At 64.7% G+C, this 228,174-nt stretch carries 207 protein-coding genes, 1 tRNA gene and 2 pseudogenes (1 of these 210 only partly in view); 103 read left to right on the top strand and 107 right to left on the bottom strand.

Annotated elements, in window-relative coordinates; translation table 11 throughout:
* The 3 genes in view from EN874_RS10565 to EN874_RS10555 are tightly spaced (at most 16 nt apart) and all read right to left on the bottom strand, a layout consistent with a single transcriptional unit that may run on beyond the window.
* Nucleotides 1–1,048, bottom strand: the 5' portion of a protein-coding gene (locus EN874_RS10565; protein WP_127424727.1) for a carnitine 3-dehydrogenase. It extends 65 nt beyond the left edge of the window; 1,048 of the gene's 1,113 nt are visible here — the first part of the coding sequence; it begins with the start codon at nt 1,046–1,048; its stop codon lies beyond the left edge, outside the window.
* 2 nt (nt 1,049–1,050) lie between these two features.
* Nucleotides 1,051–1,674 carry an HD domain-containing protein gene (locus EN874_RS10560; protein ID WP_127424726.1) on the bottom strand — a complete coding sequence of 208 codons (624 nt, stop codon included), beginning with the start codon at nt 1,672–1,674 and terminating at the stop codon, nt 1,051–1,053.
* A gap of 16 nt (nt 1,675–1,690) precedes the next feature.
* Nucleotides 1,691–2,608 carry a 3-keto-5-aminohexanoate cleavage protein gene (locus EN874_RS10555; protein ID WP_127424725.1) on the bottom strand — a complete coding sequence of 306 codons (918 nt, stop codon included), beginning with the start codon at nt 2,606–2,608 and terminating at the stop codon, nt 1,691–1,693.
* 137 nt (nt 2,609–2,745) lie between these two features.
* Here EN874_RS10555 and EN874_RS10550 point away from each other — a divergent pair, with 137 nt between their 5' ends.
* On the top strand, nt 2,746–3,726 hold the full coding sequence (locus EN874_RS10550) for a GlxA family transcriptional regulator (RefSeq protein WP_127424724.1): 981 nt from the start codon (nt 2,746–2,748) through the stop codon (nt 3,724–3,726).
* On the opposite strand, the gene EN874_RS10545 is transcribed toward EN874_RS10550, so the two are convergent.
* The 3 genes from EN874_RS10545 to xylA form a co-directional block, all read right to left on the bottom strand.
* Complete coding sequence (locus EN874_RS10545) at nt 3,707–4,468, bottom strand: TIGR01458 family HAD-type hydrolase (RefSeq protein ID WP_348631722.1); 762 nt, start codon at nt 4,466–4,468, stop codon at nt 3,707–3,709. The two genes, EN874_RS10550 and EN874_RS10545, sit on opposite strands and share 20 nt — an antisense overlap.
* A 154-nt stretch (nt 4,469–4,622) precedes the next feature.
* Nucleotides 4,623–4,826 carry a hypothetical protein gene (locus EN874_RS10540; protein ID WP_127424722.1) on the bottom strand — a complete coding sequence of 68 codons (204 nt, stop codon included), beginning with the start codon at nt 4,824–4,826 and terminating at the stop codon, nt 4,623–4,625.
* A gap of 184 nt (nt 4,827–5,010) precedes the next feature.
* The gene (gene xylA, locus EN874_RS10535) at nt 5,011–6,336 is read right to left on the bottom strand and encodes a xylose isomerase (RefSeq protein ID WP_127424721.1); all 1,326 of its coding nucleotides are present in this window, start codon (nt 6,334–6,336) and stop codon (nt 5,011–5,013) included.
* A gap of 113 nt (nt 6,337–6,449) precedes the next feature.
* On the opposite strand from xylA, the gene EN874_RS10530 reads away from it, so the two are divergent.
* Nucleotides 6,450–6,812 (top strand): nuclear transport factor 2 family protein, encoded by a 363-nt coding sequence (locus EN874_RS10530; RefSeq protein ID WP_127424720.1) that lies wholly within the window; start codon nt 6,450–6,452, stop codon nt 6,810–6,812.
* Between the two features lie 32 nt (nt 6,813–6,844).
* On the opposite strand, the gene xylB is transcribed toward EN874_RS10530, so the two are convergent.
* The 3 genes from xylB to EN874_RS10515 all read right to left on the bottom strand — a co-directional run bounded on the left by xylB (nt 6,845) and on the right by EN874_RS10515 (nt 10,439).
* Nucleotides 6,845–8,299, bottom strand: coding sequence for a xylulokinase (gene xylB / locus EN874_RS10525; protein ID WP_127424719.1), 1,455 nt, complete (start codon nt 8,297–8,299; stop codon nt 6,845–6,847).
* An 82-nt stretch (nt 8,300–8,381) separates the two neighbouring features.
* Nucleotides 8,382–9,707: a tetratricopeptide repeat protein gene (locus tag EN874_RS10520; RefSeq protein ID WP_127424718.1), complete on the bottom strand. Its 1,326-nt coding sequence runs from the start codon at nt 9,705–9,707 to the stop codon at nt 8,382–8,384.
* Between the two features lie 108 nt (nt 9,708–9,815).
* Nucleotides 9,816–10,439 (bottom strand): LysE family translocator, encoded by a 624-nt coding sequence (locus tag EN874_RS10515; RefSeq protein ID WP_127424717.1) that lies wholly within the window; start codon nt 10,437–10,439, stop codon nt 9,816–9,818.
* Nucleotides 10,440–10,762: 323 nt separating this feature from the next.
* On the opposite strand from EN874_RS10515, the gene EN874_RS10510 reads away from it, so the two are divergent.
* The 8 genes from EN874_RS10510 (at nt 10,763) to EN874_RS10475 (ending at nt 17,909) form a co-directional block, all read left to right on the top strand.
* Nucleotides 10,763–11,440: a L,D-transpeptidase gene (locus EN874_RS10510; RefSeq protein WP_245513546.1), complete on the top strand. Its 678-nt coding sequence runs from the start codon at nt 10,763–10,765 to the stop codon at nt 11,438–11,440.
* 87 nt (nt 11,441–11,527) lie between these two features.
* The gene (locus EN874_RS10505) at nt 11,528–12,694 is read left to right on the top strand and encodes a diphosphate--fructose-6-phosphate 1-phosphotransferase (protein ID WP_127424715.1); all 1,167 of its coding nucleotides are present in this window, start codon (nt 11,528–11,530) and stop codon (nt 12,692–12,694) included.
* Nucleotides 12,694–13,440 (top strand): MBL fold metallo-hydrolase, encoded by a 747-nt coding sequence (locus EN874_RS10500; RefSeq protein WP_127424714.1) that lies wholly within the window; start codon nt 12,694–12,696, stop codon nt 13,438–13,440. Before EN874_RS10505 ends, EN874_RS10500 begins: the two co-directional genes overlap by 1 nt.
* Before the next feature lie 189 nt (nt 13,441–13,629).
* Nucleotides 13,630–15,174 (top strand): DegQ family serine endoprotease, encoded by a 1,545-nt coding sequence (locus EN874_RS10495; RefSeq protein WP_127424713.1) that lies wholly within the window; start codon nt 13,630–13,632, stop codon nt 15,172–15,174.
* Between the two features lie 225 nt (nt 15,175–15,399).
* Nucleotides 15,400–16,011: a sulfite oxidase-like oxidoreductase gene (locus tag EN874_RS10490; protein WP_127424712.1), complete on the top strand. Its 612-nt coding sequence runs from the start codon at nt 15,400–15,402 to the stop codon at nt 16,009–16,011.
* A 24-nt stretch (nt 16,012–16,035) separates the two neighbouring features.
* Nucleotides 16,036–16,782 carry a ferredoxin reductase gene (locus EN874_RS10485; RefSeq protein ID WP_127424711.1) on the top strand — a complete coding sequence of 249 codons (747 nt, stop codon included), beginning with the start codon at nt 16,036–16,038 and terminating at the stop codon, nt 16,780–16,782.
* Between the two features lie 533 nt (nt 16,783–17,315).
* Nucleotides 17,316–17,522 (top strand): DUF680 domain-containing protein, encoded by a 207-nt coding sequence (locus EN874_RS10480; protein WP_127424710.1) that lies wholly within the window; start codon nt 17,316–17,318, stop codon nt 17,520–17,522.
* A 156-nt stretch (nt 17,523–17,678) separates the two neighbouring features.
* Nucleotides 17,679–17,909: a DUF680 domain-containing protein gene (locus tag EN874_RS10475; RefSeq protein ID WP_127424709.1), complete on the top strand. Its 231-nt coding sequence runs from the start codon at nt 17,679–17,681 to the stop codon at nt 17,907–17,909.
* A 79-nt stretch (nt 17,910–17,988) separates the two neighbouring features.
* On the opposite strand, the gene ugpC (EN874_RS10470) is transcribed toward EN874_RS10475, so the two are convergent.
* The 5 genes from ugpC (EN874_RS10470) to EN874_RS10450 form a co-directional block, all read right to left on the bottom strand.
* Nucleotides 17,989–19,101, bottom strand: a complete 1,113-nt coding sequence (gene ugpC, locus EN874_RS10470) for a sn-glycerol-3-phosphate ABC transporter ATP-binding protein UgpC (RefSeq protein ID WP_127424708.1) — start codon at nt 19,099–19,101, stop codon at nt 17,989–17,991.
* A gap of 35 nt (nt 19,102–19,136) precedes the next feature.
* On the bottom strand, nt 19,137–20,801 hold the full coding sequence (locus EN874_RS10465; protein WP_127424707.1) for an alpha-glucosidase: 1,665 nt from the start codon (nt 20,799–20,801) through the stop codon (nt 19,137–19,139).
* Nucleotides 20,802–20,805: 4 nt separating this feature from the next.
* Complete coding sequence (locus EN874_RS10460) at nt 20,806–21,960, bottom strand: carbohydrate ABC transporter permease (RefSeq protein WP_127424706.1); 1,155 nt, start codon at nt 21,958–21,960, stop codon at nt 20,806–20,808.
* A 1-nt stretch (nt 21,961) separates the two neighbouring features.
* Nucleotides 21,962–22,975, bottom strand: coding sequence for a sugar ABC transporter permease (locus EN874_RS10455; RefSeq protein WP_127424705.1), 1,014 nt, complete (start codon nt 22,973–22,975; stop codon nt 21,962–21,964).
* 274 nt (nt 22,976–23,249) lie between these two features.
* Entirely contained in the window at nt 23,250–24,605 is a 1,356-nt protein-coding gene (locus tag EN874_RS10450) for an ABC transporter substrate-binding protein (RefSeq protein WP_127424704.1), read from the bottom strand.
* Between the two features lie 360 nt (nt 24,606–24,965).
* On the opposite strand from EN874_RS10450, the gene EN874_RS10445 reads away from it, so the two are divergent.
* Nucleotides 24,966–25,988 carry a substrate-binding domain-containing protein gene (locus tag EN874_RS10445; protein ID WP_127424703.1) on the top strand — a complete coding sequence of 341 codons (1,023 nt, stop codon included), beginning with the start codon at nt 24,966–24,968 and terminating at the stop codon, nt 25,986–25,988.
* 31 nt (nt 25,989–26,019) lie between these two features.
* Here the strand turns inward: EN874_RS10445 and EN874_RS10440 are convergent, their stop codons facing one another.
* Nucleotides 26,020–27,558, bottom strand: coding sequence for a winged helix-turn-helix domain-containing protein (locus EN874_RS10440; protein WP_127424702.1), 1,539 nt, complete (start codon nt 27,556–27,558; stop codon nt 26,020–26,022).
* Nucleotides 27,559–27,667: 109 nt separating this feature from the next.
* Between EN874_RS10440 and EN874_RS10435 the strand changes: the two genes are divergently transcribed.
* The 4 genes from EN874_RS10435 (at nt 27,668) to EN874_RS10410 (ending at nt 32,500) form a co-directional block, all read left to right on the top strand.
* Entirely contained in the window at nt 27,668–28,492 is an 825-nt protein-coding gene (locus tag EN874_RS10435; RefSeq protein ID WP_127424701.1) for a class II aldolase/adducin family protein, read from the top strand.
* Between the two features lie 30 nt (nt 28,493–28,522).
* Complete coding sequence (locus tag EN874_RS10430) at nt 28,523–29,560, top strand: methyltransferase (protein ID WP_127424700.1); 1,038 nt, start codon at nt 28,523–28,525, stop codon at nt 29,558–29,560.
* Between the two features lie 475 nt (nt 29,561–30,035).
* Nucleotides 30,036–31,808 carry an adenylate/guanylate cyclase domain-containing protein gene (locus EN874_RS10420; protein ID WP_127424699.1) on the top strand — a complete coding sequence of 591 codons (1,773 nt, stop codon included), beginning with the start codon at nt 30,036–30,038 and terminating at the stop codon, nt 31,806–31,808.
* Between the two features lie 404 nt (nt 31,809–32,212).
* Nucleotides 32,213–32,500, top strand: coding sequence for a hypothetical protein (locus EN874_RS10410; protein WP_127424697.1), 288 nt, complete (start codon nt 32,213–32,215; stop codon nt 32,498–32,500).
* Nucleotides 32,501–32,661: 161 nt separating this feature from the next.
* Here the strand turns inward: EN874_RS10410 and EN874_RS10405 are convergent, their stop codons facing one another.
* From EN874_RS10405 to EN874_RS10365, 9 genes are all read right to left on the bottom strand, one after another.
* Nucleotides 32,662–34,110, bottom strand: a complete 1,449-nt coding sequence (locus EN874_RS10405) for a S8 family serine peptidase (RefSeq protein WP_127424696.1) — start codon at nt 34,108–34,110, stop codon at nt 32,662–32,664.
* A complete protein-coding gene (locus tag EN874_RS10400; RefSeq protein ID WP_127424695.1) occupies nt 34,100–34,768 on the bottom strand; it encodes an anti-sigma factor in 669 nt (222 codons plus the stop codon). The genes EN874_RS10405 and EN874_RS10400 overlap by 11 nt, the downstream gene beginning before the upstream one ends.
* A complete protein-coding gene (locus EN874_RS10395) occupies nt 34,765–35,331 on the bottom strand; it encodes a sigma-70 family RNA polymerase sigma factor (protein WP_126086348.1) in 567 nt (188 codons plus the stop codon). Before EN874_RS10395 ends, EN874_RS10400 begins: the two co-directional genes overlap by 4 nt.
* 278 nt (nt 35,332–35,609) lie before the next feature.
* Complete coding sequence (locus EN874_RS10390) at nt 35,610–36,449, bottom strand: alkaline phosphatase family protein (protein ID WP_127424694.1); 840 nt, start codon at nt 36,447–36,449, stop codon at nt 35,610–35,612.
* Between the two features lie 94 nt (nt 36,450–36,543).
* A complete protein-coding gene (locus EN874_RS10385) occupies nt 36,544–38,199 on the bottom strand; it encodes an ABC transporter ATP-binding protein (RefSeq protein ID WP_127424693.1) in 1,656 nt (551 codons plus the stop codon).
* Entirely contained in the window at nt 38,199–39,026 is an 828-nt protein-coding gene (locus tag EN874_RS10380; protein WP_126086345.1) for an ABC transporter permease, read from the bottom strand. The genes EN874_RS10385 and EN874_RS10380 overlap by 1 nt, the downstream gene beginning before the upstream one ends.
* A gap of 11 nt (nt 39,027–39,037) precedes the next feature.
* On the bottom strand, nt 39,038–39,997 hold the full coding sequence (locus EN874_RS10375) for an ABC transporter permease (RefSeq protein WP_127424692.1): 960 nt from the start codon (nt 39,995–39,997) through the stop codon (nt 39,038–39,040).
* A 16-nt stretch (nt 39,998–40,013) separates the two neighbouring features.
* Entirely contained in the window at nt 40,014–41,600 is a 1,587-nt protein-coding gene (locus EN874_RS10370) for an ABC transporter substrate-binding protein (protein ID WP_127424691.1), read from the bottom strand.
* A 151-nt stretch (nt 41,601–41,751) separates the two neighbouring features.
* On the bottom strand, nt 41,752–43,737 hold the full coding sequence (locus EN874_RS10365) for a CocE/NonD family hydrolase (RefSeq protein ID WP_127424690.1): 1,986 nt from the start codon (nt 43,735–43,737) through the stop codon (nt 41,752–41,754).
* 187 nt (nt 43,738–43,924) lie between these two features.
* Here EN874_RS10365 and EN874_RS10360 point away from each other — a divergent pair.
* Both EN874_RS10360 and EN874_RS10355 read left to right on the top strand, forming a co-directional pair.
* Nucleotides 43,925–44,178 (top strand): annotated as a pseudogene (locus tag EN874_RS10360) (BrnT family toxin).
* On the top strand, nt 44,165–44,476 hold the full coding sequence (locus EN874_RS10355) for a BrnA antitoxin family protein (protein WP_127424689.1): 312 nt from the start codon (nt 44,165–44,167) through the stop codon (nt 44,474–44,476). Before EN874_RS10360 ends, EN874_RS10355 begins: the two are co-directional and overlap by 14 nt.
* Before the next feature lie 10 nt (nt 44,477–44,486).
* Here the strand turns inward: EN874_RS10355 and EN874_RS10350 are convergent, their stop codons facing one another.
* From EN874_RS10350 to puuE, 4 genes are read right to left on the bottom strand one after another with little or no spacing between them, the layout of a single operon-like run.
* A complete protein-coding gene (locus EN874_RS10350) occupies nt 44,487–45,080 on the bottom strand; it encodes a nucleoside deaminase (RefSeq protein WP_127424688.1) in 594 nt (197 codons plus the stop codon).
* 16 nt (nt 45,081–45,096) lie between these two features.
* A complete protein-coding gene (locus EN874_RS10345) occupies nt 45,097–45,588 on the bottom strand; it encodes an ureidoglycolate lyase (RefSeq protein WP_127424687.1) in 492 nt (163 codons plus the stop codon).
* Nucleotides 45,585–46,445 carry a bifunctional allantoicase/(S)-ureidoglycine aminohydrolase gene (locus EN874_RS10340; RefSeq protein ID WP_127424686.1) on the bottom strand — a complete coding sequence of 287 codons (861 nt, stop codon included), beginning with the start codon at nt 46,443–46,445 and terminating at the stop codon, nt 45,585–45,587. The genes EN874_RS10345 and EN874_RS10340 overlap by 4 nt, the downstream gene beginning before the upstream one ends.
* 12 nt (nt 46,446–46,457) lie before the next feature.
* Nucleotides 46,458–47,882 carry an allantoinase PuuE gene (gene puuE / locus EN874_RS10335; protein ID WP_127424685.1) on the bottom strand — a complete coding sequence of 475 codons (1,425 nt, stop codon included), beginning with the start codon at nt 47,880–47,882 and terminating at the stop codon, nt 46,458–46,460.
* Between the two features lie 196 nt (nt 47,883–48,078).
* Here puuE and uraH point away from each other — a divergent pair, with 196 nt between their 5' ends.
* From uraH to EN874_RS10310, 5 genes are all read left to right on the top strand, one after another.
* Nucleotides 48,079–48,453: a hydroxyisourate hydrolase gene (uraH, locus tag EN874_RS10330; RefSeq protein WP_127424684.1), complete on the top strand. Its 375-nt coding sequence runs from the start codon at nt 48,079–48,081 to the stop codon at nt 48,451–48,453.
* Between the two features lie 3 nt (nt 48,454–48,456).
* Nucleotides 48,457–49,932 (top strand): xanthine dehydrogenase small subunit, encoded by a 1,476-nt coding sequence (gene xdhA, locus EN874_RS10325; protein WP_127424683.1) that lies wholly within the window; start codon nt 48,457–48,459, stop codon nt 49,930–49,932.
* Nucleotides 49,932–52,277 carry a xanthine dehydrogenase molybdopterin binding subunit gene (xdhB, locus tag EN874_RS10320; protein WP_127424682.1) on the top strand — a complete coding sequence of 782 codons (2,346 nt, stop codon included), beginning with the start codon at nt 49,932–49,934 and terminating at the stop codon, nt 52,275–52,277. Before xdhA ends, xdhB begins: the two co-directional genes overlap by 1 nt.
* Nucleotides 52,278–52,340: 63 nt before the next feature.
* Nucleotides 52,341–53,243, top strand: coding sequence for a xanthine dehydrogenase accessory protein XdhC (gene xdhC / locus EN874_RS10315; protein WP_127424681.1), 903 nt, complete (start codon nt 52,341–52,343; stop codon nt 53,241–53,243).
* Between the two features lie 153 nt (nt 53,244–53,396).
* A complete protein-coding gene (locus tag EN874_RS10310; protein WP_127424680.1) occupies nt 53,397–54,245 on the top strand; it encodes a PhzF family phenazine biosynthesis protein in 849 nt (282 codons plus the stop codon).
* Here EN874_RS10310 and EN874_RS10305 read toward each other — a convergent pair.
* From EN874_RS10305 to EN874_RS10295, 3 genes are all read right to left on the bottom strand, one after another.
* Nucleotides 54,242–55,492, bottom strand: coding sequence for an LLM class flavin-dependent oxidoreductase (locus EN874_RS10305; RefSeq protein ID WP_127424679.1), 1,251 nt, complete (start codon nt 55,490–55,492; stop codon nt 54,242–54,244). The genes EN874_RS10310 and EN874_RS10305 overlap by 4 nt on opposite strands.
* Nucleotides 55,489–56,451 carry an LLM class flavin-dependent oxidoreductase gene (locus EN874_RS10300; RefSeq protein WP_127425025.1) on the bottom strand — a complete coding sequence of 321 codons (963 nt, stop codon included), beginning with the start codon at nt 56,449–56,451 and terminating at the stop codon, nt 55,489–55,491. The genes EN874_RS10305 and EN874_RS10300 overlap by 4 nt, the downstream gene beginning before the upstream one ends.
* Before the next feature lie 124 nt (nt 56,452–56,575).
* Nucleotides 56,576–57,496 (bottom strand): LysR family transcriptional regulator, encoded by a 921-nt coding sequence (locus EN874_RS10295; protein WP_126086331.1) that lies wholly within the window; start codon nt 57,494–57,496, stop codon nt 56,576–56,578.
* A gap of 151 nt (nt 57,497–57,647) precedes the next feature.
* On the opposite strand from EN874_RS10295, the gene EN874_RS10290 reads away from it, so the two are divergent.
* The 4 genes from EN874_RS10290 (at nt 57,648) to EN874_RS10275 (ending at nt 62,026) form a co-directional block, all read left to right on the top strand.
* Nucleotides 57,648–58,874, top strand: a complete 1,227-nt coding sequence (locus EN874_RS10290) for a urate hydroxylase PuuD (protein ID WP_127424678.1) — start codon at nt 57,648–57,650, stop codon at nt 58,872–58,874.
* Nucleotides 58,875–58,876: 2 nt separating this feature from the next.
* Nucleotides 58,877–60,190: a guanine deaminase gene (guaD, locus tag EN874_RS10285; protein WP_127424677.1), complete on the top strand. Its 1,314-nt coding sequence runs from the start codon at nt 58,877–58,879 to the stop codon at nt 60,188–60,190.
* Between the two features lie 76 nt (nt 60,191–60,266).
* Complete coding sequence (locus EN874_RS10280) at nt 60,267–60,770, top strand: heme-degrading domain-containing protein (RefSeq protein ID WP_127424676.1); 504 nt, start codon at nt 60,267–60,269, stop codon at nt 60,768–60,770.
* On the top strand, nt 60,767–62,026 hold the full coding sequence (locus tag EN874_RS10275) for a glycerate kinase (RefSeq protein ID WP_127424675.1): 1,260 nt from the start codon (nt 60,767–60,769) through the stop codon (nt 62,024–62,026). Before EN874_RS10280 ends, EN874_RS10275 begins: the two co-directional genes overlap by 4 nt.
* Nucleotides 62,027–62,046: 20 nt before the next feature.
* Here the strand turns inward: EN874_RS10275 and EN874_RS10270 are convergent, their stop codons facing one another.
* Genes EN874_RS10270 through EN874_RS10260 form a run of 3 tightly spaced genes read right to left on the bottom strand, consistent with a single transcriptional unit; the run spans nt 62,047 to nt 65,591 of the window.
* Nucleotides 62,047–62,733, bottom strand: coding sequence for a UdgX family uracil-DNA binding protein (locus EN874_RS10270; protein ID WP_127424674.1), 687 nt, complete (start codon nt 62,731–62,733; stop codon nt 62,047–62,049).
* A gap of 60 nt (nt 62,734–62,793) precedes the next feature.
* The gene (locus EN874_RS10265) at nt 62,794–64,200 is read right to left on the bottom strand and encodes a glutamine synthetase family protein (protein WP_127425024.1); all 1,407 of its coding nucleotides are present in this window, start codon (nt 64,198–64,200) and stop codon (nt 62,794–62,796) included.
* Nucleotides 64,201–64,211: 11 nt separating this feature from the next.
* Complete coding sequence (locus EN874_RS10260) at nt 64,212–65,591, bottom strand: aspartate aminotransferase family protein (RefSeq protein WP_127424673.1); 1,380 nt, start codon at nt 65,589–65,591, stop codon at nt 64,212–64,214.
* A gap of 88 nt (nt 65,592–65,679) precedes the next feature.
* On the opposite strand from EN874_RS10260, the gene EN874_RS10255 reads away from it, so the two are divergent.
* Nucleotides 65,680–66,177 (top strand): hypothetical protein, encoded by a 498-nt coding sequence (locus tag EN874_RS10255; protein ID WP_348631723.1) that lies wholly within the window; start codon nt 65,680–65,682, stop codon nt 66,175–66,177.
* Here the strand turns inward: EN874_RS10255 and EN874_RS10250 are convergent, their stop codons facing one another.
* The gene (locus EN874_RS10250; RefSeq protein WP_127424672.1) at nt 66,178–67,152 is read right to left on the bottom strand and encodes a WD40 repeat domain-containing protein; all 975 of its coding nucleotides are present in this window, start codon (nt 67,150–67,152) and stop codon (nt 66,178–66,180) included. It abuts the gene before it with no gap.
* Nucleotides 67,153–67,300: 148 nt separating this feature from the next.
* Nucleotides 67,301–68,350 carry a GTP-binding protein gene (locus EN874_RS10245; protein ID WP_127424671.1) on the bottom strand — a complete coding sequence of 350 codons (1,050 nt, stop codon included), beginning with the start codon at nt 68,348–68,350 and terminating at the stop codon, nt 67,301–67,303.
* 381 nt (nt 68,351–68,731) lie between these two features.
* Here EN874_RS10245 and EN874_RS10240 point away from each other — a divergent pair, with 381 nt between their 5' ends.
* Nucleotides 68,732–69,205 carry a MarR family transcriptional regulator gene (locus tag EN874_RS10240; protein ID WP_126086320.1) on the top strand — a complete coding sequence of 158 codons (474 nt, stop codon included), beginning with the start codon at nt 68,732–68,734 and terminating at the stop codon, nt 69,203–69,205.
* A 190-nt stretch (nt 69,206–69,395) separates the two neighbouring features.
* Here EN874_RS10240 and EN874_RS10235 read toward each other — a convergent pair.
* A pseudogene (locus EN874_RS10235) lies at nt 69,396–70,281 on the bottom strand (AraC family transcriptional regulator).
* Between the two features lie 48 nt (nt 70,282–70,329).
* Here EN874_RS10235 and EN874_RS10230 point away from each other — a divergent pair.
* The 5 genes from EN874_RS10230 to EN874_RS10210 all read left to right on the top strand — a co-directional run bounded on the left by EN874_RS10230 (nt 70,330) and on the right by EN874_RS10210 (nt 74,424).
* Nucleotides 70,330–70,737, top strand: coding sequence for a DUF2000 family protein (locus tag EN874_RS10230; RefSeq protein WP_127424670.1), 408 nt, complete (start codon nt 70,330–70,332; stop codon nt 70,735–70,737).
* 181 nt (nt 70,738–70,918) lie between these two features.
* On the top strand, nt 70,919–71,803 hold the full coding sequence (locus EN874_RS10225; RefSeq protein WP_168247443.1) for a DMT family transporter: 885 nt from the start codon (nt 70,919–70,921) through the stop codon (nt 71,801–71,803).
* Between the two features lie 66 nt (nt 71,804–71,869).
* The gene (locus EN874_RS10220) at nt 71,870–72,892 is read left to right on the top strand and encodes a LacI family DNA-binding transcriptional regulator (RefSeq protein WP_127424668.1); all 1,023 of its coding nucleotides are present in this window, start codon (nt 71,870–71,872) and stop codon (nt 72,890–72,892) included.
* A complete protein-coding gene (locus tag EN874_RS10215) occupies nt 72,889–73,872 on the top strand; it encodes a 2-hydroxyacid dehydrogenase (RefSeq protein ID WP_127424667.1) in 984 nt (327 codons plus the stop codon). Before EN874_RS10220 ends, EN874_RS10215 begins: the two co-directional genes overlap by 4 nt.
* 183 nt (nt 73,873–74,055) lie before the next feature.
* On the top strand, nt 74,056–74,424 hold the full coding sequence (locus tag EN874_RS10210) for a hypothetical protein (protein WP_127425022.1): 369 nt from the start codon (nt 74,056–74,058) through the stop codon (nt 74,422–74,424).
* Between the two features lie 22 nt (nt 74,425–74,446).
* Here EN874_RS10210 and EN874_RS10205 read toward each other — a convergent pair whose 3' ends face one another.
* On the bottom strand, nt 74,447–75,220 hold the full coding sequence (locus tag EN874_RS10205) for a gamma-glutamyl-gamma-aminobutyrate hydrolase family protein (protein ID WP_127424666.1): 774 nt from the start codon (nt 75,218–75,220) through the stop codon (nt 74,447–74,449).
* A gap of 271 nt (nt 75,221–75,491) precedes the next feature.
* On the opposite strand from EN874_RS10205, the gene EN874_RS10200 reads away from it, so the two are divergent.
* Nucleotides 75,492–76,598, top strand: a complete 1,107-nt coding sequence (locus tag EN874_RS10200; protein ID WP_127424665.1) for a TRAP transporter substrate-binding protein — start codon at nt 75,492–75,494, stop codon at nt 76,596–76,598.
* A 78-nt stretch (nt 76,599–76,676) separates the two neighbouring features.
* Here EN874_RS10200 and EN874_RS10195 read toward each other — a convergent pair whose 3' ends face one another.
* The 4 genes from EN874_RS10195 to EN874_RS10180 form a co-directional block, all read right to left on the bottom strand.
* Nucleotides 76,677–77,702 carry a zinc-dependent alcohol dehydrogenase family protein gene (locus EN874_RS10195; RefSeq protein WP_127424664.1) on the bottom strand — a complete coding sequence of 342 codons (1,026 nt, stop codon included), beginning with the start codon at nt 77,700–77,702 and terminating at the stop codon, nt 76,677–76,679.
* Between the two features lie 12 nt (nt 77,703–77,714).
* Nucleotides 77,715–79,511 (bottom strand): TRAP transporter large permease subunit, encoded by a 1,797-nt coding sequence (locus EN874_RS10190; RefSeq protein WP_168247444.1) that lies wholly within the window; start codon nt 79,509–79,511, stop codon nt 77,715–77,717.
* Nucleotides 79,508–80,113 (bottom strand): TRAP transporter small permease subunit, encoded by a 606-nt coding sequence (locus EN874_RS10185; protein WP_127424663.1) that lies wholly within the window; start codon nt 80,111–80,113, stop codon nt 79,508–79,510. Before EN874_RS10185 ends, EN874_RS10190 begins: the two co-directional genes overlap by 4 nt.
* A 175-nt stretch (nt 80,114–80,288) precedes the next feature.
* Complete coding sequence (locus tag EN874_RS10180) at nt 80,289–81,200, bottom strand: branched-chain amino acid ABC transporter permease (protein ID WP_127424662.1); 912 nt, start codon at nt 81,198–81,200, stop codon at nt 80,289–80,291.
* A gap of 86 nt (nt 81,201–81,286) precedes the next feature.
* Here EN874_RS10180 and EN874_RS10175 point away from each other — a divergent pair, with 86 nt between their 5' ends.
* The 11 genes from EN874_RS10175 to EN874_RS10125 all read left to right on the top strand — a co-directional run bounded on the left by EN874_RS10175 (nt 81,287) and on the right by EN874_RS10125 (nt 94,206).
* Entirely contained in the window at nt 81,287–81,895 is a 609-nt protein-coding gene (locus EN874_RS10175; protein WP_127424661.1) for a CGNR zinc finger domain-containing protein, read from the top strand.
* Nucleotides 81,888–82,415: a hypothetical protein gene (locus EN874_RS10170; protein WP_127424660.1), complete on the top strand. Its 528-nt coding sequence runs from the start codon at nt 81,888–81,890 to the stop codon at nt 82,413–82,415. The genes EN874_RS10175 and EN874_RS10170 overlap by 8 nt, the downstream gene beginning before the upstream one ends.
* 204 nt (nt 82,416–82,619) lie before the next feature.
* The gene (locus EN874_RS10165; RefSeq protein ID WP_127424659.1) at nt 82,620–86,093 is read left to right on the top strand and encodes an indolepyruvate ferredoxin oxidoreductase family protein; all 3,474 of its coding nucleotides are present in this window, start codon (nt 82,620–82,622) and stop codon (nt 86,091–86,093) included.
* 156 nt (nt 86,094–86,249) lie between these two features.
* Nucleotides 86,250–88,565 carry an EAL domain-containing protein gene (locus EN874_RS10160; protein ID WP_127424658.1) on the top strand — a complete coding sequence of 772 codons (2,316 nt, stop codon included), beginning with the start codon at nt 86,250–86,252 and terminating at the stop codon, nt 88,563–88,565.
* Nucleotides 88,566–88,989: 424 nt separating this feature from the next.
* On the top strand, nt 88,990–89,751 hold the full coding sequence (locus EN874_RS10155) for a hypothetical protein (protein WP_126086305.1): 762 nt from the start codon (nt 88,990–88,992) through the stop codon (nt 89,749–89,751).
* Nucleotides 89,752–89,898: 147 nt separating this feature from the next.
* Nucleotides 89,899–90,048 carry a DUF3096 domain-containing protein gene (locus EN874_RS10150; RefSeq protein WP_082296269.1) on the top strand — a complete coding sequence of 50 codons (150 nt, stop codon included), beginning with the start codon at nt 89,899–89,901 and terminating at the stop codon, nt 90,046–90,048.
* A 149-nt stretch (nt 90,049–90,197) separates the two neighbouring features.
* On the top strand, nt 90,198–90,422 hold the full coding sequence (locus tag EN874_RS10145) for an aa3-type cytochrome c oxidase subunit IV (protein ID WP_127424657.1): 225 nt from the start codon (nt 90,198–90,200) through the stop codon (nt 90,420–90,422).
* A gap of 86 nt (nt 90,423–90,508) precedes the next feature.
* A complete protein-coding gene (locus tag EN874_RS10140) occupies nt 90,509–91,789 on the top strand; it encodes a Re/Si-specific NAD(P)(+) transhydrogenase subunit alpha (protein WP_127424656.1) in 1,281 nt (426 codons plus the stop codon).
* Nucleotides 91,789–92,208: an NAD(P) transhydrogenase subunit alpha gene (locus tag EN874_RS10135; RefSeq protein WP_127424655.1), complete on the top strand. Its 420-nt coding sequence runs from the start codon at nt 91,789–91,791 to the stop codon at nt 92,206–92,208. Before EN874_RS10140 ends, EN874_RS10135 begins: the two co-directional genes overlap by 1 nt.
* Nucleotides 92,209–92,257: 49 nt before the next feature.
* Nucleotides 92,258–92,806 carry a hypothetical protein gene (locus EN874_RS10130; RefSeq protein ID WP_127424654.1) on the top strand — a complete coding sequence of 183 codons (549 nt, stop codon included), beginning with the start codon at nt 92,258–92,260 and terminating at the stop codon, nt 92,804–92,806.
* Nucleotides 92,807–92,808: 2 nt separating this feature from the next.
* A complete protein-coding gene (locus EN874_RS10125; protein ID WP_127424653.1) occupies nt 92,809–94,206 on the top strand; it encodes an NAD(P)(+) transhydrogenase (Re/Si-specific) subunit beta in 1,398 nt (465 codons plus the stop codon).
* An 80-nt stretch (nt 94,207–94,286) separates the two neighbouring features.
* On the opposite strand, the gene gyrB is transcribed toward EN874_RS10125, so the two are convergent.
* Nucleotides 94,287–96,758, bottom strand: a complete 2,472-nt coding sequence (gene gyrB, locus EN874_RS10120) for a DNA topoisomerase (ATP-hydrolyzing) subunit B (protein WP_126086301.1) — start codon at nt 96,756–96,758, stop codon at nt 94,287–94,289.
* 248 nt (nt 96,759–97,006) lie between these two features.
* Entirely contained in the window at nt 97,007–97,588 is a 582-nt protein-coding gene (locus EN874_RS10115; RefSeq protein ID WP_127424652.1) for an NADPH-dependent FMN reductase, read from the bottom strand.
* A gap of 178 nt (nt 97,589–97,766) precedes the next feature.
* Between EN874_RS10115 and EN874_RS10110 the strand changes: the two genes are divergently transcribed.
* Nucleotides 97,767–99,137 carry a cytochrome P450 gene (locus EN874_RS10110; RefSeq protein ID WP_127424651.1) on the top strand — a complete coding sequence of 457 codons (1,371 nt, stop codon included), beginning with the start codon at nt 97,767–97,769 and terminating at the stop codon, nt 99,135–99,137.
* A gap of 96 nt (nt 99,138–99,233) precedes the next feature.
* Here the strand turns inward: EN874_RS10110 and EN874_RS10105 are convergent, their stop codons facing one another.
* The 6 genes from EN874_RS10105 to EN874_RS10080 all read right to left on the bottom strand — a co-directional run bounded on the left by EN874_RS10105 (nt 99,234) and on the right by EN874_RS10080 (nt 105,229).
* On the bottom strand, nt 99,234–100,217 hold the full coding sequence (locus tag EN874_RS10105; RefSeq protein ID WP_127424650.1) for a complex I NDUFA9 subunit family protein: 984 nt from the start codon (nt 100,215–100,217) through the stop codon (nt 99,234–99,236).
* 470 nt (nt 100,218–100,687) lie between these two features.
* Nucleotides 100,688–101,689 carry an Ldh family oxidoreductase gene (locus EN874_RS10100; RefSeq protein ID WP_127424649.1) on the bottom strand — a complete coding sequence of 334 codons (1,002 nt, stop codon included), beginning with the start codon at nt 101,687–101,689 and terminating at the stop codon, nt 100,688–100,690.
* 93 nt (nt 101,690–101,782) lie between these two features.
* Nucleotides 101,783–102,592, bottom strand: coding sequence for an ABC transporter permease (locus tag EN874_RS10095; protein WP_127424648.1), 810 nt, complete (start codon nt 102,590–102,592; stop codon nt 101,783–101,785).
* Nucleotides 102,592–103,260 (bottom strand): ABC transporter permease, encoded by a 669-nt coding sequence (locus EN874_RS10090; RefSeq protein WP_245513537.1) that lies wholly within the window; start codon nt 103,258–103,260, stop codon nt 102,592–102,594. Before EN874_RS10090 ends, EN874_RS10095 begins: the two co-directional genes overlap by 1 nt.
* Nucleotides 103,261–103,562: 302 nt before the next feature.
* A complete protein-coding gene (locus EN874_RS10085) occupies nt 103,563–104,357 on the bottom strand; it encodes a transporter substrate-binding domain-containing protein (RefSeq protein ID WP_127424646.1) in 795 nt (264 codons plus the stop codon).
* Nucleotides 104,358–104,413: 56 nt separating this feature from the next.
* Nucleotides 104,414–105,229: an ABC transporter ATP-binding protein gene (locus tag EN874_RS10080; protein ID WP_127424645.1), complete on the bottom strand. Its 816-nt coding sequence runs from the start codon at nt 105,227–105,229 to the stop codon at nt 104,414–104,416.
* Nucleotides 105,230–105,441: 212 nt separating this feature from the next.
* Between EN874_RS10080 and EN874_RS10075 the strand changes: the two genes are divergently transcribed.
* The 4 genes from EN874_RS10075 (at nt 105,442) to EN874_RS10060 (ending at nt 109,419) form a co-directional block, all read left to right on the top strand.
* Complete coding sequence (locus tag EN874_RS10075; RefSeq protein ID WP_127424644.1) at nt 105,442–106,314, top strand: dimethylarginine dimethylaminohydrolase family protein; 873 nt, start codon at nt 105,442–105,444, stop codon at nt 106,312–106,314.
* The gene (locus tag EN874_RS10070) at nt 106,284–106,952 is read left to right on the top strand and encodes a TetR family transcriptional regulator C-terminal domain-containing protein (RefSeq protein WP_127424643.1); all 669 of its coding nucleotides are present in this window, start codon (nt 106,284–106,286) and stop codon (nt 106,950–106,952) included. Before EN874_RS10075 ends, EN874_RS10070 begins: the two co-directional genes overlap by 31 nt.
* Nucleotides 106,949–108,529, top strand: a complete 1,581-nt coding sequence (locus tag EN874_RS10065; RefSeq protein ID WP_127424642.1) for a 5-guanidino-2-oxopentanoate decarboxylase — start codon at nt 106,949–106,951, stop codon at nt 108,527–108,529. Before EN874_RS10070 ends, EN874_RS10065 begins: the two co-directional genes overlap by 4 nt.
* Nucleotides 108,530–108,711: 182 nt before the next feature.
* Nucleotides 108,712–109,419, top strand: coding sequence for an SDR family NAD(P)-dependent oxidoreductase (locus tag EN874_RS10060; protein WP_127424641.1), 708 nt, complete (start codon nt 108,712–108,714; stop codon nt 109,417–109,419).
* 79 nt (nt 109,420–109,498) lie between these two features.
* Here EN874_RS10060 and rpsA read toward each other — a convergent pair whose 3' ends face one another.
* The 3 genes from rpsA to aroA form a co-directional block, all read right to left on the bottom strand.
* Nucleotides 109,499–111,196, bottom strand: coding sequence for a 30S ribosomal protein S1 (gene rpsA / locus EN874_RS10055; protein WP_126086288.1), 1,698 nt, complete (start codon nt 111,194–111,196; stop codon nt 109,499–109,501).
* A 193-nt stretch (nt 111,197–111,389) separates the two neighbouring features.
* Nucleotides 111,390–112,040: a (d)CMP kinase gene (gene cmk / locus EN874_RS10050; RefSeq protein WP_127424640.1), complete on the bottom strand. Its 651-nt coding sequence runs from the start codon at nt 112,038–112,040 to the stop codon at nt 111,390–111,392.
* Nucleotides 112,041–112,297: 257 nt separating this feature from the next.
* Nucleotides 112,298–113,656, bottom strand: a complete 1,359-nt coding sequence (gene aroA / locus EN874_RS10040) for a 3-phosphoshikimate 1-carboxyvinyltransferase (RefSeq protein ID WP_127424639.1) — start codon at nt 113,654–113,656, stop codon at nt 112,298–112,300.
* A gap of 195 nt (nt 113,657–113,851) precedes the next feature.
* Here aroA and EN874_RS10035 point away from each other — a divergent pair, with 195 nt between their 5' ends.
* Nucleotides 113,852–114,247, top strand: a complete 396-nt coding sequence (locus EN874_RS10035; protein ID WP_126086285.1) for a TIGR02300 family protein — start codon at nt 113,852–113,854, stop codon at nt 114,245–114,247.
* Nucleotides 114,248–114,411: 164 nt separating this feature from the next.
* Nucleotides 114,412–114,487 (top strand) — tRNA-Ala (locus tag EN874_RS10030).
* A gap of 247 nt (nt 114,488–114,734) precedes the next feature.
* Here the strand turns inward: EN874_RS10030 and EN874_RS10025 are convergent.
* Nucleotides 114,735–115,646: an ankyrin repeat domain-containing protein gene (locus EN874_RS10025; RefSeq protein WP_127424638.1), complete on the bottom strand. Its 912-nt coding sequence runs from the start codon at nt 115,644–115,646 to the stop codon at nt 114,735–114,737.
* A gap of 155 nt (nt 115,647–115,801) precedes the next feature.
* Between EN874_RS10025 and EN874_RS33675 the strand changes: the two genes are divergently transcribed.
* From EN874_RS33675 to EN874_RS10010, 3 genes are all read left to right on the top strand, one after another.
* A complete protein-coding gene (locus EN874_RS33675; RefSeq protein ID WP_168247445.1) occupies nt 115,802–116,143 on the top strand; it encodes a hypothetical protein in 342 nt (113 codons plus the stop codon).
* Nucleotides 116,144–116,716: 573 nt separating this feature from the next.
* Nucleotides 116,717–117,052: a hypothetical protein gene (locus EN874_RS10015; RefSeq protein ID WP_245513538.1), complete on the top strand. Its 336-nt coding sequence runs from the start codon at nt 116,717–116,719 to the stop codon at nt 117,050–117,052.
* 129 nt (nt 117,053–117,181) lie between these two features.
* Nucleotides 117,182–117,850, top strand: coding sequence for a DUF2161 family putative PD-(D/E)XK-type phosphodiesterase (locus tag EN874_RS10010; protein ID WP_127424637.1), 669 nt, complete (start codon nt 117,182–117,184; stop codon nt 117,848–117,850).
* A gap of 26 nt (nt 117,851–117,876) precedes the next feature.
* Here EN874_RS10010 and EN874_RS10005 read toward each other — a convergent pair whose 3' ends face one another.
* Nucleotides 117,877–118,824, bottom strand: coding sequence for a GlxA family transcriptional regulator (locus EN874_RS10005; RefSeq protein ID WP_127424636.1), 948 nt, complete (start codon nt 118,822–118,824; stop codon nt 117,877–117,879).
* Nucleotides 118,825–118,927: 103 nt separating this feature from the next.
* On the opposite strand from EN874_RS10005, the gene EN874_RS10000 reads away from it, so the two are divergent.
* From EN874_RS10000 to EN874_RS09940, 13 genes are all read left to right on the top strand, one after another.
* The gene (locus EN874_RS10000; protein WP_127424635.1) at nt 118,928–119,644 is read left to right on the top strand and encodes a DJ-1/PfpI family protein; all 717 of its coding nucleotides are present in this window, start codon (nt 118,928–118,930) and stop codon (nt 119,642–119,644) included.
* Nucleotides 119,645–119,768: 124 nt separating this feature from the next.
* On the top strand, nt 119,769–120,500 hold the full coding sequence (locus EN874_RS09995; protein WP_127424634.1) for a FadR/GntR family transcriptional regulator: 732 nt from the start codon (nt 119,769–119,771) through the stop codon (nt 120,498–120,500).
* A complete protein-coding gene (locus EN874_RS09990) occupies nt 120,497–121,699 on the top strand; it encodes a PLP-dependent transferase (RefSeq protein WP_127424633.1) in 1,203 nt (400 codons plus the stop codon). Before EN874_RS09995 ends, EN874_RS09990 begins: the two co-directional genes overlap by 4 nt.
* 25 nt (nt 121,700–121,724) lie before the next feature.
* The gene (locus tag EN874_RS09985; RefSeq protein WP_127424632.1) at nt 121,725–123,002 is read left to right on the top strand and encodes a sugar ABC transporter substrate-binding protein; all 1,278 of its coding nucleotides are present in this window, start codon (nt 121,725–121,727) and stop codon (nt 123,000–123,002) included.
* A gap of 222 nt (nt 123,003–123,224) precedes the next feature.
* The gene (locus tag EN874_RS09980; protein WP_127424631.1) at nt 123,225–124,148 is read left to right on the top strand and encodes a sugar ABC transporter permease; all 924 of its coding nucleotides are present in this window, start codon (nt 123,225–123,227) and stop codon (nt 124,146–124,148) included.
* Nucleotides 124,148–124,996, top strand: a complete 849-nt coding sequence (locus EN874_RS09975) for a carbohydrate ABC transporter permease (RefSeq protein ID WP_127424630.1) — start codon at nt 124,148–124,150, stop codon at nt 124,994–124,996. The genes EN874_RS09980 and EN874_RS09975 overlap by 1 nt, the downstream gene beginning before the upstream one ends.
* Before the next feature lie 3 nt (nt 124,997–124,999).
* The gene (gene ugpC, locus EN874_RS09970; protein ID WP_127424629.1) at nt 125,000–126,067 is read left to right on the top strand and encodes a sn-glycerol-3-phosphate ABC transporter ATP-binding protein UgpC; all 1,068 of its coding nucleotides are present in this window, start codon (nt 125,000–125,002) and stop codon (nt 126,065–126,067) included.
* Between the two features lie 72 nt (nt 126,068–126,139).
* Nucleotides 126,140–126,625 carry a hypothetical protein gene (locus EN874_RS09965; protein ID WP_127424628.1) on the top strand — a complete coding sequence of 162 codons (486 nt, stop codon included), beginning with the start codon at nt 126,140–126,142 and terminating at the stop codon, nt 126,623–126,625.
* A 208-nt stretch (nt 126,626–126,833) separates the two neighbouring features.
* Complete coding sequence (locus EN874_RS09960; protein ID WP_127424627.1) at nt 126,834–128,273, top strand: aldehyde dehydrogenase family protein; 1,440 nt, start codon at nt 126,834–126,836, stop codon at nt 128,271–128,273.
* Nucleotides 128,274–128,285: 12 nt separating this feature from the next.
* Entirely contained in the window at nt 128,286–128,867 is a 582-nt protein-coding gene (locus tag EN874_RS09955; protein WP_127424626.1) for a DUF1349 domain-containing protein, read from the top strand.
* Between the two features lie 89 nt (nt 128,868–128,956).
* Nucleotides 128,957–129,955, top strand: coding sequence for a glycosyltransferase family 10 (locus tag EN874_RS09950; RefSeq protein ID WP_127424625.1), 999 nt, complete (start codon nt 128,957–128,959; stop codon nt 129,953–129,955).
* Between the two features lie 52 nt (nt 129,956–130,007).
* Nucleotides 130,008–130,715 carry a hypothetical protein gene (locus EN874_RS33670; RefSeq protein ID WP_168247446.1) on the top strand — a complete coding sequence of 236 codons (708 nt, stop codon included), beginning with the start codon at nt 130,008–130,010 and terminating at the stop codon, nt 130,713–130,715.
* A gap of 101 nt (nt 130,716–130,816) precedes the next feature.
* The gene (locus tag EN874_RS09940; protein ID WP_127424624.1) at nt 130,817–132,094 is read left to right on the top strand and encodes an O-antigen ligase; all 1,278 of its coding nucleotides are present in this window, start codon (nt 130,817–130,819) and stop codon (nt 132,092–132,094) included.
* Nucleotides 132,095–132,523: 429 nt separating this feature from the next.
* On the opposite strand, the gene EN874_RS09935 is transcribed toward EN874_RS09940, so the two are convergent.
* The 3 genes from EN874_RS09935 to EN874_RS09925 all read right to left on the bottom strand — a co-directional run bounded on the left by EN874_RS09935 (nt 132,524) and on the right by EN874_RS09925 (nt 135,761).
* The gene (locus tag EN874_RS09935; RefSeq protein WP_127424623.1) at nt 132,524–133,618 is read right to left on the bottom strand and encodes an acyltransferase; all 1,095 of its coding nucleotides are present in this window, start codon (nt 133,616–133,618) and stop codon (nt 132,524–132,526) included.
* Between the two features lie 119 nt (nt 133,619–133,737).
* The gene (locus EN874_RS09930) at nt 133,738–134,928 is read right to left on the bottom strand and encodes a polysaccharide biosynthesis/export family protein (protein ID WP_127425019.1); all 1,191 of its coding nucleotides are present in this window, start codon (nt 134,926–134,928) and stop codon (nt 133,738–133,740) included.
* Between the two features lie 155 nt (nt 134,929–135,083).
* Complete coding sequence (locus EN874_RS09925; RefSeq protein ID WP_126086252.1) at nt 135,084–135,761, bottom strand: sugar transferase; 678 nt, start codon at nt 135,759–135,761, stop codon at nt 135,084–135,086.
* A 608-nt stretch (nt 135,762–136,369) separates the two neighbouring features.
* Between EN874_RS09925 and EN874_RS09920 the strand changes: the two genes are divergently transcribed.
* Entirely contained in the window at nt 136,370–136,636 is a 267-nt protein-coding gene (locus EN874_RS09920) for an exopolysaccharide production repressor protein (protein WP_127424622.1), read from the top strand.
* Here the strand turns inward: EN874_RS09920 and EN874_RS09915 are convergent.
* The 6 genes from EN874_RS09915 to EN874_RS09890 all read right to left on the bottom strand — a co-directional run bounded on the left by EN874_RS09915 (nt 136,607) and on the right by EN874_RS09890 (nt 142,439).
* The gene (locus EN874_RS09915; protein ID WP_127424621.1) at nt 136,607–138,499 is read right to left on the bottom strand and encodes an ABC transporter ATP-binding protein; all 1,893 of its coding nucleotides are present in this window, start codon (nt 138,497–138,499) and stop codon (nt 136,607–136,609) included. The two genes, EN874_RS09920 and EN874_RS09915, sit on opposite strands and share 30 nt — an antisense overlap.
* A gap of 5 nt (nt 138,500–138,504) precedes the next feature.
* Nucleotides 138,505–139,497 carry a serine kinase gene (locus tag EN874_RS09910; protein ID WP_245513539.1) on the bottom strand — a complete coding sequence of 331 codons (993 nt, stop codon included), beginning with the start codon at nt 139,495–139,497 and terminating at the stop codon, nt 138,505–138,507.
* Nucleotides 139,494–141,413 carry a lasso peptide isopeptide bond-forming cyclase gene (locus tag EN874_RS09905; protein ID WP_127424620.1) on the bottom strand — a complete coding sequence of 640 codons (1,920 nt, stop codon included), beginning with the start codon at nt 141,411–141,413 and terminating at the stop codon, nt 139,494–139,496. The genes EN874_RS09910 and EN874_RS09905 overlap by 4 nt, the downstream gene beginning before the upstream one ends.
* Nucleotides 141,410–141,847, bottom strand: coding sequence for a lasso peptide biosynthesis B2 protein (locus EN874_RS09900; RefSeq protein ID WP_127424619.1), 438 nt, complete (start codon nt 141,845–141,847; stop codon nt 141,410–141,412). The genes EN874_RS09905 and EN874_RS09900 overlap by 4 nt, the downstream gene beginning before the upstream one ends.
* Nucleotides 141,831–142,130 carry a PqqD family protein gene (locus tag EN874_RS09895; protein ID WP_127424618.1) on the bottom strand — a complete coding sequence of 100 codons (300 nt, stop codon included), beginning with the start codon at nt 142,128–142,130 and terminating at the stop codon, nt 141,831–141,833. Before EN874_RS09895 ends, EN874_RS09900 begins: the two co-directional genes overlap by 17 nt.
* 156 nt (nt 142,131–142,286) lie before the next feature.
* Nucleotides 142,287–142,439, bottom strand: a complete 153-nt coding sequence (locus tag EN874_RS09890) for a lasso peptide (RefSeq protein ID WP_127424617.1) — start codon at nt 142,437–142,439, stop codon at nt 142,287–142,289.
* Between the two features lie 494 nt (nt 142,440–142,933).
* Here EN874_RS09890 and EN874_RS09885 point away from each other — a divergent pair, with 494 nt between their 5' ends.
* The 8 genes from EN874_RS09885 (at nt 142,934) to EN874_RS09850 (ending at nt 151,334) form a co-directional block, all read left to right on the top strand.
* Nucleotides 142,934–144,106, top strand: coding sequence for a nucleotidyltransferase family protein (locus EN874_RS09885; RefSeq protein ID WP_127424616.1), 1,173 nt, complete (start codon nt 142,934–142,936; stop codon nt 144,104–144,106).
* A 55-nt stretch (nt 144,107–144,161) separates the two neighbouring features.
* Nucleotides 144,162–145,178: a glycosyltransferase family 2 protein gene (locus tag EN874_RS09880; protein WP_127424615.1), complete on the top strand. Its 1,017-nt coding sequence runs from the start codon at nt 144,162–144,164 to the stop codon at nt 145,176–145,178.
* Nucleotides 145,179–145,304: 126 nt separating this feature from the next.
* Complete coding sequence (locus EN874_RS09875; RefSeq protein ID WP_127424614.1) at nt 145,305–145,694, top strand: hypothetical protein; 390 nt, start codon at nt 145,305–145,307, stop codon at nt 145,692–145,694.
* A gap of 133 nt (nt 145,695–145,827) precedes the next feature.
* Nucleotides 145,828–146,700: a family 16 glycosylhydrolase gene (locus EN874_RS09870; protein ID WP_127424613.1), complete on the top strand. Its 873-nt coding sequence runs from the start codon at nt 145,828–145,830 to the stop codon at nt 146,698–146,700.
* A gap of 132 nt (nt 146,701–146,832) precedes the next feature.
* Nucleotides 146,833–148,164: a UDP-glucose/GDP-mannose dehydrogenase family protein gene (locus EN874_RS09865; RefSeq protein ID WP_127424612.1), complete on the top strand. Its 1,332-nt coding sequence runs from the start codon at nt 146,833–146,835 to the stop codon at nt 148,162–148,164.
* A gap of 129 nt (nt 148,165–148,293) precedes the next feature.
* Nucleotides 148,294–149,739 carry a GMC family oxidoreductase gene (locus tag EN874_RS09860; RefSeq protein WP_127424611.1) on the top strand — a complete coding sequence of 482 codons (1,446 nt, stop codon included), beginning with the start codon at nt 148,294–148,296 and terminating at the stop codon, nt 149,737–149,739.
* 11 nt (nt 149,740–149,750) lie between these two features.
* Nucleotides 149,751–150,194: a hypothetical protein gene (locus tag EN874_RS09855; RefSeq protein WP_127424610.1), complete on the top strand. Its 444-nt coding sequence runs from the start codon at nt 149,751–149,753 to the stop codon at nt 150,192–150,194.
* Between the two features lie 60 nt (nt 150,195–150,254).
* On the top strand, nt 150,255–151,334 hold the full coding sequence (locus EN874_RS09850; protein ID WP_127424609.1) for a glycosyltransferase: 1,080 nt from the start codon (nt 150,255–150,257) through the stop codon (nt 151,332–151,334).
* A 155-nt stretch (nt 151,335–151,489) separates the two neighbouring features.
* Here the strand turns inward: EN874_RS09850 and EN874_RS09845 are convergent, their stop codons facing one another.
* On the bottom strand, nt 151,490–152,512 hold the full coding sequence (locus EN874_RS09845) for a phosphoribosyltransferase (RefSeq protein WP_127424608.1): 1,023 nt from the start codon (nt 152,510–152,512) through the stop codon (nt 151,490–151,492).
* An 82-nt stretch (nt 152,513–152,594) separates the two neighbouring features.
* Nucleotides 152,595–154,091, bottom strand: coding sequence for a lipopolysaccharide biosynthesis protein (locus EN874_RS09840; RefSeq protein WP_127424607.1), 1,497 nt, complete (start codon nt 154,089–154,091; stop codon nt 152,595–152,597).
* 200 nt (nt 154,092–154,291) lie between these two features.
* On the opposite strand from EN874_RS09840, the gene EN874_RS09835 reads away from it, so the two are divergent.
* The 7 genes from EN874_RS09835 (at nt 154,292) to EN874_RS09805 (ending at nt 164,130) form a co-directional block, all read left to right on the top strand.
* Entirely contained in the window at nt 154,292–155,464 is a 1,173-nt protein-coding gene (locus tag EN874_RS09835) for a glycosyl transferase family 1 (RefSeq protein ID WP_127424606.1), read from the top strand.
* Nucleotides 155,465–155,489: 25 nt separating this feature from the next.
* A complete protein-coding gene (locus EN874_RS09830; protein ID WP_127424605.1) occupies nt 155,490–156,479 on the top strand; it encodes a glycosyltransferase family 2 protein in 990 nt (329 codons plus the stop codon).
* Nucleotides 156,476–157,423 carry a glycosyltransferase gene (locus tag EN874_RS09825; protein ID WP_127424604.1) on the top strand — a complete coding sequence of 316 codons (948 nt, stop codon included), beginning with the start codon at nt 156,476–156,478 and terminating at the stop codon, nt 157,421–157,423. Before EN874_RS09830 ends, EN874_RS09825 begins: the two co-directional genes overlap by 4 nt.
* A complete protein-coding gene (locus EN874_RS09820; RefSeq protein ID WP_127424603.1) occupies nt 157,413–158,363 on the top strand; it encodes a glycosyltransferase family 2 protein in 951 nt (316 codons plus the stop codon). The genes EN874_RS09825 and EN874_RS09820 overlap by 11 nt, the downstream gene beginning before the upstream one ends.
* A gap of 73 nt (nt 158,364–158,436) precedes the next feature.
* Nucleotides 158,437–159,333, top strand: a complete 897-nt coding sequence (locus EN874_RS09815; RefSeq protein WP_126086232.1) for a UTP--glucose-1-phosphate uridylyltransferase — start codon at nt 158,437–158,439, stop codon at nt 159,331–159,333.
* 167 nt (nt 159,334–159,500) lie between these two features.
* Nucleotides 159,501–161,882 carry a polysaccharide biosynthesis tyrosine autokinase gene (locus tag EN874_RS09810; RefSeq protein WP_127424602.1) on the top strand — a complete coding sequence of 794 codons (2,382 nt, stop codon included), beginning with the start codon at nt 159,501–159,503 and terminating at the stop codon, nt 161,880–161,882.
* Between the two features lie 382 nt (nt 161,883–162,264).
* Entirely contained in the window at nt 162,265–164,130 is a 1,866-nt protein-coding gene (locus tag EN874_RS09805) for an adenylate/guanylate cyclase domain-containing protein (RefSeq protein ID WP_127424601.1), read from the top strand.
* A 34-nt stretch (nt 164,131–164,164) separates the two neighbouring features.
* Here the strand turns inward: EN874_RS09805 and EN874_RS09800 are convergent, their stop codons facing one another.
* The gene (locus EN874_RS09800; RefSeq protein ID WP_127424600.1) at nt 164,165–164,503 is read right to left on the bottom strand and encodes a hypothetical protein; all 339 of its coding nucleotides are present in this window, start codon (nt 164,501–164,503) and stop codon (nt 164,165–164,167) included.
* Nucleotides 164,504–164,538: 35 nt separating this feature from the next.
* Nucleotides 164,539–165,132: a LysR substrate-binding domain-containing protein gene (locus EN874_RS09795; RefSeq protein WP_245513542.1), complete on the bottom strand. Its 594-nt coding sequence runs from the start codon at nt 165,130–165,132 to the stop codon at nt 164,539–164,541.
* Nucleotides 165,133–165,188: 56 nt separating this feature from the next.
* Here EN874_RS09795 and EN874_RS34365 point away from each other — a divergent pair, with 56 nt between their 5' ends.
* Both EN874_RS34365 and EN874_RS34360 read left to right on the top strand, forming a co-directional pair.
* Complete coding sequence (locus tag EN874_RS34365; protein ID WP_348631814.1) at nt 165,189–165,527, top strand: NmrA family NAD(P)-binding protein; 339 nt, start codon at nt 165,189–165,191, stop codon at nt 165,525–165,527.
* Nucleotides 165,434–165,856, top strand: coding sequence for a hypothetical protein (locus EN874_RS34360; RefSeq protein WP_245513550.1), 423 nt, complete (start codon nt 165,434–165,436; stop codon nt 165,854–165,856). Before EN874_RS34365 ends, EN874_RS34360 begins: the two co-directional genes overlap by 94 nt.
* Nucleotides 165,857–165,958: 102 nt before the next feature.
* Here EN874_RS34360 and EN874_RS09785 read toward each other — a convergent pair whose 3' ends face one another.
* The 3 genes from EN874_RS09785 to EN874_RS09775 form a co-directional block, all read right to left on the bottom strand.
* Entirely contained in the window at nt 165,959–166,693 is a 735-nt protein-coding gene (locus EN874_RS09785) for a metallophosphoesterase family protein (protein ID WP_348631724.1), read from the bottom strand.
* Between the two features lie 243 nt (nt 166,694–166,936).
* Nucleotides 166,937–168,016 (bottom strand): acyltransferase, encoded by a 1,080-nt coding sequence (locus EN874_RS09780; protein WP_127424598.1) that lies wholly within the window; start codon nt 168,014–168,016, stop codon nt 166,937–166,939.
* Nucleotides 168,017–168,142: 126 nt separating this feature from the next.
* Entirely contained in the window at nt 168,143–170,050 is a 1,908-nt protein-coding gene (locus EN874_RS09775; RefSeq protein ID WP_127424597.1) for a propionyl-CoA synthetase, read from the bottom strand.
* A 579-nt stretch (nt 170,051–170,629) separates the two neighbouring features.
* On the opposite strand from EN874_RS09775, the gene EN874_RS09765 reads away from it, so the two are divergent.
* From EN874_RS09765 to EN874_RS09755, 3 genes are read left to right on the top strand one after another with little or no spacing between them, the layout of a single operon-like run.
* Nucleotides 170,630–170,917, top strand: coding sequence for a PqqD family protein (locus EN874_RS09765; protein WP_127424596.1), 288 nt, complete (start codon nt 170,630–170,632; stop codon nt 170,915–170,917).
* Entirely contained in the window at nt 170,917–171,351 is a 435-nt protein-coding gene (locus EN874_RS09760) for a lasso peptide biosynthesis B2 protein (RefSeq protein WP_127424595.1), read from the top strand. Before EN874_RS09765 ends, EN874_RS09760 begins: the two co-directional genes overlap by 1 nt.
* Entirely contained in the window at nt 171,348–172,337 is a 990-nt protein-coding gene (locus tag EN874_RS09755) for a serine kinase (protein ID WP_127424594.1), read from the top strand. The genes EN874_RS09760 and EN874_RS09755 overlap by 4 nt, the downstream gene beginning before the upstream one ends.
* A 92-nt stretch (nt 172,338–172,429) precedes the next feature.
* Here EN874_RS09755 and EN874_RS09750 read toward each other — a convergent pair whose 3' ends face one another.
* From EN874_RS09750 to EN874_RS09680, 15 genes are all read right to left on the bottom strand, one after another.
* Nucleotides 172,430–173,455, bottom strand: a complete 1,026-nt coding sequence (locus EN874_RS09750; RefSeq protein WP_127424593.1) for a nucleotidyltransferase family protein — start codon at nt 173,453–173,455, stop codon at nt 172,430–172,432.
* 76 nt (nt 173,456–173,531) lie between these two features.
* On the bottom strand, nt 173,532–174,518 hold the full coding sequence (dhaK, locus tag EN874_RS09745; protein WP_127424592.1) for a dihydroxyacetone kinase subunit DhaK: 987 nt from the start codon (nt 174,516–174,518) through the stop codon (nt 173,532–173,534).
* Nucleotides 174,519–174,598: 80 nt separating this feature from the next.
* Nucleotides 174,599–175,030 (bottom strand): hypothetical protein, encoded by a 432-nt coding sequence (locus tag EN874_RS09740; RefSeq protein ID WP_127424591.1) that lies wholly within the window; start codon nt 175,028–175,030, stop codon nt 174,599–174,601.
* A 7-nt stretch (nt 175,031–175,037) separates the two neighbouring features.
* The gene (gene ptsP / locus EN874_RS09735) at nt 175,038–176,621 is read right to left on the bottom strand and encodes a phosphoenolpyruvate--protein phosphotransferase (RefSeq protein WP_127424590.1); all 1,584 of its coding nucleotides are present in this window, start codon (nt 176,619–176,621) and stop codon (nt 175,038–175,040) included.
* 125 nt (nt 176,622–176,746) lie between these two features.
* Nucleotides 176,747–177,049, bottom strand: a complete 303-nt coding sequence (locus EN874_RS09730; RefSeq protein WP_126086217.1) for an HPr family phosphocarrier protein — start codon at nt 177,047–177,049, stop codon at nt 176,747–176,749.
* Between the two features lie 19 nt (nt 177,050–177,068).
* Complete coding sequence (gene dhaM / locus EN874_RS09725; RefSeq protein WP_126086216.1) at nt 177,069–177,458, bottom strand: dihydroxyacetone kinase phosphoryl donor subunit DhaM; 390 nt, start codon at nt 177,456–177,458, stop codon at nt 177,069–177,071.
* Entirely contained in the window at nt 177,458–178,057 is a 600-nt protein-coding gene (dhaL, locus tag EN874_RS09720) for a dihydroxyacetone kinase subunit DhaL (RefSeq protein ID WP_126086215.1), read from the bottom strand. The genes dhaM and dhaL overlap by 1 nt, the downstream gene beginning before the upstream one ends.
* Before the next feature lie 10 nt (nt 178,058–178,067).
* Nucleotides 178,068–179,711, bottom strand: coding sequence for a dihydroxyacetone kinase subunit DhaK (locus EN874_RS09715; RefSeq protein ID WP_127424589.1), 1,644 nt, complete (start codon nt 179,709–179,711; stop codon nt 178,068–178,070).
* A 61-nt stretch (nt 179,712–179,772) separates the two neighbouring features.
* Nucleotides 179,773–180,786, bottom strand: a complete 1,014-nt coding sequence (locus EN874_RS09710) for an ABC transporter ATP-binding protein (RefSeq protein ID WP_127424588.1) — start codon at nt 180,784–180,786, stop codon at nt 179,773–179,775.
* The gene (locus tag EN874_RS09705; protein WP_127424587.1) at nt 180,779–181,885 is read right to left on the bottom strand and encodes an ABC transporter ATP-binding protein; all 1,107 of its coding nucleotides are present in this window, start codon (nt 181,883–181,885) and stop codon (nt 180,779–180,781) included. The genes EN874_RS09710 and EN874_RS09705 overlap by 8 nt, the downstream gene beginning before the upstream one ends.
* Nucleotides 181,886–181,887: 2 nt before the next feature.
* Nucleotides 181,888–182,094 carry a hypothetical protein gene (locus EN874_RS09700; protein ID WP_127424586.1) on the bottom strand — a complete coding sequence of 69 codons (207 nt, stop codon included), beginning with the start codon at nt 182,092–182,094 and terminating at the stop codon, nt 181,888–181,890.
* Entirely contained in the window at nt 182,091–183,041 is a 951-nt protein-coding gene (locus tag EN874_RS09695) for a carbohydrate ABC transporter permease (RefSeq protein WP_127424585.1), read from the bottom strand. The genes EN874_RS09700 and EN874_RS09695 overlap by 4 nt, the downstream gene beginning before the upstream one ends.
* Entirely contained in the window at nt 183,038–183,985 is a 948-nt protein-coding gene (locus EN874_RS09690; RefSeq protein ID WP_126086209.1) for a sugar ABC transporter permease, read from the bottom strand. The genes EN874_RS09695 and EN874_RS09690 overlap by 4 nt, the downstream gene beginning before the upstream one ends.
* Before the next feature lie 123 nt (nt 183,986–184,108).
* On the bottom strand, nt 184,109–185,440 hold the full coding sequence (locus EN874_RS09685; RefSeq protein ID WP_127424584.1) for an ABC transporter substrate-binding protein: 1,332 nt from the start codon (nt 185,438–185,440) through the stop codon (nt 184,109–184,111).
* 274 nt (nt 185,441–185,714) lie between these two features.
* Nucleotides 185,715–186,404, bottom strand: coding sequence for a PIG-L deacetylase family protein (locus tag EN874_RS09680; RefSeq protein ID WP_127424583.1), 690 nt, complete (start codon nt 186,402–186,404; stop codon nt 185,715–185,717).
* Between the two features lie 24 nt (nt 186,405–186,428).
* On the opposite strand from EN874_RS09680, the gene EN874_RS09675 reads away from it, so the two are divergent.
* From EN874_RS09675 to nhaA, 5 genes are all read left to right on the top strand, one after another.
* On the top strand, nt 186,429–187,319 hold the full coding sequence (locus tag EN874_RS09675) for a DMT family transporter (RefSeq protein WP_127424582.1): 891 nt from the start codon (nt 186,429–186,431) through the stop codon (nt 187,317–187,319).
* A 49-nt stretch (nt 187,320–187,368) separates the two neighbouring features.
* Nucleotides 187,369–189,831, top strand: a complete 2,463-nt coding sequence (gene hrpB / locus EN874_RS09670) for an ATP-dependent helicase HrpB (protein ID WP_127424581.1) — start codon at nt 187,369–187,371, stop codon at nt 189,829–189,831.
* Nucleotides 189,832–190,209: 378 nt separating this feature from the next.
* On the top strand, nt 190,210–191,535 hold the full coding sequence (locus EN874_RS09665) for an ActS/PrrB/RegB family redox-sensitive histidine kinase (RefSeq protein WP_127424580.1): 1,326 nt from the start codon (nt 190,210–190,212) through the stop codon (nt 191,533–191,535).
* Nucleotides 191,536–191,640: 105 nt separating this feature from the next.
* Complete coding sequence (locus tag EN874_RS09660) at nt 191,641–192,204, top strand: ActR/PrrA/RegA family redox response regulator transcription factor (RefSeq protein ID WP_127424579.1); 564 nt, start codon at nt 191,641–191,643, stop codon at nt 192,202–192,204.
* A 79-nt stretch (nt 192,205–192,283) separates the two neighbouring features.
* Entirely contained in the window at nt 192,284–193,474 is a 1,191-nt protein-coding gene (nhaA, locus tag EN874_RS09655) for a Na+/H+ antiporter NhaA (RefSeq protein ID WP_127424578.1), read from the top strand.
* A 102-nt stretch (nt 193,475–193,576) separates the two neighbouring features.
* Here nhaA and EN874_RS09650 read toward each other — a convergent pair whose 3' ends face one another.
* The 5 genes from EN874_RS09650 to cueR form a co-directional block, all read right to left on the bottom strand.
* Nucleotides 193,577–194,611: an RNA polymerase subunit sigma-70 gene (locus tag EN874_RS09650; RefSeq protein WP_127424577.1), complete on the bottom strand. Its 1,035-nt coding sequence runs from the start codon at nt 194,609–194,611 to the stop codon at nt 193,577–193,579.
* 42 nt (nt 194,612–194,653) lie between these two features.
* Nucleotides 194,654–195,400 (bottom strand): SDR family oxidoreductase, encoded by a 747-nt coding sequence (locus EN874_RS09645; RefSeq protein WP_127424576.1) that lies wholly within the window; start codon nt 195,398–195,400, stop codon nt 194,654–194,656.
* 226 nt (nt 195,401–195,626) lie between these two features.
* Nucleotides 195,627–196,127 (bottom strand): MmcB family DNA repair protein, encoded by a 501-nt coding sequence (locus EN874_RS09640; RefSeq protein WP_168247447.1) that lies wholly within the window; start codon nt 196,125–196,127, stop codon nt 195,627–195,629.
* Nucleotides 196,128–196,199: 72 nt separating this feature from the next.
* Nucleotides 196,200–196,493 (bottom strand): DUF1330 domain-containing protein, encoded by a 294-nt coding sequence (locus tag EN874_RS09635; RefSeq protein ID WP_127424574.1) that lies wholly within the window; start codon nt 196,491–196,493, stop codon nt 196,200–196,202.
* Between the two features lie 86 nt (nt 196,494–196,579).
* Nucleotides 196,580–196,969: a Cu(I)-responsive transcriptional regulator gene (gene cueR / locus EN874_RS09630; protein ID WP_127424573.1), complete on the bottom strand. Its 390-nt coding sequence runs from the start codon at nt 196,967–196,969 to the stop codon at nt 196,580–196,582.
* Between the two features lie 224 nt (nt 196,970–197,193).
* Here cueR and EN874_RS09625 point away from each other — a divergent pair, with 224 nt between their 5' ends.
* A complete protein-coding gene (locus tag EN874_RS09625) occupies nt 197,194–197,811 on the top strand; it encodes a L,D-transpeptidase (protein WP_127424572.1) in 618 nt (205 codons plus the stop codon).
* Between the two features lie 138 nt (nt 197,812–197,949).
* Here EN874_RS09625 and EN874_RS09620 read toward each other — a convergent pair whose 3' ends face one another.
* The 8 genes from EN874_RS09620 to EN874_RS09585 all read right to left on the bottom strand — a co-directional run bounded on the left by EN874_RS09620 (nt 197,950) and on the right by EN874_RS09585 (nt 209,321).
* Nucleotides 197,950–198,519: a NifU family protein gene (locus tag EN874_RS09620; protein ID WP_127424571.1), complete on the bottom strand. Its 570-nt coding sequence runs from the start codon at nt 198,517–198,519 to the stop codon at nt 197,950–197,952.
* Nucleotides 198,520–198,664: 145 nt separating this feature from the next.
* Nucleotides 198,665–200,806: an amylo-alpha-1,6-glucosidase gene (locus EN874_RS09615; RefSeq protein WP_168247448.1), complete on the bottom strand. Its 2,142-nt coding sequence runs from the start codon at nt 200,804–200,806 to the stop codon at nt 198,665–198,667.
* 350 nt (nt 200,807–201,156) lie between these two features.
* Entirely contained in the window at nt 201,157–201,648 is a 492-nt protein-coding gene (locus EN874_RS09610; protein ID WP_127424569.1) for a universal stress protein, read from the bottom strand.
* Nucleotides 201,649–201,747: 99 nt separating this feature from the next.
* Nucleotides 201,748–202,815: a tryptophan--tRNA ligase gene (gene trpS, locus EN874_RS09605; RefSeq protein WP_127424568.1), complete on the bottom strand. Its 1,068-nt coding sequence runs from the start codon at nt 202,813–202,815 to the stop codon at nt 201,748–201,750.
* A gap of 150 nt (nt 202,816–202,965) precedes the next feature.
* Nucleotides 202,966–204,267: a glycosyltransferase gene (locus tag EN874_RS09600; protein WP_127424567.1), complete on the bottom strand. Its 1,302-nt coding sequence runs from the start codon at nt 204,265–204,267 to the stop codon at nt 202,966–202,968.
* Nucleotide 204,268: 1 nt separating this feature from the next.
* The gene (locus tag EN874_RS09595) at nt 204,269–204,799 is read right to left on the bottom strand and encodes a dTDP-4-dehydrorhamnose 3,5-epimerase family protein (RefSeq protein ID WP_127424566.1); all 531 of its coding nucleotides are present in this window, start codon (nt 204,797–204,799) and stop codon (nt 204,269–204,271) included.
* Nucleotides 204,800–204,898: 99 nt separating this feature from the next.
* Nucleotides 204,899–206,470: a murein biosynthesis integral membrane protein MurJ gene (gene murJ, locus EN874_RS09590; RefSeq protein WP_127424565.1), complete on the bottom strand. Its 1,572-nt coding sequence runs from the start codon at nt 206,468–206,470 to the stop codon at nt 204,899–204,901.
* A 46-nt stretch (nt 206,471–206,516) separates the two neighbouring features.
* The gene (locus tag EN874_RS09585; protein WP_127424564.1) at nt 206,517–209,321 is read right to left on the bottom strand and encodes a [protein-PII] uridylyltransferase; all 2,805 of its coding nucleotides are present in this window, start codon (nt 209,319–209,321) and stop codon (nt 206,517–206,519) included.
* A 190-nt stretch (nt 209,322–209,511) separates the two neighbouring features.
* Between EN874_RS09585 and EN874_RS09580 the strand changes: the two genes are divergently transcribed.
* The 4 genes from EN874_RS09580 to EN874_RS09565 all read left to right on the top strand — a co-directional run bounded on the left by EN874_RS09580 (nt 209,512) and on the right by EN874_RS09565 (nt 214,282).
* On the top strand, nt 209,512–212,022 hold the full coding sequence (locus EN874_RS09580; protein ID WP_127424563.1) for a heavy metal translocating P-type ATPase: 2,511 nt from the start codon (nt 209,512–209,514) through the stop codon (nt 212,020–212,022).
* A gap of 44 nt (nt 212,023–212,066) precedes the next feature.
* Nucleotides 212,067–212,456 carry a DUF305 domain-containing protein gene (locus EN874_RS09575; protein ID WP_127424562.1) on the top strand — a complete coding sequence of 130 codons (390 nt, stop codon included), beginning with the start codon at nt 212,067–212,069 and terminating at the stop codon, nt 212,454–212,456.
* A 97-nt stretch (nt 212,457–212,553) separates the two neighbouring features.
* The gene (locus EN874_RS09570) at nt 212,554–213,429 is read left to right on the top strand and encodes an aldo/keto reductase (RefSeq protein WP_127424561.1); all 876 of its coding nucleotides are present in this window, start codon (nt 212,554–212,556) and stop codon (nt 213,427–213,429) included.
* A 43-nt stretch (nt 213,430–213,472) separates the two neighbouring features.
* The gene (locus EN874_RS09565; RefSeq protein WP_127424560.1) at nt 213,473–214,282 is read left to right on the top strand and encodes an MBL fold metallo-hydrolase; all 810 of its coding nucleotides are present in this window, start codon (nt 213,473–213,475) and stop codon (nt 214,280–214,282) included.
* Between the two features lie 9 nt (nt 214,283–214,291).
* Here the strand turns inward: EN874_RS09565 and EN874_RS09560 are convergent, their stop codons facing one another.
* The 3 genes from EN874_RS09560 to mutS all read right to left on the bottom strand — a co-directional run bounded on the left by EN874_RS09560 (nt 214,292) and on the right by mutS (nt 218,134).
* Complete coding sequence (locus EN874_RS09560; protein WP_127424559.1) at nt 214,292–214,861, bottom strand: TetR/AcrR family transcriptional regulator; 570 nt, start codon at nt 214,859–214,861, stop codon at nt 214,292–214,294.
* 9 nt (nt 214,862–214,870) lie between these two features.
* Entirely contained in the window at nt 214,871–215,335 is a 465-nt protein-coding gene (locus EN874_RS09555; RefSeq protein WP_168247449.1) for a nuclear transport factor 2 family protein, read from the bottom strand.
* A gap of 72 nt (nt 215,336–215,407) precedes the next feature.
* Nucleotides 215,408–218,134, bottom strand: coding sequence for a DNA mismatch repair protein MutS (gene mutS, locus EN874_RS09550; RefSeq protein WP_245513549.1), 2,727 nt, complete (start codon nt 218,132–218,134; stop codon nt 215,408–215,410).
* 257 nt (nt 218,135–218,391) lie between these two features.
* Here mutS and EN874_RS09545 point away from each other — a divergent pair, with 257 nt between their 5' ends.
* Nucleotides 218,392–220,671 carry an NADP-dependent malic enzyme gene (locus EN874_RS09545; protein ID WP_127424557.1) on the top strand — a complete coding sequence of 760 codons (2,280 nt, stop codon included), beginning with the start codon at nt 218,392–218,394 and terminating at the stop codon, nt 220,669–220,671.
* 95 nt (nt 220,672–220,766) lie between these two features.
* Here EN874_RS09545 and EN874_RS09540 read toward each other — a convergent pair whose 3' ends face one another.
* Nucleotides 220,767–221,930: a porin gene (locus tag EN874_RS09540; RefSeq protein ID WP_127424556.1), complete on the bottom strand. Its 1,164-nt coding sequence runs from the start codon at nt 221,928–221,930 to the stop codon at nt 220,767–220,769.
* Between EN874_RS09540 and EN874_RS34810 the strand changes: the two genes are divergently transcribed.
* Nucleotides 221,923–222,054 carry a hypothetical protein gene (locus EN874_RS34810; RefSeq protein WP_281061408.1) on the top strand — a complete coding sequence of 44 codons (132 nt, stop codon included), beginning with the start codon at nt 221,923–221,925 and terminating at the stop codon, nt 222,052–222,054. The genes EN874_RS09540 and EN874_RS34810 overlap by 8 nt on opposite strands.
* A 255-nt stretch (nt 222,055–222,309) precedes the next feature.
* Here EN874_RS34810 and EN874_RS09535 read toward each other — a convergent pair whose 3' ends face one another.
* Entirely contained in the window at nt 222,310–222,957 is a 648-nt protein-coding gene (locus EN874_RS09535; RefSeq protein WP_348631725.1) for a hypothetical protein, read from the bottom strand.
* A 308-nt stretch (nt 222,958–223,265) separates the two neighbouring features.
* Nucleotides 223,266–224,258: an adenosine kinase gene (locus tag EN874_RS09530; RefSeq protein ID WP_127424554.1), complete on the bottom strand. Its 993-nt coding sequence runs from the start codon at nt 224,256–224,258 to the stop codon at nt 223,266–223,268.
* A 279-nt stretch (nt 224,259–224,537) separates the two neighbouring features.
* Here EN874_RS09530 and EN874_RS09525 point away from each other — a divergent pair, with 279 nt between their 5' ends.
* Both EN874_RS09525 and EN874_RS09520 read left to right on the top strand, forming a co-directional pair.
* Entirely contained in the window at nt 224,538–225,440 is a 903-nt protein-coding gene (locus tag EN874_RS09525; RefSeq protein ID WP_127424553.1) for an EamA family transporter, read from the top strand.
* Between the two features lie 64 nt (nt 225,441–225,504).
* A complete protein-coding gene (locus EN874_RS09520) occupies nt 225,505–226,206 on the top strand; it encodes a sulfate transporter family protein (RefSeq protein WP_127424552.1) in 702 nt (233 codons plus the stop codon).
* Between the two features lie 3 nt (nt 226,207–226,209).
* Here EN874_RS09520 and EN874_RS09515 read toward each other — a convergent pair whose 3' ends face one another.
* Nucleotides 226,210–227,013 carry an oxaloacetate decarboxylase gene (locus EN874_RS09515; RefSeq protein WP_127424551.1) on the bottom strand — a complete coding sequence of 268 codons (804 nt, stop codon included), beginning with the start codon at nt 227,011–227,013 and terminating at the stop codon, nt 226,210–226,212.
* A gap of 79 nt (nt 227,014–227,092) precedes the next feature.
* Complete coding sequence (locus EN874_RS09510; RefSeq protein WP_127424550.1) at nt 227,093–227,947, bottom strand: hypothetical protein; 855 nt, start codon at nt 227,945–227,947, stop codon at nt 227,093–227,095.
* Between the last annotated feature and the right edge of the window lie 227 nt (nt 227,948–228,174).

Genomic DNA, 228,174 nt, shown 5'->3' with positions numbered 1-228,174 from the left:
GCTTGGTCGCCTTGGCCTTTGCGGCAGCCTTGGCAGGGGCCTTCTTCTCCGCCAGTTTGGCGAGCTGCTTTGTATAGTCCTTGTGCAGCGCGCCGGCGCCCCAGCCCTTGCCCTTGTTCTGCTTCGACAGCGCTTCCATGATCGCGACCAGATTGTCGTCGCGGATCTTTTCCAGCTCGCGGATCGACATGCCGTTCGCCTGCTCGTCGGATTGCGTGGCGATCAGGTCGACCAGCTCGTCATTGAACTCCGGCACGTCCATCAGCTTGGTCCACGGCCATTTCAGGCAGGGCCCGAACTGCGCCATGAAGTGGCGCATGCCAGCCTCGCCGCCGGCGACGCGATAGACCTGGAACATGCCCATCTGCGCCCAGCGCAGGCCGAAGGAATAGCGCATGATGTCGTCGAGTTCCTCGACGGTGCAGATGCCGTCCTTGACCAGCCACAGCGCCTCGCGCCAGGCCGCTTCCAAAAGCCGGTCGCCGACGAAAGCCTCGATCTCCTTGCGCACCACCACCGGCTTCATGCCGATCGAGGCGTAGAGCTCCTTGGCGACCTCGATTGCTTCCGGGAAGGTCTGCTGGCCGCCGACGATCTCGACCAGCGGCAACAGATAGACCGGGTTGAACGGATGGCCGACGACCAGCCGCTCCGGATGCTTCTTCATCGCCACCTGCATGTCGGTCGGCTTGATGCCGGAGGTCGAGGAGCCGACGATGGCGTTGGCCGGCGCATGCAGGTCGATCTCGGCCAGCACCTTGTGCTTGAGGTCGAGCCGCTCCGGCACGCTCTCCTGGATGAAGTCGGCATCGGCAACCGCCTCGGCGATGGTCTTGACGTAGGTGAGCTTGCCTTCCTTGGGCAGGCCGCCGGGCAGCATCTGCTTATAGGCGCGGCGCGCGCCCTTCATCACCTCGCCGACCTTGCGCGAAGCCTCTGGATCGGGATCGAAGATCGACACGTCGATGCCGTTCAGGAGCAGCCGCGCCACCCAGCCGGCGCCGATGACGCCGCCGCCGATGGCGGCCGCCTTGTTGATGATGCTCATGGTCAGGCTCCGGATCTTGTCTTGGCTGTTTCGGAATTTGTGAGGGGAACGCGCTCGCCGGCGCGGATCACCGCCGGGTCGTAGGCCTTGCGCGCGAAGACTTCGAGCACGAAGGGCCGGAAGAATTCGACCGGCAGCGTGTCGTAGTCGGGATCGAAGCTGGACTGGTCCCAGCGCTCGCAGAACTGGTCGCAATCGTCGAAATAAAGGTGGCCGGCGAAGCGGTCGCGCGCATGCCGGTTGCCGCCCAGGTGGTGCGCGTAATAGAGGCGCTGGAAGTCGCCGTGCTTTTCCACCACCCAGGTGCATTGCTCGCGCACGAAGGGCTTCAGGATCGTCGCGGCATATTCGTCATGGTTGTAGGGCGCGTAGATGTCGCCGATGTCGTGCAGCAGCGCCGCGACCAGCCAGTCGGTGTCGGCGCCGTCCCGCCAGGCGCGGGTGGCGGCCTGCAGCGAATGGCCGAGCCGGGTGATCTTGTAGCCCGACAGGCCCGCGTCAAGTTGCACCAGCGCATCGAGCAGCCGCTCGCCGGTCTTGGCGGCATAGTCGATCTCATGGGCGGTCAGGAATTCGTAGTCTTGCCTGTCGCCATCCTTCATCGCGGTGAATTTGACGGTAGCCATTTCCGACTCCATCAAATCACGCCGCGATCGGCGCCCGCTTGGTGAGGTTGAGCTTCTTGCGCACTTCTTCCGGCCCGAGGATCCTGGCGCCGAGGTTGGTGACGATGCTGGCAGCGCGCTCGACCAACTGCGCGTTGGTGGCCAGCACGCCCTTGTCGAGCCACAGATTGTCTTCCAGGCCGACGCGGACATTGCCGCCGGCGAGCACCGCGGCCGCGGCATAGGCCATCTGGTTGCGGCCGATCGAGAAGGCCGACCAGTTCCAGGTCGACGGCACGTTGTTGACCATCGCCATGAAGGTGTTGAGGTCGTCCGGCGCGCCCCACGGCACGCCCATGCAGAGCTGCACCAGCGCGTCCGCGTTCAGCACCTTTTCCTCGACCAGCTGCTTGGCGAACCACAAATGGCCGGTGTCGAAGGCCTCGATCTCCGGCTTGACGCCCAGCGCCGTCATCATGCCGCCCATGGCGCGCAGCATGCCGGGCGTGTTGGTCATCACATAATCGGCCTCGTTGAAATTCATCGTGCCGCAATCCAGCGTGCAGATCTCCGGCAGGCACTGGCGCACATGCTCCATGCGGTTGGTGGCGCCGCCCATGTCGGTGCCCTTCTGGTTGAGCGGCAGCGGCGCCTCGGGCGAGCCGAACACCATGTCGCCGCCCATGCCGGCGGTGAGGTTGAGCACCACGTCGACGTTGGCCTCGCGGATGCGCTCGGTCACTTCGCGGTAGAGATGCACGTCGCGCCTGGGCTTGCCGGTCTCGGGGTCGCGCACATGGCAATGGACGATCGCGGCACCCGCCTTGGCGGCCTCGATCGCCGAATCGGCGATCTGCTTGGGCGACCGCGGGACGTTCGGGCTGCGGTCCTGCGTGCCGCCGGAACCGGTCACGGCACAGGTAATGAAGACCTCACGGTTCATCGCGAGCGGCATCGTCTTTCCTCCCAGATTCGATCGGCCATCGATGTCGAGCAAAAAGTCGGAAACCGGCTTTGGTATGACGACATGCGGCGAAGCTGATCAAGAATGACCGACTTGCCGGAAACTGTTTTGCGTTTTACGAAGCTCTCATGATGAAAAGCGAAAAACCGACCATCTTTCGCTCCGAACGCGAAACGCTCAAGGTGACGTTCCTGGTGTTCTCCGGTTCGTCGATCATGTGCGTCGCCTCGGCGGTCGACCCGCTGCGCGCCGCCAATCGTATCTCTGGCGAGACTTTGTTCGATTTCAAGCTGGTCTCGGTCACTGGCGAGGCGCCGGTGACGACTTGCGGCCTGCCGGTCGCCGTCAGCGGTCGCTTCGATGCCGCCGAGGCGACCGACATGCTTGTCGTCGTCGCCGGCTTCGGCACGCAGAACTATGCCACATCGGCGTTGCTTGCGGGGTTGCGGAGGGCGGCGCGCGCGGCCCGCGCCTGCGGCGGTATCGAGGCCGGCACATGGCTGGTGGCGCGGGCCGGCCTGCTCGAGGGCCGCAGCGCCACCACCCATTGGGAAGACATGGAGGATTTCTCCGCCGCCTTTCCCGGCGTTGACGTGCGGCCTGACCGTTATGTCATCGACGGGTCGGTCTTCACCTCGGGCGGCGCTTCGCCGACCTTCGACCTGATGCTGCATCTGGTCCGCACTCGGCTCGGCATGGCCGCCGCGCTCGATGTGGCGAGCGTCTTCATCTACGACCAGGCGCGCGCCGCCACCGACGCGCAGCCGCTGGTCTCGCTTGGGCGGCTCGACGGCTACGACCCGCGGCTGGCGCAGGCGATCCGGCTGATGGAAGCGCATGTCGACCAGCCGCTCACCATCGATGCGGTGGCCAAGCGCTCCGGCGTGACGGCGCGGACGCTGGAAAGCATCTTTCGCAAGTCGATCGGCGAGACGCCCGGCGCCTATTATCTGCGGCTGCGCCTCAGCGCCGCCCGCCGTCTGGTGGTCGACACGCGCATCGCCATGGCCGACATTGCCGGGCGTACCGGCTTCTCGTCCGCTGCGGCATTTTCCAGGGCGTTTTCCCGGGCATTCGGCGAAGCGCCGGTCAGGCTGCGGCGCGGCTGAGTATCCAATCGGTCGCGGCGGAAAGATCGTCGACCAGTGCGGTTGGGGCCGGATCGAAGCGGCTTTCGTCGCCCGGCCGGTACTTGCCCGTCCGCACGAGCAGCGCCGCGCCAAGCCCGGCGCTGAGCGCTCCGGCGACATCGCTCTCCGCATCGTCGCCGACCATGACCGCATCGGCCGCCGGGCAGTTCAAACCGGCAAGCGCGGAATGGAAGAAATCCGGTGACGGCTTGCCAAGCACGACGGGACTTCGCCCGCTGGCGAATTCCAGCGCCGCGACGAAGGCGCCGGTGTCGAGGCTGAGCAGGCCGTCGGCATCCTTGAAGGTGCGGTTGATGGCCAAAGCCACGAAATCGGCACCCGCAATCAGTTCGCGGAATGCCCGGTTGAGACTGGCATGGTCGAACGCTTCGCCCGCAACGCCGACGACGACGGCGCGCCCGCTCCCGCCGTCCAGCCCCGAAAACTCGACCTCGAGGTTGGGATGGACGAGCAGATACGGCTGGCGGCCATGCCTGCGCAGCCATTCGACCGCGGCGCGCGCCGGCGTCAGCAATTCTTCCTCGGCAACCTCGATGCCCATGGCGGCAAGCTGCGCGATGATTGCGCTGCGGGGCGAGCGTGTCGTGTTGCTGACGAAGCGGAGCGGCAAGGCTGCGTCGCGCAGACGCTCGATTGCCGCGACCGCGCCCGCTATCTGGGTGTCGCCATCATAGACGACACCCAGAAGATCGAGCAGCACCGCGCGTATCATCGGTGCAGGATGGAGAAACAGTCTCCGTTCGTCAAACCAGGGGAGAATCAGGCCAGGGGAGAATCAGGCCAAGGGAGAATCAGGCCAAGGGAGAATCAGGCCAAGGGAGAATCAGGCCACGGAAGAATCAGTGACGGAAGAATCAGGCGGCGTCGCGGCCTTCTCCGACGATGCGCGAGCGCATGCTCCTGGCAAGCGCCGTCTCTAACCGCGCGGCGACCGCGCGATCCCATTCATTTGTCTTGCGGGCGCCGTCCTTCGAATGCGGCAGCGCCATCAGCCGATCGATGATCGAACCAGCCTCGCCGGGAGAGAGCAGGGCGTCGATTTCGCGTTCGTGCTGCATAGGTTTCGCCTCCTTCTATCCTTCCCGCCACGTGTCCACACTATAGGAGGTCCGTGACGGCTGTTTGAAGGCAAGAGCGAGGCGATTGAGGGGCGAGGCGGGGCAAAACCTTGTCGTGTAGGCTTGCCCCGCGCGGAATGCGATTTCAGGTCAGCGGCGCCCGATTCGGAGTCCCGCTGGCTCCTCAGACGTATCTGTTGACGATGTTCTCCAGCAGTTCCTGGCGGCCGGAACGCGGCTGCGGCTCGATCTTCTTCTTCACCACGCGTTCGGCGATCTCTTCCAGCGTGCGCTTGCCCGACAGCATCGCCTTGCCCTCGGCGGTGTTCCAGCCGGCATAGCGCTCGGCGAGCGGGCCGGACAGCGCCTTGTCCTCGATCATCTTCGCCGCCGACTTGAGGCCGCGCGCGCAAGCATCCATGCCGCCGATATGGCCGATCAAGAGGTCTTCCGGGTCGAGCGACTGGCGCCTGAGCTTGGCGTCGAAATTGGTGCCGCCGGTCTTGAAGCCGCCGCCCTGCAGCACCTGGTAATATGCCAAAGCCATTTCCGGCACGTTGTTGGGGAACTGGTCGGTGTCCCAGCCCGACTGATAGTCGTTGCGGTTCATGTCGATCGAGCCGAAGATGCCGAGCGCGTTGGCCAAGGCCAGCTCATGCTCGAAGGAATGGCCGGCAAGGATGGCGTGGCCCTGCTCGATGTTGAGCTTTACTTCCTTCTCCAGCCCGAAGCGCTTGAGGAAGCCATAAACGGTCGCGACGTCGTAGTCGTACTGGTGTTTTGTCGGCTCCTGCGGCTTCGGCTCGATCAGGATCGTGCCCTTGAAGCCGATCTTGTGCTTGTAGTCGACGACGAGGTTGAGGAAGCGGCCGGCCTGCTCCTGTTCGCGGCCAAGATCGGTGTTGAGCAGCGTCTCATAGCCTTCGCGCCCGCCCCACAGCACGTAGTTCTCGCCCTTCAGGCGCTTGGTGACGTCGATGCAGCTCTTCACCGTCGCCGCCGCATAGGCGAACACGTCCGGATCCGGATTGGTGGCCGCGCCCGACATGAAGCGGCGGTGCGAAAAGAGGTTCGCCGTTCCCCAGAGCAGCTTGACGCCGGTCTGTTTCATCTTGGCCGAAAAATAATCCGCGATCTCGTCGAGCCGCGCGGCGCTCTCGGAAAAGTCCTTGCCCTCAGGGCGGACATCGGCGTCGTGGAAACAGAAATACGGCGCACCCAGCAACGAGAACATCTCGAAGGCGACGTCCGCTTTCAGTTTCGCCAGTTCCATCGTGTCGATGCCGCCGGGCTTGGCGAACCAGGGGCGGTCGAAGGTCTGGCCGCCGAACGGATCGCCGCCTGGCCAGGCGAAGGAATGCCAATAGGCGACGGCGAAGCGCAGATGATCTTCCAGCCGCTTGCCGGCGACGACCTCGTCCGGGTTGTAGAACCGGTAGGCCAGCGGATTGGTCGAATCCGGTCCCTCGTACTTGATCTTCTGGATGTCGCCGAAAAATCCGCTGCTCATGGTTTTCCTTCCTCTCCGAATGCTTCTGCCCGATTACCTCAGGCGTAATTGGTTTCGTTCTTCCCCGGCGCGAAAAGGGTCATGTCGAAACGATCCAACGAAGGATGAACACAATGACCGACCTCAACACGATCGCCCGAAACTACATCACCGCCTGGAACGAGAGCGACGTGGGGCGCCGCAGGGCTCTGCTCGAGGCGACCTTCACCAGCGACGTCAGCTATCGCGACCCGGTCATGCAGGGCAACGGCCATGCCGGCATCGCGGCACTCATCGACGGCGTGCAGCAGCGCTTTGCCGGCTTCCGTTTCTCGCTGAAGGGTGAGCCCGACGGATTCGCCGACCGCATCCGCTTTTCGTGGAACCTCGGACCCGAAGGCGCGGAGTCCGTCATCGAGGGCACCGATATCGGCGTCATCGAGAACGGCCGCCTGAAAAGCGTCACCGGCTTCCTCGACAAGGTCCCGGCGCAATGAGCCGCAATGCCACGGCGTGGGCGGGTGATCGCTCACGCCGTGGCGCTCCGGATCGCCGGATAAAGCGCGCGGTAGCGCTGATAGGCATCCGCGAAAGCGCCGCCCAAGCCGGCGTCCGGGTCGATGGTCACATCCGTCGCTGGCGCGGTGCAGACGGCGATCGGATCGGCGCCGGTCGCGGCGATCAGGCCGAGCCGCGCCGCGCCGAAAGCGGCGCCGAAATCGCCGTCGGCCGGAATGTCGACAGGCACCTGCAGCCCGGTGGCGATCGCCTTCAGCCAGTAGCGCGAGCGCGAGCCGCCGCCGATCGCGGTCACGCGGGTGAGCGTCGTGCCGGCCGTCTTCAGCGCCTCGAGGCTGTCGCGGAAGGCGAAGGCGACACCCTCCAGTACGGCCTGGGTCAGCACGGCCCGGCTCGATTGATGCGCAAGGCCTGTGAAGGAGCCGCGGATGGCGGAATCATTGTGCGGCGTGCGCTCGCCGGAGAGATAGGGCAGGAAGGTGACGCCCGTCGGCGCCTTGAGTGTCTCGCCGAGCTCGCCGGTCAGCTCGCCGGCGCTTTTTCCGGTGATCTCCGACAGCCAGTTGAGCGAATCGGTAGCCGACAGAATCACGCCCATCTGATGCCAGGTGTTGGGCAGCGCATGGCAGAATGTATGCACCGCGCTTTCCGGATTGGGCAGGTAGGAAGCGTTCGCGGCAAACAGCACCCCCGACGTGCCGAGTGAGACGAACGCGTTGCCTGCGCCGACCGTGCCCATGCCGCAGGCCGACGCCGCATTGTCGCCGGCGCCGCCGGCAACCGGGATGCCGGCAGCAATGCCCCATTTCGAGGCGAGTTCGCCGCGCAGGGCACCGGCCTTCGCCGTGCCCTCGACCAGCGACGGCATCTGTTTTTCGTCGAGCGACGTCGCGGCGAGCAGTTCGGAGGACCAGCGGCGCTCGCCAACATCGAGCCAGGACGTGCCGGCCGAATCCGACATTTCCGAAATGTGCTCGCCGGTCAGCCAGAGCCGCAGATAGTCCTTGGGCAGGAGCACCTTGGCCACCTTGGCGAAGATTGCCGGCTCGTTGTTCCTCACCCAGCTAAGCTTCGGGGCTGTGAAACCCGGAAAGACGATGTTGCCGGTGATCTTGCGGAAACGCGGGTCGGCGTCGAGCGCCGCCGCCTCGACATGGCTGCGCGTGTCGTTCCACAGGATGCAAGGGCGCAGCACCTTGTCCGAGGCGTCGAGCAAGGTGGCGCCATGCATCTGGCCGGAGAGGCCGATGCCTTTGACGGCCGCGAGCTCCTTCGGATGGGAAGCCTTGAGCTCGGCGATCGCCGTCTCGCAGGCCTCGATCCAGTGCGCCGGATCCTGCTCGGCCCAGCCGGGATGCGGCCGCGATACATCGAGCGAGCCATGGCCGGAGCCGACGGCGTTCTGGCGATCATCGATCAGCAGCGCCTTGACGCCCGAGGTGCCCAGGTCGAGGCCGAGATACATGATTTCCTCCCACTGCCATTAATTTTTTCGGATCTCGAAAAAATCTGGCATGGCCAGTTCTTATGCCAAGTTCCGCCTCGGGTCAATTCTCTGACAAATCGGCAGCGCGTCGCGAGAACAGCGCCGACAACGGGCTGTCTGGCCGCGCCAGCCGGCGCTCGGCGGTCAACGCCCGCGCCAGCGCGCCATCGCCGGCGCGGAGCGCGGCTTCGATCAGCGTCAGGTCGATCACGTCGCGCTGCGCATGGCTGCCGCCAAAACGTTGGGCAATCGACCGGATCGGCCTGATCAGGCGCACGGTTTCGGTGTAGTTGCCCTCGCCGAACGCCTTGATGGCCAGCGTAAACGGCTGACCGACATCGCGTGTGAAGGCGGCGTTGTCGTCATCGCCATGCATCGCTTCGCGCTGCACCTCGATCAAGGTGCGCGCCGGCCCCTCCAGCCCGGCGCCGACGAAGGCCATCATCGCATGCGCGTCGTTGAAGGCGTAATTGCCGGCGGCGGCTTTCGGCACCCAGTTCGCGGCAAGTGCCGCCCAGCGCTCGCCGACATCGATGCCGCCGAGATTGAGACGCCATAGGATCGCCGAGGCATCGACCATGTTGAGCGCCAGCGTCGAGCGGTCGCCGTAGATCGGCCCGTCATAGAGCGTGAGCACCTCTTCGATCTCGCCGAGGTCGTAGTGGAACAGCGCCAGATGCCACCAATTGTGGATCTTGAGGAAGCTGTCCCTGGTCCAGGCTTCAGGGTTGGCGCGCATCCAGGCGATGCCGTCTCTTTGCCGGCTCTGCATTTCCATGACATGCGCGACCGCATGCTGCGCCCAGCCGTCGCGCGGCTCGATCGCGATCGCCTGCCGGCCGAAGCTTTCGGCGCGCGCATAGTCGCCCATTTCCTCCAGCCCGAAGGCCTGCATGCCCAGGATGGCATGGTAGCCAGGCATGCCCTGCTGCCACGCCGACAGCGCCCGGCCGATGCGGTCGCGCAGCATGCGGGCATTGCCGGTGAAGAAGTCGATCTGGTGCCCGACCTGCAGCGCCAGCGCGTCGAGCGGACTGTCGATCGCGATATCCTCAAGCAGATGCGCTGCGTCGTGCCAACGGCCCGTGGCGAGATGGCCGAGCGCCGCGACATGCCCCTGCTCGCGCGCCGTTGCCACAAGCGGCAACGCCGCTTCGTGACACGCGCGGGCCACGGCTGTCGCCTCGCGCTCGGTGGCAAGGGCAAAGAGATAGCCCTTGAACACATGCGCCATGACGAAGCCGGGATCGTCGGCGATTGCCCGGTCGACCGAGCCGACCGGGTCTCCGATGAAGCACTGCAACTCGTGGATGGCTCTGGCGTAGGACGAGAACCCGGCATCGGTCGCGCCCGAATAGGTCAGGCCGAATGCGTCCTTCAGCGCCATTGGGTGCCCTTGATGTTCTCGACTTCGCCTGTCGACGACGATCCTAGAACATCGATCGCCGAGCCGCCAACCGGCATGAGCGGTCTCGGCGGTGAACCCGTCTCTGCCTCAATTCCCCGAACGCATCGCCACCGTGGCGATGCCGGCGCCGACCAGCAGTGTCCCGCCGGTGCGGTTGAAGATGCGGATCGCCTTCGGGTTGCGCACGATGGCGCGTGCCCTGGACGCGATCAGCGCATAACCGAAGGCGTTGCTGAAGGCCAAAGCCAGGAAGGTCGTCTCGAAAACCAGCATCTGCGTCCAGAAATCGGCGTGCCGGTCGAGGAATTGCGGCAGGAAGGCGACGAAGAAGGTGATGCTCTTGGGGTTGAGCGCCGTTACCAGCCACGCATGCGCCATCATCCTTGCCGCCGACACCGCGTCGGTGCGCGGCTCGGCCTTCAGCGCGCCGCCGGCGCGGAACAGCTTTATGCCGAGATAGACCAGATAGCCGGCGCCGATCACCTTGAGCACGGTGAACACTGTGGCCGAGGCCGCGAGCAGCGCACCGATGCCCAGCATCGACAGCGTCATGGCGGTGAAGTCGCCGAGCGCGACGCCGACCGCCATCGGCAGCGCCGTGCGCCAGCCCTGGCCAAGCGCATAGGAGACGACCAGCAGGATCGTCGGGCCCGGAATGACGAGAAGGATGGCGGAGGCGGCGGCAAAGGCAGCCCAGTTTTCGAAGGACATTTCCCTACTCCTTGAGCGCAAAGAACAGGATAAATCCTGGGGTCGTCTCGATTGTAAAGAGGGCAATCGAGGAAATCTTCGGCCCGGCCCGGTGTCTTCCTCCAGCGGAGTAACGGACAGTTAGGGTTAAGCCCGGTCCGCGCCCTTTCACTCTTTTTCAACCATGACTGGCGAAAATGCCCGGCATTCGGCCGGACCGTGCTTCCCGCCGACAGCGTAGGGTTTGGTGTATGCGCGAGTTGCCGCAAAGTCTGACGCCGCCTTCGAACGGCGAAACCGTCGAAACCGAAATTCCGCTTTCCCGCCGCGCCGTGCTTTCCGGCATGGGCGCCATGGCGCTGCTCGGCATGGCCGGCTGCAGCACCACCGAGACGCTCGATCTGCCGCAATTGCAGCTCGACGACACGACCACAGGCTCCGTGCATCCGATGCGCCCGGCGATCAGTGTCGACAAGAACATCACCGGTCCGGACGTGATGTATGCCTCGCTCGCCGATGGCGGCTTCCAGCTGCCCGCCGTGCCCTGGCAGAAGGTCAAGCCCGAATTCCGCCGCCAGATCGTCGTCGACAAGACCGGCGAGGCGCCCGGCACCATCGTCGTCCATCTGCAGGAACGCATGCTCTATCTCGTCCAGCCCGGAGGTGACGCGATCCGCTACGGCGTCGGCATCGGCAAGGACGGCTTCCGCTGGTCGGGCCGCGCCAACATCCAGTACGGCCGCGAATGGCCGGTCTGGACGCCGCCGCCTGAGATGGTCAAGCGCAAGCCGGAACTGGTGAAATGGCAGGGCGGCCAGCCCGGCGGCCTGACCAATCCGCTGGGGGCGCGGGCGCTCTACATCTACCAGAACGGCAAGGACACCGGCTACCGCATCCACGGCTCGCCGGAATGGTGGAGCATCGGCCAGGCGATGTCGTCGGGCTGCGTGCGCCTGATCAACCAGGACATCATCGACCTCTACAGCCGCGTTTCGAAGAAGAACCCGGTCGTCGTCGTCTGATCGCTCCGTCAGCCCACTCTTCCGTTGCGCGATGCCGCAAGACAGGCGAAGGTGCCCTGAAAACATTCGCCTCGGGAGACAAAAAGCATGGCTGGAACCTTCGTCATCGCGCAGGGCGGCGGCCCGACCGCCGTCATCAACCAGACGGTCGTCGGCGCCACGCTGGAGATTCGCAAGCGCCATCCCGGCGCCAAGGTGCTGGGCTCGATCCATGGCGTGCGCGGCATCCGCGACGGCAACTATGTCGACCTCTCCGCCATCCCCGAGGGCCAACTGCGGCTGATCGCCGGCACGCCGAGCGCAGCTCTCGGCTCCACCCGCGACAAGCCTGACGCCGCCTATTGCGAGGTCATCCTCAACGGCCTGAAGAAAGCCGGCGCCGATGCCTTCATCTATATCGGCGGCAACGACACCTCGGGCACCCAGCAGATCCTGACCGATGCCGCGGGTGGCTCCATGGCCTTCGTGCACGCGCCGAAGACCATCGACAACGACCTCGAGGAGAACGACCACACGCCGGGCTTCATCTCGGCCGCCGAATTCGTCGCCGGCGCATTCCTCTCCGTCGATCTCGATTTCCGCGCGCTGCCCGGCATCTATGTAGGCATCGTCATGGGCCGGCATGCCGGCTTCCTGACCGCCGCCGCCGCTGCCTGGCAGCTCGACCCGGACAGCGGCCCGCATCTCGTCTATGTGCCGGAGCGCGCCTTTTCCGCCGCGCGCTTCATCGACGACGTGCGCAAGACGCTCGACCGCCACAAGCGCTGCATCGTCGCCGTTTCCGAGGGCGTCAGCACCGCCGACGGCAAGGCGCTGGTCGAAAGCCTGGTGCCGCCGGAAAAGCTCGAGCGCGACCAGCACGGCAACGTCAAATTGTCGGGTAGCGACCTGCCGGCGGCGCTCGAACGCGCGCTGGCCGAGGGCTTGCCGGGCAAGCGTGCGCGCGTCGATGCGCTGGGCTACATGCCGCGCGGCTATGTCGGCGCGATCAGCGCTGTCGACGCCAAGGAGGCCTTCGACGCCGGCGCATTCGCGGTTGCCGTCGCCGACGAGGGCGGCGGGTCGGTCGCGCTGCAATATGACGGCGCCAAGACCGTGCTGAAGAAGGTGCCGCTGAAGGCCGTGGCAGGCAAGACGCGCCACATGCCGGACGATTTCATGAAACCGGGTGTCAACCAGCTCTCCGAGGCCGGCATGGCCTATCTGAAGCGCCTGGTGCCGGAGAAATACAAGGTCGGGAAGCCCTTCGTCTGATGGGCGACCTCGTGGTAGGCGACTGGTTCGGCAAGGCTGTCGTCGATGCCGGGACGACGATGCTGACCGAACCGTTCGTGCATGATTTCGTGCGGGCCAACATCTGGCATCTCAAGGGCCGCGACGCCGACCTGCTGGTCGACACCGGCATGGGCATCCGCCCGCTGGCGCCCGAGATCGGCACACCGGCCGGCAAGCCGCTCATCGTCGTCGCCACGCATATCCATCTCGACCATGTCGGTTCGCTGCACGAATTCCCGCTGCGCATGGGGCCGAAGGCCAGCGCGGCGCAGTTCGACGGCATGGATGATACGGTCACCTACGCCTACATGTTCCACAATCTCGACGGCGCGGTGTCCAAATTGCCGGCGCCCGGCTGGAACGCTGCCGACTATCGGATCCCATCGGCGCCGCTGACGCGAATGCTCGACGAAGGCGATGTCGTCGATCTCGGCGACCGGAAATTCCGCGTGCTGCATCTGCCGGGACATTCGCCCGATTCGATCGCGCTTTTCGATGAGGCCGACGGCCTGTTCTTCGCCGGCGACGCCATCTATGACGGCATGCTGATCGACGATCTGCCGGATTCGGACCGTGCTGCCTATTGCCGCACCATGCAGCGGCTGCTCGACCTGCCGATACGCATCGGCCATGGCGGCCATGGCCCGAGTTTCGACGGCGTACGCATGCGTGAGATCGCTTCCGCCTACCTGCGCCGAAGAGAGCGGTTCGTGAGCGCTCTCTGAATTAAATCTTCGTAAGGTCGTGCCAAAACCCTAATTCGGGCCATTCGATGCCCTAAATGCGTGGCTGTCGATCCGGCCGGCTGCCATGCATGGCGAGACAGGCAATGCCGGTCGTCGACACGCCGACGGATACGTGCTTCGAGAGCCATCCGCGGCGCCGGATCAACTCTCGCCCGGACAGAAACGACCATGTCACCATTGAGCATTCTTCGCAGACATCGCGTCGCGGCCCTGCTGGGCGCTGCGCTGATCATCTCTCCCGTCGTTGTTTCCTTCGCGCAGAACACCGGCAATGCCGGCCTGAGCAATGTGGTCGCGACGACCCAGACGCCCGTCGCCGGCATCACCGCCCCGAACGGCTCGTTCGCGCCCGTGGTCGCCACCGCCAAGCCGGCTGTCGTCACCGTGACGACCGTGATGAAGGCGCAGCCCGGCGCAACGGGCGATGGCTCGCCCTTCGACGGCAATTCGCCCTTCGACCAGTATTTCCAGCAGTTCTTCGGCGACCAGGGCATGCCAATGCCGAAGACGCCGCCGCAGCAGTCGCCGCGGCAGGAGGCGTTGGGCTCCGGCTTCATCGTCGGTTCCGACGGCACCATCGTCACCAACAACCACGTCGTCGACGGCGCGACCTCGATCAAGGTGGCGCTCGACGACGGCACCGAGCTTCCCGCCAAGCTGGTCGGCCACGACGCCAAGCACGATCTGGCAGTGCTCAAGGTCAAGGCGAGCAAGCCGCTGCCCACTGTCAAATGGGGCGATTCCGACAGACTGATGACCGGCGACCAGGTGCTGGCGATCGGCAACCCGTTCGGCATCGGCACCACGGTCACCGCCGGCATCGTCTCGGCGCGCGGCCGCGACCTGCACAGCGGGCCGTTCGACGACTTCATCCAGATCGACGCGCCGATCAACCACGGCAATTCCGGCGGCCCGCTGGTCGACGTCAACGGCAATGTCGTGGGCATCGACACCGCGATCTATTCGCCCAACGGCGGCAGCGTCGGCGTCGGCTTCGCCATCCCGTCGAACCAGGCGCAGAAGGTCGTCGCCAAGCTGATGAAGGGCGGCGACATCGAATACGGCTATCTCGGCGTGCAGATTCAGCCGGTGACGCAGGATGTCGCCAGTGCGATAGGGCTCGATCATCCGGGCGGCGCGCTGGTCGCCCAGGTCACCGACGGGTCGCCGGCGGCCAAGGCCGGCATCGAGACCGGCGACGTCATCACCGGCTTCGCCGGCCAGGAGATCAAGGATCCGAAGGATCTGTCGCGCGCCGTCGCCGACGTCTCGCCCGGCAACAAGGAGACGCTGGATGTCTGGCGCAACGGCAAGGCGATGCAGATTTCGGCAGATGTCGGCCGCAACACCGACGACCAGAAGACCGCGTCGAATGACGAAGGCGGCAAGCCATCGGCCGGCGAGGGCCTGCGCGTACCGTCGCTTGGCCTTGGCCTGACCGACCTCACGCCCGACATCCGCGAGCAGCTCAACCTGGCCGACAACCAGCGCGGCGCCGTGGTCGAGCGGGTGAACCCGGACAAGGCGGCCTCCGCCGCCGGCATCGAGCCCGGCGATGTGATCGTTGCCGTCGACCGCACGCCGGTGAAGAGCGCAAGGCAGGCCAACCAAGCGATCGCCGAGGCTGGCAAGTCCGGCAGGAAGTCGGTGCTTTTGCTGGTCGATCGCGGCGACGCGCAGATATTCGTAGCCGTGCCCTTCGCCGCCGGCTGAAAACTTCTAGAGCGGTTCAGTGTTTCACGGAAACGCCGAACCGCTCTATCTCTTTGTTTTTACGCAATTCCGAACGGAAAACCGTTACACATTCTTCCTGGAATTGCTCCATGGAGCCTGCCGGCATGCCGGCAGGCTCTGCCCGCAAGATTTAGGTTGCCCGCAAGAGTATCTTCGAGAACACTGCCGCGGACCGGCTGGCGGCTGGTCACAGGAGGCGTCTCGATGGTCACCCGCGGCTTCTTTTCCGGACGGCGTCCTCCTTCCGATACGGATGAGCGCATCCCGCCGGGACAATATCTGGAACAGGGTTTTCCGGTTCTCTCGGCGGGGCCGACGCCGCGCGTGCGCACCGAGGACTGGTCCTTCACGCTCAAGCACGGACCGCGGCCGATCAAGAAATGGAGCTGGGCCGAGTTCAACGCCCTGCCGCAGAACAAGATGACCCGCGACATCCATTGCGTGACCGCCTGGACCAAGTTCAACACGCCCTGGCAGGGCGTGCTGATCGACGACATCCTGGCGGACGCCGGCATCGAGCCGCCGAGCGGTTTCACGCTGGCGCATTCCTTCGACGGCTATTCGACCAATGTGCCGACCAAGGACCTCGTCACCGGCAAGGCGATGGTGGCGCTGCTTTACGAGGGCAAGCCGATCACCCCCGACCACGGCGGACCGGCGCGGCTTCTGGTGCCGCATCTCTACTTCTGGAAATCGGCCAAATGGGTGAACGGTCTGCAGTTCACTGAACGCGACGAGCCGGGGTTCTGGGAACTGCGCGGTTATCACATGTATGGCGATCCGTGGCGCGAGCAGCGCTATTCAAGTGATCCGTAAGCGGCGATCCGTGAGTGGCGATACATGAGCGCCGAACCGCAGCCGCAGTCGCCCTGGCAGACGGCCACGATCACCCGCATCGAAAAGCGCACGCCGCGCGTCACCAGCTTCTGGTTCCAGCCGTCGCGCCCGTTCACCCATCTGGCCGGGCAGCATGTCGACGTCAGGCTGACGGCGCCGGACGGCTATCAGGCGCGCCGTTCCTATTCCATCGCCTCGGCGCCGGAGGCGGGCGCTGGCATCGAGCTGGCGATCGAGCGGCTCGACGATGGCGAGGTTTCGCCCTTCTTCCACGATGTTGCCGAGATTGGTGACGAGATCGAACTGCGCGGACCGCTCGGCGGCCACTTCATCTGGGAGGCGAGCGACGGCGGACCGATCCTCCTGGTCGGCGGCGGCTCCGGCGTCGTGCCGCTGATGGCGATGGTGCGCCACCGCGCCTTGCAAAAATCGGCCGCGCCGATCGCGCTGGTGTTCTCGGCGCGGGTGTGGGACGAGGTCATCTTCCGCGACGAACTGATCGGCCTCGACGGCCGCCGCGACGGCTTCGATCTGGCGCTGACGCTGACGCGCGAACAGGCCCGGCGCCCCTCCGACTATTCCCGGCGCGTCGATGCCCGGATGATGATGCAGGCGATGGAGCGGCTGCCCAAGGCGCCCCGGCTAGCTTTCGTCTGCGGCTCGAACGCGTTCGTGTCGGCCGCCGCTGAAGCCCTGATCGAAGCGGGCGTTCCGGCAGGGTTCATACGCACCGAGCGTTACGGGGTTTGAAGCAACTCCACGGGAAGGGGCATAGCCGGAATTCTACGCGGCTCGGCCCGCGTGTGCCTCGATTGCCGGGTACGGGCTTCGATACCGCTGATCGACTGTCGGGACCGCCCGAAAGCGTCTAATTCCGCTTCGCGGTCCGGCTTCGGCTGGCGGCCGGCAATGCCTCCGAATCAGGTCCCGATCGGCCCCAAATGGGTTAACGGTATCGAAAAGTGACTATTAGGAGATTCTAAAATCGAACCGAACGGTTCGTTTCCGTTGACGGTGCGTGCAGGAGGGGTGAACATTGGCGCTCCGATACACTTGGTGAGCCAAGCGGCATTGTCAAACAAAGTATTGATTCAACATCGAAAAAAATGGTTGCTAGGCATGCTTATTACAATTTCAAGGGGTGGAATCATGGTCCAGCCGGAACAACTTCGTGATTGGAATCCGGCCGCCGGCTTGCCCACATCGGAGCAGTCCGAACGACGCGATTTCATTTCCCAAGACACGCCGCCACACGGACGGAAAAAGATACTGGAGTACCAAAAATGAAAAAGATTGTTCTTACTGCCGCCGCACTTCTGGCCATTTCCGGCAGCGCCTTCGCTGGTAGCGAAAACTACGGTTCCAACGGCGCCAATCAGCCGGCTGCCTCGGTCGACACTTCCTATACGGCTTCGGTCCACAAGTCGGACCAGGCCGTTCAGCAGCCCGTAACCCAGGGCGCGGACCGCAACCTTTTCGGCAACAACTAACAGCCGATTGCCGACCATGATCCGGATATGAGGGACCATGGCCGCCGAGAGACAGACGGCGGGTTGTCCCGCCGTTTTCAATGCATGTTGCCCCAAAACCGTGCAGCGGTTTTGGGCAACGGCATGCATCAGATCAGGAATTCAGGAGTATTGAAAATGAAGAAGATCGTTCTTGCCGCAGCGGCCGTTTTGGCCCTGTCCAGCGCCGCTTTCGCGAGCAGCGACAACTATGGCAACAGCGGCGTCAACCAGCCGGCCCCCGCCGTCGACACGACGCGCACCTCGTCGACCAGCGCCGACTCGCCGGTCTACAAGCTGTTGAACTCGTCGGATGACGCGCACAAGTCGGCCCCGCAGGGCAGCGACCGCAACCTGTTCGGCCGCTAACAGCCCCAGGCAGTTGAAAAAAGAGCGGCGGGCTTTGGCCCGCCGCTTTTTCGTTTGCCGGAGCGGAAGAACGCCGGCCTCAAGCCGCCTTCGCCTCGGCGCGATGCAGCGTGAAGGAGTGGCCGTCCGCGTCGAAGATGTGCAGGTCGCCGGCGCTGGCGTTGAGCCGCAAGGTCTCGCCGCGCTTGACCTCGACATTGCCCGGCAGCTTGGCCACCAGCGGCAGGTCGGCCCGGCCGATGTCGACATAGACGAGCTGAACCTCGCCGAGCTGCTCGATGTAATCCACCTTGCCTTCGAACAGGTAATCCGTGCCGGTGGCGATCGCGAGATCCTCCGGCCTGACCCCGAAGCTGACCGCCGCGCCGTTCGCCGAGGCGGGCGTTGCGATCGGCACCGTCGCCTTGCGGTCGCCGACATGGCTGACCACTGTCGGGTTGCCGGCTTTCTCGATCTTCGCCGGCAGGATGTTCATGGCCGGCGAGCCGATGAACTGGGCGACGAACAGGTTGCCCGGCCGCTTGTAGAGCTCCATCGGCGTGCCGACCTGCTCGACGACGCCTTCCTTCAGCACCACGATGCGGTCCGCCAGCGTCATCGCCTCGACCTGGTCGTGGGTGACGTAGATCATCGTCGTGTTCGGCATCTGCTCCTTCAGCTTGGCGATCTCGATGCGGGTGGCGACACGCAGCGCCGCGTCGAGGTTCGACAGCGGCTCGTCGAACAGGAACACTTTCGGATTGCGCACGATGGCGCGGCCGATGGCGACGCGTTGGCGCTGGCCGCCCGACATCGCCTTGGGCAGCCGGTCGAGATACTTGGTGAGCTGCAGGATTTCGGCCGCCTGCCGCACCCGCTTGTCGATCTCGGCCTTGCTTTCCTTGCCGATCTTCATCGAGAAGGCCATGTTGTCGTAGACCGTCATATGCGGATAGAGCGCATAGGACTGGAACACCATCGCGATGCCCCGCTTTGACGGCGGCACGTCGTTCACCACCTCGCCGTCGATTTTGAGCACGCCGGACGTGATCTCCTCCAGGCCGGCGATCGACCTCAGCAAAGTCGACTTGCCGCAGCCCGACGGCCCGACAAAGACGATGAACTCGCCCGATTTGATGTCGAGGTCGATGCCGTGGAGAATGTTGAGGTTGCCGTACGATTTCTTCACCTGGTCCAGCGTGACATCGGCCATGGTTTTCTCCTCCCAGTGATTGTCCGTTCTAGAACTCAGTCGATACGCCCGAACCAAGCGCCATACCCGCCGAGGCGGATGAGCCCGGTGCCAGCTTGTCCCGAAAAGCCGTGTCCCGGCAAGGGTTGCAGCGAGCCTTTGCCGAGATCGACCTCTGCAGGCTTGCTGCCGAGGTTGAAGACGCAGGCGATGCGTTCGTTGCCTTCGCGCCGCGTGAAGGCGACGGTGTCGCCGTCGCTTTCGATGAAATCGATGTCGCCCTTGCCCAGCGCCGGATGCTGGCGCCGGAAGGCGAGGAAGCGCCGATAGTGTTCGAGCAGCGAACTCGCATCGCCCTGCTGCACGTTCACCGCTTGCGAAAGATGCTTGCCCGGCACCGGCAGCCAGGGCTTGGCGGTCGAGAAGCCGCCGTTCTCGGCCGCCGCTTCCCACACCATCGGCGTGCGGCAGCCGTCGCGGCCCTTGAATTCCGGCCAGAAGCGAATGCCATAGGGGTCCTGCAGGTCCTCGAACTTGAGCTCGGCCTCGCCGAGGCCGAGCTCCTCGCCCTGGTAGATGCAGACCGAGCCGCGCAGCGACATCAACAGCGCCGAGATCACCTTGAGATAGGCGGCCGGATCGGGTTCGTTGGCGGCCCAGCGCGAGGCCACGCGCATCACGTCATGATTGGAAAAGGCCCAGCAGGACCAGCCGTCGCTGGCGACCCGCCCGAACGCCTCCAGCACCGCGCGCACCTTGGCGGCGCTGATCTTCTCGGGCGCCAGGAAATCGAAGGAATAGCACATGTGGACGCGCTTGCCGTCGGCGGTGTAGGCGGCCACCACTTCCAGCCCGCGCTGCGAGTCGCCGACCTCGCCGACGGCGGCTTGCGCCGGATATTCGTCGAGGAGCGCGCGGAAGCGCTCGAGGAAGCCGAGATTCTCCGGCCGGCTCTTGTCGTAGATATGGTCCTGGTAGTTGTAGGGGTTGACCGCCGGCGCCGTCTGGTCGTTGCGCTCTTCCGGCGGCAGCGGCGGATTGTCCTCCAGCCCCTGGCTGTGGAAGTAGAAGTTGATGGTGTCGAGCCGAAAACCATCGACGCCGCGCTCCAGCCAGAAGCGGGTGACGTCGAGCAGCACATCCTGGACTTCCCGGTTGTGGAAGTTGAGGTCCGGCTGCTCGGCCAGGAAATTATGCAAGTAATATTGCTGGCGGCTGGTGTCCCACTGCCAGGCCGAGCCGCCGAAGATCGACAGCCAGTTGTTGGGCGGCGTGCCGTCGGGCTTGGCATCCGCCCAGACATACCAGTCCGCCTTCGGATTGGTCCGGCTGGAGCGGCTTTCCTTGAACCAGGGGTGGATGTCGGCGGTGTGCGACAGCACCTCGTCGATCATCACCTTGAGGCCGAGGCGATGCGCTTCCGCGACCAGCGCGTCGAAATCGGCCAGCGTGCCGAACATCGGGTCGACGTCGCAATAGTCCGACACGTCGTAGCCGAAATCCTTCATCGGCGATTTGAAGAAGGGCGAGATCCAGATCGCGTCGACGCCGAGCGAGGCGATGTAGGGCAGGCGCCGCACAATGCCTTTCAGGTCGCCGATGCCGTCGCCGTTCGAGTCCTGATAGGAACGCGGATAGATCTGGTAGATCACCGCGCCCCGCCACCAGTCGCGGTCGACGGCGGGGTCCGGTCTCGAAGTCACCTTCAAAGCCGATTGCATTTTTTCAACCTCCTTTCACCGAGCCGGCAAGCAGCCCGCGGACGAAATAGCGCTGCAGCGAGAAGAAGACGATCAGCGGCACGATGATGGTCACGAAGGCCGATGTCGTCAGGATCTCCCAGTCGCCGCCGCGCGAGCCGAGCAGCGCGTTGAGCTTGGCCGTCAGCACGATCTGATCGGCCTCCGTGCCAAGGAAAACCATCGCCACCAGCAGATCGTTCCACACCCACAGGAACTGGAAGATGGCGAAGGAGGCAAGCACCGGGAACGACAGCGGCAGCACGATCTTGACGAAGATCTCGAAATCGCTGGCGCCGTCGATGCGGGCCGATTCCATGATCTCGCGCGGCAGGCCGGCAATGTAGCTCCTCAGCAGATAGATGGCGAAGGGCAGGCCGAAGCCGGTATGCGCCAGCCAGATGCCGAGATAGGTCTTGGACGGCACGCCGAAGAAAGAGCCGACGCCGTTGTAGAGCTTCAACAGCGGGATCAGTGACATCTGCAGCGGCACCACCAGCAGGCCGATGATGACGGCGATCAGCAGCGCCCGGCCGGGAAAGCGCATCCAGGCCAGCGCATAGGCCGCGAAGGCGGCGATCAGGATCGGGATGACGGTCGAGGGGATGGTCACCGTCAGCGAGTTCATGAAGGAGCGGCCGATGCCTTCGGAGAACAGCACCGTCTGGTAATTGTCGGTGGTGAATTTCGGCGGCGCCGACGAGGCGAAGTAGACGCGCTGGCCGCGCTCGCCCTCGAAAGCCTTCGGCGAGGAGAGGACGTAGCCGCCGTCGGCATTCATCTGCAAGGTGACGCCGTCGCCGAGATCGGCCGCCGTGCCGGCCGCGTATTGCGTCGGCGCCGAGGACTTGACGCCGAAGGCGCTGATGTTGCGTTTGGCGCCGTCGCCGAAGATGTTGCCCTCGATGACGTATTTGCCGTCCTTCTGCGCCTGCGCCGAAGCGGCCGGCAACCGTCCGGCTTCGGTCTGGCTGGAACTGGCGAAGGAATTCCACCAGCCCGACGCGATGATCTGGTCCTTGTCGCGCAGCGACGAGACGAGGATGCCGAGCGTGGGCACGGTCCAGATCGCCACGAAGACGAGCACCGCGATGTGGACGCCGAAGCGGCTGGCAAAGGACTTTCCGGTCTTGGCGGACATCTCAACGCCCTCCCGTCTCTTTGTTGGCCTGGCGGATGTTCCAGACCATGATCGGAATGACGGCGATCATGATGATGATGGCGATCGTGGCGCCGCGTCCGAAGTCGCCGCCGCCGCGGAACATCCAGTCGAACATCAGGTTGGCGAGCACCTGGCTGTTCCATTGGCCGTTGGTCATCGTCAGCACGATGTCGAACACCTTCAGCACCAGGATGGTGATGGTGGTCCAGACGACCGCGATGGTGCCCCAGATCTGCGGCACCATGATCTTCCAGAAGATCTGGAACGGATTGGCGCCGTCGATGACCGCGGCCTCCAGCGTCTCTTCCGGAATGCCGCGTAGCGCCGAGGACAGGATCACCATGGCAAAGCCGGTCTGGATCCAGATCAGGATCACCATCAGGAAGAAGTTGTTCCAGAAGGGCAGGGATATCCACACCTGCGGCTGGCCGCCGAAATACTGGATGATGGCGTTGAGCAGACCGATCTGGACCTGGCCTTCGCCGCGATACTCGTAGATGAACTTCCAAATCACGCTGGCGCCGACGAAGGAGATCGCCAAAGGCAGGAAGATCAGGCTCTTGGCGATCGTGCCCCACCAGATCTTGTCGGTGAGCACGGCGATGATCAGCCCAAGGAAGGTGCATGCGGCAGGCACCACGGCGAGCCAGACGATGTTGTTGAGGATCGAGTTGCGGAACTCGCGGTCGCCGAACGCCCATTCGTAGTTGGCGAGGCCGACGAAGCTCGCGCCGCCGCGGTCGAGGAAGGAGAGCCTCAGCGTCTCGACGACCGGATAGATCAGGTAGATCGTGAGGATGATCATCGCCGGTCCGACGAACAGCCACGGCCGCACCAGCCCCTGCCGGCGCAGATTGTCGACGGCGGCAGTGCCGGAGACGCCGCGCGACGGGAAGACGACGTCGAGCAGCTTGTTGGCGCCCCAGAAATAGGCGACACAGCCGCCGACGCCGATGATGATGACGAATATGGCCGAGAAAATCTGAGCCGCCATGGGTCCCTCTCCCTGCGCATGACCGGCCAGGCGATGCTGGCGATCGGCTTTACTTAAAGCGCGTCGCGATTTTCAAGGTTCGCCCTGAGCGCTTTAAGACCTTGTTTTGATGCATGTCGTCTCCCCAAAACCGCCACGCACTTTTGGGCGACATGCATTATTCGGAACAAACGAGACGCGAAGGCTTCCGGCGGGCGCCGCCGGTCGGATCCGGGCCATGGCCCGGATCCAGTAGGAGGATCAGCAAGTCCGATGCTTTGCCGCCATGAGCGGCTTACTTGATGGCATCCCAGCTCTTCTGGATGTCGGTGGCGACGTCCTGGGCGGACTTGCCGCCGACGAGGTCGATCATGCCGGTCCAGAAGGAGCCGGCGCCGATCTTGCCGGGCATCAGGTCTGAGCCGTCGAAGCGGAAGGTCGAGGCGTTGGCCAGGATGTCGCCCTGCTTCTTCAGCGCTTCGCTGGCATAGGCTTCCTTGTTCACCGCCTTGTAGGGCGTCACGAAGCCGCCCTGGGCCATCCAGATCTCATGCGCCAGCGGCATCTTGAGGAAGTCGATGAAGGCGCGCGCGCCCTTGGAGTCCTTGGTGATCATCACCAGCGTGCCGGCGCCGAGCACGGGATTGCCGAGATCGGGCTTGGAAGAATAGGGCGGATAGTAGAAGAAGTCGGCGTCCTGGCCGACCTTGGTTCCCTCCGGGAAGAAGGTCGGAATGAACGAAGCCTGCTTGTGCATGTAGCACTTCGGCGGCACCGAGAAGAGGCCCTTCGGGCTGTCGCGGAAGTCGGTCGCCGCCACGGCCTTGGCGCCGCCGTCGACCATCTTGTCGTCGGTGGCGATCTTGCCGAAGATGTCGATGGCGTTGACCACGGCCGGGTCGTTGAACGGGATCTCGTTCTTCACCCACTTGTCGTAGACGTCTGGCGTCTGGGTGCGGAGCATGATGTCCTCGACCCAGTCGGTCGCCGGCCAGCCGGTGGCGCCGCCCGAGCCCAGCCCGATGCACCAGGGCTTGCCGCCGTCGGCGATGATCTTCTTCTCGAGTTCGGCGAGCTCTTCCTGCGTCTTGGGCACCTTGTAGCCGGCTTCCTCGAAATTGTCTGGCGAGTACCAGACCAGTGACTTCACGTCGGCCTTGTAGGGGAAGGCGAAGAAGCCGGGCTTGCCGTCCTTGTCCTTGAAGGTGCCGAGGTCGACCCATGACTGGCCGGCGCCGTAATTGTCCTTGACCCATTTGGCGGTGTCGTCGCCGAGCGGCGTGAGCAGGCCTTTGGAGGCCAGGTCCTGGATCAGGCCCGGCTGCGGCAGCACGGCGATGTTGGGCGGGCTGCCCGCCTGCGTGTCGATGACGATCTGCTGTTCGTAATTCTCCGACGAGGAGTATTTGATCTCGGCGCCGGTGGCTTCCTGGAAATATTCGAGCACGGTGCGCACCAGGCCCTCGTCCTCGCCGCGCCATGGCCCGAAGATGGTCAGCGTCTCGCCCTTCAGGTCGACTTTCTTGAGCTCGTCGTAGTTCGCCCAGTGGAAGCGCGGGTCCTCGCCCGGCTTGAATTTCAGTTCGGCTTGCGCCGGCAGGCTGAAGGCGAGCGCGGCGAAAGCGGCGCCCAAGAGAAGCATTTTCTTCATCGCAATTCCTCCCAGTGGTCAAAACAGTTCGGACGAAACCTCCATCTCGTCCGCCGACGCCCGCGGAACTGTGACTCAGCGAGAAGGCAACCGCAACCTTTCGGAGAGTCTTCCAAAGCGCTTTGGCCCTTTCGATCTCGCCACTGAATTGGTCGGAAGTCAAGAGGGTTGCGGTACTAATCGATTTAGGTCTTCGACCGACTGGTCGAAAAGTGCGCTGCAGCATGCTTTTTTGGCGCTGCAGCAGCAATTTTCGCTTCAAACTGCCGCGAGCCGTCACTAAGGTCATCATGCGCGACGATAGCGCAGCAATCATCGGATCGATTCAAATTGAAAGCGCTTTGAGGCTGGAGGCCTCCGATGAACCTCAAGCAACTGTCGCACATGCTGTCGCTTTCGCAGACCACGGTGAGCCGGGCGCTCAACGGCTATCCTGAGGTCAGCGAGGAGACGCGGCGGCGCGTGATGGACGCCGCCAAGCGCCATGGCTACCGGCCCAATCCGAGCGCCAGGCGGCTGGCCACCGGCAAATCGGGCATGATCGGCTATGTGCTGCCGACCGGCGCTGCCGTCGACATCGATCCGCATTTCGTCGAGTTCCTTTCCGGCCTCGGCGACTATGCCCGCTCGCACGAGCTCGACCTCGTGCTTTCGCCGGCCGATGCCGACGACCAGGAAACCACCTATCGCCGCATCGTCGCGAACCGCCAGGTCGACGCGGTCTACATCTCCTCGCCGCGCCCCGCCGACCGGCGGCTGGCGCTGGTCAACACGCTGGGCATTCCCTTCATCGTCCACGGCCGCAGCGAGGGGTTCCAGTTCGACTATCCCTATCTCGACATCGACAATGAAGGCGCCTTCCGCGAGGCGGCGCGGCTTCTCGTCCAGCTCGGCCATAAGCGGCTGGCGCTGATCAATGGCGACGACCGCGAGACCTTCGCCATCCACCGCGAGCGTGGGGTGCGCCGGGCGCTTGCCGCGAGCGGGCTGACGCTCGGCGAGCGCCACATCTGCTCGCTGACCATGACCGAGGAAAACGGCTACCGCGCCGCCCGCCGCCTGCTCGGGGAGAGCGAGCCGCCGACAGCGATCGTCTGCTCCAGCCTGATCATGGCGCTGGGCGTCGCGCGCGCCGTGCGCGATCTCGGCCTGACCATTCCGGGCGACCTGTCGCTGGTCGCCCACGACGACGTCTTCCCCTGGCTGCGGCCGGAGAATTTCCCGGTGCCGCTGTCGACGACGCGTTCCTCGATCCGGCTTGCCGGCGCCCGTGTCGCCGAACGGCTGGCGGCTCGCATATCCGGGCTGGAGGAGGGGGCGCGGGGCGAAGTCTGGCCGGTCGATCTGGTGGTGCGGGGGTCGGTGGCGGGGGCACCGGGGTAGGGTCGAACTCGACCTTCACTCTTTGCTGCGGCTATCTCAGCCCTGCGATGCTTAATCCTTCGATGTACAGGGCCCTATCCAATTCATGTACGATCGGGTGATATTTCTCGACCCACTCAAGGGAAAGCGAGGGCTGCAGCCGTCGAGCCTGCGAGAGAGCCTTGCCAGCGAGGGCACGGTCACCCGCCATGCCTGCAGAGGCCGCGAGCGTACGCCATGCGGTCCCGAAATAGGGTCGAAGCTCTACCGCGCGGCCTTCGTATTCCGCGGCCTCGGCGAAGCGTTTGGCCACGAAATGGCACAGCCCCGCCGTCGACAGGCTTGCGGCCTGCGTGAAGTCCCGAGGGCTAAGGCGGTCTGCGATGGCAAGATGGTGCAAGCCATCCTCGGGCATGCCGCCGTAGCCATAGACGCATCCCAGGATTATGTGGGCGAAGGCAAAGCTCGGGTTGAGGACAATCGCCTCCGTCAACGCTGCCACAGCCTGGTCGAAGTGACGCGAGGCTATGTGCACAAAACCTGAGGCGCAGTGCGTCCAGGGATCTTCCGGATCGCCGCGGATTGCCCGTTGGGCCATATCCCGGGCGAGAGGAAGAGCATCTCGAGGTTCGGCCAGTCCGAGCGTCACCCGCGCCGCAAGCGCCCAAGCGAGCAGGCAGTTGGCACGGGGATAGTCGGGGTCGATGTCTGTGGCCTTGGTCAGCAGCCGCTCGGCAAATTCGAGCTCCTGTGCCGAACCCCACGTCCAGACATAGGGCATCGCTTTCATCGCGAAGCCCCAGGCGTCTAGACTGCCGGGCGCCCGACTTTGGAAACGTTCGTGCTCGGCCGCATAGAGCTTTGGCTCGATCGCACCGATCACGCTCTGCACTATCTGATCCTGGAGTGCAAAGAAGTCCACCATCTCAAGATCATAGCGTTCAGCCCATATCTGGCGCCCGTTTTGGGCGTCGCTCGCCCTGGCAGCTATCCTTAAACGCATTCCGGAGCGGCGAACGCTTCCGTCAAGCACATAGCGGACGCCAAGCTCGCGCCCGACATGCTTCACGTCCAACGCCTTGCCGCTATATGCGAAGGATGAGTTGCGGGCGGAGACAAACAACCAGCGTAGGCGCGCAAGACGCATGATGAGGTCTTCCGCAAGACCGTCACCGAAATATTGCTGATGGACGTCGTCGCTGAGGTTGGCGAATGGCAGGACGGCGATGGAAGGGCCGGGCTCGGCCGCCTCGCTGTGATGGCTGGCGCCATCTAGCCGCTCGGGCGCTCCGGTGAAGCGATAGCCGACCCGAGGAACCGTCGCTATCCAGTCCTCGCCGTCGGGGGCGGGGCCGAGAAGTTTTCTGAGCGATGCGATCTGCACAGACAGGTTACCCTCCTCTACCGCCGTCCCCGGCCACGCCGCATTGATCAGCTCGGATTTGCTGAGCACTTCGCCAGGTCGCTCCACCAGCGCCTCAAGCAGGAGCAGCGCGCGGTAGCCGACGGGAATCGGAATCTTTTTCCGGAGCAGGGTTCCTGTCTCTGCATTCAGGACGAAAGGGCCGAAGACGAAACGACATCCTTGCATACGACGGATTTTATAGCCGCCCCGAGACTTTTTGTAACTATTAGGCAGAGCTTAAGGACGTCACCCGCCGATTGCGTCAACGTTGTCCAAACTGCACTAGGAGGAGACAATGACTGTACCTTTTGAATCGGCGGCCCGCTCTGATCTCGAACAGGCCAAGAAGGCTGCCTACGACCCAGCCTTCAGAGGCATCTCCGCCCCGAGCTTTGCCAGCCTTCTCGATGAGCGACAGCACCGCAAAGGGCGCCTCGCCGGCGCTTTCCGCATCTTCGCCGCGTTCGATTTCAGCGAAGGTGTCGCAGGCCATATCACTGCACGCGATCCGGAGTTTACAGACACATTCTGGGTCAATCCCTTCGGTATGCATTTTGGGCAAATCAGGGCCAGCGACTTGATCCGAGTTGACCGCGAGGGCAACGTGGTCGAGGGGGTAGGCCCGCTCAACGTCTCTGCCTTCGCCATCCACGCGGCAATTCACGAGGCTCGCCCGGAGATTGTCGCCGCAGCGCACGCCCATTCTATCTATGGCAAGGCCTGGTCCGCGGTCGGCCGCCTGCTCGATCCGATTACACAGGATGCCTGCGCTTTCTATGAGGACCACGTTTTCTTCGACGATGCGCGAGTAGTCGTTACGGAGGCCAGCGAAGGTGCCGACCTCGCACGCTGCCTCGGCTCGCACAAAGCTGCGATTCTGCGCAACCACGGACTGTTGACCGTTGGCCGGACGATCGAGGAGGCGGTCTGGTGGTTCGTCGCGATGGAGCATTGCTGTCAGGCGCAATTTCTTGCCGAGTCTGTCTGCAAGCCACTCCTGATCGACCACTCAAACGCTCGCGCAGCTCGCGCTGTGAATGGCACTCCCTTCTCCGGTTGGTTCCAGTGCCAGCCGCTGTGGGACCAAATCGTGAGAGTACAGCCGGATCTGCTCAAATAGTCAGGCGGATCGCGTGAGAGGCTAGCATCAATGTCGGCGAACACCGGATGCGACAATACGTCGGCTACCATGGCGCTGCTTCACATGGCTGCCGGAGGATGGATAGGCCAGTCGGTCCATGTCGCCGCCAAGCTTGGGATCGCGGACGTTCTGGAGAGTGGACCGAAAACTCCACATGAGATCGCAACGACCACAGGGTCTCACCCTGAGGCTCTCCATCGGCTGCTGCGCACGTTGGCGAGCCTGGGCATCTTTGCGGAAGATGAGGAGGGCCGTTTCGGTCTCACGGCGATCGCTGACGGGTTGCGGTCGCAAGCGCCCGTCTCCCTGCGGGCCTTTGCGATCATGCTGGGCGAGGAAATGCTTTGGCGCCCTTGGGGCGATCTCCACCATGCCGTGCAGACTGGCGAGGCGGCCTTCGCCCATGTTGGCGATGGATTGTACGACTACCTCGAAGCACACCCGGCGGCAGCGGCCATTTTCGACGCGGCGATCACGGACCGCGCACGCCAGGAGAACAAGGCGGTCGTCGACGCCTATGACTGGTGGCCGGAAACGATCGTAGATGTCGGCGGTGGACAGGGTTCGTTGCTCACCATGATCCTGGCTCACCCTCCCAATGCCCGTGGTGTGCTCTTTGAGATGCCGCATGTGGCCGATGGGGCGAAAAAAATGATTGAAAGGACCGGCCTGGGCTCCAGATGTGCGGTGGTCAGCGGCGACTTTTTTCAAAGTGTGCCAACAGCGGGCGATCTCTACCTGATGCGGCGTGTGGTGCACGGCTGGAGCGATGAAAGCGCAACTGTCATCCTCCGGAATTGCCGCAAGGCAATGACACATCATGGGCGGCTTCTCATCGTTGAGCACGTGCTTGCTCAGGGAAATGCTCCGTCCTGGGGAAAAATGCTGGATCTGCAACAACTCGTTCTGAGTGCCGGAGGACGCGAGCGGACCGAGAAGGAATTTGCGCACCTGCTTGCCGCAGCAGGGTTTAAGCTGGAACGCGTGATCTCCACATCTTCGACGGCAAGCCTCATTGAGGCAGTCCCCGTTGCGGAAGTCAGTTGATATCGTTGCTATGGCCCACGCGTCGCAGTTGCGCCTCATGTCAGCCGAAGAGGCAGGCAGCGGCTCGAACCGGCGGCCGCGGCCTTTGCCGCAACCGGTGCCGTCACCGAGTATTCGAGAGCCCCACTACGGGGCGCCAAATAGGCCGTCATCGAGTATCTCGTTGGAAGTCCAGCAAATGATGCCATCGCGGTCCAGCAAGGACTGACCGACTAGCAGACGTTGAAGGTTGAGGCGGTCTACCCCATGGCGTTCGAGAGCTTCGAGGGCCCGCAGCAGTTCAAGTTCAACACATCCGCCAGACTGGCAAAGTCAGCCTGATCTCTGTCCACTCCCACGGGCGCACTCTGCTAGGGTGTCAATTTTGCATGCCGATCCACACATAACCGAGCAGGTTGTCGCCCCCTCCGCATCCCGATAGACTAACCCTATCGTGCACAATAGGCTCAATCTCTCGAGTCGGAAGGCCAACAAAATGGCCGAAGAGCGCTTTCGGCGAAAGCTCGCGGCAATCCTTGCGGCCGACGTGGCCGGCTACAGCCGAATGACCGAGACCGACGAGGAAGACACACTCAATCGGCTCAGGCGCCTTCGCACCCAAACCATCGAGCCTCTCATCGCTGAGCATCGCGGCCGCGTCGTGAAGCTGATGGGCGACGGCGCGCTGGTCGAGTTCGCAAGTGCGGTCGATGCCGTTCGCTGCGCTGTCGAAATCCAGGGCAGGGTGGCTGACCTCGACGCTGACACGCCAAGTGCGCGGCAGATCAGGTTCCGGATCGGCGTTAACCTTGGCGACGTCGTCGTCGATGACGACGATCTGCTCGGCGACGGCGTGAACATCGCCTCTCGGCTAGAGCAGTTGGCCGAGCCTGGCGGCATCTGCATATCGGCCAAGGTGTTCGAAGAGGTTGGAAACAAGTTGGACCTGGTGTTCGAGGACATGGGCGAGCGCGAGGTCAAGAACATTGCCCGACCGGTCAGGGTCTATGGACTGAAGGTCTCGGCCGTTTCGCCGTTGGTCGACGTCTCGGCGCCGGTGGCCGGATTTGCCGGCCGGCCGGCGATTGCCGTCCTGCCGTTCGACAACATGAGCGGCGATCCCGCCCATGGGTTCTTCGTCGACGGACTGACCGAGGACCTCATCCTGCGGCTATCGAGCTGGAAGTGGTTTCCGGTGATCGCGCGGAACTCGACCTTCGTCTTCAAGGGCCACGCGGTGGACATCCGCGACGTCGGCCGCAAGCTAGGTGCCCGCTACGTGGTCGAAGGCAGCGTCCGCAAGTCGGGCAACCGCATCCGGGTGACGGCGCAACTGATCGACGCCACCGATCACCGCCATGTCTGGGCCGAGCGCTACGATCGCGACCTCGCCGACACCTTCGCGGTCCAAGACGAGATCACCGACAGGATCGTTGGCGCGCTCGAGCCGGTCATCGGCGACGCCGAGCAGCATCGCGCCCGCGTCGGGCGCCCCGAAAATCTCGACGCCTGGGAGCTGTGCCAGCGTGCGTTCTGGCACTACTACCGCGTGAACCGGCAGGACCAGCAACTGGCCAAGGAATGGTTCTGCAAGTCGATCGCAATGGATCCTGAACTCGCCATGGCCTGGGGCGGTCTGTCGATCGCCTGCTACTATGACGTCGTGACCAGCTGGACGTCCGACGTCGGCGGCTCGATCGAAGAAATGCGGGCAGCGGGCCTGAGAGCCGTGGCGATCGGTGACCACGGTCACCTGGGCCGTTTCGGCCTGGGTTTCGCACATATCTACAGCCGCCAATATGACTCCGGCATTCGCGAAATGGAGCGGGGAATCGAAGAGAATCCGAGTTCCGCGCACGGATATTATCTATACAGTATGGCGCATATGTTTGCCGGGCACTCGGGGCGTGCTGTTGAGGGGGTGGGAAGGGCGCTGAGGCTGAGTCCGCGCGACTATCACATCGCGCAGCTGATTTCGGCGGCGACGATAGCTAACGTAGTGGCCGGCAACTATGAGCAGGCGATTATGTTCGGCGAGAATGCCACTGCTCGCGCACCCGAGCATCCGCTGGCGCACCGCAATCTGGCCGTTGCACTGGCAAGCTTGGGACGGATGGACGAGGCCAGGGCAGCGATTGGCAATTTCAAACGCCTGGTTCCGAGCTACTCGATCGAAACCTTCCGAAGAGCGATGCCGTTCAAGGACTCCAAGGACGCTGATGCGGTGATTGGTCCGTTACGGAGGCTTGGAGTGCCGGAGAGTTCCTGACGCCGGCGGCAGGCATTGTCTACGACGAGCTGGAATGCTGCGGGGAAGGCTGAAGATCCCGCGCCCCAGACCAGCCGAACAGCGCCAAGCGGCCAGCTGAAAAACTAGAGCAATTCCAGGAAAAATGCGCAGCAGTTTTCCGTTTGGAGTTGCCTAAAAACAAATAGTTAGAGCTGTTCGGCGATTCTATCAAACGCTGAGCCGCCCTAGCACTCGATAGATCGATCCTAAGGGTGATTTCCGCCTGGCGGCGCTCCACGTTATTGCAAGACGTTCAAATTTGAGCTTTCGCGCTCATGCTTTGTCGAGAGTATCTCCCATAGTCTCTTATACCTTCTGCGCCCATGAGTTTTGGCCGTTTTGAAGCGCCCTGGCGACGATTGACGACGAAATAGGAGAACGCAATGACCCGCACTCACGTTGAACGTCTTGCAGAGTTCAGGGAAATCCTGGTCGCGACTCGACGCGAAGGCGTCCGTAACGTGCACCATACACGCGACGCGATGCGGGCAAGTGGCTTTCAGATAGGGGACAGCGATGGCTCCAGCTACGGTGCCCAGCTGAAGGCGCTCCAAGAACAAATCGAGGCGGTCGATCGCGCCATCGAAGATGAGAAACGGTTGGCCCTGGCTATCGAAGGGGAGGCTCAATCCCCCCGACCGACCAAGCCGAGAATCGTGAAGAGAGCATAGAGGCAACTGCGACCGTTGGTGGCGCTGGGCTTCATACTTATCGAGAGCTTCATCGACGCGCCCGAAGGCCGGCGCTGCGAGCGCATTGCGCGGGCCCATTTCGGTCATCGGCGGCCACCCACTTGATCAAGTGTTGGGCGCGATCCGACTCGACGAAAGGTTCACTCCTTCGCCGCTCCAGCCGCCTTTATATCCAGCAGGCCATAGCCGAAATCATTGTCCCGCCCCTTCGGGCCAAGATCCTTCGCGGTGGCGGCCAGCGCCTTCTCGATGTCGTCCGCCGAGCGGTCGGGCGCGGCGTGGATCAGGTTGGCGATGGCGCCGCTGACAATGGCTGCGGCGAAAGAGGTGCCGGTCACCACATCCGAGCCAGTGCCGCTCGGCGCCACCATCTCCACCCCTGGCGCCGAGATGAACACATAGGCGCCGCGATTGGCCTGCGCCATAAGCCCGTCCTTGGCGTCGGTGGCGGTCACCGCGATGACGCCGTCGAAGGCCGCCGGGTAGCCATACGGCGCCTTCGGGCCGTTGTTGCCGGCCGCCGCGACCAGCACCATGCCGAGCGCGCGCGCATTGCGGCAGGCGGTGCCGAGCAGGTCGTTCTTCGGGCCGACGAAGCTCATGTTGATGATGCGCACGTCCTGTTCAGCGGCCCAGTCAAGCGCCGACAGGATGACGTCCATGGTCGACTTGCCGCCTTCGAAGGCGCGCGCGTGATAAATCCTGGCGCCCGGCGCCATGCCTTCCAGCGCGCCGACGCCGGCGATCAGCCCGTCGACCGAAGTGCCGTGGTCGCGCTTCTCGATCGGCACTTTCGGCATGGCGTCGAACTGGTCGGCGATCACGCCTTTCAGCGCCGGGTTGGTGTCGTCGATGCCGGTGTCGATGACGGCGACGCGCACATTCTCGCCGCTCGCTTGGCTGGCATCGAGCGCGATGCGCTCGAAGGCGTAGTTCACGATGCCGGCCGCCTGCTGCAGCGAATAGATGTGGTTCGGCTCGCGCCGCTGCGTGCGGCCATCGGCGGCAAGCTGCGCCAGCACCACGCCGACCGGCCGTCCGTCGGGAATGCCGAAGCGCACCAGCGTGCCGCCGAGCAGCCGTGACTGGCGCTCTGAGCGCACCTGCAGGCCGAAGGCGGTGGCGATCTGCTGCACCGCCCCGGCATCGCCTTGCACCGTCACCAGCACCTCGTCGGGAACGAACTCGCCGCTGACTGCGCGCGGCGGCGCGGCCAAATTGAGACCCGTGGGCGGTGTGACGGGGCCGCTTGGCGGGGGACCGGGCACTGGAGCTGGCGTGTTCGTTGGGCTGCTTGGTCGCGACCCTCCATTCGACGGGTTTGAGGGCGCCGGACTTGCCGGGGAATTCGGAAACAGGTCGACGATCAGCGCAGGCATGAACACGGCAGCCGTGCCTGCGCCTGACTTGCTGCCATCGCTCTTGCCGCCGCCATTCTTGTCGCAATCGGCGCCGGCTGCCGTCGTGCGGTTCAGGCAGTCGACTTGCTTCTGCGAAATGCTCGGATCGTTGGTCTGCGCAAAGGCGGGCGCGGCGACAAATGCCGCCGTCAGGATTGCCGCATGAAGAATGACCGCCTTAGCCGCCATCGACCGGTTTCCTTCCCTGCATCACAGCCTCCGCGAAAGGCTGGGCGGCAATAAGGCCGACGAGCTTGTCGTAGTCGGCCGCGTTGCTCGCCGGGATGGTCAGATGGAAGACGCCGTCGGCGGTCGGCCCGCTGGCTATCTTCAGCCCATTCTGGCCGAGGAAGGCGGCGATGTCCGACATCCTGGCATCCGCCTTGAACTTCACCAGGGCGAAGGGCAGCTTCGCCAGGTCGTCCTCGGCGCCGGCGATCTCGAAGTCGTTGCCCTTGCCGCCGGGCTGCTCGAAGGACTGCACCACGACCAGCGCAAGGAGCGCCGCGGCCGCCGCCCAGGCCACGCCGGCGGGCATTGCGGTAACCCGGCCGAAGATGCTCGCCAGCCATGACTGGCCGGCGGGCGGGCGCACCGGACCGGCCTCGGCGTCGAGTGCCCTGGCGAAGCGCGAGAGCGCATCCGCCGGCGGGCGGATCGCCTCGTTGGCGGCGGCGGTGCCGGAGAACTCGGCCTCCGCCTCGCCAAGGGCCGCCATCGCAGCCGGATCGGAGGCCAGCCATTCCTCGACGGCTTCCAGCTCGGCGCCTTCCAGCGAGCCGTTCAGGTAGAACGGCAGCAGCGTCTCCATCTCGTCGCGGCGCGACATTTTCTCAGCGGCGCTCATGGCCACCCCCTGTCGTAGCCGGCGGCCTTCAGCGCCTCGCCGAGTTTCTTGCGGGCGTAGAACATCCTCGTCTTGACCGTCGCGACCGGGATATTGAGCACCTCGCCGATCTCGGTCACCGACTGGCCGTGATAGTAGGCGAGGTCGATCACCGTGCGGTGTTCCTCCGGCAAGGCATCGACGAAGCGGCGCAAGGCGGCGGCCTTGTCTTCCTTCATGGTAACGATTTCCGGCGTGTCGGCGCTGTCGGGAACCTGCGCCGCGTCGTCGTCGTCGATCCAGTCTTCCTTCTTCTTGCGCAGCAAGGACAGCGCCTTGAAGCGCGCGATGCCGAGCAGCCAGGTCGAGACCTCGGAGCGGCCTTCGAAGCCCGGCGCCTGCCGCCACAGCTCGAGAAAGACCTCATTGGTGATATCGTCGGCCATCATTTCCGATCCCGTCTGGCGCGCCACGAAGCGGTAGATCCGCGCGTGGTGACGCATGAACAGGAGCCGCACGGCGGCCCTGTCGCCCTTCGCGACCCGGTCTACAAGCGCGCGATCGGTTTCCGTCGCCGCGTTCATGGCCGGTCGAGCCGCCTGGCTCCTCGTGGCTCTGTCGCTGATCGGTCCAAAAAGGTTCATCCTCCGCCAAGGAATTTTCGGAAGCTAACCGAAGAAAGGGGAGGTTGCCAGAGGCAGGACTTCCCCTTCTCCCCTTGTGTGGGAGAAGGTGTCGCCGAAGGCGACGGATGAGGGGTGCTCCAGGGAACGCCAACGTCTCACTCCGCTGGAACACCCCTCATCCGTCTCGGCGCTGCTCGCCGATCCACCTTCTCCCACAAGGGGAGAAGGAGGTCGCCTCACTCCAAAAATACCGTCGCCTTCATCGTCTCGGGTATCGCCACACCGAGCCGGCTCAGCACCGTCGGCGCGAGCTGCAGCTGGTCGAGCCGCGTGTCGGCTTCGGGGCCTTTGGCCGGGCCGAAATAATAGAGCGCGAAATCCTGCATCTCGTCGTCGTGTCCGCCGTGATGGCCGCGGTCGGTCTGGCCGTGATCGGCGGTGACGATCACTTCATAGCCGGCTTCGCGCCAGCCGGGCAGGAAGGCGGCGAGCATGCCGTCGACCGCGTAGCAGGCATGGTCCATCTCGTGACAGTCGTGACCGAAGCGATGGCCCATCGAGTCCAGCGTGCAGGTGTGCAGGATGCCGTAGTCGATGCCGTGGCGCCGCGTCAGCATCGTTAGCGTCGCGAACAGGTCGACGTCGCTCGGCGTCATCTGGTTCTTGAGATTGTAACCGGTCATGGTGTGGAAGCGGCCATGCGTGATCGGTCCGCCGGGCTCGTCGAATTCCATGTCCTCGACCAGGTCGAACGGATGGGAGCGGAAGAACTCCGACCAGTAGGAGTGGGTCACAGCGCCGGTCTTGCCGCCGGCCTTGCTGACCTCGGAGAAGATATCGGGCTGCTCGACCCGGAACCGGTTCTCGTTCGACAGGATGCCGTGCACCTGCGGCGTGACCCCGGTGTGGATCGAGGCGTAGCAGCAGGCCGAGGTCGACGGCAGCACGGAACGCATCTTCCACACCCGCGCTTCGCCGGACTGCGCCCAGCCTTCGAGATTGCCCATCAGCCGGCGCCAGTTGCGGTAGGGCACGCCGTCAAGGATGATGAGCAGCAGTTTGGATCTGAGCGCCACGGGCGGCTCCATGCGGTCTTTGGGGAGAGGTCAGCATCGAAGGCTTGGCCAATCCGGCCAGCCTCATGGACGCTGCAGGAAGAGGAAGCCAGCCTCAGTTGCCGGCGCTCTCCATGCGCCGGCCTGCGATCGCCTTCTCCAGCCAGCCGATCTCCATTTCGGGCACGGATGACAACAGAAGGTCGGTGTAGGCGTCGAAGGGTGGCGTCAGCACCTTGCTCTTGGCGCCGTAGCGGACAACCTCGCCGCGATACATCACCGCGATCGAATCGGCGATCGACTTCACGGTCGCGAGGTCGTGGGTGATGAACAGATACGCGACCTTCTCGACCTGCTGCAGGTTGAGCAGCAGCTTGAGGATGCCGTTGGCGACCAGCGGGTCGAGCGCCGACGTCACCTCGTCGCAGATGATCAGCTTCGGCTTGGCGGCGAGCGAGCGGGCGATGCAGACGCGCTGCTTCTGGCCGCCGGAAAGCTCGGCCGGATAGCGGTCGATGAAGCCCTTGCCCATCTCGATCTCGTCGAGCAGTTCGGCAACGCGCTTGTCGCGCTCGCGGCCCCTCATGCCGAAATAGAACTCCAGCGGCCTGCCAATGATGGTGCCCACCGTCTGGCGCGGGTTCATCGCCACGTCGGCCATCTGGTAGATCATCTGCAGCTGGCGCAGGTCCTCCTTCGGCCGGTCGGAAAGCTTGTTGCCGAGCGTGCGGCCGTCGAAGACGACGCTTCCCTGCTCGGGCGGCAACAGTCCGGTAATGGCGCGCGCCAGCGTTGATTTGCCGGAGCCGCTCTCGCCGACGACGGCAAGCGTCTGGCCAGGATGGATGTCGACCGAGACGTTCTTCAGCACCTTGACGTGGCCGCCGCCATAGGCGGCCGTCACATTCTTCACCGACAGCATCGGTGCCGTGCCGGGCTGCTGCTCCTTGTGCTCGATCTCATGCACCGAGACCAGCGCGTTGGTGTATTCCTGGCGCGGCTCCTTGATGATCTGGCGGGTGCCGCCCCATTCGACCAAGCGGCCGTGGCGCAGCACCATGATCTCGTCCGACACCTGCGCCACGACGGCGAGGTCGTGGGTGATGTATAGAGCCGCCACATGCGTGTCGCGGATGGCGTCCTTGATCGCCGCCAGCACGTCGATCTGCGTCGTCACGTCGAGAGCGGTGGTCGGCTCGTCGAAGACGATCAGATCCGGCTCCGAGCACAGCGCCATCGCCGTCATCACGCGCTGCAGCTGGCCGCCCGACACCTGGTGCGGGAAACGCTCGCCGATGGTTTCGGGGTTGGGCAGGCTGAGCTTCTTGAACAACGCTACGGCGCGTTTCTCGGCCTCGGCCCGGGTGGCGGTGCCATGCAGGAGCGAGGCTTCCACCACCTGGTCCATCAGCCGGTGCGCCGGATTGAAGGCCGCCGCCGCCGACTGCGCGACATAGCAGACCTCGCGGCCGCGCAATTTGCGAAAGCCTTCCTTGCCGCCTTTCAGGATGTCGCGGCCGTTGAGGATGACCTCGCCGCCGGTGATGCGCACGCCGCCGCGGCCGTAGCCCATGGACGATAGCCCGATCGTCGACTTGCCGGCGCCGGATTCGCCGATCAGCCCGAGCACCTTGCCCTTTTCCAGGGTCAGCGACACGTCGTGCACGAGCGTGATCGTCTTCGGCGCTTCGCCGGGCGGATAGACCGTCGCTTCGATGCGCAGATTGCGGATGTCGAGAAGCAGTCCGGATTTCGCTTTGCTGTCAGCCATCAGCCGCGTCCTCCCTTCAGGCTCGTCGTGCGGTTGAGCACCCAGTCGGCGACGAGGTTGACCGAGATCGCCAGGGCCGCGATCGCCGCCGCCGGGATGAGCGCGGCCCCGATGCCAAAGACGATGCCGTCCTTGTTCTCCTTCACCATGCCGCCCCAGTCGGCATCCGGCGGCTGCACGCCGAGGCCGAGGAAGGACAGCGTCGACAGGAACAGCACGGCATAGATGAAGCGCAGGCCGAGTTCCGAGACCAGCGGCGACAGCGCATTGGGCAGGATCTCGCGGAAGATGATCCAGCCGCTGCCCTCGCCACGCAGTTTCGCCGCCTCGACATAGTCCATGACGTTGATGTCGACGGCGACCGCGCGCGACAGGCGATAGACGCGGGTCGAATCGAGGATGCCCATCACCAGGATCAGCGTCACCAGGTTGGAAGGCAGCACCGACAGCACGACGAGGGCCATGATAAGCGTCGGTATCGACATCAGGAGGTCGACGAGGCGCGACAGGATCGTGTCGTACCAGCCGCCGAACACCGCGGCCGAGAAGCCCAGGATGGCGCCGAGCGAGAAGGACAGCGCCGTGGCCAGCACGGCGATGAACAGCGTGATGCGGGCGCCGTAGATCATGCGCGAGAGCAGGTCGCGCCCGAGATTGTCGGTGCCCAGCCAATGCGCAGCCGACATCGGTTCCCAAGGGGTATCGCTGACGATCTCGGCATTGCCGTGCGGCGCGATCCATGGTGCGAAGAGCGCCGCCACCACGAACAGGGTGGTCAGCACCAGGCCGATCAGTGCGGGGATGGGAATGCGTCTGATATCCAGCATTTCCGCTCCGCTCACTTAGGATGCCTGAGCCGCGGATTGGCGACGATCGCCGCAATGTCCGCGATGATGTTGAGGCTGATATAGACGGCGGCGAAGATCAGGCCGACCGCCTGCACGACGGGAACGTCGCGCTTGGTGACGTGGTCGACGAGATATTGGCCCATGCCCGGATAGACGAAGATCACCTCGACCACGACGACGCCGACGACCAGATAGGCGAGATTGAGCATGACGACGTTGATGATCGGCGCGATCGCATTCGGGAAAGCATGCTTGCGGATGACGGCAAAGGCGGAAAGGCCTTTGAGCTCGGCCGTCTCGACATAGGCCGATTGCATGACGTTGAGGATCGCCGCGCGCGTCATGCGCATCATGTGGGCGAGCACCACAAGGGTCAGGGCTGCGGCCGGCAGCGCGATCGCCTGCAGGCGCTCGCCGAAAGACATTCCGTCATAGACGGTCGAGATGGCGGGAAACCATTGATGCTGAACCGCGAAGTAGAAGACCAGCAGATAGCCGATGAAGAACTCCGGGAACGAGGTCGAGGCCAGCGCCAGGCCGGAGATCAGCTTGTCGATCCAGCCGTTGCGGTAGCGCACGGCGATGAGGCCGAGAGTGATCGCCAGCGGAATGGCGACGATTGCCGCCCAGAAGGCCAGGAACAGCGTGTTCCAAAGCCGATCCTTGATCGATGTCGCGATGTCCTGCCCGCTCGACATGGCCGTGCCGAGGTCGCCGGTGAGCACGCCGCCCAGCCAGTGGAAGTAGCGGATATAGGCAGGCTGGTTGAGCCCGAGCTGCTCGCGCAGATTGGCGAGCGACTCCGGCGTCGCCGACTGTCCGAGTATGGCTTGCGCGACGTCGCCGGGCAGGATCTGGGTGCCGGCGAAGATCAGGACCGAAACGGCCAGCAGAAGGAGGATGCCCAGCGCAACGCGCTGGGCCACCAGTTTCACGATGGGTGAGGACATCTCCGCAAGGCCGTGCTCAGGCTTCGAGCCAGCACTTCGCCAGCGCGTAGCCGTTGCAAAGTTCCTGATGCGGATCGTCCACCCAGCCTGCGACCTTGGCGCCGGTAGCGTCGATGAACTGATTGAACATCGGCAGGATCAGGCCGCCCTCGTCGCGCACCATGACGGCCATGTCGTGGTACATCTGCTTGCGCTTGGCCTCGTCGAGCTCGGCGCGCGCGGCAAGCACCATCTTGTCGAAGTCCGGGCGCTTGAAACGCGTGTCGTTCCAGTCGGCCGACGACAGGTAGGCGGTCGAGTACATCTGGTCCTGGGTCGAGCGGCCGCCCCAGTAGGAGGCGCAGAAGGGCTGCTTGTTCCAGACCTCGTTCCAGTAGCCGTCGCCCGGCTCGCGCTTGATCTCCAGCTTGATGCCGGCCTTGGCCGCGCTCTGCTGATAGAGCTGCGCGGCATCGACGGCGCCGGGGAAGGCGACATCGGAGGTTCTGAGCAGGATCGAGCCGTCATGGCCCGACTTCTTGTAGTGGAATTTGGCCTTGTCCGGATCATACTTGCGCTGCTCGATCTCGGTGAACAGCGGGTAGGAGGCGTTGATCGGGAAGTCGTTGCCGAGCGAGCCGTAGCCGCGCAGCACCTTGTTCAGCATCTCCTCGCGATTGATCGCCAGCTTCAGCGCCATCCTGAGGTCGTTGTTGTCGAACGGCGCCGTGTTGCAATGCATGATGAAGACGTAATGGCCGGGACCGGAGTGGTTGCGGATGGTGACGCCTGGCACGCGCTTGATCAGGTCGACGATCTTCGGCTCGACGCGGTTGATCATGTTGACCTGGCCGCCCTGCAGCGCCGCCGTGCGCGCCGTCGCGTCATTGATGACGACGACTTCGATCTGGTCGGCGTGGCCCATCTTGTCGCCCTGCCAGTAGTTGGCGAAGCGCTCGCCGACATGGCGCACGCCGGGCTCGTTGACCTTGACCTTGTAGGGGCCGGCACTGATGCCGGCGTCGGGCTTGTCCTTGCCGCCGTTCGGCTGGACAATCAGGTGATAGTCGCTGAGCAGATAGGGAAGGTCGGCATTCGGCTCCTTCAGCGTCAGCACCACTTCCTTGCCGCTGGCCTTGATGGTGTCGATGCCCTTCATGTAGCCCAGCGCGCCGGACTTCGACTTCTCGTCCGAATGGCGCTCCAGCGTGGCGGCGACGTCCTCGGCGGTCACCGTCTTGCCGTTGTGGAATTCGACACCGTCGCGGATCTTCAGCGTCCAGGTCTTGGCGTCATCCGAAGCGCCGATCTCCTCGGCGATACGGTTCTCCAGCTTGCCGTCGGGGGAGAGCTCGACGATCATTTCGCCCCAGCACTTGCCGAACGCGAACGGCACCTGCGTCATCATCAGCGCCGGGTCGAGGCTGTTGGTGGATTCACCACCGACGAGGCCGGCTTTCAGCGTGCCGCCCTTGACCGGGCCGGCGGCGCGGGCTGCGCTGGAAAGCAGCGAATTGGCGAAGGGAGCGGAGATGCCGAGCGCGGCGGCGCGGCCGAGAAAATCGCGGCGGCTGAGCTTGCCGGCGGCGACACGACGGCTGAGATAGTCCAGTTCGTTAGACATTGTAGGGTTCCTCACTCTGATGGTTCGACCTTACGGTCGTTTCTCGTTTCTTGAGGAGGATAATGACCGTAAGGGAAAGCGACAAGCAAGACCGAATGCGACATGCCGTGGCGTAAATCGCGCGTCGCAATTGGACCAATCCTGCCAGCGCTCACACGAGGGCGCGCGGAATCGCCTGCTTGAAATCGCGCTCAAACACCAGTTTCTCCCCCTCATAGGCCTCGATTCTGGCGCTGAGGATGAAGTTTTGTGCGTCTGAGCGCATGTTGGCGAAGGTTTCGGTCCGCACCGACCATCCATTCCGCGACAATGTCTGCGTCCAGTGCGTGCTGCCCGTCGCCGACTGCGGGTCGTCCGGATGGATCGCCCAGATCTCGCGGACGATGCTGCCATGGACGAGGTCATGCTCGAGGTCGCGCACCGCGCCGAAATCGTCGGTGATGGAAAGCGTGACGAGGCCGGTCTTCTCGTCGCGATCGATGTGCCGCTCGGAATTGGCGGGCCTGATCGTCTCGGTCGCCCAGGGAGCGGCGCCTTCCGGTTCGGCGAACGAGACCTCGTCGCCTGTCGCCAGCGGGCGCAGCGGCAGTTTGAGCGTTGCCTTCGACAACTGGAGCGTCACCGGCTCCGGCGAGGGCCAAATCATCGGCCAGTAGGCATTTGAGACGGCGATGCGCAGTTTGTGGCCAGCCGGCACCCGGTAGGCGCATTGGTCGAGCACGACCCGCGCCGAAACGCTCTCTCCCGGCACCAGCGCCTCCGGGAACTCATGCGAATTGCGATGCGTCAGGTTGAGCACGCCGTAGGAGATCAGTTCCGAGGCGCCATCGGGATGCACGTCGCAGAGGCGCACCGCGATGTCGGCCTGGCGACGGTCCGAGGCTACCCGAACCTCCAGTTCCGGCGCGCCGACGATGTCGATCGCCTCCTTGAGCTCGGCCTGGTCGAAGCACACCGACAGGGCGTCGTCGGGGCGCTGGTCACCTGGCAGTTCCGGACCGAAGGTGAAGGGAAAATACTCGCCGCCGGCGAGGCCGCAGCTTTGCGGCGAGGCTACGATGGCGGGTTCCTTGCCTTCGGGGATCAGTTCGATCGTTTGTATCTTGATGTTAGGCGACGGCCAGTCCTGTTCCGCGATCCAGCGGCCCGGCCGCTCGGGATGCCAGCGAGCCGGCCGAACGCTGTCCATTACATAGGCGCGGTAATCCGGGTCGGCCTCGACGCCGGTCTCGACGCCTTTCAACCAGCGATCCCACCAGCGCAGCGCCTCCTGCAGGAAGCCGATGGCCGGATTAGGCCCTGCGTAATGCGGGTATTTGTGGATCCACGGGCCGACAATGCCCTTCACCGGCGACTGGATGTTGGTGACGAGGTTGGAGATCGTATTGCGGTAGCCGTCATGCCAGCCGCCGATCGACAGCACGGCCGCTTTGACGGCTGAAAAATCCTCGCAGATCGAGCCGCGTTTCCAGTAGGTGTCGCGATGCTGGTGGCTGAGCCAGAGCGGCAGGAGGAAAGGCTGGTTCTCCAGCCGGCTGAGCCACAGATCGCGCCAGCGGTTGCCGCCGGCGATCAGCGGGTCCGGCGGCCGCGACGAATAGGAGAGCATCGTCGAGGCCCAGCCGAAATTTTCCAGGAGCAGGCAGCCGCCCTTGTAGTGGATGTCGTCGGCATAGCGGTCGACAGTCGAGCACAGGCTGATCACCGCCTTCAGCGCCGGCGGCTGCTTGGCCGCCACCTGCAGGCAGTTGAAGCCGCCCCAGGAAATGCCCATCATACCGACATTGCCGTTGCACCAGGGCTGGCTGGCCGCCCAGGCGATGACGTCGCAGGCATCCTGCAGTTCCTGCTCCGAATATTCGTCGTCCATCAGCCCTTCGGAATCGCCGTTGCCGCGCATGTCGACGCGGATCGAGGCATAGCCGTGGCCGGCGAAATAGGGATGCGTCAGCTGATCGCGAAAGATGGTGCCGTCGCGCTTGCGGTAGGGCAGGTGCTCGAGGATCGCCGGCACCGGATCGTCAGCGGCGTCCTCCGGCATCCAGACGCGCGCCGACAGCCGGCAGCCGTCAGGCATGACGATGCCTATGTCTGGAAATTCGACGACCTTGCGAGGGAATTCAGTGACGGTTTTCATGGGCCGCATAACGCCTTGCCTGGCGGCGACTTTCAACGTTATTCGCGACTGGCGCAGCGAAATATGCGACCTGTCACGATGCTGAGGACCGGCCCCGATCATTCAACTCCAAACTTGCGCTGCTACACTAATTTATGTATTACGTTTATTCACTTTGGCCCGACGCAGACGCACTGGATGATCTCGCCTGAAAATCGTTTGGGATGAGCCGAAGCGCGTGATGAACCTCGAAAACCGGGTCTAGACTTCGCCGATCTGGATATCGAGTTTTTTGCGACTTCAATCGTTTTTCCAGCCAAGGCTGGCCGGTTAATGGCGATTGGCGAGTTCAGGCAGACCATCCTCGCCGTTATTTTCAAGCCGCTTGGTTCCGAAGCGATCTCGGTGATCTCGATGCGGCGTGCCAGCCGAAAGGAAAGGTCAGCGTATGAGCACCCGTAAATCGCGCATTCGAACGCTTACCGACGAGGACGAGGCGAAAATTCAAAAGCAGATTGCTGCCGACCCCGACGATGCAGAGGCAACTGATGAACAACTCGCGCAAGCCATGCCCTTCGCAAAAGCGGTTCCCGAGCTTTTCGAGAGCATAAGGCGTGCTCGCGGCCGACCAGCTGCGGAGAAACCCAAGCAGATCGTGTCCATCCGCCTTGATCAGGATGTCATCAGCAAGTTTAAGGCGACGGGCAAGGGCTGGCAGGCCAGGATAAATGAGGTTCTGAAGAACGCGAAGGTAGGCTAGGGGAAGCGACTCAGCTCAACGGGATGTCGTTGTCAGCTTTACTTGCCTGGTAGATGCCGGAGAGCTCGTCGTAGCGCGCGGAGATTTGCCCGATTCTTGCCTCCAGCCGCTTGCGCTCCGCTTCCGGCAAAGCGCGCACCAGCCGGCGTATGGAAAAGCTCTTCCAGTAGGCGTTCTCGGCGTTGTAGCCGCCGGGGTCGAGGGTGAAGACCTCCTTCAGGATCTTGAGGTCGTGCGGGATGGCAAAACTGTCGCGCGAATCCTCGTGGCTGAAGAGGTAGTAGAAATTGTCGAAGCCGGTCCAGGTGATCGCCGACAGGCAGAGCGAGCAGGGCTCGTGCGTCGCCAGGAACAGCGCATCCCTGGCGTCGACGCGCTCGGCCTTCGGCATTTCATAGAAACGCTTCAGGCAATGCACCTCGCCGTGCCAGAGCGGATTTTCGATCTCGTTGTTGGTCTCGGCGAGCACCAGCGAGCGGTCGTCTTTCCTGAGGATGGCGGCGCCGAACAGCTTGTTGCCGTGAGCAACGCCTTCGGCGGTCTTCGGCACGATGTCATGCTCGATCACGTCGAGCAGGCGGTCGATCAGCGAAATGTCGGTCATGGGAAATCGAACACTCTTAGGGAAGGTGGATCTCGTAGGGGTGCGAGAAATGGCACTCCTCGAGGTTGGAGCCGTCGCCGCCGCGGTCGACGATGAGAAAATCCTGCTCCTCGCCGATCGGCGTCAAAACGCCGTGCCAGAGGTTGCGGCGATAGTTGATGCCCTGCCCGGGCGCGGTGATGAAGGCGTGCGGCTCGCCCGGCCCGTCCTTGGTGTCATGGCAGACGACGACCAGGAACGGGCGCGGCGACAGCGGAATGAAGGCCTGGCTGCCGAGCGGATGGCGCTCGACCATGGTGAGCTTCAGCGGCATCTCGTAGGGCGTGCCGCGCACCATCGAGATCAGCACCTTTGCGTTCGGCCCGGTCGCCTCGGCTGTGGCGAGGTCGTGATAGCGCATCGCCTTGCCGCCGTTGATCGGGTAGCGGTTGTCGCCGCCCATGTCGATGACGTCGCCGAACGGCGCGAAGTTTTCGCGCGTCAGCGACTGGGCGACGATGCGGGTCACCGCGCGCGACTCCCGAGGGCGCCGCCAAGCTTGGCGTGGCGATTGACGTCCTTGTAGAGCAGGTAGCGGAAGTTCCCCGGACCGCCGGCATAGCAGGCCTGCGGGCAGAAGGCGCGCAGCCACATGAAGTCGCCGGCCTCGACCTCGACCCAGTCCTGGTTGAGGCGATAGACGGCCTTGCCCTCGAGCACATAAAGCCCGTGTTCCATGACATGCGTTTCGGCGAAGGGAATGACGGCGCCGGGCTTGAGCGTGACGATGGTGACATGCATGTCGTGGCTGAGGTCGGCCGGGTCGACGAAGCGCGTCGTCGCCCAGCGTCCCTCGGTGCCGGACATCGGGCTCGGCTCGATCTGCTGCTCATTGGTGAAGAAGGCTTCCGGTACGTCGAGGCCGTCCACCGCCTCATAGGCCTTGCGGATCCAGTGGAAGCGGACGGCGTCGCCGCTCTCGTTGCGCGCCGTCCAGCCGCTGGATGGCGGCAGGAAGGCGAAGCCGCCGGGGGCAAGCACATGCTTCTTGCCGGCGAGCGAAACGGTGATCTCGCCCTCGACCACGAACAAAACGCCCTCGGCTTCGGCGTCGAGCTCGGGCCGGTCGCTGCCGCCGCCGGGCAGGACCTCGACGATGTATTGCGAAAACGTCTCGGCAAAGCCGGAGAGCGGCCTGGCGATGATCCATGCCCTCGTCTTGTCCCAGAACGGCAGCGGGCTGGTGACGATGTCCTGCATCACCCCCTTGGGGATGACGGCATAGGCTTCGGTGAAGACGGCGCGGCCGGTCAAAAGCTCGTTCTGGCCGGGATGGCCGCCATGCGGCGCATAATAGGTTCGCTCGGCCATTTTCATCATATCCATGTGCGTTGAAGCCTATTGTGGAAGCATGTCTTTCAGCCGAAGCAGCGCGATGCGCTCGACCTGTTTGCAGGCGGTCTCGAACTCCACGCCGCGGCTATTGCCGATGCGCGCCTCGAACTCCGCCAGGATCTGATCCTTGGTCTTGCCCTTGACCGCGATGATGAAGGGGAAGCCGAATGTGGTGACGTAGGCGGCGTTGAGTTTCGAGAACAGCTCGCGCTCCTTGTCGGTCAGCGCGTCGAGCCCGGCGGAAGCCTGTTCCTTGGCCGATTCCGGCGTCAGCCGCCTGGCCGCAGCCAGCTTGCCGGCGAGGTCGGGATGGGCGTTGAGCACGGAAAGCCGCTCGGCCTCGGTCGCTGCGCGGAAGACGCGGCAGAGCGCATTGTGCAGGCCGGCGGCGCTGTCATGCGCGGGCCCAAGCTCAAGTTCGTAGGCGCGCTCGGCGATCCACGGCGAATGCTCGAAGACGCCGCCGAAGGCATGCACGAAGGCCTCGAACTCCATCCGTGACGGGCGCAGCGCCGGCGCCTGGTAAGGATGCGTCTCCCGCCAATGCCTGGCGATGTCGATGCGCCGCGTCAGCCACACCTTGTCGTGCGACTTCACATAGTCGACAAAACGCTTCAGCGCCGCCACGCGGCCCGGACGGCCGACCAGCCGGCAATGCAGGCCGATATTCATCATGCGCGGCCGCCCCGCCTTGCCCTCGGCGTAGAGCGTGTCGAAACTATCCTTCAGATAGGCGAAGAACTGGTCGCCCGAATTGAAGCCCTGCGGCGTGGCGAAGCGCATGTCGTTGGCGTCGAGCGTGTAAGGGATGATGAGCTGCGGCTTCTCCAGCCCGTCGCGGTCGAACCAGTAGGGCAGCTCGTCGTCATAGGTATCGGAGACGTAGTCGAAGCCGCCTTCCTCGGCGACGAGCCGCACCGTGTTGACCGAAGTGCGGCCGGTGTACCAGCCGGTCGGCCGCGCGCCGGTCACTTCGTAGTGCAGCCGGATCGTCTCCTCGAGATCGCGCTTCTCGTCCTCAGGCGTGTGGTCGCGATAGTCGATCCACTTCAGCCCGTGCGAGGCGATCTCCCAGCCGGCCTCCTGCATCGCCGCGACCTGGTCGGGCGAGCGCGCCAGCGCGGTGGCGACGCCGTAGCAGGTCACTGGCACCTGGGCTTCGGTGAACAGCCGGTACAGCCGCCAGAAGCCTGCCCGGGCGCCATATTCGTAAATCGATTCCATGTTCCAGTGGCGCTGGCCGACCCACGGGGCGGCGCCGACGATCTCGGACAGGAAGGCTTCGGAAGCCCTGTCGCCGTGCAGCACGCAGTTCTCGCCGCCTTCCTCGTAGTTGACGACGAACTGCACCGCGACATGCGCGCCGCCGGGCCATTTCGGGTCTGGTGGATTGGCCCCGTAACCGCGCATGTCCCGTTCGTAACGCATGGTCGCTCCTGCCCGACAATTGAAATGAAGATATCGAAAGGAGTGCTCCAGCATTCCCCCGAAAATTTTTGAAAGTGCTTTTTGCCGCACTCCGCTCGACCGGGACTTATGCATCGCCTTTAATTGGCGCACAATTGACCTGAAAACGTTGGACTGTACCGGCCGTTGGGTTCGTACAGCAAATGGGAGGCGGCCAGTGGCAGAAACGTCGAAAGCCGATGGCGGGCGTCTGACGACCCATGTGCTCGACACCGCGACCGGCAGGCCGGCAAAGGGCCTGTCGATCGAGCTTTTCCGCGTCGAGCGGCAAGGCCGCACCCACCTCAAGACCGTCACCACCAATGGTGACGGCCGCTGCGACGCGCCGCTGCTTGCCGGCGCCGATTTCCGCACCGGCGAATATGAACTGGTCTTCGCCGCCGGCGACTATCTGCGCGGGCAGGGCATCAGCCTGCCGCAGCCTGCTTTCCTCGACATCGTGCCGATCCGCTTCGGCATGGCGGAGGAACGTCACTATCATGTGCCGCTCTTGATTTCGCCTTACGGCTACTCGACCTATCGCGGGAGCTGAGCCATGGTTGAGACCCGCAACGAGATCCGCTTCATCCTCAACGGCGCCGACGTCGCGCTGGCCGACATCGCGCCCGATGCGACCCTGCTCTACTGGCTCAGGCTCAATCGCTCGCTGCGCGGCACCAAGGAAGGCTGCGCCGAGGGCGATTGCGGCGCCTGCACGGTGCTGGTCGGCAAGCTCTCCGCCGAAGGCCTGGTCTATGAAGGCGTCAACGCCTGCATACGCTTCATGGGTTCGCTCGACGGCACCCATGTGGTCACCGTCGAGCATCTGCGCGGCGACGGAGAAAACCTGCACCCGGTGCAGCAGGCGATGGTCGATTTCCACGGCTCGCAATGCGGCTTCTGCACACCGGGCTTCGTCATGTCGCTCTACGCTCTCTGGATGAAGACGCCCAACCCCTCCGACGCGGCGATCGAAAAGGCGATGCAGGGCAATCTCTGCCGCTGCACCGGCTACGAGGCGATCATGCGCGCGGCGCGGGCCATTTCGAGTTACGGCAAGGCGGCCAAGGATCCGCTGGCGGTGGAGCGCAAGGATATCATCGCCCGCCTGGAAGCGCTGCGCGATGGCGCGCGGGTGGAGGTCGGTTCGGGCAAGCAGCGGCTGATCGTGCCTGCTGATGTCGACGATTTCGCCGCCCTGCTCGAGAAAGAGCCGGGCGCCACGATCGTTGCCGGCTCGACCGATGTCGGCCTGTGGGTCACCAAGCATATGCGCGACATTGCGCCGGCGGTCTTCATCGGCGGGCTCGACGGCCTGCGCTCGATGTCGGAGGCCGATGGTGTCATCACGATCGGCGCCGGCGTCACCTACACCGAAGCCTTCGAGACTCTATCCAGGCGCATCCCCGCATTGGGTCCGCTGGTCGACCGCATCGGCGGCGAGCAGGTGCGCAACATGGGCACCATCGGCGGCAACGTCGCCAACGGCTCGCCCATCGGCGACACGCCGCCGCCGTTCATCGCGCTGGGAGCGCGGCTGACGCTGCGCAAGGGCGAGGCGCGCCGCACGATCCCGCTCGAAACCTTCTTCATCGCCTATGGCAAGCAGGACCGGCAGCCCGGCGAGTTCGTCGAGGCGGTGCATGTGCCGGTGCCGGCAAAGGGCACGAAGTTTGCCGTCTACAAGGTCACCAAGCGCCGCGACGAGGACATCACCGCGACCCTCGGCGCCTTCTGTCTGACCCTGGCCAGGGACGGCACCGTGGCCGACATCCGCATCGCCTATGGCGGCATGGCGCCGACGCCGAAGCGAGCCGCGGCGGTCGAGAAGGCGCTGATCGGCAAGGCCTGGACGGAGGAAACCGTGGAGGCCGCGATGGCCGAATATGCCAGCGACTTCACGCCGATAACCGACATGCGGGCGACCGCCGAATACCGGGCGCTGGCGGCAAAGAACCTTTTGCTGCGCTTCCACGTCGAAACCACCGGCACCAGGGCGCCGTTCCAGGTGTCGCGCAACGAGGCGGCCTGATGACCAAGCACGTCCCCAACCTCAAGGCGCAAAAGATCTCTGGCGGCGTCGCCAGCGACCAGCGGCATGATTCCGCGCACAAGCATGTCAGCGGCACCGCGGTCTATATCGACGACATGCCGGAACCGGCCGGCACGCTGCATGGCTGCCTCGGCCTGTCCACCGCAACGCATGCCACCATCACCGGGATGGACCTGTCGGCCGTGCGCGCTGCTCCGGGCGTTGTCGACGTGCTGACGGCGAAGGACGTGCCCGGCGAGAACGACATTTCGCCCACCGGCCGTCATGACGAGCCGGTGCTTGCCGACGGCAAGGTGGAATTCTACGGCCAGCCGATCTTCTGCGTCATTGCCGAGACGCGCGAGGAGGCCCGCCGCGCCACCAGGCTGGCCGAGGTCCAATACAAGGAACTGCCCTTCGTCACCGACGTCGGTGCGCTCGACCCGAATAAGGATAAGCTTGTCACGCCGCCGCTAACCCTGAAGCGCGGCGATGCCGCTGCCGCGATCAAGGCAGCGCCCCGCAAGCTCAAGGGCAAGATGCGCGTCGGGGGCCAGGAGCATTTCTATCTCGAAGGCCACATCGCCATGGCCATTCCGGGCGAGGACCAGGACGTCACCATCTATTCCTCGACCCAGCATCCAAGCGAAGTCCAGCATATGGTGAGCCACGCGCTCGGCGTGCCGAGCAATGCCGTCATGGTGGAAATCCGCCGCATGGGCGGCGGCTTCGGCGGCAAGGAAACGCAGGGCAACCAGTTTGCCGCGCTCGCTGCCATCGCTGCCAAGCGTCATCATCGCGCGGTCAAGATCCGGCCCGACCGCGACGACGACATGACCGCCACCGGCAAGCGGCACGATTTTCTCATCGACTATGAGGTCGGCTTCGACGATGACGGCAACATCCTCGGCGTCGACTTCATGTTCGCGGCGCGCTGCGGCTTTTCCTCGGACCTCTCCGGCCCGGTGACGGACCGCGCGCTGTTCCATTGCGACAACACCTATTTCTGGCCGACGGTGCATGCGCAGTCGGCGCCGCTCTATACCAACACCGTGTCGAACACCGCCTTCCGCGGCTTCGGCGGCCCGCAAGGCATGGTCGGGGCCGAGCGCGTCATCGACGAAGTGGCCTTTGCTGTCGGCAAGGACCCGCTCGAGATCCGCAAGAAGAATTTCTACGGCATCAGCGACCGCAACATCACGCCCTACCACCAGACGGTCGAGGACAATGTCATCCACCGCATCATCGCCGAACTGGAAGCGAGCTCGAACTATGCGCGGCGCCGGCGCGAGATCAGCGCCTTCAACAACAACAGCCGCTTCATCAAGCGCGGGCTGGCGCTGACGCCGGTCAAGTTCGGCATCTCGTTCACCGCCACGCACTACAACCAGGCAGGCGCCCTGGTGCATGTCTATACCGACGGTTCGGTGCACCTGAACCATGGCGGCACCGAGATGGGGCAGGGCCTCTATCTCAAGGTGGCGCAGGTCGTGGCGGAAGAATTCCAGATCGACCTCGACCAGGTGAAGATCACCGCGACCACCACCGGCAAGGTGCCGAACACATCGGCCACCGCGGCATCGTCCGGTTCCGACCTCAACGGCATGGCGGCGCAGAACGCCGCCCGCCAGATCAAGGACCGGTTGACCAATTTCGCCTCGGAGAAATACCAGGTGCCGCGCGACCAGGTGCTGTTCCTGCCCAACCGGGTCCTCATCGGCAACCAGGAGATCCCCTTCGGCGACCTCGTCAAGCAGGCCTACATGGCCCGCATCCAGCTTTCGGCGGCCGGCTTCTACAAGACGCCGAAGATCCACTGGAACCGCGACAAGGGTGAGGGCCGCCCCTTCTATTATTTTGCCTATGGCGCCTCCTGCTCTGAGGTGTCGGTCGACACGCTGACCGGCGAATATGTCGTCGAGCGCACCGACATCCTGCATGAGACAGGCCGCTCCCTGAACCGCGCCATCGACCTCGGCCAGATCGAGGGCGGCTTCATCCAGGGCATGGGCTGGCTGACCACCGAAGAACTCTGGTGGGACGACAAGGGCCGGCTGCGCACCCATGCGCCCTCGACCTACAAGATCCCGCTCGCCTCCGACCGGCCAAAGATCTTCAACGTCACCCTCGCCGACTGGTCCGAGGCAAACGAGCCGACCGTGCACCGCTCCAAGGCGGTCGGCGAGCCGCCCTTCCCGCTCGGCATGTCGGTGCTGCACGCGTTGTCGGACGCAGTCGCAAGCGTCGCCGATCATAGGATCTGCCCGCGCCTCGACGCGCCGGCGACGCCGGAACGGGTGCTGATGGCGATCGAAAGGCTGAAGCAAGCCGCAAAACCGGCCTGAACGAGCCAAAAGGTGCAAATCCGGCCCGAAAGGCCTACATTTCCGTGCAGGGACATGCAGTCGATGAACTCGAAAGCGCAAAGTCTGAAGGACTTTCTCGGTCGTGCCGGCCGGGTCGCACTCGTCGAGGTCGCGGCCACCAAGGGCTCGACGCCGCGCGAGGCCGGCGCCTTCATGCTGGTCTCCGCATCGGCGATTTTCGGCACCATCGGCGGCGGCCAGCTCGAGTATATGGCGATCGACAAGGCGCGGCAGATGCTGGGCGGGCGGGCGGCATCTCGATCCGCGACCAGGGAAGCGCGCATCGAGGTCGATGAGGTCTGCGCCACGCTCGACGTCCCGCTCGGACCCGAGATCGGCCAGTGCTGCGGCGGTCGCGTCGAGGTGCGGATACGCCCGGTCGATGCGGCCCTCGAACAGGGATTGATCGCCAAGGCCGAATCGGAAGAGGCGCATCTGCCGCATGTCTATGTCTTCGGCGGCGGCCATGTCGGCCAGGCGCTGGCCGCGTCGCTGGCGCTGCTGCCCGTCCATGCCGTCGTCGTCGAGACGCGGGCGGATGCGCTGGAAGGCATGCCGGAAACGGTCGAAACGCGGCTGACGCCGATGCCCGAGGCCGTGGTGCGCGAGGCGCCGGCGGGATCGGCCTTTGCCGTCCTCACCCACGACCATGCCCTCGATTTCCTCATCGTCGCCGAGGCTCTGAAGCGCGACGACACCGCCTATGTCGGCATGATCGGCTCCAAGACCAAGAAGGCGACTTTCAGGCACTGGTTCCTGAAGTCGTACGAGGGCAGCGAGGCCGAATTCCACCGCCTCGTCTCACCGATCGGCGGCAATGCCGTGAAGGACAAGCGTCCGCCGGTGATTGCAGCACTTGCCGCCGCCGAGATCATGACGGCGCTGGTGTCGCATGCCGTCCAGGCATCGGCTTCGACCGCGCCCGAAAAGGTGATGGCCCGCTGAGACCGGTCGCCGCGTTTTCTGAGGCGCCTGCGCAAAGCTGCGAGATATGACTGCCGCTCACAGCTGCTCGTCGCTTTCGTCGTTTCCCAAATCGGTCCGGAACGTGTTTTGTGCGCGCCTGACGAACACGAGTGGTGAGCACGGGGCGAGCATATGGACGTTTTGCGGATAGCGGCATTTTCGGACGGGAACACCGGCGGCAACCCCGCCGGCGTGGTGATTGGCGATGTTTTGCCCGATGCCGCTGACATGCATCGCGTCGCGGCCGAGGTCGGCTTTTCGGAAACCGCCTTCGCCGCGCCCGATGGCGACGGCTGGCGTGTGCGCTATTTCTCGCCGGAATCGGAAGTACCGTTTTGCGGCCACGCCACCATTGCGCTGGGCGCGGCGCTGGTCAGACAGTTCGGCGACGGCGTTTTCAAGCTGACCCTCAGCCAGGCCAACATCACCGTCGAAGGATTCCGCGACGGCTCCAACATTGTCGCCGCGCTGCAATCGCCGCCGACGCGCAGCAAGCAGGCACCGTCGGAACTGGTCGCTGAAATGCTGGCGTTGTTCGGTTACGCAGCCGGTGATCTCGATCCAGCTATTCCCCCCGCGCTGATCCATGGCGGCTCAGACCATTTCGTGCTGGCGCTGAATTCACGCGAGGCGCTTGCCGCGATGGCTTATGATTTCAAGGAGGGCCAGGCGCTGATGCGTCGCGAAGGGCTGGTCACGATCCTGCTTGCCTATGCCGAAGCGCCGAGCCTCTTCCATACGCGCAATCCCTTCGCCTCCGGCGGCGTCTACGAGGATCCGGCGACTGGCGCCTCGACCGCCGCCTTTGCCGGCTATCTGCGCGATCTCGGCTGGCCGCATGGCGGCTCGATCGACATTGTCCAGGGCGAGGACATGGGCGCGCGCTCACGCCTCCATGCCGAAATTCCGCCGGCTCCCGGCAGCTCGATCAGGGTTTCGGGGACGGCCCGGCTGATGGGCGCACAGGCTGAAGGCGCTTAGACCGGCCGTTTGAGGCCGAGATGTTCGCGCAGCGTGCGGCCTTGATAGTCCTTGCGGAACAGGCCGCGCCGCTGCAACTCCGGCACGACCAGCGTCGCGAAAGCGTCCAACTCGCCCGGAAACCAGGACGGCATCACATTGAAGCCGTCGGCCGCGCCGCCTTCGAATCGCTCTTGCAACGCGTCGGCGATCTCCTCCGCCGTGCCGACCACGCGCCAATGGCCGCGCGCGCCGGCAAAATAGCGCGCCAGCTCACGGATCGAGAGGCCGTCGCGCCGTGCCTGCTCGATGACCAGCGCCTGCCGGCTCTTCATGCCTTCGCTTTCCGGCAGTTCGGGCAGCGGTCCGTCGATCGGATAGCGCCCGAGATCGGAGATGCTGAGATAGCTGGAGAGCAAAGCGACGCCGACATCGTCGGGGATCAACTCCTGCAGCGCGTCGTATTTGGCCTGCGCCTCGGCCTTTGTCGCCGCGACGATAGGCGCCACGCCGGGCATGATCTTGATGTCGTCGGGTTGCCGTCCATAGGCAGCGAGCCGGCCCTTGAGATCGTCATGGAAAGCCTTGGCCTCCTCCAAGGTTTGTGCCGCCGAGAACACGACGTCGGCGGTCCGCGCGGCAAGGTCCTTGCCGTCGTCGGAGGCGCCGGCCTGCACCATCACCGGCGCGCCCTGCGGCGAGGGCTCTATGTCGAGCGGGTCGCGCACCGAAAAGCTCTGACCGTCATGGCCGGACGCCCTGCGACGCCACAGACCGGTGACGACGGTGGCGAATTCGCGGGCGCGTTCGTAGCGGTCCGCATGCGGTCTGAGGCCCGTCGAGCCGAAATTTGCGGCTTCGATCGGGCTGGCCGAGGTGACGAGGTTCCAGCCGGCCCGCCCGCCGCTCAGATTGTCGAGCGAGGCAAACATGCGCGCCAGCCCGTAGGGTTCGTTGTAGCTGGTCGACGCCGTCGAGACGAGGCCGATGCGCTCGGTCTGCGCGGCGAGGGCTGAAAGCAGGCTGACCGGCTCGAAGCCGATCGAGCGCGAGGTCTGGCTGGCGATCTGGACATTGGCTTCGCGCAGGCCGGCAGCGTCTTCGCAGAAGACCATGTCGAACTTCGCCGCCTCGGCTGTCCGCGCGAGCTTGATGTAGTGGTCGATGTCGATGCCTGCCGTCACATGCGCGTCCGGATGGCGCCAGGCGGCGATGTGGTGGCCGGTCGCCCACAGGAACAGGCCGAGCTTCATCTGGCGCGCGCTCATTGTCCGCCTCCCGCGCCGAGACCGAGATGATCGCGCAGCGTCGCCCCGGCGTCAGTCGATTGGGTCAGGCCGCGGCGAAGGTCCGGCAGCACACGATCGAGGAAGTTGTCGAGCGCCGAGATATCAGCCGGCAAAGCAAAGTTGAGACCGTCCCAGCCCTGCGAGGCGAACCAATCGTCCAGACTGTCGGCGGCGAGCTCTGCAGGGACGGTCGCCAGCACCTTCACCGCTTCCGGCTTGCGTCCGACGGTCTGCACCCGGCGTTTCAGATCGTCACAGACGGCTTTCGCGTCCTCTGGCGATGGCTCGTCGAGCATGACGACGTCGGCTGCTGCGGCGGCGAAGCTTCGATCGGCCGCCGCCAGGCCGGACACGACCAGCACTGGCGCATCCTGCGGCGAGCGGGCGACGTTGAGCGGCCCGCGCACCGAGAAGAACTCGCCCCTGTGGTCTAGGAGATGCATCCTTTCGGGATCGTGGAAGCGGCCTGCGGCCTTGTCGAACAATAGCGCTTCCGCGTCCCAGCCCTGCCACAGGCCACGCACGATGCCGATGAATTCTTCCGCGCGGCGATGGAAATCACTGTCGGCGATGCCTTCCGGCCGGCTGAAATTCGCCGCCTCGCGCGGGTTCTGCCGCATCGTCGCGTTCCAGCCGGTCCGGCCATGGCTGATGATGTCGAGCGACGCAAAACGGCGCGCCAGATTGTAAGGCTGGTGCGCCAGCGTCGAGGCCGTGGCGACGAGCCCGATCCTCTCTGTCACCGTCGCCAGCGCCGCCAGCAGCGTCGTCGCCTCGAACGGGCTCGTCGATCGATTGTGGCTAGGGAGGGAATCGGAGATGACGACCATGTCGACCCCGGCCGCCTCCGCTTTCCGGACGAAGCCGGCGATGCGGCTGAAATCCAGGCCGGCCTGTCCATCGGCGGAAGCGATGTCGAGCGAAACGGCGAGATGCATTGTGCTGCCCATTGTCTGCTAGCGACGTCGCTACCAACCTAGGCCCGCCCTCGCGCAAGGCAACCGGATCGAATGGGCCAGCGCGCCGTCACTTGCCGGCCAGCCCCTACTTGCCGGCCAGCCCCTACTTACCGGCAAGGATGTCCTTGATCAGCCGCTGGCAGCGATCGGCCATGAAGTCGAGCAGCAGTCGCACCTTCGGATCCTGCAGCTTCTTGTGCGGATAGACGGCGGCGAACTGCACCGGCGTCGGCGGCGTCTTCGCCAGGATCACCTTCAGCCGCTGGTCGCGGATGAAGGGTTCCACCTCGAAGCGTGGCTTGTTGATTATGCCGCGCCCGGACAGCGCCCAGCCGGTCAGCACGTCGCCGTCGTCCGTGTCGTAGGGGCCGTGCACTTCGAGCTTCTGCACGCCGCTCGGCGTCTGCAACGTCCAGACGAATTCGCGCGTGCCGGAATAGCGCAACATCAGGCAGTCGTGCTTCTTGCCGACCAGTTCCTGCGGCTCGGTCGGCTCGCCGCGCGCTTCGAGATATTTCGGCGCCGCCACCAGCACGCGCTCGCATTCCATGATGCCGCGCATCCGAAGGCTGGAATCCTCGATAATGCCGAGCCGGAAGGCGACGTCGATGCCTTCCTTCATGATGTCGACATTGTGGTCGGAGAGTCTCAGCCGCACCTCGATATCGGGGTATTTGTCGTGGAAGTCCGGAATGCCGGAGGCGATCAGGCGCCGGCCGAGGCCGAGCGGCGCCGTCACCCTGATCGTGCCGCGCGGCTGGCCGGAAAGCGCGGCGACCGCAGCCTCCGCCTCGGTGATCGCGTCCAGCACCTGCTTGGCGCCGGTATAGAATACGGTGCCGTGCTCGGTCGGCATCAACTGCCTGGTGGTGCGGTTGAACAGCCGCACACCGAGGTGCTTCTCCAGCTCCTTGATACGGTTGGAGGCGACCGCCGGCGAGATCCGCATGTCACGCCCGGCCGCCGAGAGATTGCCGAGCTCGACGACGCGGACGAAGACGGCGATGTTGTCGAGATAGGCCATGCGGCTTTCGCGGCTCTCAAACGGCGATGTGCAGTGAGCCTAGTATTTTCCATTTTTTTTTGAAAGTCATCGCGCACCTCGCCTCTTTTCGTTTCGGCGCCAGCCCGTAAAGTCGTGCAATCGGCGGGGACGACTTCCCAAGGGCAACACGATGCTGGATTTTGCGATTTTCTGGGACTGGCTGAGTTTTGCCGTCCGCTGGCTGCATGTCATCACCGGCATCGCCTGGATCGGCTCGTCCTTCTATTTCGTCGGCCTCGACCTCGGCCTGCGGCAGCGCCCGGGCCTGCCTGCCGGCGCCTTCGGCGAGGAATGGCAGGTGCATGGCGGCGGTTTCTACCACATCCAGAAATACCTGGTCGCGCCGGCCGAAATGCCGGAGCATCTGACATGGTTCAAATGGGAATCCTACGCCACCTGGCTGTCGGGCTTCGCCATGCTCTGCGTGGTCTATTATGCCGGCGCGGACCTGTTCCTGATCGATCCCAACGTGCTCAACGTCTCGGTGCCAGTCGGCATCCTGCTGTCGCTGGCAACAATCGGCGTCGGCTGGATCGTCTACGACCTGCTCTGCCGCTCGCCGCTCGGCAAAAGCGACTCCGGCCTGATGCTGGTGCTCTATTGCGTGCTGGTGTTCATCGCCTGGGGGCTGACGCATCTCTTCACCGGCCGCGCCGCCTTCCTGCATCTCGGCGCCATCACCGCCACGATCATGTCGGCCAACGTCTTCATGGTCATCATCCCCAACCAGAAGATCGTCGTCGCCGACCTGATCGCTGGCCGCAAGCCGGACCCGAAATACGGCAAGATCGCCAAGCAGCGCTCGCTGCACAACAACTACCTGACCTTGCCGGTGCTGTTCCTGATGCTGTCGAACCACTACCCGCTGGCCTTCGGCACCGAGTTCAGCTGGGTCATCGCCTCGCTGGTCTTCATCATCGGCGTGCTGATCCGGCACTATTTCAACACGGTGCACGCCCGCAAAGGCAACCCGACCTGGACCTGGCTCGGTGCCGCCGTGCTGTTCATCATCATCATCTGGCTGTCGACCGTGCCGAAGGTTTTGACCGGCGAGCCGAAGACTTCCGCCGCATCCGCGGCCGCCCAGGTCTACATGGCCTCGGCGCATTTCCCGGCCGTGCGCGACACCGTGCTCGGCCGCTGCTCGATGTGCCATGCCGAGCAGCCGGTCTATGAAGGCATCTACCATGCGCCGAAGGGCGTGATGCTCGACACCGACGCGCGCATTGCCGAGCATGCCAGCGAAATCTACCTGCAGGCCGGCCGGGCGCATGCCATGCCGCCCGCCAACGTCACCCAGATCACCGACCAGGAACGGGCCCTTTTGGTGGCCTGGTTCGAAGGCGCCGGAAAGTAAGCATGACATCAAAGCTCCTGCGTGGCCGCACGCTCTCCTTCCTGCGTTGGCCCGAAGCGATAGACGACCATTCCGCCTGGCGTTACGAGGAGGATGGCGCGCTGCTGATCGACGGCGGCAAGATCGTCGCCGCCGGTCCGTATGCCGAGGTCCGGAAGCGCGTGGCCGCAGGCGCCGAGACGATCGATCATCGACCGCATCTCATCCTGCCGGGTTTCATCGACGCCCATGTCCATGTCCCGCAGATGCAGATCATCGCCTCCTACGGCGCCGAGCTGCTCGACTGGCTGAACAAATACACTTTCCCGGAAGAGTCGAAGTTCCAGAACGCGCAGCATGGCCGCCGCATCGCCAGGCTCTTCCTCGACGAAATGCTGCGCCAGGGCACGACGACCGTCGCCGCCTATTGCTCGGTGCACAAATCTTCCGCCGAAGCCTTCTTCGCCGAGTCGCATGAGCGCAACATGCTCAACATCGCCGGCAAGGTGATGATGGACCGCAACGCGCCGAAGGGCGTGCTCGACACGCCGCAGACCGGCTATGACGACAGCAAGGCGCTGATTGCCGAATGGCACGGCAAGGGCCGGCAGCTCTATGCGATCACGCCGCGTTTTGCCATCACATCTACGCCCGAGCAGATGGAGATGGCCGGCGCGCTCTGCCGCGAGCATCCCGATCTCCACATGCAGACGCATCTGTCGGAGAACCATGCCGAGATCGCCTTCACCCAGGAGCTTTTCCCCTGGTCGCGCGACTACACCGACGTCTATGAGCATTACGGCCTGCTGGGCAAAAAGAGCCTGTTCGGCCATTGCATCCATCTGTCGGAACGCGAGGCGGATGCGCTGTCGCAGTCGGGCTCGGTGGCGGTGTTCTGCCCGACCTCCAACCTGTTCCTCGGCTCCGGCCTGTTCGACTACCAGCGCTATCGCCGCCGCGAGAAGCCGCTCAGGATCGCGGCCGCCACGGATGTCGGCGGCGGCACCAATTACTCGATGCTGCGCACCATGGACGAGGGCTATAAGGTGATCGCGCTGAACGGCGAGAAGCTGAACCCGTTCCAGTCCTTCTGGCAATTGACGCGCGGCAATGCGGAGGCGCTGTCGGTTTCCGAAAAAGTAGGCACGCTCGCTGAAGGCACCGACGCCGATATCGTCGTGCTCGACGCTCACGCTACGCCGGCGATGCGGCTGAGGATGGAGACGGTGGAAACGCTGGCAGAGGAACTTTTCCTGCTGCAGACGCTGGGCGACGACCGCGCCGTGCGCGAGGTCTATGTGGCGGGCCGGCCGGCGAAGAGCGCGATTGTCGCATAGATCGAATGCGCTCTTCGCTTGACCCCGCGTCAGCCATCGGCCAAAGCGTGCGTCGACATTTTGACAGGGGAACGCCATGGCTGCCGCCGCCGACATCGCTCTGATCAAGAAACAGGAAGCCACGCTGGTCTTTCCGGCCTTCGACGAAGCCGTGGCCTTCGAGATAGGCTCGGCGATAAGGGACCGGGCGCTGAAAGAAGACCTGCCGATCATCGTCGACATCAGGACCTTCGACCGGCCGCTGTTCTACGCCGCGATGCCGGGCTCCAACGCCTCCAATCCGGACTGGGCGCGGCGCAAGATCAATGTCGTGAGGCGCTTCTTGAGAAGCACCTACCGCATGGTGCTGGAGCAACAGCGGCCCGACCGCACCTTCAAGGTCGGCGAGGGCCTGGACATTGCCGACTATGTGCTCGCCGGCGGCGGCTTTCCCGTCACGGTGAAGGGCGCCGGCGTCATCGGGGTCATTGCCGTCTCCGGCCTGCCGGAGCGAGAGGACCACGGCGTCGTGGTCGATGCGCTCTGTGCCCATCTCGGCGCTGATCGGAAACAACTAGCGCTGCCGCGAGAGGAAAAATGACCGATCCCAAGTCGTTTCTCGTTTCCATCTTCAACGCCGCCGTCGCTGCCGCCGATCCGGAAAAGACGATCAGAAACCATTTGCCGGCAAAGCCGAAGGGCCGCACCATCGTCATCGGCGCCGGCAAAGGCTCCGCGCAAATGGCCGCGGCCTTCGAGAAGGTCTGGGACGGGCCGATCGATGGCCTGGTCGTCACCCGCTACGGCTATGGCGCCAAATGCGAGCGCATCGAGATCATCGAGGCGGCGCACCCGGTGCCGGACGCTGCCGGCCTCGAGGCTTCGCGCCGACTGCTGGAAAAGGTGCGCGACCTGACCTCGGACGACCTGGTGGTGGCGCTGATCTCCGGCGGCGGCTCGGCGCTGCTGCCGTCGCCTGCCTCCGGTCTGACTTTAGCCGACGAGATCGCCGTCAACCAGGCGCTGCTCGCCTCCGGCGCGCCGATCGCGGCGATGAACACCATCCGCAAGCATGTCTCGACCATCAAGGGCGGGCGCCTGGCCGCTGCCGCGCATCCGGCCAGGGTGGTGTCGCTCGTCGTCTCCGACATCCCCGGCGACAATCCGGCATTGGTCGCCTCAGGGCCGACCGTTGCCGATAGCGGCAGCCGCGAAGACGCGCTGGCGTCGATTGCCGCTTACAACATGAAGCTGCCGGCCTCTGTCATGGCGCACATCCAGTCGTCCGCCGCCGATGCGCCGCGTCCCGACGACCCGCGCTTTGCCGGCAATGAAGTGCATCTCATCGCCTCGGCCGGCGTCTCGCTGGAGGCGGCGGCCGCCGAGGCGAAGCGGCAAGGCATCGACGCCGTCATCCTGTCGGATTCGATCGAGGGCGAGGCGCGCGAGGTCGGCGGCGTCCATGCCGCGATCGCCCGCGAGGTCGCGACGCGCAACCGGCCTTTCGCCAAGCCGGTGCTGATCCTTTCGGGAGGCGAGACGACCGTTACCTTGCGGGCCAAGGGCAAGGGCGGCCGCAATTCCGAATTCCTGCTCGCCTTCGCCATCGGTATCGATGGCATGAACGGCATCCATGCCTTGGCCGCTGATACCGACGGCATCGACGGCTCGGAGAACAATGCCGGTGCCTTTGCCGATGGCTCGACGGTGTCCCGCATGCGTGCAGCCGGTGTCGACGCCAAGGCGATGCTTGCCGGCAACAATGCCTGGACGGCCTTCAATGCGGTGGATGATTTGTTCGTACCAGGCCCCACGGGCACGAACGTCAACGATCTCAGGGCGATTTTGATTAGATAGCACGGTCGGGGCGAAAGAGCCTAGGCAGCCATCAGCCGCTTCACCTCCCGCATATCCTTCAAAAACCGCTCGCGCTCGGCGTCCTTGTCCGCCGGTTCGCGGATGCGCAGGATGAGCGAGGGGTGGATGGTGATGAACACGCGCAGCCCATCGCGCTCGATCACCGCGCCACGCATCTTCAACACCGGCACCGCCTTGCCGAGCAGCGCTTGCGCCGCCGTCGCGCCCAGCGCCACCACCAGGTTCGGCTTGATCAGGTCGAGTTCCTTGTCCAGCCACCAGCGGCAGGCCCGAATCTCGCCGGCATTGGGCTTGGAATGGATGCGTCTTTTGCCGCGCGGCTCGAATTTGAAGTGTTTCACCGCATTGGTCACATAGACCTTGCGGCGGTCGATCGCGGCGTCGTCCAGAATGCTGTCGAATATCCTGCCCGCCGGGCCGACAAAGGGCTTGCCGGCCAGATCCTCCTGGTCGCCGGGCTGTTCGCCGACGAAGACCACCTCTGCGATTTCCGGCCCCTCGCCGAATACGGTTTGCGTCGCATGGCGCCAGAGCTGGCAGCGGCGGCAGCCCTTTGCCGCCTCGCGCGCCTCGCCGATGGAAGCGGCATCTTCCCCTGCAGCCGGCTCTGCCTCGGGCGCAGGGATGCGCCTCACTGGACGCCTCGCTTCACGCTGCAAGGCCGTTGCTGACGGTGTTGTTGCCATCGTCCTATCTCGCCCGCTTTTGAACTTGAAATGGGCGAGGCTGGCGATGGTTCCCGATCCTCACACCTCGTGCAGGTAGAGGTGGTAGTCCAGCTCGCTGACGGTGCGCGCGACGCGCAGATATTCCGCCTGCTTGATCGCCACGAAGGTGCGGTGCAGGTCGTGGCCGAGCGCCGCTTTCAGGAAATCGGAAGCCTTTGCCGCTTCGATCGCAGCGCGCCAGTCGACCGGCATGGTCGAGGTTTCCGTGGCCTGCTCATAACCGTTACCGGTTGTTTCCGGGCCGGGGTCCAGCCCCTCGTCGAGGCCTTTGACGATGCCGGCCAGCACCGTCGCCGCCACCAGATAGGGGTTGGCGTCGACGCCAGACGGCCGGTGCTCGATGCGGCGGTTCCCGGCGTCGCCCGCCGGCACCCGAAGCGCCACCGACCGGTTGTTGACGCCCCAGGTCGGCGCCACCGGCGCGTAGGACTGCGAGACAAAGCGGCGCCATGAATTGGCGTGCGGTGCAAACACCAGCATCGATTCCGCCATTGTGCCGATAAGGCCGCCCAGGGCGTTGAGCAGCTTTTGTGACCATTTCTCGCCGGCGGCTTCGGTGAACACGTTCCGGCCGGCGTCGTCCTGCAGCGACACGTGGAAATGCATGCCCGAGCCGGCATAGGTTTCGATCGGCTTGGCCATGAAGCAGGCGGTGACGCCGTGCCGGCGCGCCTGCGCCCTGACCAGCCGCTTCAGCATGACGAGATCGTCCGCCGCCCGCATCACGTCCCGGCGGTAGTTGAGCGTCAGCTCGTACTGGCCGGGCGCATATTCGGAAATGATCGTCTCGGCGGGTATGCCTTGCGCCTTCGCGGCGGCGTAGATGTCGGAAAACAGCGGCTCCATGCCGTGCAGATGGTCGACCGAGTAGACCTCCGTCTTACCCGAGCGGCGGCCGTCGAGCACGGCGCGGGCGGGCTGCACCTTGCCGTCAGCGTCGCGTTCGTTGGCGAGCAGGAAAAATTCCAGCTCGAAGGCGCCGGCCGGATGCAGGCCTCTTGCCGCCAGCAACTCCACCTGCCTTGCCAGCGCCAGCCGCGGGTCGGAGGTCATCGGCTGGCCGTCGAGATGATACATCGACATCAGCACCTGGCCGCGCGGCGGCCTGGTGCCGTGCAGCGGCACCAGCGTGCCGGGGATCGGCCATGCGCGCAGATCCCCGTCGCCTGTGTCCCAGATCAGGCCGGTGTCGTGGACATCCTCGCCGGTGATGTCGAGGCCGAGGATCGAGATCGGCATGTGCCGGCCACCCTCGAAGATGCTCATCAGCTCATGCCGGCGTACGATCTTGCCTCGGCCGATGCCGTTGGCGTCGGTGAGCACGATGTCGAAGGCCTCGATCTCGGGATGGGCGTCGAGAAAGGCTTTTGCCTCGGCGGGCGTCGATCCGGAAGGCGAGGTCGTGACAGCGTTCGGATTGTCCATGGCAGCTTGTCTCACGCCGCAAGCCTTGCCGCAACCGCGCTGAAAGCGGTGATCAGCCGGCTCACCTGCGCCGCCCTCGTCGCCGGCGAGATCAGCATCATGTTGTGGAACGGCGCGATCAGCACGCCGCGATTGACCAGCGCGACATGGATGGCGGCTTCCAGCTCCGGCGCGTGCGCTTTTTCCGCCTCGCCGCCATTCCTCAGCGGGCCGGGCGCGCAGATGAACTCGACTCGGGCGCCGACCCGCGCGACGTGCCAGGGCAGCCTGTATCGGTCGATGACGGCGGTCAGCCCGGCGTCGAGGCGGCGCGCCAGCCGGTCCATATGCACATAGGCCGCCTCGGTCATCACCTCTTCCAGCGTCGCGCGCATCGCCGCGAATTGCAGCGGGTTTGCCGACAGCGTCGTGCCCATGCCGGAATAGCCGGGCTCCTTGGTCCGGTTATAGGCGCCGTAGAGGGTGGCTACGTCCTCGCTCATGCCCCAGATGCTCGCCGGCACGCCGCCCGCCACCGGCTTGCCGAGCACGAACAGGTCCGGTTCCAGCCCATGCTTGCGCGCATAGCCGCCAGGCCCGGTGGAGATGGTGTGCGTCTCGTCGATCAAAAGCAGCGTGCCGGCGGCGCGCGTGAGGCGCCGCAGCGCGTCGTGGAAGCCGGGTTCCGGCAGCACCATGCAGGAATTGGTCAGCACCGGTTCGGTGATGACGCAGGCGACGTCACGGTTGCCAAGCGCCGCCTCCAATGCCCCGATATCGTTGAATTCGACGATCTTCGTTGCCCGCGTCAGGTCGCGGAATTCGCCGGCCAGCCCCGGCCGGTTGACCGGCTTGCCGTCGATCAGCCGCACCATCGTCTCGTCGACCGAGCCGTGATAGCAGCCGTTGAAGACCAGGATCTTCTCGCGCCCTGTCACTGCGCGGGCGACGCGCAGCGCGAAGCGGTTGGCGTCGGTGGCGGTGGTGGCGATCTGCCAGTAGGGCAGGCCAAAGCGCTGCTGCAAGAGCGGGCCGATGGCGATCGCGTCCTCGCTGGGCAGCATATAGGTTAGGCCGCGCCCGGATTGCCGGCGGATGGCGCGGGCGACCGCAGCCGGCGAATGTCCGAGCATCGAGCCGGTGTCGCCGAGGCAGAAATCGTCGAGCCTGTTGCCGTCGACATCGGTGATGATTGCGCCCTTGGCACTTTCGACCAGGATCGGGAACGGCGTCGGCCAGTCGGTCATCCAGTGCATCGGCACGCCGCCGAGGAAGCCTGCCATGCCGTTGCCGACCTTGGCCTCGGAATTCGGCCGCGCCTTGCGGAAGGTCGCCGCTTCGGACTCACGCAATTCAGCGATGCGGGCGACGTCGATGCCGCCGATGGAAGTCCTTGAATCCGATGCCTGCATGAAAACCCCTTTGTTTCGGGCGGCACTCTGCCAACCGGTTTGCAAAACCGCAATTGGCCGCGCGGGAGCTCCTGTTGGATCAGCGCTATTGACCCGGCGCAGCGGTCTGGGCCTCAATGCGGCAGGCTTGAAGGGAGGGGAAATGCGGACGGTCTTCTGCGCGGCAGCGCTTCTTGCATCGGCGAACGTGGCTTCCGCCTCGGGTGCCCTCTGGTGCTCCGTCGACGACCGTCAGGTCGCTTTGCAACTCGATGCCGGCGTCACCCGGGGCCTCGGCGGCCCAACCTTCAACTTCAGGGGCGATCTCGAAATCAAGGCGCGGCCCACGGGCGACAGCCTGCGCAAGACCGTGTTCGAGGATCAGAACCTCGCGCAATATTGGCTCGACGGCGAGGAGTTGCGGCTGCTCGTCGATCGCGAGCATGAAGCAGGGGACAGCTATCGCTCGGTGGAACTGACGATCCTGACCAAGGCCAGCGACGAAAGCACCTATGACGGGCGCTACACGCTCTCGGTCTATGACGGCAGCGGCGCGGACAGCGAACCCGTCGAGTTCAAAGGCGATGTTTCCTGCGGCGCCGAATGATCAGGCGGTGATGTCGATCACGCCGCAATCGCCGGCCGCGCTGCCGAAGACGATGCGGCGCTCTTCCTTGTCCCACATCATCGCGGTGATGGCGCCCTTGCCGGGGCGGCGCAGGAGCACTTCCTTGGCATCGGCGAAACGTGCCGCGATCACCATGCCGTCCTCATAGCCGATCGCCACCACCTCCTGGCTGGGATGGCAGGCGACGCAGGTCACCATGGTGTTGCCGCGCGTGCCGAGCTCCAGCGGCGCCTTGCCCATCGGCCCGTCCTTGGCTGAAAACGGCCATACGATCGCCGCCGGCGCGCCGGAGCTCGCCAGCCACTTGCCCTTGACGCTCCACGACAGGCTTTTGACCTTGCCGGGATAGCCGCTCATGCGCATGTGCTTGCCGTCGGCCAGCTTCCAGCCATGCAGCGCGTTCTCCTGCATGGTGGTGATCAGGAAGGCGCCGTCCGGCGAGAAGGTTATGCCGGTGTGGGCGCCGGCCCATTCAAGCTCAACCGGCTTGCCCTCGGCCGCCGGGAAATGCAGTGTCGCGCCATTGTAGCGGGCAACGCCGAAGCGCATGCCCTTGGGTGAGAAGGCGAGCCCTTCGACCGAGCGCGGATGGTTAAATTCCTTGGTCTTGCCGTCGGCGAAGCGCACGAAGGCGGTCTTGCCCGAGGCATAGGCGACCGCACCTTGCGGACCGGCGGCGACGCTGGTGATCCACTTCCTGCCGGCGCTGGCGAGTTCGCTGACCTCGCCGCCGGCCTTGACCGCAAACACCTTGCCGTCCTCGCCGCCGGTGATCAGCCGGTCGTTGGCCGCGTCGTGGAAGGCGGCGAGCAGCCCGTCATTGGCCTGCGCCGTCTTTTGCCCGTTATCCAGCCTGTGGATCGCGCCGTCGGCCAAAGCGAAATGCGGCACGTCGTTAAGGAAGACGGCGGCGACGCAATGGCCTTCGAGATCAAGCGGGGCGACTGTGGGCATATGGACTGTCCATTCGAGATTCTTGCCCTTCCCCATAAGGGGTTGAGCCACGGGTCTCAACCCGCTTCGGATCTTGGACTACAGCAGTAGGGGCGTTGGCGTGCGGTTTCCCCTTCTCCCACAAGGGGAGGAGGAAGAAGGCGTGAAATCAAGCCGCCTGGCAGGCTTCAAAGCTCTTCCTGAGCCGCTCTTCGTCGAGCTCGCGGCCGATGAACACCAGCCGGCTCTCGCGCTTCTCGCCATCCTTCCAGGCGCGCTGGTGGTCGCCCTCGAGGATCATGTGCACGCCCTGCAGGACATAGCGCTCGTCGTCGCCCTTGAGCGCGATGATGCCTTTCAGCCGCAGGATGTTCGGTCCTTCCATCTGGGTCACCTTCTCGATCCACGGGAAGAACTTCTTCGGGTCCATCTCGCCGCCGCGCAGCGATACCGACTTCACCGTCACATCATGGATGTCGGACGGATGGTCGTGATGATGGTGGTCGTGGCCGTCATGGTCGTGATCGTGATGATCATGGTCGTGGTGGTCATGATCGTGATCGTGCGCCTCGAGGAAATGCGGGTCGTTCTCCAGCGCGCGGGCGAGATCGAAGGCGCCGCGGTCGAGCACCTCGCCCAGCGCCACGCCGGCGCGTTCCGTGCGATGGATCCTGGCCGCCGGGTTGATGGCGCGGATCGTCGCCTCGACCTTTTCGAGCTCTTCAGGCGTGACGAGGTCGGTCTTGTTCAGCACCACCACGTCGGCGAAGGCGATCTGGTCCTCGGCTTCCTTGGAATCCTTGAGCCGCAGCGGCAGGTGCTTGGCGTCGACAAGCGCCACCACGGCGTCGAGCTTGGTCTTGGTGCGCACGTCGTCGTCCATGAAGAAGGTCTGCGCCACCGGTACCGGGTCGGCGAGGCCGGTGGTTTCCACCACGATGGCGTCGAAGCGGCCGGGCCGCCGCATCAGGCCTTCGACGACTCGGATCAGGTCGCCGCGCACCGTGCAGCAGACGCAGCCATTGTTCATCTCGTAGATTTCTTCGTCGGATTCCACGATCAGGTCGTTGTCGATGCCGATCTCGCCGAACTCGTTGACGATGACGGCGTAACGCCTGCCGTGGTTCTCCGACAGGATGCGGTTGAGCAGCGTCGTCTTGCCCGCGCCGAGATAGCCGGTGAGAACGGTTACGGGGATCTGCGTCTGTGCATCGCTCATGGCTTGCCTCGAAAATCTGTGCCCTAAAGGATTTGTCGGCCTCATATAGGGTGTGGCCCACGCTTTTGCACGCGGCAAAGCGATGGGCCAGGCGGCGCCGCCAATCGGGACGGTGCAGAGGGTGGACCGGCGGCAATCGAGGCCGGTCAAAGGAAGGAGCCGCGTGGGCGTCGCCGGGCTCTCGCCGGCTTGCGCTGTGAATCTCGCCAGGCCAAAAGTCGTTTGTCATCTAACTGAAATAAACATCTGGCATCACCTGCGCGGGCACCGCAATGCTTGCCGGCAAAGCGTTTTGCAAGCCGGACTCTTGAAATCGTCATTTGCCAGCCGCAGGACAGCCTCTATGCTTTCCGCTCCGGTTCGGCCGAAGAGGGAACGACCATGGCCAAGGCGGACAAGACAGCGACAATGAGCCGGCTGCATTCGGCGGCGCGGCTGGCGCGGACGGCACTTGCGGCGCGGCTTCTGGCGCACGGCTTCTACGCTGGCCAGGACCAGATCATGCTGGCCTTGGATCGCGAGGACGGCCAGACCCCGGGCAATCTCGCCGGCAAGCTCGGCGTGCGTCCGCCGACCATCACCAAGACCATCAACAGGCTTCAGGCGCAGGGTTTCCTCGAGAAGCGCGCCTCCAACGCCGATGCCCGCCAGGCCCACATCTTCCTCACCGATACCGGCCGCGAGACCATCCGCGCCATCGAGAAGTCGGTCAAGAAGACCGAGAAGCAGGCATTGAAGGGCCTCGACAAGAAGGACCAGAAAGCGCTGTTCAAGCTGCTGGCCCGCATCGAGGCGAACCTGTCGAACGAGGAGCTGATCCTCATCGACGACGACGCGGAGTTGGATGAAGCGTGACGCGTAAGCGCGACGCGCAGCGTCGTCGCTCAACCGCGAGGCGTTGGTGACCCACGAGCGACGCGTAAGCGTCGTCTCGAGCGACGCAAGCGCGATGCGCAGCATCGTCGCTTAACCGCTTCACGCGCCACCCAAGCAGCGGCGGCTCAGCGGAAAGGGCGACGACGCTGCGCGTCGCGCCTGAGAGCTATCACCGGACGTCTCGCGATTGAGCGACGACGCTGCGCGTCGCGCTTACCAGCGCCGCCCAGCGTCCGGGCGTCAGCCCGAACGCCTTCTTGAAATGCCGGTTGAAATGGCTCTGGTCGCTGAAGCCGGCAGCAACGGCTGTCTCGGCTAAAGGCTCGCCGGCTTCGATCATGCGCCGGGCCCGCTGCAGCCGGCGCATCACGAGGAAGCGATGCGGGCTGGTCGAATAGGTCGCGCGGAAATGGCGTGACAGCGCGTAACGGTCGAGCCCGGTGATCGCTTCAAGCTCGTCGGAGCGCACCGTCCGTTCGGCGTTCTCTTCGAGATAGTCGCGGGCAAGCGCCGCCGCCCGCCACGCGATCGTTCCCGTCGGCTTTGCCGGCTGCCCGGCATGGCGTTTCAACTGCCGCGCCAGCTGCGCAATGAAATCGGCGACGAACAAATCGGTCCAGCTCCTCGTCTAAGGGCGCGAGGGCTGAGAGCAGCGTGCCGCGCAAGGCCTGGTCGCTCACCACGGCATCATGCACGAAAGGCAGCGGCGCGCCATTGAGGCAATCGAGCAGCAGCGACGGCTCCAGATAGAGGATCCGGTAGCGCAAGCCGTCCTCGGTGCCGGCGCCCCCGTCATGCAACTCGTCGGGATGCAGCACGATCACCTGGCCGGGCAGGCTGTGTTGAAGCGCACCGCGATAATGGAAGCGCTGCACGCCATCGAGCGTGACCCCGATGGCATAGGTGTCGTGCCGGTGCAGCTCGAAGGCATTACCGTGGAAGCGCGCCTCGATGCGCTCGAGGCCGGCGGTGCCGGGCGCCGAAACGATCCGGTCGTCGTCCGCGCACGAACGTTCAAGACCTTCCAGCGCCTCATCGCCTAGACCGTGCGCCATCGCCTCATCCATCCCCGTTGCGGGGCTACCTCTCGGAGAGACATTTTGGTGTTCGACACGAAATTTGCAATCGTGCTCAAGGAAGACCTCGCCGTCTGGCAGAAGCTCAACGTCACCGCGTTCCTGACCAGCGGCATCGTCGCGCAATTCCCTCGGATCATCGGCGAACCCTATCGCGACCGCGCCGGCAATCTCTTCAACCCGCTCTCGATCCAGCCTGTGATCGTGCTTTCGGCGGACGGGCCGACGCTTGCCGCGATCCACTGCCGGGCCCTGGAGCGCGGGGTGACGACATCGGCTTATGTCGAGGAAATGTTCGCGACCGGCCATGACGTGGCCAATCGCGCCGTCTTCGCCGAATTCGCGCCCGACGATGCCAAGATGGTCGGCATCGCGCTGCGCGCCGAAAAGAAGCTGGTCGACAAGATCACCAAGGGCGCCCGCATGCACGCCTGAGCAGCAAAGCCGTGGTTGTTGCAGCGGCTTCTTTCGGTCCGGCCACGCCCCATGATTGGCTTGCCGGCAAGCTTTGGTTGCCGCAAAGGTGGCGTGTCCGCCTTCGCTTCCTTCCGGCCTGAATTTGTCTGCTTCCCGAACCCAAGACGACAGCGCAACGCCGCCCGCGGCGATGCTCTTGATGCTTTGCGTCTATGTCTGCTTCACCTTTCTCGACACCTCGAGCAAATATCTGGTGCTTGCCGGCGTCTCGGCGCTGATCGTCGCCTGGGCGCGCTTTACCGTTCATGTGCTGCTGGTCGGCGTCTTTTTGCGCGGCTGGCGCGAGCCGTCGCGCTTCCGCGCCAACAACCTGCCGGCGCACATCCTTCGCGGATGCCTTCTTTTCGGCTCGACCATGTTCAACATCCTGGCGCTGCGCACGCTCCAGCTCGCCGAAACCACCTCGATCTATTTCTTCGGTCCGATGGTAATCACCGCTTTGGCCGGTCCGCTGCTTGGAGAATGGGCCGGCTGGCGACGCTGGCTGGCGATCCTCACCGGTTTCGTCGGCGTTTTGATCATCACCCGGCCCGGCGTCGGCGTCTTCGGCATAGGCCATCTCTTCGCGCTCGGCTCGATGCTGTCGAACTCCTTTTACGTCATCATGACCCGGCGCATGTCCGCCAGCGAAACGTCGGAGAGCCTGATATTGTTTTCCGCCCTGGCGCCGGCGGTGCTGCTTGTGCCGCTGCTGCCTCTCTCGCCTGCGCTGCCGCAGGATGGCTGGCACTGGGTGATCCTTTTGATGCTGGGCGTGTTCGGCGCCGGCGGCCATTGGCTGCTGGTCCAGGCCTATCGCCTGGCGACTACCACCGCGCTCGCGCCCTATCCCTATTCGCAGATGGTGTGGATGATCATTTCCGGCTGGCTGATCTTCCACCAGTTTCCGGACCGCTGGACGCTGCTTGGGGCAGCCATCATCGTCGCAAGCGGCCTCTACATCATCCATCGCGAGCACAGGCTGCGTCTTCGCAATTCCGCATCGCTGGATACCGAGGCCGAGACACTGGCGAAAAAACTTTGATTTGCGATCGATCGATGGCATAAGGCCGCATTTAAACAGTTTAAAGACCCTGGGGAGCGAAGGGCACTGGCACAGAAGATCAAGCTATCGACGATCGCGGATGCGCTCGGCGTATCCACGGCAACGGTATCGCTGGCGCTGCGCGACAGCCCGCTGGTGGCCGGCTCGACGCGCGAGCGCATCAAGGAACACGCCCGCGCCATCGGCTATATCTACAATCGCCGGGCGGCTTCGCTGCGCACCTCGCGCTCCGGCATCGTCGGCGTCGTCGTGCACGACATCATGAACCCGTTCTTCGCCGAGATCCTGCGCTCAATCGAAAGCGAGCTCGACCGCAGCCGCCAGACCTTCATCCTGTCCAACCATTACGATCAGCTGGAGAAGCAGCGCACCTTCATCGACACGCTGCTGCAGCTCGGCGCCGACGGCGTCATCATGTCGCCAGCCATCGGCACGCCCGCCGAGGACATCATCATGGCCGAGGAAAACGGCCTGCCGGCGGTCCTGATCGCGCGCACGGTCGCCGGCGCCGACGTGCCGGTCTTCCGCGGCGACGACGCCTATGGCACGGCGCTTGCCACCAACCATCTGATCTCGCTCGGCCACAAGCGCATCGCCATGATCGGCGGCACCGACCAGACGTCCACTGGCCGCGACCGCTATCAGGGCTATGTCAACGCCATGGAGGCGGCCGGGCTGGAAGTCGGGCCGTCCTGGCGCATTCCCGGGCCGCGCACCAAGCAGGCCGGATTCGAGGCCGCAGGACAGTTTCTGGCGCTGAAAGACAAGCCGACCGCCGCCTGCTGCTGGAATGATCTGGTTGCGATCGGGCTGATGAACGGCATCGCGCGCGCCGGCCTGGTGCCGGGTGTCGATATCTCCGTCACCGGTTACGACGACCTGGAGGAGGCTGCGATAGCGACGCCGGCATTGACGACGGTCTGGAATGGCCAGCGCGAGGTCGGCCGCCGCGCCGCCAGCGCGCTGCTCGACAAGCTGAACGGGCAGGCCGTGCGGCCCTCGCAAGAACTGATCAAGCCGGAGCTGCACGTGCGCCAGTCCACCGGCAAGCCGGTGGAGCGTCAATGACCAGAGCCGAGGCAAATTCCCCGGTCTCCATCCTGGTGCCGGGGCAATTCAACGACCATGCGATCGGCCGCATCGACAAGGCGTTCCGGCGCGTGTGGATCGAGCGCGCCGATCCGTCCCTCGTCACCGGCGAGATGCGGCAAGCCGTGCGCGGCATCGCCTCCTTCGGCGGCATCAGCGCGGCCATGATCGACGCGCTGCCCAACCTCGAGATCATCGCCAATTTCGGCGTCGGCTACGATTCGGTCGATGCCCGCCACGCGGCCACGCGCGGCGTCATGGTCACCAACACGCCGGACGTGCTGACCGAAGAGGTCGCCGACACCACGATCGGCCTCCTGATCAACACCGTGCGCGAGCTCTACAACGCCGAGAAATGGCTGCGCGACGGCGACTGGGTGAATAGGGGCAACTATCCTCTGAGCCGGCTCACCTTGCGCGGCCGCCGCATCGGTATCTTCGGCATGGGCCGCATCGGCCTTGCCGTCGCCCATCGCCTCGAGGCCTTCGGCCTGCCGATCGCCTATCACAACCGCCGCAAGGTCGAAGGCCTGTCCTACGAATACCATGCCACGCTGAAGGGTCTGGCCGAAGCGGTCGATACGCTGATTTGCATAGCTCCCGGCGGTGCCGCGACGGAAAAGGCCATCAACGCGGAAATCCTGTCGGCGCTGGGCCCGAACGGCGTCTTCGTCAATATCGGCCGCGGCAGCACGGTGGACGAGGCGGCTCTCGTCGCCGCCCTCGACAAGGGCACCATCGCCGCCGCCGGGCTCGATGTCTTTGCCGACGAACCGAACGTGCCCAAGGCGCTGCTCGGCGCGCCCAACGCCTCGCTCCTGCCGCATGTCGGCTCGGCATCGGACCACACCCGCCGGGCCATGGCGGATCTGTGCGTCGACAATCTTGTCTCCTGGTTCCGCGAGCGCCGGCCGCTAACCCCGGTGCCGGAGACCGCGCAGGTCAGGCCGAGAAGCTGACCAAGCGGACTGCCACACCTATTAACTATTTAACGCGCGCTTAACGCTTTGGAAACACTATGCATACTTCGTTATGCATGAGCCGAAGCCGCGGGCGGTTCAGGCCTTGTGCATGGGGGTAGATATCGAAGCGCGCCGGCGCGCGTTTCGAAGGTACGGAGAGACGGCGTGAAGGTCCTTTACATGTGCATGGCGGTTGCCGCGCTGGCCGGCGGCGTCCAGCTCGTCCATGGCGGCAGCGGCGAAAGCATCGCCAGCGAGACAACATCATCCGACAGCTTTCGTCTGACGGCTAATGGCGATGAAGCGGCCTGCGCTGTCAGGCGCGGCGCCGAGGTGTCGCACGGCGTGTCGCTACTCTCCGTCGCTACGAACTGCCGCAAGCTTCTGCCCGGCATCGAGCGCGCGAAGTTCTGGCGCGAGCAGGCCGACGGCACGGTGGCTTTCAGCGAGAACGGCATCGACCCGATCGTCACTTTCAGCGTCGCCGATGGCGACGGCTACGAATCCTACGCGCCTGTCGCGCCGCTGCTGGCCTTGAACAACGAATAACGGTGGAATAGGCCAGGCCGGCCTATTCCGCCGCGGCGCGGGCTCCATTTTTCGCCGCGGCATGCAGGCGCACGGCATCGCCGAAGGCGCGGAAGATCTTCGCCGAGTTGCTATCCGATTTCACCCAATATTCGGGGTGCCACTGGACGCCGACCGCAAAGGCGCGGGCATCCTTGACCGAGACCGCCTCGATCGTGCCGTCGGTGGCGACCGCCTCGACCTGCAGTTTCGATCCGAGCCGGTCGATCGCCTGGCGATGCAATGAATTGACCTTGATCTCGCCGGCGCCGAACACGCCGGCGAGGCAGCTTCCGGGCTTGATCGAAATCGTCTGGTGGATGCCGAAACGCTCGTCCTGATTGTCGCTCACCGGCGCGCGGTGATCGAGCGAGCCCTCGCGCTCCTGGATCTCGGTGCCCAGCGTGCCGCCCAGCGCCACGTTGAGTTCCTGGATGCCGCGGCAGATGGCGAGCAGCGGCACGCCGCGCTCGATCGCCTTGCGGATCAGCGGCAGCGTGGTCGAGTCGCGCGCCGGATCGTAGGGGCCGTTGGCCTCGCTGGCATCGCCGCCATAGAGCGCAGGATGCACATTGGATTTCGAACCCGTGACCATGACGCCGTCGACCGAGGACAGCAGTTCGTCGAAATCCAGCCGGTCGCCGAAGGACGGCACCAGCAGCGGGAACACGCCGGCGCCGGCGATCGCCGCCTCGATATATTGCTGCGGCGCGGCGTGCCAGGTGTAGTTGTCGAACTGGCGAACATCTGTCGAGACGGCAACGAGCGGCTGCTGCATTTTGGATACGGTTTCCATTGAGAAGCTAACGAATTATTCTGCCTACAAAATAGGCGATCCGACGGCGCTTTGCCATGGCAAGTTTCGCTGCCTCGCATGGGCCAGGAAACAGGGTGCGTTAGACTATAGTTGCAGGCGGCGCCGGAACGGCTGGAACTTTGGTCGCGATGCTGGACTCGACCTCTTGCCTGTGTATGTTTCTTCCCCAACCGATCCGGGCGCCGAGGATGTCCCGAACGTCGGTCAGTGGATCCGCAAGGGAGGAAACTTAATGGATCGTCGTTCATTCATCCGCAAGGCCGGTGCGTCCGGCGTCGGCGTCGCGGCGGCCGCCGCGCTTGCCGCGCCGGCAATAGCCCAATCCAATCCGAAAGTGACCTGGCGGCTGGCATCGTCCTTCCCGAAATCGCTGGACACGATCTACGGCGGCGCGGAAGTCTTCTCAAAAAAGCTGTCGGAAGCGACCGACGGGAATTTCCAGGTCCAGGTCTTTGCGTCGGGCGAGCTGGTGCCCGGCCTGCAGGCGGCTGATGCCACCGCTGCCGGCACCGTCGAGGCCTGCCACACGGTGGCATACTATTATTGGGGCAAGGACCCGACCTGGGCCCTGGGCGCCGCGGTGCCGTTCTCGCTCAACGCGCGCGGAATAAATGCCTGGCACTACCATGGCGGCGGCATCGACCTGTTCAACGAGTTCCTGGCCACGCAAGGGCTGTTCGGCCTGCCTGGCGGCAACACCGGCGTGCAGATGGGCGGCTGGTTCCGCAAGCAGATCAATACCGTGGCCGATCTTTCCGGCCTCAAGATGCGCATCGGCGGCTTCGCCGGCAAGGTGGTGCAGAAGCTCGGCGTCGTGCCGCAGCAGATCGCCGGCGGCGACATCTACCCGGCGCTGGAAAAGGGCACTATCGACGCCGCCGAATGGGTCGGCCCTTATGACGACGAGAAGCTCGGCTTCTACAAGGTCGCGCCCTACTACTACTATCCCGGCTGGTGGGAAGGCGGCCCGACCGTGCATCTGATGTTCAACAAGGCCAAGTACGAGGAGCTTTCGCCGGCCTACAAGTCGCTGGTGCGCACCGCTGCCCAGGCGGCCGACGCCAACATGCTGCAGAAATACGATTTCCTCAATCCGGCGGCGGTGAAGCGGCTGGTGGCCGGCGGCGCCAAGCTGGCGCCCTTCAGTCAGGAAATCATGGCGGCCTGCTTCGAAAAGGCCAACGAGGTCTATGCCGAAATGGAGGCCAACAACGCGCCGTTCAAGAAAATCTGGGACTCGATCAAGGGCTTCCGCAAGGAGCACTATCTCTGGGCCCAGGTGGCCGAATACAACTACGACACCTTCATGATGGTGCAGCAGCGCAACGGCAAGCTGTAGGCGTTTTCATCGAAGTTCGATCTGGGAGACCCCGGCTTGTCCGGGGTCTCTTCGTTTGCGCCGGTAGCGGACGCTGCTTTAGCCGTTCGGCACGACCAGCACCTTGACCTCACCGGGAGCCGCCGGATTCGAGATCACGCGCGGCGCCTCTTCGAGGGGCACTTGCCTCGAAATCAGCTTGTCGATCTCAACCGCGCCAGACGCGACAAGGTCGGCGGCGCGGCGATGCGTGAAGGGGTTGATGAAGGAACCGAGAACCTTCAGCTCGCGGAACAGGACGTCGAACGGCTCGAAGGCCACCTTCTGCCCTTGCGGCATCACGCCGACGATCACCACCGTGCCGCCGGACTTGGCCAGCCGCATCGATTGCTCGACGGTGTCCGGGACGCCCGCGCATTCGAGCACCACGTCGACACCGCCCGGCACAAGGCCGGCCTTTCCGGCGATGGCCTCGATGGGATCGACGGCGCTGGGATCGACCGTGGCCGTAGCGCCGAGCTCTTCGGCCAGCGCCCGGCGCGAGGCCTGCCTGGTCGACAGGATGATGGTCGCCGCGCCCGCGAGCTTCGCCAGCTGCACCGTGAGCAGGCCGATGACGCCGCCGCCCAGCACCACCACCGACGCGCCCGGTTTGATGCCGGCAAGATCGACGCCATGCAGGCAGCATGCCAGCGGCTCGCAGAAGGCGCCGTGCGTCGGCTTGAGGCCGGCAGGCAGCAGGAAGGCCTGGCTTTGCGGCATCACGACATAGTCGGCGAAGCCGCCGTCCCGGTGGATGCCGATGGCCCTGAGGTTGCTGCACAAATTGACGCGCCCGGCGCGGCAATGACTGCAGCGCCCGCAGGAAATATTGGGGTCGCCGGTGACCCGGTCGCCGACCGCGATATCGGCGACGGCCTCGCCGACCGCCTCGACGATGCCGCAGAATTCGTGGCCGAGCGTCACCGGCGGCTTTGACGGGAACTCGCCATGGAACAGGTGGCGGTCGGTGCCGCAGACGCCGCAGGCCTCGATCCGCACGAGAACGTCTTCCGGACCCGGCGCGGGTTTGGCGACATCGCGAAGCGCGATGCCGCCGATTGCTTCCAGCCGGACTGCTCTCATGGCGCGGTCACCTCAATTGAAGCTCGGCGGCTTCGAAAGATCGGGCGCCGGCGCGGCCGGCTTGGCTGGCGCCGTGTCGCCGAAATTCGGCGGCTGCGATAGGTCCGGCGTGCCGGGTGCAGCCGGTGCGGCGCCGCCATTGGCGGGCGCCGCACCATTGTCGGCCGGCGGCGTGCCGAGCGGCGCCAGTCCCGGCATCTCCGGCAGCTTCAGGTCTATCGTGCTCGGCTCGACGGCGGCGCCCTTGTAGCGCATCACCATTTGCGGGAAGGCGATGGTCAGCCCGATCATGATCACCTGGATGCAGACGAAGGGCACGGCACCCCAGTAGATCTGGCCGGTGGTGACCGGCGCGATCTGCTTGCCGGTGATGCGGTCGAGATAGGGCACGCGCGCCGCGACCGAGCGCAGGTAGAACAGCGCGAAGCCGAAAGGCGGATGCATGAAGCTGGTCTGCATGTTGACGCCGAGCAGCACGCCGAACCAGATCAGATCGATGCCGAGCTTGTCGGCGGCCGGCGCCAGGAGCGGCACGATGATGAAGGCGAGCTCGAAGAAATCGAGAAAGAAGGCAAGCAGGAAGACCAGGATGTTGACGCCGATCAGGAAGCCGGTCTCGCCGCCCGGCAACGAGACCAGGAGATGCTCGACCCAGATATGGCCGTTGACGCCGTAGAAGGTGAGCGAGAAGACCCGCGCGCCGATCAGGATGAACAGCACGAAGGAGGAGAGTCTGGTCGTCGAGGCCAGCGCCTGCTTGATGACGTCGAACGACAGCCGCCCCTTTGCCGCGGCCATGATCAGCGCGCCGACCGAACCCATCGCGCCGCCTTCGGTCGGCGTGGCGATGCCGAGGAAGATGGTGCCGAGCACCAGGAAGATCAGCGCCAGCGGCGGGATCAGCACGATCACCACCTGCTGCGCCAGCTTGGACATGACGTTGATCCCGAGCCGCTGGTCGGCGATCGCCACGATGTAGATGACGATCACGCCGACGGCGGCGCCGAGGATGTCGGCATTGTCGCCATGGGCAGGTTCGAGATAGCGGTAGGCGGCATAGGATATCGCACCCGTAGCCAGCAGCGCCACGATCAGCGAGATCACGCCGCGGCCGAGCGTGCGGGCTTCGAGCGGCAATGCCGGCATCGCGTTCGGCCGGATGATCGACATGATCAGGATGTAGAGCATGTAGATGCCGGTGAGCACCAGTCCGGGGATCAGCGCGCCCGCATACATGTCGCCCACCGAGCGGCCGAGCTGGTCTGCCAGCACGATCAGCACCAGCGAGGGCGGGATGATCTGGGCCAGCGTGCCGGAAGCCGCGATCACTCCCGAGGCGAGGCGCCGGTCGTAGCCGTAGCGCAGCATGATCGGCAGCGAGATCAGCCCCATGGCGATAACGGAAGCCGCCACCACGCCGGTCGTCGCGGCAAGCAGCGCGCCGACGAAGATCACCGCATAGGCGAGCCCGCCGCGGATCGGGCCGAAGAGCTGTCCAACCGTGTCGAGCAGGTCCTCGGCCATGCCGGATCGTTCGAGAACAATGCCCATGAATGTGAAGAACGGAATGGCCAGCAGCGTGTCGTTCGACATCACCCTGGTGCCGTAGAAATTGTCCGGCAGCGCATGCAGCAGCGGCCAGGCGAGGTTGATCGATCCCCCGGAATACGGCGACAGGAGCACGCCGATGAAGAAGAACAACAGGCCGTTCGCGGCGAGCGAGAAGGCGACGGGGTAGCCGATCAAAAGGAAGATGATCAGCGAGGCGAACATGATCGGCGCCATGTTCTGCGCGATGAACTCGATCATGAGCGCACCTCGCCGGACAGGGCCTTGGCTTCCTCGGCCAGCGCCTCGGCCTCGAGCTTTGCCTGGTCATGCGCCGATACGAAGGGGTTGGGATCCTCCATGTCGCCGCGCATGATGGCGATCTTCTTGATGATTTCGGAGACTCCCTGGATGGCCAGCAGGAAGAAGCCGGTGAGCAGGATTGCCTTTGCCGGCCAGACTATAAGCCCGCCGGCATTGGTCGACATCTCGCCGCTGCGGAAGGATAGCGACACGTAAGGCACGAAATAGATCACCATCAGCACCACGAACGGCATCAGGAAGAGGAGGTGGCCGAGAAGGTCGATCCAGTGCTGCACGCGGCGGGAAAACATGCCGTAGACTATGTCGATGCGGATATGGTCGTTCTGCTTCAGAGTGTAGGCGGCCGCCAGCATGAAGGCGGCGCCGAACAGGTACCACTGCAGTTCGAGCCAGGCGTTGGAGGAGATGTCGAACGTCTTGCGGATGACGGCGTTGCCGGCGCTCACAAGGATCGCCAGCAGGATCAGCCATGAGACCCAGCGGCCGATGAACTCATTGATGCGGTCGATCGTCCTGGATAGAGCGAGCAGCCCTGCCATGCATGTCCTCCCTGATCATGCGGCGCGCCCGATTCCCCCATCCGGTGTCGCGCCGCTTGGCCCAAGGGTATGCAGTGCGTGGTCCGATAGGTCAACATGACAGGGCGCGACAAACGGCGGCGGCGGTGGAAAGCCGCCAGCTCACCGCGGGTCATGCAACCAAAGTCTATGGGATTCAGGCGACCTTGGACCGGTCGCGGCCGGCGCCGATCAGCACCAGCATGGCGACGAGGAAGAGATAGATCCAGCCATCGCGCCATTCGATCGGGAAATAGCCGGCCCAGAGCGATTCGGCCATGCCGAAGGCTGCGGCGCCAAGGGCCGCCTTGAGCGGCGACATGTAGCCGCCGACAGCCGTCACGAACAGGATCTTGAGGCCATAGACGAGGCCGGTGCCGAAGCTGATGTTGCCGTAATAGAGGCCGGCGAGCACGCCGGCAAAAGCCGCGCAGAACCCGCTATAGAGCACCGCGCGGCGGAACACGGCGCGCACGTCGATGCCGCACATCGCCGCCGCCTTCGGATCGTCGGACACGGCACGCCAGGCGCGGCCGAAACGCGAATGCGAAAACGTCCAGGCCGCCAGCGCCACCACCGCCACCACCGCCGCGCAGTCCATAAGCTGGATGACCGTGAGCGTCACCTTGAAGCTGGCACCCTGGGCGAAGATGACGGGTTGGGCGAGCATCGGCGGCAGCCACAGATCATGGGTGTCGGCGGCGATGCGGCTTGCTTCCGACAGGAACAGCAGGATGCCGAGGGTCGTCACCACGATGGCATTGGGCGACCGGTCCGCCAGCCTCTCGAACACGCTTCGCGACAGCACCTGGCTGACGAGCACGGCATAAAGCAGGGCGGCGACGATGCCGAGCGCGACCGAGGCGGCGAGCGTCAGCCACAGCGCCTGGTAGCCAAAGGCGGCGGTCAGGATCATGGTGTGGCCGCAAAAGGCGAACAGCGCGCCATAGGCAAGGTTGGTGCGGTGCAGGATGCCGTTGGTCAGCACATAGCCGAAGGCGAGCAGCGCATAGAGCGCGCCGGAATGCAGCCCGTTGAGCACCTGCTGATAGAAATAGGCATCGAGCATCCCCGGGCCGTGCGACCTGGACCCGTTGGGAAGGTTGCACCCGGAATCTAACTTGTCAAATACGTTTTATCGGTTAGATTTCTGGCATGACGATATCCTGGACCCCGCACCGCTTCACCGGCGGCATCCTTGCGCTCGACACGGCGAACACCGTCGTGCTGCGCAACGATCCGGAAAGGACGTTCGACCGTTTCGACGATCCGGCCGAGATCGCCCGCTTTGCCGAGGCGGCGAGCGGCTTCCGCGCCGCCGAGCTCGGCGGCCGGCGGCTGGAGGCGCCGGAACCGGGCGGCATCGCCCCGGTCGTGCTGTCGATCCGCGAGGCGACCGACCGCCTGTTCCGCCACGCCGTTGCGAAAGGCGCGATCGCCGTCGCCCATCTGCCGGATTTCCTGACGGCCTGCGCCGGCGGTCTCTCCGGCAGCAGCACAGAAATCGCTGCGCCGGGTCGGCCGTTCGGCGATCCGGCGACGCCGATCGCCTTCGAGGCGGCTTTGGCCGTCTCGGCGCTTTCGCTGTTGCGCGACGAAACTGTAGCGCGGCTCAGGATCTGCCCGAACTGCAGCTGGCTCTTCGTCGACCGCAGCCGCAACTCAAGCCGTCTCTGGTGCGACATGGCCGTCTGCGGCAACCGCCAGAAAGCGAACCGCTATTATCGCCGCCGCACGGCGGTCAGGGAGGCTGCCAATGACTAGCAAGTTCCGTTCGATCGCTCTCGGTGCGGCGCTGATCGCCGCCACGGTGCTCGGAGCCTGCCGCGATACCGGCAAGGAGCAGCTCTTCGCCATTTCCGGCAAGCTGTTCGAATTCAACTACCGGCTCGGCATCGCCACCTACGTCATCACGCTGAGGCCGCTGCGGCCCATGGGCGAGGGACAGTTTGCCGTGGTCAATTTCCAGAATCCGGCCGGCGGCGATCCGATCGTCGTCAACCAGAAGATCTGGCCAAAGCTTCCGCACATCACCCTGACCAGCCCGCCGCTCACCTGCGTCGTCAAGGACAAGCCCTATTCTGTCTCGATCCGCATCGAGGATTCCAGCGGCACACTGCTCCAGAGCATCGACACGACGATGACCTCGTCGGAGGACCAGACCATGCTGCCGGACCGGCCGCTGGTGATCGGCCCGAATTACGAGCTCAACCCGGACCTTGCCGGTCATCCCGACGGCAAGCTGCCCGATGCGCCCAAGCCGGATTGCTCCAAGGCCGTGTGAAGCGCGCCGGCCGCTCGAAATTTTCGTGCGCGGTAAGGCTTTTAGCATGGTCTTGAATGCGCCGGCCGCTGGCAATCGGACCGTTTGTTGCGTCGGCTCTGGCCTCTGCGATTTTGTTTGACCTCTCCCGCAAGGGAAGAAAGACTGCGGCCTCCCACTCCGACGTTGGCCGCCTGAGGCGTGCCTCCGCAGAGGAAATGCCTGATGACGCTGCATGACGTCGCGCTCGACGACAAGTTCGACCTTGGCAAGGAGCGCGTTTTCCTGTCCGGGGCGCAGGCCGTCGTGCGCATGCTTCTTATGCAGCGCGAGCGCGACCGCCGCGCCGGCCTCAACACCGCCGGCTTCGTCTCGGGCTATCGCGGCTCGCCGCTCGGCGGCCTCGACATGCAGCTGTGGAGAGCGAAGCGGCAGCTTGCCCAGGCCGACATCGTCTTCCAGCCGGGCCTCAACGAGGAGCTCGCCGCTACTGCCTGCTGGGGTTCGCAGCAGACCGAGCTGCTCGGCGAAGGCACGCATGACGGCGTCTTTGCGGTCTGGTACGGCAAGGGGCCGGGCGTCGACCGCTCCGGCGACGTGTTCCGCCACGCCAACCTTGCCGGTTCGTCGAGAAACGGCGGCGTTCTCGCCCTGATGGGCGACGACCACATGGCCGAATCCTCGACCAACGCGCACGCCACCGAGTTCCTGTTCGTCGACACCATGGTGCCGATCCTCAACCCGGCCGGCGTCCAGGAGATCATCGACTACGGTCTCTACGGCTTTGCCATGTCGCGCTTCGCCGGCACCTGGGCGGCGATCAAATGCGTCAAGGACAACATCGAATCGACGGCCTCGGTCGACGCCTCGATCGAGCGGCTGGGGATCGTCATCCCCGACTTCGACATGCCGCCCGGCGGCCTCAACATCCGCCACGAGATCGACATCCTCGGGCAGGAGGAGCGGCTGCATGAGCACAAGCGCGCCGCCGCTTCCGCCTTCATCCAGGCCAATGGGTTGAACCGCGTCGTCTATTCCGGCGGCCGCAACCCGAAGCTCGGCATCATCACCATCGGCAAGAGTTATCTCGATGTCCGTCAGGCGCTCGAGGATATAGGCATCGACGAGAAGGCCGCCAACCGCATCGGCATCCGCCTGTTCAAGGTCGGCTGCCCCTGGCCGCTCGATTATCAGCATATCGCCGACTTCGCCCGCGGCCTCGACACCATCGTCGTCGTCGAGGAGAAGCGCTCGCTGATCGAGGTGCAATTGCGCGAGAACCTCTACGGCTCCGCCATCCAGCCGGCCATCGTCGGCAAGAAGGACGAGCGCGGCGACTGGCTGTTTCCGGCCAAGGGCGCGCTCGACCCGAACGAGATCGCGATCGCGCTCGGCGAGCGGATCCTGCGCACCATCGGCCCCTCGGAGGAGATCGCGGCGCGGGTGGCGAAGCTGCGCCAGTTCCAGGCGATGCTTGCCGACACCGCCGACATCGGTTCGCGCACGCCTTTCTTCTGCTCCGGCTGCCCGCACAATTCCTCGACCAAGGTGCCGGAGGGCTCGCTCGCCGCCGCCGGCATCGGTTGCCACTTCATGGCGCTGTGGATGGACCGGAACACGGTCGGTTTTACCGCGATGGGCGGCGAGGGCGCGCAATGGGTCGGCCAGGCGCCGTTCTCCAGGCGCGATCATATCTTCCAGAATCTCGGCGACGGCACCTACAACCATTCCGGCCTGCTGGCGATCCGCTTCGCGCTGTCGAGCGATGCCAACATCACCTACAAGATCCTCTACAACGACGCGGTCGCCATGACCGGCGGCCAGCCGCATGAAGGCGGCCTGACGGTGGATATGATCGCCAGGCAGGTGCGCGCCGAGGGCGTCGAGCGCATCGTCGTCGTCACCGACGAGCCGGACAAATATGCCGGCAAGGCCGATTTCCCGGCCGGCGCCACCATCCATCACCGCGACGACCTCGACCTCGTCCAGCGCGAATTGCGTGGCGTGAAAGGCGTCTCGGTGCTTCTCTACGACCAGACCTGCGCCGCTGAAAAACGCCGCCGTCGCAAGCGCGGCACGTTCCCCGACCCGGACAAGCGCGTCTTCATCAACGAGCTGGTCTGCGAAGGTTGCGGCGATTGCGGCGTTCAATCGAACTGCGTTTCGATCCAGCCGGTCGAGACCGAATTCGGCCGCAAGCGCCGGATCGACCAGTCGAGCTGCAACAAGGATTTTTCTTGCATCAACGGCTTCTGCCCCTCTTTCGTGACGGTGCACGGCGGCAAGATCAGGAAGGCCGAAGGCATTGCCGGCAAGAGCGACCCGCTCGACGGCGTGCCGGAGCCGATCGAATTTCCGCTCGGCGCGGAGGGCTGGGCGGCGATCATCGACGGCGTCGGCGGCACCGGCGTCGTCACCATCGGCGCGGTGCTCGGCATGGCAGCTCATCTCGAAGGCAAGGGCTGCGGCATGATCGACATGGCGGGCCTTGCCCAGAAAGGCGGTTCGGTCTTCACCCATGTCCGCATTGCCCCGACGCCCGAGGACATCCACGCCATCCGCGTCTCGGCCGGCAAGGCCGACCTCGTGCTCGGCTGCGATCTCGTCGTCTCCGGCGCCAAGAAAGTGCTCGCCGCTGTGCGCGAGGGCCACACCATGTTCCTCGCCAACACCGCCGAAATCATGCCCGGCGAATTCACCCGTTCGGCCGATTTCTCGCTGCCGGTCGAGCGGCTCAAGAAGGCGATCCGTGCCGCCGCCGGCGACGACAAGGCCCACTTCTTCGACGCCACCCGCACGGCGACGGCGCTGTTCGGCAATTCGCTTGGCGCCAACATGTTCATGCTCGGCTTCGCCTTCCAGCATGGCGGGCTGCCGCTCTCGGCCGAAGCCGTTGAAAAGGCGATCGAATTGAACGGCGAAGCGGTGGCGATGAACATCGCCGCCTTCCGCTGGGGCCGTCGCGCCGCGCACCAGCCGGATTTCGTGCGCGGCCTGGTCGGCCGTACCGGCAAGCCGGCGTCGGCGCCAGCCGAGACGCTCGACGACATCATCGCCCGGCGCGTCGCGTTCCTGACCGCCTATCAGAACGCGGCCTATGGCAAGCGCTATGCCGGCAGGATCGCCGCGCTGCGTGCCGCCGAGGCGAAGGCGCTTCCCGGCTCGACGGCCGTGACCGAGGCTGCCGCCAAGAACCTGTTCAAGCTGATGGCGATCAAGGACGAGTATGAGGTGGCGCGGCTCTATACCGATGGCGCCTTCGCAGCCGATCTCGCCAGGCAGTTCCAGAGCTACGAGAGGCTGGAATTCCATCTCGCGCCGCCGATCCTCGGGCGGCGCGGCAATGACGGTCGCCCAAGGAAATCGAGCTTTGGCCCGTGGATGATGAAGGCATTTCGCCTGCTGGCCGCCATGAAAGGCCTGCGCGGTACCCTGTTCGACGTGTTCGGTCGCACCGCCGAACGCCGCGCCGAGCGGCAGCTGCTTGCGCAATACGAGGCCGATCTCGACCTGATTGCCACAGCACTTGCGCCGGGCAGGATCGACGCCGCCGCGGCGCTGGCCTCCGTGCCGGCGCTCGTCCGCGGCTACGGTCATGTCCGGCAGGCCAGCGCCGCAAGGGCGGCTGAGGAGCGCTCGAGGCTGCTGCAGCGGCTGAGTGAGGCCGCGCCGGTGCCGGTCCTCAGCGCCGCCGAGTGATTGCGCCAAACCGATTGCCCGAAGCTTTCTCAGATCGGCCCGGATCCTTGCGCCTTCGACACGCGGGCGAGCCGAAGCGTTTGCTTAAGCCGGTCCTGTTCTAAGCCTTTCTTAAGGCGGTTGTGTCATGACAAGGCTTAGCGTTGGGCCGACCCTATGGGCAAAACAAAGACCGAAAGCATCCCCGCGGATGTTTATATCCAATTTGTGCGCTCGTTGTTCGACAACGCGCACATGTTGTTGATCGGTGGTGCGTGCTACTGGATCCTCGGGTTGATGATCTATCTGCGCACGCACGATCCCTTGTTCCTGGCGTTTTCTTTTGCTCTGCTTTCCGTCAGCCTTATCCGTTACTTCGGCATTCGCGATTTCCTCAAGACCGGCGGCGTGATTGCCGATGTCGAACACGCGCAGCGATTGGAGCGCAGCTACATCCTCAAGGGCTGCCTCCAGGGCCTCGGACTTGGCGCGCTGTGCTTCGTGTCGATCTATGTCTATCCCGATCCCTTCGCCGAGCTGGCGGCGATGTCGCTGACCCTGGCGACCCTGGTCACCGTCGTCGCCCGCAACTACGGGTCGCCGCGCATGGTGCGGATCTTTTCCGTGACCTTCATCGGTCCGGCGGCGCTTGCGCTCCTGCTGCGCATGGACGCGCCGTCCGTCGTCCTCGGCCTGATGATCATCCCGATGACGTTCATCACCATCACCGGCGCCGATCATGTCCGCAACGTGCTGTTCTCGGCGGTTATCGGCCACAAGCAGGCGAGGAACCTGACGCGCAGGTTCGACCGCGCGCTCAACACCATGTCGCACGGCCTGGTCATGCTCGGCCCGGACGGACGCGTCGCCGTCGCCAATGCCGAGGCCGCCCATCTGATGTCGCTGAAATCGGCCGACGCGCTGCTCGGGCGCTCGATCCACGGCCTGCTGATGCGCGGCGTCGCCGGCGGCATGCTGGCGCCGAAGGACTGCCGCTACATCGAGGCGCAACTGACGCGCGCCCTGCGCGAGGGCCGGGACCGCAAGGTGCTGGTGTCGCTCGCCAACGGCCAGCACTACGAATTCTCCGCGCGCGAAGGCAGCCAGGAACTCGGCGTCGTCACCTTCGAGGACGTGACGGCCCGCGTCGAGGCGGAGGAAAAGATCCGTTTCATGGCGCGCTACGACAACCTCACCGGTCTGCCGAACCGCGCCTACTTCCACGAGCTGGCCGGCGAGGCCATGGCTTCCGGCGACCGCGACCGGCTCTGCGGCCTGGCGGTGCTCGACCTCGACGATTTCAAGAGCGTCAACGACACGCTCGGTCATCCGGTCGGCGACGGCTTGATCTATGCCGTGGCCGAGCGGCTGGCGGCGATCGCCGGGCCCGGCATCAATGTCAGCCGTTTCGGCGGCGACGAGTTCATGGTCTATTTCGACCGCATCGAGGACGAGAGCCATCTGAGCGGCCTGCTCGACGAGATATTCGCGGATTTGCAGGGCGAGGTCGACGTCGCCGGCCACGGCCTGCGCATCCAGGCCAGCGGCGGCGCGGTATTGTCCCGGGTCAAGGACACCGATGTCGACGCCATGATCGTCAAGGCGGACCTCGCGCTCTACAAGGCCAAGGAACTCGGCAAGAACAGCTGGCGGCTGTTCGAGGCTTCGATGGATGCCGCCTTCCGCAACCGCCAGCTGATGAAGGCCGATCTGCGCAGCGCCGTTCAGGCCAGGGAGCTGCGCGTCGTCTACCAGCCGATCGTGTCGATGAGCACCATGCGCATCGCCAGCTGCGAGGCGCTCTGCCGCTGGGACCATCCCGATCTCGGCCCGATTTCGCCAAGTGTCTTCATTCCGCTGGCCGAGGAGATGGGCATCATCTCCGAGATCAGCGCCTTCGTGCTGCAGGCTGCCTGCGCCGAATGCGCCAAATGGCCGGCGCAGACCAGCGTCTCGATCAACCTCTCGGCCAAGGATTTCCGCAACCGCGACGTCGTGCAGAAGGTGCGCGACGCCCTGGCTGCGTCGGGCCTTGCGCCGCACCGCCTCGAGATCGAGGTTACCGAGACCGCCTTGCTCGACGACAAATCGCTGACCCGCGAGTTGATCGAAGAGCTCAAGACCCTGGGCGTCCGCATCGCGCTCGACGACTTCGGCACCGGTTATTCCAGCCTCAGCTACCTGCACAAGCTGCCGCTCGACAAGATCAAGATCGACCGTTCCTTCCTGATCGACGTGACCCAGAGCCCCAAGTCGCTCGACCTCCTGAAGGGCATCGTCGGCCTGACCCGGACGCTGGGCCTGGTCGTCACCATCGAAGGGGTCGAGACCTTCGAGCAGCTGAAGATACTGGTGCGTTCGGTCAAGCCGGACCTCGTGCAAGGTTTCCTCTTCGGCGCCGCGCTCAGCGCGTCCGGCATCGAGACGATGTCGAACGTCACCTGGCCGTTCGCCGCGGACCTGCGTCTCGCGGCCAAGCGGACAGCCAGATAGCCGCAACGATATATTTTCGATTATCTGTATCTACGATACGGGTTGCTTGGACCATGCAGTCGTCGAGCAAAAACGCAAGCTTCCATGAAATTTCAGTCTGCAAGTTCTGGAATAATTTTATGTGAAGGATTCATAACGTTTTGAGTTTAAATCTGTATAAGTCCAAATATTTTGACATACGGGTTTCTCCATCAGAAGTATGAACCAACGCATTTGCTCAATACTTCTGAATTGATGGCGTAATTCATAGCAAAGGCCGAGCTTAGATCCGGACGCCTGGTGCGCTTCTTCAGCGCAACGCCGTCAGCAGCAGTTCGCCCGATTGTTAAGGTTAACGAAGGGTAAATCAGCGGGTTCGAATTTTCGGCTTGTGTCTCATTTCAACTCGAATAGCCTATTCATAGGCGGATACGAGGACTTGAGGATGGATGCTGCGAGAAACGATGCGCAGGCTGGCGCCGGCGCAAACGCTGGGTCGGCGCTGAACCGTTCGATCATGCAATTGCTGGAGCATGTCGACTATCGTCTCATCACGGGGGGCGAGGATCTGGAGGCGATCTACCGCCTTCGCTATCACTCCTACCTGCGCTCGGGCATGTGCGGCCCGATCGCCAGCGGGATGTTCGAGGATCGCTGGGACAATCTGCCGAATTCCTACCGGTTCGGCGTCTATTTCGACGGCCACTTGGTCAGCACGCTGCGGCTCCACTACATTTCCCGCGAGCACCCCTATTCGCCCTCCGTCGACGCCTATCCGGAAATCCTGGCCGAGCGGCTTGCCCGCGGCGAGAGCTTCATCGACGGAACCCGCTTCGCAACCGATGCGGACAGCGCGCCCGCGCCGGGGGTCCTGCCTTTCCTGACGCTCAGGCTAGGCATGGTGGCTTCCAGCTATTTTGGCCAGACCGCGGTGCTCACGCCGGTCAAGGTCGAGCATTCCGCTTATTACGCCCGCATCTTCCATGCCGTGCAGCGGACCGAGGGCAAGGTGTTCCCCGGCGTTCTTGCGCCGATCGCCTTGTTCGAAATCCCCTGCGGCGAGAATCTGCGCCAGACGCTCGAGCGGTTCCCGTTCTTCAAGTCGACGGCGGTGGAACAGCGGATGATGTTCGCCAATCCGGCCATCAACCGACTGACGCCGCTCTCCATCGTGCCGACGGCGAAATACTATCGCGACGCCGCCTGAAAAGGGGCGTCCTCCGCGCACAATGGACCTTTCCTGCAACTTTGCCGTTATAAGTAGCGGCGCCGCGATCGGGCGCCGCCGCAATTCTGCCCAACAGGCGCTTCGCCCCGGGCTCATGTCGGGTCGTTCATGGGAAGGAATACGATCGTGACCATCCACTCGCTTGCGCTCACGCCCCTGATCTCGCTGATCGCCGGCATATTGATCCTGGTGATGCCGCGCCTGCTCAACTACATCGTCGCGCTCTACCTGATCGTCGTCGGCCTGCTCGGCCTGTTTCCTCACCTTGCCGGCTGAAATCGAGGGATCCTGCGTAGCGGCAACGTCCGGTCCCAATTTCAACTTTCATTTGATGCTGTTGTCGCCGGCCGTGCGGCAATAGCGCCATTGCTCTTGCTCCGGCTTTTCGCTATGTGCCTCGAAGGCATTTTCGAAGGGGTATTCCTATGGCTGATCACACGCCGACCGGTCCTGTCGAACTGGGCGCGCAGATGGACTATGCCGAGCATGATCGCACCTACAAGGCATTCCTCACGCTCGCCAAATTCGGCTCGCTCATCTGCGCCGGCCTCCTCCTGGCGATGGCCTTTGGCTTCTTCGCGGGCGGCTTCTTCTCGGCGACCATCCTGTTCATCGTGATCATGGCCGTCGGCTATTTCATTCTGCGATAGACTTTCCAGACCATTGCGTTTGACGTCTCGCTGGAGGTCCCGGCCGACGCCTTGCGCAGCAAGGTTCCAGCCGAAAGGATCATGCGGTGGGGCAGACGGTATTCATCCCTCGTGAGCTTGACGCCAACGAGCCGCGCGTCTCTGCCTCGCCGGAAACGGTGAAACGGCTGGTGGGCCTGGGCTTCGGGGTGATCGTCGAGAAGGGCGCCGGCCTCGGCTCGCGCATCACCGACCAGGATTTTGCCGCGGCGGGTGCCGCGATCGGCAAGGCTGCCGACGCGTCGAAAGCCGACGTGGTGCTGAAAGTGCGCCGGCCGACGGATGCGGAGCTGAAGGGCTACAAGCCGGGCGCCGCCGTCATCGCCATCATGGATCCCTACGGCAACGACGCGGCGCTCGCCGCGATGGCCAAGGCCGGCATCACCGCCTTCTCGATGGAATTCATGCCGCGCATCACACGCGCGCAGGTGATGGACGTGCTGTCCTCGCAGGCCAATCTCGCCGGCTACCAGGCGGTGGTCGACGCGGCCGCCGAATATGACCGGGCGCTGCCGATGATGATGACGGCGGCCGGCACCGTGCCGGCGGCCAAGACCTTCATCATGGGCGTCGGCGTCGCCGGCCTGCAGGCGATCGCCACCGCGCGCCGCCTCGGCGCCGTCGTCACCGCCACGGACGTGCGCCCGGCGGTGAAGGAGCAGGTGCAGTCGCTCGGCGCGAAATTCCTGGCGGTCGAGGACGAGGAGTTCAAGGCGGCCGAGACCGCCGGCGGCTACGCCAAGGAAATGTCGAAGGAATACCAGGCCAAGCAGGCGGCGCTGACGGCCGAGCACATCGCCAAGCAGGACATCGTCATCACCACGGCGCTGATCCCCGGCCGCCCGGCGCCGAAGCTGGTCTCCGCGGCCATGGTCGCCTCCATGAAGCCGGGCTCGGTGATCGTAGACCTCGCCGTCGAGCGCGGCGGCAATGTCGAGGGCGCTCAACCCGGCAAGGTCGTGACGACGGAAAACGGCGTCAAGATCGTCGGCCATCTCAACGTGCCGGGCCGCGTCGCAGCGTCGGCCTCGCTACTCTACGCCAAGAACCTCTACGCCTTCCTCGAGACGATGGTCGACAAGGCAACGAAAGAGCTTGCCATCAAGCGCGACGACGAACTGGTCAAGGCGACGATGCTGACCGACGGCGGCCAGGTCGTGCATCCGAGCTTCGCCAAGGCGGCGGAGCAGCTGCGCACCGAACCGGCGGCCATTCCCGCCACGATCATTGTCGCTGAAGTCTCAGCCAAACCTGCAGCGAAGACGCCGGCGGCGAAGAAGCCGGCCGCAGCCAAGTCGGCCTCGTCTAAGTCGAAAGGGACCGCGTGATGGAACAGCTGCAGAAAGCCCTCGACCAGCTCGATCAGGCGACCGCCGCCGTCCGCCTTGCGGTGCAGGATCTGGCCAATGCGCCCGCCACCGAGGCTGCCGGCAACGCGGCGCATGCGCTCTCGGGCGGCGCCATCGACCCCTTCGTCTTCCGCTTCGCCATCTTCGTGCTGGCGATCTTCGTCGGCTATTATGTCGTCTGGTCGGTGACCCCGGCGCTGCACACGCCGCTGATGGCCGTCACCAACGCCATCTCCTCGGTCATCGTCGTCGGCGCGCTGCTTGCCGTAGGCATCGCGGCTTCCGGCCTTGCGGCGGGCTTCGGCTTCGTCGCCCTGGTGCTGGTCTCGGTCAACATCTTCGGCGGCTTCCTCGTCACCCAGCGCATGCTGGCCATGTACAAGAAGAAGGAAAAGTGAAGGTTCGCGATTAGTCTGTGGCGGGTTCCCATCTGGCGAGGGGGGTGGAATGTTCAGAGCGCTGATCACTTTCTTACTTGTGTCCCTTCTCACCATGGACACGGCTTGGTCCCGCCCGGCCACCGGGGCTGAAAAAGCAGCCTTGGCCATTAGGGTGCAAGAATTCACGGGGGCATTCGCAGCTAAAGACATGGATCATGTATTCGGCATGATGTCGCCTCGAATTGTTGACTACCTCGTCAGTTCGGGAGGCATTTCGGTTGATGAGCTGAAAAGGCGGACGAACGCAGCTTGGGCCGAGGCGTTGAAAACGGTGACGCTGGAATCATTCAGTATGGATATGGCCAAGGCCGAATATCTGGAGCTTTCCAACGGAACTCCGTACGGGTTGATTCCAACCGAGACGGTGATGAGTTTCGATCAGGACGGCCAGACGCAACGAATGGCGGTCCGTGCCCGTACGCTGGCGGTTCTTGACGGCGGCAAGTGGTATCTGGTTCGGATCGATGATCCGAAGCAATTGATGATATTAAGAAAAACGTATCCCGAGTTCGAGGACGTCGAATTGCCCCGGGGTACAATGGAGGCGCTGAAATAGCCATGAACGCCAACTTCGCCTCCTTCCTCTATCTGGTCTCCGGCATCCTGTTCATCCTGGCGCTGCGCGGCCTGTCGCACCCGACCACCAGCCGCCAGGGCAATCTCTACGGCATGATCGGCATGGGCATTGCTCTTTGCACCACGCTGGCGCTGGCGCTGCCGTCGGCTGGGCGCTTCGGCCTGATCGTGCTGGGTCTCGCCATCGGCGGCGGCGTCGGCGCCTATGTGGCCCGCCGCATCGCCATGACCTCGATGCCGCAGCTTGTCGCCGCCTTCCACAGCCTCGTCGGCTTCGCCGCCGTCATGGTGGCGGCCGCCGCCATCTATGCGCCGGAAAGCTTCGGCATCGGCACGGCGGGCGACATCCATGCCCAGGCGCTCATCGAGATGAGCCTTGGCGTCGCCATCGGCGCCATCACCTTCACCGGCTCGGTCATCGCCTTCCTGAAACTCGACGGCCGCATGTCCGGCAAGCCGATCATGATCGGCGGCCGCCACCTCATCAACATCGCGCTTGGCGTTGCGCTCGTGGTGCTGATCGTGCTGCTCGTCACCACCGAATCCAAGTTCGTCTTCTGGCTGATCGTCGCCGCCTCGCTGGTGCTCGGCGTGCTGTTGATCATCCCGATCGGCGGCGCCGACATGCCGGTCGTGGTGTCGATGCTGAATTCTTACTCGGGCTGGGCTGCCGCGGCACTTGGCTTCACGCTCGGCAATCTGGCGCTGATCATCACCGGCGCGCTGGTCGGCTCGTCGGGTGCGATCCTGTCCTACATCATGTGCAAGGGCATGAACCGCTCCTTCATCTCGGTCATCCTCGGCGGCTTCGGCGGCGAGACGGCGGCAGTTGCCGACGACGGCATCGAGCGCACCGTCAAGCAGGGCTCGGCCGACGACGCCGCCTATCTGATGATGAACGCGCAGAAGGTCATCATCGTGCCCGGCTACGGCATGGCGGTCGCCCAGGCGCAGCACGCGCTGCGCGAGATGGCCGATAAGCTCAAGGCCAACGGCGTCGAGGTCAAATACGCCATCCATCCGGTCGCCGGCCGCATGCCCGGCCACATGAACGTGCTCCTGGCCGAGGCCAACGTGCCCTATGACGAGGTGTTCGAGCTCGAGGACATCAACTCCGAATTCGCGCAGGCCGACGTCGCCTATGTCATCGGCGCCAACGACGTCACCAACCCGTCCGCGCGCGACGACAAGTCCTCGCCCATCTACGGCATGCCGATCCTCGACGTCGACAAGGCCCGCACCTGCCTGTTCGTCAAGCGCTCGCTGGGCTCCGGCTATGCCGGCATCGACAACACGCTGTTCTACAAGGACGGCACCATGATGCTCTTGGGCGACGCCAAGAAGATGACCGAGGAAATCGTCAAGGCGTTTGATCACTGATCAGCCGCAGCGTCTGCAGCAAAAAAAGCCCGGCGTCCGCCGGGCTTTTTTGTTTGCAGAAGGCTGTCGGCCTGACCTGCTCAAATATCCAAATTAGCGACCGACAGCGCATTGTCCTGGATGAACTCGCGCCGCGGCTCCACCTCGTCGCCCATCAGCCGCGAGAACAGCGAGTCGGCGTCCGTCGCGTCCGCCACCTTGACCTGCAGCAGCGAGCGGACATTCGGGTCGAGCGTGGTTTCCCAGAGCTGCTCGGCATTCATCTCGCCGAGGCCCTTGTAGCGCTGCATGGTCAGGCCCTTGCGGCCGGTCGCGAACACCGCGTTGAGCAGCGCCAGCGGCCCGGCAATGGTCTCGGAGACCTCCTTGCGGCGCAGCACCGGCGGCTCGCTGTAGACCTCGGTAAGACGCGAGGCATAGCGGTCGAGCTGGCGCGCGTCGGCCGAATTGATCAGCCCGGCGTCGAGCTGCACGAATTCCTTCACACCGCGCACCGTGCGCTCGAACACATAGCCGCCGACGCCGTCATTGGAGGTCGACAGCCGGCCGGTCCAGCCGCGCTCGGTGTCCTCGGCGATCAGGTCGAGGCGCTTGGCGACGCGCTCGGCCATCGCGTTGGCGCGGCCGAGATCGGCAAGCACATCGGCATTGAGAGCGCCCGCTATCGCCGCCTGCTCGACCACGCTGCGGTTGTAGCGCGTGTGCAGCCCGTTGATCAGCTGGCGTACCGCCAGCGCATCGTCGATGGCGCTGTGCAAATCCTGCCCGGTCCGCACCTCGCCCGAGCCCAGCGTCAGCGAGGCTTCCTCCAGCCCGGAATCGATCAGGTATTCCTCATAGGCGCTTTCGTCCTTGAGGTATTGCGAGCTCTTGCCCCGCGTCACTTTGTAGAGCGGCGGCTGGGCGATGTAGAGATGGCCGCGCTCGATCAGCTCCGGCATCTGCCGGAAGAAGAAGGTGAGCAGCAGCGTGCGGATATGGGCGCCGTCGACGTCGGCGTCCGTCATCAGGATGATCTTGTGATAGCGCAGCTTGTCGGCGTTGAACTCGTCCTTGCCGATCGAGGTGCCGAGCGCGGTGATCAGCGTGCCGATCATATCGGAAGAGAGCATGCGGTCGAAGCGCGCCCGCTCGACATTGAGGATCTTGCCGCGCAGCGGCAGGATCGCCTGGTTCTGGCGCGAGCGCCCGCCCTTGGCCGAGCCGCCGGCCGAGTCGCCCTCGACGATGAAGATTTCCGACTTCGCCGGATCGCGCTCCTGGCAGTCGGCAAGCTTGCCGGGCAGCGAGGTGACGCCGAGCGTGCTCTTGCGGGTGATGTCGCGCGCCTTGCGCGCCGCCTCGCGCGCGGCGGCCGCCTGGATCACCTTCTCGACCACCACCTTGCCTTCGCTCGGATGCTCTTCCAGCCAGGTGCCCAGCGCCTCGTTGACCAGGCTTTCGACCACGGGGCGGACTTCCGATGAGACCAGCTTGTCCTTGGTCTGCGAGGAGAATTTCGGATCGGGAACCTTGACCGACAGCACGGCGGTCAGACCTTCGCGGCAGTCGTCGCCGGTCAGCGAGACCTTCTCCTTCTTGGTCTGGCCGGAGGACTCGCCATAGCCCGTGATCTGCCTTGTCAGCGCGGCGCGGAAGCCGGCCAGATGCGTGCCGCCGTCACGCTGCGGGATGTTGTTGGTGAAGGCCAGCACATTCTCGTGGTAGCTGTCGTTCCACCACATCGCCACTTCGACGGTGATGCCGTCGCGTTCGGCCCGGATTGCGATCGGCTTTTCGATCAGCGGCTTCTTGACCCGGTCGAGATATTTGACGAACTCCTCGAGGCCGCCGTCATAATGCAGCTCATGGCGCACGAGGTCGGCATGGCGGGCGTCGGTCAGCACGATGCGCACGCCCGAATTGAGGAAGGCGAGCTCGCGCAGCCGGTGCTCCAGCGTGTTGTAGTCGAACTCGACCATGGTGAAGGTTTCGGCCGACGGGAAGAAGGTGATCTCGCTGCCGCTGCGGCCCTCGTAGGTGCCGGGCTGCTTGTCCTGCTCGTAGCTGCCCGTCACCTTCAAGGGCGCGTCGGCATTGCCGTGGGTGAAGCTCATCTCGAAGATGTCGCCGTTGCGGCGGATCTTGAGCCTCAGCCATGCCGAGAGCGCGTTCACCACGGAAACGCCGACACCGTGCAGGCCGCCTGAGACCTTGTAGGAATTCTGGTCGAATTTGCCGCCGGCATGCAGCTGCGTCATGATCACTTCGGCCGCCGAGACACCCTCTGAGGGGTGGATATCGGTCGGAATCCCGCGGCCATTGTCGATCACCGTTACCGAGCCGTCGGGGTTGAGCGTCACCGAGACGAGGTCGGCGTGCCCGGCCAGCGCCTCGTCGATGGCGTTGTCCACCACCTCATAGACCATGTGATGCAGGCCCGAGCCGTCGTCGGTGTCGCCGATATACATGCCCGGCCGCTTGCGGACTGCGTCCAACCCCTTCAAAACCTTGATGGAATCGGCGCCGTACTCGGCTTCCGCGCCAATGGCGCTTTCGGTCTGGTCGCTCATGAAAACCTGTCTGATTGATGACGATGATCCGGCGCGGGAAAATCGCCCCGAATCGCGCCGTTTTGATGTCCTAGATATAGGCGCAAACGGCCGCTTTTCCAAGGTTTGCAGGCATTTTGCCGGCTTGGCGGGCGACCTTTCGCAAGCCCTGGCGCGACGTGCCGGGAAGCGGGCGCGGAGGGCGAGACCATGCACCTGCGAAGCCGCGCCTGGGCACGGCCTCGCAGCAGGTCATGCCGCGACGTCTGCTATTGCGAAGGGAGGCCGGCGCGCAGCGTCTTCAGCGCCTCGCTCCAGCGGAACAGTTCGTCCAGCATGGTCCTGGCGCCGCCCAGCACCTGTTCGCTCGGATGGTACGCGCCGCCCTTGTCGAGTAACGCCCTGTAGGAGGGCAACGCCACGCCTTCCGGGATCGGCATGACGCCGACCGCGGTCAGCAGGGGCTTCAGCGCCTGCGCCGCGCGCAGGCCGCCTGAAACGCCGCCGTAGCTGAAGATCGCGGCAGGCTTGTAGCGCCACTCCTTGAGCAGATAGTCGACGGCGTTGACGATCGCCGGGGCCACGAAATAATTGTATTCCGGCGCCACGAACACGAAGGCGTCGGCGGCGTCGATCGCCTTCGACCAGGCCTTGGTGTGGTCGTTCTCGTATTTGCCCAGGCGCGGATGATGCGGCTCGTCGAGCAGCGGCAGCCTGAAGGCGGCAATGTCGGTCAGCGCCGGCTCGAACCTGCCGTGCTCGCGCGCGATAGTCTCCAGGCGCTCGGCGAAGATCGGGCCGGCGCGTCCGGGCCGCGTGCTGCCGATGATGATGCTCAACTGATGCTTCACGGGTGACTCCCTGTTTGGCGTTATCCGTTGGTGACTAAAATAGACAGTCACAGTCAACAAGCCACCGGGCGACGCCGTTCACATTCAGGCGAGGCGGTCTGTTCGCGGACTGTCGTTCAGCCACATGGACGCGGGCTTTGCCGGACCCTACATTCAGCGTTGCCTGCGGAGCATGCCCATGGACACCAAGCCCGCCCCCTTCGTGCCGCCCGCGCCGAAGCCGCGCACCCAGCCGCCCTCGACGCTGGAGATGATGCGCATCGTCTACCGCAACCCGCTCGAGCTGTGGGGCGAGCACACCTACAACGAGCCCTGGATCTCGGTGACCGGCATCGGCGGGCCGCTGGTCATCGCCAACGATCCCGGCCTCATCCGCCATGTGCTGATCGACAACGCCAAGAACTACAAGATGGCGACGGTGCGCCAGCTGATCCTGCGCCCGATCCTGCGCGACGGCCTGCTCACCGCCGAGGGTGAGGTGTGGAAACGCTCGCGCAAGGCCATGGCGCCGGTGTTCACGCCGCGCCACATCTTCGGCTTCGCCGGGCCGATGCTGAAGCGCACGCTGGATTTCGTCACCCGCTACGAGGCCGGCGGCACGACCGATGTCGCCCGTGACATGACGATGCTCACCTACGACATCCTCGCCGAGACGCTGTTTTCCGGCGAGATCGCCGGCGAGCAGGGCAGCTTCGCCAAGGAGGTCGACCGCCTGTTCGAGACCATGGGCCGCGTCGATCCGCTCGACCTGCTGCGCGCGCCCGAATGGCTGCCGCGCTTGACCCGTATCCGCGGCCGCAAGACCATGGCCTATTTCCGCAACATCGTCGCCAACACGGTGAAGCTGCGCGAGGAGCGGCTGAAGCGTGACCCCGACGGCGTGCCGCAGGATTTCCTGACGCTTCTCCTGAAGGCCGAGGGGCCGGATGGCCTCACCCGCTCGGAAGTCGAGGACAATATCATCACCTTCATCGGCGCCGGTCACGAGACCACGGCGCGGGCGCTGGGCTGGACGATCTATTGCCTCGCCGAAGCGCCCTGGGAGCGCGACCGTGTCGAGCGCGAGATCGACGCGGTGCTCGCAAGAGAGCCCGATCCGACGAAGTGGCTGGACGCCATGCCGCTCACCCGTGCCGCCTTCGAGGAGGCGCTCCGGCTCTATCCGCCGGCGCCCTCGATCAACCGCGAGCCGATCGAGCCGGAAACCTGGAACGGTCTCTATATCCCGAGATACGCCGCCGTGCTGGTGATGCCCTGGGTCGTGCACCGCCACCGCAAGCTCTGGGACAAGCCGGACGCCTTCATGCCGGAGCGTTTCCATCCGGAAAACCGTGACCGGATCGACCGCTTCCAGTATCTGCCTTTCGGCGCCGGGCCGCGCGTCTGCATCGGCGCCAGCTTCGCCATGCAGGAGGCGATCATCGCGCTGGCTGTACTGCTGTCGCGCTTCCGCTTCGACGTGACGTCGGAAACCCGGCCATGGCCGGTGCAAAAACTGACCACGCAGCCGCAGGGCGGACTGCCGATGCAGGTTTCCCCTCGCGGCTAGTGCGTTTCATCGTTTCACGGAAACGGCGAAACACCCTATCTCCTTGTTTTTACGCAATTCCGGACGGAAACACCCGCCGGGCATTTGCGATTTGCCCTACCGGTCGGCTATCGGCCGGCGCTGCTGGAACTGGCCGGCGGCGCGGAAGCGCCAGAGATAGCTCGGCAGGATCGTCGCGATCGCCTGCGGCTGGATACCGAGGCCTGTGATCGTCCTGTTCGTCTTGGCGGCGGCTTCCGAGACGACGTTGTGCTCGCGCAGCTGCAGCACCTGGTCCTTGGTCAGCAGCGGGCTGGGCAGCAGCTGCAGGATCGAGGCCTGCAGGTTCGCCACCCACCACGGCACCGGCACCAGGAAGCGCCTGCGGTCGATCACGGCGAGCATCTCCTGCATGCATTCCTTGAAGGTCAGCACCTGCGGACCGCCGAGCTCATAGATGTCGCCGCCCTTGACCTTGCCGTCGACCGAGCGCGCGATCGCCTCGGCGACATCGCCGACATAGACCGGCTGGAATTTTGTCTGGCCGCCGCCGATCAGCGGCAGGACAGGGGAGTAGCGCGCCATGCTGGCGAAGCGGTTGAAGAAGCTGTCCTCGGGTCCGAAATTGATCGACGGACGGAAGATGACGGCATCGGGTACCGTCTCGAACACCGCCTTCTCGCCGAGCGCCTTGGTGCGGGCATAACCCGACGGCGACCTCAAATCGGCGCCGAGCGCCGAGACATGGGTGACGCCGGCGCCGACTGAGCGCGCCGCCTCGGCGACGGCGCGCGAACCGAACTCGTGCACGGAGCCGAATTTCTGCCGTCCGGTCTCATGCAGGATGGCGACCAGATTGACGACGTGGTCGGCGCCCTGCACCGCGCGGTCGACCGACCAGCGTACCCGCACATTGGCCTGCACCGGCTGGATCTGGCCGACATTGCCGAGCGGCTGCACATGGCCGGCAAGGTCCGGCCGCCGGCAGGCGACCCGGATGCGGTAGCCGCGCTTGGCCAGCGCGCGAACGACATGACGGCCGACGAATCCCGAGCCGCCGAACACGACGACGAGCTTGGGGGTCTGCAGGATTTCGGTCATGGTTGGCTCCGCGCGCAAAAGCTTGGCTGAAGCCGCTTCTTAATCCGTTTCGCGTCAAAGGCAAAGAGCGACCGGAGGTCGCCGCCGCCTTGTTTTTCACCCGCCCGGAACACCTTGCCGATAGGCGCGTCGACTTGATCGCGGTGCCAGCCGCGGATGACTAAAGGCACGGGATCGCTGCACTTTAGCCGAAAACAGAAAACCCCGCCGAAGCGGGGTTTTCCGGGCAGTGCGCGCACCGAAACAGGACCAACGAGGCGGCCTGACCTGAGACGGTATCAAGGCGGCGTGAAGCAAGCACGCCCGCCCCGGCCCTGGACGCCCGGCGCGGCGCCGCCAACCGCAAGCCGCTACCCAAGCCACCCTCTCTGCGGCTCGCGATGTGGGTGCCGCTGATGGGTCGCCGCCGGGTGAAAAAAGGTTCAAGGGCCGTGTGAAGAAACGCGGCCTGCTGCCGTGGATTGTTTTGATCAGGCCGAATAGCGTTCGGCGAATTCGGAAATGCGCTGCACGACCGCCTTCGGAACGTCGATGCCGCGCGCGCCCGCTTTCTCGGCCGCCTCGGCGCGGGCGCGGCCGGGGATGTGCACGCCGTAGCGCCGCCGCAGCCGGTCGAGCTGGTCCTTCATGCGCTGCTCGAAGTCCGGGTCGAGCAGCTTGGGCTCGATGGCCAAAACGAAGAGCCCGGTTCCGGGGCTGTCCGGCCCACCGGTGAACCAGGGCGCGTCGAGCGACCAGTTGGCGCCGGAAATGCCTGCCGCCAGCACTTCGACCATAAGCGCGATGTTGGCGCCGCGCTGGCCGCCGAAGGCCAGCATCGCCCCCTTCATCGCCGCCGCCGGGTCGGTGGTCGGATTGCCGCTGGCGTCCAGCGCCCAGCCTTCGGGGATCTTCTTGCCGTCTTCCGCCGCCTTGCGGATGTTGACGAAGGCGGTGGCGCTCGACGACTGGTCGATCACCAGCGGCGATCCGTCGGCGGCAGGTGCTGCAAAGGACATCGGATTGGTGCAGTAGACCGGCTTGACGGAGCCGGAGCCGGCGAGCACCGCCGGTCCGTTGGTGGCGGCGAAGGAGACCAGGCCCTGCTGGGCCAGCCGTCCGGTGAAATAGCCGAGCGCGCCGCAGGTATAGGCGTTCTTCTGCGAGAAGATGGCGACGCCGAACAGCCTTGCCGCCTTGGAGAGATCCTCGATCGTGCGGTCGAAGCCGGTATGTGCGAGCCCGCCGCGCGCGTCCGAGAGATAGACCGCCAGCGCCGGCCTGGTGATGACAGGATCGGCATTGCCGTCGATGCGGCCGGCTTCCAGAGCTTCGAGATAGTCGATGAAATGCGACAGGCCGACCGTCGCCAGGCCCTCCGCCTCCGCCGCGATGATCGAGGCGGTGAGCGACTGCGCCGCCTCCTCGTTGGCGCCGGCGCCGAGCGCCGCCATCCGGCATAGGCCTGTTGCCTGGTCGAGAGTGAGTTGCATTGCGGCTACCTTGGTGAATGGTGAATAGTGAATGGTAATCAACGAAAAGTCATCGGCAAGGCGAACCGAGACCATTCACCATTTTACCATTCACTACCCGATCTTGACCGGAATCCGCGCCTCGATTCTGCTGAATATGAGCACCAGGATGCCGGTGATCGTCATATAGATCAAAGCCAGCAGCAGCAAAGGCTCGTAGGTCAGGTAGGTGTCCTGCCGGACCTTGGACGAGACGGCGAAGATATCGATGACGCTGATCGTCGCCACCAGCGGCGTCGACTTGAGCTGCAGCACGGTCTCGCCGGTCAGCGTCGGCAGCGCGCGATAGAAGGCCTGCGGCAGCCAGATGCGGCGGAAGATCTTGAAGCGGCTCATGCCGAAGGCGCGGGCGGCCTCGAGCTGTCCTTTCGGCACGCCGGCGAAGGCGCCGCGCATCACCTCGCCCTCATAGCCGGCGAAGGACAAGGTCAACGCCACTACGGCATAGGGCCAGGCTTGCCTGAGATATGTCCACATCCAGGACTCGCGGATCCATGGATATTGCGGAAAAAGCGATCCCAGCCCGTAATAGAGCAGCCAGAGCTGCAACAAGAGCGGCGTGCCGCGGATGATGGTGCAGAAGACCTTCGCCGGCACCGCGAACCAGAACGGCCCGCCGGCCTGCGCCAGCCCAAGCGGCACCGCCAGCATAAAGCCCAGCGCGCAGGTGACGACGAGGATCCACAGAGCCCGCCAGATGCCGAGCAGCCCCATTTGCCAATATTGCGGCAGCCAGTCCCAGCGCATGAAGAAGGCCGCGCAGAACACCAGCGCCAGGGCGATCAGGATCAGCACGATGCGGTGCGGCTTGAGCCAGAGCGAGGCGCGCGCCGCCATGTTGATCGCGGTCGCTTCAGCCGGCATCAGCGCGCCTCCTTTACCGAAGGCATGCCGCGCCGCGACCATGTTTCGATCCGGCCGATGATCAGGTTGGAGAACAGCGTCAGCGCCAGATAGAGCACGCCGGCCGCGACGAAGAACAGCAGATAGGCCTTGGTGACGCCCGCGGCCTGCCGCGTCGCAAGCGTCAGCTCGAAGAAGCCGACGACGGCAAGCAGCGCGGTGTCCTTGGTGGCGATCAGCCACAGATTGGCGAGGCCGGGTATGGCGAAAGGCAGCATCGCCGGCAGCGTTATGCGCCGCAGCATCAGGCCGGGCGACATGCCATAGGCGCGTGCGGCTTCGATCTGGCCTTGCGGAATGGACAGGATGGCGCCGCGGATGACCTCCGTCGAATAGGCGCCCTGCACCACGCCGAGCACGAAGATGCCGGCCGCCAGCCCGCTGATGTCGACGCGCTGGTAACCCATCGCCGTCAGCACCTGATTGATGAGATCGGTGCCGGCGTAATAGAGCAGCAGGATCAGCACCAGTTCCGGCACGGCGCGCACCACGGTGGTGTAGACGGCGAGCAGGTCGCGCGCCACCGGACCGCCATAGAGCTTGCCCCAGGCGCCGCCGGTGCCGATCAACAGCCCGAGGCAGGTGGCGCCGATGGCGATCTCGACCGAATGCAGCAGTCCGAAAAGCAAGGTGCCGCCCCAGCCCGGCGGCACCGGTGACAGGAGTTCGATGATGCCGGCCGCCGAGGCCGGAAGAAATATGTCGATCAGCTTCGCCCCCGATTGCTGGCAACCGCCGACGGCAGCGTTCGGCGACAGGCATGCGTGGCAAGGTTTCGGCTAGAGCGGTTCAGCGTTTCAAGGAAACGCTGAACCGCTCTAGCTATTTGTTTTTACGCAATTCCGGACGGAAAACCGCTACACACTTTTCCTGGAATTGCTCTAGAGGGGGCATGGCGCTCGGCCATGCCCCTCAAGCTCATGCGGAGACGTCAGTTCGACTGTGTGGCGCCGCCGTAGATGTCGAAATCGAAGTACTTCTTCGTGATTTCGTCATACTTGCCGCTGGCGCGGATCGCCTTGATGCCGGCGTTGATCTTTTCCTTGAGCGCGGTGTCTTCCTTGCGCACGCCGGCGCCGATGCCCGGCCCGAGCACTTCATCGTCCGGCGCGACCATGCCCTTCAGGTCGCAGCAGGCCTTGCCCTGGTCGCTCTTGAGGTATTCAACGAGCGCGATCGAATCAGCCTGCACCGCATCGAGACGGCCGGCCGCCAGGTCGTTGTTGGCTTCGTCCTGCGTCTGGTATTCCTTGATTTCCTGCGCCCCGCTGAAGTGCTTCTTGGCGTACACCGCGTGTGTGGTCGATACCTGGACGCCGAGAACCTTGCCCTTCAGGTCATCCGGCGTGGCGCCGAACTTCTGGTCCTTCGGCCCGATGATCGCCGGCAGCGTGTTGTAATACTTGTCCGAGAAGTCGATCGTCTTCTTGCGCTCGTCGGTGATCGACATCGAGGAGACGATGAGGTCGATCTTCTTGGTGGTCAGCGCCGGAATGATGCCGTCCCAGGCGACGGGCGTGATGACGCAGTCGAGCTTCTCCTCGGCGCAGACGGCGTCGATGAAGTCGATCTCCCAGCCGACCCACTTGCCCGTCGCATCCGGCGAGGTGAAGGGCGGATAAGGCTCGGCGGCGACGCCGATCTTGACCTGATCGGCCTTGGCCACGCCCATCGCAGCGACGCCGAACAGCAGCGCCGCGGCGAAGGTCTTGAAAACAGTCTTCATGTCAGGACTCCCAGTTTGTTGTTGTTCCCGGTTTTTCGCCCCGCTTGACGCCGGCCCTAGCCGACGTTGCGGAGGAATTGCTTGAGCCTTTCGGATTTGGGCGCGCCGAATAATTGTTCCGGCGAGCCTTCTTCCTCGACCAGCCCGTTGTAGAGGTAGACGACATGCGTCGCGACCTCGCGGGCAAACTTCATTTCATGCGTCACCAGCACCATGGTGCGCCCCTCGCGCGCCAGGTCGCCGATCACCTTCAGCACCTCGCCCACCAGTTCCGGATCGAGCGCCGAGGTCGGCTCGTCGAACAGCATGACGCGCGGATTGATCGCCAGCGCCCGGGCGATCGCGGCGCGCTGCTGCTGGCCGCCCGACAGAAATGCCGGGTAGACGTCGCGCTTCTCCGCCAGCCCGACCCGGGCAAGCAGCTTCTCGGCCTGGGCGATCGCCTCGTCGCGCTTGACGCCAAGCACGTGCACCGGGACCTCGATGACGTTCTCGATCAGCGTCATGTGGCTCCACAGGTTGAAATTCTGAAACACCATGCCGAGCCTGGAGCGGATGCGCTCGATCTGCTTGCGGTCGGCTGGAAAGGTGTGGCCGTGGCTGTCGGCCTTCAGCTTGATCTCCTCGCCGTTGACGCGGATGATGCCGCTGGTCGGGTTCTCCAGGCAGTTGATGCAGCGCAGCAGCGTCGACTTGCCGGAACCGGAGCCGCCGATGATGGCGATCACCTCGCCGTCGCGCGCCGACAGCGAGACGCCCTTCAGCACGTGCAGCTGGCCGAACTTCTTGTGCAGGTTTTCGACATGGATGGCTTCGGCGGCGCCGCTCTGCGCGTTGCCGGATGAGGCTGCGGCAGCTTCCACCGCGCTCACCGGGTCACCTCTATTCGGTCGAAGGCAGGTCGTCGAACGTCCATCCGGCTAATCAACATACGCTGTACTGCCCCGCTCCGGATTTCAGCATGGACCCGACAGCGCGAGCCCGTCAATCGCGCTCATTACGGCACTTGCGGCCTTGTTATGCAAGTGTATAAATAGCCCTCCATGAAATTTTTTCAATTTTTTTCAGCTAAAAAAGGGCATCGATGAGCGCTTTCGGATCACAATCCATGGCGGCGCCGCTGCGGCGTGTTCTGATGCGGTCGGCGGCCAACGCCATGCGCGACGCCGACAGGGCTGCCTGGCACTATGGCCCGGGGTTCAACCCGGCGAAAGCGGCGTCGCAGCATGCGGCCCTTGCTGAACTGGTGGCGGCTTCCGGCGCCAAGATCGAATGGATCGAGGACAGGGTCGACGGGCTTTCGGATTCGGTGTTCACGCACGACCCGTCGCTGATGACCGATCGCGGCGCGCTGATCCTGTCCATGGGCAAGCCATTGCGCGCCGGCGAGCCCTCCCTGCATGAGGAAACCTACACAAGACTGGGCATTCCGATCCTCGGCCGCATCGAGGCCCCTGGCCAGGTCGAAGGCGGCGATTGTGTATGGGTGGACGCCCGCACGCTGGCGATCGGGCGCGGTGTCCGCTCCAACCAGGAAGGCATCCAGCAGGTTTCCAACCTGCTGACGCCGCTGGGCATTTCCGTCTACGGCTTCGACCTGCCGCTATGGCAGGGCGAAGAGGCATGCCTGCATCTGATGTCGGTGATCAGCCCGCTGGCCGACGACCTCGCGCTTGTCTATTCGCCGCTTTTGCCGGCCCCGTTCTATCAGATGCTGAAGGCGCGCGGCATCCGGCTGGTCGAAGGCGACGCCGAGGAGTTCGCCGCTTCCAACGGCCTCAGCCTGAACGTGCTGCCGACCAGCCCGCACAAGGTCATTGCCGTTGCGGGCTTCCCCAGGACCAAAGCCGCGATGGAAGCCGCCGGCTGCGCGGTTGAGATATTCGAGGCGGATGCGCTCTGCATCGCCTGCGAAGGCGGCCCGACATGCCTGACGCGGCCGATCCTGCGCCAATGAACACGCGCCGTAAGTTCCGTCGCGAGGGCGAGGAGCGGCGGCGGCAGGATCTGATCGAGGCGACTCTGGACAGCGTGGCCGAACATGGCCTCGAGGGCGCCACGTTGCGCACAATTGCATTGCGCGCCGGCGTCACCGCCGGGCTGATCCGGCATTATTTCCCCGGCAAGGAAGAATTGCTGCAGGAAGCCTATACGGCGCTGGTCGGCCGCATGACCGAGCAGGCGAAAGCCGCATTGGTCATGGAGGATGCCTCGCCGCGCCGGCGTCTTGCGGCTTTCGTCACCGCCAACCTCAACGCGCCGATCATCGACGCGCGGGTGTTTTCGCTGTGGGCAACCTTCCTCGGCCGCGCCGGCGCGGATCCGACGCTGGCCCGTGCCCACCGCGAAGGCTATCTGGGCTTCCGCAACGAGGTGGAAGCGGTTGTGGCCGAAGTGCTCGCCGCCGAACGGCGAAAACCGGACGCAAGCGAGCTGCGCCATCATGCCATAGCGATCAACGCGATCATCGACGGGCTCTGGATCGAAGGCTGCCTGGCCGGCGAGATGTTCTTGCCCGGCGAGTTGGCGGCGATCGGCATCACGGCTGTCGAGGCCGAGCTCGGTCTCGCGCCGCAAAGGGGAGAAGAGCAATGACCACCATCGGCGAAGCGCTCATCACCTTGCTCGAGGCGCATGGCGTCGACACCGTTTTCGGCATTCCCGGCGTGCATACGGTCGAGCTCTATCGCGGCCTGGCGCGCTCGAGGATCCGCCATGTCACGCCGCGCCACGAGCAGGGCGCCGGCTTCATGGCCGACGGCTACGCCCGCGCCGGCGGCCGGCCGGGCGTCGCCTTCGTCATCACCGGGCCGGGGCTCACCAACACCATCACCGCCATGGGCCAGGCACGCGCCGATTCGGTGCCGATGCTGGTGATCTCCGGCGTCAATGCCACCGATACGCTGGGCAAGGGATTGGGCTTCCTGCACGAACTGCCGGACCAGCGCGGCATGATGGAGAAGGTGGCGCTGTTCTCCGAGCGCATCACCGAGGCCGAGGAACTGCCCGGCGCGCTGGCGCGTGCCTTCGCCGTGTTCTCCTCGTCGCGTCCGGGTCCGGTCCATATCGAGATCCCGACCGACGTCATGGTGAAGCCCGCCGACGGGCTCGCGCCGGTGCTCCGCAACGCTGCGCCGCCCGCTCCGGCAGCTGCGGCGGTCGCCGAGGCTGCGAGCTTGATCAAGGCGGCCCGCCGGCCGCTGATCCTCGCCGGCGGCGGCGCCAAGAAGGCCAATGCGGCGCTCACGCGCTTCGCCGAGGCGCTGGGCGCCCCGGTCGTCGAAACCGCCAATGCGCGCGGCCTGTTGCATCGTCATCCGCTCTGCGTGCCGGCGAGCCCGAGCCTGAAGGCCGTGCGCGCGTTGATGGCGGACGCCGATCTGGTGATCGCCGCCGGCACCGAATTCGGCCCGACCGACTATGACGGCTATGGCGATGGCGGCTTCGTGCTGCCGCCGAACCTCATCCGCATCGACATCGGCGCCGACCAGATCGCCCGCCGTCCGGTGACGGTCGGCCTCCAGGCCGATTGCGCCGAGGCGCTTGGCGCTCTGCTGGCTGAGCTCGGCGCAGCTCATGTCGCGGCGAAGGACGGCGAGGCCCGCGCCGCGGCGGCGAGGGAGGTGGCGCTGGCCGAGCTGAAGCCCGATTATCTGGCGCAGGTACGCGCGGTGGAGGCGATCCGCGACGCGCTGCCCGGCGCCATCATCGTCGGCGACTCGACCCAGCCGATCTACGCCGCCAACCTCTATTACGATCACGATCGTCCGGCTGGCTGGTTCAACGCCGCGACCGGCTTCGGCGCGCTTGGCTACGGCCCGCCGGCTGCGATCGGCGCCGCCCTTGCCGTGCCTGAGGCGCCGGTCGTGTGTCTCACGGGCGACGGTGGCTTCCAGTTCACCTTGCCTGAACTGGGCGCGGCGCTCGATGCAGGCGCGCCGGTGATCTTCGTCGTCTGGAACAATCGCGGCTATCGCGAGATCGAGACCTCGATGCTCGACGTCGGCGTCGAGCCGGTCGGCGTGTCGCCGGCGCCGCCGGATTTCTGCAAGCTTGCTAAAGCCTATGGCATCGAGGCCGAGCGGCTGAGCGGCATCGGCGGGCTGGCCGAGGCGGTGAAGCGGGCGCGAGCGGCCGGCAAGCCGCGCGTTATCGAAATCACTGTCGATTGAAGGTCCTGGCGGCCATCCCGTCAGCGGCGACGCCGCCGCGTGAGGTCACGCGGCGGTGCGGCGACGCATGCAAAGACGGGACGCCAGCCATGTCGATATTTCAATTGAGTGACAACGCGAAAGGCGCGACGTTCGATATTGGGGCGGCCTAACCATAAGAATACGACAGGAGCAGTCGAAATATGACGGAAACGCTTAACGGCATGCATGTCGTGGTGACGGGCGGCACTGGGGCGCTCGGCGGCGCGGTTGTCGGCAGGTTGCTGGAGCAGGGAGCCATCTGCCATGTGCCCAACGCGCATGCGGCTGCCCCCCCGAACTTCCCCTTCGCCGCGCATGCCAGCGTCCATCTCGCGCACAATGTCGACTTGTCGGATTCCGCCAAGGTCGAGGCCTTCTACCATCAGGTGCCCGAGCTTTGGGGCTCGATCCACCTCGCCGGCGGTTTCACCATGGCGCCGGTGGAAAAGATCGAATCGGCGTCCTTTGCCGAGATGATGGACACCAACGCCCGCACCGCCTTCCTCTGCAGCCGCGCGGCGGTGCGCTCGATGCTGGCCTCCGGCACGGCGGGGCGCGTCGTCAACGTCAGCGCGCGCGCCGGGCTCGATCCCAGGCGCGGGGCCGGCATGGTCGCCTATGCCGCCAGCAAAGCCGCGGTCGCGGCGATGACGGTGGCGATGGCGGAGGAGCTGAAGCACAAGGGCATCCTGATCAACGCCGTGGCGCCCTCGACGCTCGACACGCCCGCCAACCGCGCCGACATGCCCGACGCCGATTTCACCAAATGGGTCAGCCTCGAAGCCGCCGCCGAGGCGATCGCCTATCTGGCCTCGCCCGCCAACCAGGCGATGAGCGGCACGCTGGTGCCTCTTTACGGTCGGGCCTGACACGCCAACTGTTAGGGACAAAGAAAAACCCCGCCGGAGCGATCCGGCGGGGTTTTTGTTTCAGTCGAGGCGAGGGGGCTTAGTTGCCCTGCTTCTTCAGCGCAGCACCCAGGATGTCGCCGAGCGAAGCGCCGGAGTCGGTCGAGCCGTACTGGGCGACCGCTTCCTTCTCCTCGGCGATTTCCAGCGCCTTAATCGAGACCTGCAGCTTGCGGGTCTTCTTGTCGAAGGCGATGACGCGGGCGTCGACCTTCTGGCCGACGGTGAAGCGCTCGGGGCGCTGCTCGTCGCGGTCGCGCGAAAGGTCCGAACGCTTGATGAAGGTCTCGAGGCCGCTGTCGACCAGCCGCACTTCCAGACCGCCGTCCTTCACCGCGATGACCTCGCAGGTGACGACGGCGTTCTTGCGCAGCTCACCGCTGCTCGCCGCCTCGCCGACCGTGTCGCGGGCCAGCTGCTTGATGCCGAGCGAGATGCGCTCCTTCTCGATGTCGACGTCGAGCACCTGCGCCTTGACCATGTCGCCGCGATTGTACTCTTCGATGACCTGCTCGCCCGGACGGGTCCAGTCGAGGTCGGAGAGGTGCACCATGCCGTCCACGTCGCCTTCCAGGCCGATGAACAGGCCGAACTCGGTCTTGTTCTTGACCTCGCCCTCGACCTGGCTGCCGACCGGATGGCTGCGCGCGAACGCTTCCCACGGGTTCTCCAGCGTCTGCTTGAGACCGAGCGAGATGCGGCGCTTGGCCGGATCGACCTCGAGCACCACCACGTCGACTTCCTGCGTCGTCGACAGGATCTTGCCGGGGTGCACGTTCTTCTTCGTCCACGACATTTCCGAAACGTGGATGAGGCCCTCGATGCCCGGCTCCAGCTCGACGAACGCGCCGTAGTCGGTGATGTTGGTGACGGTGCCCTTGATCTTCTTGCCGATCGGGAACTTGGTGCCGATATCCGACCACGGATCCGACTCGAGCTGCTTCATGCCGAGCGAGATGCGGTGGGTTTCCTGGTTGATGCGGATGATCTGCACCTTGACCGTCTGGCCGATGTTGAGGATCTCGGTCGGATGGTTGACGCGGCGCCATGCCATGTCGGTGACATGCAGCAGACCGTCGATGCCGCCGAGGTCGACGAACGCACCGTAGTCGGTGATGTTCTTGACCACGCCTTCGACAACCTGGCCTTCCTCGAGGTTCTGCACGATCTCCGAACGCTGTTCGGCGCGGCTCTCCTCGAGCACGGTGCGGCGCGACACCACGATGTTGCCGCGGCGGCGATCCATCTTGAGGATCTCGAAGGGCTGCGGGTTGTGCATCAGCGGCGAGACGTCGCGGATCGGACGGATGTCGACCTGGCTGCGCGGCAGGAACGCCACGGCGCCGTCGAGGTCGACGGTGAAGCCGCCCTTGACTTGGTTGAAGATGACGCCTTCGACGCGCTCACCCTTGGTGAACTTCTCCTCGAGACGCACCCAGCTCTCCTCGCGGCGGGCCTTCTCGCGCGACAGCATGGCCTCGCCAAGCGCGTTCTCGATGCGCTCGACATAGACTTCGACGGTGTCGCCGACCTTGAGTGAGGACTCCTTGCCCTTGGCGCCGAATTCCTTCAGCGGCACGCGGCCTTCGACCTTGAGGCCGACGTCGATGATGGCCATGTCCTTTTCGATCGCGGTGATCGTGCCCCGGACAACCTGGCCCTCGCCGGAATGGCCGGCGGTGAATGATTCTTCGAGCATGCTCGCGAAATCGTCGCGAGTGGGATTAGCAGCTGACATTGTTTCTCCTGGAGTGCTCCGCATGACGAGCGGAGCGGGCGCCGTGGGTTAGCGTTGCGTGCGCCTGCCGGCGTTCCGGGCTGAAAAGCCCTTGGCCGCTTTTGGCGGCAAGTCCGGCGCATGAAGAATGCTGGCAGGCTGGTTCGTGCCCGATATGGGTATTTTCGGCGCCGACGGCAATCGAAAACCCCGATCAGGCCTTGCTTCTTTTGGCCAGGACGTCGTCAACGATCGCCATCGCCGCCAGAAACGCGGCTTCTATAGCCATTTCGCTGGTATCAAGCAAGTGCGCGTCGGCGGCGGGCTTTAAGGGCGAGTCGGCGCGGCCCATGTCGCGCTCGTCGCGGCGTTCGATGTCGGCGAGGATGGTGGCGAAATCGGCGCTGCCGCCCATGCTCTCGATCTCGGCCAGCCGGCGCCTGGCCCGCACCTCGGCGCTCGCCGTCACATAGAGCTTGATGTCGGCGTCCGGGCACACGACGGTGCCGATATCGCGGCCGTCGAGCACCGCGCCCGGTGGCGCCTTGGCGAACTCGCGCTGCTTTTCGACCAGGATGCGCCGGACAGTGGGAATGACCGCGACCTTCGAGGCGGCCTCGCCCACCGCGTGCGCCGACAGCACCGTGCGGTCGAGGTTCGAGAGATCGACCTGCCGCGCCGCCGTTTCCGCCGCCGAGACATTGTCGAGCGGCAGGCCGAGCTCGAGCAGCTTGTGCGCCACGGCGCGATAGGTGAGGCCGGTGTCGAGCAGGTTCAGCCGGTAATGGTCGGCGAGCCGCCGGGCGAGGGTGCCCTTGCCGGCGCCGGCGGGTCCGTCGATGGCGATGGTGAAGGTGTGGGTCATTGGCCACCCATCGAAAGGCGCGATGAAGATGAATAGGACAGGCGCCGCGATCCTTCGCGCCCCCCTCTGTCCTGCCGGACATCTCCCCCACTTGGGGGGAGATTGGCGGTTGCCGCGCCTCGCTCAATCCTGCAGCGTTGGCGATTGGCGAAAGCCGGCGTGACGTCTGATCTCCCCCCTTGTGGGGGAGATGTCCGGCAGGACAGAGGGGGGCGCTGTCCCGCCAGCGTCTCAGGTCGGCTCAAGCTCATCGTTCGTCACTCGATCTCCGCGCCCAGCCCCTTCATCAGCCCCATGAACTCCGGAAAACTCGTCGCGATCATGTTGGCGTCGTCGATGGTCACCGGCTTTTCCGTCGCCAGCCCCATCACCAGAAAACTCATGGCGATGCGATGGTCGAGATGCGTCCTTACCGCCGTGTCCGGCCCGTTGGGGTGAGCGCCCAGGCCCTTGCCGCCGGGCCTGCCGCGCACGGCGAGCGAGGCCTCGCCCTCGGTGCAGTCGACGCCGTTGAGCTTCAGCCCGTTGGCGACCGCCGACAGCCGGTCCGATTCCTTGACGCGCAATTCCTCCAACCCCTGCATCAGCGTCTCGCCTTCGGCGAAGCTCGCGGCGACAGCCAGCACCGGATATTCATCGATCATCGACGGCGCCCGCTCCGGCGGCACCACGACACCCTTGAGATCGGAGGAACGCACGCGCAGGTCCGCCACATCCTCGCCGCCGGCATTGCGCGGGTTGAGGATGTCGATCCGGCCGCCCATCTCCTGCAGCGTCAGCAGCAGCCCGGTGCGGGTCGGGTTCATCAGCACGTTCTCGATCACGATGTCCGAGCCCGGCACGATGAGCGCCGCCACCAGCGGAAAGCCGGCCGAGGACGGATCGCCAGGCACGGCGATGGTCTGGCCGGTCAGCTTGCCCTGGCCTTCGATGAAGATGTGACGCACGCCGCGCTCGTCGGTCTCGACGCTCAGGTTCGCGCCAAAGCCTTGGAGCATCTTTTCGGTATGGTCGCGCGTCATCACCGGCTCGATCACCGTGGTGATGCCCGGCGTGTTGAGGCCGGCAAGCAGCACCGCCGACTTCACCTGGGCCGAAGCCATCGGCACCCGATAGGTGATGGGCGCGGCGTGCTTGGGGCCGCGCAGCGTGATCGGCATGCGGTCGCCCGGCGCCGCCTTCAGCACCTGCACGCCCATCTGGCGCAGCGGCTCCAGCACGCGGCCCATCGGCCGGCCGGAAAGCGAGGCGTCGCCGATGAAGGTGGTTTCCATGTCATAGGTGCCGACGAGGCCCATGGTGAGCCGCGAGCCGGTGCCGGCGTTGCCGAAGTCGAGCGGGCCTTCCGGCTCGAGCAGCGCCCCGTTGCCGGTGCCGCGGATCACCCATTCGGCGCCTTTCTTCTCGATATGCGCGCCCATCGCCTTCATGGCGGCGCCGGTGCGCATCACGTCCTCGCCTTCGAGCAGGCCGGTGATGCGCGTCTCGCCGGAGGCGAGGCCGCCGAACATGAAGGAGCGGTGCGAGATCGACTTGTCGCCCGGCACCCGCGCCGTGCCGGCTAGCGCTGGGGATTTGCGGGCCGTGGCTGGCTTGGCGGCGGCGGAATGAGACATTTTGTCTTCCAAATGAAATGCCGGCCGGGCCGGCTCGGTTCGTCATGTTGCGGCGGTCTCGTATCACGGCGCGCGGCAATGGTCATCCCCTTGGCAAGGGCCTTTGAAAAGCGGGTTTTCGGGACATGTCTTTTGGCTTTGACAGCGCGAAAAACTGCGGTTATGGGGACCATTCTTTTTTTGACGAGGCCTGACGTGGCAAAAGCTGAACTTGGCACCAAGCGTGTCGACCCCGAAACGGGTCGGAAATTCTACGACCTGAACAAGGACCCGATCGTCTCGCCCTATACCGGCAAGAGCTATCCGCGCTCCTATTTCGAGGAAGGCAAGATTTCCGCGATCGAGGACGACGAGGACGTCGCCGACAAGGAAGTCGACTCCGAGGAAGAGGAAGGCGCCGAAGTCGTCTCGCTGGAAGATGCGGACGAGGAGACCAAGGGCGGCGGCGACGATCTTCCCGATCTCGGCGACGACGAGGACGATGTCGATCTCGGCGACGATGACGACGACACCTTCCTTGCCGACGAAGAGGAAGAGGACGACGACGTCTCCGATATGATCGGCGTCGGCGACGACGAGGACGAGGTCTGATTGGATCGTTTGCCGGCCATTTTGGCCTGTGACGAAAAAGCGGCTTTTGAAGGCTTGATCTTGACTGAAGGCGGCGCTAGAAGCCGCCAGCACTAAACGACGGCGCGGGTTCCCACCGCGCCGGATCTCTTCGCCGGAAACGGCGCCGGCTGACTGCCGGGAGTGGGGCCATAGCTCAGTTGGGAGAGCGCTTGAATGGCATTCAAGAGGTCGTCGGTTCGATTCCGATTGGCTCCACCAAACAGTCTCTAGGTGAATAAAATCAATTACTTAGAAGGGTCAGAAATGACCCCTTGTCCCCCAGTTCTGACCCCTAGAAGGCCAGTTCCTCGAGCATGTCCTTACGCTGCTTGCCCGTGAACACCTATATCAGTTCGGCAGACGACAGTATCTTCCGGAACGATCTCCGAATGATGCCCTCTGTGATGCGGGCGTTCCAGCATCTGAACCGCCAGCCTCGAAAACCAAGTGCGGCAGACGCACGCCTTTAGGGCAGAGGCACCGGTGTGTCGGCGAGCGTTCTAAGATAGGCGATCACGTTCAGCCGGTCGGCCTCTTCGGGCACGCCGCGAAAGTCCATGTTGACGCCGGGCGTGGTCAGCGTGGGACCGGCGAGAAAGATGTTCAAGTCCTCATACGTCCAGTTCCCCTCCCAGCCCAGCAGGGTCTTGGAGTAGCGTTCGAATTTCGTCGATGCCTTGTCGCGACCGACGACGTTCCAAAGGTTCGGCCCGATGGTGGGAAGTTCCTTTGGCCGCACGACATGGCAAGGGGCGCAGGTGCTTGCAAAGAAGGCCGCGCCCTTGGTCGGGTCGCCCTCCGCGAGCCGGGCGGAAATCGGCTCCGGTTTCAGGATGACGACGCCATGCTTCAAAAGGTAGGCGGCGATGTCCTCATGATCGTCGTGCTTTGCGAGATGATAGGCCGTGATGATGCCCGGCCGTTGATTGGGATCGCCCTGGACCCATATGGCGTTGACGTCAGCGCCCGCCTCCACCAGCACCTTGACGCAGTCAAGGCAGCCACTGGCGACCGCGAGGGTCAGCATTGGCTCTCCCCGCGTCTTGCCATTAGCGTCGGCGCCATGCGCCAGCAGTAGCTGGATCATGTCGGCGGCGTTCTTCAGCACGGCAACGGTCATCGGCAGGCCGAGCACCGCTTCCTTGTTCACATCGGCACCACGCTTGATCAGCAGTTCGGCCGCCTCGACGTGGCCGCTGCGCACAGCCAAGAAGAGTGGGGTTGCTCCCTTCTCCAACTCCTCGATGTCAGCGCCTGCATCGAGTGCCGCCGCAATTGCCTTGAGGTCTCCGCTCTTGGCCGCGTCGTGGAGCGTACCGCCATGCGCTGTTGTGATGGCACATAGCAAGATTAGGAAGCTTGCAAATAAGCCCCGCATTTCGGCATCCCTCCGCCGATAAGGACGAAGATACACCCGATAACGGCCCGCTTCCAGTATATATTAGTGACGGCTAATGGTGTATAATGACATCGACTACGTCAGTTGCCGTTGAGGGCGGCCCTCAATCGATGCATGCGGTCGGGATAAGACAGGTGACGTGCCTTGCAGGCGTGATCGCCACGGCTGCGGCAGTTCAGGGAAGCGCGGCGTTGGCCCACGGCCCGGATCGGAATTGGGGCTATCCACCAGCTTGCTGCCACGGCGACCCGCTCACTGGCGACTGCGGGAAAATTCCCAGTTCAACTGTGACGCCCCGGCCAGATGGCTTCGTGGTTATCCTAAGACCGGGCGACCATCAAAAAGTCACTCATCAGAACCGCTACTTCGTGCCGTACGATGTCGTCATCCCCTCGGGGGATGGCAACTTCCACATCTGCCTACATCCCACGGAAGAAGACGAAAACTGCTTCTTCGCACCACCCGATGCGATGTGAGTGGGCACCCCGACAGGCTTGCGCAGGTTGGGCCGCTGATACCTCCCAAAAGCCCTTCAGCGACGCATGGCGAAGCTTCTCCTCGCCCTTGAGGAACTTGACCGTCCCACCAATCCGGGCTTGAGCCATTCGGCCTTCTCTTTGGCGAGCCCTTTAGGCGGCGGAGCGCCAGCCTTGCCTTTCGCGCGGTCCCATAGGTCCGCCGCTTGTCGGCTTCGAAGGTGACGAAGGCCCCGCCCATGTAGTGGCCCTTGTCAGCCATGAGCACCATGGCTGGCTTTCCGGTCTCCCGCTTCACCCCGATGATGTCCATCTCCTTCTCGACGTCGCCCGGCGAAGTCTCTGCCAAGCTTCTGAATTCGTGCTAGGACTTCTCGCAATGAATCGGGCGGATCGCTGAAAATGCCGAAAATTCGTCTTTCTCTGATCCTCGGTTGCGCGGCATTCGCTCTTGTCGCCTGCCAGTCGTCTCCCGAGACCCCGCCTCCTCCGCCTCCTCCGCCGCCCCAACCCGCCTTGGCTGCCGCCGTGGCGGCGCCTGCGCCCGCGGGTTCCGCGGTGTTGGATCGAACCGTGGCGGTCGTTCCGCCCGGCAAAGGCGTTCCGGCCAGGTATGCCGCATTTTCAGGCATATGGGCCGGGCAGCTGGATGGCCAGTACGAGGGCAAGCTGGCTGTGCTGACGGTAGCTTCCGGCGGGCAGGTGACGGTCAGCTATGCGTGGGGCGACATGGCCGACAACAAGCCGGGAGTGGCCGACGGCTCCGGCAGGATCGTCGGCAACACCTTGAAGCTCGGGCGCCTTCCGAATGGCGCCGACATTACCTTTGCGATGCTCCCCGATGGAACGCTGGCCGCCACCTATGCGCTCGCCGGCCAGACCTATACGGGCCCTTTCGCCAGGCAATAGTCCGCGCAACGATCCGGCGCAGCGGCTCCATCCGCTGCTGGAATCGCGGTCGTCGAAGACGGGGGCGGCCACGGCAGGACCGCCTCCTGGAAACATGCCGGTCGGCCACGAATCGGCTATGCCTGTCCCATGCAGGAAACGTCCCTCTATGCACCGGTGAAGCGGTTCCTCGAGAGCCTGGATTTCACCGTCAAGGGCGAAGTCGGCGGCTGCGATATCGTCGGGCTACGCGACGGCGAGCCGCCCGTGGTCGTCATCTGCGAGCTCAAGCTGCAGTTCAATCTCGAGCTCGTCCTGCAGGGCGTCGATCGCGCGGCGGCCTGCGACGAGGTCTGGCTCGCCGCCAGGATGTCGGCGCGCGGCAAGGGCCGCGAGCATGACCGCCGCTTTCGCGCGCTCTGCCGCAGGCTTGGCTTCGGCCTACTGGCGGTCGACGGAAAGGGCAGGGTCGAGCTGCTGCTCAGCCCGGCCGCCGTGCCGCCGCGGCGCGACCCGAGGCGGCGCTCGCGTCTGGTCGAGGAACATCACCGACGTAAGGGCGATCCGTCCATCGGCGGCAGCACGCGGCGAAAGCCGATCATGACCGCCTATCGGCAGGAAGCGATCGCCTGCGCCGCCGCCATGACCGAGGGCCCGAAGCGGCCACGCGACCTCAAGGCTCTTTCGCCGCGGGCGGCCAGCATCCTGCTGCACAACTACTATGGCTGGTTCGCCCGGGCCGAGCGCGGCATCTACGCGCTGACCGAACTCGGCCATGCCGCCGTTGAGTCGCATGGGGTGGCCGAGAGCCCGTTGTAACGGGCATTCGTCGGCGAGGCGGTGCTTCAGAACCGCTCGCGGTAGTCGCGCGGGTTCGTGCCGAGGGCGCGCAAGAAGCCGCGACGCATCGTCTCTTCCGAGCCGAAGCCGCAGCGCCGGGCCGTTTGGTTGACGGGCCGGCCCTGTTCCAGCATCCGTCGCGCCGCCTCGATGCGGATCTCTTCGACAGCGCGGGCGGGCGTGTGGCCGGTGGCCTCCCGATAGTGCCGCGAGAAGCTGCGCGGGCTCATATTGGCGCGTTCGGCCAATCTCGTCAGCGAAAGGTCGCTGCTGAGATTGTCCAGGATCCAGCCATGCAGTCTGTCGAAGCGCCCGTCGCCGCTCTGCAGCTTGAGGGTCTGGCTGAACTGCGCCTGGCCGCCCGGGCGTTTCAGGAAGACCACCAGCTCGCGCGCTACCGCCAGCGCCATGCGCCGGCCAAGGTCGGCCTCGACGAAGGAAAGCGCCAGATCGATGCCCGCCGTCACGCCCGCGGACGTCCAGATATTGCCGTCGCGAATGAAGATCGGGTCGGGCTCGAGCCGGACAGCCGGGAAGCGCCGGGCGAACTCCGCGCAGCGGCCCCAATGGGTGACCGCGCGACGGCCGTCGAGCAGGCCGGCCGTCGCCAGCAGCATGGCGCCGCTGCAGACGGAAGCCGTTCGCCTGGCATCGCGCGAGCGGCCGAGGATCCACTGGGTCAGCCGGGGATCCTCGCAGGCCGCGTTGACGCCCCATCCGCCAGGCACGATCAGCGTGTCGATCTCTGCATCGAGCGCCGGCAACGCCGCTGCCTCCAGCACGAGTCCGGCCGACGTCCCGATCCGCGGCGAAGCGGCAACAACCACGACCTCATAGGCAGCCGTCTCGCCGGCCTGTGTCCTGAAGTCGTTGGCGCTGGCGAAAACTTGGAGCGGTCCGCTGACGTCGAGGAGCTGGACATCGGGATAGGCAAGGACTTCGATGCGGCGCATTTCGATTTGGCCTGAAACGAGGGATGATTGGCGATCGCGCCAAAGCATGATGCCTTAGATTGCCCCAAGTCAACTTGCCCCGACTCAACCCGCGGAGATTTCCATGCCCCTTCGTTTCGGCATCCTCGTGTTCCCCAATGTCCAGCAGCTCGACCTCACCGGACCTTACGAAGTCCTTGCATCGGCGAAGGGCGCCGAGGTGGAATTGATCTGGAAGGATCGCAATCCGGTGACGTCGTCGACGCGATTGTCCCTCAACCCGACGGCGACCTTCGACGATTGCCCACCTCTCGACGTGCTGTGCGTTCCGGGCGGGGGTGGCGTCAACGCGCTGCTGGAGGACCAGGCGGTCCTCGATTTCGTGCGGCAGCGCGCGGTTGAGGCCCGCTATGTCACCTCGGTGTGCAGCGGCGCCCTGGTGCTCGGCGCGGCCGGGCTGCTCAAGGGCAAGCGGGCAACCACGCATTGGTACGCGCATGATTTCCTTGAAGAGTTCGGCGCGATTCCCGTCGATGAGCGCATTGTCGAGGACGGCAACCTGATCACCGCCGGCGGCGTCACGTCCGGGATCGATTTCGGCCTGGCGCTGGTCGCGAGGCTCCTCGGTCAGGCCGAAGCGGAAGTCGTGCAGCTCTCGCTCGAATATGCTCCTGCCCCTCCTTTCCGTTCGGGCACGCCCGCCGAGGCTTCGCCGGCTGTCCTGGCTGAGGCGAAGGAGCGGCTATCGGCTTCGCGACGGGTTCGCGAGAAGATGTTCGCGCGATGGCGCGAGGCTCGCGAGGCTCGCGCGGCCGCCACGCCGGCACGTATCCGTGCCTGAAACCCGATCGACCGAACGGTGCGGCTGCGCGCCGTTCGGTCTTGTCTCGATTTCGGCTGTTGACTCCCCATCCGCTCTGTGCAGAAATTGGTTGGACCATTGAACCACTTTAGGCCGAACTGGCGTGACAGACTGCCTACCGCCCATCCAGACGACGGCCCGCGATGACGCGGTGCTGAAGGCGTTGGCCGGCTTTGTCCGGCAGGAGGCGCTGGGCCCCGGCGAAAAGCTCCCGACTGAGCGAATTCTGGCCGAACGCCTGAAGGTCAGCCGCAACACGGTGCGCGAGGCGCTGACGCGCTGGGAGGGGCTGGGCCTCGTCGAACGGCGGCAGGGCTCAGGCACCTATCTCAAGGCGGCCGTCTCGCCCGACATGCTGCACATGCCGCTGACGCTTGCGGGCGGCAACGACTTCGCCGGCCTGATGCGCACGCTGGAGATCCGCCGCGCTCTGGAGGCCGAGGCGGCAGCACTTTGCGCCATCCGCGCCGGCACGGCCGAGATCGCCGAGATCGAGCGCAAGCTCGACATCATGGAAGAGGCCTTCCGCACCCGCGCCGGCATGTCGTCGGAGGAGGACTGGGAGTTCCACCAGGCGGTCTATCGCGCCTCCGGCAATCCACTGTTCGAGCAGATCATCGCCGTCATGCACGAGCTGTTCCATCGCTTCTGGGAACATCCGCTCGGTGTGCGCGACTTCGGCCACGCCAGCTTTCCCTATCATCGCACCATCTTCGACTGCATCGCCGCGCATGATCCCGAGGGGGCCCGTGCCGAGGCGCTGAAGCTGATGGCCACCGTCGAGGACGACCTGAAGCGCGGCGCCGCCAACCTCAGACTTTCGGACCGCAAATGAACGAGCACCCCGCCGCCTTCGATCCGGCTTCCCTGGCCAGCGACTATCTCGGCGAGGCGGCGACGCTTCTCGCCCATGACGATCCGTTCCCCGGCGGCGCGGTGGTGCCGCCGATCTACCAGACCTCGTTGTTCACATTCGACAATTATGCCGACATGGCCGACACCTTCGCCGGCCGTCGCCGCCAGCCGATCTATTCGCGCGGCGACAATCCGACGGTGATGGAATTCGAGGCGCGCGTCGCGGCTTTGGAGGGCGCTGAAGCCGCGCGCGGCTTCTCCAGCGGCATGGCGGCGATCAGCGCCACGGTGCTTGCCTTCGTCGGCGCCGGCGAGCGCATCGTTGCCGTGCGCAATTGCTACGGCGACGCCTACCGGCTGTTCGAGCGGCTGTTCCCGCGCTTGCAAATCAAGGTCGACTATGTCGACGGCTCCGATCCCGACGCGGTCGCCGCCGCACTTCCCGGCGCCAAGCTGCTCTATCTCGAGAGCCCTACCTCGATGATGTTCGAGCTGCAGGACATTACGCATCTGACGCGGTTGGCGAAGGAGCAGGGGATCATCACCACGATCGACAATTCCTGGGCCACGCCTGTGTTCCAGAAGCCGATTTCGCACGGCGTCGACCTGGTGCTGCATTCGGCCTCGAAATATCTCGGCGGCCACAGCGACACGGTCGCCGGCGTGGTGGCGGGCTCGGCCGCGCATATCAGGCACATCAACGAGCAGACCTATTCCTCGCTCGGCGGCAAGCTGTCGCCCTTCGAAGGCTGGCTGCTGCTGCGCGGCCTGCGCACGCTGCCGCTCAGATTGCCGCATCACATGAAGAGCGGGCTGACGCTCGCCGAGCGCCTCAAGGCGCATGGCAAGGTCGAGCGGGTCAACCACCCCGTCTACTCCAATCATCCCGGCAAAAAAACATTAGCCGGCTATGCTGGGCTGTTCTCCTTCGAGGTCACCGAGGATGTCGACATTCCGGCTTTCGTCGATGCGCTGAAGCTGTTCCGCATCGGCGTCAGCTGGGGCGGCCACGAAAGCCTGGTCGTGCCGGCAAAGGCCTCGCTGGAGCAGACGCCGGGTCTCAATTCGATGGCGCGCTTCGGCGTCAGCCCCCGAACCATCCGCTTCAATGTCGGATTGGAAAACGTCGAGGACCTCTGGGCCGACATCGCCCAGGCCTTCGACAAAGCAAAAAAATAATCCGTTCAAAATGGGAGTCCTGAACATGAGAAGACTGACAATCATGCTTGCCGCCGTTGCCGGCCTGGCGATTTCCGCCGGAACCGCGCTGGCCGACACCACCGTCAAGATGGTCGAGGTCATCACCAGCCCGCCGCGCACCGAATTCCTGAAGAAGCAGCTCGCCGAGTTCGAGGCAGCCAATCCCGGCATCAAGGTCGAGCTGGTCTCGTTGCCCTGGGGCCAGGCCTTCGAAAAATTCCTCACAATGGTGCAGGCCGGCGACACGCCCGACGTCGTCGAGATGCCGGAACGCTGGATGGGCCTCTACGCCAATAACGGCCAGCTCGAGGATCTTGGCCCCTACATGGCCAAGTGGGACGACGCCAAGACGCTGGGCGACCGCGCCAAGCAGTTCGGCTCGACCGTCAACAACACCCAGTTCATGATCCCTTACGGCTACTATGTGAACGCGCTGTTCTGGAACAAGAAGCTGTTCAAGGAAGCCGGTCTCGACCGGCCGCCGGCAACGCTGGACGAGTTCGTGGAATTCTCGAAGAAGATCTCGGCCATTCCCGGCAAATACGGCTACTGCCTGCGCGGCGGCCCCGGCGCCTTCAACGGCATGCACATGTTCATGAACATCGCCGACGGCAAGGGCGGCTATTTCACCGAGGACGGCACCTCGACCATCAACGACGAGGGCTCTGTCAAGGGCCTGCAGATGCTGGCCGACATGTACAAGAAGGGCTTGGCGCCGAAGGATGCCGTGAGCTGGGGCTTCAACGAGACGGTGACCGGCTTCTATTCCGGCACCTGCGCCATGCTCAACCAGGATCCCGACGCATTGCTCGGCATCGCCGACAAGATGAGCGCCGACGACTTTGCCGTCGCGCCGCTCCCCGTTGGCCCGAGCGGCAAGTCCTATCCGACGCTGGGCTATGCCGGCTGGGCGATGTTCGCCAACTCCCAGCACAAGGACGAGGCCTGGAAGCTCATGGCGACGCTCTTGTCGCCCAAGGACAATCTGGAATGGGCCAAGGAAGTCGGCGTCGTCCCGATCCACAACGGCGCCGACCAGGACGCCCATTTCAAGACCGAGCAGTTCAAGGGCTGGTTCACCGAGCTCAGCGACAGCTCCAAATATGAAATGGTGACGCCGCCGACCCATCTGGAGAACCTCGGCAACTTCGTCGACCAGGTGGCGATCAAGAACTTCCAGGAAGTGCTGCTCGGCCAGAAGCCGGCCAAGCAGGTGGCCGACGAATGGGCGGCGTTCCTGACCAAGGAGCAGCAGGCCTGGCTGGCCAAGAACAAGAAGTGACGCCTTCTTTGCCTTCTCCCCGCTTGCGGGGAGAAGGTGTCATGAAGTGACGGATGAGGGGCAGCGCCGAATTCTGCGAGATTGGCTCCGCCCCTCATCTGCCTGCCCTCCTTCGCAGCAGCTGCGCCGCTGCTACGGAGGGTGAACCGGCATCTTCTCCCCGTAAACGGGGAGAAGGGCGCTGTCGCCAATGCCGCCTCCACCCACCACCGCGAGCACCGTATGACCTACGCAGTGTCCGAAATCCGATCCGCCGCCCGGCCGCGCAAGAAGCGGCTGAGCAAGGCCGCGATCGAGCCCTGGCTCTATCTTTCGCCGGCTATCGTCCTGCTGGTCGTGGTGCTGCTGGTGCCGCTGGTCATCGGCATCAGCTATTCGTTTCGCAAATTCTCAGCCTTCAAGTCGGAGTATGTCGGCCTCGGCCAGTACCAGGCGATGTTTTCCGACGCCGTGCTCGGCCAGGCGCTGATCAACACGCTCTGGTGGACCGTCGCCAGCCTGTTCTTCCAGTTCTTCCTCGGGCTTGGCCTGGCGCTGCTGCTCGACAAGCCGTTCTATGGCCGCAAGGTCGTGCAGGCCGTTGTGTTCCTGCCCTGGGCGGTGCCGTCCTTTCTCTCGGGCCTTACCTGGGCCTGGCTGTTCAACCCGATCATCGGGCCGCTGCCGCATTGGCTCTATGCCCTTGGCCTGAAGGCCGAGCCGACCAATGTGCTCTCCGATCCCGCCACCGCCATGTGGGGGCCGATCGTCGCCAACATCTGGTTCGGCATACCCTTCTTCGCCATCACGCTGCTGGCGGCGCTGAAGTCTATCCCCTCAGAGCTGCATGAGGCCGCCGCCATCGACGGTGCTTCGCCGTGGCAGCGCTTCACCAAGGTGACGCTGCCGTTCCTGGCACCGACCATCGTCATCACCGTGATGCTGCGTACCATCTGGATCGCCACCTTCGCCGATCTGATCTTTGTCATGACCGAAGGCGGGCCGGCAGGCTCGACCAGCACGGTGCCGGTCTACATCTATGTCAGCGCCTTCAAGTCGCTCGACAAGGGCTACGCATCGGCGGTCGCGGTGCTGCTCTTGGTGCTGCTGATCGCCTACGCCATCGGGCTGATCGCCATCCGCCGCACGCTCGTGAGGCATGTCTGATGATCGCCGGTCGCTCCACCTCCTCGCGCATCGCCGGCGGCGTCGGCCTCTACGCGGCGATCGCGGCTTACGTGATCTTTGCACTGTTCCCGATCTTCTGGACGCTGAAGATCTCGGTGACGCCCGAGCATCTACTCTATTCCGAAGGCATCACCTTCTGGCCGTCCGAGATGACGTTTAAGAACTTCGTCACCGTGCTGGAGGCCTCCGATTTCCCGCGCTATTTTCTGAACAGCGTCATCGTCTCGGTGTCGACGGCGGCGCTCGTCACCGTCATCGCCACGCTTGCCGGCTATGCGATGTCGCGCTTCGCGTTCCGCGGCAAGGCGACGTTAGCCATCCTGCTGCTGCTGACCCAGACCTTCCCGCTGGTCATGGTCATCCCGCCAATCTACCGCATCATGGGCAATCTCGGCCTGACCAACAGCCTGACCGGGCTGATCATCATCTACACGGCCTTCAACACCGCCTTCGCCACCTTCCTGATGCAGTCCTTCTTCGACGGCATTCCGAAGGACCTGGAGGAGGCGGCGATGATCGACGGCTGCACGCGCGCCCAGGCCATGCGCCGGGTGATCGTGCCGCTCACCTTGCCGGGCATGGGGGCCACGCTCGGCTTCGTCTTCACCGCCGCCTGGAGCGAATTGCTGTTCGCGCTGATGCTGATTTCCAGCGACGCGCAGAAGACCTTCGCCGTCGGGCTGCTCACCTTCATCGGCAAGTTCGCGGTGGACTGGGGGCAGATGATGGCCGCCTCCATCCTGGCGCTGATCCCGGTCTGCGTCTTCTTCGCCTTCCTGCAACGCTATCTCGTCACCGGCCTCACCGCCGGCGCGGTCAAAGGATAATCCATGGCTTCCGTCACGCTGCAACATGTCGAGAAGGACTATGGCTCGCTGCGCATCCTGCACGGCGTCGACCTCGAGATCACCGACGGCGAGTTCGTCGTGCTGGTCGGCCCGTCCGGCTGCGGCAAGTCCACGCTGCTGCGCATGATCGCCGGGCTGGAAGAGGTCACCGGCGGCGAGATCCGCATCGGCGAGCGGCTTGTCAACGACGTTGCGCCGAAGGACCGCGACATCGCCATGGTGTTCCAGTCCTACGCGCTCTACCCGCATATGGACGTCTCCTCCAACATGGGCTTCAGCCTGATGCTGAAGAAGGCCGAGAAGACGACGATCGACGGCAGGGTCGGCGCCGCCGCCAAGCGGCTCGGCCTGGAAAGCTTCCTCGGCCGCCTGCCGCGCCAGCTCTCCGGCGGTCAGCGCCAGCGCGTCGCCATGGGCCGCGCCATCGTGCGCGACCCGAAAGTGTTCCTGTTCGACGAGCCGCTGTCCAACCTCGACGCCAAGCTGCGCGTCCATATGCGGGCCGAGATCAAGGCGCTGCATCAGCAGCTCAAGACCACATCGGTCTATGTCACGCATGATCAGGTGGAAGCGATGACCATGGCCGACCGCATCGTCGTCATGCACGACGGCTATGTGCAGCAGGTCGGCCATCCGCTGGAGCTCTACGACCGCCCGGCCAACACTTTCGTCGCCGGCTTCATCGGCTCTCCCGGCATGAACTTTTTGCCGGCGAAGGTAGCCAAGGCCGGCAAGGTGGATGCGGTGCTCGCCGACGGCCAGAAGTTGCGGCTGCCGGACGGCCTGCCTTTGAAGGACGGCGATGCGCTCACCATTGGGCTCCGGCCCGAGCACATCAGGCTCGCCGACGACGGCGCGCTAGAAGGTGAGGTCGAAGTCGTCGAGCCGCTCGGCCTGTCGACGCAGTTCTATGTCCGGTTCGCCAACCAGCAGATCTGCGTCTTCGTCATGGGCCGCAGTGATGTGCGGCCGGGCGATGCCATCCGCCTCGCCGCCGATCCGGCCTCGTTGCATCTGTTCGATCCGAAGAGCGGCGACCGGATAGCCTAGCTGCCGGGTCGATGCGAGGCTTGCTGGTAGGCTAAAATCGTTCCCGTTGATTCGTCTCGGGCAAGGAACGGCATGAGCAAGGCCCTCGGCACATTCGCATTGGTCACGATCCTGAGCGCCTTGCTGATGGCGTTCTCCCTCGCGGTCGCCAGGCACGGCTATCCCCAGGGCGCCTTCGGCGTGAAGCGTCTTGACGGCATCGCCGACGCGGGATCCTTCCTCGCCGTCGCCGCCATCTATTTCTTCAGCGCGCTGCTGATGATGATCCTGCCCATCCGCGCCGCCGGCATTGTCCTCACCCATGCGGCCGACGCCATCTTCTGGGCGACGATCATGCTGTTCGCAACGATCGTCGGTTCGCTTCTCGCCCGGTGGGCCTTCGGTCAGCACGACGTGATCTGGGCGCTTCTCAACTGGCGCTTCCTCTTTGTCGCGGCGATCGTCGCCGCGCATCTCGCCATGAACGAGCTTCGCCGCAACATCCTGCTCAGAAGCCTGTTCTTCGTCATCTTCGCCGCGGCAACGCTCGCCTGCCTGTTCTGGTCGTTCTCCGTCTGAGGCCCACCACATCGTGACAGGTGGTCGCGGACGGGCTCGATGGACTTCCACCGCCGCGTGCCTACCTTTATCGAAAGCGCCCGGGTAGACCTTTCGGTAGACAATGCGTATATCATTTGTCTGACAAATGACCGGCGCTTGCCGCCCCAGCCAATCTCGAACAAACAAGCCAATCTCGAACAAATAAGCCAATATCGAAGGAATGAAGATGACCGTGCTCCGCAAGAACCTGATCGACGGCGAGTGGCTGGGCGAGGCCGGCTCGCGCAACATCAACCCCTCGAACACCAATGACGTCGTCGGCGAATACGCCTCGGCCGGGCCGGAGGAAGCAAAACAGGCCATCGCCGCCGCCAAGGCGGCCTTTCCGGCCTGGTCGCGCTCCGGGCCGCTGGCACGCCACGCCGTGCTGAAGAAGACCTCCGACGAGATCATGGCGCGCAAGGACGAGATCGGCCGGTCTCTCGCACGCGAGGAAGGCAAGACGCTGGCCGAGGGCGTCGGCGAGACCATCCGGGCGGCGCAGATCTTCGATTTCTTCGCCGGCGAGACGCTGCGCCTGTCGGGCGAGCTGGTGCCGAGCGTGCGACCGGGCGTCGGTGTCGAGATGACGCGCGAAGGGGTCGGCGTCGTCGGCATCATCACGCCGTGGAATTTCCCCATCGCCATCCCCGCCTGGAAGATTGCGCCTGCGCTCGCCTACGGCAACACGATCGTCTTCAAGCCGGCGGAACTGGTTCCCGAAAGCGCCTGGACAATCGTCGATATCCTGCATCGCGCCGGCCTGCCCAAGGGCGTGTTGAACCTCGTCATGGGCAAGGGCTCGGTGGTCGGCCAGGCCATGCTCGACAGCCCGGACGTCAACGCCATTTCCTTCACCGGTTCGGTCGGCACGGGAAAGCGCGTCGCCGCGGCTAGCGTGGAGCATATGCGCAAGCTCCAGCTCGAGATGGGCGGCAAGAACCCGCTCGTCGTGCTTGACGACGCGGACCTTGGCACGGCCGTCGACTGTGCCGTCAACGGCGCCTATTTCTCCACCGGACAGCGCTGCACGGCGTCCTCGCGCCTGATCGTCACCGATGGCATCCACGACCGCTTCGTCGATGCGATGAGGGATCGCCTGGACAGGTTGGTCATCGGTGACGCGCTGGACGCCAAGACGCAGATCGGTCCCGTCGTCGACCAGACCCAGCTGAAGCAGGACGAGGACTATATCGCCATCGGCCGCCAGGAAGGCGCCGAGCTCGCCTTCGGCGGCGAGCGGCTGGAGCGTGGGACGCCCGGCTTCTATCTGAGGCCGGCGCTGTTTACCGGCGCCACCAATGCCATGCGCATCTCGCGCGAAGAAATCTTCGGTCCGGTCGCCAACGTCATACGCGTCAAGGATTATGACGAGGCGCTGGCTGTGGCCAACGACACGCCGTTCGGCCTGACGTCCGGCATCTGCACGACGAGCCTGAAGCACGCGACGCATTTCAAGCGCAATTCCGAGGCCGGCATGGTGATGGTCAACCTGCCGACGGCGGGCGTCGACTTCCACGTGCCGTTCGGCGGCCGCAAGGGCTCGAGCTACGGTCCGCGCGAGCAGGGGCGCTATGCCATGGAGTTCTACACCACCGTGAAGACGGCCTATACGTTTGCCGGCTGACGGGCAGGGTCGATGACGTCCGACCTTGCCGGAATGACCTGGCTCAACCCGCCGCCGCACCATGTGTTCGGCGACGGGACGCTCCATGTCCGCACCAGCAAGGAGACCGATTTCTGGCGCGAAACCTTCTACGGCTTCCGGCGCGACAACGGCCACTTCCTCTACCAGCCGGTCGGGGGGGACTTCAGCGCCGAGGTCACCGTCAAGGGTGAGTACAAGGTGCTTTACGATCAGGCCGGGCTGATGCTGCGCCTGAGCGAAACGCACTGGATCAAGGCCGGGATCGAATACACGGATGGCCTCGCCTATTTTTCCGTCGTCGTCACCAACGACAGGTCCGACTGGTCGCTGGTCGCCATTCTCGCGGACCCGGACGGCGTGCGGATCCGTCTCACCCGCCACGCCGAGGCGATCCGCATTCAGTATCGGGATGCCGCGGACGGCCGTTGGAAACCGGTGCGGCTGGCCTGGTTCCCGACCTCCAGGACCGTCGATGTCGGCATGATGTGCTGCTCGCCGCAGCGCGAAGGCTTCGAGGTGATGTTCTCCGGCTTCACGATCGGTCCGCCGATTTCCAGGAAATTGCACGACTGATATCGGGGTTGTGGACAAACCGCCTACCCCTTTCCCGATTGCCCATCGAAGCATAAGAACAAAAGGATCGACTGGGCGGAAGGGGGCCGATGCCGTCGAAAGCACCGCTCATCCTGTTCTACACGCGCGTCTTCGACAAGCCGGCTGACATCGCGGCTGCGCCGGCCTGTGCCGTTCCGGCCGAGTGGACCAACGACCGCAGGCGGCTCTCGGAGGCCGACGCCGTGGTCTTCCATCTGCCGAATTCTCGCGAGATCGGCGACGCCCGCAAATATCCCGGCCAGCTTTGGGTGGCGTGGTCGATCGAAAGCGTTGTGAACTATCCATGCATGGCCGATGCCGCCTTCATGCGGAACTTCGACATCACGATGACCTACGAATCCGGATCGGACGTCTGGACGCCGTACCTTCCGGACGCCGGCTGGTGGGAAGCCGCGAGCAACGCGCCGATCCTGCCCAAGACTGGGACCACGGCGGCGGTGCATTTTCAGTCCTCCGATATCAATCGAAGTGGACGCGCCGCTCTTATCGAGGAACTGTCACGGAGCATCGGCCTCGATCGCTACGGCAAGTTCAATCCCAACAGGCATATCGAGGGTACGGACCTCGGCCGGCAAACCAAGCTCGAGACCATCGGCCGTTATCCTTTCTGTCTGGCGCTCGAGAATTCGATCGCACCGGACTACGTCACCGAGAAGATGTTTGATCCGCTGGAGGCCGGGACTGTGCCGGTCTATCTCGGCGCGCCCAACGCCGCCGAATTCGTCCCCGACAATTCCTACATCGACGCCGCGTCCTTCCGCACACCGGCAGAGCTGGCGGCCTACCTTCGCCATCTCATCGAAACACCGCCGGCCTATGAAGCCTATCTGGCCTGGCGATCACGGCCGCTGCCCGATCGGTTGGCGGAGCGACTTGGCGAGATCGAGACGCCGTTGCGCTGCCGGCTCGCTCAACTCGTCGGTCAACGTCTCCAGCACGGCACGGGCCGGGTGACGGGCAGGCCATCCCTGCCGTTTGGCGCTCGAGCGTTCCTGCGGACCCGCTTGCGACGCTGGAGGGCTGCCCGGCGCGGCCGGCCGTTCTGAGAGGGCGCTCACCCGGCTCGCATTCGACCGGCTTGGGCTGTCCGATCACAGGTTGAAGGCGGCCGTGGCGTGGTCTGACGCCGGAGGCAAACGGTGGCCAGATCTTCCTGCGCGGCAACTGATCGGCAAGGTCCGATTCGACATTGTGCATGCCGAGAATGAGTTGCCGGACGGTCGGTCGCAAGGGAGCGAGAAGTTTGAACAGCGCAATGCCTTCGACGACGATCGTGTCCGGGCGGAAGTCCCGCACCAGCGCCTTGAGGCGCGCCAGCGCTGGAAGCGGTATCCGGCTCTCGCCTCGGATCCTTCGCCAGCCAAGCGACGGCGCGCGCCGCTCGCTCTCATTGGTCAGCTGAACCAGGCGGATGTCCGCGCCGACAGGTTGCGCTTCGCCGGTCGGTGGCACGACCGAAACAAGACAAACCGGGCCGAACGCGGCGGCCGCCGTGGCATTGCCGAAATTCCTCAGATCAGCGCCGGTCCGAAGTCTGGAGCGGTTCACCGTCTCACGGAAACGGCGGGCTGCTCTAACTATTTGTTTCTATGCAACTCCGGACGGAAAACCGGTTGCACAGGTTTCCTGGAATGCTCCAGATTTCCATCCGATGCCGAATTGCAGGAACAATCTGCGGCTCGGGTGACGCGTTTAGGCTGCGCCGCCGCCCCATTCCGGCCTTTTCGCTATGCAACAAGCCTCCGGCGGCCGTCCCTTCTGCCCGAGACAACATTTGCGGTTGAGCCGCAGGCGATTGGGCGATAGGTTATGCTGCAGTGCACAATGCATCCGGCCGGGCGACACGTCGGCTTTGGGCCGGCTACCACACGCTGAACGCTCCAAGGCTCACGGACAAAAAATCCGGCATGAAGATTCCGAAATCCATTCTGCTCGATCCTGAGGCTAACAAGGCCTACGGCGCCTTTGCCGTTGCGGTTTCCGTCTTTGCCTTCGCCTATTCGAGCAGTTTCGGCCAAATCCTGATCCTTGCCTACTACGCGGTCTGGCTGCCGCTGCTCTTCGTCGACTACAGGCGCTTCACCTGGAAGCTCTCATACGCCTGGCTGCCGATGCTCTTCGCGGCTTATGTCTGCCTGTCTGTCTTCTGGTCGCAGGCTGCCGGCACCAGCGCGCGTGCGGCGGTGCAATATTCCTCGCACATCGTCTGCGCCTACATCGCGGCGCGCACCATCAGCGTGCGGACGCTGGTGCTGGGCTCGTTGATCGGCATCTTCTTCGTCCTGCTCTATTCATTGAAAGTCAACGCTTACGCACTCGACATCATCGACGGCACCTTCAATTTCGTCGGCGCCTTCGCCTCGAAGAACCAGGTCGGTTTCTTCTCGTCGCTCGGCATCTTCTTGTCCGTCGTCTTCCTGATGTTCTACCGGCGCAACTGGCTGAGCTTCTTATGGACCGCGCCGATCATCCTGATGTCGGCATACATGCTGGCGATCGCACATTCGGCGACATCGGTCGCCTCGCTGCCGGCGGTGCTCGGCATCGTCATCTTGCTCACCATGAGCAGGGTCCTGTCGCGGCGCTACCGCCGCGTGCTGTTCGTGGTGGGCGGCGGCGCCCTGGTGGGCGGCGTCGTGGCCGCGCTGAACCTTGGCCTGCTGGACGTCGTGCTCGGCATCTTCGGCAAGGATTCGACGCTGACCGGCCGCACCTATCTCTGGCAGCAGGGCTGGGAGGCGGCGCAACTGCATCCGCTGCTCGGCTACGGCTATGCCGCCTATTGGGTGCAGGGTTTCGCCGATCCGGAACGTTTGTGGGCGGAATTCTACATCACCACCCGCACCGGCTTCCACTTCCACAACACTTATATCGAGACCTTGGTCGAGATCGGCTCCGTCGGCGTCGCCATGCTGGCATTTGTCATCCTGCGCGCCTTCTACGGCCATATATCGAAGGTGGTGTTCGGCGTCTGGAACGCCGATTCGGTGGTCCTCGCCGGCGCCGTCGGGCTGATGCTGATCCGCTCCTTCTTCGAGGTCGAGATTCTCGGCCCTTACTTCATGGCCTCCTTCATCGTGTATTACGGCCTGTTCAAGCTGAGCCCGGTCGCCCGGCGACGGCGGGTTGCCGTTCCGGCCCAGGATGAAAAGCCGGCCGCCGGCCACATGCCGGCCCCGGTCTGACCCGACCGGTCTCCGACAGCGGAGGCGCGGAACGGCTCAGCGTAGTCGCGCAAAAAGTCCGGTAGCAGCGGTTCGGATGGTGTTTGCGCAGACACGCGGAGTGCGTCGGAGATTGGGCCAAAGCCTTCGTCTTCGTCATCCTGGGGCGGAGCGAGGCGAAGCGACGCGGCGCAGACCCCGGGATTATGCCGTTACATCGAAGCTCCGCCAGCGGTCCAGAACTCCGCTCCGCTGCACCTCAAGCCAAGGTAGCGGCACAATCCTTGGGTCTGCGCTCTGCGTCGCTACACCCAAGGATGGCGAGGCCGAGAGCGGTTCAGCTTTTCACCGAATCGGTGATCCGCTCTAAGCATTTGTTTTTGCGCAATTCCCGACGGAAAACCGCTACGCACTTTTCCTGGGCTTGCTCTGGCTGGTGTGTAAACCAGTCTAAGCCACGGCCCGCGAGCGCTGCATTTGCCGCTGCAGGAAGCGGCGCACCGGCTCGTCATAAATGCGGGTGGCTATGTCGGCGATGACGATGACCGCGACGGCCATCAGAATGCCGAACCAGGGATGGTGCGAGAACGGGTCGACCGACACCGCCTTGCCGGCTCCGGCAATGATCATCAGCATCGGCGTGTGGATGATGTAGATCGGGTAGGAGATCCGCCCCAGCCAGCCATAGAAGCCAGCCAGTCGCGGCGCGGTCGGCGCAACGGCGCCGGTCACCACCATGATCGGGAAGACGACGGCGAGGCAGGCGAGGTCATAGGCGACGCGCCCGGCAGCGCCCGCCGGCGCGATGGCGAAGACGGCGAGCGTGAGCAGGATCGCGGCCTCGACCCACCAGCCGCGCCGCAGGAAGCCGAGACTGCCCTGGTAACCGGCCATCGACCGGCACAAGAGCACGCCCAGGAAGAAGGAGAACGATACGCGCGGCAGCCCGCTGATGATGGTCTTGCCGGTCATGCCGAAATCGAGCGTGCCGATGACAACGGAGGCGACGATCAGCAGCGCGAGGCTGACGGCGATCAGCGCCGTCAGCACGCGCCGTGACATGAGGAAGAAGACGGCGACATAGGCGATGTTGACGACAAGCTCGAAGAACAGCGACCACGAAGCAGGATTGAGCGGAAAGATCGTATGGTAGGCCTCGCCGACCAGCGGAATGAAGAACATGCCGGTCGTCAGCTGCATGCCGATCTCGGACAGCGGCATGTATTCGGCCGGCATCAGCCTGTTCTTGACCAGCAGGTAGAAGAAGCCGAGCAGCGTGCCGGCGAGATAGAGCGGATAAAGCCGGATCAGGCGAATGGCCACGAACGTGCCGAAGCCCATGCCGTTCTCGATCTTGCGGTCGTAAGCGTGGGCTATGACGAAGCCGCTGAGCAGGAAGAACAGGTCGACCGCGAGATAGCTCGAAGGCAGCACCTTGCCGTCGGCCAGGAACGGCGAGAAATGATAGAGCATCACGCTGATCGCGGCCACGCCGCGAATGGCGTCGAGGTTGAGGTAGACGTGACGCGGAGCGGCGGGCTGCATTCTATGCCTTCAAGCGGTCCAGACAGATCGCTCGCCCGCGCCTTGGCGCGAACGAGCCTGACAAGTTCCTCCCGCCTCCATGACGCAGGCCCTGCCGAGCAAGCCCTATGCGGACGGCGCTATTGGCTGGCCATCGGCGCCAGCTTGACCTTGATCACGTCGCCCGGCAGCACCGGCGTGTCTTCCTTGGCCTGGACCTCGCTGGTCTTGCCATTGGCAACGCGCAGCAGCGAGTAGAGCAGGGTCGGTTCCTCGCTGCCGGTGATGGAAGCCATCGTCGCGGGGTCTGACGCCTGGGCGATCAGGCCCTTCTGCATGGCTGTCCTCAGCGTCGCTTCGTTGAGATCCGCTTCGGTCTGCTGCCGGCTGGCGGCCAGGTTGGAGTTGAGCGTATTGCGGGCGTCGATGGCGTCCTGCTCGGCCTTGCTGATCGACTGCTTGGCGGTGAGGATAGCCGTTTCATAGTCCAGGATCTTGCCCTGCAGATCGGCCACCGACTGCTTCGAATCGAGCAGCCGCGCATTGGCGACCAGGCCCTTCTGCGCCAGTGGACCGATGCTGGTGAGCTGCTGCTGCGCCAGGTCGACCTGCTGCTGCTGGTTGCCGATCTTCTTCTGCAGCGATTCGATTTCGCCCTGCAGGACACCCTTCAGGTCGTCGAGCGCGTCCAGCTTCAACTTCAGCGCCTTCTGGTCGGCTGTGAGAATCTGCGTTTCGTCAGAGGCAATCGCCTGCACGCGCGGGTCGCTCTCCACCTCTTTCGGCACCTCGAAGCTCTCTTTGCCGGCCAGTTCCGCGTCGATGCGGGCGCGCTTGACGATCAGCCGCAGGCGCTGGTCGTCATAGATGTCGAAACTGCCCTTGGCGGTGACGAGGTCCTTGCCGAGCTGAGGGCCGTAGTCGGCGCTGCGCCGAATGCCGCCGGCGATGCTGACTGCTTTCAGCACCGTCAGGTCGGGCACATAGGGAAACTGGCCGGGATTCTGCACTTCGCCCGAAATGTAGAATGGCCGGAACTGCGCCATTTCGACCGAGGCTTCGGGCTTGTCGGGCAGCGCCAGCTTGCGCTGCAGCGCGAGCCCGATCGCCGCCGCGACCTCCGACGTCGTCTTGCCGGCAGCCTGCATCTCGCCGACGAAGGGCACCGAGAGCGTGCCGGCGGGGCCGACCGAATAGTCGCCATTGATGGCCGACCAGTCGCGGAACGTGCCGTCGACCGTCTGCCACTCGGCGACGCGGATGTTGAGCTTGTCCTGGGGGCCGAGTCGATAGTCTTCGGCCATCGCCATCTGCGGCGTCGCAAGACACATCACAAGCGCCGCGGCCGCAAAGCGGCTGGGCGCCCGGAAAAGGAGTCCGAAGGGGTGTTTTTTCAAATGAACGTTTCCGATCCGCGTTGGCCCCATCCGCCCGATGAGATCATTGCCGGACGCCTGCCCCGAGTTCGGCGGGGCAGGCCCGTCGGTCAATAGCTGCCGCGCGACATCCACACGGCAGGCACGGTCTTCACAATGATGCGAATGTCCTCGACCATCGACCAGTTCTCGACATAATGGCGATCGAAAGCGACGCGCGTGTCGTAGGACACGTCGTTGCGTCCGCTTACCTGCCACAGCCCGGTGAGACCGGGGCGCGACTTCAGATAGTAGACGGCGGCGCTGCCGTAGATTTCGAGCTCGTCGCGTACGACCGGGCGCGGCCCGACCAGGCTCATGTCGCCCTGCAGGATGTTGATGATCTGCGGCAGCTCGTCGAGGCTGAGCTTCCGTAACACCTGGCCGACGCGCGTCACGCGCGGGTCGCTCTTCAGCTTGCGCGTCGCGGCCCATTCGGCGGCGGCGTCCGGATTGGAGGCCAGATGCGCGGCGAGCACCTTCTCGCCATCCTGAACCATGGTGCGGAATTTGAGGCAGGCGAAGATCCTGCCGCCGCGACCGATTCGCTTATGGCCGTAGAAGATCGGACCGCGGTCGGAAAGCTTGACCAGCAGGGCGACCATCAGGAAGAGCGGGCTGAGCAGAATCAGACCCGCCAGAGAACCGACGATATCGAAACTGCGTTTGAGCAGACCGCCGATGGGGGGTGGAAAATCAATGCCGGCGTGCGAAAAACCCGCGTTGGCCGACTTGGCGACGTCCCTCATTCAGAAGCTCCATACGTTGAACGGATGGTTTACGGCACGATATCAAAAAAATGCTGCAGCGCAACACACAATTTCCCATTCGCGTGAAATGTTCGCGTCATGAATTGACCAAATAATAAACCTGCCGTGCCCAAATTTTCGGCTTTGTGGCTTGTTTATGACAAGGTGAGAGAATTTTCGGGAAATGTAGTGCCGCTTTTGGGCTGTTTTTGGGCAGTGCATTCTTTGCTGCAGACGAACGCCGGTTGCAGAGCGTCAGAATCACTCGCTGCGGTAAGTTCTTCGCCTAAAATACTAATTAATGTTTTGGGTTCTATTGTCAGGGATTCCATTATGGTGAATAGGTGGCCATGCCGGAGTGTGCGTCGCAGCATGGTAGAGTCGATCCCGCAAAACCATTGGAAATCTCCTGCGATTGGCCTTGCTGCGAAGGTCTCGCCTTAATAGAGTCGCAAACTGTTTCTGTCATAGTCTGGATGGGTCAGAAAGGCCGGAAGCAACCGGCCGAATTGGGCAGCCAGAAAATAGCTCTTTGGCGGAACGGGGAGTTACGCGGGTGGGTAAGTCAGTGCTTTTGCGCGTTCGTGCCGGTTGACGGGACGACGAGCATGTCTTTGCCAAAATTCATCGTCGGGATGATATTCGCGCTCGCGATCGTCGTCGGCTGGTCTTACTTCGACGGCGCGTCGCTTGGCACCATCGTCGTGCGTGCCGTGCTTTGCGCGGTCATCATTCAGCTGGGTTATTTCCTTCTGGTCTTCGCCATGATTGCCAGGAGCCGGCCGCTGCCCGCCGACAGGGCCCGAGAAGCCGACCGCGGGGTCAAGGTGGCCGAGGGCGAAAAGCTAACCGCCAGGCGCGGCAGCGTCCGCTGATCTTCCAGTCGGGCCCCGAACCGGCGCGTTGTCCGCCGGTTGCGCGATTCCCGGATCGGCCCCTTCGCCGGAGAGCATCCTGGCCAGACGGCTGCCCGACTTTGCCTTCAGCCGCTGATATTGCCCGACCTCGACGATACGCCCGTTCTCGATGGCCACGACCCAGTCGGCGAAAGCGATCATCGATGGCCGGTGCGCGATGGTGAGAATGGTCATCTGGCCGCGCAGTTCCTCGATCGATTGGGCGATCAGAGACTGATTCTGCCAGTCGAGCGCGCTCGTCGCCTCGTCGAGGATGAGCAGCGAGGGCTTGCGCAACAGCGCCCGTGCCAGTGCGATTCGCTGGCGTTCGCCGCCCGAGAGCCGGGCGCCGCGGTCGCCCACCACCGTTTCCAGCCGCCGGTCGAGCCGCTCGACGAAGTCGGCCACATGGGCTTTGCGCAGCGCCGCCCAAAGCGCCTCGTCACCGGCCTGCGGGGCGGCAAGGCGCAGATTGGCGGCGATCGTGTCATGCAGCAGGAACACATCCTGCGGCACGTAGGCCACCTGGTCGCGCCAGGCCCTGCGGTTCCCGGCGGTGATCTCGACGCCGTCTGCCAGGACCCTGCCCTCTGTCGGCTCGAGCAGCCCAAGCAGCACGTCGGCGATCGTGCTCTTGCCCGAGCCGGACGGGCCGATCAGCGCCGTCACCTTGCCGGCAGGAAGGCCGAAGGTAATGCCGCTCACCACCGGGTTGCCGTCGCCATAGGCGAGCGAGACATCGCGGATGTTGACGCCGCTGTCGAGCGACAGCCTTGCGTTCTGCGCCGCATCCCCCGGCTCCGTCTCGCGCTCGGCGTCGAAGCGCGCCTGCAGGGCCTGCATGGCGGTGTAGGCCGGCAGGTTGATCAGCACCTGCTGCGCCTGCACCTGCATGTCCATGAAACGCGGCGCGACCCGCATGAAGACCAAAAGCAGCACGACGATTTCCGCAAGCGACAGATGGAAGCGCACCAGCGCGACGTAGATGAACAGGCTGAGGCCGATGACGCTCGCCACCTGGAACAGCGCGGTGCCGATGGTGCTGTTGCGGACATAGGCGACGTTGTCCGCCTTCATCTTTTCGAGCGTCGCGCGGAGCTGCGCGAAATAGCTGGCCTCCACGTTCAGGCTCTTGGCCACCTTGATGCCGCCAAGGAACTCCGAAACCGTGCGGTACTGCTCCTGGCGGCTGGCGGTCAGCACGCGGCCATAGGCGGTGGCGCGCGCACGGAAGGGCTGCAGCGCAACGAACAGGATCACGCCGATGAGGATGGCGAAGGATGTCATCACCGGCGAGATGAACAGCGACACCACGAGGTAGCCGGCAAGCAGCAGCGCCGTCTGGGCGAGCATCAGCAGCGAGAAGGCCGCCGCCTGTACCCTGTCGATGTCGCCGGTCAGCGCGTGGTCGAGATCGGAGCTGCGCATGCGGGTGAAGACGCTCCAGCGCGCCTTGCCGATGCTCTCGAACAGGTTCATGCGCACGCGGTTGACGAAGTCGTAAAGCAGCCGCGCCATGTAGAGCGACTTGAAGCGGTTGAACATCGCCTGCAGCGCCACCAGGGCGACGAGCAGGCAGAGCACCGTCGCCAGCGACAGCGTACCGCCGGGCACCAGCCAGCGCAGGGCGCCCGGAACCCGCACGGCGAAATCCTGGTCGGCATTGCCGATCAGATGCAGGAGCGGGATCAAAAGCAGGATCGAGAGGCCTTCGGTCAGACTTCCGAGGATCAGGAAAACCAGCGCCGTCAGCGTGCGCTGCCCGCCGATATGCGCCATCACGCCGCCGAAACCGGCGACATCGCGCCAAAGCGGCAGGCGGAGTTTTGCGGACCAGGCCATGCCTCTCACCACCTTGCTTGCGCGCCGGCGGCCAGATCGCGCTCGATCAGGGCGACGGCCTCATCGATGCGCTCCAGACCTGCCGGCACTGCGAGCCGGCTGGCGCCGACCCGGGCGGCGAGGTGCGCGCATTGGCCGAGATGCGTGGACGCGAAATCGCCGACCAGAGCCTGCCGGCCGAACCGGGTGACGTAGGAGAACTTGATTATCGCCGGCAGGGCGCCGGCGCCCGGCAGCGGCGCAATCGCCGCACGCTCGCCGCGCTCCAGCACATAGATCCGGGCTGCCGGCACGGCTTCGCCGGAAAATCCGGCTTGCAGGCGATGTTGCGCCTTCTCGATCTCCGGATGCACCTGCGGCCGCACCTCCGCTTGTCCGATCCGGATGGCGTCGGCGGCATCCGCTGCAAGCTTGAGCTGCGGAAAACCCGGCAGGATCATCGGCCGTGAAGGATCGGACAGGTCCAGCGCCACGACATCGTCGGTAAGGAGGAGATGACCGGCGCGGATCATCGCGGCCGCCGTGGTCGACTTGCCGGCGCCCTTGTCACCCATGAAGATCACGCTTTGGCCGCCCATGGCGACGGCGCTGGCGTGCAGGACGAGCAGACGGCGCTGATGCAGGGTGAGCGCCAGCACCGGACCCAGGAGCGGGAAGGCGAGCAGCGGATCGTCGATGCCCGGCGCCGGATCGACGTCGATCCTGGAAGCATCGCTGATCAGGAAGGTGCCGACGGCTTGCCAGGACAGATGTTGGCGTGTCGGCTCGAAACGAAAGGCCGTGGCGTTTGGCGAAACGGCCTCCGGAAAATCGATCGGCCCGACAGCGATCTCGATGTCCGGTGTTGCCGGCGCGGTCGGTTCCAGCTCCGGCAAAACCACTTCGGACCCGATCGTCAGGCCGTACGCCTTGTAGAAGCGACGGACACGTGCGTTTCGGGTGGCCGCTTCGAAGGCAGAGCCGGGCCTCGCGGCAAGAGAAGCGACCGGAGGGTTCATGCAGGGCTTCCATTCTGCTGGACCTGCCGCAGCCACAGTGACAGCGAGACCGAACGCCAGACATGCTGGACATCGGGCAGCGTCGCCTGCTCGGGCCGCCGCAGCATGCGGGCATAGACGGCGTTCACCTCGGGCAGATTGACATAGGGGGCGATCAAGCCGCCGTCCGACACCAGCAGTTTGTCCAGGAGATCGCGATGGTTGCCGATCATGCCTTTGACCAGGTTGGCGGTGAAATCGATCTTGTCCCGCCGCCATTGCACCGCCGGCGGCAGCACGCCTTCCATCGCCCGGCGCAGCACATGGCGGCCGAAGCCGTTGTGCAGTTTTTCCGCGCCCGGCAATGCCAGGCAGAACTCGACCAGCGGCTTGTCCCAGAACGGATAGCGCGGCTCGATGCCGAAATTGGCGGCTGCCTTGTCGAGAACCTCGAAGGCGTGCGGCACCAGTCCGTTGGACAGAAGCCAGCGATGCGTCAGCGCTTCGCTGGTGCTGACATTGGCGGGCATATAGCCGGCGCGGTGGAAACGTTCGGCAAGGTCGGTGCGCCTGGCAAGCTCCGGATTGACCAGTCCCGCCCAGGCCGCGCGCGGCGCGTGCAGCGGTCCGCGCCGCAGTTTGCCGAGGAAGCGTTTGGCCAGCGCTCTCATCCTGGCAATCCGCCAGGCCGGCCCGTAGGCGGTGAGGAACTTGAAGTACAGCGACAGCATTCCCTCGCCATAAGTGTTGGCGGCGCCGTGCAACTCGCGCCACAGCTCCAGCCATCTGCCGCCATGGGCGAGCTCATGTAGGTAACCATAGCCTTGCGATACGACCTCGTCGCCGCCATGGCCATCGAGAAGCACTTTGACGCCGTTGGCGCTCGCTGTGCGATAGATGCTGCGTGTCAAGGACAGGCCGGGCGCCAGGAAAGTCCCTTGCTGTTCCTCCAGAATGCGCTCAAACTCGGCAAAGGGCGCATAGTCCCCGATGGCAATCAGCGTGCCGTCCAGCGCATATCTGTCAAGCACCGCATCAATGAAGGGCTGCTCGTCCATCGACGAACCCTTCCCGAAGACCAGCGAGAAGGTTTTGAGCTTCGGCATCCGCGCCGCCGCGGCTTGAAGTCCGGCCACGCAGGCGATCGAGGACGAATCGAGGCCGCCGCTCAGCATGGCGCCGACGGACGGCGTGCCGCGCATCCGGCTCTGCACCGACTGGGAAAATATATGCCTGAATTCCTCGGCCGCATCCGAGCGAAGCGGCTTTGGCGAAGGCTCGATTTGCCAGTAGCGGCGGAGCGTCACCTGGCTGTCCGTCACCTTCAGGATGTGGCGGGCCGGCAGGCGGAAGATCTCCGCGTAGAGGGTGGATTGCGGATCGTCCGGCAGGCCGGCGAGGAAGCCGGAAATCTGATGCTCGCTGAGATTCCTGCCGATGCCATCCAGCGTAAGCAGGGGGCCGATCTCGGAGGCGAACGCGAAGCGCCTCGTGGTCGAGTGATAGTAGAACGGCTTGACGCCGAAATGGTCGCGCACGCAAAGCAGCGCCCGGCGCTCGGCATCCCAGATCGCGAAGGCGAAATCGCCTTGCAGATAGGTCGGGCAGGCCTCGCCCCATTTAAGATAGGCGTGCATCAGGAGCATCGCGTCGGCGACCGACCGGTCGCGTATGCCGAGCCGCGCCAGAAGCTCGTCGCGGTTGTCCAACCGGCAATCGGCCGTGATGGCGAGCTTGCCGCCGTCCATCGTCAGCGGGCCGGGGCCGTCCTCGCCCGTCGTGTCGAGCCAGGCATGGCCAAGTGCCGCGCTTCCGTCTACCCACCACGAGCTGCCGTCGCGGGCCCGGTGGCGCATGCGCGAAAGCATCTGCTGGATGTCGGCTGCCGCTGCGGGCCTGCCGTCTTGTCTCAGCAGAATTCCGGCGACGCCGCTCATGGCCTATTGCCAGGGATCGATGAGACGTGATCGACGAGATGGGCGAAGCCGTTGATCGAGCCGCCGAGCACGATGTGGTTGCCGCTGACCAGCCAGGCATGCGCCTTGAGCTCCGCGCCGGTGTCGCGCTCGATGCCGATGCGGATCCTGGAAGCATTGCCCTGGCGGGCAAGCAGATATTGTCCGGCAAGGGCCTGGGTGAGGCAGCTGGCGCCGGGCACGAACCGGGCGGCGGCGGCAACGCCCCATGCGACGCGCCGCAGATCGGCGATACCAGCGTCATTCCTCGCCTCGAGCCGGGTCACCAGAGAGCGCACGCGGTTGTAGGAGGAGAGTGTCAGCCCCAGCCGCACGGCGCCGACCACTGCCAGGCAGCGTGCCAGAAACAGCACCTCCGGGCCGCTCAGCGAGAGGACCCTAGGCCATTTCCTCATGGTGGAGCCTCGCAAGCCCGGCTTCGATCAGTCCCTTGAGCAGGCCCTCGACATCGGCTTTGCAGCGTTCGGCATCGACATCATAGCGCGCGCACACCGCGCTTCTTACGTCGAGGATCGGTCGCGGCTCCTGGATCAGCTCCCAGATATAGGCGCCAACGCCGTTCAGGCTGTAGTAGACGTTGGATTTGAGATGGAGCAGCGCCAGTCCCTTGCCGAATTCGCAAGCCACGGCATCGCCAGTCGCGACCACGCGGTCATGGTCAGATGGGTTCCAGTGCATCCTAAAACCTCATTGTCGAACGCCACGCGCGCCCTGGATCGGGATCGGTTGCCTGCGATTGCCCGGCCAGGAAGCCGGGGGATACGAGCCCCCGGCCCACTGTTCAAAAGACAACGCCCGGAGCCCCAACCGCGACAACTCCAAGCGCCTGCCAGCTCAGGAGAAGGTGAGCTCGCCGACGGGTGTGTGCGCGGGAAATGCCGCGTCCAGCGCCGTCGTGCCGGAGGCACCCTGCGTGATCGTTTCGATCGAACCGTGAACCGTCAGGCTGGGGGTCTCGTACTCGTGCTTCTCAACATTCTGTTCCATTTTACTCTCCAACTGAGGACTGGAAGCGGCGTCAGAATGCCGCCAGCATATCGCTATGCTGCGTTGCAATTGCTGCATGGCAACATTTATGAGTCAAGCGTGATTTACCCCGCATTAATCAATTCCCGGTTGCGCGTGCCGCCTTCGGTCATGGCATGGCCGGCTTTTGCATTCTCATCCTAAGTCTCGACGCCGCATCTTTTGCCGATTAAATAAGTATGTGATTTAATTGAGATAATTTTGTGAAACTCAAATGACTATCTCGCGATTGCGAAGAAAATGCCGCGAAAATACCGATTGCCGGCTCGCCTCGTCGTGGCTGCATCTTGTCTTCAAAAGTGATCGTTGTACGGCAAGTATAAACGCAAAGGTTGCAGACATCAGGCGGCCTCGGAACCCGATGAATGGCTGTCCTGATTTTTGACGGTGCTATTCTTCGCAGTTGCGGTATAAAGCCCGCCGCGGGCGGTTTTGCGGAGAAACGACGAACGGGCATGGCCGTGCAGGACGCTTCTTACGACAGGCTGCGTGCGGCCGGCTGCGCCGACGAAGTCGCCTATGTGCAGGCCTGTCTTCGGCTGTTCTTCAATCTGGCTGCTGGTGCCGCCGGCCGTGGCGGCACGCGGGCTCCGGCAGTCTCCGTGGCCCCGGAAATCTCCGTGGCCAATGTCGCCGACATCGCGCGGTTGAACAAGGTCGCGGTTTTTTTGCTCAAGGCTTTGTCGCATGCTGTGACCGGTGCCGCGCCGGGTGAGTTGCTCGCATGGCTCGATGGTTATCGCCGTCGCACCATGTCGATGAACGCCGCCTGCATCGGCGATTCGATCGCCATCCATCAGGTGCTGCGTGACAGGCGGGTCGACTTCGTCTTCCTGAAGGGGCCGCTGCAGCAGCAACTGCTATATGGCGATCATTTCATGAAGCCGTCCGGTGACGTCGACATCCTGGTTTCGCCGGCCGGTTTCTCGGCCGCCCGCGAGGCGCTGCGCTCGGCCGGCTACGAGGTCGCGGGCAAGTCCCGTTCGGTCTGGTGGGTGCGCTTCCTCGGCGAGCAGCACATGGTCCGCGACGACGGCGTGCGGACCGCCACGGTCGATCTCCATCATCGGCTGCAGCAGCCGGGCTCGCCGAGCCCGCGCGACATCGACGGCTTCCTGCGCCGCAGGCGCGAGGTCACGGTTGCCGGCGCCGCCATGCCGCTGATTTCGGCGTCCGACATGTTGCTCCTGTCCTGCATCAGCGTCGCCAAGGCCTTTTTCAACCGCGAGCCTTGCGCCGGCTATGTCTGCGATGTCAGAGCCGCGGCCAGCCGGCTGAACGAAGCCGAGCAGCAGGAAGTGCTCGACCATGCCGCCGGGCAGGGCCTCGCCGACACGCTGCTGCTTGGTCTGCGCGCCGCCGATGTTCTATTGGGCGGTACCGCAACGCTGCTTTCGGATCGCGCCGTCAGGATCCTGGCGCGCATCGACAATGCGGACCTCTTCCACATGGTGATCGCGCCCTGGCTGTCGTCGCTGCGCTGGCCGCAGCGGCGCATGGTGCTGTGGGAGCTCTGCGGCCGCGAGCCGGTGCGCTATCTGGCCGAGGCCGGCTGGGCGGCCTCCGCCGATCTCAGCCGGCGCCTCTTCGAGAGGCCGGCCGCGGCGCCGGTGCGGGGCAACGGATGAAGACCGGTTTTGCATTCATGGGCGGGCTGTCACTCATGCAATCGAAAGGTGAATCATGCCCGTGACGACCCCCAAGGTCTGCGTCATCATCGCCGCTCGCAACGCGGCGCGGACCATACCGGTCGCCATCGCTTCGGCTCTGCGCGAGGCGGAGGTGGCGGAAGTCGTCGTGGTCGACGACGCCTCCGCCGACGACACGCAGGGTGCGGCGCGTGCCGCCGATGACGGCAGCGGCCGGCTCAAGGTGATGCGTCTCGATGTCAATCGCGGTCCGTCCTTTGCCCGCAACGCCGCGATCAAGGCCTCCGTTTCGCCTTTCATCAGCATCCTCGACGCCGACGATTTCTTCCTCGAAGGTCGTTTCCGCCGGCTGTTTGCCAGCGCCGACTGGGATTTCGCGGCCGACAACATCATGCTGATCAGGGACGATGCCGCGGCCGATCCCACCAAGGTCGCTGCTCCGTCCTTCGCGCCCGAACCGCAATTTCTCGATTTCGAGCGTTTCATCGACGGCAACATTTCCCGCCGCCGCGTGCTGCGCGGCGAACTGGGCTTCCTCAAGCCGGTGATCAGCCGGGCGTTCCTCGAGCGTCACGGATTGAGCTACGACGAAAACCTGCGGCTCGGCGAGGACTACGAGCTCTATGCGCGCGCGGTCGCCTGCGGGGCGCGTTTCAAGATCATCAAGTCCTGCGGCTACGGCGCGATCGTGCGAGCCGATTCGCTGAGCGGCCGCCACAGGACGCAGGATCTGAAGCGGCTTGCCGATGCCGATCTGGCGCTGCTGACGCTGGGCAACCTGCCGGAGGGCTCGAAGGCCGCATTGCGGCGCCACGAGCGCCACGTGCGCGACAAATATCGGCTGCGCAATTTCCTCGACGTGAAGGCGGAGCGCGGCCTGGCGTCGGCCGCCGCCTATGCCTTCGCCAGCCAGTCCAACCTGATCCCGATCGTTCGCGGCGTGGCCGCCGACAAGCTGGACGCGCTGTTCCGCCGCACCGGCATTGCTGCAAAGCAGCAGGTGCCGCCGATGCGCTTCCTGATGCCGGCAACAAATGCCGCCAAGGAATGATCGGATAAAGGCGCCGGCTGTTGGGCCGTTCCCAAAAAAATCCGCTTTCCGAAACTACGAGGTTGCCTAGTTACTCCGAGAATGGCAGTCTATGTTGCGGTGCAGCAATTTCGAAAGGCCGATCGAATGGCTTCGATTTTTGGCTTCAGATCCAGGAACCCGGCCCGTGACCGGCAGACCGATCTCCAGCGTTTTGACCGTCTGGCGAAGCTGTTCGACCAGATCGGCGCCGAGATCGAAGCCGAAAAGGCCGGGCTGGAGAACCGCTATCGGTCGACGGCGACTAACGCGGCTTTCCTGGTCGAGGCTATGGAGAACGGCTCCGCGTCGACGGAGAAGTCGTCGGATGTCAGCGCGATGACCGGCGCGATCCTGAATTACGAGCGGCGCATCGCCGAGCTCACGCGCCAGAACGGTCTGATGAAGGAACTGCGTCATTCGCTCGACGCGATTGTCGACGGCGCGCAGCAGGCTAAGGCGCCGGCGGTATTGGCGAAGTCCGCAGGACGGGGCTGAAGGCATCCACGGACACTGTCATCGATACGAGACCATTGAAGGAGTTCAAAAGGGCAGAAGATCGGAAACGGCTCGCTTGAGGCGGGCCGGGAGTGACTTTGGGTTGGGGCGGACAACACAAGGTGAGTTTGTCATGAACGCAGATTCGAACAACACGTCCATCGCGGCGGCATGCGGCACGCCGCGTCCGCGCTCGAATGGATCACGCAGTCTTTGGCTGAGCCTGGCAGGCGCGCTGCTTGCCGTTGCAGCCGCAGTCTCGGCAGTCCCGCGTCCGGCGCATGCCGAGGAGATGCAGAGCGCGCCGTCCTTCGTCGACAATTTCTCGAACTTCGACCGTTCGCGCTGGTTCGTCTCCGACGGCTGGAACAACGGCAATCACCAGAACTGCACATGGTCGAAGGACCTTGTCCGGCTTTCCGACGGCGTGCTCTCGCTGAGCTTCGAAAAACGCAAGCTGAAGGATCGCGAGTTCGCCTGCGCCGAGGTCCAGACCAAGCAGCGCTACGGTTACGGCGTCTACGAGGCGCGGATGAAGACGGATACCGGATCCGGCCTCAACGCCGCCTTCTTCACCTATATCGGGCCGCAGGACAAAAAGCCCTGGGACGAGATCGACTTCGAGGTCCTCACCAAGGACCCGACGAAAGTCCAGGTGAACAGCTATATCCAGGGCAAGCCGAAGAACGGCAAGCTGGTCGATGTCGAAGGCGGCGCCGACAAGGGTTTCAACGATTACGGCTTCGTCTGGGAAAAGGACCGGCTGCGCTGGTATGTCAACGGCAAGCTGGTCAACGAGGTGACCAATCCGGACGAACTGCCGACCAATCCGCAAAAGATATTCTTCAGCCTGTGGGGCAGCGACAAGCTGACCAACTGGATGGGCGCCTTCGCCGATCCCGGCCGCAAGGTGACGATGGAGGTCAAGCGCATCGCCTTCACCGCTTTGGGCCAGCCGTGTCAGTTCCCGGAATCGCTGGCATGCAGCATAAGTAACAGCAACTAGGCATGATCCCCCAAACCGGGAACCGGTTTTGGGATAAGATCATGCGCGACATCCGGGCCCACGAAGGGCCTGGGGGACATCTGAACCGGCCGGGCCGCGACGCGGCCCGGCCTTGAACAGGAATAGAACCGAATGAACTTGACGGTGTTTGGAATTGGCTATGTCGGTCTCGTCCAGGCCGCTGTGCTCGCGGAGGTCGGGCACGAGGTGGTGTGCGTCGACATCGATGAAGCGAAGGTGGAGCGGCTCAATCAGGGCTTCATCCCGATTTTCGAGCCCGGGCTGGAGGCTCTCGTCAAGGAGAACCACGCCGCCGGCCGCATCCGCTTCACCACAGACGCCGCCGCTGCGGTCAAGCATGGCCAGATCCAGATGATCGCGGTCGGCACGCCGCCCGGCGAGGACGGCTCTGCCGACCTGAAATACGTGCTCGCCGTCGCCGAAGCCATCGGCAAGGAGATGGACGCGCCCAAGATCATCGTCGGCAAGTCGACCGTGCCGGTCGGCACCTGCGAGAAGATCAAGGCAAGGGTCGCCGAGACGCTGAAGGCGCGCGGCCGCGAGGACCTGAAATTCGACGTCGCCTCGAACCCGGAATTCCTCAAGGAGGGCTCGGCCGTCGCCGATTGCATGAAGCCGGACCGCATCATCGTCGGCACGTCCAGCGAGGACACCGAAGCGGTGATGCGCGAGCTCTACGCGCCGTTCAACCGCAACCACGAGAAGATGATCGTGATGGACGTGCGCAGCGCCGAGTTCACCAAATATGCGGCCAACTGCATGCTGGCGACCAAGATCAGCTTCATGAACGAGATGGCCAATCTCGCCGAGCAATTGGGCGCCGACATCGAGGAGGTGCGCAAGGGCATCGGCTCGGATCCGCGCATCGGCTACCACTTCATCTATCCCGGCCTCGGCTATGGCGGCTCCTGCTTTCCCAAGGATGTGCGCGCGCTGATCAAGACCGCCGAGGGCGTCAAGTTCGACGCCAAGCTGCTGCGCGCCGTCGAGGAACGCAACAACGCGCAGAAATCGGTGCTGTTCGACAAGGTCAACCGCTATTTCCAGGGCGCTCTCAAGGGCAAGACCTTCGCCCTCTGGGGGCTGGCCTTCAAGCCGAACACCGACGACATGCGCGAGGCCCCGTCGCGTACGCTGATGGAAGCGTTGTGGGCCGCGGGCGCCAAGGTGCAGGCTTATGATCCCGAGGCGATGCAGGAATGCCAGGCCATCTACGGCCTGCGCGAGGATCTGCTCTTGTGCGGCACCAAGGAAGCGGCGCTGCGCGGCGCCGACGCGCTTTTGATCTGCACCGAATGGAAGAGCTTCCGGGCGCCTTCCTTCGACGCGCTCAAGGATGCGCTGACCACGCCGGTCATCTTCGACGGCCGCAACCTCTACGATCCGAAGGTCATCGCGCGCTATGGCATCGAATACCATTCGATCGGCAGGATGGCGGCATGACGGTGGCTGCGGTGAGTTTCCCGCCGAACGGTTCCGGCGACCAGCAATGGGCCTCGACAGTGATGGGAGGCCGACAATGATGAGAGGTCCGGCAACGATCCTGCGCGTTTCGCGAAAGGGTTCGATCCGATGGTGATGGATGTTCAGCCCGAACAAATCGCCAACGAGCATTTCGATCTCGTCGTCATCGGTTCCGGTTTCGGTTCGGCCTTTTTCCTGCATGAGTTCCTGAAGCGGCGCAAGGCGCGCGTCCTGGTGCTCGAATGGGGCCGCCACAACACGCATGAATGGCAGCTCAGCCAGAACGCCAACACCGACATAGACGACGAAAGCACCTACAAGACCGACAATGCCGACAAGCCGTGGAACTACACGATCGGCCTCGGCGGCGGCACCAACTGCTGGTTCGCGCAGACGCCGCGCTTCCACCCCAACGACTTCAGGCTGAAAAGCACCTATGGCGTCGGCAACGACTGGCCGATCAGCTATGACGAGTTGGAGCCGTTCTACTGCGATGCCGAGGAAGTCATGTCGATCTCTGGCGACCCCGACATGGCTCGCATGCTGCCGCGCTCGCGGCCGTTCCCGCAGCCGCCGCACCGCATGTCGACGCCGGACCGGATGATGAAGGCGGCGCAGCCCGAGCAGCATTTCGTCATGCCGACCGCCCGTGCCCGCGTGGCGACGGCGCAGCGCACCTCGTGCTGCGCCAACCTCAGATGCTGGCTCTGCCCGGTCGACGCCAAGTTCACCGTGAACAACGGTTTGATGCACGTCTTCCAGCACCCCGACGTGTCGGTGTGCCTGGGCGCCGAGGTGCGCCGGCTCGATCATGCCGGCGGTTCGGTCCGCGCGGTCGACTTCGTGCGCAACGGCAAGGACTATTCGGTCAGCGGCGATCTCGTCATCCTCGGCGCCAATGCCATCCAGAGCCCGGCGATCATGCTGCGCTCCGGGCTTGGCGGCGAGTTCGTCGGGCTCGGCCTGCACGAATCCTATGGCTGGAACTACGAGGTCTATCTCGACGGCGTCGACAATTTCGATGGCTCGACCATCACCACCGGCTTGAATTTCGGCCTCTATGACGGCCCGCATCGCGCCGAGCACGCTGCGGCGCTGGTCTATTTCGAAAACCGCTGGCAGCATGGCATGCGCGCCGACAAGGGGCGGCTGAGGCAAGTGCTGCCGCTGGTCATCGTCACCGAGAACCTGCTCGACCCGGAAAACCGCGTGGTCCTCGACAAGGACGAGAACGCCTTCGTCAGCTTCAAGGGCGCGTCCGACTATGCGACCAAAGGCATGGCCAAGGCGCTCGAGCGGCTGCCGTCGCTGCTCAAGCCGCTGCCGGTCGAGCAGATCTTCGATCGCGGCATCAGGCCGACCGAATCGCATGTGCAGGGCACCTTGCGGATGGGCACGGGCCCGGCCGACTCGGTGGTCGACCGCGACATGATCCACCACCAGCTCCGGAACCTCGTCGTCGTCGGCACCAGCACCTATCCGAGCTGTTCCTGCGCCAACCCGAGCCTGACCGCCGCCGCGCTTTCGTTGCGGGCGGCGAGCCGGCTGGCATGAGGGAGGGGCCGATGAAAATCACGCGACGCGCTGCACTCGCCGTTGTTGCCGGCGGCATCGCTTCGACCGGCATTGCCGCCGCGGCCGTATCGTCCTTCTCGGATGAGGATCTGGTCCGCGTCACGCTCGAGAAATATTTCGGGCCGCTCAACATGCGCATCGAGCATCTCCAGCAATTCGTGCTCGAATTCCGCAACCGCAACCCTTGGGTGTTCCCGAGCGACAAGCTGGCGGATGCGGTGACGCTTCTGGAGACCGTGAGGCTCGACAAGGCACGCGAATTGCTGCCCAGGCAGAAGCAGCAGGATGTCGGGAATTTCGAGCGCTGGATCATCGCCGAGTTCCACATGCTGACCGACTATGCCTGGCGCAGCTCGCCCAACGATCCGATCCGCTTCACCGGCTGGCATCCATGCACCAATCCCTTTGCCAAACTCGACCAGCAGAGTGCCTGAAACCGCCCGGCGGACATGCTCGCAGCCGGGCCAAGAAAAAAGTGACAAGGAGCCGAGCCCATGAAAGTTCTTTTCGCAGGCGGTACTGGCTACACGCCCCAGTTCAGCGGCGGTGTCCAATCGAGCACGCATCACCTTGTCGAGCAGCTGATCGAGCACGGCCATGAGGCCTCGGTGCTCGCCGCCCTGTTTGGTCAGGGCATGTTCGGTTACAAGGCGCGCGCCAAGATGAAGCTCCTCGGCCAGCCTGCCGTGATCGACAGCTTTCCGGGCTACCCGGTGGTGCGTGCCTGGTTCCCCTGGGAGGCTGCGGCTTTCGCCGTCAAGAAAATGCAGCCGGACGTCGCCGTCGTGCAGTGCCACAACTCCGTTCCGGTCGGCAAGGCGCTGCAGGCCGAGGGCGTTCCGCTGGTCGTCTATCTGAGAAATGTCGAATTCCACGAACTGGGGGGCGACCTTCGCGAGCTCGATGCGGCGCGATACATCGCCAATTCCGAGTTCACGGCGCGCACCTACAAGCAGGAGTTCGGCATCGATTCCACGGTGATCCCGCCGACCATCAATCCGGCCACCTACAGCACGCCGACGACTGGTGAGTTCGTCACCTTCATCAACCCCTATGAGGAAAAAGGCTTTGACCTGGCCGTGCGCATCGCTGCCGCCTGCCCGGAAATCCCTTTCCTGTTCGTCGAGAGCTGGAAGCTCGATGACGACCATCGCGCCCAGATCGAGCGGACCATCGCGCCGCTTTCCAACATCAGGCTGGAAAACCGCACCAGCGACATGAAAACCGTCTATGGCCGCACCAGGATCCTGCTGGCGCCGAGCAAATGGGAAGAGGCCTGGGGCCGCGTCGCGTCTGAAGCCCATTGCAGCGGCATTCCGGTTGTCGGTTCGCGGCGCGGGGGCCTGCCCGAGGCGATCGGCGCAGGTGGCGTGGTGCTGGACTATGACGCGCCGCTTGAGGACTGGGTCGGGTCGGTCAGGCGGTTGTGGAACGACCGCCAGGACTATGAGCGGCTCTCGCAGGCGGCGCTCACCTTCTCGCAGCGCCCCGAACTGGATCCCGACCGCCAGTTCGCCACTTTCTTCGGCCTGATCGAGAGGGCGGCGCAGCAGCGCTCCCGGCGGGCTGCATAGAGACCCGAAAAGTGGGGACCTCGGAGAAGATCATGCTCCGATAAAGAGTTGGATCAGCATGCCGATTGAACGAAACGCCGTGCTGGTCCGGAGCGACTCCGGAGAATTGCGTACGCTTTCTCGACTACGCAAAGGCTAGATGCGTAAGATTTTACTTACGCAGGCCTTTTGACGCGGCTTTTCAGCATTTCATAGCCGCGTGCGCCCAGCAGGGCGCGCACTGCCGCTTTCGCGACCTTCTTGCGCCCGTCAGGCGAGTTGGTCTGTCTGAGCCGGGCAGGAAGGTTGCGAGCCGTCTGCTGAAGCGCCGGCAGCGACAGCGCGTCGGGAAAGCTCACAATGTTGGTCTCGACGCAGAGCACCGGCTTGCCCGACAGCTTGGCGATCCTGAGCGCCTGTTCATGCTCGCTCTCGATGAACAGTATGGCGTCCGATTTGCGGTAGAAATCGGCCTTGAAGCTGCCATGCGCGCCGAGCCGCTGCCGCTCGGCCTTGCTCGGCAGGTCGAGCATGATGAGATGGTCGTATTTGATTTCGTGCTTCGCGAGCCATGCCTCGGTCAGCTTGCGGTACTTTTCCAGCCGGCTGGTCACCAGCCAGCCGATCTTGCGCGTCGGCCCGAGCAGCGGCCGCGCCTCGGCGAGGAATTTCTCGTAGACCGGGCCGTCGTCATTCTCCTCCTCGGTCGGATCGAGGCAAAGCACGCCGTCTATGTCGACGCAGCATTGCTCGAGGAAGACGTGGTGCATGAAGTTCCACTGGAACATCCTGGGATGCGGCACGACCTCGAAGACGATGTCGGTTTCCTTGTGCTGCGACAGCAGCCCGAACACGGCTGCGTAGACGAAATCGCCCTGTATGCCGGCAGCCGCGATCTTGCTGCGCGCATCGCGCATGGCGTTGCCGCCGCTGACGCTGTCGTCGATCACCAGGATCTTGCGCATTTCGGAATGTTGCCGGTCAAGCGCGGCGCGGCGCTTGGTGATCCCCGACGTGTAGATCTTGCCGGCGAGGAAGCTGTCGAGATCGGTCATCGGAATGTTCGCCGTCAGGCTTACCAGCGTCGCGGCGAGGATGCCGCTTCTCGGCACGCCGACCACCAGGTCGATGTCGCGCGGCAGCCGGTGCAGGTTCCGCGCGATCGCGTCGTTCATGTCTGAAATCGATCGGTAATTCATGCTGTTGCCTTACCCTCAAAAATCACCGGTTTGCGGTTGTCCCGGCAGCTGCCGGAATGCCATTTCAGTTGTGCCGCCAACGTCATTTCGCCTCGCTGGTCGCGGGGGAAAACCCGCGCGCCGGGATCAGCCGCAAGGCCTCCCGAAGCGCCTCGCGGCCGGCGCCGAAGGCGAGCGCCACGATGATAGTGACGACATAGGACAGCACCGCGCCGCCTGCCAGCGCAATCACGGGCTGCGCAGGCAGCATCGGCTTGGCGAGCCAAACCAGCGCCAGCGCCAGATGCGCGCCGAGCACGAACGGGGTCGCCGCCCGCAGCACGTGGCTGGCCTTGAGCGGTCCGGTCTTGCCGACATAGAGCCAGAGGAAAGGCGTCCGCAGATATTCGCTGACCGCGTAGACGATCGCGACGCCCAGCGCGCCATAGGGCAGGCCGATGGCGAAGGCCAGCACCGAGGTCACGGCGGTGATGATGCCCCAGCGCATGAAATCGCCCGAACGGCCCTGGCTGACGAACAGCCACCCGGCCGGATTGTTGAGCGGCTGCAGCAGGCCGGCGAAACCCAGCGCCAGGAAGATGCTGGCGCTCTCCCGCCACTGCTGGCCGAGCACGAAGGGAATGAGCGTATCCGACATGGCGGTGGCGAAGGCCACGCCCGGCAGCGCCACCAGAAGGATCAGCGGCATGACGCGCAGATAGGCGCTGCGGTAGCGGTCCGGCTCGTCCTTCAGCCGCGAAAGCGCCGGCACCATCACCTTCGACAGCGGATTGGTGATCTGGCTGAGCGGGAAGAGCAGCAGCTTGTAGGCGCGGTCGTAGAGGCCGAGCTGCGCCTCGCCCCAGTATTTGCCGATCAGCACGTTGTCGAGGTTGCGGGCAAAGAAATTGGCGAAGTTGAAGCCGGTGATGCCGGCGCCGAAATGGATCAGCTGGCTGATGCCCTCGACCTTGCGCGGCAGCCCGGGACGCCAGCGCGAGGAGGCCCAGTAGCAAAACGTCGGCAACACGGCGCCGGTCAGCGTGCCGGCGAAAAGCGCCCAATAGGAGCGGTCGATGAAGGTCCACGCGATCGACACGGCAAGGCCAAAAACGGCGCTGGCGACGTCGATGATGGCGAGCCGGGTGAATTCCATGCGGCGCGTCAGCAGCGCCAGATGCTGGGCGCCGAGGCCGTAGGCCATGATCTGCAGGCCGAACGCGGCAACCAGCCCGGTCACGCGCGGCTCGCCGTAGAAGGCGGCCACCAGGGGAGCCGCCGCGGCAAGCACGCAGGCCAGGATCGCGCTCACCGCCGTGTTGATCCAGAAGAGGTAGTTGACCTCCTCATGCCGGATGCCGGTTTTCTGGATCGTCGCCTGGGTCAGGCCGAAATCCTGGAACAGTGCGATGAAGGCAAGCACCGGCGCGCACATCGCCACGACACCGAAATCCTGCGGCGACAAAAGCCGCGACAAGACGATGACGGAGACGATCTGGGTGGCGACCCGCACGCCCTGCGCCATCGCTGTGACGACGGCGCCGCGCCCGACCGATCTGCGCAATGAGCCCTCGGGCGGATCGAATGCACTGGTTTCCAAATTCAGGAATCCCTGTTTTTGCATCCGGCCCGACATCGTCGCGACCGGCGCCCGCCGCCATCCACAAACTACCGCAAGAGGTTTTTGCAGCGCAACAAAAAATATGTGTCGTTTGCTACGCTGCACCAAAAATGTTGCGATGCAGCAAAAGCTGTACTAGCATCCTCCTTGGGTGGCGGGCCCAACTGCGGTCGAGTTTCATGCTGCATGTCTTGTACCTTGTGCATGACGTATCCGACCCGGCGGTGCGCCGCAGGGTCAAGATGCTCAAGGCAGGCGGTGCCAGGATCACCCTGGCGGGTTTCCGCCGCACTCCCAAACCGGTAGCCGAGATCGAAGGCCTCGATCCGGTCGACCTCGGCCCGACGCGCGACGGCCGATTCGCGCAGCGCATCGGCGCTGTCGCCAAGGCCGCCATGTCGATCGGCGGCAAGCTCGCGGGCGTGGCGCGACCCGATCTGATCATTGCGCGCAACCTCGAGATGCTGGCGCTCGCCCGCCGCGCGAACCAGGCCTTCGGCGCCGGCGTGCCGATCGTCTACGAATGCCTGGATATCCATCGGCTGGTGTTGCGCAACGACCTGATCGGCAGGACGTTGCGCGGTGCCGAGCGCCATCTCACCCGCGACGTGAAGCTTCTGGTGACCAGCTCTCCCGCTTTCATCGCCAATTATTTCAAGCCGTTCGGGCAAATTGCCGCACCAGTCGAACTGATCGAGAACAAATATTTCGACACCATGCCGGTACCGGCCGACAATCCGCCAGAGAAGGACGGCCCGGCGGCGCCGCCCTGGCGCATCGGCTGGTTCGGCGCGCTGCGCTGCCGCCGCTCGCTGGAACTCCTGGCCGAATTCACCCGCCGGCAACGCGGACGCTTCGAAGTGGTGCTCCGGGGCCGTCCGGCGCTGTCGGAATTCCCCGATTTCCATGCCTTCGTCGAGGCCGAGCCCTGGCTTTCCTTTCGCGGTCCCTACCGCAATCCGGAGGACATGGCGGCGATCTACCGCGAAGTGCATTTCTCCTGGGCGATCGATTTCTTCGAGCAAGGCCAGAATTCCGAATGGCTGCTTCCCAACCGGCTCTACGAAGGCTGCCGCTTCGGCGCCGTGCCGATATCGATGGCGAGCACCGAAACCGGCCGGTTCCTCAAGCAGCAGGATATCGGCGTGCTTGTGTCGGAAGCCACGCCCGAAGGGCTCGACACCGCGCTTGGCCGGATGGGACAGGACGGTTTCGGCAAGCTGAAGTCGCGGGTGCGGGCCCGCAATCCGAGGACCTGGAGCTACGACCGCGGCGATTGCCTGGCTTTCGTCGACAAGCTGCGCGCGTTGACCGCCGTTCGCGGAACCTTCGCGACCGGGGCGCTGGCATAGGATGGCTGAGAATGGACAAAAGCCGATGACGCGGACCGCCGCATCAAGCCTGATCGTTATTCCGTGCCTCAACGAGGCCGCCCATATCGGCACGCTGCTGGGGCAATTGCGCCCAGCCGCGGCGCGGCTTGGCGCACGCATCGTCGTCGCCGATGGCGGCAGCACTGACGGCACGCAAGCCATCGTCGAAAGGGTCGCCGCCGAGGATCCCCGGGTCCTGCTGCTCGCCAATCCGAAGCGCATCCAGAGCGCCGCCATCAACCTGGCGGTGGCGACGTTCGGCGACGGCGCCGATTATCTCATCCGCATCGACGCGCATGGCGGCTATCCCGCCGATTATTGCGACAGGCTGATCGAGGAAGCGCTTGCCACGGGCGCCGATTCGGTCGTCGTCTCGATGCTGACCAGCGGCACCGGCGCAATGCAGAAGGCGGTTGCCGCGGCGCAGAATTCCAAGCTCGGCACCGGCGGCTCGAAGCATCGCCACATGTCGGCGGGCGAATGGGTCGACCACGGCCACCATGCGCTGATGCGCATCGCCGCCTTCCGGGCGGTCGGCGGCTATGACGAGAGCTTCAGCCACAACGAGGACGCCGAGTTCGACCATCGCCTCCGTCAGGCCGGCTACCGTATCTGGATGAGCGGCAGGACGCAGATGGTCTATTATCCGCGCTCCACGCTGAAGGGGCTGTTTTTCCAGTATCTCGGCTATGGCCGCGGCCGCGCTAAAAACGTGCTGAAGCACCGCATGATGCCGAAGCTGCGGCAGATGATCCCGCTGCTGGTGTTCCCGGTGGTGCTGCTGGCGGTCTTGTCTCCGATCTTCGTGCTGGCGGCCGTGCCGTTTCTGATATGGGCGGCGGTCTGTCTCGGCTATGGCGCCGTGACCGCGATCCGCCAGCGCAATCCGGCCATCGCGCTGGCCGGCGTGTCGGCGATGGTCATGCATTTGGGCTGGTCCATGGGCTTCTGGCTGCAAATCCTCGGCCCGCAGCCGTCGCGCGAGGCGGCGTGATGACTGCAGACAAGAACCGCAGCATCGACATCTGCATCTGCACCTTCCGCAGGGCGGAGCTTGCCGACACGCTGCGCTCCATCGCCGCGTTGGAGAGGCCCGCCGGCTTCGAGATCGGCGTAGTCGTCGCCGACAATGACGACGAGCCGACGGCGCGGTCGCAGGTGAAGGCCATGGCGCAGGAGCTGAAGCTGCCGATCCGCTATCGCCACGCCCCTGCGCGCAACATCTCCATCGCCCGCAACGCCTGCCTCGATGCCAGCGTATCGGACCTCGTCGCCTTCATCGACGACGACGAGACGGCTTCGCCGGGCTGGCTTGTCGAGCTCGTCGCGACCGCTGAGGCGACCGGCGCGACGGCCGTGCTCGGCCCGGTTCGCGCGACATATCGCCAGGATGCGCCGGACTGGATGCGCAAGGGCGACTTCCACTCGACCTTGCCCGTCTGGGTGCGCGGCGAGATCCGCACTGGCTACACCTGCAATGTCCTGCTCAGGATGACCGAGGAAAGCCTGCGCAACCGGCGCTTCAGCCTGGCGCGCGGCCAGACCGGGGGCGAGGACACCGAATTCTTTGACGGCGTGGTCAAGTCCGGCGGATGCATTGCCTTCGCCCCGCGGGCCTTTGTCGACGAGGTGGTGCCGCGCTCGAGGGCTGCCTTCGAGTGGTTGCGCCGCCGCCGCTTCCGCTTCGGACAGACGCATGGCCACCTGATCGGGCGCAATGCCGGCGGTGTGCGCCGCATCAGTCAGGTCGGCCTCGCTTCGGCCAAGGCGGCCTACTGCTTCGGCATGGCGCTTTTGACCGCGGTCAGCCCCGTGCGGCGGAACCGCAGCGTGCTGCGCGGCATTATGCATGTCGGCGTCGTCAGCGGGTTGGTCGGCGTCCGCGAAATCCGCCAATACGGCCTGAACCCACAGGAAGGGGACAAGCGTGCAGCCTGACGTCAGCTTCGTCATCGCCGCCTATAACGCCGAGGCGACCCTCGACCGGGCGATCGCCAGCGCCATGGCGCAGCGCGACGTCGCGATCGAAATCATTGTCGTCGACGACCGGTCGCGCGACCGCACGCTCGATATCGCGCGCGCCTATCCCGAGGACATCGTGAAGGTTGTCGCGCTTCCCGCCAACCGGGGTCCGGGCGGCGCCAGGAACGCCGGGCTCGATCTCGCCCGCGGCCGATGGGTGGCCGTGCTCGATTCCGACGATGCAATCCTGCCCGGCAGGCTGGCGGCCATGATCGCGCGGGCGGAAAAGGCAGGCGCCGAGATCGCGGTCGACAATGTCCAGGTCGTGCGCGAGGACGGCACGCCCGACGACATCATGTTCCCGACCAGCTATCTCGAGGAACTCGCCGAAATCTCTCTCGCCGACTACATCGCCGGCAACGTGGTCTTCGAGTCGCGCTTCAACCTCGGCTACCTGAAGCCGATCTTCCGGCGCGGTTTCCTCGACGAAAACCGGCTTCGCTACGACGAGGATCTGCGCATCGGCGAAGACTACATTCTTCTGGCGAGCGCGCTGGCGAAGGGCGGTCGCTGCGTGGTCGAGCCGACCGTCGGCTATGTCTACCACATCCGCACCGGCTCGATCTCGCGGGTGCTCGAATTGCACCATGTCGAGGCGATGGCCAAAGCCGACGCAGCCTTCGCCGCCGCGCATTTCATGGACGATGGCGCCAAGGCGGCCTTCGCCAGGCGCGGCCGCAGCCTGCGCAAGGCGGCCTCGTTCTTGTCATTGGTTCAGCACATCAAGGCGCGTGCGCCGCTCAAGGCGATCCGCACGGCGCTCAGCGATCCGGCCGCGGTCAGGCATATGTCGATGCCGATCGCGGTTCGACTGAGAAGGGTTGCGGCACAATTTGCCGTGGGCATGGGGAGGTGAAGCATGCGGGCGCATGGAATGCGGTTTCATAGCCAGCGATAGTAAAAATCGATCTCCTCAGAAGGAATAAGCAATGCAGAAAGTCAGGAAGGCTGTCATACCGGTGGCGGGGCTCGGAACGCGGTTCCTGCCGGCGACCAAGTCGATGCCGAAGGAAATGCTGCCCGTCGTCGACAAGCCCGTCGTGCAATATGCCGTCGACGAGGCGTTCGAGGCCGGGATCGAGCACATCGTCTTCGTCACCGGCCGCAACAAGGCGGTCATCGAAGACTATTTCGACCTGCATCCTGAACTGATCGGAACGCTCGAGCAGACCGGCAAGAAGGCGCAGCTCCAATCGCTGGAGAGCCTGCTGCCCGTGGCCGGCGCCACCTCCTTCATCCGCCAGCAGTCGCCGCACGGCCTCGGTCATGCCGTATGGTGCGCGCGCGACGTGATCGGCAACGAGCCGTTCGCGCTGCTGCTTCCCGACATGGTGTCCTTCGGCGCGCCGGGCTGCCTCGCCGAAACCGTCGATCTCTACCAGCGGACCGGCGGCAACGTGATTGCCGTCGAGCGCTGCGATCCCTCGGAAACCGGCAAATACGGCATCGTCGGCCGCGGCGCCGAGGTGGCCTCCGGCTTCGAGGTGACCGCCATGGTGGAAAAGCCGGCTCCCGCCGCCGCGCCGTCGAACTTCTACATCAACGGCCGCTATATCCTGCAACCGGAGATATTCGGCCTGCTCGGCACCCAGCAGCGCGGCGCCGGGAACGAGATCCAGCTCACCGACGCCATGGTTCGCCTGGCCGAGAGCCAGCCCTTCTATGCCCAGCCCTTCAACGGCCGCATGTTCGACTGCGGCTCCAAGGAAGGCTTCATCGAGGCCACCATCGCCTTTGCTCTGGCGCGCGACGACATGAAAGGACCTGTCTTCGAAATGCTGCAGCAGTTCGTCCGGTCGCACGAGCGCCGGGAAGTGGCCGCATAATGCCCATTTTTTGGGTGCATATGCGAAATCGCGATGGCGCGACAGCCGCGCAAGCGCTTGGCCTTCCTGGCCAGGCGCCCCGTGGCACGGATGTTGCGTGGTCTTTTCTGGTAACGACGCCACTCTTCGAAGGCCGGTAGCGCCTGCAACCTGGAATTGGACCGAAGATGAATTATGCCAACTTTCCTCTCGACAAGAGGATGCCATTGCCCAGCACCGAACCGGAAAAAGGTGAAGACTTCATCGACGTCGAGCGCCTGCTTGGCATGGCGGCCCGGCAGGCCAAGGTGGTGGCGGTCTGCGCCGTCATCGGCCTGTTCCTGGGCGTGATCTATCTCCAGACGACGCCCAAGCAATACACGTCCGTTGCCAGCGTGCTGATCGACGAGGGCCTGAACAAGGTCGTGGACGACATCTCGGCGGTCAGCACCACGCAGCAGACGGACGCGACGATCCTCAGCCAAATCGAGATTCTCAGCTCCGCGCGACTGGCCTCGGTGGTCGTCGACAAGCTGAAGCTCGACCAGAACGACGAGTTCATGAACCCGCCGCAGTCGGCTTTGGCCAAGGGTGTCGGGTTCCTGCGCGGTATCGTCGCCTATTTCCGCGGCAGCTCGGCCAGCGAACTCCCCGGGATCGAGAATGTGGATGCCGCGACGCGCGAAGCCATGATGAAGGCCGCGACCCATGACTATGCGGTCCTCGTTCTGCAGACCGGATTGATGGCGGATCGCAACGGCCGCAGCAACGTCATTACGTTGGGTTATCAGTCGACGAATCCGGCCCTCGCCACGGCCATCACCAAGGCCTATTCCGACGCCTATCTGGCCGATCAGCTCAACGCCAGCTTCGACGCCACCGAGCGTGCGGCCGTCTGGTTGCAGGGCAGGCTGACCGAGCTTCGCCAAAGCTCGCAACAGGCCTCGATGGAGGTCGAGAAATTCAGGGCCGAGCACGGGCTGTCCGCAAACAGCGACGGCCAGTTGATCAGCGGCAAGCAACTGTCCGACCTCAACGCCCAGCTCATCATCGCGCAGGCCGATACGGCGCGCGCCAGCGCCCGCTATCAGCAGTACAAGGCGATCGTCGACAGCGGCTCCGAGAATGCTTTCAACGATTCCGCGATTGCATCCGATCAGCCGAGCAGCTCGGTCATCATCGGGCTCAAGACCCGTTATCTCGCCGTCTCCAAGCGGCTGCAGGATGTCGAGGCGAATTTCGGCAAGGACCACCCCCAGGCTGTGACGCTCGCCAGGGAAAAGGCCGATGTGTCGGCGCAGATCTTCGGGCAGTTGAAGCAGATCACCGAAAGCTATCGCAACGACTTCCAGGTGGCGCAGGCGCGCGAGGCCGAGCTCAGGCAGAAGATCGCGACCGCCGCCGGCCAGAGTTCGATCGACAACGAGTCGCAGGTGAAGCTGAGGGAGCTTGACCAGCAGGCGCAGGCGCTTTCCACGCTCTACCAGACCTTCCTCAGCCGCTACCAGGAAGCCTCGCAGCAGCAAACCTTCCCTGTCGGCAAGGTGCGCATCATCTCGGACGCGAACGTGCCGCTTGCCGCGTCGAGCCCCCGCACCATCAGGGTGCTGGCGCTCTCGCTGGTGCTTGGCCTTATGCTCGGCGCCGGTTTCGGCGGCCTGAACGAATTCAACGAGCGCTTCTTCCGGACGGGCGAGGACGTTCGCGACCGCGTCGGCCTGAAGTTCCTCGGCTATCTGCCGACGATCGGCGGCGGCAGGGCCAAGGAAGCGAAGCCGGACGACCTGCCGGCCGACGGCAAGGTCGCCAGCCTGTCGGCTGCCGAAAAGAGGGCGCGCATGCGGGTCAGCCTCGACGCGCCGGCCTCGATGTTCGCCGAGACGCTGCGCAACGCCAAGATCGCGTTCGACGTGGTGATGGAAGACAAGGACAGCCGGGTGATCGGCGTCATCTCGGTCCTGCCCGGCGAAGGCAAGTCGACGGTCGCGGCAAACCTCGCAGGGCTGCTCGCCGCCAACGGCGCCAAGACGCTGCTGATCGACGGCGACCTGCGCAATCCGGGCCTCAGCCGCAGCCTCGGCATGGAGACCGAGCATGGGCTGATGGAAGCTGTGGTCAACGGGCAAACCTGGCAATCGGTCGGCAAGGTCGACCGCCAGACCAAGCTGGCGATCATCCCCGCCGTGCTGCGCGGCCAGTTCTCGCACACCAGCGAGCTTCTGGGCTCGGCCGGCATGCGGCGTTTCATCGAGAACGCCAGGGAGACGTTCGAATACATCATCGTCGACCTGCCGCCGCTGGGGCCCGTGGTCGACGCCAAGGCCTTCGCGCCCCTGGTCGACGGTTTCGTGCTCGTCACCGAATGGGGCCGCACGCCGCGCGCCATGGTGCGCTCGATGCTGGAACAGGAACCCTACATCGCCGACAAGGTCGTCGGCGCGGTGCTCAACAAGGTCGAGCTGAAGAAGCTGGCGAAATACGGCTCGCTCGGCGGTTCGGAAAAGTTCTTCGACCGCTATTCGAGCTACTATCTGGAGAAGTCGGAATCGCGCGCCAAGCAGGCCGCCTAACAAAGACTCACAGCGCGTCGCCTGAATCCGCTGCAACGCGACGCGCTTAGGGTCAAAACCCCATCAGCTTAGCTGCGCCAATAGCCAAGATGGGATGGACCCATGCCGTTCGATCCAGCTACCGGAACGAGCAGGTAGCGCCAGTTCTGGACCTACTCGGATCGCGGCGCCAATGTCGGTTTAGCGCCAATTCGGACATCGGTTTGAGTGCGGGCTGGGTGGCTTGGCAGAAGTGCCAAGCGGTTCCCGCAAAGGTCCGGTTGATCGAACCTTTCCGAGCCGCAATCCCGCTGATGCTCAGGCGGCGTCAGTGGGATTTACATATGGCACGTAGCGCCGAACCTGATATTTTAGGCTTCTTCGAAAAATCCGGGTTGCACACATGGAGCGCCGGCTCACGGCGATATTCGCAGCCGACGTGGTCGGCTACAGCAGGCTGATGGGCCTCGACGAGGTGGGAACGCTGGCCGCTCTCAAGGCCCACCGCCGCGAGATGGCGGACGGCAGGATCGCCGAGCATCACGGGCGGATCGTCAAGCTCACCGGCGACGGCATGCTGGTCGAGTTCCCGAGCGTCGTAAACGCCGTCGCCTGCGCCGCCGAGATCCAGCGGGCGATGCGCGAGCGCAATGCCGGCGTGCCGGCAGAGAGCCGCATCGAGTTCCGCATCGGCATCCATCTCGGCGACATCATCGTCGAGGACAATGACATTTACGGCGACGGCGTCAACGTTGCCGCGCGCATAGAATCGATAGCCAGGCCGGGCGGCGTCGCGGTGTCCGGCTCCGTCCGCGACAATGTCGGCAACCGGCTGGACCTCGCCTTCGAGGACGCCGGCGAGCAGGTGCTGAAGAACATCGACCGCCCCGTCAGGGTCTATCATGTCGATCTCTTCGCCGGGATCGGGCAGCCCCGATCCTCGACCGTCTCGGTCGAGCTCGAGGCCGAACCCGCCGCTGGGGAAAAGCCGTCGATCGCCGTGCTGCCCTTCAACAACATGAGCGGCGACCCCGAGCAGGAATATTTTGCTGACGGCATCACAGAGGACATCATAACCGATCTGTCCAAGATATCGGGCCTGTTCGTGATCGGCCGCAACAACGTGTTCACCTACAAGGGCAGAGTGGTGAAGCTGCAACAGGTGGCCGCCGAGTTGGGCGTGAGGTACCTGCTTGAGGGCAGCGTCCGCAAGGCTGCGCAACGGGTTCGCGTCACCGGTCAGTTGATCGACGGCAAGAGCGGCGGCCATGTCTGGGCCGACCGTTACGACCGCGACCTGACCGATATCTTCGCCATCCAGGACGAGATCACGCACACGATCGTCGATCAGCTTAAGGTCAGGCTGTTGCCGGAGGAAAAGCAGGCGATCCGGCAGGCGCCGACCGAGAACGTCGAGGCCTATACCTATTACCTGCGCGGACGCGAGTTCGTCCACCGCGGCTCCAAATCCTACTACCTGCTGGCAAGGCGCATGTTCGCCAAGGCGATCGAGCTCGATCCGCTCTATGCGCGCGCCTACGCAGGCATCGCCGACTGCGATTCGTTTTTGTTCCTGCACTATGACGTAAAGGTCTCGCTCGAGGCCATTCTGGCCAACAGCGCCAGGGCCCTCGACATTGACCCCAGTCTTGGCGAAGCGCACGCCTCGCGCGGTCTGGCCCTCTCGGTCGGGGAACGATATCAGGAAGCCGAGGCCGAGTACGAGAAGGCGATCGCCGGCAACCCCAATCTGTTCGAGGCGCATTATTTCTACGCGCGCACATGCCAGGCGCAGGGAAAGTTCGAGAAGGCTTCCGAGCATTTTGCGCGCGCCGCTGAGCTCAACCCCACCGACTATCAGTCGATGCTTCTGCTCGTGCAGATCTATCGATCCCTCGCGTTGCGGGACAAGGAACTGTGGGCGGCCCGCGAGGGACTGGAACGGGCCAAGCGGGTGCTTGAAAAGCACCCCGAGAATCCGCGGCCTGCCTATATGGGCGCCAACGCTCTGGTCGTGCTCGGCGACCGCGAGCGGGCGCGGGAATGGGCGGCGCGCGCGCTCGCCATCGACCCCGACGACATTCTGACGCGCTACAACATCGCCTGCGTCCGCTGCCTGCTGGGCGACTTCGACGAAGCCTTCGCGCTGCTGGAGGACCTTCTGCCGCACGCCAATCACGAGACGAAAGCGTGGGTCAGGTACGATTCTGACTTCGCAACCCTGCACGGCCTGCCGCGCTGGCAGAAAGTGCTGGAGCTGGCGCGATAGCGCACCCGGCTGCCGCCAGGCGGCGCTGTTCTTTCTACGCATTGAGAAGGGTGCTCGCCGATCGCTCGGAATAGCGGGCATCGGGCTCGAGGCCCGGCACGTCGGGATAGAGTTCCGACTGTTCCGCCATCATCGCCGGCGCCTTCTTCGGCCGCGTCGCCCACCAAGAAATAGAGCGTCGAGTTGAGGTGAACTGCTCGGCCAGTCCGATCGCGCCATCGACCTGCTGGAACCCTACTTGCAGAAGGTGGGACGTGACATGAGAGCGTGGTTCAAGAACGGATTCGGATTTCGATCCCATCGGGACCAGAGCAGCGAAATGACAGCTCGTCACCCGAATCCGGACGTTTGAGGTGACGGGACGGAACGGCAAGAATGGGTCAACTTGCGCCGCCCCGGCTCTCCGCGTCAAAATGTCCGAGGAGGGTCCGAGCTCGGTCGTTCAAATCGGCAACTGATTGGGTTTTGACTCCAGTCCGGATTATTACGCGCCTGGGGCGAGGATTGATGCGCGACAAGGGAGACAACAGCTTCACGGATCCAGCGTTGGCCGGCGTGTCCGTGATTGCGCTCATGCCACACCATTCCCACCGCAAAGCCTTCAACGGGAAATGGACAGTCCATCACTTCAAGCTGGTCCGCAGAGCCGCGCACCAGCCGTTCCGGGACCAGCGCCACGAAGTCCGAGTGAGACACGATCTCGGGGACAAACAGGAACGACGCCGCGGAGAGCACCACGTTACGCTTGTGTCCGAGAGCAGCCAAAGCGCTGTCCAGCGGCGTCGCGAAGCTGCCCCCGTCCAAAGACACGATCACTTGCTCCAGCTCGGCAAATTCAGCGACCGTGATTCCGTCCCGGAGCCGCGGATGCTTCCGGCGGCCGATCAGCACATAGCGTTCATCGAACAGATGGCGCGTGCGAAGACCTGGCGAGGCCGCCTGCGGCGTCATCAGCGCCAGATCCACATCGCCGCGCGCCATCTGCGCTTCCAACTGCGGCACGTCCAGATTGCGGATCGCGACACGAACACCGGGCGCTCGCGTCCTCAGATGCGGCGGTGGCGGCTGGCGTGGAGCACGTGGTCTTCAGCGGGCTCGAAAATGTCGAAGCCATCACCGGCGACACCAAGTGGGCGCCGCATTTCACGGACAAGGCAAAGATTGAGGACTACATTCGCGGCTTGCCCGTCCGCAGCTCGTTTGTGTACTTGGCGTTTTACTACACCAACTTCCTGGAATACTACGTGCCGCAGGGCGGCGACCGCGGCATAACGTTCGCCATTTACTTGCCGCCGGACATCCCATGCCGTTCTGCGATCCGCTCACCGCGGCCGGCCCGGCGGTGCGCGAGATGTTTGACAATCCGGCGCGATACGCCGGCGAGGTCTTGCCGGTGATCGGCGAGTTCATCTCGGCGCAACAGATGGTGGACACGTTTGTGCAGATCACCGGAAAGGCCGCGCGCTACGCCTCTGCGTACTCGCGCGAAGACTTGCTGCGCCATTTTCCGAGCTTCGCCGGCAACGAGCATCTCGTGCGCGAGTTGGTGGGTATGGTCGAATACGCCGTCGAATATGGCTACTACGCCCCTGGGCGCGATCTGACCTGGAGCCGGAAAATCGATCCCAATGCTCTGACCTGGGAACAGTTCCTCAAGCGCAGCAAATGGCAAGGCGAGCTGCTGTCCTATGGCGCCGCCGCCGAGGCCGAGCTCGCGCCGAGCTGAGAGCGGCGATGCTGCGCTTCCTGGCGGCGTTGCGGGTTGTTTCGCCTTCCGGAGTTGCGTTGAAAACACCTGGAGCGGCCCGAACGCCAAGGCAACTCTGCCTCAATCCCGGGACGACAGCAGCCGTCCATATCTGCCGACGATCCTGAGGGCGGTCAGCCGGCCGCTCTGGAAGGCGCCCGTGTCGATGCCGAGCCGGCGCCCGTCGAGCGTTGGTGTGTCCACGATCGTGTGTCCATGCACGACCCAATGGTCGAGGCGGTGCGCCGCCGCCAGGAAATCCGACCGGATGTTGAGCAGGTCGGCCTCGTCCTGCTCCTCGAGGGCGATCCCGGGCCGGATGCCGGCATGCACGAACACGAACTCATCCGAGCAGACCATCACCGGCAGCGTACGCAGGAAGCCGATATGGCCGACAGGTATCGCCTCGCGGATGCGCTCGTCGACCTCTTCGCTTGAAGCGTAGAGATTGGCGAGGTGCGCCGGATCGATGCCATAGGAATAGAGGGTCTCCCGTCCGCCGACCGCGAGCCATGGCTCCCGCGACAGCGAGCCGTCAAGATAGTTGAGCATCGCCACTTCGTGGTTGCCGGCCAGGCACACGCGCAGGAAGCCTTTTGGCGCCGGCGCCATCAGATGCTCGAGCACGCGGCGCGAATTGGGCCCGCGGTCGATATAGTCGCCAAGCATGATGATGACCTTGCGGCCACGAAACACCTGCGCGTCGAGCAGGATCTTCTGCTCCAGCGCGCGCAGCTCGTCATAGCAGCCATGCACGTCGCCGATCGCGTAGACCACCGTGTCGCGCATATCCATCACCAGCCGTTCGCGCGGCACGGGTCGGGGTCGTCTCGATCGCTGGAACAGGCTCACGGATCGGGCTCGGCACTCAAGCTAGAGCAATTCCAGGAAAAGTGTGTAACGGTTTTCCGTCCGGAATTGCGTAAAAACAAATACTTAGAGCGGCTCAGCGATTCTATGAATCGCTGAACCGCTCTAGGATCGCGCGACGCGGAGCGCGGGCCAAGTCTCGATATCAGCCGGATGCAAACAATTCCACACCGGGAGCTTCTGCGGAGGTCAGGCGACCTTCAGCCGGTAGCGGAACAGCGTGTGGTCGAGCAGCAGCCGGATGCGCGGCTCGGCCTCGGCCGCCACCAGCCAGCTTGCCGCGATCATGGCGGCGCCGACGATCGGGATCGAGACGAGGTAGGGCACGCCCGCCCGGACCAGCGCGCCGAGCATCGCCGCGCCGACGACGTCGTGGATGAGGTAGAGCGGATAGGTCATCAGCCCGATCCGGCGCCAGCCGCGCCAGGAAAGATCGAGGCGCAGCGACCAAGCCATCAGCGCCACCGCGGCCAGGAAGATGATGATCGGCGGCGCGTAGGGCATCGCCGCCTCCACCTTGATGCTGTGCACGTCGACCGAGCTGACGATCTGCAGCACCCCGCCGGCGAGGAACAGGACCGAGAAGCCGATGCGCGGCATCGTCACCGCCTTGAAGCGCATCAGCCACAGCAGCACGCCGACGGCGAAGAAGGCGCCATGATGCACGAGGGTGAGCTGCAGCCAGCGCGTCTCCGCGAGATCGGTCCAGCCGAAGGTGAAATAGAGGCACCAGAACAGCGTGCTGACGAGGCCGATGACAACGGCTATCGCCTCCATCAGGTCGTATCGGCCAAGCCTGAGCAGGATCCAGACGATGGCGTAGAAGGCGATCTCGATGCCGAGCGTCCAGTAGACGCTGTCCACCCATGGCTCGAAGGGCACGAACAACGCCGTGCGGGCAAGCCGCACAACGGCGTCCGTCGGCCAGGACAGGCCGACGAGCAGCAGCACGATCGCCGAGACCGGCGCGCAGACCCAGACCGCCGGCGCCAGCCGCCTGACGCGCGCCTCGAAGAACTTCAGCGGCGTCGAATTCTCGGCGCTGAATGCGATGACGAAGCCGCTGATGACGAAGAACACCTGCACGCCGACCCAGCCGGAGCCGACGAAGGCCATCTCGGGATGGGCCGGGATGCCGCCGGTCGAGCGCGCCGAGACGCCGTCGGGAAATGCCCATACCCAGAAGCCATAGTGATAGAACATCACCATGACGGCGGCGAGGAAACGCAATATGTCGACGCCGCCGAATGTTGTCTTGTGCTGAGCCATGCCGTGCCTTCGGAATGGCCCCCCAGGCAAACTTTACGGGCTGTTGCTGCATTGCACAACAGTCGATTGCAGTGCGGGACGAATTCCTGAGAGCACCTGCCGTGACGATCCCGCGCTGCGAAGGAGTTAGATCCCGATGCCGCGACCTTTGAGCGCCGCCGTGATCTCATCGAGGATCGCCGGATCGTCGATGGTCGCCGGCATGGTCCATTCCTCCTTGTCGGCGATCTTCTGCATCGTGCCGCGCAGGATCTTGCCGGAGCGCGTCTTCGGCAGCCGCTTGATGGTCACCACTGTCTTGAAGGCGGCGACCGGACCGATCCGTTCGCGCACCAGCCCCACCACTTCGCTTTCAATGGCGCCGGTGTCGCGCGACACACCGGCATTAAGCACGACGAAGCCGAGCGGCACCTGGCCCTTCAGCGCGTCGGCGATGCCGATGACGGCGCATTCGGCGACGTCGGGGTGCGCGGCCAGCACCTCCTCCATCGCGCCGGTCGAGAGCCGGTGGCCGGCGACATTGATGATGTCGTCGGTGCGGGCCATGACATAGAGGTAGCCGTCCTCGTCCATCATGCCGGCGTCGGCCGTCTTGTAGAAGCCGGGGAACTCCTCGAGATAGGCTTGCCGGAAGCGGGCGTCGGCATTCCAGAGCGTCGGTAGGCAGCCGGCCGGCAGCGGCAGCTTGACGACGACATTGCCGAGCGTGCCGCGGGGTACTTCATGGCCGGCATCGTCGAGGATGCGGATGTCATAGCCCGGCATCGGCACGCCCGGCGAGCCGTATTTCACCGGCAACAGCCCGAGGCCCGCCGGGTTGATCGTCATTGGCGAGCCGGTCTCGGTCTGCCACCAATGGTCGACGACTGGACGGTTGAGCTTCTGCTCGGCCCATTTGATGGTTTCGGGGTCGGCGCGCTCGCCGGCAAGGAACAGCGTGCGGAATTTCGACAGGTCGTATTTCGGCACGAACTCGCCGCGCGGATCCTGTCCCTTGATGGCGCGGAAGGCGGTCGGCGCGGTGAACAGTGCCACCACGCCGTGCTCCGAGATCACCCGCCAGTAGGTGCCGGCATCCGGCGTGCCGACCGGCTTGCCCTCGAAAAGCACGCTGGTCGCGCCATGCAGCAGCGGCCCGTAGACGATGTAGGAATGGCCGACCACCCAGCCGACATCGGAGGCCGCCCAGAACACCTCGCCCGGCTTGACGCCGAACTCGCTGTCCATCGTCCATTTCAGCGCGACCATATGGCCGCCATTGTCGCGCACGATGCCCTTCGGCTGCCCGGTCGTACCGGAGGTGTAGATGATGTAGAGCGGGTCGGTGGCCAAGACCGGCACGCAGTCGACATTGGCTCCCGCCGCCCGCTCGCGGGCAACCGCGTCGGCATAGTCGAAGTCGTAATTGTCCTTCATCTCGCAGCGCAGCTGCTCGCGCTGCAGGATCAGGCAGGCGTCGGGCTTGTGCCTAGACATCTCGATCGCCTTGTCGAGCAGCGGCTTGTAGGCGATGACGCGGCCCGGCTCCAGGCCGCAGGAGGCGGTGACGATCAGCTTCGGCTTGGCGTCGTCGATGCGGGTGGCGAGCTCATGCGAGGCGAAGCCGCCAAAGACCACCGAATGAACGGCGCCGATGCGGGAACAGGCGAGCATGGCGACGGCCGCTTCCGCCACCATCGGCATGTAGATGATGACGCGGTCGCCCTTGCCGATGCCGCGATGCCTCAGCACCGAGGCCAGCGCGACGACCTCGCGCTTCAGTTCGGCATAGGTGAATTTCCGGATCGTGCCGGTGATCGCGCTGTCATGGATCAGCGCCAGCTGGTTGGCGCGGCCGCCGGCGACATGGCGGTCGAGGGCGTTGAAGCAGGTGTTGCAAGAGGCGCCGACGAACCAGCGGCCATAGACGCCGGCCGCCGGGTCGAAGACGCTTTCGGCCGGCGAATACCAGTCGATCGCCTTGGCCGCTTCGGCCCAGAACCCCACAGGGTCGCGTTTCCAGCCCTCATAGACTTCGCGGTAGCGTGAGGCCATCGACTTTCCTCCCAGGAACATCTCGTCGTCTGGCCATAGCCTAAGCCGCTTCTCGCGGCCATGTCTCCCTGCATTTTGGTCGACGTCGCTTGGCAAATCTGCCCAGGCGGCGCTTCCGCTTGGAGCGCCGTTCGGCCGGTCGCGGATAGAAAGCCGGCTTAGAGCGGCAGTGCCGCCAGCATCAGTCCGACGCCGCCGGCGATCAGAACGGCGGCCGCCAATGCCTTCCGATGGCGCTCGAAAGCCGTCGGAGCCCGATCCCAGTTGTAACGCATGCTCTACACTCCCCGAAAACGCCGGCGCACTCTTAGCTTACTTAAGGGAAGGAAGGCAACCCTGACGGGAATCGCCGGCTTGACAGGGGGCATAACCGACCATCATCCTTCCGCCATAGGTGAACTCGGGGGATTTTTGATGAAGAGAACTTACGAAAAGCCGGTTCTGGTCAAGCGCGAGAAGCTGTCGAACGTCGTTGCCGCCCCAAGCGGCCCGGCAGGCTAATGGGCCGACTGCCTGATATCGGGTAATGGACAGCGCCATGGTGCCGCGCTAATTCCACTTCGGCAAGGGAGCGGGCGTATGGCTGAAATCGGTTCTGAAACGGTTCTGCGGATGGCGGAAGACGCCTCCGTGCAGCATGTCGGCGACGGCGCCGTCGTGCTTCTGGCGCGCAGCGGCCAGCTCTACACCTGCAACGGCACCACCGAAGCCTTCCTCGACAAGGTCGATGGCGTGCGCAGCCTTGACCAGATCGTCGACCTGCTGTCGGACGAATTCGAAGTCGACAAGGCCACGCTCGATGAGGATATCGCCGCCCTTGCCGCCGAACTGGTGGCCGAAGGCATCCTTGCCGACCCGGGCGCGTGATGGCCGACGGACCGTTCCTGCGCACCGTTTTTCGCACCCATCTGTGGCTCAGCGCCCGCTTGCTGCCGGTGCTGGTCGCCCGGCGCGATTTCGAAAGCGTGCTGAAATTGGCACCGCTGCGATTGCCCACACCCTATCGCGGCCTGCCATGGAGCTACATCGTCGCTCGCGTCAATCGAACGGTCCGGCGCCCTTGGTTCATGCGCGACCGCAGATGCCTCAGGGAAGGGCTGCTCGGTTTCCGCTTTCTGCGCATGGCCGGTTTCGACCCCGACCTGCACTTCGGTGTCGATGCCAAATCGATGCACGAGCCGCGCCTGTCGGCGCATTGCTGGGTCTGCCTCGAAGGCAAGCCTGTGGTCAGCGACAGCCTTCCCGACATGGTTGAAATCTATCGCCATCCCGGCGGCAGCGTGAAGGCGCGCGCCGCTTGACCGGCGCGGCAACCAGCTTCCGCTATGACCTCGACGGCCAGGTCATCGGCATATCGGTAGAGCGCGCCGAGCTTTGGCCGAGCTTCGACCTGATGCTCGGCACCTTGCGTGTCGATGAAGCGGTCGACCCCGGTTTTCGCATCGATATCCGCGAAACGTCGGCGCTGCCGGAAAACCCGGCGGGCAAGCTCGCCTTCGACGGCGAGGTGCCGCTGGACGGCCATTGCCGGATCATCGACGCCGGAGACATCGTCCATCTGGTCTTTCCCGGCCTGCAGACGGCCTCGATCCATGCCTGTGAGGGCTCGGCCGAAATCCGCGTTCATCCCGACAGCAAGGTCAAATGGACGCTGCTGATGATGGTGCTGGACGCCGCGCTGGATGCTGGCGGGCAGCACATGCTCCATACCGCCGGCCTGACGTTGCCTGGCCGCGAGGCGCTGGTGCTGGTCCACGCGCCGAGCGGCACCGGCAAGTCGACGACGTCAATGGCGCTGGCGTCGCTGGGCTTTGGCCTTTGCTCGGACGATGTCATGATCCTCGGTGCGAAAGCAGGGGGCGTCACGGCCTGGGGCATGCCGCGCAAGGTGAAGATCCATCGCAACACCGCGGCGATGCTGCCATTCCTCGCTCCCTGCCTCGGCGACAAATGGGACGCCGAGGGTGAGCAGGCCGTCTCGCTGGAACGTCTTGCCGAGATCATCCGCGTCGAGGATGTGCGCGCGAGACCGGTCGCGGCGCTCTTGCATCTGGCGCGCTCGGCCGACGGCCAGACCAGGCTCATGCCCATGGCCAGGACCGATGCGATGGTTGCGCTTGCCACCGACAACGTCAGGACCGGCATGACCGGCCTCTTGCCGATGCAGAAACGGCGCATGGCGACGATCGCGGCGCTGGTCAAGGCAGTCCCGACCTTCACCCTGGAAGTCGGCTCGAGGCCGGAGGACGCGGCGGCGTTGATCCGCGCCGTGCTTGATCAGGCTTAGATTAGACGGATTCTTTCCGTCGAAGAATCCCGCACCGGAAGCGCAGAAAACACCTTCAGATGGCCGCAGGAGTAGAGTTTCCAAATGGACTCTCAGGCCGGATAGGGCCTCGGCCGGGCCAACCGCTGGACCCAGCGGAAGGCGTCGCGGCTGAGGCGCGAGCGCATCTTGTCCCGTGAATTGACCCTGAGCAGCATGTTCCCGGTGATCAGCCACTTGGCGAGCCGTATTGAAAGATCGGGCTTGATGCGGTTGGCGAGCTCGATCGCGCGCGGTTCCTCGAACAGGCGTCCGGTCACGTTGAGGACGGTCGCCAGCTCGAGCTCGATGCCGGTCATGCGCGCGGCCTCGAGCAGGCGCGCTTCCGCCTCCGGCGACTGCAGCGCACGCACGCCCTGCAACACGTCGACGCAAAGCTGCAGCCGGTGGAATTTGTGGCCGCCGGCGGCGTGAACGATGGCGATGGTGAGCAGCGCCGCCGGCGTATTGGCCTCGCCGCCGTCGATGATTTCCAACTCGCGAAAGCCGAGCGACAGCCGCCGCCGCATGCCTGTGTCGTGCACCAGGTTGCCGTGCAGCTCTATCAGCAGGCTGGAGTTCTCCTTCTCCAGCCACTTGAACTCCTGCAACTCGTGCGAGCGTGCCTCGGCGCTGGCAAGCTTGAAGCCGCAGCCGGCAATGACGCTATTGGCCTCGCCGATGCTGGCGGGACCGACCAAAATGTCGATGTCGGTGAACGGCCGGTCGGCGGCATGGCGATAGAGTTTTCGCGCGAACACCGGACCTTTGACGATGCGGGCGGAAATGCCCTTCGCCGCCAGCGCCTTCATGATCCGGTCGCCGTGATATTGCAGCAGCATCGACTGCCCGGTCACCAGCGTCGCCTGATCGCGCAGCTCGGAGAGCTTCTGCCGCAGGGCGGCATCTTCCGGCAGGCTGGCGTCGCCGATTTCCCGGAGCTTGCGCAGCATGATCGGCAGCACGCCGTGGAATTCGGCATTGGCGAGCAGCGCCGTCAAGCTGCTTGCCGAAAGATTCCGGTCACGGTCGGCCGGCACCTCGGGGTCGGCAAAGTCGAGCAGCAGTTTTTCATCGGCAGGCGAAAGCGGTGGCAGCATCAACCGGGCAACGTTGCGAATGGCATGCAAATTCCGCGAATATGGTCGCAGAAAAGTCATGGCGATGCCAGCGGGGCTACATCCCCCAGCGCAGCGCGGCCGTGTGCACCGGGGCGTCCCACAGCGCCGTCATCTCGCCGTCGAGCGTCGTCAGCGTGATCGAGCAGCCGGCCATGTCGAGCGAGGTGACGTAGGAGCCGACCAGCGAGCGGGCCACCGTCACACCGTTGCTCTCGAAGATTTCGCGGGCGCTGTTGTACATCAGGTAAAGCTCCATCGACGGCGTGCCGCCGAAACCGTTGATGAACAGCAGAGCCGGCCCCTCGGCGCGGTCGCCAAGATCGCCGAGGATCGCCGCGCAGATCTCCTCGGCGATGGCGTCAGCGCTCTTCAGCGCGTCGCGTCGCCTGCCGGGCTCGCCATGGATGCCGACGCCGAACTCCATCTCGCTGTCGCCGATCTCGAATGTCGGCTTGCCCGCCGCCGGCACGGTGCAACTGGTCAGCGCCACGCCCATCGAGCGTGTCGCGCCGTTGACGCGGTCGCCGAGCGCCTTGAGCTGAGGCAAGGCCATGCCTTGCTCGGCCGCCGCGCCGAGGATCTTCTCCACCACCAGCGTGCCGGCGACCCCGCGCCGGCCGGTCGTGTAGGATGAGTTCTCGACCGCGACGTCGTCATTGGTCACCACCTGCAGCACGCCGTCCGACATCTCGGCGGCCATGTCGAAATTCATCACGTCGCCTTCGTAGTTCTTGACGATGAACAGGCAGCCGGCGCCGGTGTCGACCGCCTGCATCGCTGCCAGGATCTGGTCCGGCGTCGGCGAGGTGAACACCTGGCCGGGGCAGGCGGCGTCCAGCATGCCGTGGCCGACCAACCCGCCATGCAGCGGCTCGTGGCCGGAACCGCCGCCCGAGATCAGCGCCACCTTGCCCGGCTTGAGCTCTCTGCGGCGGACGAATTTGTGTTCGTCGCCGAGCGTCAGGATGTCGGAATGGGCGGCTACGAAACCGTCGAGGCTTTCGGTGAGCACCGTGTCCACCGCGTTTATGAATTTCTTCATGGCAGTCCTCCCGAAATGATCTTTGATCTGCGCAATTCCGAACGGAAAAACCGCTACACACTTTTCCTGGAATAGCTTTCTCAGCCGCTGCCCTTGCCGGCGATGCTGGATATCTTCTGGATGAACTCGTTGATCGCTCGGTCGAGCGCGGCATTCTGCCTGTCGTCGCCGAAATCCGGCACGATCAGCGAGACGTGGCGCGTCTTGCGCGGCCCCGAAGCTGCCGGCAGCTTGCCGGGATGCGCCTGGTGGTAGGCGACCAGGAACTGGTCGCGCTCGGCCGGGCTGAAATGGCAGACGGAAAAGATGGAAGGCAGATGCTTCGACGGAATGGGGATCGAATAGGCCGGGCTTGAGATCTGCGTGACAAAGCTGCGATGCTTGCCGAGCGCATCGGCAAGCCGCTGGCGCATGCCGGAAGGCCGCTGGTCGATGACCTGCGACAGGATCGTCTTGTAGGCGCGGATCGCGTCTTCCGAACCTGCTTCCTGTATCTTGGCTGCCTTGGCCATGCCGTCCTTACACCAAAACATCCGCGATGGCCGCCTTGGCCATCGCAAGCTGGGCCGGAGCCACCGAAAGATCGCGCAGGCCGGCTTCGAGCAGCGCCGGGATGGCGGCCGGATCGCCGCCCGCATCGCCGCAGAGGCTGACCGGAATGCCTTTCTCCCGCCCGAAGGCCGCGACCGCAGCGATCAGCCGCAGCACGGCGGGATGGCGGACTGAATTGAGAGACGCGACGGCCGTGTTGTCGCGCGCGGCCGCCATTACATATTGCGTCAGATCGTTGGAGCCGATCGAGAAGAAGGCGACGTTGGCGAAGGCTTCCGGCGCGATCGCTACCGATGGCACCTCGACCATGATGCCGAGCGGCGGTATTTCGTGCGCCATGCCGCGCGCGGCAAGCGCCGTCTGCTCTTCGGCGAACAGCGCCCCGGCTTGGGCGTACTCTTCGGCGGTGGCGATCATCGGAAACATCACCTTCAGATTGCCGTGTACGGCGGCGCGCAGCAATGCCCGGATCTGCACCCGGAAAACGTCGCGCCGCGCCAGCGACAGCCTGATGCCGCGCAGGCCGAGAAACGGGTTGGTCTCCTCGACGGTGAAACCCGGAACCGGCTTGTCGCCGCCGGCATCGACGGTGCGAATGGTCACCGGCTTTTCTCCGGCCCATTCCAGCACCTTGCGATAGGCAAGATACTGCGCCTCCTCGTCCGGCAGCGTCCTGCCGAACAGGAATTCCGTCCTCATCAGGCCGACGCCGTCACAGGTGGCGATATCGATGCCGTCGACATCGGAAGGGTAGGCGATGTTCACCTGCACCCGCACGGGCGTTCCGGTCTTGGTTGTGGCGGGCCGGGCGAGAAAAATCCGCGCCTTGCCCTGCCGTGCCGCGAAGGAGGCGGACGACTGCCGGAACGCGTCGCGTTCCGCAGGCGAGGGCGAGAGCACGATGCGGCCGTGCTCGGCGTCGAGCAGCGCGTTCCCTGCCGGTTTATCCGCGGACGCGCCAAGCCCCACCACCATCGGCACGCCGCGCGAGCGCGCCAGCATGGCGACATGGCTGGCCGAGCTGCCGGCTTTCAGCGCAATGCCGCCGCCGCTGCTCCATTCGGTTTCGAGGAAGCGCGTCGGCGCGATGTCCTCGCCACAGAGGATGGCGCCGGGGGGTGCCGCCATGTCGCTGTCGTCGCTCAGCGCCCGCAGCACCTGATCGCGGATGTCGCGCAGGTCGGCGGCGCGCGCGCGGAAATAGTCCTGGTCAGATGCATCGTAGCCGGCGATCTCGGCATCGAGCGCTGCCCGCCAGGCGACGTCGGCGGGCTCCCCGGAGCCGATCGACACGAAGGCCGGACCGCTCAGTGCGTCGTCCTCCAGCATCGCGATATGAAATTCGAGTATGCCGGCGGCGTCGCCGTCGGTGCTTTCGACCAGTAACGTTAGCCGGCTTACCGCCTTGCCGATAGCCGCCTGCAGCGCTGTCATTTCCTCCGCCGCGTTCGCCTTGCTTCTGTAGGCGGCCGGCGGCCGGTCGAGGTCGAACAGCGGCCCTTCGGCATAGCCTGGAGAGGCGGGAATGCCTTCAATCCGCATGGCCGGCATTCCTAGGGCAATTCCAGGAAAACTGTGACGCGGCTTTCCGTCCGGAAATGCGTAAAGACAGATGGCCGGAGCAGTTCAGAGGTAGCTGAACGGCTCCAGCGGACAGGAGGCCGCATCGGCCCGTTTCAAGCGGACCGGGCATGGTCCCTGTCCTCGTCGAAATCGCGCTGCACCAGATCGACCAGCGCGCCGACCGCTTCGCTCGCGCCGTCGCCTCGCGCCCTTATGTGCAGCAAGGTCCCTTTCGGCGCCTTGGCCGCCATCACCTTGACGATGCTCTTGGCGTCGACCCAGGGGCCGTTGGCGGCGACGGCTACTTCCACCTCGGCCGCGAACGACTTGGCGAGCTTGGTGAACTTCACCGAAGGGCGCGCGTGCAGGCCCACCTCGTGGGTGATCAGTACCGTAGCTTCGGCGGATGCGGACATTCAGTCGGTTCCCGTTCACTCACGACGGCGACAATTCATGCGCGGTCGCCACCACTTCCTTGAGCGAGGCGCCGCCGGAGGATTCCGTCGCCGCCATCACCGCGCCCTCGACGATCGGCGCGTTGCAGACGACAATTCTGTGCGCTCGCGGCTCGCCGATCATCTCGACCGCCATCTCGCTGTTGGTCTCGGCGCCGCCGAGATCGACGAGGATCGCGACGCCCGCTTCCGACCAGGCCTTGTCGATCGCGCCCATTATCGCCTCGACGCTGGTGCCGAGCCCGCCATGGCCGTTTCCGCCGCACCACGCAAGCGGCACCTCGTCGCCAACCATCTGGCGCACCATGTCGGCCGTGCCTTCGGCGACCAGCGGCGAATGCGATACGATGACGATGCCGACATTGCTCATCAAGAACCCTCGATCGCTTCAGCGACTGCGCGCACCAAGAGCGCGGTCGAGCGCGCCCCGGCGTCCATATGCCCGATCGAGCGCTCCCCCAGGAAGGAGGCGCGCCCGCGCAGGGCCTTCATCGGCACGGTTGCGTCTGCCGCGTCATCGGCGGCGTCGGCGATTTCGCTGGCCGTCTTGCCTTGCGCCAGCGCCTCATACACCGGTTGCAGCACGTCGAGCATGGTTTTTTGTCCCGGCTGCGATTTGCCGCGCGCTGAAACCGCTTCGATCGCCTTGCCCAGCGCCGCCGTCAGCGCGGCGCGGTCGGGTGCCGCGGGCAGTTCCTTGCCAAGCGCCATGAACAGCGTGCCGAACAGCGGACCGGAAGCACCGCCCACCGTCATCACCAGCTTGGTGCCTACAGCCTTCAGCGCGTCCGGCAGCGGCTTCTCGGCGATGGCCCCGGTCTCGGCGCGCACGGCCTCGAAGCCGCGCTTCATGTTCAGCCCGTGGTCGCCGTCGCCGATCGCCTGGTCGAGCGCGGTCAACTCGTCGGCGTGCGTCGCGACCGTGTCCGCCGCCGCCGCGATCAATCGTGAGAAGTCGGATGCGGCCATTCTCAGTCCTTCATGCCGGGGCGAACATGGCCGCCACGACCGCGAAAGCTTCGGCCACCGCAAAGGCGCCTGGATCCGCTACGCCGTCAAGCTGCCGGCCGATATAGGCCGAGCGCCCCGCCTTCGCCTTCTGCATCGCCATGGTCGTCTCCGCGCCGTGCCGCGCGGCCGATGCGGCCGCTTCCAGCCCGCTTGCGTCGAGCGCCTTGAGCGCCGGCTCCAGCGCATCGACCATGGTGCGGTCGCCGATTTTCGCGCCGCCGTAGAAGGTCATCCGGTCGAGGCCGGCGAGCAGCGCCTTGCCGAGCGGCACGCCGCCTCTGAGCGACTGGGCCGCGGCGGTGAAGAAGATCGACAAGAGCACGCCGCTGGAACCGCCCATCGAGGTTCCCAGCGTATCGCCGATTGCGGCGACCGTTGCGGCCCTGTCGGCAAGCGGCAGCCTATCGAGGCGGTGAACCACGCTGCGCGCGCCGGTCGCCACCGTCGAGCCGGTGTCGCCGTCGCCGGCCTTGGCGTCCAGGCCGTTCAGCGTCTGTTCGAGCGAGATAAGTTTCTCGCAGACCGTGGCGATCAGCCGCTCGGCGCCCGCATCGCGGCTGGCCGGCCTGGCGGCGTCGCGAATGGCAGGTTTGGCCATTTCCACCACGACTGGCTGGCGAACCGGCTTCGCCGGCAGCCAGGCATGCGGGCCGACCGGCGCCGAGAGCGCCGCCTCGCGCTCGGCATCCAGCCTGATCAGCGACAGCGAGAAACCGTTCATGTTGAGCGCGGTCATCAGATGTCCGGGGCCGATCGTCAGCGTCACCGCCTTTGCCAGCGGCGAGGCGAGCACGGCATTCGCGATCAGCGACATTTCCAGCGGCGGCACCGATCCGAGATTGTTGATCAGCAAGGCGTAACGGCTGTGCGGATCGAGCCGCGCGGCAAGCCGCTCGGCCATGATGGCGACCAGCTTGCCGGCGCTCTGCAGCGCGATGCGCTCGACGCCGGGCTCGCCGTGGATGCCGAGGCCGAGCTCGCCGTCGTCGGCGCCAAAACGGTCTTCATGCGTCTGGCCCGGGATGGAGCAGGAGGAGAGCGAGATGCCGAGCGAAATGATGTCTTTCGCCGCCGCGCGCGCCGCAGCGGCGACCGATGGCAGGTCACGGCCGGCTTCCGAGAGGTGCCCGGCGATCTTGTGCACGAACAGCGTGCCGGCGACGCCGCGCGGCTGCGTGATGTCGGGCAGCGCGATGTCGTCGGCGACGATCACCATCTCGACCGCAAAACCTTCCGCGCGCGCCTTTTCGGCGGCGAGCCCGAAATTGAGCCGGTCGCCCGTGTAGTTCTTGACGATCAAAAGGCAGCCTGCCGGCCCGGTCGTCGCGCGGATCGCCGCCAGCACCGCTTCGACGCTCGGCGAAGCAAAGATCTCGCCCGACACGGCGGCCGTCAGCATGCCGGCGCCGACGAAACCGGCATGCGAGGGTTCGTGCCCGGCGCCGCCGCCGGAAACCACCGCGACCTTCGTCTTGTCCCAGTCGGACCGCAGCACGACTTTGATCTCGGGATAGCCGTCGAGGCGGGCCAGCGCGCCCGACCCCGCCGTGGCCAGGAAGCCATCCAGCGCTTCGGTGACGATCGTCTCTTTGCGGTTGAAAAAGTGCTTCATGGATTTCGTCCAGTCCGTATCCGCGAGTCGTCAATCGGCGTGCGCGGCGTGCTCGGTTCGCCTACATCAGTCTTTGCCCGTCCGAGCCGAAATAAAGCGGCGAGCGATAGCGGATCGTCACCTTGTCTCCTTTTGCCAGCGCCGTGTCGGGATCGGTGAGCGTCACCAGCTTCTTCGCGCCCACTGTCACGTGCAGGTGGTTCTGGTCGCCAAGATGCTCGACCCAGTCGACGACGCCATCGGCATGGCCGTTCGCCGCCTTCTCGATCGCGAGATGTTCGGTGCGGGCGCCGATCGTCTTCGTGCCGGTCGGCGCGCCGCCGTCAGGCAGCAGGCCGGCCGGCAAAAGGTTGATCGCCGGCTGGCCGAGGCGGGCCGCGACATGCAGGTTCGCCGGCTCCGAATAGATCGCGCGCGGCGTGCCGATCTGCACCAGTACGCCTTCAGAGAGGATGCCGATGCGGTCGGCCATGGTCATCGCCTCGATCTGGTCGTGCGTGACATAGAGCATGGTGGCGCCGAGCTCGGCCTGGATGCGCTTCAGCTCGAGCCTGAGGTCCGCGCGCAGCTTGGCGTCGAGCGACGACAGCGGCTCGTCCATCAGGTAGATCGACGGCTTGCGCACCAGCGCGCGGCCGATGGCGACGCGCTGCATCTCGCCGCCCGACAGTTTTGTCGAGCGGTTGTTGAGCTTGTGGTCGATGCGCACCATGCGCGCCACTTCCTCGACGCGGCGGCGCACCGCCTCTTCGGGGAAGCGCCGCGCCGGCGAGCGCAGCGGGAAGGCGAGGTTGTCGTAGACCGAAAGATGCGGGTAGAGCGAATATTGCTGAAACACGAAGGCCGTGTCGCGCTCGGCCGGCGACAGCGTCGTCGCGTCGTGGCCGCCGATGCGGATCGTGCCGCTGTCCGGCCGTTCCAGCCCGGCGATCAGCCTGAGCGTCGTCGTCTTGCCGGCCCCGGTCGGGCCGAGCAGCACGACGAATTCGCCGTCCTTGATCTGCAGGTCGAGATCGTTCACGGCAACGGTGTCGCCGAAGCTCTTGGTCACACCGTGGATGTGGACGTCAGCCATGGCGCGCCTCCGCTGCCTGATCGTGCATGGCGGTCCTCACCGCGCGGCCCGATCCTTTCTCGAACAGCGACAGCCGCGCGCTGCTCAGCGTCAGCCCGACCTGCTCGCCGGGGTTCAAATGGATGCCGGCCGGCACCCGGGCCTTGATGATGCCGTCGGCCGTCTCCACCGCGACGATCTGCGTGGTGCCGAGATATTCGGTGCCGTAGATCGCGCCGCGCAGCTTAGAGGCGTCGTCGAAGCGGATATGCTCGGGCCGGATGCCGAGCGCCATGTCGGCGGGCGCGACGTCCTCGCGCACTTCGGGCACCGCCACCTTGGCGCCTTGCACGACGATTTCCTTCGCGCCCCTGGCGAGCCCGCCGCCGAAGCGGAGAAAGTTCATCGGCGGCGAGCCGATGAAGTCGGCGACGAACATCGTCGCCGGTCGGTCGTAGATTTCGCGCGGGCTGCCGAACTGCTCGATGACGCCGTGATTCATCACCGCGATCTTGTCAGCCATCGACATCGCTTCCATCTGGTCGTGCGTGACATAGACGGTGGTGGCGTGGATGCGGTTGTGAAGCTCGCGCAATTCGTGAACCATCAGATCCCGGAATTCGGTGTCGAGGGTCCCGAGCGGCTCGTCCATCAGGAAGCATTTCGGGCGCCGCACGATGGCGCGGCCGAGCGCGACGCGCTGCCGGTCGCCGCCGGCAAGGCCGGAGACCGATCGATCGAGCAGATGGTCGATGCGCAGCAGCCTCGCGGTCTCCTCGACCCGCTCGCGGATCTCGGCCGAGGGCATGCCTTGCGCCAGCAGCGGAAAGCCGATGTTCTTGCGCACGTTCATGTGTGGATAGAGCGCGAAGAGCTGGAAGACGAAGGCGATGTCGCGCTCGCGTGCCCGGCGCATTGTGACGTCCTCGCCGCCGAGCAGTATCTTGCCACCGGTCGGCAGCTCCAGCCCGGCAATCATCCTCAGCGTCGTCGTCTTGCCGCAGCCGGACGGCCCGAGCATGACGAAGAACTCGCCGTCCTCGACGACGAAGTTGGAATCCTGCACCGCGACGAACTCGCCGAAGGCTTTCCTCAGGTTCTGAACACGGATCTCGGCCATGGCTATTCCGGGAATTTCGAGACGATGATGAACATTGCCGTGCCGACGAGCATGGTGACGAAGGAATAGCTGTAAAGCGCCAGCGCGAAGGACTGGAACAGCATCAGGAAGCCGATGGCGATGATTGCCGTGGCGATGTTTTCCATCAGGCCGCGTCTTGCCCAGGTCGGCCAGCGGGATTTGCGTCTTGCGGGCTGGATCGTGCTCATTTGCGCACCGCGCCGAAGGTGATGCCGCGCAGCAATTGCTTGCGGAGCAGGATGGTGAAGACCAGGATCGGCACCAGGAAGATGGTCGTGCCCGCGGCGACCGCCGGCCAGTCCTGGCCGCCCTCGCCGATGATGGTTGGGATGAAGGGCGGCGCGGTTTGCGCCGTGCCTGAGGTGAGCAGCGCGGCGAACGCATATTCGTTCCAGGCGAAGATCAGGCAGAAGATGGCGGTCGCGGCGATGCCGGTGGTCGCCTGTGGCAGCACGGTGCGCCAGAAAGCCTGCAGCCTGGTGTAGCCGTCGATCATCGCGGCCTCCTCATACTCGCGTGGGATCTCGTCGATGAAGCCCTTGAGCAGCCAGACGGCCAGCGAGACGTTGACCGCGGTGTAGAGCAGGATCATGCCGAGCGCGGTGTCGGAGAGGCCGAGCTCGCGGTACATCAGGTAGATCGGGATCGCCACCGCGATCGGCGGCATGAAGCGCGTCGACAGGATGAAGAACAGAAGGTCGTCCGCCAGCGGCACCTTGAAGCGGGAGAAGCCGTAGGCAGAAAGCGTGCCGAGAAACACCGCGCAGAAGGTCGAGCCGAAGGCGATGATCAGCGAATTGACGAAGCGCGGCAGGAAGTTCGACGGCCCGGCGATCACCATGTTGCGCTTGCGTACCGTCTCGTCGCAGAAGCCGGTCGCCGGTCCGAGCGAGTTGATGTATTCCGGCGTCTGCCTGGTGCGGGTGGTGAACAGGTTGCAGTAGCCCTCGATGCTCGGCTGAAAGACGATCTTCGGCGGATAGGCGATCGAATCCGGCGGCGTCTTGAAGCTGGTGGCGAAGATCCAAAGCAGCGGCACGATCGAGATCAGCGCGTAGCCGACAACGAGCATGCCGGCGATCCGCTTCGAGTTCGACGACGGCGCGACGACGGAATGGGCGGTGGTCAGGCTCATCTCTGCTTCACCTTGTTGAGCGCCTTGACGTAGATGTTGGCGAGCCCGAACACCGCGACGAAGAGGATGATGGCGAAGGCTGAGGAATAGCCGGTGCGCCAGCTTTCGAAGGCCTGCCGCTTCAGCGTGATCGAGGCGACCTCGGTGGTCGAGCCGGGCCCGCCGCCGGTCAAGAGGTTGACCATGTCGAACATCTTGAAGTTCTCGATGCCGCGGAACAGCACCGCCAGCATGATGAAGGGCAGCGCCATCGGCAGGGTGATCGACCAGAACTGCCGCCAGTTGGAAGCGCGGTCGACCTCGGCCGCTTCATAGATGTATTCGGGGATGGAGCGCAGGCCCGCGAGGCAGATCAGCATCACGTAGGGCGTCCACATCCAGGTGTCGACAATGATGATCGCCCAAGGCGCCAGCTCGACATTGGACAGCATCTGCACATTCGTCGGCGGAATGCCGGTGACGAATGAGATGACATAGGAGAACAGCCCGATCTGCGGCTCGTAGAGGAAGCGCCAGAAATTGCCGACCACCGCCGGCGACAGCATCATCGGCACCAGGATGATCGTCGTCCAGAAGGCGTGGCCGCGGAATTTGCGGTCGATCAGCCAGGCCAGCGTGAAGCCGATCACCGTCTGCAAGAGGATGGTCCAGAACACGAAATGCGCCGTGGTCTGCATGGCGATCCAGATGTCCTGGTCGCCGAGGATGCGCCGGTAGTTCGAGAGCCCCAGGTTTTTCACCACTTCGTTGGGGCGGTTGGCGCGGAAGTTGGTGAACGACAGATAGATCGCCCAGAACAGGGGGAAGATGTTGATGGCAAGCAGCAGGAGGATCGTCGGCGAGATGAACAGCCAGGCGAGGCCCTTGTCGCTGATGCCCCGGATCGTCTTGGCCAATGGTTCCGGGGTCGCCCGGGCAGCATTGTCCGCAGTCCGATTGAGCATGGTTAGTCCTGCTTCGGTCACTGGTCAGTCTCGGCGATGGAATTTATCTGAACTGCGTCCCGTGCCAAGGGTGGCACGGGACGCCTCGATCAAGCTCGGGAGGAGCCTTACATCTTGCCCCGACTACATCTTGCCATCGTCCTGGAAGACCTGCGTCCAGTCCTTGACGAGGCCGTCGAGCGCGTCCTTGGCTGAGCCCTGGCCGGCGACGACATAGTCGTGGAAGCGCTTCTGCGAGGCCTGCAGCAGCGGCGCGTAGCTGGGTTCGGCCCAGAAGTCCTTCACGATGGCCATCGAGTCGAGGAAGGCCTGCGCATAGGGCTGGCTGGATGGGAACTTCGGGTCCTTGACGACGGAGTTCAGGCAGGAATAGCCGCCGAGCGACCACCACTTGGCCTGCACGTCCTTGTTGGCGAACCACTTGATGTATTTCAGCGCCGATTCCTGCTTGTCGGAATAGGAGACCACTGAAATGCCCTGGCCGCCGAGCTGGGCGAACTGGTCGCCATCGGGGCCCTTCGGGTTGACGAAGTAGCCGATCTTGTCGCCGCCGACATTCTCGTCCTTCTGCAGGCCGGGCCAGGTGAAGGCGAAGTTCATATGCATCGCCACCTGGCCGGATTTGAAGGCGTCGACGCCTTCGCCCATGTAGCTGTTGGAAGCGCCGGGCGGCGTGCAGCAGTCATAGAGCGCCTTGTAGAATTCCAGGCCCTTCACCGATTTCTCGGAGTTGACGAAGCCGTCCATCTCATAGGGCTTCTTCGGGTTCTCGTACTGGAAACCGAAGCTGTAGAGCACGTCCATGGCGCCCATGGTGATGCCTTCCGAGCCGCGCTCGGTGTAGATCGAGGCGCCATAGACGGTCTTGCCGTCGATCTGCCGCTTCTGGAAGAACTCGGCGATCTGCTTCAGCTGGTCGAAGGTGGTCGGCGCGGCGAGGTCCCAGCCATACTTCTCCTTGAATTCCTTCTGCAGCTCGGGCCGCGAGAACCAGTCCTTGCGATAGGTCCAGCCGACCACGTCGCCCATGGCGGGCAGCGCCCAGTAGTTGGGCGAGTTCTTCGGCCATTCCGAATAGCCGACCACGGTCGCCGGCACGAAGTCGTCCATGCTGATCTTCTCCTTGTCGAAGAAGTTGTTCAGCTTGACGTAGTGGCCGTTCTCGGCGGCGCCGCCGATCCACTGGCTGTCGCCGATGATCAGGTCGCAGAGCTTGCCGTGCGAGTTCAGCTCGTTGAGGAAGCGGTCGGCGTAGTTGGTCCACGGCACGAACTCGAACTTCATGCCGATGCCGGTTTCCTTGGTGAAGTCCTTGGACAGTTCCACGAGCGCGTTGGCCGGATCCCAGGCCGCCCAGCAAAGCGTCAGGTCTTCCGCATGCGCGGCGTTCGAGACGGCGGTCGATGCTGTGATCGCCGAGGCCAGTCCCAATGCCAGTTTCCAGGTCGATTTCATGCCTTACCTCCCATTTGCGAAACGCGTCCGGATGACGGTTTCAAGAGCTCTCGACCCTCGCTCCTCCGAGGGCCTGAACATGGCGCGCGATGCGCCGCCGATGTTTAGTAATTTGTTTAGTGATGCTCTTTTTACTAAACAACGCAAGCGAATTCGTTGCTGCGCCGCAGCATGGCGAAAAGGGTGGTTGAAATCATTGGGAAATAGCCGCGGGCTGCTTCAGCCGGATCGTTCGTCAGCCGGCTCAGAGCAACTCAGGAAAGGTGTGAACGCTCTAGCTGACCGTCTTCGTGCTGACCGTCACCGGCCGGATCGGCGGCGCGGGCGGCAGCAATTCGCGGATGTCGGCGAAGGGGAAGACAGGATCGAAGCGGAAGGCCTCGGCCAGTGCGCCGGGCTCGCCGTTGCATTGCCCGGCGCGAAACGCGTTCTGCGTGCGCGCGCCTTCGACGAAGCGTTCCGGATCCTGCGAGCGATGCGCGCGGATCGCTTGCGCCTTGATGTCCCAATGCGCGGAGATGTCGACATAGTGCGTCGGCGAAAAGCCGGTGCCGCCGAGCGTGTCGGCATGCAGCACCGGCACCGCGAAGGACGCGGCGATGCGCACGCCGTCCGACAGCGCCCGGTGGTCGCCGTGATAGTCGTTCGGCGCGTGGGTGATCGCGAGATCGGGCTTGACCTCGCCGATCAGCGCCTTCAGCGCGCCGATGAGCGCGGCGTCCGCGACCAGCGCTCCGTCGGGGAAGTCGAGGAAGCGCGGCGTGACGGCGAGCAGGCCGGACGCTTCGGTCGCCTCCTCGCGCCGCGCTTTGACGAGTGCCGCCGGATCGCCCTTGCCGCCTTTGGCTCCGTCGGTGGCTATCGCAAAAGTCAGCTCTGCGCCTAGCGCCTTGTAGGCAGCCAGCGTACCGAACATGAATATCTCGATATCGTCGGGATGTGCCCCCAGCGCCAGTATCTTCACGTCTACTCTCCCGGAAACCGAAACGTGCCGAACGGAATCCTGTTCGCCCTGATCGCCTATGCAAGCTATTCGTGCAGCGATGCCGTCATCAAGAGCCTCGGCGGGCAGTTCACCGTCTTCGAGATCGGATTCTTCGTGACCTTGTTTGCCGGCTGTTTCCTGTTCTTCACCCGCCCGGCCGATGAGCGGTGGCGCGACTTCTGGCGCACCAAACGCCCATGGGCGGTGCAGGCGCGCGCCTGGGCGGGCATCGCGTCGGGCGTGCTCAGCGTCTATGCCTTCACCACCTTCCCGCTTGCGGAAGTCTACGCGCTGATCTTCCTGGCGCCGCTGCTGGTCACCATTCTTTCGACCGTCATCCTGAAGGAAAGCGTCGGGCCCTGGCGATGGCTTGCCGTCGTCGCCGGCTTTGCTGGCGTCATGCTGGTGGTGCGGCCGGGCTTTCGCGAATTGCATCTCGGCCATCTCGCCGCCTTCGCCAATGCCTTCCTGGCGGCAACCAGCGTTATCCTGATGCGCTCGCTCGCCCAGCAGGAAAAGCGCACGACCATGCTGGGCACGCTGATCGGCTGCGGGTTGCTGTTCAACGGGGTCGGCGCGGTCGCGACATCTTTCTCGCTTCCCAATATCGGGCAATTGGCTTGGCTGGTGCTGGGCGGGATCTTCACCGCCGGCGGTCAACTGCTGCAGCTCCTGGCTGCCAAATACGCTCCGGCCAACCGGATCGCGCCGACGCATTATTCGCAGATCGTCTGGGCGGTTGTGCTGGGAGCGCTGTTCTTCAAGGAATACCCCGATGCGCTTTCCCTGGTCGGCCTGGCCGTCGTCGGCGCCTCCGGCTTGCTGACCATGGTGCGCGAGGAGGCGCGGCTCGGCACCGTGCGCTGGAACCCGTTCACGCGCACCAGGCTGTGATTTGTCGGGGCGGTTGCGCGCTGTGCATTGCCGCTGATATGCGGGCGCCATGAGGACAGGACTTCTGCCGGATCTCCCGGTCACCGCCGCGCTGCCGGCGCTCGGCCAGGCGCTGGCCGAGCACAACAGCGCCGTGCTGGTGGCGCCGCCCGGCGCCGGCAAGACGACGCTGGTGCCGCTGGCGCTGCTCGATGCGCCATGGCTGGGCTCGGGTCGCATTGTCCTGCTCGAGCCGCGCCGGCTGGCTGCCCGCGCCGCCGCCCGCCGCATGGCCGAGCTGCTCGGCGAGGAGCCCGGCGGCACCGTCGGCTACGCCATGCGCATGGAGAACCGCACTTCGGCGCGGACGAAGATCCTCGTCGTCACCGAAGGTGTTTTGTCCCGCATGATCCTCGACGATCCGGAGCTGCCGGGCGTCTCTGCGGTGATCTTCGACGAATTCCACGAGCGTTCGCTCGACGGCGATTTCGGCCTCGCCCTGGCGCTCGACGTGCAGGGGGCGTTGCGGCCGGAGCTGCGCCTGCTGGTCATGTCAGCGACGCTCGACGGCGCGCGCGTTGCGAAATTTCTTTCAGGAGCACCGGTCATTGAAAGCGAAGGCCGCGCCTACCCGGTCGAGATCCGCTATGACGAGCGTCCGGCCGGCGTGGCCATCGAGGACGCGATGGCCAGGGCGATCCGCTCGGCTTTAGCCACCGAACAGGGCAGCGTGCTCGTCTTCCTGCCAGGACAGCGTGAGATCGAGCGCACGGCCGAGCGGCTTCTGGGCAATGTCGCGGCCGACACCGATATCGTCCCGCTCTATGGCCAATTGGACAACAGGGCGCAGGACGCGGCGATCAAACCGGCGCCGGCCGGCCGCCGCAAGGTGGTGCTGGCGACATCGATCGCGGAGACCTCGATCACCATCGACGGCGTGCGCGTCGTCATCGATTCCGGCCTGTCGCGGCTGCCGCGCTACGAGCCGGCAAGCGGCCTGACGCGGCTGGAAACCGTGCGCGTCAGCAAGGCTTCCGCCGACCAGCGCGCCGGCCGCGCCGGGCGCACGCAAGCCGGCGTTGCCGTCCGGCTGTGGCGCGCCGAGCAGACGGCAGCGCTTCCCGCCTTCACGCCGCCGGAAATCCTCGAGGCCGACCTGTCCGGCCTGCTGCTCGACTGCGCCGCCTTCGGCGTTGCCGATCCGTCGAGCCTGTCCTTTCTCGATCCGCCGCCGGGGCCGGCGCTCAACGAGGCGCGGGTGCTGCTGCGCGCGCTCCATGCCATCGACGACGCCGGCCGGCTGACCGAGGTGGGTGCTGCGATGCGCAAGCTGGCGCTGCCGGTGCGGCCCGCGCATATGGTGGCGGAAGCGGCGAAGGGCGGACAGGCGCTCGAAGCGGCGACGCTTGCCGTGCTGCTTACCGAGCGCGGACTCGGCGGCGACGGCGCCGATCTGGAACGGCGGCTGATGCGCTTTGGCAGCGAGAAATCGCCGCGCGCCAATGCAGCCAGGCAGCTGGCCGAACGCCTGGCGAAGCAAGCCGGCGGCGGAAAAAGACCTATGCCGGTTCCGGCCGGCGCGCTCCTCATCCACGCCTGGCCGGATCGCGTCGCCAGGGCGCGCGGCGAGCGCGGCCGTTTCGTCCTCGCCAACGGCTCCGGCGCCATGGTCGACGCCGCCGATCCGCTGGCCGGCGAGACCTGGCTGGTTGTCGCCGACCTCCAGGGCAAGGCGCAGAATGCCCGCATCACCGCCGCTGCTCCCGTCGACGAAGCCGACATCCGTGCAGCACTTGCCGACCGCATCGAGACGAAGCGCGAGACCGGCTTCGACCGCGAGCGGCGCGCCGTGCGCGTGCGCGAGGCTGCACGCCTTGGCGCCATCACGCTTGCCGAGCGGATGCTGCCGGCACCATCGGGCGCCGATGCGGATCGGGCAATGCTCGATGCGCTGCGCGAGCACGGCCTGTCGCTGCTCGACTGGAGCAAGGAGGCCGAGACGCTGCGCCAGCGGCTCGGCTGGCTCCATCGCGGCCTCGGCGCGCCCTGGCCCGATGTGACCGACGAAGCGCTTCTCGGCCGCCTCGACGACTGGCTGCTGCCGTTTCTCACTGGCGCGGCGTCGTTCTCCGCTATCAACTCCGGCGCGCTCGCGGCCGGGCTGATGTCGCTGGTCCCGCACGCGCTGCAGCGCAAGGTCGACGCGCTGGCGCCGACCCATTTCGACGCGCCTTCGGGCAGTCGGGTGCCGATCCGCTATGACGGCGAATGGCCGGTGCTGGCGATCCGCGTGCAGGAGCTGTTCGGCCTCGACCGCCATCCGGCGATCGCCGGCGGCACCGTGCCGCTGACGCTGGAGCTGCTGTCGCCGGCGCATCGCCCGATCCAGACGACGCGCGACCTGCCCGGCTTCTGGCGCGGTTCATGGGCGGATGTGCGCACCGACATGCGCGGCCGCTACCCAAAACATGTCTGGCCGGAAAACCCGCTGCTCGCCGCCGCCACCAGCCGCGCCAAGCCGCGCGGAACGTAGGTTCGTGCCGCTTTCGGCGGGCCATTCGTAGTGGGCAACGTGCGTTGGCGATTGGCGCAAACGCCCATCGCTTCGTCATCCACGGGCGGAGCAAGGAGCGAAGCGACGCGCGCAGACCCGAGGATCCATTCCGTTACCTTGATCGTAAATGCAGCGGAACAGAATTCTGAACCATCGCAAAGCTTCGAAGTCACGGAATGGATCCTCGGGTCTGCGCTCCGCTTCGCGTCGCTCCGCCCGTGGATGACGAAGTTGCGAGGGGCCTCGGCCAATCATCAAGCGCTCATGATGGTGAATCGAAACACCGGCTGCCGCCCAGTCAAGTCGCCTTCACAGCGCTACTAGCGCTCACCCTCCTGCGGTTATAATCGTAAGTCGATGATCAACATCCTGCGCGCGCCCGATTCCCAGCAGAGCCAGCGGCTGCGGCTCAACACGCTGATCCGCCTGCGCTGGCTCGCGATCGTCGGCCAGAGCGTCGCGGTGCTGGTCGTCGCCTACGGTCTGAAATTCCCGCTGCCGGTCTCGATGTGCTTCGCGCTTATCGCCTGCTCGGCCTGGATGAACCTCTGGCTCACCTTCCGCTATCCGGCGGCGCACCGGCTGACCCCGCTCTCGGCCTTCGTCATCCTGACCATCGACAGCCTGCAGCTGGCCGGCCTGCTCTATATCACCGGCGGTTTGACCAATCCGTTCTCGGTCCTGCTCTCGGTGCCGGTCGTCATCTCCGCCGCGTCGCTGCCGCTGCGCCTCACGGCGATGCTCGGCGCGCTGGTCATCGTGGCGGCCACGCTGCTTGTGTTCTTCCACCTGCCGCTGCCCTGGTACCAGGACGCGCCGCTGCCGATGCCCTTCATCTATGTCGCCGGCATGTGGATGGCGGTGTTCGCCTCGATCGCCTTCACCGCGATATACGCCTTCCGCGTCGCGGCGGAGGCGCGCCTGCTCGCCAACGCGCTCGCCGCCACCGAGCTGGTGCTTCAGCGCGAGCAGCATCTTTCCGCGCTCGACGGGCTTGCCGCCGCCGCCGCGCATGAGCTCGGCACGCCCTTGGCCACCATCACCGTCGTCGCCAAGGAAATGGAAAAGGCGCTGGGCGGGGACCCGAAATTCAGCGAGGACGTGAAGCTGCTGCGCTCGCAAAGCGAGCGTTGCCGCGAGATCCTGAAGCGGCTGACCAGCCTGTCCTCGGAGGGCGAGGCGCATCTTTCGCGCCTGCCGCTGACCTCGCTGGTCGAGGAGGTGACGGCGCCGCACCGCGACTTCGGCATCTCGATCCGACTGCGCCCCGGCGAGCGCATCGGCCCGGAGCCGGTCGGGCAGCGCAGTCCCGGCGTCATCTACGGGCTCGGCAACCTGGTCGAGAACGCCGTCGACTTCGCCAAGAGCACGGTCACCGTCAGCTGGAACTGGGACAATGAGGAGGTCTCATTCTCCATTATCGACGACGGCCCGGGCTTTCCGCCGGAGATCATCGACCGCATCGGCGAGCCCTATATGTCGACGCGCCAGGGAACTGAGGCCGGCGGCGGCCTGGGGCTCGGGCTTTTCATCGCCAAGACCCTGCTGGAGCGCTCGGGCGCCACGACCGATTTTCGCAATTCGAGCGGGCTCGGCGAGGGCGCGGTGGTGCAGATCACCTGGCCGCGCGGCGTCTTCCTCAACCCCGAACAGTTGTCCGGAACCATGTTCGACAATGCCTGAGCGTTGCGTTTGCTGCATGGCAGGTCTGTTGCCGGCTGTAAAAATTGGACATTGCTGTTGCAGAATTGTATCTGCGTAAAAGTAAGGCAGTAGGATGCTGATGAGATGAGCGCAGACGAAACCACTGGCGCAATGGTCGAAGGCGAGGACACCTCGCTGCTGATCGTCGACGACGACAAGCCGTTCCTCTCCCGGCTTGCCCGCGCCATGGAAACCAGGGGCTTCGCGGTCGAGACGGCGGAAAGCGTGGAGGAGGCCGTCGCCAAGGCGCGCGCCCATCCGCCGGCCTATGCGGTGGTCGATATGCGGCTGGGCGACGGCAACGGCCTCGACGTGGTCGCCGCCATCCGCGAGAAGCGTGACGATTCCCGCACCATCATCCTGACCGGCTACGGCAACATCGCCACCGCGGTGACCGCGGTGAAGCTCGGCGCCGTCGACTACCTGTCCAAGCCGGCCGACGCCGACGATGTCTTCGCGGCGCTGACCCGCACCGCTGGCGAGCGCGCGGCGCCGCCGGAAAACCCGATGTCGGCCGACCGCGTGCGCTGGGAGCACATCCAGCGCGTCTATGAAATGTGCGACCGCAACGTCTCCGAGACCGCCCGCCGGCTCAACATGCACCGCCGCACCCTGCAGCGGATACTGGCCAAGCGCGCGCCGCGCTGACCTTGCGTGCGTCGCCAGCGGCGCTTGCGCATCATCCGGCAACACTAGCCTGGCCGACGGGCCATGTGACGGAGGGGACATGCGCGACGAGCGGCCGAAATCGATCCTTCGCGAATTCCTCGACGGCGAGGCGGCCGGCGGCATCATCCTGATGGCGGCAGCGGCGCTGGCGCTAATCGTCGCCAACTCGCCGCTCGCCGATACTTACTTTGGCGTGCTCCACGCCTATCTCGGACCGCTCAGCGTCTCGCACTGGATCAACGACGGGCTGATGGCGGTGTTCTTCCTGCTGGTCGGGCTGGAGATCAAGCGCGAGATGCTGGACGGCCAGCTCTCGACCTGGCCGCGCCGCGTGCTGCCCGGTATCGCTGCCGCCGGCGGCATGCTGGTTCCGGCGCTGGTCTATGTCCTGATCAACCGCGACAATCAGGCCGCCCTTTCCGGCTGGGCGATCCCGACCGCCACCGACATCGCCTTCGCGCTCGGCGTGCTCTCGCTGCTCGGCAACCGCGTGCCGGCGTCGCTGAAGGTCTTCCTCACCGCTTTGGCCATCATCGACGACCTCGGCGCCGTCATCATCATCGCGCTGTTCTACACCAGCGGCCTGTCGCTCGCCTATCTGGCGGCGGCCTTCGCGGCCATCGCCGTGCTGATCGTGCTCAACCGCATGCGGGTGATGAAGCTGTTGCCCTATCTCGTGATCGGCGCGGTGCTGTGGGTGCTGGTGCTGAAATCGGGTGTGCATGCCACGCTCGCAGGCGTGGCGCTGGCGCTCACCGTTCCGCTCGAGCGTTCGCCCGGCATCGGCCACGATCTCGAGCATTCGCCGCTGCACCGGCTGGAACACGGCCTGCATAAGCTCGTCCCCTTCATCGTCATCCCGATCTTCGGCTTCGCCAATGCCGGCGTGTCGCTCGGCGGTTTGAGCTTCGCCGCCTTGGTCGAGCCGCTGACGCTGGGCGTCGCCGCCGGCCTGGTGCTCGGCAAGCTGGTCGGCGTCTTCGGCTCCTCGGCCGTCGCCATCCGGTCCGGCCTCGCCGACCTGCCGGTCGATGCCGGCTGGCTGCACATGCTGGGCATCTCGCTGCTGTGCGGCATCGGCTTCACGATGAGCCTGTTCATCGGCCTGCTCGCCTTCGCCAATGACGCGGCGCTCCAGGACGCGGTGAAGGTCGGCATTCTTGCGGGTTCGCTGGTTGCGGCACTGGTCGGCGCCGCGGTGCTGCTGGTCGCGCCGGCGATCGGAGAAACTGAAGAGGCGGAGGACTAGCGCGTTTCACCGTTTCACGGAAACGGCGAAACGCCCTATCTCCTTGTTTTTACGCAATTCCGGACGGACAACCGCTTACACTTTTCCTGGAATTCCTCTAGACTAAGCTGGCGGCAGGCCGAAGGCGGCGAACAGATCGGGTCCGAGCGGCGGCACATAGATCGTCAGGGAAGCAATAGCGCCGCCGTCAGGCTCGATGACATGCAGTGAGTGCGGTCGCCACGCTTGATCTTGATGGCTCCGCGCGTAGACACCGGCGGCGGGCTGGCCGTTGGCCCTGGTGGCCACCGTGCGATAGCCGGCAAAATTGCCCCACACGGTCGCGAGGAAGCCGCGGATTGCCTCGCGGCCGTAATACCATTCCCGCCATGGCGGCATGTGGTAGGCGGCGTCTTCCCGCAGCAGGTCGACGAGGCCGTCGAGATTGTCGGCCTGCCAGGCTTGCATGTAGCGTTCGAGCAGCAGGCCCTCCTGCTGGCTTGGCCGTGACGGCTGCGAGGGGCGGCCCTCGGGATATCGCTCTCCAAGCTTGGCGCGGGCCCGCTGCAGCGCGCTGTTGATCGAGGCGGTCGACCCGCCCAGCAGTTGCGCTGTCTCGACGGCGGACCATCCCAGCACGTCGCACAGAAGCAGGGCGGCCCGCTGCCTTGGCGGCAGGAGCTGGATCGCCGCGACAAAGGCGAGTTGCACCGCCTCCCGGGCCTCGTAGCGCGCCTCCGGACCGGGCTCGATCGCGGCGAGGTTCGGAAGCTCGCTGTCCGGATAGGGCTCCAGCCAGGCGATCTCAGCGGCGGGTCCGCCGCTGGCCGATCCGTCGGAGGGCGCTCGTCCGGGCAGTTCCAGCATGCGGCGCGATGCTGCTCTGGCCTTGATGGCATTGAGGCAATTGTTGGTGGCGATGGCGTAGAGCCAGCCGCGCGCGGAGCCCCGCCCATCGAATTGCAACCTTGCGCGCCAGGCGCGGAGCAGGGTGTCCTGGACAAGGTCCTCCGCCTCGTTGAGCGAGCCCATCATCCGGTAGCAGTGCAGCTTGAGCTCGCGCTTGTGCGCCATGGTCAGGCGCTCGAAAGCCAGCCGATCGAGGATCGGCTGGCCTGACCGGCCCAGGGGCCCGAGAGGGTCAGGAGCGTCCGTCATGCGGGGCCCGCGATGCTGGAGTTGGCCGGCATCCTGCGCGCCTCATGCCGCCGCCGCAAGTCCTGCGCCGCTGACCGCGAACGAGCTGCCCTGCGGCGTCGTGGTGGCAAGCTGAACCACCGCGCGCCCGACATCGGCCGGGGTCTGCATATCGCTCAGGCTGGCGAGAAAGTCCGCCGGGCGAATACCCATATAGGCCGAAATGCCGTCTATGCCGCGATCGCCGACCCCGGTGCCGGGCATGATGCGCATCGGCGAGAGCGCCATGAAGCGCAGGCCGAGGCCGAGCCGATCCGATTCCTTTTGGCAGTGGCCGGCGAGGAACACCTGCATGCGTTTGGCGCCGCCATAGCTGCCGGAATTCGGCGGCCCGCCGCTGAAGGCCGCCCCGCTGGAGATCAGGATCACCCGGCTGCCCGGCTTCAGCCGCCCCTGGAGCGCTGCCCTGCAGAACAGGAACGACGCCTTGACGTCCGTCTCCCAGTTTGCCGAGAACACCTCCCAGCTCTGCTCCTGCACCGGCGCGGACGGGGCAAGCGCGCCCGCCGAGACCACCAGCACGTCCGGCGCAAGCGCCTCGAAGACCGTCTCGGGCGTCGTCTCGTCCGTCGCATCGGCCGCAAGCGTCCTCACGCCGGGCAATTCCCAGCCGAGCTGTTTGAGGTCCGTTGCGCCGCGGGCGACGGCGAGCACCGCCGCCCCTTCGCCAAGCGCTGCTTCCGCGATCGCGCGGCCGACACCTCGGCTGCCTCCGATGACGACGACATTCTGACCTTTCAACGATGCCATGGACCACCTCTTTTTCCTGGCCGCCGGACCATCCGGACGCGCCATGCAGGTAAGGACAGCCGGGGCAAGCGGAAATCATCGGTGAGCGTCAAACAATTTTCACGGGCGACCGCAAAGGTCGCGGCACTCTTCCTTCTGCCCGTTTGCGGGGAGAAGGTCCCCGGCAGGGGGATGAGGGGCGGCGCAAGCGCCGCAGGCGAAGCCTCAACAGGCCGAATGAGCCGGTCTATTCGCTCTCGCCCTCGAGCGCCGGCACCGCGACACCGGCAAGCTCCGCAGCCAGCAGTCTGGCCGCGCCCGCGCGGGCGATCCTCAGCATCAGCGCTTTGCGCGTCGCGGCCGCCATGCGGTGCTCCGGCGCTTCGCGCAGGATCTCGGCGCCATAGCCGTCGGAGAGGATGAAGCCGCATTCCTCCGGAAAAATCTCCTGCGGCACGCCGGGATGGGTGGCGAAGAAGAACCGGTCCGAATGCAGCCGGTAGTCAGGCCATTTGCGGTCGACGCGAAAATCCTCGATCGAGGATTTGATCTCGATGATCCAGATGTCGCCCTGCCGGGTCAGCGCCACGAGATCGGCCCGCCGCCCGGTGGCGAGCGACAGCTCCGGCAGCACATGCGCGCCCATTTCGGTGAGCAAGCGCTGCACGCCGCGCCGCACCAGCATGGCGCGCTCGGACTGGCGGCCGTCGATCAGCGGGTTGAGGGGAATCGGGGAAACGATGGGCATGGCCGGCACCATGCCAGATTTTGTTCACGGTTTGAACCCCCTTGGCAGGGGCGATTATATATTTGACAGACCCTACCCGAGTTCCCCTTCGAAGATGACCAGGACGCGGTTCGACGCTTGCAGCGCAAGCCGCTTGGCTTCGTCATAGGCCGGGTCGGCATAGCAAGCCTTGGCGATTTCCAATGTCGGGAATTCGACGACGACTAGCCTGCCCGCATCGCGCGCCTCCACTAGCAAGGGCGGGTTTTTCATCGAACTGAGGCGCGCTTGATACTTCTCGCCTATGGGCTTCCACAACCGTCCATATTCGGCTTGCGCTTGCTGGTCCGAAATCTCGGTGCCAACGATGAGCCAGTATCCCTTCACGGTGAAGCGCTCCTTGCCGCTAAAGTGTTGCTGGCTCGCGAGCTAAGATGGGGATCGGACGCTTGTCCAGGTCCGGCGCGATGCCATCAGGCCGCCCCCGCCATGTCATCCAGTATCGGGCAGTCCGGCCTGTCATCGCCGTGGCAGGCGTGGATCAGCTTCTGCAGCGTCGCGCGCATCGACTGCAATTCGCGCACCTTCTCCTCGATCGCCCTGACATGGGCGCTGGCGATTTCGCGCACGTCGTGGCTGGCGCGGTCGCGGTCCTGATAGAGCGCCATCAGCTGCCTGCAATCGTCGATTGAAAAGCCGAGGTTGCGGGCCCGGCGCAGGAAGGCCAGCCGGTGGATGTCGTCGCGCGAGTAGTCGCGGTAGCCGTTATCGGCCCGGGCCGGCCGGATCAGGCCGATCTCCTCATAATATCTTATGGTCTTGGCCGGCAGGCCCGAACGCTCGGCAGCATCTCCGACATTCATGGCGCTCTCCTTGATCTCTGGCGCCCTTCCGGCCGCCCCATTGATTTTGCTTCACAATCCTGTGAGCCCTGTTGCCGAAATGCCGCAGTTCGGCACTTACCGGCGCGTCAGCCCATGCATATAGGCAGTGCGCGCTTGGCAAGCAAAAGAAATGCCAGCATGAATGATGGCGGGAAAGCGGCCGACTCGTGCCGCTGATATAACGGCAGGGCGTCGGACCTTTCATGCGCTTGAAGTCACTTGCAATCCTCGCCGCCCTTGCGCTCTCGACCGCGGTCAGCGGCTGCAGCACCATCGGCGGGCAACTCTTCACCAACAACTATGGCGCGATCACGGATGCCGGCTATCATCTGCCGCGCATCCCGATCGAGAAGGTTCCGGCCCGCTTCCACCGGCAGGAAGTGCGCTACGACACTTCGGAGAAGCCGGGCACCATCATCGTCGACACCCAGAACAAGTTCCTCTACTTCGTCGAGGGCGACGGCCTGGCGATCCGCTACGGCATCGGCGTCGGCCGCGAAGGCTTCGAATGGCACGGCACCGCCCATATCGCGCTGAAGCGCGAATGGCCGACCTGGACCCCGCCTTCGCAGATGATCAGGCGCCAGCCCGAACTCGCCAAGTTCGCCGGCGGCATGGACCCCGGCCTGATGAACCCGCTCGGCGCGCGCGCCATGTATCTCTTCAACAAGGGCGGCGACATGGGCTACCGCCTGCATGGCAGCCCGGAGTGGTTCTCGATCGGCAAGGCGATGTCGTCGGGCTGCATCCGGCTGATGAACCAGGACATCATCGATCTCTACGACCGCACCTCGGTCGGCGCCAAGGTCATCGTGATGTGATCACGATGACCGCGGACAAAAGCTTTCGTGCGCGGACCGTCTAGGCAACAACAGACGTCCACAGACAGAAAACCGGGCTGTTGGGGCCCGGTTTTTTGTTTTTGGCGATTAGTATCGCAGCAGACGCTGCGAAAATGATCAGGCGACCTGCTCGACCTGCTGAACCTCGGGAACGAAATGGCGAAGCAGGTTCTGGATGCCGTGCTTCAGCGTCGCCGTCGATGACGGGCAGCCGGCGCAGGCGCCCTTCATGTGCAGGAACACGGTGCCGTTCTCGAAGCCGCGGAAGGTGATGTCGCCGCCGTCCTGCGCGACAGCCGGGCGCACCCTGGTGTCGAGCAGCTCCTTGATGGTCAGCACCAGCTCCTCGTCGGCCTTGTCGTAGAACTCGCCGGTCTGGCCGGATTCGCTCGTGGGAGCCGTCGAAGCCATGACGGGGGCGCCCGACATGAAGTGCTCCATGATGGCGCCGAGGATCGCCGGCTTCAGGTGCTGCCAGTCCGGCCCGTCCTTGGTCACGGTGATGAAATCGTAGCCGAAGAAGACGCCGGTCACGCCGGGGATCTCGAACAGCCGGCCGGCCAGCGGCGAGGCCTCGGCGGCCGTTGCGGCGTCGCGGAAATCGGCGGTGCCCTCGCGCAGCACTTCCTTGCCGGGCAGGAACTTCAACGTCGCCGGGTTCGGCGTCGATTCGGTCTGGATGAACATGCGTATCTCCAGGCCCTTCCCGGGCCGATAGTTTGGAATAGTTCTAAATAGGCTCTATCGGCTGGACATTCAAGCGAAACACGTCGCCCGAACGGCTGGCTGGCGGAATGTTTTTGCCGTGACGGAGCGCTCGATCACGGCAGGCCTATCCTCCGACTTCCACGCTGAGTTGTCCACTCGTCTTCTGGATGTTGACCTCGGCTCCGTCGGCCGTCCGCCAGAATTCGAGGTCGGCGCTTGCCTCCCCGACCCGCAGCCCGCGAAGCGCAATGCGGTTGACGAGGTCGGGCAAGCGCGGCCGCACGATCCGAAGCTTGCCGGCGAAGGCATCCGGCTCCAGGCCGAGGCAGGTAGTTATGAGGAACGGCACCGCTCCGGCCGCCCAGGCCTGCGGGTGGCAGGCCACGGGATAGTGCACCGGCACCTGAAAATCCTTGCGCGGAAAGCCAGCCATCGCCTCGGGCAGCCGAAGATGGCGGAAATGCATTGCCGCCTCGGTGATGGCTGTGAATATCCGCAGCGCGGCGTCGTCCTCGCCATATCGTCGGCAGCCGGCCGCCAGCAGCGCATTGTCGTGTGGCCAGACGGTTCCGAGATGATATCCGACAGGGCTGTAGCGGCGCTCCGTGGTCGAGAGCGTGCGCACGCCCCAGCCGCTGAACATGTCGTCCTGCATCAGCCGCCAAACCGTCCGGCGACCCTTGTCCTTATCGGCTATACCGGTCCACAACGCCTGCCCGGGATTTGAGGAAACGCACCCGACCTGGCGGCTTCGTGCTTCGAGCGCAAGGGCAAAGATGCCCTGCTCCTCGCACCAGAAGTCGCGGTTGAACCGTATCCGAAGCTTTTCGGCTTCGCCGCGAAGCTGCTTGGCGCGATTGCGTTCGCCTATGCGCTCGTAAAGATCGGCGATGGCATGCTTGGCGGCAAAGACATAGCCTTGCACCTCGACAAGCGCGATCGGCGGCCTGGCGATGCCGCCGTCGGTTCTGGCGATCGCGTCGGGCGAGTCCTTCCATCCCTGATTGATGAGGCCGCTCTCGCAGGGCCGGTATTTGAGATAGCCCTCGCCGCGGTGGTCTCCGGCCCTGGCGATCCAGCCCAGCGCTCTCTCGACGGGTTCCTGCAACTCGCGAAACAGCCCGAGATCGCCTGTCCATGCCGCGTAGCGGCCGAGCAGCATCAGGAAGAGCGGGGTCGCATCCACAGTGCCGTAGAACCTGGCATGCGGGACATTGCCCGCTCCGGCAAGCTCACCGACGCGCAATTCATGCAGGATCTTGCCGGGCTGCTCCTCCCGCCATCGGTCCGACCGACGCCCCTGATAGCTGGCGAGAAGACGCAGCGTCTGGGCGGCGATCTCCGGCTGAAAGGCGAGCATTTCGAGCGCGACGATCAGGCTGTCGCGCCCGAACAGGGCGACGAACCAGGGCACGCCGGCGGCAAAATACTCGCGGCTGCCCAGATCCGATCGGAGCATCGCCAGGTCGCGCAGCGAGCGATCCATGATCCGGTTGAGCAGCAGGCTGTCGCTGTCGAGCCTCGTATGCCGCTCCAGCCATTCCTCCGAGCCGGCCTGAAGGTTTACCGCAAGGTTGTCGAGCGCGACCGTCGGCCGCTGGTTCAGGTGGTTGGCTTCGGCATCTTCCGAATATTCATGCAGTTCTATCGTTACCGCGATGATCCGTGTTTCGCCTGCCGGCACGTCGATCTGGAACTCGGCCGTGGTTTCGTGCGCGGCGTCGGGCCGGGGCGAGAAGGCGATCGTCGCCGTCCTGCGCAGCCGGTCGGCGCCGTGATTGACAAAATGCAGCCGGCCCTGTCGCCAGGCGGCCCGCTGGGGTCTGCCGAGGTCCTGCCGCACCAGCCCGCGCACGTCGAAGATGTCCTCGAAACCGGCGCGGAATTGCAAGGTCAGCGGAAAGCCGTGCCGCTGGTGGCCGAAGTTCTGGATGGTCAGAACCTCCCGCACGCATGTTTGCCCCGCATCGAGCATGCGCTCCCAGCGGATGCCGAGCTCATCCTTGGGGATCGTTTCTTCCCGCTCGAAATGCAGGTCGGGATTGGTCAGCTCAAAAAGCGCCGCGTAGCCCTTCTGCGCGGTCGAGGCGAGCACGATGGGCGTCATGCCAGCCAGCGCCATCCGATAGCCGCCGAGGAAGCGGCAGTCGTGGAAATAGAGCCCGAAGCCGTGCTCGCCTTTCATAGGGATCTGCGCATCCGAAGCGACGACGTAGTAGAGATCGAGGCTCTTGACGGTTACCGCGCCCGCGATGCTGTCGACCATCGCCGGATGGCGCTTGGCGAGCAGACGATGTCTGCGTCCATGCCGCGCAAGGGGCGGGGGCTGCCGGGCTTCCTGCCGGGCTCGTGCACGCTGCGGGCGGGGTGGCGTCGCGGCGGGTTCGGCCGCCCTGTCTTGCGGCTTCGACGTACCGCTCCGCTTCGTCTCCCGCTTTGATTTGGCCATCGGCGCTCCGTTTGGGATTGTCGTTTCGTCGACGATTCCAAATGGCGCGCCGCAAGCGCAGGCCAAGGGCCGCGTCGCAGTCCATGGTCGAGCGATTGCGCCGAAATAGCTCCAGGGACGTCGTCCGGCGGGAAGCGTCTGCCGGGTCGGGGAGAGGCCTTGGCCGATCAGGCCAGGCTCTCGATTTCCTCGTCGGAAAGGTTCTGCGGCACCACGGTGACCGGGATGGGGAAGGCGGCGCCCCGGCCGGCCACGGCGCTGACCAGCGGCCCGGGGCCTTCCTTGCCGGCGCCGGCCGCCAGCACCAGGATGGCGATGTCCTGGTCTTCCTCGATCAGCTTGTGGATCTCTTCGGTCGGCTTGCCCTCGCGCACCACCAGCTCCGGCTCGATGCCGACCTTCTGGCGCACCTTGTTGGCGTAGGTATCGAGCGCCGCGCGCGCGGTCGCGTTGGCTTCCTCGCGCATGATCTTCTCGACCCCCAGCCAGTGCTGGAAATCGTCCGGCTCGATGACATAGAGCAGCACCAGCACGCCGCTGGTGCTTTGCGCCCGCTTCGAGGCGTAGGCGACGGCGCGCTCGCATTCCGGCGTGTCGTCGATGATCGCCAGGAACTTGCGGCGATGGCCGGCTTCGCGGCTGAGGCGTTTGGAGACCATGTCTATCTGCCCGGTATCAATTCGGCCGCAATCTGCCACCGCCATGAACCGGCGGCAAGCGGCCGGGTCATGGCGACGGACTCAACCAGGTAGGATCGATCAGTCCTGCAGCAGGCCGATGATGTCGCGCACCGTCTTCATCGTGCCCTCGGCGATCGCGCGGGCGCGCTCGCCGCCATCCTTGAGCACGGCATCGACATAGGCGCGGTCGCCTTCGATGCGGCGCATCTCGGAGGCGATCGGCGCGAGCTTTTCCACCGCAAGGTCGGCCAGCGCCGGCTTGAACACGGAAAACTGCTGGCCGCCATATTCCTTCAGCACGTCGGCTTTGGAGATTTCGGCGAGCCCGGCATAGATGCCGACCAGGTTTTCGGCTTCCGGCCGGGTTTCCAGCCCGTCGAGCTCGCTCGGCAAGGGCTCTGGGTCGGTCTTGGCCTTGCGGATCTTCTTCGAGATGGTGTCGGCGTCGTCCGTCAGGTTGATGCGCGACAGGTCCGACGGATCGGACTTCGACATCTTCTTCGAGCCGTCGCGCAGGCTCATGATGCGCGCCGCCGGACCGCCGATCACCGGTTCGGTGATCGGGAAATAGCCGTTCACGGTCTCCTCGCCGACCTGCATCTCGACGCCGACGCCAAGTGCCGCGATGCGTTCCGAGAAGTCGTTGTTGAATTTCTGCGCGATGTCGCGGGTGAGCTCCAGATGCTGCTTCTGATCCTCGCCCACCGGCACATGGGTGGCGCGGTAGAGCAGGATGTCGGCGGCCATCAGGCTCGGATAGGCGAGCAGGCCGAGCGACGCGTTCTCGCGGTCCTTGCCGGCCTTGTCCTTGAACTGCGTCATCTTGTTCATCCAGCCGATGCGCGCCACGCAGTTGAAGATCCAGGCAAGCTCGGCGTGCTGGATGACCCGCGACTGGTTGAAGACGATGTGCTTCTTGGGGTCGATGCCGGAGGCGAGGAACGCGGCGGTGATCGAGCGCGTCTGGTCGCCGAGATCCTGGTGGACGAGCTGCGCCGTCAGCGAATGCAGGTCGACGACGCAATAGATGCAGTCGGACTGTTCCTGGAGGGCAACGAATTTCTTGATGGCGCCGAGATAATTGCCGAGATGCAGATTGCCGGTCGGCTGGACGCCCGAAAAGACGAGTGGCTTGAAGGCGGACATGATTTCCTCATGGCTTGTGGAGGGCCGTCTAAGCATGATTCCAAAAAGTTGCAGACTTTTTGGAGCCAATCATGCGGCTGGAAACCGCGCGCGGCGAAAGTCTTGCGACGGCGCGCTTATGGACGAAGGCGAAAAACGCGGCAAGAGATATCAGCGGGCTGGCCGAAACTTGGCGAGCAGCTGCGTTCCCTTTGCAACAATGCTTCGCCACCCAAGCGGCGTAACCTCGATGTCGGCTACGCCGATGCCGTTGCGTCCTGCGGGTCTCTGCAATCTGGTGAGGTGAAGCTCGAGGATCGTATGATCGTCCTTTCGCAGCGCCGTTTCAAACGTCGCTTGCGCGGTCCAGAGATCGCCCTCCTGGCGCGCTCCGGAAACGCTTGCCGCAACCGGCTCGCCGTTTGCAGCCAGTTTGAGCCCGGTCAGCGCCTCGCGGTGAAGGTGCCATATGTCCATGCGAATCCGCGCCTTGCCGTCATATTTGAACGGCACAAGCAGCTTTGGCCGCGGATTGCAGCCAACCCAGATTGTCCAGCCGGCGGCCGTTTGGAGCGGAAACCAGTCGAGCGCCTTTGCCGTGTTGTCCTGCCTGATGACCTCGCGCCGCCTGAGGTCGCGCAGGTCGGGGCGGACGATGCCCTTGTTCGTCGCGATCTGGGTCGCAAGCTGGCCTTTCTCGAATTGCTCGTAATCCGGATGGACGACGACCATGTAGGCGTTGGCTGCCTTCGCCTTGGCCACTTCGGAGGCCAGATAGCCGTCAAATCCAGGCCGGGCCATTCGTCGGACCATTCGGTCCTGCTCGTCCGAGCTTTGGCTCAGATAGCTCAGGTAACGGTGACCGGCCGCGAATTTCTGGACGGTGATCCGCTGCGTCGACATGAAATGCATGCCTGACCTTGTCGCTCGAAGCATGAAGTCCGAGTCGACCGGCGCTGTTATCTCTTTCGGATTGCGCCACTTGCCGAGCCGATCGACGACGTCGCGTCGGTGGCCGAAACTCGAAGGCGGAAAGAAGTGCTTCAGAGCGGCGTCCGGTTCACTGAATATGCCCGTCACCCAGCGATAATTGCTTGCCCTGGGCCCGTGAAAGATCGCGCCGCTGACGACAAAGTCCGGTCGCGGTTCTCGCCCGAAATGATCGGCGAGCGCCTGGAGATGGTCCGGAGCCCAGATATCGTCATGACCGAGATAGGCAATGTATTGCCCGCGCGCCATTTCTATCCCCGCATTGTTGGGAAAGGCCTGGCTGCCGCCGCGCTCTGGCAGGTTCGCCCAGCGGATTCGAGGAGACGCAAGCGCCCGGACCACATCGGCTGTATCGTCCGTGCAGCAATCGCCCACCACCAGCAGCTCGAAGTCCTGGCGGGTTTGGCGCAGCACCGAATGTATCGACGGAAGAATGTGCCTGCCGCGATTGTAGGTCGCCATGATGACGGAAAACGTCGTCACCTTATTCGAATCTGTACGGGACGCCCGGGTGATCGAAAGGAATTCGCAATTTGTCGGGAGTTTCAGGGTCGTAGAAGTTGGTCGGCATGTTGACGAATGTCGCGGTGCTCTTGCCGCGATTTTGAACCCCATGAACGACACACGGCGGAATTGTCAGCAGGACCTTGTTGGCCGCGCCGACGTCGAGAATCTCCAGTTTTCGGTATGTCGGGCTATCCTCGCGCAGATCGTAGAGCACGACCCTGATGTCGCCATTTGTATAGGCGAGTCGGTCGAACTGCCGCCTGTGATAGACCCATGCCCTGATCGATCCCGGCTCGGCCGATACCAGATAGACATGCGGCGGCGGGGTGATGGGCTCTCGCAGCGCCGACATGAGAACCGTAAGATCGCCACGCTCGTCTCCACGTGTGATCAGCCGTTGAATCCGGACGCCGGCTATCAGATTGCCGTTGGAAATGTCCTCCAGCAAAGGAATCTCGTCGCGCCATGGTTTGTCATCAACGAAATCGTCAAGCGACAGCGTTTGCATTCAACGGATCTCCAACCGGCTCGCTGACGAAAGGTAATACACGACCTGGCGCTGGCGTCTCAACAGCTGGCGTGGAGTTCGGGTCAGCTTACGAAGGGCCTAGCCGTTACGGTTTCGCCCGATGTTCCTGCGGATCATGCCGAAATCGGCGCCGCCGGTGCCGAAAGCGGTGATGAAGTAGAGCGCGGCACCCCCGCCGACGAGCGCGAGCAGCGTCGTCGCCTTGATGACCAGCGGCGAGCCGGGTCCGAGTTTTGTGGCGAAGTAGTGCTCGGCGAAGTAAAGCGCGACCGCCATCACCGCCGCCGACAGCACCAGCCTTGGAATGCGTTTCATGAGCGGGACGTCGCGGCCCCAATGGCCTCGCCGGATCAGCATGCCGAGCAGCATCAGCGCGTTGACCCAGCCGGCTATCGCCGACGCGACCGCGATGCCCGGCGCGCCCATCGAGGGAAACAAGGTGAGCGCCGTGGCGACGTTCACACCGACCGAGATGGCGGCGAAGATCATCGGCGTGCGCGTGTCCTCGCGCGCGAAATAGCCGGGCGTGAAGGCCTTGATCAGCACGAAAGCCGGCAGGCCGAGGCCGAAGATCGCCAGGATCGAGGCGACGGTCGGCGTCGAGTGGTTGGCGGCGAAGGCGCCGCGCTCATAGACCAGCCGCACGATCGGCTCCGACATCACCCAGAGCGCCGCCGCCGCCGGCAAGGTCATGAACAGCGTGAACTCGACCGAGCGGTTCTGCAGATTGGCCGCCTCGATCAGATTGCCCGATTTCAGCGCCCGCGACAGTTCCGGCAACAGCACGATCGCCACCGCCACGCCGACGACGCCGAGCGGCAGCTGGTAGATGCGGTCGGCATAGGCCAGCGACGACACGGCGCTGTTCTGCCCAGAGGCGATCGCCGTGCCGATCAGCTGGTTGATCTGGGTGATGCCGCCGGTGATCGCCGCCGGCAGCGCCAGGATCAGCAGCCGCTTGACGTTGGGCGTCATCTTCGGCCGGCGGAAGCCGATCGAGATGCCGGCATGGCGCACTGCCACCCAGACGATGGCGAGCTGCACGATGCCCGCCGCCAGCACGCCCCAGGAGAGCCCGAAGCCGACATCACGCGCGTCCAGCCCGTGATACCAGGCATAGGCGAGCACGCCGATCAGGATGATGTTGAGGAAGGCGGGCGCGATCGCCGCCGCGAAATAGCGGCGCAGCGAGTTCAGCATGCCCGCCATCATGGCGCCGAGCGACATGCAGATCAGATAGGGGAACATGATCGTCGCGAGCCGGACGGTCGTCTCGAACTTGCCCGGGATGTCGGCGAAGCCCGGCGCCACCAGGTAGCGCACGATCAGCGGCATCGCCAGTTCCATCGCGATGGTCAGCGCGAGCAGCGCCGAGAACAGCACGCCGAACACTTCCTCGGAAAAACGCCTGGCGCCGTCGGTGCCGTGCGTCTCGATCTCCTTGGCGAACAGCGGCACGAAGGCGGCGTTGAAGGCGCCCTCGGCGAACAGCCTGCGGAAGGTGTTGGGGAACTGGAAGGCGGCGTTGAAGGCGTCGGCGACCGGCCCGGTGCCGAGAGCGGCCGCCATCAGCATCTCGCGGCCGAAACCCAGCGCGCGGCTCATCAGCGTGCCGGAAGCGACGGTGGCGAATTTCTTGACAAGGCTCATGCGCTGGATGACTGCCTGCGGAATTGCGTCAAATGGATGGTGATGGTCACTCGGCGGCCGCCGCCTTGGCCTTGCCGTTGCGTTCGGGGGCGTTGCCTTCGAGCGTGTCGATCAGCCGCTTGTGGATTGTGGCCGTGCGTGTCGGGCTGTCGATCTTCTGGCCGGTGAGGTCGGTGACGTAGAAGGTGTCGATCACCTTCTCGCCGAAAGTGGTGATGTGGGCCGATGCGATGTCGAGCGAAAGGTCCGACAGCGCGCCGGTGATCTCGGACAGCAGGCCCGGCCGGTCCAGCCCCTCGATCTCGATCACGGAAAAACGGTTCGACAGCGTGTTGCGGATCTCGGCGCGCGGCGGAATGCGGAAGACCTTGGCGCCGCGCTTCGGCTTGGTGCGCTTCTCGATCATCTCCGGCAGCCAGCTCTTTCCGGACAGCACGTCCTCGATCAGCTTGCCGACGCGCTCGGCGCGCCGCCGCTCGTCCTCGTCGCGGTCGAATTCCCGGCCGATCAAGATGGTATCCAGCGCGCGCCCGTCGGAGGTGGTGAAGATCTGCGCGTCGACGATGTTGCCGCCGGCCGCGGCGCAGGCGCCGGCAATCACCGAAAGCAGGCGCGGATGGTCCGGCGCCAGCACCGTGATTTCGGTCACCGCCTCGAACTCGTGCGTCTTCACCATGGTGACGAGCTTCTTGCCGGCTGCGTCCGCCTCGCGGACGAATTCGGCGTGCCGCAACTGGTCGGGCAGGTCGACGGTCAAAAGATAGTTTTCGTAATGCTGCGCGACATAGCGCTTGCGCTCCTTCGCCGGCCAGGCGGAGAGCGCCTCGGCCAGTCGCTCGCGCGCCGCGGAAGTGCGCTCGGCGCGCGAGACTTCGGAGAACCCGCCGGTCAATAGCAGCTCGGTCTCGAAATAGAGCGTGCGCAGCAGCTGCCCTTTCCAGCCGTTCCACACGCCCGGCCCGACGCCCCTGATGTCGCAGACGGTCAGGATCAGGAGCAGCTTCAGCCGCTCGACCGACTGCACGATCGAGGCGAAGTCCTCGATCGTCTTGCGGTCGTTGAGGTCGCGCGTCTGCGCCGTCATCGACATGACGAGATGGTTCTCGACCAGCCAGGCGACCGTCTCGGTGTCGGCGGCTGACAGCCCCATATGCGGGCAGATGCGGCGCGCGATCCTGGCGCCGGCTTCGGAATGGTCTTCCGGCCGGCCCTTGGCGATGTCGTGCAAAAGCACCGCGACATAGAGCGCCTCGCGGCTCTTCTTCAGCCCGGGCATCAGCGAATGGGCCAGCGGATGCACTTTCGCGCCGTCGCCGCGCTCGATCTCGGCCAGCACGCCGATGCAGCGGATGAGATGCTCGTCCACCGTGTAGTGGTGGTACATCGAGAACTGCATCATGGCGACGATCTTGCCGAAGTCCGGGATCAGCCTGCCGAGCAGTCCCGCCTCGTTCATGCGCCTGAGATTGAGCTCGGCATTGCGGTCCGAGGTGAGGATGTCGAGGAACAGCCGGTTGGCCTCCTCGTCGCGCCGCAGCGACTTGTTGACCAGGCCGAGCGAGCGCGTGAGCAGCTTCAGCGCGTCGGGATGGAATTCCAGCCCGTGCTTGTCGGCGAACCAGAACAGCCTGAGCAGGTTGACCGGATCGCGCTCGAACACGCTGTCATCGGCGATGTTGATGCGGTGGTTGTCGACGATGAAGTCGGATGTGCCGGCAAGCTTGCGCTTGCGCCGCGAGAAGGTGAGGAAGATGCGGTTGAAGCCGGGCACGTGCTTGGCCTGCTCTTCCTCCAGCGCGGCGCAGAAGATGCGAGTGAGGTCCCCGACATCCTTGGCGACGAGGAAGTAGTGCTTCATGAAGCGCTCGACCGCCGACAGGCCGGGATGCGTGGTGTAGCCCAGCCGCTCCGCGATCTCGCGCTGGATGTCGAAATGCAGCCGTTCCTCAGCCTTGCCGGTGAGGAAGTGCATGTGGCAGCGGACCGCCCACAGGAAATCTTCCGCCTTCTGGAATTCGCGGTACTCGGCCTCGGTGAAGACGCCTTTCTCGACCAGCTCCTCGCCGGTGCGCACGCGATAGAAATATTTGCCGATCCAGAACAGCGTCTGCAGGTCGCGCAAGCCGCCCTTGCCGTCCTTGACGTTCGGCTCGACCAGATAGCGGCTCTCGCCTGCCTTGGCGTGGCGCTCGTCGCGCTCGGCGAGCTTGGCCTGGACATATTCCGGTCCGGTGGTGCGCACCACCTCATGGTCGAAGCGGGTCAGCAATTCGTCATAGAGCTTCTGTTCGCCCCACAGGAAGCGTGCTTCCAGGATCGAGGTACGGATGGTGATGTCGGTGCGCGACTGCCTCAGGCACTCCTCGATGTTGCGGGTGGCGTGGCCGACCTTCAGCCCCATGTCCCAAAGCATGTAGAGCATGTATTCGACGATCTGCTCGCCCCACGGCGTCTGCTTGTAGGGAAGCAGGAACAACAGGTCGATGTCGGAACCCGGCGCCAGCGTGCCGCGCCCGTAGCCGCCGACCGCGACGACCGCCATGCGCTCGGCCGCGGATCGATTCTTGACCCGGTAGACATGGGTCGCGGCGAAGTCGTAAAGCGCCCTGATCAGCTCGTCCATCAGATGCGACAGCCGCTCGGCGCAGGCATTGCCGCCGCCATCCTCCTTCAGCATCGCTTCCGCGATCGACCGTCCTTCGCCAAGCCCGCCCTTCAGCAGCTGGAGGACGGCCGTGCGAGTAGCCTTGCTGGAGCCGTCGCCGGCGCTCGCCGCGGTCAGCGCCGTCATGTCGCGGCGCAAAGCGTCGCCGTCGATTATTTCGTCGAGTTTCAAGGAGATCTTTGCCATTCGGCGGCGTCTATAGCGTGTTTTCTCAGCGCTGTGTATGGGGCTAGCGGCTGCGTTTGCCATCGCATGGGAGAAGGACGATTTACGGTCGCCCGACCAAACTTCCCAAAAATCCAAACCGGCCCTTGACCTTCCAGTAACTGGAAGGACTACCTCCGCCTCAATTCGAGAATTGCGAGGCATTTTGATCATGAGTCATTCCGACCACAACCACCTTCATGCACATGGCGCATCCTGCTGTTCGGCAAAAAATGCCGCGCCCGCTGCCGAAGCGGTGATTCGCGATCCGGTTTGCGGCATGACGGTCGATCCGGCCGCCGGCAAGCCGACGGCCGAGCATGGCGGCCGGACCTTTCATTTCTGCAGCGAGCGCTGCCGCACGAAGTTCCAGGCCGAGCCGGAAACATATCTGACGGCTACCGATCCCGTCTGCGGCATGAATGTCGACCGCGCGAGCGCGAAGCATTTCATCCGCCACGAAGGGCAGGGCTTCTATTTCTGTTCGGCCGGCTGCAAGGGCAAGTTCGAAGCAGAGCCGGCAAAATATCTTGCCGGCCGGCCCACGCCAGAGCCGGTGCCGAAGGGCACGCAATACACCTGTCCGATGCATCCCGAGATCATCCGGGACAAGCCCGGTTCCTGCCCGATCTGCGGCATGGCGCTGGAGCCGATGGGCGTGCCATCCGGCGACGAGGGTCCGAACCCGGAACTGGTCGATTTCACCCGCCGCTTCTGGGTCAGCGCGGTGCTCTCGCTGCCGCTTCTCGTCATCGCCATGGCGCCGATGCTGGGCGTCAGCTTCGAAAGCTTCATCGACGGCCGCACGAAAACATGGCTGGAACTTGCGCTGGCGAGCCCGGTGGTGCTGTGGGCGGCGTTCCCGTTCTTCCACCGAGGCTGGGACTCGATGCTGAACCGCAGCCCCAACATGTGGACGCTGATCTCGCTCGGCGTCGGCGCCGCCTACCTGTTCAGCCTTGTGGCGACGCTGTTCCCGGATGTCTTCCCGCATCAGTTCCGCGGCCATGACGGCACAGTGCCGGTCTATTTCGAGGCGGCCGCGGTCATCGTCGCGCTGGTGTTCCTCGGCCAGGTGCTGGAACTCAGGGCCCGCGAACGCACGGGCTCAGCCATCCGCGCTTTGCTCGACCTTGCGCCGAAGACGGCGCGGCTGATCGGCGCCGACGGGTCCGAGAAGGACGTGCCGCTCGACAGCGTCAAGACCGGAGACAAGCTCCGCATCCGCCCCGGCGATGCCGTGCCGGTCGACGGTGCCGTGCTCGAGGGCCGCTCGGCGATCGACGAATCGATGATCACCGGCGAACCGCTGCCGGTCGAAAAGTCGGAAGGCGATCCTCTCACCGGCGGCACGCTGAACAAGAACGGCTCGCTGATCATGCGCGCCGAAAAGGTCGGGGCCGAGACCACGCTTTCGCGCATCGTCGAGATGGTCGCCAAGGCGCAGCGTTCGCGCGCCCCCATTCAAGGGTTGGCTGACCGCGTCTCCTTCTATTTCGTCCCGGCTGTCGTGCTGGTGGCGATCGTCGCCTTCATTGCCTGGTCGTTCTTCGGCCCCGAGCCCAGCCTGGCCTTCGCCATCGTCTCGGCCGTGTCGGTGCTGATCATCGCCTGCCCCTGTGCGCTCGGCCTCGCCACGCCGATGTCGATCATGACCGCGACCGGGCGCGGCGCGCATGCCGGCGTGCTGATCAAGGAAGCCGCGGCGCTGGAGCGTTTTGCTTCCGTCGACACGCTGATCGTCGACAAGACCGGCACCTTGACCGAGGGCCGGCCAAGGCTGACCGATGTCGCCGCCGCCGAGGGCATCGCGGAGAATGAATTGCTGGCGCTCGCCGCCGCCCTTGAAAAAGGCTCGGAGCATCCGCTTGCCGAGGCGATCGTCGATGGTGCCGCCGAACGCGGCGTCAAGCTTGCCGATGCCGAAGACTTCGAGGCATTCACCGGCAAGGGCGTCTCCGGCACGGCGTCCGGCAAAAAGGTCGCGCTCGGCAATGCGGCGATGATGGCCGACCTCGGCGTCGATACCGCAGCGGTTTCCGCCAGGGCGGAGGCGTTGCAGGCCGAAGGCAAGACGGCGATGTTCGTTGCCGTCGGCGGCAGGCTCGCCGGCCTCGTCGCCGTCGCCGATCCCGTCAAGGCGACCACGGCCGAAGCAATCAGGGCGCTGCACGACAAGGGCTTGAGGATCATCATGGCGACCGGCGACAACGAGCGCACCGCAAAAGCGATCGCCGGAAGGCTCGGCATCGACGAGGTTCGCGCCGGCCTGCTGCCGGATGAGAAGGGCGCGCTGGTCGACGAACTGCGCGCCAAGGGTGCTGGCGTCGCGATGGCCGGCGACGGCGTCAACGACGCGCCGGCGCTGGCTGGCGCCGATGTCGGCATCGCCATGGGCACCGGCGCCGATGTCGCGGTCGAAAGCGCCGGCATCACGCTGGTCAAGGGCGACCTCAACGGCATCGTCAGGGCCCGCGCGCTGGCCCAGGCGACGATCCGCAACATCCGCCAGAACCTGTTCTTCGCCTTCCTCTACAACGTGCTCGGCGTGCCGGTCGCGGCCGGCGTGCTCTACCCGCTCACCGGCACGCTTCTGTCGCCGATGATCGCGGCGGCGGCGATGAGCCTTTCGTCGGTTTCGGTGATCGGCAACGCGTTGCGGCTCCGGACGTTGAAACTCTGAGCGAAGCTCCCAAATACGACATTCCATTCAACAGGAGATCATGGATGACCTTGGCCAAGAAGATTGTGCTGCTGCTGATGGCGGCGGGAATGCTGCTGGCGGTGTTCCTCGAAAGCGTTCCGGCGCAGTCCGAGGAGATGAAGCACGATATGACCGGCATGGCGATGGGCGCGGACAGCCCCGCCACCGTCGGCTACAAGGCGGCGATGGACAAGATGCACACGGACATGATGCTCAACTATACCGGCAATGCCGATGTCGACTTCGTGCGCGGCATGATCCCGCATCACCAGGGCGCGATCGACATGGCCAAGGTGGTGATCGCCAACGGCAAGGACCCAGAAATCCGCAAGCTCGCGGAAGGCGTCGTCAAGGCGCAGGAAGCCGAGATCAAGGAGATGCAGGACTGGCTTGCCAAGCATCCGGTGAAGTAGTCCCTCCGCGCTGGAATCCGGACAGAAGCGAGGACTTCGGTCTGGATTTTCGGCCATGCCTGTGCTGCGATCCCGATTCACGCGGAGCGAGCCCCCCATGTCTTCCAAGCCGACGTCTTCCAAAACCAAGTCTTCTGAAATCAGAACCACCACTCTGGCATCCGGCGAAGCCGTTCCGGTGCTGGGTCAAGGCACATGGAAGATGGGCGAGGACCGCCGGCGCCGCCCTGACGAGGTCGCGGCATTGAGGCTCGGCCTCGACCTCGGCATCACGCTGATCGATACGGCGGAGATGTATGCCGGCGGCGGGGCCGAGGAGGTGGTGGCGGAAGCGATTGCCGGGCGCCGCGACGAGACTTTCCTGGTTTCCAAGGTGCTGCCGACCAATGCCTCGCGCGCCGGCGTCAAGCGGGCCTGCGAGAACAGTTTGAGGCGGCTCGCCACAGACCGCATCGATCTCTATCTGCTGCACTGGCCGGGCAGCGTGCCGTTGGCCGAAACCGTCGAAGCCTTTGAGGCCCTGAAGGCGGCAGGCAAGATCCGCCACTGGGGCGTCAGCAATTTCGACACCGACGAGATGGAGGAACTGGTCGGCCTGCCCTCCGGCGCCAACGTCCAGACCAACCAGGTCCTCTATAATCTCTCGCGGCGCGGCCCGGAATTCGATCTCGGGCCGTGGAGCTTCGAGCGCGGCATCCCGCTGATGGCCTATTCGCCGGTCGAGCAGGGTGCGCTCGCCCGCAACGCCAGGCTCGACGCGATCGCCGCCCGCCACGACGCGGCGGCCGCGCAGATCGCGCTTGCCTGGGTGATGGCGCAGAAGGGCGTCATCGCCATCCCGAAGGCCAGCCGGCAGGAACACGTTCGTCAGAACGCCGCCGCGCTCGACATCGCTCTGACAGCGGAAGATTTCGCCGATCTCGACCGCGTCTTCCCGCCGCCGACGCGCAAGCGCGGCCTGGAGATGATCTAGCCGAAACCTCACCGCAAAATGTGCGGTTGAAAGAGAGCAAGCGTTGCGACGAATCTCGACCGAGCCGTATCACACGACCTACAAGGTCGGCGACATCAGGGTCACGTCGCTGCGAGACGGCTATGTCGACATGCCGGTCCGGCGACTGCGCCAGCCGGGAGACAAGCCATTAGGCGACGATCTCCCGTCGCAGGTACCGCTCTTCGACGGCGCACTGAGATTGTCGGTGAATGCCTTTGCCATCGACGAGGGCGAAGAGATCACGCTGATCGACACGGGATCCTCAAACGCCTGGCATCCGACGATGGGCTTTCTGCCGCAGGCGCTGAGCGAGGCGAAGATCGCCGCCGATCGGATACGCACGGTCGCCTTCACCCACACCCATCTCGACCATATCCATGGTCTCATCCGTCCGGACGGTGGGGACGGCTTCCCGCAGCTCGCCCGCCTGTTCGTGCCTCGAGCCGAGCTCGACATGTTCCGGTCGCAAGCGAGATTGAGCCGCTTCCATGATCGGGCGCAGCCTTTGGACCCGGGACAGCGCCTGAGCGCGAGGATCGAGGCGATCGCCACCCCGGGTCATGAAGTCGGCCATACCTGCTTTCGTGTCACGAGCGGCGGCGAAACCTTGTTGGCCTGGGGCGATCTTGTGCATGTGCCGTCGCTTCAGTTCGATCGGCCCGAGATCGCGTGGGAATTCGACGCCGACCAGGAACAGGCGCGGGCGACCCGGTTGCGGATATTGGCCCTTGCCGCCGACAACGGCTGGTGCGTTGCAGGAGCGCATCTCGATTCACCGGGCGTCGGCCGGGTTTCCCGAACCGAAACAGCCTTCCGCTTCGAACCTTTGTAGCAACCAAGGCTAGATCTTGGCCGGCGGCCCAAGCCGCATCCGTAGTCGCCGCAATGCTCTCGAAAACACGTCGAGGTCTTTGGCGGCACGGGCAAGTGTCAATGCGCCCTGGATGGCGGCGACGGTTTCCTCGGCCAACTCGCCGGCCTCGTCAAGCCGGCGCCCGGATCGCGCCAGCGCTTCGGCGAGATGCGTGACCCAACGGCCGAAATAGTCTTTTATCTGGCCAGCGAAGAGATCGCGCGATTCCTCCAGCGCAAGAGCGCCGATCAGGCAAACGCGCCGTCCCGAGCGGAAATAGCTGTCCGTCGCCTCGAGCATCCGCTCGATCCCGACCTGCGGATCGGTGCTGTCGCGCAGCGGCGCAAACACGTTGTTCTCGAACCAGCCGTCGATATGGGCGATGACTGCGCTCGCCATCTCTTCCTTGCCTCCGGGAAAGAAGTGATAAAGGCTTCCCTTGCCGAGCCCTGTCGCCGCGCCAATCAAGGCCAGGCTGGCGCCCTCATAGCCATGCTCGCGAAAGACCTCGCCGATCATGGCCAGCAGGCCGTCACGATCGGGCGCGATCCTGCGCATTGGCGCGCTCTACAGCCCGAGCTCGGTCAAGCCGGGATGATCGTCCGGCCGGCGGCCGAGCGGCCAGTGATATTTGCGCTCGCTCTCGGTGATCGGCAGGTCGTTGATGCTCGCCACACGCCGCCGCATCAGCCCGGCTTCGTCGAACTCCCAGTTCTCGTTGCCGTAGGAGCGGAACCAATGGCCGCTGTCGTCATGCCATTCATAGGCGAAGCGCACCGCGATGCGGTTTCCGTTCCAGGTCCAGACTTCCTTGATCAGGCGATAATCCAGCTCGCGCGCCCACTTGCGCCTCAGGAAGCCGACGACCTCGCCGCGGCCGACAATGAATTCGGCCCGGTTCCGCCAGACGCTATCCTCGGTATAGGCAAGCGAAACCCGTTCCGGGTCGCGGCTGTTCCAGGCATCTTCCGCGAGCCGCGCCTTTTGCGCTGCTGTTGCGGCCGTGAAGGGCGGCAATGGCGGACGGCTCATCGGGATCTCCTGGCTTCGCTCGTTTGCCGGGATATTGTACCGATCGGTACAATAAGTCAACAAGGACAGATGCTATTGCCTTGCCGCCACACCCTTCAGCCGGTAGAGCGCCTCCAGCGCCTCGCGCGGCGTCATCTCGTCCGGATTGATCGCGCCGAGCGCTTCGCCCACCGCATCGCTTTTCACTGGCTTCGGCGCTTCGCGCTTCACCGCCACCGAAAACAGCGGCAGGTCGTCGACCAGCCGGTTGGTCTTGCCCGAGACTTCGCCCTCCTCAAGCTGGTGCAGAACTTCCTTGGCGCGCGCCACCACCGCTTCCGGCAGGCCGGCGAGTCGCGCCACCTGCACGCCGTAGGAGCGATCTGCCGCGCCCTTGCCGACCTCGTGCAGGAAGACGACGTCGCCTTCCCACTCCTTGACCCGCATGGTGACGTTGTGGAGCCGGGGCAATTTGCCGGCCAGCACCGTCATCTCGTGGAAATGCGTGGCGAAGATCGCGCGGCAGCGGTTCTTCTCGTGCAGGTATTCCACCGCCGCCCAGGCGATCGACAACCCGTCGAAGGTCGCGGTGCCGCGGCCGATCTCGTCGAGGATGACCAGCGCCCGCTCGCCGGCCTGGTTGAGGATCGCCGCCGTCTCGACCATCTCGACCATGAAGGTCGAGCGGCCGCGCGCCAGGTCGTCCGAGGCGCCGACGCGCGAAAACAGGCGGTCGACGATGCCGATATGGGCGCTTTCGGCCGGCACGAAGGAGCCGGTCTGGGCCAGGATGGCGATCAAGGCGTTTTGCCGCAGGAAGGTCGACTTACCGCCCATATTGGGGCCGGTGAGCAGCCAGATCGCGCCGGCCTTGGCGCCGCCTTCGGGCGAAAGGTTGCAGTCGTTGGCGACGAACGGGCCCTCGCCAGAGCGCCTCAGCGCCTGTTCGACCACAGGATGGCGCCCTCCGGAAATCTCGAAGGCCAGGCTGGAATCGACCGCCGGCCGGCACCAGCCCTCGCTTTCGGAAAGCAGCGCCAGCGCGGACGACACGTCGAGCACGGCAAGCGCCTCGGCGCCGGCGCGGATGCTGTCGGCCTCACCGACGACCTCCGCCGTCAGCCGGTCGAAGGCGGCGAGCTCGATGCTCAGCGCCTTGTCGGCGGCGTTGGCGATCTTCGATTCCAGCTCCGCCAGTTCCGTCGTGGTGAAGCGCATGGCGTTGGCCATGGTCTGGCGGTGGATGAAGCGCGCCTTCGCCGCGTCGCTCCCAGTCATGACGGCGTGGTGGTTCGCCGTCACCTCGATATAGTAGCCGAGCACGTTGTTGTGCCGGATCTTCAGCGAGCGGATGCCGGTCTCCTCGATCAGCGAGCGCTCCAGCCCGGCGATCACTTTTCGCGACTCGTCCCGCAACGCCCGCATCTCGTCGAGCTCGGCATGATAGCTCGACCGCACGAAGCCGCCGTCGCGCTTGATGAGCGGCAACTCGTCGTCGAGCGCCTCGCTGAGGTGGCGCGCGAGCGCTTCGGGCAAAGCATTGATCGCCGTTAGCGCGGCGGCCAGTTCGGCCGGCAGCACCGTCGTCGCGAACAGAGCCGCGATGGCGCCGGCTGCCTCGAAGCCGGCGCGCAGCGCGCCGAGGTCGCGCGGGCCGCCGCGGTTGAGCGCCAGCCTGGACAGCGCCCTCGGCATGTCGGCGACGCTCTTCAGACTTGCCCGCAATCCTTGGCAAAGCCGCGTCTCGGCACGAAAGAACGACACCGAATCCAGCCTTGCGGAGATCGCCGCCGGATCGGTCAGCGGCGCCATCAGCCGGTCGGCGAGCAGTCTCGCCCCGCCTCCGGTCACCGTGCGGTCGATCGCCTTGAACAGCGAGCCCTCGCGGTTGCCGGAAAGTGTGCGCAACAGTTCCAGGTTGGCGCGCGTCGCCGGGTCGATGAACAGCGTCGAGCCGCTTTCCTCGCGCTCGGGCCGCGACAGCGGCGGGCGCTCCGCCTTCTGCGTCTTCTCGACATAGGCGATCGCGCCCGAGATCGCCGACAGCTCGGCGCGCGAGAAAGCGCCGAAGCTGTCCGGCGTCGCCACCTCGAAGAAACGGGCGATGTGGCCCGTCGCCGATGCCGAATCGAACAGCGGAGGCGGCTGCGGGCTGGCGACCCGGCCAAGCACGTCGAACACCGGCCGCAATTCCGGGTCGTGGAAGACCGGCTCGGCGACGATCAACTCGCGCGGATCGACGCGGAAGATGTCGGCGAGCAGCCGCTCCGCCGTCGTCTCGGCGACCCGGAACGCGCCGGTCGAAATGTCGATCCAGGCGAGGGCGAAAATGCCCTGGCCGGCCGCATTGCCTCCCTTCACCCTGCCCAGCGCCATCAGGAAGCTCGATTCCGACGGCGCGAGCAGCTTGTCCTCGGTGATGGTGCCGGGCGTGACCAGCCGCACCACGTCGCGGCGCACCACCGATTTCGAGCCACGTTTCTTGGCCTCGGCCGGGTCCTCGATCTGCTCGCACACGGCAACGCGAAAACCTTGCGCGATCAGCTTCTGCAGATAGTCGTCCGCCGCATGCACCGGCACGCCGCACATCGGAATGTCGTGGCCCTGGTGCTTGCCGCGCCGGGTGAGCACGATGCCGAGCGCCTGGCTGGCCTTTTCGGCGTCGTCGAAGAACAGCTCGTAGAAATCGCCCATGCGGTAGAAGAGCAGCGAATCCGGGTTCGCCGCCTTGATCTCGATATACTGCTCCATCATCGGCGTGACGCCGCCCGTGGCTGGCGCCGGCGTCGTCGTTTCCTGAGCGTCGGGATCGGTCGGCATGTGCATGTTCATGCCGGAACGCTAGCAGATGTGACAGGAGGGTTTAATGCCGGGCGCTCGAAAAGCAGGGGAAACCGCGAGCCATGCTGCCAGTCGCCTGCCAACCGAGCCTCGGCACTGCCTGGGCCTGCGCGCGCATTGAGGCAGCTTCGCCCGGCTTGTCGGTTTACAGCGGCCGCGTGTAGCCTTAATCCGTGAGAACCATAAGCAAGCACCCGTCCCAAGCGGTGCCGCAAGGCGAGGAAATCAAAAGCATCATGGCCAGGAAAACCGAAAGCAGCGGGCCCTCCGTCAGCGCGCAGGAAGCGCTCGAATTCCACGCCATGGGGCGGCCGGGCAAGCTGGAGATCGTCGCCACCAAGCCGATGGCCACCCAGCGCGACCTCAGCCTCGCCTATTCGCCGGGCGTCGCCGTTCCGGTGCGCGCCATCGCCGAGGACCCGAGCCGCGCCTTCGACTATACCGCGCGCGGCAACATGGTCGCCGTCATCTCCAACGGCACCGCCATCCTCGGCCTCGGCAATCTCGGCGCGCTGGCCTCGAAGCCGGTGATGGAAGGCAAGGCGGTGCTGTTCAAGCGCTTCGCCGATGTCGATTCCATCGATCTCGAGGTGGCGACGGAGGATGCCGACGAGTTCATCAACTGCGTGCGCTTCCTCGGCCCCTCCTTCGGCGGCATCAACCTCGAGGACATCAAGGCGCCGGAATGCTTCATCATCGAGCAGCGCCTGCGCGAGCTGATGGACATCCCGGTCTTCCATGACGACCAGCACGGCACCGCCATCATCTCGTCCGCCGGGCTGATCAACGCGCTGGAGATCACCGGCCGCGACATGAAGACCACGAAGATGGTCTGCAACGGCGCGGGCGCGGCCGGCATCGCCTGCATCGAATTGATGAAGGCGATGGGTTTTTCGCCGGAAAACATCACCCTGTGCGACACCAAGGGCGTGGTCTTCCAGGGTCGCACCGAAGGCATGAACCAGTGGAAGTCGGCGCACGCGGTCAAGACCGAGGCGCGCAGCCTCGCCGAGGCGCTTGACGGCGCCGACGTCTTCCTCGGCCTTTCCGCCAAGGGCGCGCTGACCCCCGCCATGGTGCAGTCGATGGCCAAGAACCCGATCATCTTCGCCATGGCCAATCCCGATCCGGAAATCACGCCCGAGGAAGTGGGCGAGATCCGCACTGATGCCATCATGGCGACCGGCCGCTCGGATTACCCGAACCAGGTCAACAATGTTCTCGGCTTCCCCTATATCTTCCGCGGCGCGCTGGATGTCCGGGCCACCACCATCAATGACGAGATGAAAATCGCAGCCGCCCAGGCGCTCGCCGCGCTGGCGCGCCAGGACGTGCCGGACGACGTCGCCGCCGCCTATCAGGGCAACCGGCCGAAATTCGGCCCCAACTACATCATCCCGGTGCCGTTCGATCCGCGCCTGATCTCGGCAATCCCGCTCGCGGTGGCCAAGGCCGCGATGGACTCCGGCGTTGCCCGCAAGCCGATCCTCGACCTCGACCGCTACGCACAGGAGCTTTCGGCGCGCCGCGATCCGATCGCGTCCACGCTGCAGCGCATCTACGACCGCGTCCGCCGCCAGCCCAAGCGCATCGTCTTCGCCGAGGGCGAGGAGGAGCAGGTGATGCGCGCTGCCGTCTCCTATGTGAACCAGAAGCTCGGCACCGCGATCCTTCTCGGGCGCGACGACGTCATCAAGGAGAACGCCAGGAACGCCGGCATCGACTTGAACAAGCAGGGCCTCGAGATCATCAATGCCCGGCTGTCGCGCCGCAACGCGATCTATACCGACTATCTCTACGAGCGAATGCAGCGGAAGGGTTTCCTGTTCCGCGACTGCCAGCGCCTGATCAACAACGACCGCAACCATTTCGCCGCCTGCATGGTGGCGCTGGGCGACGCCGACGGCATCGTCACCGGCGTAACCCGCAACTATTCGACCGCTCTCGACGACATCCGCCGCGTCATCGACGCCAAGCCGGGTCACCGCGTCATCGGCGCCTCGATCGTGCTGGCAAGGGGCCGCACCGTGATGATCGCCGACACCGCCGTGCACGACATGCCCAATGCCGAGCAGATCGCCGACATCGCCGAGGAGGCCGCCGGCTTTGCCCGCCGCATGGGCTATGAACCCAGGCTCGCAATGCTTGCCTATTCCACCTTCGGCCATCCGCAGGGCGAGCGTTCGGAGCGGATACAGGAGGCGGTGCGCATCCTCGACAAGCGCCGCGTCGACTTCGAATATGATGGCGAGATGGCGGCCGACGTGGCGCTGAACCCCCGCGCCATGGCGCAATATCCGTTCATCAGGCTCACCGGCCCGGCCAATGTGCTGGTGATGCCGGCGTTCCACTCGGCCTCGATCTCGACCAAGATGCTGCAGGAACTCGGCGGCTCGACCGTCATCGGCCCGCTGCTGGTCGGCCTCAACAAGCCGGTGCAGATTGTCTCGCTCAACGCCAAGGATTCAGACATCGTCAATATGGCCGCGATTGCGGCCTATACGGCGGGGAATTGACGAGCCGAAAGGCTCGCTGCAAACGCTGTAGGTCAGCAACCAACAAAAAGGCCCGCGGCGATGCCGCGGGCCTTTCCGTTGGATGTGGAGTTCGATCAGAACGAGCGCTGGAAGCGGACGATGCCGCCGACGCTGTTTTTCTTGTCGGCCTTGGTCCAGTCGACGACATTGGTGTCGCCGAGCCCATCGTCAAACCTGCCAAAGTGGGCGTAGTCGACTTCGGTCGTGATCGTGAAGCCCGGAACGATCGTGTAGGCGATGTTCGCCGCCAACGCATAGTTCTTGTCGTCGTCGGCCGACGCCTGGACGTTGAACGCCGCCTTCTCGTTGAACTTGTAGGTGCCGCCGCCCCAGACAGCCCAGTTGCCGCCCCACGGCTTGTAGAAGCCGCGACCGTGAGCATTGATGGCGTTACCCGCGTCGCGGAAGTTATCGTCGGTACCGTAGCCGCCCATGATGAACAGTGTCAGCTCCTTGGTGACATTGACATCCAGGCGAACCTTGCCAGCCACTTCTTCATAGTTGCTGTCATAGGCGACCACACCGGTGACCGCGCCCCAGTCGCCCTTGTACTTCAGGCCGCCGACCACATGAGGAACGTAGCTGTCGATCGTGCCGGCGATAGAGCCCGGACCCGTGCCGGTTACGAGGCCCGTGACGTCCGAGCCTTCTTCGAGCGAGATCACGCCCGAGAAGCCGCTGCCGGCGTCGAAGTAGTAGCTGACGACATTGGTGTCCTTGATGCCGTACGGGATGATCGTGTCCTGGATGACGTTGCCCGCATAGCCGATGAACTGGTCGTAAGGCGTTTCGTCCTTACCGACGCGAAGGCCGCCGAGCTGGATCCAGGCGAAGCTCAGCTTGGGAGTAGACGTGGGGCCGCCATTCGAGAAGTCAAATTTGGTCTCGGTATAGGTCTTCAACGTGCCGAGTTCGGTTTCCTGGCCGGTCCAGGTCTTCAGGGTGAAGCGGGCGTTCTTCTTCCAGCTGTTCTGCGCGTCGCCGTCCTGGACGTCGGTGGTCTTGCGCCCGTCGAACGAGCCGACGTCGCCGAAGCCGATGTCGTAGCGGACATAGCCGCCGATGCGCAGGCAGGTCTCGGTGCCGGGGATGTAGAAGTAACCCGCGCCATAGACGTCGCAGATCTTGACGTATTCGGCCGGTTCCGGCTCGGCGACGGTGACCGCGTCGGCGGCGCGGGCGCCCGAAACTGCGATCAGGGCCGCAGCGGAGCCGAGTAGAAGGCTCTTGATGTTCATTTTCTTGAATCTCCAGTCAAAGGTTCAAGACAGGCCTGGCAGCCATCCGGCTTTTGCCACCCCCGTCCCCATCGTTGAAAAAGTCGCGCAACAGCGCCGCTTCTTCGCCCTCGACATGGCCTAATCGGCGGTCGTTCACAACAGAGATTATGTCTTAAAAGCGGCGTTTGGGCGCTTATAAAAGTCTTGTTGCGCAAATGTCACGTCACATATTTGAAAGAATGGCACATATTACACAATATGCACGTTATAGACGAGATTTTGACTTTATAAATGTGCCGAATGTGCCAATATTACAATTTTATGACGCCAAAGATAGTCGGCTAATATCTTGAACAAACTACGCTGCAGGGCGAGAAGGCGCATTGGAAAATGAGGATCAGGACAAGCCGCGCGCGGCGCGCACCACATCCTCGATCATGTCCTCGCGGAGCATTTCGATGGGGGTGCGGCCGTCCAGTTCGGGGCAGGGCCGAATGAGCCAGAACCAGGCCAGCCTCGGACTGGTGATCACCGCCAGCACGTCGCCTATGCCCGGAGCCGGCCTGCCGTCGACGAACTGCGCCAGCGGAAAGACGTGTTTGCGGCCGCCCTTGCGCAGCGCGACGACCTCGCCCCGCCTTTGCCAGCGATGCAGGGTCGAGCGGGGGATGCGGAATTTCTCTTCGAGATAGGTCGAGCCCGCAACCTCGCCGGCCCAGTCTTCGATGAGCATCGACTGGAGTTCGGAGGCTCGCCCGGCCAAAGGCCGGGAGGCAGACTTGGCAAATCCTATGGCCGGGCTTTCGTCCGCGCTGTCTGCGCCGGCCTGGTCGGCACCTGCGATCTTTTCCGCCATCGCGCGGAAAAGCTCGGACGTCAGCTCCGTCCAGCCGCCTTTGAGGGAGGTGATTGCGAGCCGCTGCACCTGCGGCAGGAAGGGAAGGGCGGCGGCAACGCTGCCGGCAATCGCGCTGGCGGAAACCAGGGCCTCCGCGTCCAGCAGCACGCCATGCTGCATCAAAGCCTGCTGGACCGCCTCGGCCACCAGCCCGGCTAAGGCATCCTGCGAAATTCCTTCAGGCGGGTTCTGAAATCTGGTCATGCATCTGTCTTGCGCGCCGCGCTCTCCTCCTCAGCCGCGGCGGTTCTTGAGCGGCTATAACGGAAAGCGGCAATCGCAATGACGACAGACGCAGCGACCGGACAGGTTGCTGTCTTGCATGTGACACCCCAACTGCTGCCGACGTCCCGAAATGTCAGTCGCGAAACGCCCACTATGCCTGTAGGAGCGATCTATGACAGCGGCGCGACAGACGGCCTCATTTGGCGTCCGGTTGCGGTGACGCAGCGGAACTAAAGCAGCCCTGCCTGTTCCGCCTCGCGGCGCAGATTCTGGCGCGGCCGCGGGCCGATCTGCTGGATCACCAGCCCGGCCGCCAGCGAGCCGAGGTCGCCGCAATCCTGGAGGCTGCGGCCGCTCGTATAGCCGTAGAGGAAGCCGGCGGCATAGAGATCGCCGGCGCCGGTGGTGTCGACCAGTTCGCTGATCGTCGTCGCCTGAATAGTGACGGTCTCGTCGCCACGCACGATCACCGAGCCCTTTTCCGAGCGGGTGACGGCGGCGATCTTGCAATCCTCGCGGATCGCCGCCAGCGCTTCCTCGAAGGAAGCGGTCTGGTAGAGCGACTTGATCTCGTGGCTGTTGGCGAAGACGATGTCGACCGTGCCCGACCGCATCAGCTCGAGGAACTCGTCGCGGTAGCGGTCGACGCAGAAGGAGTCCGACAGCGTCATCGAGACTTCGCGGCCGGCGGCGTGCGCCAGCCTCGCCGTCTGCCGGATGGCTTCCTTGGCGCGCGGCGGGTCCCACAGATAGCCCTCGAAATAGGTGACCTTGGACCCGGCGGCCTTGTCGGCCTCGACGTCCTCCGGCCCGAGCTCGACGCAGGCGCCGAGATAGGTGTTCATCGAGCGCTCGCCGTCCGGCGTGACGAAGATCATCGAGCGCGCCGTCGGCGGCTCGCCCTTGAGCGGCTTGGTGTCGAAGGCCACGCCCTGGGCATGGATATCGTGGGTGTAGATCGCGCCGAGCGGGTCGTTGGACACCTTGCCGAAAAAGGCGGCGCGGCCGCCGAAGCTCGCCACGCCCGCCGCCGTGTTGCCGGCGCTGCCGCCAGAAGCCTCGATCGCCGGCCCCATGCGGCTGTAGAGCAGCTCCGCGCGCCGGGTGTCGATGAGGTTCATCGCGCCCTTGATGATGCCGTTGGTTTCGAGAAAGGCCTCGTCGCACTGGGCGATGATGTCGACAATGGCATTGCCGATGCAAAGCACGTCATATTCCGGCATCAATGTCTCCGCCAACGAGCCGCCGGCTTTCTGCCATGCCGGCCGGGCGCGGGTCTAGCGGCTCACGGCCGCTTTGCCTACCCCGAAAATCGGCGCCGACTTGCGTCGTGCCGATCGTGGCCGGGAATGTTCGCCGGCTGCGGCAGTGTTCGTGTCCAACTGGCCCACAACAGTCGCGCTGCTGACGGCTATGGTTTCACCGTCATAGAAACGTTTCTGCCGCGCCGTGGGCTAGGACCGGTGCGTTTCCCGCAACAGGCTGAAGGCACGAACCAACGAATGTTCGAAAAGACCGGGATGACGAGCGAACTGGCGCTGCTTGGCCTGCTGGCGGTGTTGTGGGGCGCCTCCTACACCTTCATCAAGATCGGCGTCGAGACGATCCCGCCGGTGACCTTCATCGCCGCACGCACGCTTGTCGCCGGCGGCATCCTGCTTGGCCTCATCCGCTGGCGCGGCCTTGCCATGCCGTGGGATGTGGTCACCTGGCGCCGCTTCATGTTCCAGGCCTGCCTGAACAGCGTCATCCCGTTCACGCTGATCGCCGCCGCCGAACGTTCGATCGACGCCGGCCTTGCCACCATCCTCAACGCGACGTCGCCGATCTTCACCTTCCTGCTGACGGCGCTGATCACCCGCCACGAGCCGGTGACGATGCGCAAGCTGGCCGGCGTCGGCGCCGGCATTGCCGGCATCTGCCTCATCGTCGGCACCGAGGCTCTTGGCGGCATCGGCCATGAGCTCCGGGCGCAGCTCGCGGTCGTGGCCGCCACCGTCTGCTATGCCGGCGCCGCCATCTTTGGCCGAAACTTCAGAGGCCTGGACCCCATGGTTCCGGCCGCCGGCTCGATGATCTGCGGCGCCACGATCCTGATACCGTTGAGCCTCGTCTTCGACCGGCCCTGGACATTGACGCCGTCGACGGCGTCGATCCTGGCCCTGTTCGGGCTTTCGGTGTTCTCGACGGCGCTCGCCTTCTCGATCTTCTTCCGGCTCATCCACACGCTGGGCTCGGTCGGCACCACCTCGCAGGCCTATCTGCGCGTGCCGATCGGCGTCGGCATCGGCGCCGTCTTCCTGGGCGAGAGCCTGGGGCCGACCGCCTGGCTCGGCATGGCCTTGGTCGTGGCCGGCGTCGCGGCCATGACGATTCCTGCGAGGCAGGCCAGGCTTGCGCGGTAGTTGCACCGGGGGGCGACCCTGCCTATGTCGGAAGCGTCTTTCTCGATGAGGGGTTGAAGACGCCGTGATTCTTGACGCAGCCCGCGCCGCCGCCAGCCAGCTGTTCTCGCCCGAATTCCGCTCCGTCTTCGTAAAGACGCTCGGGCTCACCGTGTTGGCGCTGGTGGCGCTTTGGTTAGGCATCGAGAGCCTGCTCGAATGGCTGGCCTGGCCGTGGCTGCAGACGCTTGTTCCGGGGCTACCCTCCTGGGCCGGATGGCTGGGCGGCATCGTTGCCGGCATCCTTCTGGCGGTGGGGATGGCGCTGCTTATCGCGCCGGTGACAGCGATCATCGCCGGCTTGTTCCTCGACGACGTCGCCGAGGTGGTCGAGCGCACTGACTATCCTGACGATCCGCCCGGCCGCGCCGTGCCGGCGCTGCATTCTCTGGTGCTGGCGACAAAGTTCTTCGGCGTCGTCATCCTCGGCAACATCGTTGCCCTGCTTCTGCTCCTGGTGCCGGGCATCAACATCGCCGCCTTCTTCATCGTCAACGGCTACCTGCTTGGGCGCGAGTTCTTCGAATTCGCCGCCATGCGCTTCCGTCCCGAGGCTGGAGCCAAGGCGCTTCGCCGCAAATATGCCGGCACGGTGTTCCTGGCCGGGCTGGTCATCGCCGCCTTCCTTGCCGTGCCGCTGCTCAACCTTCTGACGCCGCTTTTCGCCGCCGCCATGCTGGTGCATCTGCACAAGGCGGTGTCCGCGCGCGAAGCGGCGCGGCCTTAAGCATCATTCGCTGGTGTCGCGGAACAGCGCCTGCAGCTTGCCGAACGGCATCGCCGTGCGGGTGAAGCCGAAGGTGCCGTCCTGCTGGATCTCGCGCGCCGCCGTTTCCAGCATGCCATAGGCGAAATTCGTCAGCCATGGCCCGAGCGAGATGCGTTTGACGCCGGCATTGGCAAGGTCGGCGACGGTGAAGCCCGGCCGCGCCATGATGTTGACGGGCTTGCCCACCGCCGAGCAGACCGTCCGCACGGTTTCCACATCGCTCAGGCCCGGTGCATAGAGCACGTCCGCGCCGGCCTTCTCGAAGGCCTGCAGCCGCTTGATCGTGTCGTCGAGATCGGTCTTGCCCCAGAGGAAATTCTCGGCCCGCGCGGTGAAGATGAAATCGCGCTTGAGCGCGCGAGCCGCCTCGACGGCCGCGGCGACGCGCTCGACCGCATGGGAGAACTCGTAGATCGGATTTTCAGCGTCGCCGGTATGGTCCTCTATCGAGCAGCCGGCAAGGCCGGCGGCCTCGGCCGCGAAGATGGTTTCGGCCGCCTGCTCGGGGCTGTCGCCCTTGCCACGCTCGAGATCGGCCGAAACCGGCAGGTCTGTCGCCGCCGTCACCTCGCGGCAATGGTGGATCATTGCCTCGAAGGTCACGGCGCCGTCAGGCAGGCCGCGCGAGAAGGCGAAGCCGGCGCTGGTCGTGGCCAACGCCTTGAAGCCGAAGGATGAAAGAAGCTTGGTCGTGCCGATATCCCAGGGATTGGGCATGACGAAGGTGGAAGTGTGCAGATCGCGAAAAATCTTGCCCTTGTCCATGGCGGGTCCTCAATCGAGATCGGGGTTGTGAGAAGAATTTACCGCGCGGGCCGGGGCCGGGCAAATGAATGCGTTTGGTTCAGAAGCGTTTCTCGTTTTCTGCTGACAATTTCTCGAAGGCGTCGGAATTCTTGACGTAGCGCGACTTGGCCTTGTCCCAACGGTAGGTGACGGAAATGTCATGAGAGGTGGCCTTTGGCGGCGCCTCGCCGCAGCTTTCCTCGCTCGGCACCGTCGCGTCCGTCACCGTGACCTTGATGGGCGCATAGGGCTTGTGGCCGCCAAGGCTCCGGAAGGCCAGGTTTTGCGTGCGCCGGTAGGCGCAATAGTTTTCGTCGAACGTATAGATCTCGTCGATCAGGTGAAAGCGGTCGTGGCGGACCATGATCAGCATCGTGCCGGCATAGCCCTGGTTCGAGTTGAAATGCGTGCTCATGGTGACGATGGCATCGTCGCCGGCGGCGATCGAAACCTTGCCGGGTTCGCGAAAGGAGGTGCTCCTGTCGACGGCGACATTCACCGCGTCGAGCAGCCTCGGCTTGCCAGTCAGATCGTAGAGAGCCAGAACGGCAAAGCCCTCGGCGCTGTCGGAGCCGTAGCCGAGATCGTAGAGCATCGCCAACCGGTCCTTGCCGGCGGCCCTGATGGCCAGCACTTCGGCATTGGACAGGCTGGTAGTCGCAGGCGGCGAGGCGCCATCGTCGCCAGCGGAGATATGGCGCATCTCGATCGGCACGGTGCCGTCGTAGAAGCCGTTCTTGTCGGGCCTCAGATCGGGAATGACCATCCTGGCGAGGTCAAGATAGGTAACGTCCTGATGGCCAGGAACGGTATTGTTCAGCTCGGGAAAGCTGGTGGCGTCCGCGAGTGCCGTCGCGCACAGCCACGGCAGCAGCAGCCAGGCAAGGCCAATTCGAAACAGGCTGGAAATCATGGCGAGCCCCCTCTCGGGCATAGGCGCTAAGATAGGGATTGCGGCGCGGAATCGATTGTGATTCTACGCTGGGATGACACACGAATCGCTTGTTGATGATGGCTGGGCCGAGACGATTGAGCTTCTCGGCGGGGAAGAGTTGATCGCAGGAAGTGCTCGCGAGACGAAGGCGTTCCTGCGCCCGCGCGGCATCAGATCGGCGAGCGACCTGTTGCGCCTGACACTGG

The organism is Mesorhizobium sp. M1D.F.Ca.ET.231.01.1.1 (genome assembly GCF_003999155.2).
GTDB lineage: Bacteria > Pseudomonadota > Alphaproteobacteria > Rhizobiales > Rhizobiaceae > Mesorhizobium.
Note: the sequence above shows the minus strand (reverse complement) of the source record. Positions and strands in the feature narration are given on the sequence as shown.

Excerpts from the sequence above, each read along its gene's own strand:
- EN874_RS09730 (WP_126086217.1), bottom strand. The coding sequence starts at position 177,049 with ATGTCCGCATCCGCCGAAGCTACGGTACTGATCACCCACGAGGTGGGC.
- EN874_RS10350 (WP_127424688.1), bottom strand. The coding sequence starts at position 45,080 with ATGACCGACATTTCGCTGATCGACCGCCTGCTCGACGTGATCGAGCAT.
- EN874_RS10450 (WP_127424704.1), bottom strand. The coding sequence starts at position 24,605 with ATGAAGAAAATGCTTCTCTTGGGCGCCGCTTTCGCCGCGCTCGCCTTC.
- EN874_RS10310 (WP_127424680.1), top strand. The coding sequence starts at position 53,397 with ATGGACGTTTTGCGGATAGCGGCATTTTCGGACGGGAACACCGGCGGC.
- EN874_RS10405 (WP_127424696.1), bottom strand. The coding sequence starts at position 34,110 with ATGGCGGCTAAGGCGGTCATTCTTCATGCGGCAATCCTGACGGCGGCA.
- EN874_RS10110 (WP_127424651.1), top strand. The coding sequence starts at position 97,767 with ATGGACACCAAGCCCGCCCCCTTCGTGCCGCCCGCGCCGAAGCCGCGC.
- EN874_RS10160 (WP_127424658.1), top strand. The coding sequence starts at position 86,250 with ATGGGCAAAACAAAGACCGAAAGCATCCCCGCGGATGTTTATATCCAA.
- dhaL (WP_126086215.1), bottom strand. The coding sequence starts at position 178,057 with ATGGCCGCATCCGACTTCTCACGATTGATCGCGGCGGCGGCGGACACG.
- EN874_RS10205 (WP_127424666.1), bottom strand. The coding sequence starts at position 75,220 with ATGCAGCAGCCGCTCGTTGCCGTCTCGACAGATGTTCGCCAGTTCGAC.
- EN874_RS09975 (WP_127424630.1), top strand. The coding sequence starts at position 124,148 with ATGATCGCCGGTCGCTCCACCTCCTCGCGCATCGCCGGCGGCGTCGGC.
- EN874_RS09765 (WP_127424596.1), top strand. The coding sequence starts at position 170,630 with ATGGCTGAAATCGGTTCTGAAACGGTTCTGCGGATGGCGGAAGACGCC.
- EN874_RS10005 (WP_127424636.1), bottom strand. The coding sequence starts at position 118,824 with ATGCGCCGCATCGAAGTCCTTGCCTATCCCGATGTCCAGCTCCTCGAC.
- EN874_RS09575 (WP_127424562.1), top strand. The coding sequence starts at position 212,067 with ATGACCTTGGCCAAGAAGATTGTGCTGCTGCTGATGGCGGCGGGAATG.
- EN874_RS09530 (WP_127424554.1), bottom strand. The coding sequence starts at position 224,258 with ATGCCGGAATATGACGTGCTTTGCATCGGCAATGCCATTGTCGACATC.
- EN874_RS10275 (WP_127424675.1), top strand. The coding sequence starts at position 60,767 with ATGACCGATCCCAAGTCGTTTCTCGTTTCCATCTTCAACGCCGCCGTC.
- EN874_RS34810 (WP_281061408.1), top strand. The coding sequence starts at position 221,923 with ATGTTCATTTTCTTGAATCTCCAGTCAAAGGTTCAAGACAGGCCTGGC.
- xylB (WP_127424719.1), bottom strand. The coding sequence starts at position 8,299 with ATGTATCTCGGCCTCGACCTGGGCACCTCGGGCGTCAAGGCGCTGCTG.
- hrpB (WP_127424581.1), top strand. The coding sequence starts at position 187,369 with ATGAGGACAGGACTTCTGCCGGATCTCCCGGTCACCGCCGCGCTGCCG.
- EN874_RS09525 (WP_127424553.1), top strand. The coding sequence starts at position 224,538 with ATGTTCGAAAAGACCGGGATGACGAGCGAACTGGCGCTGCTTGGCCTG.
- EN874_RS10395 (WP_126086348.1), bottom strand. The coding sequence starts at position 35,331 with ATGAACGCGGCGACGGAAACCGATCGCGCGCTTGTAGACCGGGTCGCG.
- EN874_RS10380 (WP_126086345.1), bottom strand. The coding sequence starts at position 39,026 with ATGCTGGATATCAGACGCATTCCCATCCCCGCACTGATCGGCCTGGTG.
- rpsA (WP_126086288.1), bottom strand. The coding sequence starts at position 111,196 with ATGTCAGCTGCTAATCCCACTCGCGACGATTTCGCGAGCATGCTCGAA.
- EN874_RS10060 (WP_127424641.1), top strand. The coding sequence starts at position 108,712 with ATGACGGAAACGCTTAACGGCATGCATGTCGTGGTGACGGGCGGCACT.
- aroA (WP_127424639.1), bottom strand. The coding sequence starts at position 113,656 with ATGTCTCATTCCGCCGCCGCCAAGCCAGCCACGGCCCGCAAATCCCCA.
- EN874_RS09660 (WP_127424579.1), top strand. The coding sequence starts at position 191,641 with ATGAGCGCAGACGAAACCACTGGCGCAATGGTCGAAGGCGAGGACACC.
- guaD (WP_127424677.1), top strand. The coding sequence starts at position 58,877 with ATGACATCAAAGCTCCTGCGTGGCCGCACGCTCTCCTTCCTGCGTTGG.
- EN874_RS10305 (WP_127424679.1), bottom strand. The coding sequence starts at position 55,492 with ATGAGCGCGCGCCAGATGAAGCTCGGCCTGTTCCTGTGGGCGACCGGC.
- mutS (WP_245513549.1), bottom strand. The coding sequence starts at position 218,134 with ATGCCGACCGATCCCGACGCTCAGGAAACGACGACGCCGGCGCCAGCC.
- EN874_RS09855 (WP_127424610.1), top strand. The coding sequence starts at position 149,751 with ATGAAAATCACGCGACGCGCTGCACTCGCCGTTGTTGCCGGCGGCATC.
- EN874_RS09915 (WP_127424621.1), bottom strand. The coding sequence starts at position 138,499 with ATGGCCTGGTCCGCAAAACTCCGCCTGCCGCTTTGGCGCGATGTCGCC.
- EN874_RS10240 (WP_126086320.1), top strand. The coding sequence starts at position 68,732 with ATGGCCAAGGCGGACAAGACAGCGACAATGAGCCGGCTGCATTCGGCG.
- EN874_RS09585 (WP_127424564.1), bottom strand. The coding sequence starts at position 209,321 with ATGGCAAAGATCTCCTTGAAACTCGACGAAATAATCGACGGCGACGCT.
- EN874_RS10365 (WP_127424690.1), bottom strand. The coding sequence starts at position 43,737 with ATGAAAACCGTCACTGAATTCCCTCGCAAGGTCGTCGAATTTCCAGAC.
- EN874_RS10075 (WP_127424644.1), top strand. The coding sequence starts at position 105,442 with ATGAGCGCTTTCGGATCACAATCCATGGCGGCGCCGCTGCGGCGTGTT.
- EN874_RS10010 (WP_127424637.1), top strand. The coding sequence starts at position 117,182 with ATGCAGGAAACGTCCCTCTATGCACCGGTGAAGCGGTTCCTCGAGAGC.
- EN874_RS09890 (WP_127424617.1), bottom strand. The coding sequence starts at position 142,439 with ATGGAACAGAATGTTGAGAAGCACGAGTACGAGACCCCCAGCCTGACG.
- EN874_RS09615 (WP_168247448.1), bottom strand. The coding sequence starts at position 200,806 with ATGGTCGACAGCATCGCGGGCGCGGTAACCGTCAAGAGCCTCGATCTC.
- EN874_RS10025 (WP_127424638.1), bottom strand. The coding sequence starts at position 115,646 with ATGCGGGGCTTATTTGCAAGCTTCCTAATCTTGCTATGTGCCATCACA.
- EN874_RS10445 (WP_127424703.1), top strand. The coding sequence starts at position 24,966 with ATGAACCTCAAGCAACTGTCGCACATGCTGTCGCTTTCGCAGACCACG.
- EN874_RS09925 (WP_126086252.1), bottom strand. The coding sequence starts at position 135,761 with ATGAGGGACGTCGCCAAGTCGGCCAACGCGGGTTTTTCGCACGCCGGC.
- EN874_RS10490 (WP_127424712.1), top strand. The coding sequence starts at position 15,400 with ATGGTCACCCGCGGCTTCTTTTCCGGACGGCGTCCTCCTTCCGATACG.
- EN874_RS10170 (WP_127424660.1), top strand. The coding sequence starts at position 81,888 with ATGACTAGCAAGTTCCGTTCGATCGCTCTCGGTGCGGCGCTGATCGCC.
- EN874_RS09895 (WP_127424618.1), bottom strand. The coding sequence starts at position 142,130 with ATGCACTGGAACCCATCTGACCATGACCGCGTGGTCGCGACTGGCGAT.
- dhaM (WP_126086216.1), bottom strand. The coding sequence starts at position 177,458 with ATGAGCAATGTCGGCATCGTCATCGTATCGCATTCGCCGCTGGTCGCC.
- EN874_RS09545 (WP_127424557.1), top strand. The coding sequence starts at position 218,392 with ATGGCCAGGAAAACCGAAAGCAGCGGGCCCTCCGTCAGCGCGCAGGAA.
- EN874_RS10505 (WP_127424715.1), top strand. The coding sequence starts at position 11,528 with ATGGCTGGAACCTTCGTCATCGCGCAGGGCGGCGGCCCGACCGCCGTC.
- EN874_RS09830 (WP_127424605.1), top strand. The coding sequence starts at position 155,490 with ATGACGCGGACCGCCGCATCAAGCCTGATCGTTATTCCGTGCCTCAAC.
- EN874_RS09935 (WP_127424623.1), bottom strand. The coding sequence starts at position 133,618 with ATGCAGCCCGCCGCTCCGCGTCACGTCTACCTCAACCTCGACGCCATT.
- EN874_RS09850 (WP_127424609.1), top strand. The coding sequence starts at position 150,255 with ATGAAAGTTCTTTTCGCAGGCGGTACTGGCTACACGCCCCAGTTCAGC.
- EN874_RS09510 (WP_127424550.1), bottom strand. The coding sequence starts at position 227,947 with ATGATTTCCAGCCTGTTTCGAATTGGCCTTGCCTGGCTGCTGCTGCCG.
- EN874_RS10495 (WP_127424713.1), top strand. The coding sequence starts at position 13,630 with ATGTCACCATTGAGCATTCTTCGCAGACATCGCGTCGCGGCCCTGCTG.
- EN874_RS09810 (WP_127424602.1), top strand. The coding sequence starts at position 159,501 with ATGAATTATGCCAACTTTCCTCTCGACAAGAGGATGCCATTGCCCAGC.
- EN874_RS10145 (WP_127424657.1), top strand. The coding sequence starts at position 90,198 with ATGGCTGATCACACGCCGACCGGTCCTGTCGAACTGGGCGCGCAGATG.
- EN874_RS09875 (WP_127424614.1), top strand. The coding sequence starts at position 145,305 with ATGGCTTCGATTTTTGGCTTCAGATCCAGGAACCCGGCCCGTGACCGG.
- EN874_RS09560 (WP_127424559.1), bottom strand. The coding sequence starts at position 214,861 with ATGCGCAGGATCGCGCCCGATCGTGACGGCCTGCTGGCCATGATCGGC.
- EN874_RS10195 (WP_127424664.1), bottom strand. The coding sequence starts at position 77,702 with ATGAGAGCAGTCCGGCTGGAAGCAATCGGCGGCATCGCGCTTCGCGAT.
- EN874_RS10460 (WP_127424706.1), bottom strand. The coding sequence starts at position 21,960 with ATGTCCGCCAAGACCGGAAAGTCCTTTGCCAGCCGCTTCGGCGTCCAC.
- EN874_RS10300 (WP_127425025.1), bottom strand. The coding sequence starts at position 56,451 with ATGCATCTCGCCGTTTCGCTCGACATCGCTTCCGCCGATGGACAGGCC.
- EN874_RS09695 (WP_127424585.1), bottom strand. The coding sequence starts at position 183,041 with ATGAGCCTGACCACCGCCCATTCCGTCGTCGCGCCGTCGTCGAACTCG.
- EN874_RS34360 (WP_245513550.1), top strand. The coding sequence starts at position 165,434 with ATGCCGTTCTGCGATCCGCTCACCGCGGCCGGCCCGGCGGTGCGCGAG.
- EN874_RS10555 (WP_127424725.1), bottom strand. The coding sequence starts at position 2,608 with ATGCCGCTCGCGATGAACCGTGAGGTCTTCATTACCTGTGCCGTGACC.
- trpS (WP_127424568.1), bottom strand. The coding sequence starts at position 202,815 with ATGTCCGCCTTCAAGCCACTCGTCTTTTCGGGCGTCCAGCCGACCGGC.
- EN874_RS10455 (WP_127424705.1), bottom strand. The coding sequence starts at position 22,975 with ATGGCGGCTCAGATTTTCTCGGCCATATTCGTCATCATCATCGGCGTC.
- ugpC (WP_127424629.1), top strand. The coding sequence starts at position 125,000 with ATGGCTTCCGTCACGCTGCAACATGTCGAGAAGGACTATGGCTCGCTG.
- xdhB (WP_127424682.1), top strand. The coding sequence starts at position 49,932 with ATGACCAAGCACGTCCCCAACCTCAAGGCGCAAAAGATCTCTGGCGGC.
- EN874_RS10430 (WP_127424700.1), top strand. The coding sequence starts at position 28,523 with ATGTCGGCGAACACCGGATGCGACAATACGTCGGCTACCATGGCGCTG.
- EN874_RS10135 (WP_127424655.1), top strand. The coding sequence starts at position 91,789 with ATGGAACAGCTGCAGAAAGCCCTCGACCAGCTCGATCAGGCGACCGCC.
- EN874_RS09860 (WP_127424611.1), top strand. The coding sequence starts at position 148,294 with ATGGTGATGGATGTTCAGCCCGAACAAATCGCCAACGAGCATTTCGAT.
- EN874_RS09870 (WP_127424613.1), top strand. The coding sequence starts at position 145,828 with ATGAACGCAGATTCGAACAACACGTCCATCGCGGCGGCATGCGGCACG.
- EN874_RS10165 (WP_127424659.1), top strand. The coding sequence starts at position 82,620 with ATGACGCTGCATGACGTCGCGCTCGACGACAAGTTCGACCTTGGCAAG.
- EN874_RS09900 (WP_127424619.1), bottom strand. The coding sequence starts at position 141,847 with ATGAGGAAATGGCCTAGGGTCCTCTCGCTGAGCGGCCCGGAGGTGCTG.
- EN874_RS10375 (WP_127424692.1), bottom strand. The coding sequence starts at position 39,997 with ATGTCCTCACCCATCGTGAAACTGGTGGCCCAGCGCGTTGCGCTGGGC.
- EN874_RS10105 (WP_127424650.1), bottom strand. The coding sequence starts at position 100,217 with ATGACCGAAATCCTGCAGACCCCCAAGCTCGTCGTCGTGTTCGGCGGC.
- EN874_RS10475 (WP_127424709.1), top strand. The coding sequence starts at position 17,679 with ATGAAGAAGATCGTTCTTGCCGCAGCGGCCGTTTTGGCCCTGTCCAGC.
- EN874_RS09985 (WP_127424632.1), top strand. The coding sequence starts at position 121,725 with ATGAGAAGACTGACAATCATGCTTGCCGCCGTTGCCGGCCTGGCGATT.
- ptsP (WP_127424590.1), bottom strand. The coding sequence starts at position 176,621 with ATGCCGGCCATGCGGATTGAAGGCATTCCCGCCTCTCCAGGCTATGCC.
- EN874_RS09515 (WP_127424551.1), bottom strand. The coding sequence starts at position 227,013 with ATGGACAAGGGCAAGATTTTTCGCGATCTGCACACTTCCACCTTCGTC.
- EN874_RS10175 (WP_127424661.1), top strand. The coding sequence starts at position 81,287 with ATGACGATATCCTGGACCCCGCACCGCTTCACCGGCGGCATCCTTGCG.
- EN874_RS10295 (WP_126086331.1), bottom strand. The coding sequence starts at position 57,496 with ATGGCCTATCTCGACAACATCGCCGTCTTCGTCCGCGTCGTCGAGCTC.
- EN874_RS10125 (WP_127424653.1), top strand. The coding sequence starts at position 92,809 with ATGAACGCCAACTTCGCCTCCTTCCTCTATCTGGTCTCCGGCATCCTG.
- cmk (WP_127424640.1), bottom strand. The coding sequence starts at position 112,040 with ATGACCCACACCTTCACCATCGCCATCGACGGACCCGCCGGCGCCGGC.
- EN874_RS09885 (WP_127424616.1), top strand. The coding sequence starts at position 142,934 with ATGGCCGTGCAGGACGCTTCTTACGACAGGCTGCGTGCGGCCGGCTGC.
- EN874_RS09950 (WP_127424625.1), top strand. The coding sequence starts at position 128,957 with ATGCCGTCGAAAGCACCGCTCATCCTGTTCTACACGCGCGTCTTCGAC.
- EN874_RS09880 (WP_127424615.1), top strand. The coding sequence starts at position 144,162 with ATGCCCGTGACGACCCCCAAGGTCTGCGTCATCATCGCCGCTCGCAAC.
- EN874_RS09930 (WP_127425019.1), bottom strand. The coding sequence starts at position 134,928 with ATGTGTCTTGCGACGCCGCAGATGGCGATGGCCGAAGACTATCGACTC.
- EN874_RS10440 (WP_127424702.1), bottom strand. The coding sequence starts at position 27,558 with ATGCAAGGATGTCGTTTCGTCTTCGGCCCTTTCGTCCTGAATGCAGAG.
- EN874_RS09540 (WP_127424556.1), bottom strand. The coding sequence starts at position 221,930 with ATGAACATCAAGAGCCTTCTACTCGGCTCCGCTGCGGCCCTGATCGCA.
- EN874_RS09990 (WP_127424633.1), top strand. The coding sequence starts at position 120,497 with ATGAACGAGCACCCCGCCGCCTTCGATCCGGCTTCCCTGGCCAGCGAC.
- EN874_RS10155 (WP_126086305.1), top strand. The coding sequence starts at position 88,990 with ATGGATGCTGCGAGAAACGATGCGCAGGCTGGCGCCGGCGCAAACGCT.
- EN874_RS09845 (WP_127424608.1), bottom strand. The coding sequence starts at position 152,512 with ATGAATTACCGATCGATTTCAGACATGAACGACGCGATCGCGCGGAAC.
- EN874_RS10520 (WP_127424718.1), bottom strand. The coding sequence starts at position 9,707 with ATGGCGCTGAAGGACGCATTCGGCCTGACCTATTCGGGCGCGACCGAT.
- EN874_RS09685 (WP_127424584.1), bottom strand. The coding sequence starts at position 185,440 with ATGAAATCGACCTGGAAACTGGCATTGGGACTGGCCTCGGCGATCACA.
- EN874_RS10280 (WP_127424676.1), top strand. The coding sequence starts at position 60,267 with ATGGCTGCCGCCGCCGACATCGCTCTGATCAAGAAACAGGAAGCCACG.
- EN874_RS09740 (WP_127424591.1), bottom strand. The coding sequence starts at position 175,030 with ATGGCCAAGGCAGCCAAGATACAGGAAGCAGGTTCGGAAGACGCGATC.
- EN874_RS09920 (WP_127424622.1), top strand. The coding sequence starts at position 136,370 with ATGTCTTTGCCAAAATTCATCGTCGGGATGATATTCGCGCTCGCGATC.
- EN874_RS10070 (WP_127424643.1), top strand. The coding sequence starts at position 106,284 with ATGCCTGACGCGGCCGATCCTGCGCCAATGAACACGCGCCGTAAGTTC.
- EN874_RS09965 (WP_127424628.1), top strand. The coding sequence starts at position 126,140 with ATGAGCAAGGCCCTCGGCACATTCGCATTGGTCACGATCCTGAGCGCC.
- EN874_RS09610 (WP_127424569.1), bottom strand. The coding sequence starts at position 201,648 with ATGGTCTCCAAACGCCTCAGCCGCGAAGCCGGCCATCGCCGCAAGTTC.
- EN874_RS09940 (WP_127424624.1), top strand. The coding sequence starts at position 130,817 with ATGAAGATTCCGAAATCCATTCTGCTCGATCCTGAGGCTAACAAGGCC.
- EN874_RS10270 (WP_127424674.1), bottom strand. The coding sequence starts at position 62,733 with ATGGCAACAACACCGTCAGCAACGGCCTTGCAGCGTGAAGCGAGGCGT.
- EN874_RS10265 (WP_127425024.1), bottom strand. The coding sequence starts at position 64,200 with ATGGACAATCCGAACGCTGTCACGACCTCGCCTTCCGGATCGACGCCC.
- EN874_RS09715 (WP_127424589.1), bottom strand. The coding sequence starts at position 179,711 with ATGAAGCACTTTTTCAACCGCAAAGAGACGATCGTCACCGAAGCGCTG.
- EN874_RS10250 (WP_127424672.1), bottom strand. The coding sequence starts at position 67,152 with ATGCCCACAGTCGCCCCGCTTGATCTCGAAGGCCATTGCGTCGCCGCC.
- puuE (WP_127424685.1), bottom strand. The coding sequence starts at position 47,882 with ATGCGTTACGAACGGGACATGCGCGGTTACGGGGCCAATCCACCAGAC.
- EN874_RS10065 (WP_127424642.1), top strand. The coding sequence starts at position 106,949 with ATGACCACCATCGGCGAAGCGCTCATCACCTTGCTCGAGGCGCATGGC.
- ugpC (WP_127424708.1), bottom strand. The coding sequence starts at position 19,101 with ATGGCCGATGTCACGCTGGACCAGGTGAAGAAATCGTACGGCAACCTC.
- EN874_RS10480 (WP_127424710.1), top strand. The coding sequence starts at position 17,316 with ATGAAAAAGATTGTTCTTACTGCCGCCGCACTTCTGGCCATTTCCGGC.
- xdhA (WP_127424683.1), top strand. The coding sequence starts at position 48,457 with ATGGTTGAGACCCGCAACGAGATCCGCTTCATCCTCAACGGCGCCGAC.
- EN874_RS10500 (WP_127424714.1), top strand. The coding sequence starts at position 12,694 with ATGGGCGACCTCGTGGTAGGCGACTGGTTCGGCAAGGCTGTCGTCGAT.
- EN874_RS09595 (WP_127424566.1), bottom strand. The coding sequence starts at position 204,799 with ATGCAAACGCTGTCGCTTGACGATTTCGTTGATGACAAACCATGGCGC.
- EN874_RS10485 (WP_127424711.1), top strand. The coding sequence starts at position 16,036 with ATGAGCGCCGAACCGCAGCCGCAGTCGCCCTGGCAGACGGCCACGATC.
- EN874_RS09640 (WP_168247447.1), bottom strand. The coding sequence starts at position 196,127 with ATGCCCATCGTTTCCCCGATTCCCCTCAACCCGCTGATCGACGGCCGC.
- nhaA (WP_127424578.1), top strand. The coding sequence starts at position 192,284 with ATGCGCGACGAGCGGCCGAAATCGATCCTTCGCGAATTCCTCGACGGC.
- cueR (WP_127424573.1), bottom strand. The coding sequence starts at position 196,969 with ATGAATGTCGGAGATGCTGCCGAGCGTTCGGGCCTGCCGGCCAAGACC.
- EN874_RS10410 (WP_127424697.1), top strand. The coding sequence starts at position 32,213 with ATGACCCGCACTCACGTTGAACGTCTTGCAGAGTTCAGGGAAATCCTG.
- EN874_RS09835 (WP_127424606.1), top strand. The coding sequence starts at position 154,292 with ATGCTGCATGTCTTGTACCTTGTGCATGACGTATCCGACCCGGCGGTG.
- dhaK (WP_127424592.1), bottom strand. The coding sequence starts at position 174,518 with ATGAAGAAATTCATAAACGCGGTGGACACGGTGCTCACCGAAAGCCTC.
- EN874_RS09780 (WP_127424598.1), bottom strand. The coding sequence starts at position 168,016 with ATGGCTCAGCACAAGACAACATTCGGCGGCGTCGACATATTGCGTTTC.
- EN874_RS09760 (WP_127424595.1), top strand. The coding sequence starts at position 170,917 with ATGGCCGACGGACCGTTCCTGCGCACCGTTTTTCGCACCCATCTGTGG.
- EN874_RS10245 (WP_127424671.1), bottom strand. The coding sequence starts at position 68,350 with ATGAGCGATGCACAGACGCAGATCCCCGTAACCGTTCTCACCGGCTAT.
- EN874_RS09910 (WP_245513539.1), bottom strand. The coding sequence starts at position 139,497 with ATGAACCCTCCGGTCGCTTCTCTTGCCGCGAGGCCCGGCTCTGCCTTC.
- EN874_RS10095 (WP_127424648.1), bottom strand. The coding sequence starts at position 102,592 with ATGCCGGCTGAAGCGACCGCGATCAACATGGCGGCGCGCGCCTCGCTC.
- EN874_RS10340 (WP_127424686.1), bottom strand. The coding sequence starts at position 46,445 with ATGGATATGATGAAAATGGCCGAGCGAACCTATTATGCGCCGCATGGC.
- EN874_RS09645 (WP_127424576.1), bottom strand. The coding sequence starts at position 195,400 with ATGGCATCGTTGAAAGGTCAGAATGTCGTCGTCATCGGAGGCAGCCGA.
- xdhC (WP_127424681.1), top strand. The coding sequence starts at position 52,341 with ATGAACTCGAAAGCGCAAAGTCTGAAGGACTTTCTCGGTCGTGCCGGC.
- EN874_RS09620 (WP_127424571.1), bottom strand. The coding sequence starts at position 198,519 with ATGTTCATCCAGACCGAATCGACGCCGAACCCGGCGACGTTGAAGTTC.
- EN874_RS10215 (WP_127424667.1), top strand. The coding sequence starts at position 72,889 with ATGACCAGAGCCGAGGCAAATTCCCCGGTCTCCATCCTGGTGCCGGGG.
- EN874_RS10550 (WP_127424724.1), top strand. The coding sequence starts at position 2,746 with ATGATGAAAAGCGAAAAACCGACCATCTTTCGCTCCGAACGCGAAACG.
- EN874_RS10260 (WP_127424673.1), bottom strand. The coding sequence starts at position 65,591 with ATGCAGGCATCGGATTCAAGGACTTCCATCGGCGGCATCGACGTCGCC.
- EN874_RS10185 (WP_127424663.1), bottom strand. The coding sequence starts at position 80,113 with ATGGCAGGGCTGCTCGCTCTATCCAGGACGATCGACCGCATCAATGAG.
- xylA (WP_127424721.1), bottom strand. The coding sequence starts at position 6,336 with ATGAGCAGCGGATTTTTCGGCGACATCCAGAAGATCAAGTACGAGGGA.
- EN874_RS09705 (WP_127424587.1), bottom strand. The coding sequence starts at position 181,885 with ATGGCCGAGATCCGTGTTCAGAACCTGAGGAAAGCCTTCGGCGAGTTC.
- EN874_RS10530 (WP_127424720.1), top strand. The coding sequence starts at position 6,450 with ATGACCGACCTCAACACGATCGCCCGAAACTACATCACCGCCTGGAAC.
- EN874_RS10130 (WP_127424654.1), top strand. The coding sequence starts at position 92,258 with ATGTTCAGAGCGCTGATCACTTTCTTACTTGTGTCCCTTCTCACCATG.
- EN874_RS10190 (WP_168247444.1), bottom strand. The coding sequence starts at position 79,511 with ATGATCGAGTTCATCGCGCAGAACATGGCGCCGATCATGTTCGCCTCG.
- EN874_RS10180 (WP_127424662.1), bottom strand. The coding sequence starts at position 81,200 with ATGCTCGATGCCTATTTCTATCAGCAGGTGCTCAACGGGCTGCATTCC.
- EN874_RS09710 (WP_127424588.1), bottom strand. The coding sequence starts at position 180,786 with ATGGCTGACGTCCACATCCACGGTGTGACCAAGAGCTTCGGCGACACC.
- EN874_RS10400 (WP_127424695.1), bottom strand. The coding sequence starts at position 34,768 with ATGAGCGCCGCTGAGAAAATGTCGCGCCGCGACGAGATGGAGACGCTG.
- EN874_RS09775 (WP_127424597.1), bottom strand. The coding sequence starts at position 170,050 with ATGGCCTCACGCTACCGCGAAGTCTATGAGGGCTGGAAACGCGACCCT.
- EN874_RS09960 (WP_127424627.1), top strand. The coding sequence starts at position 126,834 with ATGACCGTGCTCCGCAAGAACCTGATCGACGGCGAGTGGCTGGGCGAG.
- EN874_RS10515 (WP_127424717.1), bottom strand. The coding sequence starts at position 10,439 with ATGTCCTTCGAAAACTGGGCTGCCTTTGCCGCCGCCTCCGCCATCCTT.
- EN874_RS09625 (WP_127424572.1), top strand. The coding sequence starts at position 197,194 with ATGCGCTTGAAGTCACTTGCAATCCTCGCCGCCCTTGCGCTCTCGACC.
- EN874_RS10385 (WP_127424693.1), bottom strand. The coding sequence starts at position 38,199 with ATGGCTGACAGCAAAGCGAAATCCGGACTGCTTCTCGACATCCGCAAT.
- EN874_RS10100 (WP_127424649.1), bottom strand. The coding sequence starts at position 101,689 with ATGCAACTCACTCTCGACCAGGCAACAGGCCTATGCCGGATGGCGGCG.
- EN874_RS09700 (WP_127424586.1), bottom strand. The coding sequence starts at position 182,094 with ATGAGCACGATCCAGCCCGCAAGACGCAAATCCCGCTGGCCGACCTGG.
- EN874_RS10085 (WP_127424646.1), bottom strand. The coding sequence starts at position 104,357 with ATGAAGACTGTTTTCAAGACCTTCGCCGCGGCGCTGCTGTTCGGCGTC.
- gyrB (WP_126086301.1), bottom strand. The coding sequence starts at position 96,758 with ATGAGCGACCAGACCGAAAGCGCCATTGGCGCGGAAGCCGAGTACGGC.
- EN874_RS09580 (WP_127424563.1), top strand. The coding sequence starts at position 209,512 with ATGAGTCATTCCGACCACAACCACCTTCATGCACATGGCGCATCCTGC.
- EN874_RS10435 (WP_127424701.1), top strand. The coding sequence starts at position 27,668 with ATGACTGTACCTTTTGAATCGGCGGCCCGCTCTGATCTCGAACAGGCC.
- EN874_RS10465 (WP_127424707.1), bottom strand. The coding sequence starts at position 20,801 with ATGCAATCGGCTTTGAAGGTGACTTCGAGACCGGACCCCGCCGTCGAC.
- EN874_RS10210 (WP_127425022.1), top strand. The coding sequence starts at position 74,056 with ATGTGCATGGCGGTTGCCGCGCTGGCCGGCGGCGTCCAGCTCGTCCAT.
- EN874_RS10355 (WP_127424689.1), top strand. The coding sequence starts at position 44,165 with ATGAGCACCCGTAAATCGCGCATTCGAACGCTTACCGACGAGGACGAG.
- EN874_RS10420 (WP_127424699.1), top strand. The coding sequence starts at position 30,036 with ATGGCCGAAGAGCGCTTTCGGCGAAAGCTCGCGGCAATCCTTGCGGCC.
- EN874_RS10200 (WP_127424665.1), top strand. The coding sequence starts at position 75,492 with ATGGATCGTCGTTCATTCATCCGCAAGGCCGGTGCGTCCGGCGTCGGC.
- EN874_RS09750 (WP_127424593.1), bottom strand. The coding sequence starts at position 173,455 with ATGCTGCCACCGCTTTCGCCTGCCGATGAAAAACTGCTGCTCGACTTT.
- EN874_RS09555 (WP_168247449.1), bottom strand. The coding sequence starts at position 215,335 with ATGAGCCGTCCGCCATTGCCGCCCTTCACGGCCGCAACAGCAGCGCAA.
- EN874_RS09690 (WP_126086209.1), bottom strand. The coding sequence starts at position 183,985 with ATGCTCAATCGGACTGCGGACAATGCTGCCCGGGCGACCCCGGAACCA.
- EN874_RS09980 (WP_127424631.1), top strand. The coding sequence starts at position 123,225 with ATGACCTACGCAGTGTCCGAAATCCGATCCGCCGCCCGGCCGCGCAAG.
- EN874_RS09955 (WP_127424626.1), top strand. The coding sequence starts at position 128,286 with ATGACGTCCGACCTTGCCGGAATGACCTGGCTCAACCCGCCGCCGCAC.
- EN874_RS09650 (WP_127424577.1), bottom strand. The coding sequence starts at position 194,611 with ATGACGGACGCTCCTGACCCTCTCGGGCCCCTGGGCCGGTCAGGCCAG.
- EN874_RS10290 (WP_127424678.1), top strand. The coding sequence starts at position 57,648 with ATGCTGGATTTTGCGATTTTCTGGGACTGGCTGAGTTTTGCCGTCCGC.
- EN874_RS10225 (WP_168247443.1), top strand. The coding sequence starts at position 70,919 with ATGCTTTGCGTCTATGTCTGCTTCACCTTTCTCGACACCTCGAGCAAA.
- EN874_RS09570 (WP_127424561.1), top strand. The coding sequence starts at position 212,554 with ATGTCTTCCAAGCCGACGTCTTCCAAAACCAAGTCTTCTGAAATCAGA.
- EN874_RS09905 (WP_127424620.1), bottom strand. The coding sequence starts at position 141,413 with ATGAGCGGCGTCGCCGGAATTCTGCTGAGACAAGACGGCAGGCCCGCA.
- EN874_RS09865 (WP_127424612.1), top strand. The coding sequence starts at position 146,833 with ATGAACTTGACGGTGTTTGGAATTGGCTATGTCGGTCTCGTCCAGGCC.
- EN874_RS10000 (WP_127424635.1), top strand. The coding sequence starts at position 118,928 with ATGCCCCTTCGTTTCGGCATCCTCGTGTTCCCCAATGTCCAGCAGCTC.
- EN874_RS10560 (WP_127424726.1), bottom strand. The coding sequence starts at position 1,674 with ATGGCTACCGTCAAATTCACCGCGATGAAGGATGGCGACAGGCAAGAC.
- EN874_RS09805 (WP_127424601.1), top strand. The coding sequence starts at position 162,265 with ATGGAGCGCCGGCTCACGGCGATATTCGCAGCCGACGTGGTCGGCTAC.
- EN874_RS09665 (WP_127424580.1), top strand. The coding sequence starts at position 190,210 with ATGATCAACATCCTGCGCGCGCCCGATTCCCAGCAGAGCCAGCGGCTG.
- murJ (WP_127424565.1), bottom strand. The coding sequence starts at position 206,470 with ATGAGCCTTGTCAAGAAATTCGCCACCGTCGCTTCCGGCACGCTGATG.
- EN874_RS09815 (WP_126086232.1), top strand. The coding sequence starts at position 158,437 with ATGCAGAAAGTCAGGAAGGCTGTCATACCGGTGGCGGGGCTCGGAACG.
- EN874_RS10370 (WP_127424691.1), bottom strand. The coding sequence starts at position 41,600 with ATGTCTAACGAACTGGACTATCTCAGCCGTCGTGTCGCCGCCGGCAAG.
- EN874_RS10510 (WP_245513546.1), top strand. The coding sequence starts at position 10,763 with ATGGGCGCCATGGCGCTGCTCGGCATGGCCGGCTGCAGCACCACCGAG.
- EN874_RS10540 (WP_127424722.1), bottom strand. The coding sequence starts at position 4,826 with ATGCAGCACGAACGCGAAATCGACGCCCTGCTCTCTCCCGGCGAGGCT.